The following is a 230,686-nucleotide window of genomic DNA, read 5'->3' as shown; positions in this document are numbered from 1 at the left end:
GCCTTCAAATTCCGTTTTCAGGAATACTTTGACGCATTCAATCGCATCTTCGGCCGAAATATAGCGCTCCGGCAGGCACAGGATGTTGGCGTTGTTGTGTTGGCGGGCCAGTTCGGCCAGTTCTGGTTTCCAGCAGAGAGCCGCCCGAATGCCCTGGTGTTTGTTGGCCGTGATGGCCACGCCATTCCCACTGCCGCAAACTAAAATCCCCCAGTCAAACTGCTTCGTTTCTACGGCAATGGCCACAGGATGTGCAAAATCCGGATAATCGGCGGAGGCTTCCGTGTAAGTCCCGAAATCCTTCGTCGGATAGCCTTCCTTTTCCAGCCAGGCCACGATTTCTTGTTTATAGGCAAAGCCGGCATGATCGGCACCAACGGCAATTGAGGGTCTCATAGGATTTTTATTGACGAATGAAACTAAAACTACGGTATAACGTTATTATGTTCCGGTTCTGCACAGAACCGGGTCCGAACAACGCAACAGGATCGGATTTTTTTACAAATTAAGCGATCAAATAACGATCATCAACGCAATTCATACCGGAAATTTTACAAACCCTGCTCACCCTGCTCTCGCCGGGGCTGATCAGGAGGTTTGGAAAGATACCCACCAGTGGAGAACCGGGAAACTGAAAAAACGCAGGTTGCACCGATAGAATTCAATGCCTCCTTCATTTTCAGCTCCTTAACTCCTAAACCATAACAGAACATGGACGCAGAAAAAACAGTACAGCGATCTGAAACTCAGAATGTTTCCCAAATAAAGAAAGATCTTCCCAAACGCGATGAGCTCCTGCTGACGCCGGACGAGCAACGCATCAAGGAAGCGTTCCAGGATCGAAATTGGAATGAAATAAAAATTGCCGATTCCTGGGTTATTTTCAAAGTTATGGCCGAGTTTGTCGAAGGGTTCGACAAATTAGCCAAAATCGGACCTTGCGTGTCTATTTTTGGTTCGGCGCGGACGAAATCCGATAATCCCTATTACCAGATGGCCGAAGAAATTGCGGCTAAACTCGTCAAGCATGGCTACGGCGTCATCACCGGCGGTGGACCCGGTATTATGGAAGCCGGTAATAAAGGGGCTTTTGAACAAGGTGGAAAATCAGTCGGTCTGAACATTCAACTCCCGTTCGAACAGGAAAGCAACATCTACATTGATCCGGACAAGAACATCAATTTCGACTTTTTCTTCGTCCGCAAAGTAATGTTCGTTAAGTATGCGCAGGGATTTATTGCGCTGCCGGGCGGTTTTGGAACGCTCGACGAACTCTTCGAATCGCTGACGTTGATTCAGACGAAAAAAATTGCCCGTTTTCCCATCGTCCTGGTGGGCCGGTCGTTCTGGCAGGGGCTCGTCGACTGGATCGAAGAAACCATGCTGGGCAAGGAAAATAACATCAATCCCGGCGACATGAAGCTGATTTCACTGGTCGATACGCCGGACGAAGCCGTAAAAGCCATCGATGATTTTTACATGAAATACATGCTCAAACCGAACTTTTAATGGAATGGCAAAACGCTACATAACATACCGGTCAGGTTTTCAAAATCTGACCGGTGTGTTATGTAGCGTTTTGCCATTCGGATGTTATTTTTAAAAGTCCAGATAAGGCCTCAGTTTCTCAATGGTCCTGGCGTCGAGAATGCGGATATTCCGGAGCGATTCGGGCGAGGTGTAAGGCCCGTGTTGGGTGCGGTAATTGACGATAATTTCGGCTTGTTTCCTGGACAGATAAAGGTGCCGGTCGAGTTCTTCAGCAGTAGCGGTATTGACCGCTATTTTTTTTGCCGGCGTTTGAAGCCGACCGTATGTGTTCAATTCTTCCAGCGCCAGCGAATCGAGCCCGAAAATTTCAGCGTACTGGTCGGTGGAAATAAAACCGCCCAGGGCGTCCCGGAATTTCACGATCCGACTGGCTAACTTCGACCCAATCCCGCGCAGCTTTATCAGTTCAGTTGTATCAACGGTATTAATATCGAACGGTTGCAAGACCGGTTTTGCAAATCGTTCGGTTGAATAAGCCGGTTTGTCGGTCGAAAAACGCCGGTTGCTGGCGGGTTCATTTTCGGCGTAGTGCTCGCGATCCTTATACGGTTTTTTAAAGGAACGTTCAGCCGTACTGAGTTGCATATACGGTTCCAGTTCTTCATACAATTCCGGCGAGAAATCGTAAATTTTCAGTACATCTTCTTTTTTTCGAAACTGCCCGCCTTTGGAGCGGTAACGCACAATGCGGTCGGCCAGCCAGCGGGGCGTACCCAGCCGTTGCCAGGTTTCGGCGTCGATGGTATTGGGATCAAAGGCAAACCGTTCGGCTTTTCGGGCTTCAGTGGCGGGTTCGTAACGGCCCGGGGTGTTTTCCGGCCGGTCATCCGCAACCGTCGGGTCAAGTTCGAGCAGGGCAACCAGACTATCAAGCTGGCGTTTGTCAGACACGGAGGTATCAGGAACCGAATCGGGAATCCACCAGCGGTACAGCAGCGGTAGCAGCAACAGAAAGCCGGTGAGCATCAGCAGAACCAACATTCCCCGGGCTTCCTGTTGCGATACACCCAAATAATCACGGAGTATGGCCACTACCTTCTTCATGAAAACGTTCCGGAATGCATTGAGGTTGGTGTCACGGTGGATTTTCCGGAACTTGTTTATTAGACGGCAGAAAAACGAAAAGTAACAGCCTCCTTTCAAAAAGAAGTTGCTTTTCAAATCAGAACCTGTGTAAATTCAGGGGTCGATTGATCCGGAAACGATCATCGTGAGGCAAGGCCGGAAGTGAAGGCGAACAAATCGCGTCGTTGGCGGTTTGACTAGCGAAAGTCCGGGCCATATGACACCCAGCATATACGTTATACACCGCTATGGCATTTATTGATTACTACCAAATACTCGGCATCGATAAAAGTGCGTCGACGGACGATGTTAAAAAAGCGTATCGGAAACTGGCCCGGAAATACCATCCGGATCTCAACCCCAACGACAAAGAAGCTAACGCCAAATTCCAGCAAATCAATGAAGCCAATGAAGTTTTGAGTGACCCCGACAAGCGCAAAAAATACGATCAATACGGCGAAGAATGGCGCCATGCCGACCAATTCGAGCAGGCCCGACAAGCGCAGCAAAGCGCTAATTCGGGCGGGCAGCGGTTTTCCGGTGATGCGTTTTCGGGGACCGACTTTTCCGAGTTCTTTGAATCCTTTTTCGGCGAACAACCGCGTAGTGGCCGACAGACGCCATTCCGGGGACAGGATTACACCTCCGAATTGCACATCGATTTGCGGGAAGCGTACCAGACCCACCAGCACACGCTGTCGGTCAACGGCAAGAATATCCGAATTACCGTTCCGGCCGGAATCGCCAGCGGCCAGGTGATCAAGCTTAAAGGACAGGGCGGGCCGGGTGCCAATGGTGGACCGGCGGGCGACTTGTTCATCACCTTCGTCATTGCCGAAGATCCGGTTTTTAAGCGCGTGAACGACGACCTTTATATGACTGTTGAGCTGGATTTATACACGGCGGTTTTGGGCGGAGACCTCACCATCGACACGCTGAGCGGAAAAATAAAACTGAAAGTGAGTCCGGAAACCCAGAACGGAACGAAAGTCCGTCTGAAAGGAAAAGGCTTCCCGGTTTATAAACAGGATGGCAAATTTGGTGATCTCTACGTCACGTATTCCATCAAAATCCCGACCGGATTAACTGAAAAACAGAAGGAGCTATTCAAAGAAATCTCTCAATCATAAAAATCGTGCTATGCAACCGGACGATGTGATTCTCGTTGAGGACTACTGCCTGAAGTACAACATCGAACATACTTTTGTTTTTTCACTGGAAGAATACGGATTGATCGAACTGGTGCTGGTGGAAGAACGAAAGTTCATTCCGATTCACCAGATCCCGGCTATCGAGAAATTCAGTACACTTCATTATGAGTTAAATATCAACCTGGACGGTATCGACGCGATCAGTCATTTGCTACAGAAAGTCGAAGCCATGCAGGAAGAAATTCGACTCCTCAAAAGCAGGTTGAGTGTGTATGGGGTTGGAACGTAAGCCGGAACAGTTTTGGCGATCTACTCAAAAGTATAAAATTTTTGTCAGGCGACTGGTCTAAATCCGTATTTTTGCGGCATCATGGAAGACGCAAAACCGAAACTGGCCCCCGCCACCTCTCTGCAAGACATTATCTCCCACGCCAAAGAATACGGCTTCGTGTTCCCGTCCAGCGAAATTTACGACGGGTTACAGGCGGTTTATGACTACGGTCAGAATGGCGTTGAATTGAAAAATAACCTCAAATCGGTGTGGTGGAAGGCCATGACGCAACTGCACGACAACGTCGTGGGCATCGATGCGTCTATTTTCATGCACCCGCTGACGTGGAAAGCGTCGGGACACGTTGACTCCTTCAACGACCCGATGATCGACAACAAGGATTCCAAAAAACGGTACCGCGCCGACCAGTTGCTCGAATTAAAAGCCGAAGAATACGCAGCCAATGGCCAGCCCGAAAAAGGCCACGAACTGCTGCTCGAAATGGCCCGGTTGCTGGGCGAAAACGACCTCGATGGTGTTCGCGAACTGATCATCAGCGAAGGCATTGTCGACCCGATTTCGAAAACCGCCAACTGGACGGAAGTGCGGCAATTCAACCTGATGTTTTCGACGCAGGTGGGTTCCGTGGCCGAAGATTCCAGCCTGATTTACCTCCGTCCTGAAACCGCACAAGGCATTTTTGTCAACTTTTTGAACGTTCAGAAAACCGGTCGCATGAAGATTCCGTTCGGCATTGCCCAGATCGGCAAGGCGTTTCGGAACGAGATCGTGGCCCGGCAGTTTACGTTCCGGATGCGGGAATTCGAACAGATGGAAATGCAGTTTTTTGTCCGGCCCGGCACGGAAATGGAGTGGTACGAAAAATGGAAAGAAGCCCGGCTGAACTTCCACAAAGCCGTGGGTCTGCCCGCCGAAAAACTTAAATTCCACGTTCACGAGAAGCTGGCGCACTACGCCAACGCGGCTGTCGACATCGAATATCAGTTTCCGTTTGGTTTCCGCGAAATGGAAGGGATTCACTCCCGCACCGATTTTGACCTGAAAAGCCACCAGGAACTGAGCCGGAAAAAGCAGCAGTATTTCGATAACGACCTCGACGAGAACGGAAAACCGTTTGGCAATTACATCCCGTACGTGGTCGAAACCTCCGTGGGCGCCGACCGGCTCTTTCTGGCGGTATTCTGCAATGCGTTTACGGAAGAAGTGGTGGGTGAAGGCGAAACCCAGAAAACCCGGACCTACCTGAAACTGCACCCGGCCCTGGCTCCGGTAAAAGCCGCCATTTTCCCGCTCGTTCGCAAAGACGGTTTACCGGAAAAAGCCCAGCAGATTTTGAAGCTCCTGCGCAGCGATTTCCGGGTCATTTACGAAGAACGCGACGCCATCGGCAAGCGGTATACGCGTCAGGATCTGATCGGCACACCGTTTTGCATCGCCGTCGATTACCAGACACTGGAAGACGATACAGTCACGATTCGCCACCGCGACACCACCGAACAAATCCGGATGCCCATCAGCGAGCTCAAGCAGCACATTGGTCAGGCGGTTTCGATGGAGCGGATTCTGGAGCAACTCTAGTACCCACGGACTTTGATCCGTGTTTTTTAATACCCCGGAATATGGCCTTTACGCTGTAATCCGACTGAGAATACTAAAAAACACGGACCCAGGTCCGTGGGTACGAAACCCATGAAAATAACCCTTTATACACCGGTTCAGCAGGATTACCGGCGCGTGTGGGCGGGGTTTACCCGGCAGTTGTTCGACCAACTCAGCCCACCGTTCCCGCCCGTCGAGGTGGTTCGATTCGACGGCTGTCTGACTGGCGATACCGTGCATCTGCGCCTAAATTTTCTGCTGTTTAAACAGAACTGGATTAGCGCGATCATCGAGCAGCAGGAAACCGATCAGGAGATTTATTTCGTCGACAAAGGAACCGAATTGCCTTTTTTCCTCGCCTACTGGCACCACAAACACCGCATCATTCGGGAGGGTGATCACACCCGGATTGGCGACGAAATCACTTTTCGAACCCCCACGCGCCTAACGGATTTTCTTTTGTATCCCGTTATGTATGGTTTGTTTGCCTACCGGAAACCGATTTATAAACGCGTTTTTAAACTCTGACCACGCCAGTCAATCGTACCTAAACCGGTAGAAAATACGTAAGTATCCAACCGGTATTTCGCAAGAAACCTCCTGACAAAAGCTCTACGCCTTGTCAGGAGGTTTTGATTATCAGACACTTTCAGGGTTTCACTACTTTAATCAAGCGGTATTGCCGACCAGCCTGCGCACGCAGCAGGTAAACGCCGGGAGCTTCATGGTGAATCGCCATCGTTTGACGTTGACGCTGGCCCGTTGCCGGAAGACTATGCTGCAAAACGGTACGTCCGTGGACATCCACCAGGTGAAGCCGTACTTCGTCACCGGCTGGTGCGGTAAATTCAACTTCAAATACATCCGAAACCGGATTCGGTAACACGCGAACGTTCCACTCTTCATTATTTTCCGACGCAGAAATGCGCGCACCCGACTCAACGACGGGCTCTGTTCCATAAATCAGATTGTTCTGATAGTAAACCGTAATGTGATCGTTTTCCGAGAACGACGCAGCCGATTGGTACGAATAATCGTTCGTCTCCACAAAATTGGTCCAGTTGGATTTGGCAATCCGGTACTGAATGTTTCCCGTATTGCTGAGCGGATACAAAGTCCCGGCCGTCGGTTTTAGTTTCAATTCGAAGTACACCTCGGCTCTGGTTTTCGCGGGGTTGACGGGAATAAATTGACCCGTCAGGTTGGAATTGCCCAGTTTGGCGTAGTCAATAAAATAATTGAGACTGGCGGTTCCTTCGGGCGTAAACCAATACCGCACCGTTAAATCGCCGTAAGCCAGCGGCACGTTTCCTTCATTGTTGATTTTCAGATAGGTACTGATGGTGTTGGAATTCGGATTGTTGTTTTTATTTTCGGAAAGCACTTTCACCTTGACCAAAGCCGCAACCGGTTGCGGCTCCACCCCCCAGATCAACGTTCCGTTCCGATACACCGTAATGCGATCCGTGAGGGCGTAATTTGCATTGGACTGGTACGAATAATCATCGGTTTCACTCAAATCCGCCCAGTCTTTATTGGCAATCCGGGATTGAATCGGACCGGAAATACCGCCCGCGGCCAGACTGCCCGTCGATGCCGCGAAGCCATATTCAACGTAGCCATTGGCCCCATTTCGAGCGGGTGAATCCTGCCGGACATAGGTCATTTTAACGTTATTGTTACCCAACTGCGCGTAATCGATAAACGGGTTGATTCCGGCATAATTTTCAGCCGTAAACCAGTACCGTACGGTTAATTCGCTGTAAGGAATCGCGCTCGTACCTTCGTTGCTCAGTTGCAGATAGGGCTTGATCTGGTTGTTGGTGGCCTGTCCGTTGTCGCCATTCTGGTACCGGACTTTCACCAGCGCCAGCTGCCTCAAATCGAAGCGGGCCAGAACCGGAACGTGGTCGGAGGTTGTATTGCCGTAGTCGTTTATCGTCAAATACGGGGTTCCAACACCCGCCGAGCCAGCGATATACGCCGGGGCTAACTCGTTGGAAACCAGAATGTGGTCGATTACATTGTCCTCCGTCAGATACGTCCGAAACCCGTTATCGCTCAGGGATCGGGTCACCCCGGTAAAACTGGCCGTATCGTCCGTGAACGGTTTGTAGGTCGTTTCGGTCGTTGACACATCGGCCACCGTCCGGTCGAGGTCATCGTTGAAGTCACCGGCCAGCAACAGCAAATCGTTTGGATACTGGGCTTTCAGCGTGTCATACAACACCTGAACGTCGTATTTCCGGCGGTTGTAAGCCAGCTGCGAATTGGGTGCGCCTTCGTTGGCTTTGGCATGAACACCAATGATATTGACCTGTTTGGTAACGCCGGCCACGGTCACATTGAATTTCCACAGATACGGATACCGCCCCGAAGCCCAGAAATTATCGACGTCGGTCGGATACCCCGTCAGGTTCTCGACCCGCTCCATCAACGGTTTTTGGGAAACCAACGTCGCTACGTCAGATTTATACAAGATACAAACCCGCTGCGTGTTGGCGGGCAAGGTGGGGCCTGGCGTAGCCGGATTGGCCGGAATCTCGTGGCCCGGGTTGTTGGAAACAAACGGTGAACAGTTTCCCTGGTAGCCCGGCATGCCCGCCAGCAAACTCGAAATGGCGTTGTCCGACGATATTTCTTCCAGAACAATGATATCCGATTGCAGGCTGTTCAGCACCGAAATGGCATTGCTCACCTGTTGGGCTTCGTTGGTCGGACCGTTGCCGGTACTGCCCAGCCATTCGATGTTCCAGGCCGCCACGTCGAGCGTCTGGCTGCGATCAAGGTTGCCCCCGGCCGGAGCATAAGGCGTTGCCCCCGGCAAGTCCTGAGTAGAACGCGGCAATAATTGCGTGATGGTATTGAAACGGCCGACCACGCCGGTGATGGCCGCCGGCGTAGCCGGGTTCGTGTTTCCCGGAATATTTGTGCCCCGGTTTACCCGTAATTCCTGTGTGCCGCTGGCATCCTGAAGCCGAAAATTAGCATCCGGCGTTAACACAAAAACCGGGTTAGGAGCTGCTACGGTGGTATTGGGCCGGATGACGGCGGCATTGATCGTTACCAGTTGTCCTTCATAATCCGGCAGTTGGGACGTTGTGATCACTTTGGGCGTCAGCGGTCCTTTTGCTCCGAAATTAGTGAACGTCACCGTTCCGGAAATCTGCTTGTTGTTGTTGAAAGCCGCAATGGTTCCGCTGGTGATCTGTACCGAGTCGCCAATCTGAACGCTATTTCGGAAAGCCGAACTAAAAATAGCAATACCGCCCGTCGGATCCTGAATGTAAGACACATCGTTGAACTGGTTACTAACCGTGACCCGGCCCGCAATTTTCCCGCCCGGCAACGCCGAAATCGACGTATTAACCGGCTGGCTGCGTGCCAACGCAATGGTGGCAATGGTATTTGGGTCGAACACCGTCCCGCTAACGGTTACGTCGGCCGATGCCGAACCACTCCCGTTCGTGATCGTTCCGCCGGGCGTTCCCTGCGCGGCCCCCGTCAGCCGGACATTGATCGGGGTGGCGGCAAGGCTGCTGTTCGATACCGGCAGGGTTAGCGAAGGAGAATAACTGTCACCGGTGCTGATTTCAAAACCGGCAGGTGCGCTGATCAAAACATCGGCCGACAAATTCGCGCCGGAAACGGTGTAAGACTTTGGCGTTGAAGCGGTTCCCTGGGAAGTTGTGAAGCCGGACAAATTTTTCGGATTGACCACCAGGACCGGATTGGGCGTTCCTCCGCCCAGGGTAGTCGCCGTTACACTCAGGTCATCGATGGCCAGACCGTGATCAGAACCGGTATTGTCGGCATCCGACCAGCGGAGCAGAATCTGCTGGCCGTCGGCGATGGGTGTATCAAAAACAATCGTTCCGGATATAGCCGTCCGGTTTGCCGGCAAATTACCGTCCAGCGCACTGGCAACCGATGATGAAACCGGGCTTGTGAAATCCAGCGCGCTGTAGGGCAAAACCGGTGAGTCAACCGTCAGGCCCGAGCCGGTTCCGTAGGCAAATGTCAGAGATTGGACGGCGGTATTGGCCGTTCGCCACTGTTCTCCCGTATACGTGATTTGGAGTGACGTGACGGCACTACCGGTGTTGTTGACCAGCACCAGACCGTAGTAAATGGTTGTGGTGGAGCCCGATGCAACGGAGCCGATGGCCCGATCGGTTGCACCGGAACTGCCGAAACTGTATAAACCGCCGGTGGTTGAGCTTCCTGTTCCGGCAATCAAGACCGCCCGGCTACTCAGCCAGCCGGGAATGGTCGAATTGTTGGCCCATACGTTGCTCGTTCCGGCGGTTGCCAGACTGTTGAAATCCTGCGTATAGGTGAGTGAAGAACTGGTCAAAGACACCTGAGCCGTGGCACTCAAGACGCCCAGCAGCCAAAAAGCGCACAGTGAAAGGTACCTGATGACGTGTAGTAAAGATCCGTTTTTCATAGTCCTAGTTGATTAAGGCTAAAAATAAGGTCTTTACGGGAACACTTTATTAACACAATGTAAAATTCAGAAACAACTTATTGAATAGCCTTTTCGGGCCACAGCCGCTTTTCGGGGTTCAAAATCGTACCCTCTTTATCCTATTAGCGGGCTTATAGCAGGCGTTTTACCCTGATTCGGATTTTTCTTCTATTTTTGTTTCCTTTCGACCGGTCGCTGATCCCCACGAACTCTTATTCTTCATCTGAATGAAACTAAACATCACCACAAAAATTGTTATTGGCTTTACGCTGGGTGTCATCATTGGTCAAATCCTGCACAGTACGACTGATCCCGAAACGGCCACCGCGATCAGTGCTAAATTCCAGTTGATCAGTAAAGTATTCCTCAAGTTGATTAAAATGATCATCGGCCCCCTGGTTTTCTCAACGCTCGTGGTCGGAATCGCCAAGTTGGGCGACTTCAAAGTGGTGGGTCGGATCGGTATCAAAACCCTCGGTTACTTTTATTTTGCCACCATTCTCTCCCTGATCGTTGGGCTGGTGGTGGTTAACCTAACACGCCCGGGATCCATTCAGAGCTGGCCACGACCGGCGGCTGGTACGAGTGTCGGTATTGAAGGCAAAAAACTCAATACCGTTGAAGATTTTGTCCTGCATATTTTTCCGGACAGTGCTTTCCGCGCCCTGGCGGAAAATGAAATCCTGCAAATTGTCGTTTTTGCCATCTTTTTTGGCGTTGCCCTGGGTGCCATCGGTGAGAAAGGAAAAGGGTTGACCAAAGCGCTCGATGCGCTTAGCGAACTGGTTTTCAAGATGGTAGGTTACGTGATGCAATTGGCACCCTATGCGGTTTTAGGCGCCATGACGTCCGTTGTTGCCGCTAAGGGACTGGGCATTCTGGTTTCGTATGCCTATTTGCTGTTGTGTTTCTACGGCGGTTTGCTCTTCTTCATTTTCGTCATTCTGGCCGGCATTTGCGCCTTCATGCGCATTCCATTCTTCAAGCTGCTGACCCAGATGAAAGAATCGCTCCTGATTTCGTTCAGCACAGCCAGCTCGGAAGCTTCTCTGCCTCAACAGATTAAAGCCCTCGAAGCGTTCGGTGTTCCGCCCCGGATCGTCGGTTTCGTCCTGCCGCTGGGGTACTCCTTCAACCTCGACGGTTCGATGATGTACATGACTTTTGCAACGGGATTTCTGGCCCAGGCCTACGGTGTTTCGCTCACGCTCCAGCAACAGATTCTCATGCTGCTTACGTTAATGATCACATCGAAGGGCATCGCGGGGGTTCCCCGGGCGTCGCTGGTGGTCATTGCCGGAACGATGGCGATGTTCGATTTACCGCCCGAAGGCCTGGCGTTGATCCTGGGTATCGATCCATTTCTGGACATGGGCCGGTCGGCCACCAGCGTTGCCGGCAATGCCGTTGCTACCTGCGTAATTACCAAATGGGAAGGCGGTTTTGTGCACCCGGTCGAGACGGTAACTTTTGAAGATTGACCGAAAACACAAAAGGAAATCGCTGACTAACATTATTTTACGTCAATGATTGGAATTGTTCAGGCACCTATGTAGGTTAGGCAAGTTTTTCAATTTCTTAACCCCATAACCTCTTTTTTATGCAACCCATTTACAATGTACCCTCTACGCAAGTCAAAGCCGATCCGGTCCAGCGGTTTGTTGCAGCCCTGATCGATGGGCTGGTGGCTTACATTCCTTTTTTTATTTTGATGTCGATCAATTACCGGCTGGCCATTCTGGGCTACATCGTCGTATTGGGGTATACGCTGACCAAAGACGCTTTGCCCGAAGTAAGCGGTTTTCTGGGCGGTCAAAGTATTGGTAAAAAACTGATGAAAATTAAAGTCATCAAAGAGGATACCGGCCAGGGCATTGTAGGTGATTACGGAACCGCCATTGTTCGGCAAGTATCCCTCATGATTCCGGTTTTTGGGCTCATCGATGCCCTCATGGTTTTGGGTGACGAGCGCAAGCGGTTTGGTGATAAATGGGCCAAAACCATCGTTGTAAAAGCGTAGTTGTTTTTCGACGAAAATGGGCTGTGGTCATACAACCACAGCCCATTTTTATTATTTAAAGTCAGGTCCCGTTTGAAACGCATTGAAAACCGTCCGGTAAACCCGTTCCGCGGCCATCTGTCCCAAACTTCTGTTGGGCCAATCGAAGGCTTCTATCTTCGCATCCACTAAACGTTTCAAATTTGGGCCTTTTTTAACCTATTTATGAATATTCTTGAAACTCGCCACATTGTCAAGCAATACGCCCAACACCGGGCCTTGGACGACGTGAGTATCGACATTCCGCGGGGCCAGATCTTTGGGCTCCTGGGCCCCAATGGTGCCGGCAAAACGTCCCTCATCCGAATTATCAACCAGATTACCGGTCCCGACGAAGGTGAAGTTCTTTTTGATGGCAAACCACTGGGTCCCGAACACATTAGCCGCATTGGGTATTTACCGGAAGAACGCGGTCTCTACAAGAAGATGAAGGTGGGCGAACAACTCCTATATCTGGCTCAGTTAAAAGGACTTAGCGAACGGCAGGCCATGGAAAAGCTCAAAGAATGGTTTGTCAAGTTCGACATCAAAACGTGGTGGACCAAAAACGTCGAGGATCTGTCGAAGGGAATGCAACAGAAAATTCAGTTTGTAGCAACCGTTCTCCACGAACCGGATCTGATTATTCTGGATGAACCGTTCTCCGGTTTCGACCCCATCAACGCCAACCTCATCAAAGATGAAATTCTGGAATTGCGCGAAAAAGGGAGTACCATCATTTTCTCGACCCACCGGATGGAATCAGTGGAGGAACTTTGTGATCACATCGCGCTGATTCATCACTCGAAAAAAGTGCTCGACGGCCCGAAAAAAGTCATCAAGGAGCAGTTTAAAACGCACACCTACCATGTTGAATATCAGGGGAGTCTGAACGACTTAAACCCAGCCTATACGATTTTGGACAGCAAAAAACTCGAAGACGGGTATTTGCGGACCAACATCCGGATTCCGCGCGATGCCGTCGTCAATGAACTGGTTCGCGATCTCATCGACCAGGTGGCCGTCCGCGCCTTCGGGGAGAATATTCCGTCCATGAACGATATCTTTATCAAAGCCGTCGGCGAAGTACCTACAACCTAAACAAGTGTGAATGAGCGACGGAGCCGCCCGCGCGAGGATGCTTGAGCGAATAGACCGAAGCTTACGCTACGCACTTCATCATCCTTCCGGCCTCCCTGTCATTCTCTCATTTACTCAATCACCCCTTGAAACATGAAAATCATCTTCCTAATTCTTAAACGCGAATACCTGGTCCGGGTCAAGAAAAAGTCGTTCCTGATCATGACTTTTGTAACGCCCCTCCTGGTTTCCTGCATCTGGCTGGTTCCGGTTTTTTTTGCCATGCGGGACATTGACCAGAAGAAAATTGAAGTCATCGACGAATCCGGCAAGTTTGAAAAGACCTTCAAAGATACCAAAGAGCTGGTTTTTAAACCCGTGAACACCGCAGTCGAAACGGCCAAAAAGGATTTTGCCAAGAGCGGCTACGACGTGCTGGTACACATCCCGAAAGACATTCTGGAAAATCCGAAAAGCCTGAAAATCTACGCCGAAAAGAACGTCAGTCTGGAAGTAAAGAACGGGATCGAAAAAGCGGTTGAACAGGAGATCGAAAACATTCGGTTACTGGACGCCGGAATTGACCGTAAGGTCCTGGAAAGCACGAAAGTAGACGTATCGTCGGATACCTACAGTCTCAGCGAAGAAGGTGAAAAAGACAGCAGTTCGGGCGCGGCAACAGGCATCGGTTATTTGTGCGCCTTCATCATTTACTTTGCCATTTTCATTTATGGCGTCCAGGTTATGCGGGGCGTTATGGAAGAAAAAACCAACCGCATCGTTGAAGTGATTATTTCGTCGGTCAAACCGTTTCAGCTCATGGCGGGCAAAATTACCGGAGTGGCTCTGGTGGGGCTGACGCAGTTTCTGCTCTGGATTCTGCTCACATTCGGCATTTCCTCCATCATGTCGAACGTACTGGGCATGGAAAGTCTGGGGCCGCAGAAACGGGTCGAAATGATGGCACAACCGCCCGGAACGGTCCGAAACGCAACCGTTGAGAAACCTAAATCCGAGCAGAAAAGCAGCCCGGTCACCACGGTATTCAAAGCCATCGGCACCTTAAATATTCCACTTATTATTGGCTGTTTTTTAATCTATTTTATCGGTGGTTATCTGATATACAGCGCGTTGTTTGCCGCCGTTGGCTCAGCCGTCGACAGCGACACCGACGTTCAGCAGTTTATGTTTCCCATCACCATTCCGCTGGTTCTGTCGTTCATCATGGCGCAGTTTATCATTCGTGAACCCGATGGCGCGGTGGCTTTCTGGATGTCGATGATTCCGTTTACCTCGCCCATCATCATGATGGTCCGGATCCCGTTCGGCGTTCCCGCCTGGGAGATTATTCTGTCCGTGACGTTATTGATCGGCGGATTCATCGGAACGGCCTGGCTGGCAGCCCGGATCTACCGCGTCGGAATCCTGATGTACGGCAAAAAGCCGTCGTACAAGGAATTGGTGAAATGGATGTTTTACAAGGCCTAGCTTTTGAATGATGAACGATGAATGTATGCGTCAGCCCATCCATCGTTCATCATTCATAAGTTATGTATTCAACCAGGTTTTAAACGATTCGGCCCGCTCGCGGCTCACCGAAACTTCCTCCTCCGACGGGCGGTGTTTCAGCCAGATTCGCAGCCGCCCGTTAAAATACGGTTCGATGCGCTCGATGGCCGACAAATGCGTGATGTATTTTCGGTTAATGCGGGCAAATAACTTGGGATCCAGTTTGGCTTCCAGTTCGTCCAGCGTTTCGTCGACGATGTATTTGCGGTTTTGGTTGGTGATCAAAAAAACGACTTTATCGTCGGCGTAGAGGTATAGAATATCCGCCGTTTCCACTACGTCAAACCGGCCGCCTTGTTTGATCAGAAAGCGATTTTTATAGGTAAGTGGCTTGATACCAAACTCTTCCAGCATTTTTGCCAGATTTTCGGAAGCGCCCGACTGAGTTTCGGTGTTCTGCCGCTGAAGTCGAAATTTCTGAATGGCTTTTGCCAGTTCTTCCTGTTCAATGGGTTTCAGGAGGTAATCGACGCTGTTGACCTTGAACGCCCGGAGCGCATATTCGTCGTAAGCCGTCGTGAAAATAACCGGCGTTTTCACATCCACCTGCTGAAAAATCTCAAAACTCAGTCCGTCGGCCAGTTGAATATCCATCAACAGCAAATCCGGTGCAGAGTTGGTCTGCCACCAGCGAACAAAAGCCCGCACGGTGTCGATTTTTCCCAGTATTTCAGCATCGGGCGCTACTTCCCGAATCAACCCTTCCATCCGTTTGACGGCCAGCGGCTCGTCTTCGACAATTAATATTTTCATCACGGTATTGATTTCCAACCTTTCAATAGGTCACAAGTTACAATAATGGTAATTTAACAATAAACTCCTGCTCCGTTTGCTGAATCACCACCGGGCGATCGGCGGCCAGCTGCGCGTACCGGTTTTGCAGGTTTTTCAAACCAATTCCGGTTGAATCGGTTCTCAGCCGGCTTTTTAGCTGGAATACGTTCGCCACTACCAGGCAATCTTTTTCGGTATAAATCCGGATGCACAACGGTTTTTCCAATGAACACTCATTGTGTTTTACCACGTTTTCCAGCAACGTCAGCAAACCCTGCGTAACAATCTGGCGGCTTCGGTCGGCTTCTGACAAATCCACGGTGTAGCGAAAACTTTCGCCAAAACGCATCTGATTGATGAAGAGATAGGATTCGGCAATTTTGAGTTCGGTGACCAGTTCGATGGTATTCTGTTCGGAATGCTGGAGGCTGTAGCGGAACACCTTCGACAGCCGTTCGACGAATTGTACGGACTTGCCGGTATCTTCCGGAATCAGAGCACTGAGAATATTGAGTGAATTGAACAGAAAATGCGGGTTGACCTGGTTTTTCAACGACTCGAATTCCGCTTTTAGCACGGCCTGTTTCAACCCTTCTTCCATCAGCAGGAGTGCTTTCCAACGCTGCACAAATGATTTCAGCGAATAGACGGCCGTAATGCCCGCCGTGATGATGGCAAACATCCCAAAAATCGAGCAATAGTCTACCGGTCTAAACTGTATATCCCAAAAAAAGCTAATTCCCCACGTGGCCAGGAAACCGGTCATTCCGGCCAGAATACCGCTCGATGTCACGGTGAGGGAAACCAGTTTCTGGGGTGACAACAGTTCGGCCGAACGATTGAGTAAATACGGAATAAACCACGATAAAGCCATATAAATAAATAAACCGCTCCCGATGATGCTGGTGATGATGGTTAGTTTGATTTCAATCGGAATCGATTCTTCCGTGACCAGCAGGGCATAGATCAACAAGGTTAATAAACTCAATAAAATACAAAGCCTGATTTTATTTCTCATCGGTGATGAACAGCGTTACGGGTCTATACTTTTTTGATATAACTGGCACCTGCACTCTCAAAATCCACGCTGGGGTCGCCCTGGTACTCGACCTTGCTGGCACCGGTCGCTTCGGCTTTCAACACGCGCGTCGCATACACCTGAGCCGTGCAGGCCCCCGTCACCTCAACCGTTGCATCTTCGACCGGATACTTCAGCGCGTGAAGGGTCGATGCGCCGGTGATGTCGGCCGTCAGGTTGGTGCCGTGCCCGACCAGGGTCAAGCGCGAGGCACCGGTAATATCGACATTGAGTGTCTGGACTTCCCCTTCCAGCGATACGTTCGAAGCGCCCGTGATGTCGATGTCCAAACTGTGCAGATCATTGAAACCGGTAAGCTGTACCGTACAGGCCCCCGACACGTCCAGTTTACTCAGGGTAGGTGTCGTCAGGGTCAGCAGCAAATCATACTGACGATGCCAGAAGAAAAAACTCGAGCCGATTTTGAGCCATTTTCCCCGCAGCCGCACTTTCACATTGGCAATGGCCCGGCGCGAACCGCGTGCCGTCAGCGAGTAGGTGGGGCCGTCGGTAACGAGTACGTTCAGCATTCCCCAGATTTCGAGTTTCTCAAAAGCCGTAATCGTCAAATCCTCCGTAACTTCTTCGTACGATTCTTTGTCGGTTTGCCACCAGATGATCGTCACCAGGGCAAGCAGACCAACCGACAGGAGGGTTAGCTGTAAATAATTTTTTACGGGTTCGACGGGTAATGCATCCGCCATCAACAGCAAGTTTGTTAAGTCACTCATTTTCAATGACACTTTATTTTAAAACAAAGATGGACTTGGCGGTGCGGCTCCACAACTGACCGCCGATGAACCAACTAAAAAGCCGGATGAGCCGTCGAACCTACCGAAAGATAGGCTTTTTCTGTACTTTTGAAGGGGAGTTATTTCGCGGAGTTAAGCGGAGAAGAAGGGAGATACGCTAAGAAAAACAGTACTAAAATTCTGCTTAACTCCCTTCTTCTCTGCTTAACTCCGCGAAATAAAATTTTAGAATCTATAATTCAACGAGTTATGCCAAGCTGGTATCAGGGAAAAATTCGCTATCAACTCCAGGACCCAACCGGGAAATCCAAAACCGTTAACGAAGCGTACCTCATCGACGCCGTTTCCTACACCGACGCCGAAGCCCGGTTGTATAAGGAAGCGGCTGCCAACACGCCGGATTTTACGGTCACCGCCATCACCCGCATGCGCCTGGCCGATCTGTTTCATTTTGAGGAAGGTGGTGAAACCTGGTTTAAATGCAAAGTCGTTTACATTACGGAAGACGACAAAGGTCGGGAAAAACGCATTGTAAATCAGATGCTTGTGAACGCCGAAAACGTAAAACAAGCCTACGAACGCATCGAAATCAGCCTGCATTCGATGCTGATTCCGTTCGAAACTACGGATGTCAACACAACCAAGATTCTGGATATTTATCCGTACGTGGAAGAAGAGCGGATCCCGGCCAATTTGCGGCCCTTGAGCGAAGTGGTTGGTCAGGAGGACTAAAAACGGTTTCCGGTATTCGGTGGCCCGCCGGGACGAACGCACCGAATACCGGAAACTGCATCGCTATTTCACCGCCAGAACCGACAACTGAACCAGGCGCTTTTGACCTTTGGAGTCAATGATTTCCAACGCTTTAACCGCTTTACCGATGGCAATTTCCCGCGCCGACTGCGAAAGGAACGACTGACCGTAATAAAACTCCAGTTTCTGTTTTCTTCCTGCGGCATCGGTGAGGATGGCGGCCACATCCGTCGGTTTTAGCCGAACGATTTGCGACGGTTTTGACCAACTGAACACGTTCAGCGGCCCCCGGTTTTGCGTGGCCATGATCAGTGAGGTGGCCGGTGTGCCCTTTGTGCCGACACCCGAAAGCCGAACCAGACCTTTGGCATTTCCCGGAACGTAAAAACCGCTGGCTGCGGGATTCAGGGCCTGAAAACCGCCTTTCCCGTTCCCTTTCAGCATCAACCCGTTCATCGCATCCAGACGACCCACCAGTAACTCGTTGCCGAAGTCGTTGCCAACCAGCAGCACATCCGGATTGCCGTCCTGATCGAAGTCATCGGCAATCATACCGAAAACCGGCGCCGTCTGAGCCTGCATGGGAAGGTCGTGGATTTCAAACGTACCGTTGCCTTTATTCTCCACATAAGCCGATTTCAGGTAATTGGCCTCCAGAACAATGGCGTCCTTGAGTTCTTCTTCTTTCAGGAGTTTATCGACCGTCGCCACGGCAAAGTCTTTGTGTAGCGGAAAACGAGCCCGCATCGAAATGATTTGCTTGATCAGGTCTTCGCGGCCATTGAACGGAAATTCGTGTCGTTCGCCATTGGCATCCGAAAAGAAAGCCGTCGGAATGGCATCGTAAAAACCATTGTTATCAAAATCCTTGGCATAAACCCGCAGCGGTTCTTTTCCGCTGGCCTGGGCGAGCGTATTCAACCCTAAATTTCCAGCCACGTAATCCATGTCGCCGTCCCGGTCGAAATCCGCGGCCACCAGCGAATTCCACCAGCCTTTCGTCTGCGTAAAGGCAGGAATCGGGGCCGTGGCGAACTGTTTTCCCTGGTTGTTTTTCAGAATGGTCAGGGGCATCCACTCGCCCGCGAGCATCAGATCAGGCCAGCCGTCGTTGTCCGTATCGGTCCACAGCGCATCACAAACCAGGCCGATATTCTGCAGCTCAGGGGCCACACGTTTCGTCACATCGGTAAACTTCGGCAAACCGGGTTTCGAATCATTGCGCAGGATAAAACTGGAAACCGGCCTGGGATATTGATTCGGGACCACCCGCCCGCCCACGAACAAATCCAGATCGCCGTCGCGGTCGAAATCCGCGGCTTTTACGCACGATTTGCTGATGCGGTTTTGCGGTATCGTTTGTGGTGACAAGGAAAACCGGCCTTTCCCATCGTTCACATAAAACCGATCCTGATAACTAGCCGTATTGGCGTCGCCCTCGAAACCACCACTGGCTACGTACAAATCCTGATCGCCGTCACCGTCGGCATCGAACAGGAGCGTTCCCATATCCTCCTCCGGTTTTCCCTCCCCCGCCATGCCGGGTAACCAATCCTGCGGAACCAGCTTTCCGGCAGCCGTCTGCATCAGAAACGACCCTTTCCGGGTTCGGGAGCCACCGATAAAGACATCGTCCAGACCGTCCCCGTTGACATCGCCAACCGAGATAGCGGGCCCATACTGCGACAATTTATGCGGCAATAGTTTCTGCTGATTGAAGTCGATGTATTCCGGTTCCTGATGGACAAACTGAACCTTGAGCGAATCAGTAATGTCCCGCAGCAGGGTTCCGGCGGGTGCCGTCGGCGGAAGAACGGCGGTTTCGGTCGCATTTTTCACATCGACCGTCAGCACCTGATTGGCTTTAACGTTCCGCAACGTCTGCACGTTTCCGGGTTTTCCCTGCCGGGCGGGCCAGGTAATCCGGACCTCATCGACCGTATTGGCAGCCCCCAAACCAAAATGAGCGGCATTTTCTACCGTTGACAGGTACCCGCGATAGATCGTGTGTTCATACACTTGTTTCTGGCCTTTTCCATACGAAAGTTCGACAAAAGCGCCCAGGCCCATGCGGTTTTGTCCGTCGCCTTTAAATTTGACACGGAGGTAATTCGCCTGTTGCGGCTTTTGCTCTGCCAGGTTATTCCGGTAGATAAAAGCAGGATCGTTGATGTTATTGATCACCATGTCCAGATCGCCGTCGTTGTCCAGATCGCCGTAGGCCGCTCCGCCCGAAAAAGCCGGTGTTTGCAAGCCCCACTCGCGGGAAACATCCGAAAACGTCAGGTTTCCGCCGTTATTTTTAAAAGCGTAATTATTGATTTTGATAACCGGAATCTGTCCGAGCATGAAATCGCGGGTCGCCACCGACGAGTTGTCGGCATAATACTGCATAAAATCCCGATCGGTTACATCTTTGGGAAACCCGTTGGTCACCACAAGATCGCGGTAGCCGTCCTGATCGAAATCGACGGCCAGCGGAGTCCAGCTCCAGTCGGTTCCGGCAACACCGGCCATGAGACTGATTTCGCTGAAAACCGGTTCGCGCGTGCCCGGTCGAAATCCCTGGTTCAGTTGCAGCGTATTGCGCATGTACTGATAGGTGAACTTAAACTCTTCGTTATTGAGGTAGGTCTGGTAGTTGTTCGGTGGAATAAACATTTTCTTCCGAAAATTGTCGTTCGGCAACATGTCCAGCACCACGATGTCCATCAAACCGTCATTATTCAGATCGGTGACATCGTTGCCCATGGCCGTTTGGCTGGTGTGTTTGAAATACTGTCCGGCCCGATCCGTAAACGCCGGTTTTCCAAAACCGCCCTGCTGGTTGTTGATAAAGAAATGATCTTCGGACAGGAAGTCGTTGGTGATGTAAATATCTTTCCAGCCATCGCGGTTGATATCACAGATGTTCAAACCCAGACCATAGCCTTCCAGTTGAATACCCGCTTCTCTGGACACATCGGTAAAGACCGGATGCCCCAGTTTCGGATCGGGGTCATTGCGGTAGAGCCGGTCGGTGGTGGGCGACGAACCATCCACCACCTTCTGGTGATAGGCATTGGGATACCGTTCGGCCATGTTGGTCAACAGAAACAGATCCAGATCGCCGTCGTTATCATAATCGAAGAAAGCCGCGTTCGTCGTATAACTATCATCGTTCACGCCATATTCCTTAGCCATTTCCTTAAATACCGGTGTCCCACCGTTCTGTCCGGCGCCCTGGTTGACGAACAACAGATTTTCCCGGTCACGAGCCGATTTTTTGATGGTAGCACTCACGTACACATCCATCCAGCCGTCGTTATTGATGTCGACCAAGGTTACTCCCGAACACCATTTTCCGTTTCCGGCAACACCGGCCTGCCGGGTAACGTCCGTAAACTTGAAATTGCCTTTGTTAAGATAGAGTTTGTTACCAACCAGATTACCGGTAAAAAACACGTCCTGCAATCCATCGTTGTTAAAATCACCGATTCCCACCCCGCCACCATTGTAGAAATAATCGATGTTCAGAATGCTGAGCGTGTCACTTTCAGTCATTTGGTTCGAAAATGTAATGCCGGTTTCTTCGGCAGGCAGCAACGTAAAAAGTGGTTTGTCACCCGACTGGCAGGAGCCGATAATCCCGCCAAAAAGGAGTAAAAAAAAGCAACGAAATGCATGTCGAAACATAACTGAAGAATAATAAACCATATTGCAAAAGTACAAAAAAGAAGTCAATGGCTACTGGGGCCATTTTGGGACAGAAATCCCCTTTCCGGGGCTGGCGAACGTGTGGTCCGGCCTGGCTCATGATCGTACAAAATAAGTAAAATCGCTTATACAAATTCCCTAGGTGCTTATTAATCAAATCTTAATCCTGTAATTTCTTTCACATTACGATACTATTAAATCACGGTTAAATTATTAATAATCAATATAATACAAATAAATACTGCCAACTTATACTAATCAGTTCATGAAGTAATGTTTATAATATTCCTTAGAAAATTTTGAAGTATGTTTAAAGTCATCTTATTTTAGTACGAAAATAAAACCAATTATTACAAAACCTATTATGAAAAAGCAATTCTACAGATTGTTTCAGTGTGCTTTTTTGGGTGCCTTTATGCTGCTATGGAGCATAACGGTCATGGCTCAGGATCGCCGAATCACAGGAAAAGTAACCAGCTCCGACGGCCCGGTTCCAGGGGCCAACGTGGTGCTAAAAGGCACTACTACCGGAACGTCTTCTGACTCCGAGGGGTCTTATTCGATTAATGTGCGGGGTGCCAATCCAGTCCTTGTGGTGTCGGCCATCGGTTTCAAGTCAATTGAAGTGGCAGTAGGCAACCGGAATAGTGTCGACATCCGAATGGAAGATGATGTAACGGCTTTGAGTGAAGTGGTGGTAACGGGTTATACCACCGACAGCAAGCGTGATAACGCCGGTGCTATTTCGACCGTAAAGTCGCGTGACTTAAAAGTAACGCCATCCTCCAACATCGAAACCCAGTTACAGGGTCGGGTGGCCGGTGTGACGGTAATTGCCAACGGACAGCCTGGTTCCAACAACACCGTTCGGGTCCGGGGCTTTGGGGCTTTTGGTGGTAACCAGCCTTTGTACATTGTCGATGGGGTACCCATTGGTACGACCAACTTCCTGAATCCGGACGATATTGAAACGACGACCGTTCTGAAAGATGCGGCAGCGGCTTCAATTTATGGTGCACGGGCCGCCAACGGGGTTATTGTTTACACTACTAAAAAGGGGGGCAGAAGAGCCCAGAAACTTACCGTTACGTATGATGGTCTTTATGGTTTTACTGATCCCGGTAAATCACAGGCCATTCTGAGCCCCCAGGAACAGGCTGACTGGACCTGGACTGCGGTTCACAACCGTCAGGCTTCGCTGGGTCTACCCGACGATTTTTCGGGGGTTGCCAACGGCCAGTATGGCACGGGCAGCAAGCCGGTTTTGCCGGATTACCTGCAAGTTGGCAATCGCGTAGGTGTAATTGGAAGTGTTGATCTGGCCGCCGAAAAAGCGAAATACAACATCAATACGGATGCCGGAGCGGTTTATCAGGTCGTGAAAGCCAACAAGGCCGGAACCAACTGGTATGATGCCATTACGCGCAGCGCGCCTATTCTGCGCCAGACCCTGGGCTTTTCGGGTGGTTCCGAAAGCAGCCGGTATTTCTTTAGCCTCGGTCAGCAGAATCAGAACGGTATTTTGAACTATAACAACTTTGCCCGGTATGATCTTCGGGCCAACACGGAATTTGACATTGTCAAAAAACTGCGGTTTGGCGAGAACATCCAGTTAACCTACGCCAATACGTCCGGTCAGGTGGGTGGTAATACCGGTCAAAACCTGTCACAGGAAGAAAGCGAAATTTTGAGTGCTTTCCGGATGGCTCCCATCATTCCGATTTATGATGAATTCGGCGGATGGGCAGGAACGGCGGCCAAAGGGTTTAACAACCCGGCCAACCCGGTAGCCAGCCGCGCCGGTGCGAAAGACAACAACAACTTCGGCGTTGGTCTCTTCGGAAATGCCTACCTGGAATTCGATCCCATTCCGGAGTTGACGCTGCGGAGCAGCATCGGTGGGCAGTTCTTCAACTTTTACAACAAAACGACTTCACAGAATACCTACTGGAACGCCGAAGGAAACGGTCGTGGACTGTCCCTGAGCGAAGGCGGTGGTTATACGCTGGCCTGGACCTTTACGAATACGGCCCAATTCAAGAAGAAATTCGGTATTCACAGTGTCGATGTACTGGCCGGTGTAGAAGCACTGAACGACGGTCGTGGCCGGAACATCAGCGGAACCGGTTCAAATCCGTTTAGTACGGATGTTAACTACGTAACCCTGAGCACGACGTCATCCGTTGGTCGGGTGGTCAACAGCGGTATCCAGAGTGGGGTTAACTTTTACTCGACATTCGGACGCGTTAACTACATCTACAATGACAAGTATATCGTGACGGGGGTTATTCGTCGCGATGGTTCATCGCGGTTTGGGGCTGCGAATCGCTACGGGGTATTCCCGGCCTTCTCAGCGGCCTGGCGGCTTTCCGGCGAAAACTTCATGAAGTCGGTTTCATTCATTACCGATCTGAAGATTCGGGGTGGCTGGGGTCAAATGGGGAACTCCAACAACGTGGATCCCAACAACCAGTACAGTCTGTTCTCGACCAACGTGGGGAACTCGTACGACATTGCCGCCACCAACAGCACGGTTAATCCCGGTTTCTACCGGAGCCGGATTGGGAACCCGAACGCTAAATGGGAAACCAGTACGACTACCAACGTGGGTGTTGACGCAACGTTCCTGAATGGCAAACTGGACCTGGTTTTCGACATCTGGCGGAAAGATACCAAAGACCTGTTGTATCAGGTTCCCATCCCCGGGGTTATCGGAATCCGGGCAACGGCTCCGTCGGTCAACATCGCCGGAATGCGTAACGAAGGGATCGATCTGATGCTGACCACACGCGGTAAAGTAGCGGGTGATATTGGGTATGAAATCAACCTGACGGGTAGCGTACTGAAAAACCGGATTCAACAACTGGCACCAGGTGTACCTTACTTCGACGTTTCACCGTCTTCCAACCGTCTGAGCTTGCCTGCAACCCGGAACCAGCCCGGTCAGTCGATTGCGGCATTCTACGGCTTCCAGGTCATTGGCCTGTTCAAAAATCAGGAAGAAGTTAAAGCCGCTCCGGCCCAAACCGGCGCTGGCGTAGGTCGTTTCCGCTATGCCGACATTGATGGCAATGGCGTAATCGATAACCTCGACCGCACGTTCATTGGCAGCCCGGTACCGAAATTTACGGGCGGTATCAACTTCCAGTTCAACTACAAAGGATTTGACCTTGCGACGTATCTCTATACGTCACTGGGCAACAAAATCTTCAACCTGTCGAAGTGGTATACCGATTTCTATCCTTCGTTTCCAGGAGCAGCCATCAGCACCCGGGTTAAAGATTCGTGGACGCCAACGAATACCGGCACGACTCAGCCGATTTTCGAAGATGTTTCGAACCAAAGCACCAACACCGTTCCAAACTCATTCTATGTTGAGAATGGCTCGTACCTGCGGATGCAGAACATCACCCTGGGGTATACGTTACCGGCTGCGCTGCTGAACAAAATCAAATTGAGCCGCGTACGGATTTCAGCATCGGCCAATAACATCTTCACCATCACCAAATACCAGGGACTGGATCCCGGTGTCGGTGGAGCCGCTGACCAGAACTTCGGTATCGACGTCGGTAACTACCCGCTTACCAGAAGCTACAACGCCGGCCTGAGCGTTACATTCTAATTCAAATCAACCGATTAAGAGAAAGACAATGAAAGATATAGTCACAAAAGGAACATTGCTGGCGCTGGCTTTAACCTTTAGCACGCTGGCCTGTAAAGACAGTTTCCTGGTCGTGCAGCCAACCGGTACGTTGACCAGTTCACAATTGGGTACTAAAAACGGGTTGGAAGGTTTGCTGATCAGTGCATATACGCAGTTAAACGGACGGGGTTTCAGCCAAACGTCCAGCTCTACGAACTGGATGTATGGCAGCATCATGGGTGGCGAAGCCAATAAGGGTTCCAACGCCGGTGACTTCAACGCCATCACGCCGTTTCAACGGTATGAAATGGTGGCCTCCAGCGGTGAGCTCAATGCCCGCTGGCAGAACATGTATGAAGGGATTAGCCGGGCCAATTCGGTGCTGCGTCAGCTCAAAACCCCTGATGCAACCGTTGCTGCGGCCGACCTGGCCCGCATCGGGGCCGAGGCCAAATTCCTGAGAGCGCACTACTACTTCGAACTGAAACGCACCTTCAACATGGTGCCTTACATTGACGAAAGTGTTGATTATGCGGCCGGTATTACGACCATACCGAATAATACGGACATCTGGCCAAAAATCGAAGCGGACTTCAAAGCGGCTTACGATGTGTTGCCCGAAGTACAGACCGCAGCTGGCCGCGCCAACAAATGGGCCGCAGCTTCGTACCTGGCCAAAACCTATCTGTACGAGAAGAAATACGCTGAAGCCAAAACGTTGTTCGATCTCGTTATTGCGAGCGGTAAAACTTCACTTGGCAACAAATACTCCCTCTATCCTCAATATTGGATGGTGTTCAGCGCCGACAATGAGAAAAATGACGAAATCATTTTCTCGACTCAGAACGTCGCCAATGCCGGGAGTTCAGATGCCGCTTCGAACGACTTGAACCTCAACTGGCCTTACAACACCGGCCCGGCGGGTCCGGTTGGTTGCTGCGGGTTCTTCCAGCCGAGCTTTGAATTAGCCAACTCATTCCGGACGGATGCAAAAGGTTTACCTTTGCTGGACGGCTCTTATAACGTGGGCGCCAATCAGTTGAAAACCGATCAGGGCCTTGCTTCTTCGGCGGCCTTTACCCCCGATGCCGGTAACGTAGATCCCCGTCTCGACCATTCGATTGGCCGCCGTGGTATTCCGTATCTGGACTGGCAGGTTTTCCCCGGTCAGGACTGGATTCGTGACCAGGCATTCGGTGGTCCTTACGCGCCAAAGAAATACATCTATACCAAAGCACAGGAAGCCCGGATTGCGGACGTTTCGAACTGGACCAAAGGCTGGACCGGTATCAACGTGGTCCTGATTCGGTATGCCGATGTGCTGTTGATGGCAGCTGAATGTGAAATCGAAGTAGGAAGTCTGGAAAAAGCCCGTGACTATGTGAACCAGGTCCGGAAACGGGCTGCCAATCCAACCGGTTTTGTGATGAACGGCACGGCGCCAGCCGCCAACTACGTAATCGGTACCTACGATACGCCCTGGACTGACAAAGCCATTGCGCGCACAGCCGTCCAGTTTGAGCGCAAATTGGAACTTTCGGGTGAAGGTCACCGCTTCTTTGACCTCGTGCGTTGGGGAACGGCAGCCACCGTGCTGAACGCTTATCTGACCTACGAAGGTGCTAAACTGACCAACGGACTCGGTGGAGCCAAGTTTACGGCGGGCAAAAATGAATACATGCCGATACCACAACGGGAAATTGACTTGCAGAGCACTGCGGTTCTGAAACAAAACCCGGGTTATTAATCGGTAATCACTACCGGCTTACGGAGAGAGGTGGAACATTTCGTTCCACCTCTTTTTTTGCCCATTTGAGCCACTTTGGGGGTATCAGGCGCGTTTCACCGTCGAAATGACAAAATCCTGTACGGTATCCCAAAATCATGCACTTGTTTTTATAAAGTGCATCTTCTACTTTTGAGCCGCTATGAAACGCCCACTCTTCCAGTTGTTCAACCTCCTGATGGCCTGTATCGTCCTGCTGAGCAGTACCGGTTTTGGCCTCATCGAGCACACGTGCCTGATGCGTGGGAAGAAAGTGTCGATGGCCATCAACCGGGATGCTCAACAAAGTTGCCCGATCCATAGCAAGAAAGCGTCTGCCTCATCCCATACCCTGACGCAAACGCCGGTAATTAAACGAACGGATTGCTGCAAGGAGCAACAACGGTATGAGAATGTTGATTTCTCATCGTCAATTACCCAGTTAGTCGCCAAATTCATCAAGTCGCTGGCCGATGTGGCCATCGGTGGCATTGCCGCGCTGGTTAGCTGGCTTCTTACTCCCCTGATCGCGGCCGATACCACCTCACACCTGGCGGGACTAGAATCTCCTCCCCTCCATTACGGGCGCAGTCTGCTCTCGTTTGTTCAAAGCTTTTTGCTATAGAAGTTCGTTCTGGGTTGAATCGAAGTCAATGCCCAACAGGCATGGGCTGCTGTTATTTTCTTCACCACATGATGATCTTCCATGCATTCACAGTCAAGCTATAAAGCGGGGATACTGGCCATCGGGCTTTCTATTCTCAGTACGGTTTACACACGCGCCCAAACCATCAACGGAACGGTTTCGGAGCGCGTCAATACCAAAACCGTTCCGTTGACGGGCGTCGTTATTTACTGGGCCGGAACGTCTGTATCCACCACATCCAACACCCGTGGCGATTTTGAAATCGCCAAAGCCGATACCAATAACCGGCTGGTTTTCAGTTACGTCGGTTTCAAAACCGATACCGTCACGGTGTTGGATCAGACCAGCCTTAACGTAGTTTTAGTCAGCCAGAACACCCTGCAGGAAGTGACGGTCCAGGGTTCTTCGTCGCAGGTTGACCGGTTTTCGCCCAACCAAAACGAAATCCTGACCACCCGAACGCTGGCCAAAGCCGCCTGTTGCAACCTCTCCGAATCGTTCGAAACCAACGCGTCCGTCAACGTCTCCTACAGTGATGCGGTCACCGGTGCCAAGCAGATCCAGATGCTGGGTCTGAGCGGAAATTACGTCCAGACCAATGTCGAAAACATCCCGACCATCCGCGGACTTGCTTCCACCTTCGGCCTGAATTTCATTCCCGGCACCTGGATTTCGTCCATCGATATTGGCAAAGGAGCCGGTTCGGTGGTCAACGGCTACGAAGGCATGTCGGGTGTCATGAATGTTGAGTTGCAAAAACCCGATGCGCGGGAACGCGTCTATGCGAACGCTTACGTCAACAGTTTCGGGCGGGTTGAGGGCAACCTGAACCTGTCGCGTCCTCTGACCCAGAAATGGAATGTGGGCTTTCTGGGACACGCCAGCACCCTGCAAAACCGCATCGATCAAAACGGCGATAATTTTACGGATCTGCCATTGTATACGCAATACAACGGAATTGTGCGGGCGAAATACAGTGCGGAGCGATTTATGACGCAGTTCGGTATCAAATCGCTGTATGAAGACCGGACGGGGGGTCAGATTACGGCCACCCGCAGCGGTAGCCCGACCTATGCCTTTACCAATACCACAAAACGGGTCGAGCTATTTTCCAAAACCGCCAAACTTTATCCCGAAAAACCGTACAAAGGACTGGGGTTGATTCTGAACGCGGTCAACCACGAACAAAACTCCTTTTTCGGGTTTATTCCCTACAACGGCCAGCAAAAGACGCTGTACGGGAATTTGATCTACCAGTCGATTATCGACAACACCAACCATTCGTTCAAGGCGGGCCTAAGTTATTTGCTGGATGATTACCGCGAGAAATACCGCGACACACTGATGACGCGTACGGAATTGGTTCCGGGCTTTTTTGGGGAATACACGTACAAATACCTCGAGAAAGTAACGCTGGTGGCCGGTGCGCGGCTCGACTTTCATAACCTTTTCGGCACGCAGTTTACCCCGCGTCTTCACGCCAAATATGACCTGACCCATTCGCTGACCCTGCGCGCGTCGGCAGGTCGGGGGTTTCGTACTCCGAATGCCCTGGCCGAAAATTACGGGTATCTGGTTAGTTCGCGGACGGTGTATTTTGACAGCCAATTGCAGCCCGAAATCTCCTGGAATTACGGAACCAGTCTGGCGCAGGAGTTTAACCTGTTCGGCAAAAAGGCCTCGCTCGTGGTCGATTATTACCGCACGAATTTTCAGAATCAGTTGATTGCCGACCTGGAACACCCGCGCGAACTCCATTTTTATTACCTGTCCAGTCGGTCGACACCCGGTTTGAAAGCGCGTTCATTTTCCAACAGCTTTCAGGCCGAACTGAATTACCAGCCCATCAAGCGGATGGAGGTGAAGCTTGCCTACCGCCTTTTCGATGTCCGCCAGACGATGGGAATGGCTTTTGGCGAAAGTCTCCTGCTGCCGCGCATGATGGTGAGTCGCGACCGGGTTTTGTTCAACGCCGGCTATGCCCTGCCGTACGACAAATGGAAGTTCGATTTGACGGTGCAGTGGAACGGCCCGAAACGGATCCCGTACCTGCGCGAGGGCTACGAACACACCAGTTATCAGAACATGCCCCGGGAGAATGCACCCGGTTTTTATAACATCAACGCCCAGGTAACCAAGTCGTTCCGGACGTGGGACGTGTATCTGGGGGGCGAAAATCTCGGTAACTTCCGGCAAGCGAATCCCATTGTCGGTGCCAACGATCCGTTTGGACGGGATTTCGACGCGGCTGCCCGGGTTTGGGGCCCCATCACGGGCCGAATGATTTACGGGGGATTCCGGTATAAACTTAAGATCTGAGTCATGAAACTATACATCAAACACATGGTTTGCGGACGGTGCAAGCGCGCTGTTCGGGACATCCTGGAAGAACGGGGCATCCAGGTGCTGCGGGTCGAACTGGGCGAGGTTGAAATTGGTGAGTTGCCTGCCACCGTTTCGCTGGACCAAATCCGGCAGGTGCTGGCCGACAATGATTTTGAGCTTTTAGAGGACCGGAAAACCGTTGTTGTCGAGCAGATAAAAGCGCTGATTGTCAACGAGGTTCACCACGACCGGCGCGAACGGCCGGAACACCAGAACCTCTCCGATTTCCTAACCCAGAAAATTGGGTACGATTATTCTTACCTGAGCCATTTGTTTTCCGCGATCGAAGGCCTGACCATCGAAAAATACGTTATTGCTCAAAAAATCGAGAAAGTAAAAGAGTATTTGCTCTATGGCGAGTTAACGCTTAGTGAAATTGCCTGGCGTCTTGGTTACAGCAGCACCCAACACCTGTCGAACCAGTTTAAACAGGTGGTGGGCCTCACACCGGGTGATTTTAAACGAACCGGACTCGCCCACCGGACCGAAATCGATAAAATTGGCCAGCCAAAATAATGTACAACTGAGCCATAGTTCTGTCCATTTCAATTTGCCCGAAGGCTTTACTTTTGCAGAACCCACCGTAACGTAAGATTTTCAAAATCAACTAGTAAACCAAAAAACACGTTATGGAAACCATGCAACACCACGCGCAGCATGTTCAAATCTGTTTTGACTGCGCTGCCGCCTGCGAACACTGCGCAAGTGCCTGTTTACGGGAAGACCACCTTCAAATGATGCGGGACTGCATCCGGCTTTGCCGCGATTGTGCCGATTTTTGCAAGATGTGCGGCAGCCTGACCGCCCGCGATTCCGAATTTATGATGAAATTTATGGTACTCTGCGCCGATGTGTGCGATGCCTGCGCCGATGAATGCAGTAAACACGACCATGAACATTGCCGGCTTTGTGCCGAAGCCTGCCGCCGTTGCGCTGACGATTGTCGGCGGATGACGGTAACGGCCTGAAACGGGCCTTCCCATTAAAGTACTATTGCCATGAATACAACTATAAAGCCGTTACTCGTACTGTTTTTTTTGTGTATCCTGACGGGATCGGCCCGGGCGGGCGGTTTTCCGGCTGACACCAGCCGGAAAACCAAAATGCCTCCGGCCAAAAAAATGATGCGTCAGGACAGCATGGATCATGCCGCGATGGGTCATGCCATGCACCAGATGATGGAAATGCAACAAGGCATGTCGATGATGTCGCACCTTTACTCGCGAAATCTTCCGATGAACCGGAACGCTTCCGGAACTGCCTGGCATCCCGATCAAACACCGATGTATATGTACATGTACCACCCGAACGGCCCGGCCGCACGGCAGTGGATGACGATGTTGCATTACAGCGTTTTCATCCGGCATACCAACCAGAATTTCAATAATACCGATAAACGGGGCCGGGATACGCAGTTCGATGCGCCCAACTATGTGATGGGAATGGCCCAACGGCAAATCGGCCAACGGGGTTTGCTGGCATTCAAAGCCATGCTTTCGCTCGATCCGCTGACGGTTGGGAACAGCGGTTATCCGTTGTTGTTTCAGTCGGGAGAAACCTACCAGGGCCAGCGCCTGATCGACCGCCAGCACCAGCACGATCTGTTTTCGGAGTTATCCGTGGGGTATTCGTACGCGATTTCGCCTAACTCCGATGTGTTTGCGTACGTCGGCTATCCAGGCGAACCGGCGCTGGGACCTCCGGCTTTTATGCACCGGCTTTCGTCGTTCAATAACCCGGATTCACCCCTGGGCCACCACTGGACCGACGCAACCCACATCACCTTTGGGGTGGCGACGGCGGGTTTCCGGTATAAAATTGCTAAATTGGAAGTATCGAATTTCACCGGACGCGAACCGAACGAAAACCGGTATGGTTTCGACCGCCCGCGTTTTGACAGTTATTCATACCGCCTTTCGGTCAATCCGTCGCCGTCCCTGGCGTTGCAGTTTTCGCAGGGGTTTATCAAGAGTCCCGAAGCGCTGGAAGCGGATCATAACGTGACGCGCACCACGGCATCACTTTTGCACAGTAAACCATTGGGTCGCCCCGATCGGTATGTTTCCTCCGCTTTGGTCTGGGGGATGAACTCGCACGATGGCGTGAACGAAAATGCATTTCTGGGCGAAAGCAGCCTGCAACTCGGTAAAACCGCTTTATATGGCCGGTATGAAAATATCACCAAGTCGGTCGATGAATTAGGGTTAAGAGGCTATTTTTTTGATTATCAGACCGATGAAACCAAGTTAGTAACGATTAACAACCTGACGTTGGGGATGAATTACCGGCTATTTCAATACGCCCGAACGGATCTGGTACTGGGTGCCCAGTTGACGGGGTCGATCCCCGGCCGGGATCTGGAACCGTTTTACGGGAAAACACCGTTATCAGGACAGATTTACCTGCGGATAACGCCGTCGCTGATCCCTATGATGATGCCGGGAAACCGCATGAACCACTAAACTGAATTGAACCGAAACCTCACTATACCCATGAAAAAGCACTTGATTGGACTGGTAACCATCCTGTTTCTGGCCTTGAACGTCACTGCGAAAGCGGGTGATGACAAGGAAAAAGAAGTTAAAATAAAAACGTCGGCCATCTGCGAAATGTGCAAGGAACGCATCGAACGCAACCTGGCTTTTGAAAAAGGAATCAAAGAGTCGAACCTGGATTTGAAGGATAAAGTCGTTACCGTCAAATACAATCCGAAGAAAACCGACGTCAACAAGATCAAAGCCAACATCTCAAAAACGGGCTATGATGCCGACGAAGTAACGGCGGATCAAAAAGGGTATGACAAGCTGCCGTCGTGCTGCAAAAAAAGCGGACATAAATGAGTGAAGAATTAAGAGTGACGAGTTAACTGACGCAAGCTGAATACACGTGCGTCAGCCAACTTTTCACTCTTAATTCTTCACTTGAAAGCTATGCATTTTGAGAATTCCCTGACTTTTGCCCGGCAACTCGACCAGTCCGATCCACTCCGCTCCTACCGCGACCGGTTTTACATTCCCGAACGCAATGGAAAACCGCTGACTTATTTCTGCGGTAACTCGCTGGGTTTGCAACCGAAAACCGTCCGTCACGCACTCGATCAGGAACTGGCCGTCTGGCAACAGCACGGCGTTGATGGCTGGTTTGAGGGCGAAAATCCCTGGCTGACGATCCACCAACGCTGCAAGAAACCGCTGGCGCAGATCGTTGGTGCCAAGCCTTCGGAAGTGTGTCCGATGAATAACCTGACGGTCAATATGCACCTGCTGCTGACTTCGTTTTACCAGCCTCGGGGCAACCGGACGAAGATTCTGACCATCGGCGGTGATTTTCCTTCCGATCAATACGCACTTGAAACGCACGTGCAAAGCCGTGGCCTGAAACCGGACGAAATCCTGATCGAAGTTTTTCCCCGAACCAACGAATACACCTGGCGAACCGCCGACATCCTGGATGCCATCGAGCAGCACAAGGATTCGCTCGCGCTGGTGCTGATGAGCGGTTTGCATTATTACACCGGGCAGGTTTTCGACATGGCGGCCATTGCGCAAAAAGCACATAAAGCGGGTGTTTTGGTCGGTTTCGACCTGGCCCACGCGGTCGGCAACATCCCGCTGCAACTGCATGATTGGGGCGTTGATTTCGCTTTCTGGTGTTCGTATAAATACCTCAATTCCGGGCCGGGCGGTGTTTCCGGTCTGTACGTTCATGAAAAGCACCACGAAACCGCCTTGCCCCGGCTGGCGGGTTGGTGGGGCTACGACGAATCCCGGCGGTTCGAAATGACCAAAGGATTTGTTCCCATGCCGGGGGCCGACGGCTGGCAACTCAGCACCCCGACGGTTCTGGCGATGGCCGTTCACCACGCGGCATTGCAGATCACCGCCGAAGCGGGCATGAAGGCATTGCGCCAGAAAAGCGAATTGCTGACGGGATTTCTGGAATTTGTTTTGAATGAAACGGCAGATTTGACCTTTATGACGCCCGCTAATGAGGCCGAACGGGGTTGCCAGTTGTCACTGTTAATCCCGAAAAACGGAAAATCCACCTTCAATTACCTGGCGGAGCAAGGCATCATCGGTGACTGGCGCGAACCGGATTGCATTCGGCTGGCTCCGGCGCCTTTGTACAATACGTTTGAAGAAGTGTGGCAGGTTGGAGAAATCTTCCGTACCAAGTAGTCCAACCGTTGCACTTTCAAAAGTTTTTATTGAAATTACTTCCCGATTTACATGAGATCGTTATGAACCGGGTCGTCCTTGTTTTCGCGCTTCTGCTTACCAGCCCTGCGTTTTGTCAGAAACCGATGAACCGGTCAACCGATCGATCCATTGGATCGGGACAACCGGCACCTGACTATAATTTGTCTGATAAACAGAACCAACCGGTTAATCTGCTCGCTTTTAAAGGCCAGGTGGTTTTGGTTGATTTTTGGTCAAGCCGCTGTGACTATTGCCGTAACGAACACTCCCACCTTAAAGCACTTTACGATCAATACAAGGACCGGGGACTCCAGATTGTTAGCATTTCCATCGACGAAAATCCGAAAGCCTGGAGAAAAGCACTTCAAAAATCAGGCTTACCCTGGCCGCAATTGACCGATCGGGTTGGCTCCCGGAATGTCGCAGGGCCGAAATTCAGCAAAAATCCAATGCCCATGAACCTGTTGATTGATAAGGACGGGTATGTGATTCGGAAGGGCTTGCACGGCCTGGAACTGGATCGACAACTGGCGCTGGTATTTAATACGCTTTAGTATTCACCGACTTAAGTCTGTTTAGCCCGGGATTGCTTCCTGATAACTGATCATCAAAAAGACCTAAAATCTTACGGATTGACCGGAACACTCTATGAGTAAAGAGAAGTTGCCGGAGTTAAGGCCGGAGGCCTGTCCTGTTAATAGGCACCAGTTAGTTTCATCCAGTAGCTCCGGAGGAGCGGCCTGAATGTGATTTAGACCGCTCCTCCGGAGCTAATCGGCAGCAATACTCTATTTTCTAGTAGCAGATCGCCCTTCCAGGGCTTTCCGGATAACGTGAATGGATTCTTAGGAATGAGCCGCCACGATTTCCTTTAAAAACGCCAGAAACGGAGCAGAAAACTCCTTCCGCTTCAATGCAAATTCAACCGTAGTTTTCAGAAAATCCAGTTTGTTGCCAATGTCGTGGCGCTTGCCCTCAATGCGGTGCGAATAAATATTTTCACGCTTGAGCAGCAACAACATCGCGTCCGTTAATTGAATTTCGTTGTTTTTTCCTTTGGCAGTTTGTTCGATGGCGGCAAAGATGTCGGGCGTCAGGATGTACCGGCCCGCAATTGCCAGGTTCGAAGGGGCCGATTTGATAGACGGTTTCTCGATGAGAATGTTCAGTTCCATGATGGTGTCGCTCAAGGTTTTACCCCCCACGATCCCATACCGGTTTACTTTATCAGCCGGCACTTCCTCAACGGCAATGACCGTTCCACGGTATTGATCATACGTATCGATCAATTGCTGGGTAACCGGAATAACCGAATCCATGATGGTGTCGCCCAACAAAACCGCAAACGGCTCATTACCAACGTGATGACGGGCGTAGTAAATAGCGTCGCCCAAGCCGTTCAGTTCTTTCTGCCGGACAAAGTGGATGTCGGCCATGTCCGATAACCGGCGCATTTCAAGCAAAAGCGCTTCATCTTCCTTTTCTTCCAGCCGGGTTTCGAGTTCATAATTCCGGTCGAAATGATCTTCGATAGACCGCTTACCTTTCCCGGTAATGATCAGAATATCTTCAATACCCGAATCGACGGCTTCCTGCACGACGTACTGAATCGTCGGCGTGTCGATAATCGGCAGCATTTCTTTCGGTTGTGCTTTGGTGGCCGGCAAAAATCGGGTTCCCAGGCCGGCAGCAGGAATTACGGCTTTCTTAATCATAGTGAGTGAATGAGTGAATGAGCGATCACAGCTGGCGACTGAACGTTTTGCCCAATCACTCAATCGCTCATTCACGCAATGAATTTAAACTACGTATGGCTTGATGACGCGGGCGTTCAGGTGTTTCATTTCAATAAACAGGCGGTTGAGCATATCATCGTCTTTGTAAATACCGACAATAGCCCCACCCGAACCCGCAAACGAAGCCGAGGCTCCGATGCGCCGGGCCGCCGAAATCATTTCCAGATTGCTTTCCGTAATGTTGTAAATCCGCCGGCGGAGGTCAAAGTTTTCGTTGACAAGGTCGTGAAGCCGGTCGGTATCGTGGTTCAGCAAGGCTTCGTGACCCTGGCGGGCCACGTCGGCAATATCCTGCAAGGTCTTGACAACCAGCTCTTCCCCTTTGTCCCAGCGCGAGCGTACATCGTTGTGAATCCGGCCCGACTGCTTGCCCAGTGATGTTTTGTAAGCAATATATAATTTGGGTAACAAACGCGGCTCGATGGGTTCGTAATACCCGTGGCCGCATTGTTCCAGTAGTTCACGGTCGAAATTCATGTAGACACAGCCTTCGTAACACTGAATCACCCGGTCCTGAAGCCCGGCAGTAATGCCCAGTTCTTCCGATTCGGTTTTCAGTACCAGCGTCGGTAGCTGCGGCAGCGGGATGTCGACCTGATAGAATTTCATCAATGCCCGAAACGTAGCCACAATAATGGCACTGGAGCCGGAAAGCCCCACCTGACGTGGGATGGACGTACTATACCGGATGGTAAAGTTCTTGTTGGGAAGCCGGATGCCGAGCTGATCGCAGTATTCACAGAAGCGTTTAAGAGCCGCTTTAATGAGTGGCACACCGCCGTGATAGCCCAACGAAGCTACAGCATCCCGCAAATGGTAAATACTCCGAAATGAGTTGGTGTCCTGTTCCTGGGGTTCGATATTCAGTTCGGGCGACTCATAAAGCGATACCGATGCGCCGAAGTTTCGAACGGAAATCGAAATCGTTTTGCCAAAAAAACCGTCGGATGGATTACCTAACAGCCCGGCGCGGGCGTAGGCGCGAGTTTCAATAATCAAGAGTTCCTGCTAATTGGTAACGTTTGGCGGCAAGTTAGGAGTTAAATGAATACTGAACAATGAAAATTGAGAGATCGGGTGGCGAGCGTTTCGTTTTGTTCCGAATTCCGTTTACGGCCGACCGACGGTAAACGCCAGCGTTTTCGGCTCTGCCACTTCCTGGCTCTGTTTAAACGTGTGTTTTCCGGCACCCTGAAGCGCAAATTGCCGGAGACGGATTTTTCCGTCCAGAACCTGCAACGTCACCCGGCTTGCTGTCCCCTCCGGTGCGATCGTGCAGGTGCCCCAGGCCGACCCGTTCGACCAGAAATAGGTTCCGGTTTTGGCTGTAAACGTCATCGTTTCCGTGACGCCGGAATACAGAAAACCGCTCCAGGCCAGCACGGCGTTCCAGCTGGTCATCGAACGGGCATAGTGATGCCCGCATTCCGGTTCATTAAACGGGTTTCGTTTACGACCGTCGAACCGGTCGCGGATACTTTTGATGCATTTGAGCGCATTTTCGGTCTGGCCTTCGTACAGCATGCCCACGGCGGCCGTGTATTCAAAACCGGTCATGGATTCGGCAAAATACGGAAACGGCACGTTTAAGCGTCCTTTGGGCCAGCTGGCCATCAGCAACCCGGCTTCATCGCCCAGCACATAAGACCGCATGTTGTTGAAATGGTCGGCAAAATTGTCCAGATAATTGTATTTCATCACACTCTGCAACGACGTCTGAATGTGTTCCGGTTTGGCCAGATACCCCAACCCCATCATGTGCGCCATCATCTGGCCCACCAGTTGATCGACCAGGCAGCCTTTTCCCAACTGATAATCGGGAATCGCCACGCCCGGATTGCCTTCCCAATTCAGAAAGGCAAACGTTTTTGGATCGGTGATTTTATGTTCGTAGTACTCGCCGTTGAACAGGTTCTGGTCCATCCAGGCACTTCCTTTTCGGAACAAATCCGTACATTTTCGGGCCAGCGCCGGGTCTTTCATGACGGTTGCCATTTCGGAAGTGGCTTTCAGGGCACCCAGATACCAGAACCCCATTTGCGGGTTAGGGCCGTAATAATCCACGTCCATCGTATTGTGCTGCCGGCCTTCCATCACACCATCCTGATTGCCGTCCCAACCACCCGGTATCCAGGCATACTGCATCACTTTCCTGACCTGTTCCCAGTTTTTCCGCAGAAATTCGGAATTACCGGAAAGTTGCCAGTCGCGGTAAAACTTCAGAATGGTCCCCATTTGCCCGTCGGCAGCGGCATTTTTCCACTCCTGGGCTTTTGTCAGTGGCAACATGACCCGGAAGCTCATTTTTCCGGCGTCGCTGGTCGCGTAGTTAAATTCAATGTCCCGCATCGACTGTGACAAATCGGCGAACAGAAAAGCCGTCGCCTGTTCATAATTCCAGACGTGGGTACAGGAACCAAAACAGGAGCCATTCTCGTCAAAAACCCCTTCCCAACCCATCATGTGGCCACTGGGAATCCGGAAAACGGTTTGCGACCGGAGCGTTGCCAGGTTGAAAAGGGCCGCTTCTTTGATCACTTCCGGATAGGTGCTGGCCAAAAATGCATTCACAAACCGGAGCGTTTTCTGTTCCAAAACCGGTAACTGCGGCAGTGTTTTTTGAATCACATCCCAGGCATCGGCATACTGCGTCGAGTAATAATTGCCGATGGCGTCTTTCCCCGGCTGCAACGAGAACGACGACCAGGCCAGCCGGTTCGGAAAATTCCAGGTGATAAAAAATGTGAAGGTCTGGGTTTGGCCGGGCGCAATCGGTTTCTGGACGGCCAGCGACGCCAGCGGATCATCGTCAACCGGTTGTGTTTTTTCGGTAAGTTTGCCATCCGCGCTGAAATCATCCCAAAAATCGAGCATGGCATTTTCCCAGTCATTCGACCGCGACGACGTGCGGTAGCTCACCCCCTCCGTCTGGTTGGTCGTCAGGGCAATGGTGCCCCAGGCCGGGTCCTGCCGGTTTACACTATCGGAGAACATGTAAATTCCCTGAATACCGGCAGCGGTTTTATACACGTTTACGTTCTTTTTAGCCCCGATCGGAACCACATCACCCTTCCAGTCTTTCCGATACTGGCTGCCATCTTTCCCGATAAAATTGCGCATCGAACCACACACCGAAACCGTCAGGGGCTCCGAACCGGTATTGGTCACCTCGTAGGCCAGCACGGCAATCGGTATGCCACTCGCATCGGCGTTGCCGGGAATGAAGGGATTGAAGCCTTTGATCGTCACCTTCACCGGCATTTTCGGGTCCGCCAAATGAACCTGCCCGAACGGATAGGCGGCATCAAAGGACGCTTCTGTAAAACGCGGGAATCCATGCTGGTTGACCGGCCGACCTTCGTAATGCAGGTATTCGGCGGGGTCGAGCGGGCCAATCAGTGCTTTTGTGAGGGGCTTTCCGCCCGACCGCTGCACATTAATGGCAAAAAAAGGGGCATTATTTCCAACCGTAACGGTGCTGAAGCCTTTGGCGGGTTTGTTCATAATCTCCCAGTCGCGCAGTTCTCCGCGACCACCCAGCGAAACCGTTCCGGTGCCGATGCCGCCCAGCGGCAGGGCAATGTTGTAGAGATGATTCCGGTCGTACTGCTTCAGAACCGGCCAGGGCGAAGGGTGCCACTGCGCAAAGATCGTCCCGCTGCTAAAGAGCAGGAAAATGAAGAATCGGTACTTAGTCATTGGGTCAGGAGATAAGATTCCGGTAAAGGTACAAAAGAGGATGAGCATTGAAGAAAAACTGCCTTTCCGATTGCGCCCGATACTTTTTTTAGCGGAGAAGGTTTCTGGCTATACGCATCGGAAATGGCATGTATTTTGATGCATAAGTAATTATACCAGGTAATTACACTCACAGTTTAACACTTTCATCATCCAATGCAGGGAATTTACTTTATCGGAGTTTCGGTTTTCCTGTATGGTTTTGTAGCAGGCTATTATGCCTATTCCGCCTTCCAGAAATCACCCAGGCCGCTCCACAAGACCCGTCGGCTGGTTGCAGCCCTGGTCATCGGATTTGTAGCTATTTTATTGGGATGGGCCTCTATTGAACGATTTTAACGCGCTCGATGGGTCATTACCCAATTTATTGTCATTTCTATTCCACGACCTATGAATGAAGATACCTGGTATACAGTATTGCAGGCACTACCGACTACGATAGATACTCCTCTGGTTATATTTGACAATCCCGTTCAGGCCCTGTCGTGGATCCAACTCAATAACTTTGAGACAGATAACTTCTGGATTGTTACCAATAATGAGCTTCAATACTGGGTCGTTGCGCAGGAAGTGGGCATGCAACTGATCCATATGGGCTTCAAACGAACTATAGTGATACCCCCACCAACTCCTCCACAATCTTTAGAAGCTCCCGGGGATGAAAAGGTTTAGACAAATACGCATCGGCCGGATGAATGGAGGTCAGGTTCTGATGCAGAATGGCCAGATCAATCGAAACCGCTATAATGGCAATGGGTGAACCGGCAACTTTCCGGCCTTCCCGTATAACATCCCCGCCGTCACCGCTGGGTAAGTGCATGTCAACCACCACCACATCCGGTTTTTGCTGTTGAATCAGACTAATCGCTTGTTGTACATCGGCAGCCTGGTAAATGGTATAACCGGCCCGTTGCAGGGCTTCAACCATTATTTTGCGTTGAGACGATTGATCTTCAACAACCAATACTGACTTTTTCATTTGCTAATCACAAAATAGAATAAGGATGCAGGAGTGCTACCGTCACTTGAATTATTACTATTTATTTTCCATACAAATACCAGACCAATTCTTCAGAAAGTTTGTAAATGGTTTGCGGTCCGGATCCACACTTCCCGCTAAATCTGTGCCAATCAGACCCCGATTTCAAGTAGTTCCCGACAACGGGCTACTTTCATCGGTATTCCCACAACCTACTTGCTATGCGTGCTTTTTTTTCACTCTCCATCGTTAGTGTCATAACGCTGGGAAGTCTGTTAACGGCCGTTTTTCCAAACTTCCGGTTTTTAGCTGAACCCATCCCCCATTCCGTTGCTTCGGCACCGGCTAAAAAGCGCGTGGTGTTCATTGCGGGCAGTTGTAGCCACGGTGCCGGTGAGCATGAACACAAAGCGGGTTGTCTTTTGTTAGCGAAACGCCTGAATGAAACGATGCCCGCCCTCGAAGCAGACGTCTTTACGGAAGGCTGGCCGGCCCATCCGAAGGCGTTCGACAACGCAGCCGCCGTTGTGATTTACGGCGACGGCGGAGAAGGTCACCTCATCAACCAGCACCTTGAAGCAGTCCAGGCACTGATGAAAAAAGGCGTCGGTCTGGCTTGTATTCACTACGCCGTTGAAGTTCCTAAGGGCACCGCCGGGACTTATTTCCTGAACTGGATTGGTGGGTATTTCGAAACCTTCTGGTCGGTGAACCCGGTTTGGACCGCCGAATACAAAACCCTGCCTGCTCACCCGATTACCCGGGGCGTCAAACCGTTTACCATCAACGACGAGTGGTATTACCACATGCGTTTCCGACCTCAAATGGATGGCGTCACCCCTCTGCTCACCGCCATTCCCCCGGCTTCGACCCTGGACCGGAAAGATGGCCCCCACGAGAACAATGCAGCGGTTCGGAACGAAGCCGGAAAACCGCAGCACACATCGTGGTGCCGCGAACGGCCCGACGGTGGCCGGGGCTTCGGAATTACCGGTGGTCATTACCACCGCGTCTGGGCCGATGATAATTTCCGGAAACTGGTTCTGAATGCCATTGTCTGGATTGCAAAAGTGGACGTCCCGGCCAACGGTGTTCCTTCCGCAACGCCTTCAAAAGAAGAAATGGGCCTGAATCAGTGCCCCCACTAAGATCCTTACTGGAGGGCGTGAGGAGCGTTCGTGCTGCTGGAAAACCGGCTGGCTCCCCAGTTTAACCGGCGGGTTCATCGGTTCCCTTTCGGGCGATGGGCAGGTAAATAAAAAAGGCCGCCCCCTGATTGGCCGCACTTTCGGCATAAATAGCACCCTGGTGATTGTCGACAATCTTTTTACACAACGCCAGCCCAATGCCCGTTCCGCTATACCGGTTGCGGTTGTTTAGCCGTTGAAAAATGGTAAATATCTGGCGGGCAAACTGCGGATCAAAGCCAATGCCATTGTCCTTAAAGATGAGTTGAGCATACGTTTGTGAGGTTTTTAAGCCCGTTTCCGTTGGCAATTCATCCCCGGCAAGAATTTTTGAGGTAATCTGGATGTGCGGTGATTGCTCCGAAAACTTGAGTGAGTTGCTCAGGAGGTTGTAAAAAAGCTGATTCAGCTGGAGCGGAATTCCGTCGATTACGGGCAAGGTCTCCGTCCGGACCACGGCTTTTTTCTGTTCGATCAATAATTCAAAATCGACCAGCACACTGCTCAGAATTTCGTTAAGATCGACCCTGACAAATTCTTCCGACAGTTTCGAGAGCCGGGAATACTTGAGCACTTCCTTGATGAGCATCGACATCCGTTGGGCCGAGGTGTCGATTTTACTCAAATACCGATCAGCGGTTTCGGCGTTGTCCAGATTTTCCCGCAACAATTCCGAGAACGTCTGAATTTTCCGGAGTGGCTCCTGCAAATCGTGCGATGCGATGTACGCAAACTGCTCCAGTTCCTTGTTTTGCAGTTCGAGTTCGTGGGCATATTGCCGCAACTGGTCTTCCGCCAGTTTCTTCTCTGTCAAATCCCGGGTAACTTTGGAAAAACCGATGATGTCGCCCTGCTGATCGTGCAAAGCCGTGATGACAATACTACCCCAGAACGTGCTGCCATCTTTCCGAATCCGCCAGCCTTCGTGCCTGGCCCGCCCTTTTTCGAAGGCTTCACGGATCAAGTTTCCCGGAAGATTTTTCTCACGGTCTTCCGGGCGGTAAAAAATCACAAAGTTTTTTCCGATAATCTCCGCTCCGGTATACCCTTTGATTCGCTCTGCTCCCTGGTTCCAGTTGAGAATGGTGCCGTCCCGGTCGAGCAACAGAATGGCGTAATCCTGAACCTCATTGACCATTTTGTGATACCGCTCCTCGCTCCGGGATAGCTCTTCGTTTTTCCTTTGCAACGTCAGTGTGCGCTCCGCAACCTGTTTCTCAAGCCAATCCGCCTGCGCCTTTTGTTCGGTAATATCCATGGTCGTTCCAAACATCCGGCTGGGAACTCCACGCGGGTCGTAGAGGATTTTTCCGTTCAACCGAATCCAGTGTACCGATTGATCCTGCCAGACAAACCGGGCTTCGTAAAACAACCGGCCGGTTTTAACAGCTTCAGCATGGGCCTCCAACCGCAGCTGCCGGTCGTCCGGATGAACCCGGTCACTAAAGCTCGACTGCACCAGGTGAGCGCTTTCGGTATAACCAAACATGGCGGCCAGCCGCTCCGAAAACACGAATTCCGACTTGATCATGTCCCAGTCGAAGGTTCCTAAACCAGCCGCTTCGATGGCTAGTTTCTGCCGCGTTTCGCTCAGTTCAATTTTCTTTCGAACCGCCACCTGCTCCGTTGTTTCCAGGCAGGTCACCAACACGCCCGCCGGCTGGCCCGACTCCCCGGTCACCGGGCTGTAGCTCGAAGTCCAGTAGCTATTCTGAAGTTGTCCGTTCCGCATCCGTGGAATAAGCTGATCTTCGTTCCAGGTGGCACTTCCTGAGAAAGCCTGATCGATCAGCGGTTTGACCAGGGGCCAGCTTTCGGCCCAGACGGTTTCGGCCGGTTGGCCCAAAGCCGCCGGCTGACGGGCTGCGTCATTCAACATGCCCCGATAGGCGTCGTTATAGAGGCAGATTCGATCGGGACCCCAGTATAAAGCCATCGGGAACCGGCAATGCAGCACCAGGCTCAGCGTTGAATGTAAGCTGGCCGGCCAGTTTTCCAGGGGGCCTATCGAACTGGATGACCAATCAAATGACCGAATGACCTCCCCCATTTCACCCTCACCGGAGAGATCATGCCGGGACGAAATGGCAGATGCATATTCCATAAAAAACCACTTACTGAACAAACTGAATTCAATTTACAAAGGAATACAATACGTGTTCGTAAAATCTATTTTAACTACCTTTGAATGCGTCTGTAGTTGAATAATTACAACCGGCCGCTCTATTCCGCAACCTTTTGACTTCCTGAATCCATGAAATCCTTACTCTTCCCGATCGTCGTCGGTGGCGCCCTGCTGCTGGGGTTTATGAGCCGGTTTCCCCAAAAACCGGTCCGGTTGTTCGACGGCAAAACCTTCCGGGGCTGGGAGGGCGACACCCTCAAAACCTGGCGTATCAAAGACGGAGCGCTGGTGGGCGGGTCGCTGACGGAAACCGTGCCCCACAATGATTTTTTATGCACCACGCGTCCGTATGCCAACTTTATTCTGAAAGTAAAGTTCAAACTGCTTGGAACAGAAGGCTTTATCAACACCGGAGTGCAGTTTCGCAGCAAACGGCTGACCAACCCGGCGTATGAAATGACGGGCTACCAGGCCGATCTGGGCAAAGGGTACTGGGCGAGTTTGTACGACGAGTCGCGCCGGAATAAAACACTGATTCATCCCGATTCCGTTTTGATCAAAAGGATTCTGAAACCCAATGACTGGAATGAGTACGAAATTCGGGCCGAAAACCGCCGGATTCGATTATTCCTCAACGGCAAACAAACGGTGGACTATACGGAACCGGACGAAACCATTCCCCAGGAAGGGCTGATCGGTTTACAAATCCACGGCGGTGGAAAAGCCGAAGTGTCTTTTAAAGATCTTATGCTGGAAGAATTGCGCTGAGATCGGCCCCCGAATCCATCGATTCGGGGGCCATCAGCTCTACGAAAGTTTGATGGTGTGCTGAAATGGCGTAAAGCCCGTCAGATAAACGGTTGGTGCTTCCACGGGCGGTAAGGCCCCCCGCAACACGACGCCCTTGTGTAAGGCTTTGCCCGGACCAAACGTAATGGTATCATTCTGAACGGTATACGTACCCGATTGCCCACTCAGAAGATGCGCATTGGGCCGGGTCGGATGTTTCGTAACCCCCGCCAGTGTTCCACCCGAACGAAATATCAATTCGACCGAAACCGGGATATTTTCCGTTCCCGTAATCTGAATATCAACCTCCATCCCACGCGCGGTTTCCCGAATCGTTACGTTGGCTTCGTAGCGTTGAACTTCGGATTGTTTCCGGTTGGTTCGCGGCATTTTTTCCCAGTCTCCCGCCGGGTCAATACCGTCTTTGGGATACGGTTGCCAGTAGGGGCCGTCCAGCGACTGGCTCAACACCCAGCTATCGCCTTTCTTCTCAATTTTTTCGGTTTGAAACTGCCCTTTCCCAAAAAAGGAAGCCGCTATTCGCAGGCCCTGCAACACGGCTTCGCCCTTTGAAAAGGTGAGAAAAACCGGGTTGGCTTTCAAAATGGTACTATCCCAGTTTCCATGCCGAATCCGCACCAGCCCCGAATGCGGGAAGGGTTTGACGTAATCGGTGGGCAACGGTTTGCTGGCGGGCAGTTCGCTCCAGAACGCCGGATCTTCCAGGTAGTAGTCCAGAAAATAAACCCCTTTCAGCAGCACGGTTTTTTCGATTTGCCGACACAGGGCGGCCAGTTCGCCGTTTTTATCGCGCAACGCCATAAAGCGGGCCGGATAGTAATAGCCTTCGAGCGTACCAACCAGGGCCTTGTCCTGCCGTCCCGACGCTTCCGAAACCACCTCACCGTTCGGATGAATGTAGTAAAGCGTCATGGCCAGATTTCGCCTGACGTAGTCCAGCAGTTCCGGCTTGTTCATTCCTTTGGCAATCGTGATCAGCAGGCGGTCGGTCAGGGGCGAATAAATCAGCGTGCTCCGCTCGTTGAACTGCCCGTCTTCATCCATGTCGATGTGTTCGCCCAGCCACTGTTCGATGCGTTTTACGTAGCGCGCATCGGGCCAAAGCGAATTCAGTTTGGTCAAAGCCGCCGACACCACCCAGCGGTGGTTGGGTGTGTGAATACCGCCCGCGGCCAGTGCTTCGCCCGCCCGTTGCAGAAAGGTTTTCAGTCCCGGCAAAACCGTTTCCAGCCCCGGCGTTCCGGAACGATTCAGCAGTGTATAGGCGGTTGTCAACCGCTTGACGATAAAACCCGTATCGGGGGTCGAATGGAAATTGGTGGAAGGCAAGTCGATGGTGCCATCCGAATGCTGGATTTTCAGCAGGTACTGAACCGCCTGGCCGGTTTCGCTGAGCAGTTCTTTCGAGCGGTAAAACGTTGATTCCGGGCTGGAAATGGCACAGGCACACCGCCGGGCAAAATCGGCGGTGGACTGTGCATTCGGAATATCTTCGCCATCTTTTATACCGCCAAAAGCCGGATTACCCGATTCTTTGACGCGATAGGCCCGGATTTGATTGATCTGTTCATCGTTGGCTTTAATTACCTCGAGCAACCAGGCAGGTTTGGTGTCGGGCGCGGTGGCATAGGAACGGGCAAAACTGGCTGTCGTTAAAACCGGTAAACTACAAAGTGAAGCCGTTCCCAGGCGTACAAATGATCTCCGATCCATCTATACTTTTTTAGGATCAGGGTGAATGTATGGTTTCCGGTAAGGACGCGCCAGCAGACCATTGGCTTCGCGGTCGCCGACAATTTCGCGCTTCACCGGATCGTAAACGATGGGCCGACCGGTTTGCATCGAAATGTTAGCCAGAATACAGCTTGCGGTCGAAATGTGTCCTTCCTCAATATCGGCAACGGGCCGACCATTTTTTTCGATAGCGGCCAGAAAATCAATCATATGCAGACGGGTAGCCGGTGCGGCATTCAATTCGATGCGTTCTTCCGTCAGATCTTCGGGGTATTTTTCCTTTTCGTAAACCACGTCTTTGTGGATCTTCTGCCCGCCCTTTTCCTGCGGAATAAAATCGTACTGCATCGTGCTGGCCCACAGGGTGCCTTTTTCACCGTACAGCGTAAACGACCACGGATAATCCGGGTTGGTTGGCGTTCCCCAGCTGCGTTGCGACCAGACGCAATTCAATTCGGGATATTCGAAAACCGCCGACTGCGTATCGGGAATATTGGATTTGCCTTCTTTCTGCACATAAATACCGCCTTCTGAACTGATGCGGGTCGGCCAGCCGAGTTTCAACATCCAGCGCACGGTGTCGAACATGTGAATACACATATCGCCCATGATGCCGTTGCCGTATTCTTTGAAAGTGCGCCACCAGCGGATGTGCGGCAAACCGTCGTACGGGCGCATCGGTGCCGGACCGGTCCACATTTCATAATCCAGAAAATCAGGAACGGCGGTCACCGGCGGATTGCCGTTGGCCCGCATGTGAATGTGGCAGCACATGTCCACGTGCGAGATTTTGCCCAGCAGCCCCGCATCGACAATATTCTTTTTGGCTTCGATCAGGTGAGGGGTGCTTTTGCGCTGCGTACCGACCTGCACCACTTTCTTGTATTTCCGGGCGGCCGCCACCATCGCTTCGCCTTCCATGACATCCACGCTGATCGGTTTCTGCACGTAAACGTTCGCTCCGGCTTTAACGGCATCGATCATTTGCAGGGAATGCCAGTGATCCGGCGTTCCGATCAGGACAATATCCAGTTCATTTTCCGCCAGTAACTTCCGGTAATCACCGTACAGTTTGGGCGTTTTGCCGGATTTCTGACGCTGGCTGACCAGTTTCCCGGCCGCATTGAGCTGGTTTTTGTCCACATCGCAAAGCGCAACGACTTCAACCGGAGCTACCTGAATCAGCCGAAATAAATCGCTTTTGCCGTACCAACCGGTCCCGATCAGGGCGACACGCCAGGTTTTCCCCTGATGGAGCACGTCCATTCCGTAGGCTCCCAGCGTCGAGAGGGCGAGCGATGCCGTAGCACCTTGCAGGAAACGACGGCGGTTAATGTTAAAAAGATCCATTTACTTGAAGGTTTCAGCGGGTTACGCCGGGGTTTTAGATTCCGTGAATATGTACTTTTTACGTAAAGTACAAAAATTTAAAAAACTACCAGCGTAGAATAAAAGTAACTTTAAATAGCATTCCGCAGACGGGTAGACTTTGCCCCCCATTCCGCTTATTGGACCTGGAATGAAACCAATTCCCACCCAACGTATGAAAACCGTCTTTACGCTCATTACCCTTGTGCTTCTGGCCTGCCTGAACGCAAAGGCGCAAACGGACCGTATCGGAAGCCAGATTTCCCTGCCCGATCATCCGCGCATCCTGCTGCTGAAAGGACAAGAAGAGCCGATCAAACGCACCGTAGCGGCCGATAAAACGTGGGAGAAACTGCACACCATTATCCTGGCGGAATGCGACGCCCTCTTGAATGAAGCCCCAATCGAACGGATTCAGATTGGCCGGCGGCTGCTCGGTAAATCCCGGGAAGGGTTACGCCGGATTTTTTACCTTTCCTACGCCTGGCGGATGACCCAGCAGGAAAATTACCTCCGCCGGGCCGAAAAAGAATTGCTCGCCATTTCGGCTTTCAGTGACTGGAATCCGACGCACTTTCTGGACGTCGGCGAAATGACGATGGCGGTTGCCATTGGCTACGACTGGTTGTATTACGGATTGGCCGAATCGTCCCGCACCGCTATTAAAGAGGCCATTCTGAAAAAAGGTATTGAACCTTCGCTCAACCCCAAATACAATAGCTGGCTGAAAATAACCAACAACTGGAATCAGGTTTGCAATGCCGGGATGACCTATGGTGCCCTTGCCATTTTCGAAGATCAGCCGGAGCTGGCAAAAAGCATCATCAACCGGGCCATCGATTCGGTGGTATTACCCATGAAGGAGTACCAGCCCGACGGCGCTTATCCCGAAGGTTATAGCTACTGGGGATACGGCACAAGCTTTAACGTTATGCTCGCCAGCGCATTGGAAAAAGCATTTGGTACCGATTTTGGGATAGCCGCCCAACCCGGTTTTCTGCAAACTGCGGCTTACCTCGAAAACATGACCGGGCCTTCCGGCATGGCGTTCAACTACTCCGACTCGGGCCTGCGCGGGGAGTTGCAACCCGCCATGTTCTGGTTTGCCAACAAACGGAAAGATCCGTCGCTTCTGTGGGTTGAGCGGGATCACCTGCTGAACGACGAAGCCGGCAAATTTGTCAAAGATCGGTTACTGCCGGCTACCATGCTCTGGAGTGGCGGGGTGAGCCTATCCTCCATGACAGCACCGAAGGCGTTGATGTGGACCGGTATGGGCAAAACGCCGGTGGCTCTCATGCGCGCTTCCTGGACCGATCCGGCGGCCATTTACCTTGGCGTCAAAGGCGGTAGTCCGGGAACCAGCCACGCCCATATGGATGTGGGTTCATTCGTTATGGAAGCCGATGGCGTTCGCTGGGCCATGGATTTTGGGATGCAGGACTACGAGTCGCTGGAGTCGAAAGGCGTGGATTTGTGGAACCGGGAACAAAATTCGCAACGGTGGCAGGTTTTCCGGTACAACAACTTTGTACATAATACCCTGACCATCAACAACGAACTGCAACGGGTGTTTGAAAAAGCACCCATTAGCGCCTTTTCAGCGAAACCGGAGTTCATGTATGCCGTGACGGACCTGACCGCTTGTTACAAGGAATCGGTGACGAAAGCGACACGCGGTGTTGCGCTGGTTAACAAGGCTTACGTCGTGGTTCGGGACGAACTGGAAACGCCGGCGGCTGAAACCACCGTTCGCTGGACCATGCTGACGCCGGCGGATGTAAAATTGCTCGGAAAGAACAAAGCGGAACTCACCAAAGATGGCAAAAAATTGATTCTGGAGGTACGGGAGCCCGCCAGGGTGGTTTTGAAAACCTGGTCGACCGACCCGCCCCAGGCCTACGATGCGGCCAACCCCGGCACGATCCGCGTTGGTTTTGAAGTGCAGGTGCCCGCTCAGTCAAAAACCGCCCTGACGGTATTGCTCATCCCTGAAAAAGCCGTCAAAAAGGCCAGTGCGAAGGTACAGCCGCTGGAAAAGTGGCCGCGTTAGCCCACGAATCCCGTAAACTTTAAACCGTTTCCGACCGGATGGGTTATAGAAACAGGCTATTTCTAACGGCATCTATTCATGAAAATTTCCACCGGTCTTCTCCTGGCTTGCCTGTCGGCGGCAAGTTGTACCCCTAAAAATTCAAACTCCCCCAAGCTCCTGAAAGAGGTGGAAGTCCGCAAAGACGGCGCTGACGGCCTGATCGTCTCACTCGCGCTGGTGGATGAGAATGGAAAACCGACCAGCGCATCGGGGCTGCTGCTGGTTGAAATTCAGGCCATATCGCCACGGGATTCCGTTTTTACGGTGTCTGAAATGGATACGGCTTTGACGGAAAGCAGCTTCCGGCAACTTTCGTTTGGGCAAGGTTCACTGAAAAAAAAGATGCTGGGCTTTGAAACCACCCGCATTCCCTACCAAAACTCAAAAGAGCCGGGAGGCTACCATAAAACCAATAAAAAGGGGCTTATGCTGGTTTCCTTTAAACCGGACGATGGCACGGTGCTTCAGCAAACCGTGACGTACGAGCTCTAAGGGCACTTGGAGCGCACCGGGCAACCCTGGAAAAACCGGTATCCATACAGAAAAGGGACTCTAAGTAAATTCTAAGGAGATATTCAGGTGAAATTAAGAATCGCCGGGCACTTTTGGGACAATCCATTTCCCAAAAGCCATGACGGTTCCACTGCATTTTCAACGTTCACAACAGACCCGGCCGGCCCGATTTGCCGGTTATTACAACCAATACGGTAAACCGGCCCGAAAAAAACCAAAACCCGACCGGCCCGACTGGCTGGTGATTCTCACATTTGTGATGATTGCCATCACCATTCTGTTTAGTTGAGAAACCGGTTTTCAGTCGACGTATAGCTTGCCGGACTATTTTGATGCTGGTGGCTGATTCGCTTTTTTTCCGGCCTGCTCCAGAATTTCCCGGCCAAACCCGGAATTTTGCCAGGTGGGCGACAGCGTTTGATACATTTCCAGGTAATCGGCTTTCGTCAGATAATCACCTAACGTACAGAGTGTTGGCAATGCGGCTCCAACGGCGGTGGTGTGGTAGCGTTTGACGTAAGTCTTCAATAAATCAATGCGATTTTCGGTCATTTCGTCGATTACCTTCTTTAATTTTTCCGCATTGGCGGTATCCTTTTTGGCGGCCAACGACTCATATACCTGTTTGATCCGGTACCGTTGATACCCAATTTGCTGATCATCCCGCCACCATTCTTTCCAAAGCCGGTCGATATCGGAGCCATTTACCGTGACACTGTCGTAGACAGGTTTCGCTGCTTCGACCTGAATGGTTCGGTTGTCGAGCAGAATATCCGCCAGCTTCAGGCTCACACTGCCTTTTCCCGCATACAGATACGTATGCGCCGTTTCGGCCATATTTCCCTGGAAGATAAACCGCTCCTGATGAACCACTGCCGAGTCAATGATTTTCCGTTTGCCGCCGTCAATCAGGTACATTTTCGTTTGATCGGGTAATCCCCGAATATGACCGATGACGCGGTATCCGATAGTTTCCTGCGCCAAACCCGGCAGGGTCCGGAGTATTAAAATGGAGAAGACAAGAAGCTGAACGGTTTTCATAGACCCGGAGATTTAGCTTTCATTTTGGTAAAGACGAAGCTAACCGGTTTTTATTACAAAAGAGTTTGTTTTTGTACCTCCGGACTTTGGTTCGTCAGATTCTAGCCTACCAACTAGAGTCTGGAAAGAGGAAGAATCTCACGGACTGAAGTTCGGAGGTACGAAAAACAAAAAATCCGGTTTAGGGCCGGATTTCTGTTTTCAATTTCTATTCGATGATCCTTCAGGCGGCTTCTGCCAGTTCAGCCCGGCCTTGCCGTTTCAGGATTCGATAATGGGAATGCAAGGCGGAGAAAAAAGTCCGGTTTTCCAAGTAAGGCAGTTCAAATTCGGCCGCCGTTTGCTTCACAATGGCCGTAATGGCCGGGTAATGAATGTGGCAGACTTTGGGAAAGAGATGATGCTCGATCTGCCGGTTTAAGCCCCCGCAGAAAAAAGCCGCCGTTTTGCTTTGGGGGGCAAAATTGGCCGTCGTACGCAGTTGATGAACGGCCCAGGACTCCTGAATGCTTTGCCCGTTGACCGGCACCGGAAATGACGTTCCTTCCACCACGTGGGCCAGCTGAAAAACCACGCCCAAAACCAGCCCTTCCACCATGTGCATGATGACAAAGCCCAGTGCAATTTGCCACCAAGCCAGGTCCAGCACCAGATAAGGCAGAATCAGAAAGCAGAAATAATAAGCCGCCTTCGTGGTAAACAAGGTGATGTATTCGCGCAGCGGATGTTTCGGATTCTGGTGTTGCCCGATTTTTTTCTGAAAAAACTTCACAAAATCCTTGCGAAAAACCCAGGAGAGAGACGCCAGGGAATAGAGTGGAAAAGCGTAGAGGTGTTGATACCGCTGCCAAGGCTTATACTCTTCCCCATCCTCCAGCCGAATCAGGCCCGGTGCCACATCGATGTCCTCGTCGTGACCAAATATATTGGTATAGGTATGATGAACGATGTTGTGGGACAGTTTCCAGACATATGGATTGGCTCCGATAAAATAGAAACTGCTGCCCAGTACCTTGTTGAGCCAGCTGCGTGACGAGAAGGCCCCGTGGATGGCATCGTGCGAAACATTGAAGCCAATAAAAGCGGCAAATACCCCCAGCAAAATGGCCAGCCCCAGCATGACCCAGGCACCAAACAGATTGGAAATAATCAGGCCGTACAGCAGTCCGTAGCCGCCCAGAAAAAAGCTGGCTTTGAACCACATGGCGAAGTTGGCATTGGGAGAAATACCGTTTTCTTTAAAATAGGCATCAACTCGGTGTCGGGCAGTGGCAAAAAATTGCGACCGTGTGGAATTGGAAAATTTTACGGGTGTTTGCATCAATACTAATCAGTTAACAAGCCGGCCGGTTTCCTGAAATTAGCTATGGATCGGGCAGGTAGATAAACTGCCAATGACCGTGCCGACTGCCTGATTTCATTCAGGCGGGATGTACTTGGAATACCAGTGACTTCTATACTAACGAACAAAGTGGAGTAATGGTTGAAGATTATTTGCCTTACAGTATCCTTGAGCCGAATCTTTTAGGCAGTTTACGACGTGGAAATTTACCACCCAATTTTCTATTTTCAATAAATCCAGGGATTAATTTACACAGACGGTTAATTGGGCCGGAGGTTAAATTTCAGTAAGTCAATTGCTTACTTCGAATAGATCAGGAATACATCAGGTGGTTAAAAACGTACGGAACCAGTTTCCCGATTCTTTGACGATACGCTGCTGGGTGGCGTAGTCGATATAAACCAGCCCGAAGCGGGGCCGGTAGCCTTCCGACCACTCGAAGTTATCCATCAGCGACCAGGCAAAATAACCGCCCACCCGGAAACCCTCCTGCTTGGCCCGCAACACCTGCCGGAGATAAGCCTGGTAAAATGCCACCCGCTGCGGATCATTCACCTGACCGTCCTGCAACCGGTCCGGAAAAGCCGCTCCATTCTCGGTAATGATAATTTCCTTTACCTTTTCGTAAGCCGAAAACTGGCGAATCACGCGGTAAATTCCTTCCGGATATACTTCCCAGTCCATCGCCGTTGTTTCGACCACGTTTCGCCGTCCGGGTTTCACTTCCCGGGCCCAGAAATACGGCGTAAACCAGTCGTGGCGAACCACCAGCCGGAAGTAATTTTGCAAACCGATGAAATCGAAATCAAAAGCGGCCCGCTGCAAATCACCCAGATTCGCGTATTTCGTCAGGATTTGTTTCAGCAAGGGCGCATCCTGCACCGGATAGCCCAGGCCCAGACTGGGTTCGATAAAAAGCCGGTTTCCCAGGGCATCGATTCGGGCAGCCGCCCGGAGATCCCGCGAATGGTGGGTATGCGGCTCGACCGGCGCACAGAAAAGCGTGGTGCCGATCCGGGCATTGGGGACGTTCCGGCGGATGATCCGCCCCCCTTCTCCCTGGCAAATAACGGCGTGGTGAACAGCTGGCAGAAAATTCCACAACCCCCGCCGACCCGGCGCGTGAATACCGGCAAAATAACCGCCCGCCGTAAACACCAGCGGTTCGTTGAGCACCATCCAGTTCTTTACTTTATGCCCAAACGCTTTGGTGCAGCACTCGACGTAGTCGGAAAACCAGCGAATAACCGCCCGGTTGGTCCAGCCCCCTTTCGCTTCGAGCGCCTGGGGCAAATCCCAGTGGTAAAGCGTTACCCAGGGCTCGATGCCCATCGCCAGGCAACTGTCGATCAACCGGTTATAAAAATCGAGCCCCCGCTCATTGATTCGTCCCGTTCCGTCGGGCATAATGCGCGACCATGAAAGGGAAAAGCGAAAAGCCGTAAACCCCAGGCTCTTTAGCAAGGCCAGATCGGTTTCGTACCGGTGGTAAAACTCGCAGGCGACATCGCCATGATCCCGAAACCGCCCCCAGCGCTGGTCGTGCGTGAACGTATCCCAGATCGAGGGCCCGCGTCCGTCGGTCTGGTGGGCCCCTTCGATCTGATAGGCTGCCGTAGCCGCTCCCCAAACGAAGTTGGCGCCGAAATCCTGGCGAGAAAATGAAGTTGATGACGTTGGCAACTGATGCACACGAAGACGATTGAATGCGGAAAGGTAGCGGGTTTGAGTCGGCATCAGACGGTATGGTCTGTTAAGAAAGTATTAAGAAAAAGCCAGAAAGCCGTTCCAGGACCGACGATTGATAATCTGGCCGTAAAATTCATGTAACCTCTGGAATCTAATTTCACTCCCGAAACCGTAAACCCATCCGTTCATGCGTATTTTGTTTCTGGTACAGGGAGAAGGGCGTGGCCACCTGACGCAGGCGCTTTCGTTCGCGCAGTTGGTCGAAACCGCTGGCCATGAGGTGGTTGGGGCCTTGGTGGGTGTCACCCAAAACCGCCCCGCACCCGCCTTTTTCAGCGAACAGTTTCCGGCACCGATCACGCCCCTGCCGAGCCCGGGTCTGGTTTATCATACGCAAACCAACGCGCTTCAACCTTCCAGAACCGCTTTGAATGCCCTCCGGCATTTCCGGCTCTACCACCAAAGTATGCGTCAGATTCGGGACGCCATCGAATCGCTCAAGCCCGACCTTGTCGTCAATTTTTATGAATTACTGGGCGGGTTGACCTACGGATTCTACCGCCCGCGAGTACCTATGATCTGCATTGCCCACCAGTACCTGGCGTTTCATCCCCGGTTTCAATTCCCGGCGGGCCAACCCATCGACCGGGCGCTTTTCAAATTAACGTCGCTTCTCACCGCCTGGGGGGCCCGCGAATTGCTGGCGTTGTCTTTCGATCAGCAGCCGGATGTTTCAAAACGCCGGTTGCGGGTGGTACCACCGCTCCTGCGTCGGGAAGCGATCGAACGAAACCCGACCACCGGCGATTTTTTCCTGGCTTACACTACGCATCCGGGTCTGGTGGCCCAACTCGTGAAGGCGCATCAACGCCATCCGGATCTTCCCATGCGTTGTTTCCATTCGGGAACCCAGGCTGCGGAAGAACGGATCGATGCCACGCTGACCTACCACGCCATTAATGGCCAGCGTTTCCTGGATGCCATGCAGAGCTGCCGGGCCGTGGTGACCACTGCCGGTTTTGAATCCGTTTGCGAAGCTTTTTATTTGGGTAAACCGGTGCTTATGATTCCACAACCGAACCATTTTGAACAGGCTTGCAATGCGCTCGATGGACAGCGGGCCGGGGTGGGCGTGCCGTCCGATACCTTCGATTTAAGCCGTTTGCTTGATTTCATACCCCGCTATGATCCGGCGGTCAGCGAGCGATTCCGGGCCTGGTATGGTCAGGGTTATTACTTATTTCTGGCAGCCATAAACCGGGCGGTTGACTCGAAAGAAAAGCCCGGCCGACGGTCCGGAGCCCTGACTACGGCTGCGAACCTTCGCTAAATCGGCTACGAAAAGAGGGGATTGATGCAGGATCGAAAACGCATTTTTGGGGTCATTTCTTTTCTGCAAAAGCCCAAAACCTTAACAGAAACTTAACATACCGCTTTTGTTTACCGCTATTTTTTTGTATTTGTTTGTAGATTTTTTCGTGTACACGATTTAGCGTCAAACAACCACCTTATATGAAAGCCAAAAAAAAGGTACTGGCTACCGAAATATCAAGTTCTGTCGAATCGAAATTGGCTGAAATTGGTGAGCAGTCGAAAAAAGTAAAAAAGATCATCCAGCAATCGGCGAAAAAGCTGGCGGCCAAACTGATCAAAGTCACTAAAAAGGAAGAAAAGAAAAAGCACAAGGTCAAGAAAGCACAGAAGCCTGAGGCCGTCTGATGCACCAACCCACTGCGTAAAAAGACCGCCCGGAAGATTCGTCTTTCGGGCGGTCTTTTTGGCTAAAAACTTCGCAAACCGTTCACATTGCGTTCACGCTGAGGTCATTTCCCAAGCAGACCTTTACGCAACCATTCGAACCCTGCTGCGTGACTCAATCTTTACGTGACCTGTTCCTCCGCCGACTCAATCAGGCATTCTGGTTGGGATTGCTCATGATGCTGGCTGGCTGGGGGGCCTGGCGGTTTTCCCGTCTGGCAACACCACCGCCAATCAGCCGGCCCACCCATCGAATCGACCGCGAATTCCGGCAACTTCATCTCCAATCCATTGCGTCACTCGACTCGTCGGTAAATCTTTTGCGGCAGGCCCTCACGGCTCAGGAATCGGAAACCGTGCTGCTGAACCTGACTGAGCAAGTCCGGCAACAGACTCAGGCGGTTTCGCTGTTATCGTTATCCGACCCATCGTTCACCGAAGCAAATCCGACCGATACGCGCACCGCCCTGCTGGATCAATGCCTGGAATTCAGGCAGCTACTCCTCCGAAAATCTCCAACACCGGCACTTTCGCAGCACCTTGCGGTTTTTCAGTCGGAAGTCCGGCATTTGCACTACCGGGTTGCCGGAAACTAAGTGGTTCACTGCCGTTTAGAAAACCGCCTGCACTGACGAAACTCCGGCCCACTACTAAAAAACCCATCCCGGCAAGGCGTCGGGATGGGTTGCTAGTCTTCTAAATTGCGGAAACAGAATCTGTCGGAAATCCTCAGACTGTCTGAAATACCCAATGAACATGAGAATACGAAAGAAATACAAATTTACGCCGAATTCCGCTGTTCCCGGGTTATCAAATCGTAAAGAATTGACCTCCCTCAGTTCAAACTGACTTCACGGCGTGGTTCCAAAACGGGCGTGCTGGTTTGTACTTTTACCGTTTTAACTTCGGTTCTGGAACCGTCCGATACTTCAACTTTGTAAATACCGTCTTCGAGGTTGTTCATATCAAACCGGATGGTCGACGACTCATTGTCTTTCCCCAACTTAAGCACCGTAAGCGTCTGGCCCGCTTCGTTTACCAACCGGACATTGACTTTGCTGTCTTTCGCTTTGCTGACATTCACGCTTACCTTCATGCTGTTGATCACCGGATATACCGCCGATTGAAAAGTGGACTTCGCTTCCGCGTTTTCTTTGTTGTCGTCGGCCCAGGCGAGGGAAGCCGTACCCAGAGTCAGAGCAAGCAGAGCGGAAGCAAATAAGGTTTTCATCGTAGTTGTTGTTTATGGATGTTAGCGTTTTTACTGGTACCGCTGGTTTCCAGCCGGTTTGATGAATCAAAGGTAGTAAATCCATAAGGTACCTTGCTATGCATAGTACTTTGGCGGCAAAAATACCGGGTTGGGTGGTTGATATTGGGGATAAACACGCAACGCCTGCCACGACAGGATCCGGGTTGTCGTGACAGGCGTTGAAAAGTACTATATTTTACAAGTGAATCCGTTACTGCTTCACCCGGACTGGCAAGTCTTCCAATTGAGCATAACTGAGCTTCCAGGCATTATCCGCCCCTTTTTTCCAGAGCAGCATAAAATTCCCCTCTCCCGTTCCGTGCGGTTCTGCCGGGGTTGCGGGCAACACATCCACCGAAAATGTACCGGCTTCGTAGGCGGTTTGCTGATCGGTTCCCGAACTAACCGTGAAGGTTTTTAAATCGTCCAGGGTTGGCAATGTGGCCCGCACCCATTTACTGGCGACTTCGCTCTTGCCCTGCCAGTGGCTGCTGCCTTGTACAAACTGCACATCGTCGGCCAGGAAAGCAATGATTTTATCGGCTTCCTTTGAATTCCAGGCGCTGATAAACTGCCGGTTTAGTTCCTGAACAGTAACGGGTTGAGTGGTTGTTGAACACGCCGTACTGAGCGTAGCAAGCAACAACAGAGAAATGACTGATTTCATGGCGATTGTGATTTTAAGGGTGATACATAAACACCTGAGCGGTTACCAACTTTTCTGACGGTAGTCTGTCATACCGTACGGTACCGACTGGTTCCCGTAGAAAGGATTGGGCAGGTAACCCTGATTCAGGATGTAGAGAGCCGGATTATTCTCGGCTTCCGGAACCTGAACCGGCTGAACTGCGCTAACGACCGGTTTGGGGGCCGGAACCGGGGGGCGCGTAACCACGGCGGTACGTTTCGTGATCGAGGGAGCCGCACCCGAGTTCGCAGCGAGCGGTCGTTCGGCGGCCCGTCGACCGGCTTCTTCCCAGGCGGCTTTTTTCCGTTTGTTGTCAATGTGCTTGCCAACAGCATACCCGGCGGCCCCGCCTACGACTCCGCCGATTACCCCGCCAACGACGCGGTTTCGTTTATTGATGATGGCGCCGGCGGCTGCTCCGGTACCGGCTCCAATGGCCGCACCTTTTGCCTGCGTACTCCAGCTTTTCAGAATTTGAGCCGACATCGAATGACCCGTCAGCAGAACAACCAGAATGGTCAGGATAAAACTGTTATGTGTCGTTTTCATGGCTTCCAGTGTTAATGTTGAATGAACTATAGACACACTTAAGTGCCGATAGTTTAAAAACCGGTAACACCCCAGGAAACTCTGAACTCGAAAAAGAGCAAAGAACCCGGCTTTTGGGGCCGGACTGGACTCATTTTCAGGGGTTAAAAAGAGGCTCTGACAAAGTCGCAATCGACCCGCATGTAGGCGCATTTACACACGCCTGGATTCGTATACCGGAGGTACCTTTGTCAGGTAAACTTTAAACTTCAACTACAATGGCAACCAAAATTTTTGTTAACCTGCCCGTTAAAGACCTCAACAAATCCGTCGACTTCTTTACCAAACTCGGTTATAGTTTCAACCCGCAGTTTACGAATGAGAACGCTACCTGCATGATTATCAGCGAAGACATTTTTGTTATGCTGCTGGTTGAGCCATTTTTCAAATCGTTTACCAAAAAGGAAATTGCCGACGCTACCCAAACCACCGAATCGATCATTTGCCTTTCCGCCGAAAGCCGCGAAGAAGTTGATTCGCTGGTTAGCAAGGCCCTAGCGGCAGGTGGCAAAGTGCCCAATGAAAAACAGGATCAGGGTTTTATGTATGGCCACGGTTTTGAGGACCTTGACGGCCATCTTTGGGAAGTAGCCTATATGGATCTGAATGCCATTCCGCAGCATCAGGCGGTGGCCGAAGCCAGCAAGTAACCAGGAACCGATTCCGGTAGAACCTGAAAAAGCCGTAGCGGGATTCCGTTACGGCTTTTAAACTGGTGGAGACGCTCTGCTTACAACGCCACTTCCGAAAGCGATTCCTGCCTGCCAGCCTTCTTATTGCGGTAGTGAATAACCCGCTGTCCCAGCAGAAAAATAGCCAGCCCACTGACCACGCAAACCATCATCATCCCCACCATCGGCAGGGCGGTGTGGTTATGAAACAGGCTGACGGATGCGGAAACCACCGCTCCGAAACCCATTCGAAAACTTCCCATTAAAGCCGCAGCACTCCCGGCGTGACGCGTGAAAGGAGCCAGCGAAAGAGCCGACGCATTAGGGCCGGTTAACCCCTGACCACTCAGAAACAGAAACAGCATGGCAATCAGCCCGTAGACCCCAAACCAGCCCGCCCAGGTGCCCCAAACCATCAACAGACCCACAACCGACTGGTAGATCAGCGTAGCCTGAATAATCTGTTCGCTTCGAAACCGCTTTAACAAACTATGATTCAGCTGCGTGGGCGCAATCAAGGCAATGGCCAGAAAAGCAAAAACCCAGCCGTATTGCTGTTCTGTAACGCGATATAAAGTCATAAAGACGTCGGGGGAGCCCGAAATGTAGGCGAAGGGGGCCGACGTAGCAATACCGCCGACGAGCGTATACGTCAGAAATTGGGGTTGTTTCAAGACCGTCAGAAAACTGCCCATAACCGCCCGGGGACGCAGCGACAGGGAAGGATCGGGCTTTTTGCCGTCCGGTAATACAAAATAAATCGCAATCAGAATGAGTGCCGTGATGGCCGCCAGAATCAGGAAAATGGAATGCCAGCCCAGGGCAACCGTTGCGTAACCGCCCACCGTTGGGGCAATCATGGGCGAAACGGCGACCACCAGGGTCAGCAGGGAGAAAACCTGAGCAATCTGCGATACCGGAAACAGATCGCGCACTAAAGCCTGGGCCGCTACCAACCCCACACAGCCACCAAGCGCCTGCAAAAGCCGCATCAGAATCAGCGTTTCAATCGACGTAGTGGTTGCACAGCCGATGGAAGCCAGCAAATACAGCACCAGGCCCGCGTAAAGCGGCAGCTTCCGGCCATACCGGTCGAGCAGCGGCCCATAGATCAGCTGGCCAAACGAAATACCGATCAGATAGGCCGTCAGGGAAAGCTGAACCTGGTCGATGGTGGTGTGCAGACTTTTGGCAATAGCCGGAAAACCCGGCAAATACATGTCGATCGAAAAAGGACTGATGGTCGTGAGCGTACCTAAAATCAGGATCACACTAAAATACTGTCGGCGCGTCATAACGGCGGAAGAGGTTCTGTTCTAAAGACGCTCAACCCCCAGTGATTGTTCCCGTTTTTGTATTTTTTTTAGGTACGTGCCGTAAAAGATAAAAAAAATAATTTGTACGAAATCAAGGCGTGGTCAGTATACCCAGGCTTTGTTTGATCCGTTCGGCAACCTTCAGATTGCCTTTTTGATTGAGGTGCAGCTGATCCGATCGCAGCGAACGCGGCACGATGTCGTCGGTATGGTCGATAATGTCAAGGTAACTGGAAGGGTCATATTGGGACAGCAGATAGGCGTGAATGTTGATATAATGATCTCCATACAGCGTACTCAGTTCCCCATTCAGCTTCATGATGGCCTCATGGCCGGCACCGAACACATCTTCGTTGGTCCCAAAACTCCCGTTGAGAATGCCCAATACCAAATACCGCTTATGTCCCAGCGCCTTGACCATGGCAGCAATGTCGGCTTTTACATTATCCGGTTCCAGGTAATTATTACGACCCACCCAGATAATGGTATTGTAGGCATGTTTTTCTTTATCCGCCAGCATTCGCTGGGCAATTTTGGTACTGGTTTCGCCCGACTTTCCCTGATTTACCACCTGATAACCCGTTAGCTTTTGAAGCTCGATCAGATACGAGTTACCGGGGCTCCCCTCGGTCATGCTGTCTCCCCAGCCCACAATGAAGTCTGAAGGAACGTCTTTCGGAGCAGCGTCATTCATGGTACAGCCCAAAACCGCGCAAAAGATAAAAAGAACGCTGATAAGGGAGAGGCTCCGGAGCATAAATGGCCGGCACGGTTTGATCGTCTGGTTCAGAACGGTAGTTCCAATCATGATAGTTTGAAGTGTAACGTCGTAGTTTGAACCGAAACCGCTCCACCGGGGTGCGATTTCGCATTTCGGACGTTTAATAAACGGTGATTCAAACCCGAAATTGTATGGCGCAGGAATTGGCCCAGACGCTGATTTCGCCACCACGCCAACTGATTTTTCGGAAGCTGGCACTTTCATCGGCCCGAACCGGCGTTGAAAAGGGTCAAAACTGGCTGTTCGGATGCAGGCAATTTTGCCAGTATTCAATCAGGTGTTTGATCTGCTGCTGGAAACCGGCATAATCAGAGGCTTTCTGGAAAAATCCCTGAACGGATTCTTCGTAAGCCTCCCGAATGATTTCAGGGCTGGCGGCAGTGGTTAAATGCACAAACGGAATGGATTTCTGGCGTAAATACTCGCTCCGGTTGATCCGTCTGCGTAATTCCAGCCCGTTCATAATGGGCATATTAATGTCGCAAAGAATCAAAAAGGGCTGTTCCTTCGTGTCTTCCAGATAATGCAATGCCAGCTGCCCGTTGGAAAAAAATCGTATTTCGTTGGTAACTCCCAACTGCTTAATAACTTGCGCAAGTAGGAACTGGTCGTCTTCGTCATCCTCAATGGAAATAATGGGGCCTTTCAAAGACAAATTAGGTGGCAGCATGCGTGGTTGGATCCATAGGTGGTTTACAAATATACATCAAGATTTGAACGGATGCTGTAAACCCAGCCTGACCAGATGGGGTAATGGCATGGTAACGGCACTAAAAAACCGGCGGTACGGAAGAACGCCGGTTTTAAAAAAGCACGAATTTGATTTTAGATCAGCCGGTAGAGCTCGGCCAGATCCTTGAGCATGATCACATTATCGACCCGGAGTTTGTCGTAAATACGGGCTTTGTGGGTACCCACCGTGGAGGTATGAATATTTAAACAGTCTGCAATGGTGGAAACCGATGTTCCTTTAAACAGATATTGAGCAATTTCAAATTCCCGGTTCGACAACAGCTTGAAAGGGTCCAGTTCATCCGCAACGTGCCGGTCTTCCAACGCCTGATCGATAAAGGATTGATCGATGTATTTTTTGCCCGTCAGTATGGTTTGGACCGCCAGCAGAATTTCCCGGTCTTCGGCCTGTTTGCTCAGGTAGCCTTTCACTCCCATTTGCAGGTAGCGTTTAACGAAAGCATATTGTACGACCGTCGAAAAGATAAGAATGGGCAGAGCAGGTGCCATTCTGCGCAGATTTTCCAGTAAACTAAACGTATCCGTATTGGGCAGATTGATTTCCATAATCACCAGATCATAATCGGTATCCATGCTCTTTCGGAAAGCCGTACTGCCGTTCTGGGCTTCGTCGATCTGAATGCCGCCATAGTAGTCTTTCAACAACAGGCGGATGCCTGAGCGCACAATAGAATGGCCATCGACTACTAAAATTTTGCTCATGATTTCGAATGTTTACCCCGCAAAAAGCAGTGAATGAATTTTTACTTAATAGTCCAGCGTGCTGAATACCGAGTTGTTGCTGATGAATTCGGGAATGATCCGTTTGATACTGCTGACCAACGCCCGGTCGTTGCCTTCGGCCAACTGATACCGAAGTTGTTCCAGACAAAACCGGATTTCTTCGAGATGCGGAGCGGCCACCCGGGCAATCACGATTTTAGGATGATGCGTGGGCAACGTCCGCTCGTGTGCGTGCAGCAGTTCTTCCGACAGCTTCTCGCCGGGCCGCAATCCGGTGAAAACGATTTTAATTTCCTGCCCGGCCTGTTCCCTCGACAACCGGATCATCTTCCGGGCCAGATCCACAATTCGCACCGGTTCGCCCATATCGAACACAAACACTTCGCCACCGTGCCCCATCGCGCCCGCTTCCAGTACCAGCTGACAGGATTCGGGAATGGTCATAAAATACCGTTGGATATCCGGATGGGTTACCGTTACCGGCCCGCCCGCCTGAATCTGTTGCCGGAATACCGTCACGACCGAACCGTTGGAACCCAGGACATTCCCAAACCGGGTGATCATAAACCGGGTTCGGCGCAAGAGCGGGTCGGAATGATTCAGGCTCTGAACATACAGTTCGGCCAGCCGTTTGGTCGCCCCCATGACATTAGTCGGATTGACGGCTTTGTCAGTCGAGATCATCACAAAGCGTTGCACGTCATATTCCAGCGCCAGATCGGCCATGACCTGCGTGCCCAGCACATTCACCCGCACAGCCTCGAAAGGATGTTCTTCCATCAGTGGCACGTGTTTATACGCTGCGGCATGAAAAACCAGGGTTGGCCTCGTATCCCGAAACACATGCTGCATCCGCACCTGATTGGAGACATCAGCAATTTTGATAACCAGGCGGATCTGATCCAGGGCGGTTTTAAACTGCTGACGAAGTTGGAATTCGAGGTCAAACAAAGCCGATTCGGCCTGATCGACCAGCACAATCGTGTGTGGACGATGGCTCAGCAGCTGACGAACCAGTTCACTGCCAATGGAACCGGCAGCTCCCGTTACCATCACCACCTGCTCGTCGAGTTGCGCACTTACCCGTGAGTTACCCAGGTGAATCGGTGCCCTTTCCAGTAAATCTTCAATTCGGATATCCCGGATTTGCACAGCATCAAACCGGCCGTTCATCCACTGGCGGGCCCCGGGAACGGTTCGAACGGAAATCTGATACGACAGAAAGAAGTCGGTAATCTGGGTCCGCTGGTGGGGACTAATGGATTCCATCGCCAGAATGACCTGGGGTAGTTTGGTCTGGCCCTGGATAAACCGCTGGTAGGCCTGCTGCCGGGACAGAACCTCTACCCCTTCGATGACTTTATGCCGTTTGGCCGGATCATCATCGATGAAAGCCAGCATCTGATACCATTGATCCGAATCTTGTTCCAGGGCCTTGCGGGTGAGTAAGCCGGTTTTCCCCGCGCCATAAATCAGGACGGGCTGACGTCCTCCTGCGCCAACCAGCCGTACATGCCAGTACAGCGTTTTAGCCCCAAACCGACTGGCTGCCAGAATAACCAGACAACAAAAGTAGTCGATCAACAGAATGGACACGGGTACGTAGAATTGCCATTGACCACTCAGTAAAGCGAGCAAACCGGATATCAAAGCGGTTAGGGCGGTACTCAGCGTGACGGCTAATCCCAGCAAACGGAGGTCTTCCAGGCTGGTATGCCGGATGATGCCCCGGTAGGAACCAACCCGTACAAAGCAGATCAGGCGACTGACGGTTGTGATCAACAAACCGGCCAGCAGTTTCTCCCCGTTTATGGCGCTAACATCAAAATTGAAACGCAGTCCAAAGGCGATGATAAAGGCAACCAGGGCAATGACCGTGTCGGTCAGCAGAATAAGGTAGCTGGACAGAAATCGGTTGGTATAAGTCCGCAGATAGTTCTCGATCATTCGTGATACGCATTAAAACAGGGTATGAAGTTCGCCAGGGCCAGGCAAAGCCAGGCCAGGGTGAACCGGAATCACCGTTAAATCGATTCGAAATGGGTTGGGGAAAGTAAAAACTGAACAGAGTATGTTTTGGAAAACCACCCCAAAGGGCCGCCTGGCTACTCGACAATCAAGCGGTGCTGACGCACCTGACCCCGTTCCGACACTTTGAGGACGTAGACCCCCGAGGCCAGATTACCGGTCGATTTGAGCAGCAGATTCCCGGCCTGAACGCCCGTTTTCTGAAGAGTCAGCAAGCGACCATCGGCACTGTAGAATCCCAGAATGGCGGTTTCCGGCTCATCCAGCCGCAGCACAAACCGTTCTCCTCTGCCAACCGGATTCGGATATACACCGTAGGCATCATCGCGCAACACCACCGAAATGGGCCGGTAAACGGTCGATTTTCCGTTTATATCCATCTGCGTCAGGCGGTAATAGCTCGTACCGGAATAGGGCGATTGATCCGTGAGACGGTACGTTTTGAGGGTATTGCTGTTCGTGGCCACTTCGCCCACTTCACCCACTTTATCGAACCGCTGCAGATCCTTGCTTCGCTCGATCAAAAAGCCTTTGTTATTGGTTTCGAGGGAAGTTGTCAGGGCCAGTTCGACCGTATGATTGGCCTGGGCTTTGGCCGTAAAACTGACCAGCGTTACCGGTAACGGGGCGGCCGTTGGAATGACAACCGTGCTGGCGTTGATGGTAATGGCTCCTCCCGTTGACAGGGCTCTGCCCTCGAGCGATGTGGTATTTAGGGTGATAGCGCCCGTAGCCAAGATCGTTCCCCTAAACGTGGAACCTGTTCCGGTCGTGACCGCGCCTTGTACCTGAAAAAAAACATTTTCAATCGTGGCTCCGTTCGTCAGAACAATGTTCGAATTAGTGGCGGTTGTTAAGGCGCTGCTCAATTTGATGATAAATATGCCGGTTCCGCTTAAGGTCAGCGTTCCATTCAGGGTGGTAGGATCTGAGGTGTTCTGGCACGAAACGCCCGGAGCCAGCGTCTGACCTCCTAATTCGGCATTGATGATCGTACCACAGGTCTGCGAATTCAGGGAGTTGTAGGCAGTCTGTACGTCAAGAGCTGCCTGATTGGATGTCGAGCTGTTTTCAGCATACGCATTTCCAGTTAGGTTAGCGTCTCCAAACCCGGAGGTGGCCCCTGTTTTGGTACCAACGTCCCCCGTGATGGTGGAGGCTCCATTATTGGTAAGTGCGCCGTTGGCCGTAAATAATGCAAACCCGGCTGTTGTTCCAAGCGGGGGTGCGGTTTGTCCAAACCCGATAGACGGCAGTGCAACCAGTATACTGCAGGCCAGGCTGAAAAGTAGTTTTCGTTTCATAGTCATCGAGTGATCAGGCAAACTTTGTTTTATTTTGCTAAATTGGCTCTTTAAGAACCCCTATATGTTACATAATTCCACAAGAAGGTTACATTATTCACACATTTTCGAGTGTATTCCGCCCATTTTGCTTGAGCTGCTTGTAATACGTGGGCGTGAACCCGGTAACCTTCTTGAATTGGCTGGATAGATGAGCGACACTGCTGTAATGCAGTTTGTAGGATATCTGGGTCAGGTTAAGCTCATCGTAGAGCAGCAATTCTTTCGCCCGTTCAATCTTGTGGGCAATGATGAATTTTTCAATGGTCGTTCCTTCCGTTTGGGAGAACAGATTGGCGAGGTAGGTGTAGTCATGCTGTAGTTTAGCACTGATATAATCCGAATTCTTAACCCGGGGTAGTTCGTCGGTGTAATGCACCATCTCAACAATGAGATTTTTTACCTTTTCAATCAATACGTGCTTTTTATCGTCCATCAACTCCAGCCCTAATTTCAATAAATCCGTTCTCAACTCTTCGCGTTGTTCGGCAGAAATTACCCCAAACACTTCTACTTCACCCAAATTCACGATTTTGAATGGCACCCCAATTTTCAAAAAAATTGTCTGTACAATCATTTTGCATCGAGCACTTACCATATACCTGATAAAGACTTTCACTTTGTTTTTGCTTACAGCGTATGAAAGAAACTAACTAAAATAGAGCCGGAACACCAATGTGGTGAAGAGGGGAAAAATCAACGAAGAAAGAGGACGGCTTTACTAAACAGCCTTGCTTTTATAGCGGCAAAAATCGATCCAAAGATACGTTATCAGACAAAGAATATGTAAAATCGGGTTTTACTTACTAATCAGGACTGGCAAAGGCGCGACGGCGGCCCGTACCCGGTTAGCACACCTGAATCACTTCCACATTCAGCAGTGCCCCCAGTTTCGCCAGTTTGGAAGCGATGTGTCCAACGCCCACTGCGCAGTGGTGCGCCGGGCCGTGGCTGTTCCAGGTCTGTACGAATTGCCGGGCACCCGGCGAAAACCGGTAGCGGCTGTTGGTGTTGCCAATTTGCAGAATCGGCCCCGGCACGGATTCACCTTCCGCTACCAGCAGACTGATTTTCCCCTGCCCGTTTTCCACCACCGACAGGAGCGTTACCGGCCCGTTCTTCACCGACATCTCCACCGAAAGTCCCCGGCCCACTTTGCCGTGGTACACGTAGAGCGGGCGAACTTTGGTTTTGCCCTCGGCAATGCGGATGTGGCCCGGACCGTCGTGGCCCATCAAAACCACATCATCGGCAAAATCCATCGCGTAATATTCGGTAAAAGAGCCGCCCACGCCGAAGCTGTCCATGATTTTCATGGCCTGCGCATTCTTAACCTCGTATTCACCCGCCACCGGAATCCCGCGCGCCGTGAGCAGCGAATTACCCAGAATCACCGAACTCATAGTGTCTTCGTTGGCCGGATTGCCCGATCCTTTGTGGTAATAAGCCAGCGAACCCAGCCCGTGCGTTTCCACCAGCAGATCCAGCGCCACGGAGGTGCGGGCGGCCCGGTCCAGTTCGTCGGGCAAACAGTCCGGCTGAATGGCAAACGTTTCGGCAAAAACCGCCGTGCGTTCTTTTACCTGTTCCGCCGAAACCGCTTCCCGCAATGCCGACAGTTCATCGACTTCCACGATTTTCATATGGCCGCCGAACGTCGCATTTTGCAGCGTCAGATCGGAATAAATATCGAGCATCCCGCTGTAATAATTGCCCATTAAACCCAGACAATTGTGCGCCATGACGTGGGCAACCCGCCCGGCTTCAAGCCATTCGTCGATTTCCTGCCAGCCTTCGGGGTCGTTTTCGAGCATCCCGGTTACCTGATGAAACGGGATGCCAGCCCGCCGGAACACGTTGGCAATTTCGGGAACGGGGCAGGCCGAACAATAGGCCAGCCATTCGCCGGTCATCTTCGTCCGGTCATTTAACTGATTGAACCACTCGTAGTTAATCGCCGGTTCGGGGGCCAGGTTCAGCACGATCACCGGTACTTTCGCCCGCTGCACCACCGGCAAAACCGTGGCCGAAAGCGCATAGGTCGTGACGTAAATGAACAACAGATCGATGTCGGCCCGCCGAAACTGGTGACCGGCTACCAGGGCTTTCTCCGGCGAGTCGACCAGGCCCAGATTGACCACCTCGACGCCCGGGCGGCTAAACCGGTTTTCAACCCGTTGCAGGTAGCCTTTCAGGCGGTTTTCCAGGCCGTCGAACTGCGCCCAGTAGGTGTCCAGACCAATACCGAATAAACCGACTTTGAACGGAAAGGACCGATTGGTCAGGATCGGCGTTGCGAGGTCCGGCTGCTGGCCGGTTTGTGAGTGCGGGATCGTTTGCATGCGGGATCGAAAAAAATAGATCATCAGGCAATAGCCTGAAAGATTATTGGCAAGTATAGGATGAATCGGGTCGTATCTCAAAAGTATTTTTTAAATCGGCCAAATAAATATAAAATTACAGTAAGTGTTTTTTCCGCACTGAACCGTCTCCTTGTATCGAATCAGTGATTTTGCCTTTCTGACAAGTATTTTCATCATTTATCGAACATGGGAGAGGTTAGACGTTTCATGCCGGACCCGAATGGCAACGCGGGAAATCCATTCTCTTTCGGAGACTATCCGCCCGGGGATCGTCCGATCGGGGAGCGTCCGCTCGGGGACCCGCCACCTGCCCATTTTCAGCGGTCGTCCGCCGTGCTGGATGCCGAATTGCTGATTCATAAAGCTTTTGAACAGAATCCGGACGCGGGCATCGCGCTCTTATTTCAGCATTATTACCAGCCGTTGTGCAGCCATGTCGTCCGGTTTGTTTCGTCCAAGGAAATCGCCGAAGACATTGTTTCCGACATCTTCTACGAGTTTCACGTTGGCCGGATTTACCGGACCATCACCACCTCCTACCGCGCCTTCCTGTTCACCGCCGTCCGAAACCGGGCGTTCGATTACGTTCGGGCGGAGATGAAACGCAGCACCTCACTCGATCAGGCCGAACGGCTTTCGTTTCCTGTCGAGCAGCAGCCCGACTCGGTGACGCAGTTTGAAGAGCTGTATCACGACGTCGAAAAAGCCATCGACGCCATGCCCATGAAACAGCGGCAGGTGTACGTCATGCACCGGTTTGAAGGCCGGAAATACGCCGAAATTGCCGCAGAACTCAATCTTTCGCTCCGAACCGTCGAAGTTCACATGTACCGGGCCATCCATCACGTTCGGGCATTCCTGAAAGACAAATGGCTGATTTTACTGATCAGCTTCTACCCGTATACGCAATAAAACCACAACCAACTTCCTGAAACGTGTTTTTGGCGTGGCGGTTTTGCCACCCCGAAACCGGTCTGAATTATGAAAACACAAGTAACCAAAGAACTGTTATTCAACTACTTCGCGGGTCGAACAACGGCTTTTCAGAAGCAGCTGATTGACGAATGGGCCAGAGAGAAAGACAACCGGGAGCAGTTTTTTACATGGCTGGAAATCTGGGAAAGTCAGAATCCGCAGTACGTCGCCGATGTTCAGACGGCCCTCAGCCGCCACCAGATGCGGATGGCCCAAAAACCGGAAGCAGACGAAACAAGCCCGCTGGATTTGGCGGTTCCCGTACTCCGTCAGCCCTGGTTTCGGTGGGTCGCAGCGGCTTCGGTGGCGCTCATCGCCGTGAGTGGCTGGGTGTATCGCGATGACGTTATGAACGAAAAGTACACGACGGCCTACGGCGAAACCCGAAGGTTTACCCTGTCCGATGGCAGTGAGGTGACGCTGAATGCCAACTCGACGCTAAAAGTGCCCCGGTTTGGTTTTGGGTACCAGACACGGGATGTGGCACTGACGGGCGAGGCCACCTTTTCAGTAACGCATACCACTGACGATCAGCGTTTTGTGGTTAAAACAAACCGCAATTTTGAGGTAGTCGTACTGGGAACCGAATTTACGGTTTACAACCGCGAACGGGGTGGCAAAGTGGTGCTCAACAAAGGAAAAGTACAACTCCGCTACCAGGAAGGCCAGGCACCCCGCCAACTCATGATGAAACCCGGCGATCTGGTAACCCTCAACCGGAGGAACGGCGAGGTTCAGCTCCGCAAGTTGAGCCAGCCCGAAAACGCATCCGCCTGGCGTGAAAACCGCTTTGTTTTCGAAGAAACGACGCTCGAGGAAATTGCCCATTTATTCAGGGAAAACTACGGCCTGGTGCTAGAAATTACCGATCCAAAACTGGCCAAATGGACGGTTTCCGGCTCGTTTACCGCCCGCAACGCCGAAGAACTGCTGGAGTCGCTGATGGAAGGTTCGGCCCTGACCTATAAACGCACCGGCAACCACATTACCATTCCCAACCCGACCAATTAACGCACCGCACTCATTCCTGTTTCTGCTTACTAACCCATTATTTCTTCCTTCCATGAAAAAAAGAATACCAACGCTGCTGATCCTGTTGCTGGGTGTGATCCGGCCGGGTTTCGCCCAAATGCTCGCGAAGGCCCAGACGTCGCCCCGCCAGCCCGTAACCGCCAGGCCCGAAAACCGCCAATTGAAGGAAACCCTGCGCGAACTAAAAAATTATTACAAAGTAGACATCCTGTTTTTCGACCGGATTGTGGAGGGCTACGTCGTTTCGTCGGATGCGGTTCGTTGGGACGACCGGCTGGAAACCAACCTCGAAACGGTGTTGAAACCGTTTGGGCTGGGCTATAAAAAATCGAAAAACGGTGGGTATGTCATCACCGCCAAAGAACCGCAGCGGAGGTCGGAACCCAATCCGAGCCGATTTCCCGAAACCGCTCCCCTCCGCCAAACCGAAAGCCGACCGGCTACCGAAGGAACAACGCTAGACGTTTCGGCGGCCCGCACGATTGAAAAACCGGTCGTTGCCGATGTGACGATTCAGGGCCGCGTGACCGACGGAGCGAAAGGCGACGAGTTGCCCGGCGTCAGCATTGTGCTGAAAGGTTCGACGCGGGGAACGACAACGGACGGCACCGGAAGCTACAAGCTGCTGATTCCCGGCCCGGATGCGGTGCTGGTGTTCAGCTTCGTAGGCTACGAGCCGCAGGAAGTGCTGGTGGGGGGCCGCACGGAAATCAACATCAGCCTGAAACCGGACATTAAAGCCCTGAGCGAAGTGGTCGTGGTCGGGTATGGGGTCCAGAAGAAAACCTCGGTAACGGCGGCTGTGTCTACGATGAAAGGCGACGAAATTGCGTCGGTTCCGGTGACTAATCTGAGCAACAGCCTGGGTGGCCGCCTGCCGGGCGTCATCGTGAAACAGGCTTCCGGCGAACCCGGTCGCGATGGTTCCAACATCTACATCCGCGGTATTTCCTCGACGGGCAACAACCAGCCGTTGTTGATCGTGGACGGTATTCCCCGCAGTTTCCAGCAACTCGATCCCAACACGATTGAAACCTTCACGATCCTGAAAGATGCCGCAGCCGTGGCTCCCTACGGCGTGGCCGGGGCCAACGGGGTGGTGCTGATTACGACCAAGCGCGGAAAAACCGGAACACCGTCGCTGACGTATAACGCTTACGTTGGCTTTCAAAACCCGACCGTGATGCCTGATTATTTGCACGGCTATGATTTTGCCAGCCTGAAAAACGCAGCCGCCAAATACGCCGGTTTGCCCGAGCCGTATTCGGCGGAAGCCTTGCAAAAGTTCAAAGACGGTTCGGACAACGATTCGTATCCGGCCGACAATTATATCAAGGAACTGGTCAACCGCAATGCCCTCATAACGACCCACAACATCGAATTGTCGGGCGGGGCCGAGCGCATTAAATACTACGCCAGTCTGGGCTATCAGTACCAGGCCGGGATGTGGCCGTCGACCAATAACAAACGGTATAACCTGGCCATCAACCTCGACGCACAGGCTACGAAAACCACCAAGATTTCCTTTAACCTGAACGGCCGGGTGCAAAAGTCCCAATACCCGTCCATCGGAACACCGCGAATCTTTGAACTGATTGCCTATTCGCACCTGCAAAACGGTCCGCTGTTTTTCAGCAACGGCATGAACGGCACCTACGTCACCGGCAGTATTTACAACAGCGGGTATCAGAAAACCAACACGACGGCCTTGTATTCGCAACTGACAGTCGAACAGGCGATTCCGTTCATTCCGGGCCTGGTTGCCAAAGGTACGGTCGCCTACGATCCGACGATGACGATGGATAAAATCTGGACCACGCCGGTTCATCTGGCCACGATCAATACGTCCACAAAAGTGATTACGGACGGTATTTTCGGTCAGGCCAAATCATCCCTGAGCCAGACCTACAACCAGGCGCAGCAGCTGACCTACCAGGCCAGCCTGAATTACATGCGGTCGTTTGGCAAAAGTAGCGTTGGTGCCCTGGCGGTTTTTGAAGCCAAAGCCAACGACGCGATGCTGCTGGGCGCTACCCGACGGAACTACAACCTGGGCATCGACGAACTGGACATGGGCAGCTCCAGCAATGCGGACATGACCACCACCGGAACCTCCAGCTACGGTCGGCAAATGGGTCTGGTCTATCGGGTTACGTACGACTATGCCGATAAATACCTCGTGGAAGCCAGCGGTCGCTACGACGGTAGCTACTATTTTGCGCCGGAAAACCGCTTCGGTTTCTTCCCGGCGTTCTCGCTCGGCTGGCGGTTATCGGAAGAAAACTTCATCAAGCAGAATGTCCGCTGGATCGACAACCTGAAACTCCGCGGTTCCTACGGCGAGGTGGGTGCCCTGGCGGGGAGTGCTTTTCAGTACATGAGCACCTACAGCGTGGTGGGTCCGGCCTATGTGCTGGGCGGCAATGCCGTTCAGGCCCTTCGCGAACGCAACGAGCCGAATCCGAACATCACCTGGGAACGCGCGAAAAAGACGGATGTGGGCCTGGAAGCCACGCTGTGGAAAGGGCTGCTGAACCTGGAAATGGATTATTTTTACGAAAAACGGTCCAACATGCTGGTCAATCCCGACGTCATTGTACCGTCCGAATACGGAATCGGGCTGAGCCAGGTGAATGCCGGGATTATGCAAAACCAGGGCATCGATCTGTCCATCGGATCGTCGCACCGGTTCTCGCCCGATCTGCGCGTCTCCCTGAATGGCAATTTTACGTACGCCAAAAACAAGCTGCTGCAGGTGTTTGAAGCGGGTGCCACCTACAACAACCTCAACCGCCGGCTAACCGGAAAACCGCTCGGAACCCAGTTTGGCTTCCAATCGCTGGGCCTTTTTCAGTTGACCGATTTTGACGAATCCGGCAAGTTGAAACCCGGTATTGCCGTACAGCCCTGGGGCGCGGTTCAACCCGGCGACATCCGGTATCAGGACATGAACAATGACGGCAAAATTAACGACGATGACCTCACCCGGATCGGCGACGCCGTGGCGACCCCTCGCATCATTTACGGGATAGCGCCGAATATTCAGTACAAAGGATTTACGCTGGACATTCTGTTTCAGGGCGCGGCCAAAACCAACTTCTATTATTCGGGCAGTGCCGCCTGGGCCTTCAGCAACGGCATGGGTGCGGTGCGGGAAACGCTGGATTACTGGACACCCGAAAATCCGGACGCCACCTATCCGCGCATCACCAACGCCCCGACCACCAACAACACGCAGACGTCGTCGTTCTGGATCGGCGATGCCAGTTACCTGCGGCTGAAAAGCGCAACCCTGTCGTATTCGCTTCCTGCCGTCATCACCCAGCGGATTAAAATCCAGAATGCGCGGATCTATGTATCGGGGCAGAACCTCCTGACCTGGACGAAGTTGCGAAACTTTGACCCGGAAATCACGCAGGCGAATGCCTGGAGTTATCCGCAGCAAAAAGTAACGTCAGTTGGCTTGAATATCACCTTTTAGTCTTGAAAACAGCCCCCGCTATGAACCTGCACAGGCTTATGAATTTGAATGGCAAAGTAGCTTTGCTGTTCCTTATACTGGGAATTTTCTCCTGCAAGGATTTTCTGGAAGTGGCCCCCAAAGACCAGATTTCGGACAACCTGGTCTGGACCGATCCCGGCACCGCCGACCTGTTTCTGAACAACGTCTATTCCGGCATACCGGGTCCGTTCAATGGCTTCGATCCGTGGGAAAACTTTACGGACAACGCCATGAACGGCGTCAACGGTCTGCCCAGCCGGGTTTTGTATTCACCATCGGTCTATACGGCCAGCAACGCTCCCAACTGGTGGTCGCAGTATGCCAACATTCGGCGGGCCAATTTATTCATCGAAAAAGTGACGGCTTCGAGCTTTCCGGATAGCTGGAAGAAACCCAAACTGGCGGAAGCCCGGTTTTTGAGAGCCTACTTTTACCAGTTGTTGTGGACGGCCCACGGCGGGGTTCCGATCATCACCAACTCGTTGAACCAGAACACGCAGGGCGACGCCATTTTTCGGGCCCGGAATACCGACGAAGAAACCTATAAATTCATTGTCGATGAATGTGCCGCCATTGCCGACGACCTGCCGCTGAAAGCCGAAGCGGGCCGGGTTTCCAAAGCCTCGGCGCTGACGCTGAAAGGCTGGTGCGAACTGTTCTGGGCCAGTCCGCTGAAAAATACCGCCGGTGATAAAGCCCGGTGGGCGCTGGCAGCCGCCACGAACAAAAAAGTGATGGATCTGGGCTCGCACAGCCTGTTTTCCAATTACGAAACGCAATTTTACGAGGACAACAACAACAATGTGGAAGTACTTTTTGCCAAGCAATACCTCGGCGGTACGGCCCTGGGAAGTGGCAAAGAAGGCCTGTGGGGGCCCTGGATCGTCGGTGGCGTACAAAAGGCCTACGGTGGCGTCGATCCGACGCAGGAACTGGTGGATGAATATGCCATGGCCAACGGTCTGCCCATTTCAGACCCGGCTTCGGGCTACGACCCTCAGAACCCGTATGTCAACCGGGAGAAGCGGTTTTATCAGTCGATTGTCTACGACGGATCGCTCTGGGTGGGGGCCGAAATGGTGATGAAACAGGGCGTCGGTAGTCGGAATGCGACGGATTTGAGTAATACCAATGAAGCCACCAATACCGGTTATTATTTGCGGAAGGGATTGAATCCGAAATACACCATCAACGGCAATCACCTGCTGAACAGCGGCAGTTTCATTATCTATCGCTACGCCGAGGTGTTGCTCAGTTATGCCGAAGCGCAGAACGAAGCCGTCGGGCCGGATGCGTCGGTGTATGCCGCCATCAACCAGGTGCGGACGCGGTCGGAATTGCCGAACCTGAAAACCGGGTTGACGCAGGCCGAAATGCGGGTGGCGATTCAGCGGGAACGCCGGGTCGAGCTGGCTTTTGAAGAACGGCGCTGGTTCGATCTGATGCGGTTGAAACTCGCGGAAAAGAACCTGAACGGAACGTTGCACGCCATGAAAATTGATCTGGTGGGCGGCAAACCGGTTTATACCGTCATTCCTGCACCGGAAGGCGGAAAAACGTTCTTTGCCAACAAAAATTACCTGCTTCCGATCCCGCAGTCGGCGCTGAATCAGAATGCAAAGCTTACCCAAAATCCGAATTACTGACCCAATGGGAAACCCGATTAAACGTACGCACGAGTGGTTTTTTTACAGTTTGATAGCATCGCTGCTGACGGTGGCCGTGAGCTGTCAGAAGTCGTCTACCGGTTCGGGAACGTCGCCGGAAGAGGCTCTGAAAACGTTTGAACTCGAACCCGGTTTTCAGATCGAACTGGTCGCCAGCGAGCCGCTGGTGGCCGATCCGGTCGCGATGGAAATTGACGAAGACGGCCGGGTGTACGTGGTGGAAATGCACGGCTATCCGCTCGACAAAACCGGTACCGGAAAAATAAAACTCCTGACCGATTCGGACGGCGACGGGCGCATGGACAAGAGCGCGGTTTTTGCCGAAAATCTCGTATTGCCCACCGGCATCATGCGCTGGAAAAAAGGCGTACTCGTGACCGATGCGCCCAACGTTTATTACCTGGAAGACACCGACGGCGACGGAAAATCAGACGTCCGCGATACGGTTTTGACCGGCTTTGCCCTGTCCAATCCACAGCACAACGTCAATGCACCGTTGCTGGGCCTCGACAACTGGATTTACCTCGCCCACGAATCGGCGGTGACGGCGCAGGTCTACAAGGAAGAATTTGGCGACCGGGGCAGTGATGTCTTTTTTCCCAAACGGCCCGATGGCATCCGGCTGCCCGACAACGCCAGTGGCCGCAGCGTCCGGTTTCGGCCCGACCGCTACGAACTGGAACCCGTTGCCGGAAATACGCAGTTTGGTCATACCTTTGACGCCTGGGGAAACCGCCTGCTGGTGAGCAACGCCAACCACGCGTTCCACGAAGTGATCACGACGCCCTATCTGAAGCGCAACCCGGATTTGCTGGTTTCCAACGTCACGCAGTCGATTTCGGACCACGGGAATGCCGCCGAGGTGTTTCCGATTACGAAAAACCCGCAGCTCCAGTTGCTGACGGATGTGGGCGTGATCACGTCGGCCTGCGGAATAACGGCGTATCTGGGCGGGGCGTTTCCGGCTCAGTACGACAGCATTACGTTTGTGGCCGAACCCGTCAGCAATTTGGTACATTTCGATAAAATCCATGAAAAAGGAGCCACTTTTACGGCCAGCCGGGTCCATACCGGCAAAGAATTTCTGGCTTCGACCGATGCCTGGTTTCGGCCCGTCAACTTCTATACCGGACCCGATGGCGCGCTGTATGTCATTGATTATTACCGGCAAATTGTTGAACACCCCGAATGGATGGCCGAAGACGTTATCAAATCCGGGGCCTTATACAATGGAACAGATCAGGGCCGAATTTACCGCATCACGCCCAAAGGAACCCAACCCGCCAGCTGGGGAAAAGACCTGCTAGGCAAGGCGACTAACCCGCAACTGATTGAAAAACTGGGCGACCGGAACGTTTGGTGGCGCCGGAATGCCCAACGGCTTTTGCTCGATCGCGCAACTCCGCAGGACGTTGCCGGGCTGGAAGCCATGGCGAAGAATCCTTCGTTGCCCTTTGGCCGTCTCCACGCCCTCTGGACCCTCGAAGGTCTGAGCAAACTGCGTCCCGAACTGATCACGACGGCTTTGAAAGATCCGGTTCCGGGCATACGCACCAACGCGATCAAACTGGCGGAACTCCATCTGGAAACCGCCCCGGCGCTGGTTCCGGCTTTGCTGGCGATGCAGTCGGATACCGATCCGAAAGTGCGGTTTCAGCTGCTTTGTACACTCGGTTTTGTTGAAAAACCCGAAGCAGCCAGCGCCCGGCAAAAGCTTTTGTTTGCCGATATCGACGACCCATGGGTTCAGATTGCGGCTCTTTCCGCACCTTCGTCGCAGAAAGGTGATTTGCTCAATGCGGTTCTGGCGCGTTTCAAACCCGATCAACCGGCGTATGGTTCGCTCGTCGAGCGGCTCAGCGCGATGGCCGGGGCGAGTCAGCCAACCAAAACCATCAACCAGTTGCTTCAAAAAGCCACCGCCCCGGTTTCGGAAGACCGCGCCACCTGGCAGGCTTCCCTCATCAAAGGGATTGGCCAGGGCATCAAACGGCGGAATTCGTCGCTGGATTCAAATTTTCAGGCGGAACAGGCCTTGCTGATCCGGACGTTTTTCGACCATCCGGCTCCTTCCATTCGCTCGGCCTGCCTGCAGGTTTTGCAGGTGACCGGACTGCCGGAAGACGCCCGGACGAACGCGGCTCTGGCCAAAGCCGTGCAGACGGCGGGCGATGCGAAACAGTCGGAAGAGAAACGCTCGGAAGCCATCGGTTTTCTGGCCCTCCACGACGCAACGCCCCAGATTCCGCTCCTGAAAAAAATGATTGCCCCGAACGAACCGCTGTCCGTTCAGGTCGCGGCTTTGAAAACGCTGAGTTCGATTCCCGACGCCACGGTTAGTGATTACGTGCTGCAAAAGTGGCCGGTTATGACGCCCGACATCCGCGAACCGGCCATTGCTACGTTCTTCAGCGGCTCCGACCCGGTCAGACAGTCGCGAATCAAACTGTTGCTCGATGCCGTCGAAAAAGGAACGATTGATCAGAACAGCATCGGCTGGCCCCGCAGCGTCGGGTTGATGGCGAATTCGAATGTGGAATCGCGAAACCGGGCGCGGGTGTTGCTGACCAAACGCGATAAGCAGCGGGATGAAGTGATCAAACAATACCAGACCTCGCTGGATCTGGCGGCTAGCCCCGAAAAGGGCGCGCTGGTCTTCCAGCAGAACTGCGCCTTGTGCCACCAGATTGGCAGCACGGGCGGTATTGCGTTCGGGCCCGATCTGGCGACCATCCGAAACCGGCGACCGGCCTCCATCATGGGCGACATCCTGAACCCCAACCTGTCGATTGCCGACGGTTACGACCTGTGGACCATCACGCTGAAAAACGGCGAAACCCTTCAGGGCCTGATTCCGACCGAAACGCCGACGGCGCTGACCCTGCGCAATCAGGGCGGTCAGGAAACTACCATTGCCCGGCAGGACATCGAGTCGCTGAAAGCAATGAACATGTCGGCGATGACGGCGGGCCTGGAAAAACAGATCAACCCGCAGCAAATGGCTGATTTACTGGCGTATATCAAACAGGCGAAATGAGTTTACGGTTTTCAGTTTACGGTTTATGGTGGCTGACGCATGCAAACAAAACGCGTCAGCCAACCATAAACCGTAAACTGAAAACCGTAAACAAAAAAACACCTCTTAACCCCTGAACCATGCTCTTTTTTCAAAACCGCATACCGGCTTTCAGAACACGGATTGGCCTTTTGGCGGTAGCCCTTCAATTGCTTTTTTCGCTGGGTAGTCAGGCCATTGACCCGAAAGCGACCGGTTTTCGGGCGGCTGTCGTCAAGGTAGACGTGACGCCGGAAGGCCACCAGATGCTGCTCGGCTACGGAGCCCGGCGGTCGACCGGGGTTCTCGACCGGATTTATCACCGGATCACCGTCCTGGACGACGGAAAAACCCAGTTCGTTCTCGTTTCATCCGACTTCGCCGTGGTTTCGCCCTCCGAATACGACAAAGTGGCCGCCAAATTAAAAAGCCAGTTGGGCATCGATCCGGTCAACTTCTGGTGGACGCTGACCCACACGCATTCGGCTCCCGAAGTCGGCCCTCCGGGTTTACCGGCCCTTTTCATGGGGGATCGGTATCAGCACAAATTCGATACGGACTATACCGATATGGTGGAAAAAAAGCTCATTGACGGTGTTGCCGAAGCCCGGAAAAAACTCGAACCGGCCCGATTGGGTGTCGGCTGGGGCATGGCGCAGGCCAACATCAACCGGCGGGCCAAGGGCGTCGACGGCAAGGCGTTTCTGGGCATGGACCCGGATGGTCCGGTCGATCGCCGGATCGGTCTGATTCGACTTGATAAGGCGGATGGCACGCCGATGGCGTTGATTTCCAACTACGCAATTCACGGAACGGTGATGGGGGGCGAAAACCTGCTCATCAGCGGGGATGCACCGGGCGTGGTGGCCCAGTATGTGGAAGAACAACTGGGTATTCCGTTGCTGTTCATCAACGGAGCCGCCGGCAACATTGCCCCGATTTACAGCCAGTATGCGAACCATAAAATCGGGCGGCTGCATCAGTTCAAGACGTTATTGGGCGACAAAATTATTGCCGCAAACCAGTCGCTCAAGGCCACCACGGCCGATATTAGCCTGAAAACCGCCCGTATGATTGTTGAAACGCCCCGCAAAGCCGACCTCGGCTGGGTCGATGATTTGAAAGACTACACCCGCACCAACAAAGCCGGGGTCAACATTGTCAAACTGCCGGTACGGTTTCTGCAAATCAACGACGACATCGCCATCTGGAGCGCCCCACTCGAACTGTTCTGTGAAATTTCCAACGAAGTGCGCGACCGGTCGCCTTTTCCCTACACCTTCTATTTTGGCTACGGCAACGGTTGGCTGGGGTATTTGCTGACGGCCGAGGAGATCACACACGGCGGGTATGAGGTAACGGTTTCGCCCTACACCCCCGCGGCCGCCAAAGATTTGACGGATTCGGTGGTAAATCATTTGCAAGGCAAGAAGTGAATTTACCCCGGAGGGCCGGGCCCTTCCGGGGTAAATTATTGATGGATGTAAACCTTTGATAGATACAAGCCCTTTAAAATTAAATTTAAGGGGAAAATTAGTAAACCTTATTCCTATGAAACTAAACCCAATCCTTCGCGCATCCACCCTGTTCTGCGCCCTGCTCAGTCTTTCGTTTTCGAGCGAAATCAACCCGTCAAAACCGTCGGCGGCCCCCATCACCTGGCCCAATGGCAAGAAAGTGGCCCTGAGCCTCAGTTTCGACGATGCCCGGCTGACCAACGTCGACAAGGGAACGGTTTTGCTGGATCAATACGATGTCAAAGCTACGTTTTTCGTGGTACCGTCGGCGGTCAAAAAACGGCTGGAGGGCTGGAAAAAAGCCGTAGCCAGTGGTCACGAAATGGGCAATCACTCGGTCAATCACCCGTGTAGCGGTAATTTTACCTGGTCGCGGGAAAAAGCGCTGGAGGACTACACCCCGGCGAAGATGCGGGCCGAGTTGATCGAAGCCAATAAGCAGGTGCAGGACTTGCTGGGCGTCAAACCGGAGGTGTTTGCCTACCCCTGTGGTCAGATGTTTATGGGGCGCGGCAAAACCACGCAAAGCTACGTACCGATTGTGTCTGATTTGTTCATCAGCGGCCGCGGCTGGCGCAACGAAGCGCCCAACGATCCGGCGTATTGCGACATGGCCCAGATTTACGGGATGGAAATGGACGGAAAGGATTTTGACGAGATCCGGGAACTGATCGAAACCGCCCGCAAATCCGGGCAGTGGCTGGTGCTGGCCGGTCACGAAACGTCCGAATCCGGGGGCCAGACCACACGCCTGGCCATGTTGAAGCAGCTCTGCGAATACGCCAAAGACCCGGCCAACGGCGTCTGGATTGCGCCCATCGGAACGGTGGCCAAATACGTTAAAAAGCAACGAAAATTCGATTAAAAATAGAGATGGTAGTTTTTTGTCAGCCTCCGGTTTCTGACCGGAGGCTTTGATTTATACGCTCTATATCCGCGCGGAAAAGCGAGTAGAAACGCCCCGGTTATCCCTTCCGGTTTCGAGTCGATCTTCCGTTCCTATGCGTTTCTTTCCGATCCTTGCCACCTTCCTTTGCTCGTTTTTATCCGGTGTTCTGCTCGCTCAGCCAGGCGAAAAAACGGCCTTGTGGCACAGCTTTGAAAAAGTAGAATTCAAGCTGAACGGGATTCCGGCCCGAATCATCAAACCCCGAAAACCGCTGCCCGGCAATCCCTGGGTCTGGCGCGCCCACTTTCCCGACTGGCACGTGGAAATGGACAGCATTCTGCTCGAACGCGGTTTTCACATCGCTTACATCAATACCAACGATCTGTACGGCAGCCCGAAAGCGATGATGATCTGGGATGATTTTTACCAGCACCTGGTTTCGGAAAAAGGCTTTGCGTCGAAGGTTGCGCTCGAAGGCGTGAGTCGGGGCGGTTTGTACGTCTACGGCTGGGCCAAACGGAATCCCGCCAAAGTCAGCTGCATTTACGCCGAAGCGCCCGTTTGCGATTTCAAAAGCTGGCCCGGCGGAAAAGGCAAGAGCAAAGGCGACGCCAAATCGTGGCAGCAACTGCTGGAGGTCTACGGGTTTTCGGAACAGCAGGCGTTGGCGTTCACCGACAATCCGATGGATCATCTGGAAGGGCTGGCGGCTTATAAAATTCCGATTCTGCACGTCATCAGTTTGACGGATAAACTCGTTCCGTCGGACGAAAACACGTTTCCACTCGTGGAACGGTATCAGAAACTGGGCGGTCCCACGACGGTTTATGCCATGTCGCGGGGCGCGCAAACGCTGGAAGGCCACCACTTCCCGATCGAACACCCGGCGTGGTGGGCCGACTTCATCACGCAGCATTCCGTGCCCGTTCAAAAACCGCTGTCGTCTGCCGCTTATGTCCGGATCCGGGGCGGGTTGCCAAATGCGTACCGGGTGATTACGGAGCAAAAAAAGGCCACCGTGGCGTTTCTGGGCGGTTCGATTACGCACAATCCGGGTTGGCGTGATAAAGTGAGCCAGTTTCTTCAGGAGAAATTCCCGCAGACGGCGTTTACGTTCATCAAAGCCGGGATTCCGTCGCTCGGGAGTTTGCCGCATTCGTTCCGCATCGAGCAGGACGTGCTGAGCCACGGCAAAGTGGATTTGTTGTTTGTGGAAGCCGCCGTCAATGACCGCACCAACGAGACCGACAGCCTGACGCAGCTTCGGGCGCTGGAAGGCATCGTGCGGCACGCCCGAAAAGCCAATCCGGCCGTGGATGTGGTGCTGATGGAATTTGCCGACCCGGACAAATTTGGCGATTTCCGGCAGGGCAAAAAACCGGTCGAACTCGCCAACCACGAGCGCGTTGCCGCCCACTATCAGTTGCCTTCCATCGATCTCGCCCGGGAAGTCTACGACCGAATAGCCGCCGGCGAATTTTCGTGGGAATACGATTTCAAGGATTTGCACCCCTCGCCATTCGGGCAGGAGTTGTATTTCCAAACCATGAAGGATCTGTTGAATACCGGGTTTTCGTTGGAGGAGAAACCGGTCAAACCGTTGGCCGGGATTCCTCCGCTGGTTGGCGGCAGTTTTGACAACGGGCATTACGTATCCATCAAAGAAGCCTCGCTGCAAACCGGCTGGAAATTGATCGAAAACTGGAAACCGGCGGATGGCGTTGGAACCCGGCCCGGTTTTGTCGACCGCCCGATGTTGGAAGCCACCACGCCGGGAGCCGCCCTGTCGTTGAATTTTTCGGGAACCGCCGTCGGCATCGCCCTCGTTTCGGGGCCGGATGCGGGTGAGGTGGAATACCGCATCGACCAGGGACCGTACCGAAAAATGGACCTCCAAACCCAGTGGAGCCAGCAGTTGCACCTGCCGTGGTACAAGCTCTTCGCCAGCAATTTACCGGACAAAAAACACGTGTTGCAACTCCGCATGGCGGCCACTAAAAATCCCAAAAGCAAAGGAACTGCCTGCCGGATCGTTTATTTTCTGGTGAATTAAGCTACTACACCTGTCAGGTCTTTAAGACCTGACAGGTATCTGCACCAGGACAAGGTGCCGTCGGTTTTGAAACCGCTAGTGGTCTGGTCATTGAAACGGAAATAGCCACCCTTGAAGTGACCGGAGCGCGTTCTTTACCAAAATAACGATAGTAAATCGGGCGGCTTTTGCACTTTTGAAGAATATCAAGCTCAATCCTCCAAAACCCCATGGAAAAAGAACCTTTTAGCGCCTTGTCCCGGCGAAAATTCATCGGCCAGGCGTCCGCAGCCCTGTCGGCTTTTATGATCGTTCCCCGGTTTGTGTTGGGCGGTCGGCGGGCCGACGGAACGGGCTACCGGGCGCCGAGCGACATCATCACGCTGGGATTCATCGGCACCGGCAAGCAGAGCCGCGGCCTTTCCCGGCAGTTTCTGAGCACCGGCGAAACCCGGATTCTGGCCACGGCGGAGGTTTACAAAGCCAAGCGCGATCTGTTTATCGAACAGGCCAAAGCGTATTACACCAGCGAAGACGGGAAGGCCAAAGTGAACGGGGCCTATTCGGAGATCCAGGCGTATAACGACTTTCGCCAGCTCCTCGACCGCAAAGACATCGACGCCGTCGTCATTGCCGCCCCCGACCACTGGCACGCCGTCATGGCCGTCAAAGCCGCTGAAGCCGGGAAGGATATTTACTGCGAAAAACCGCTGGCGCTGACCATCAAGGAAGGCCGGGCGATGGTGAATGCCACGCGCAAACACAACCGCGTGTTCCAGACCGGCAGCATGCAACGGTCGTGGCCGGAATTCCGGCAAACCGCCGAGTTGATTCGCAACGGGTACATCGGTGATATTAAGGGAATTAAAGTGAGTGTGGGACCACCGCCGAAACGGTATGATTTACCGGCCGAACCGATACCGGAAGGGTTGGACTGGAATTTGTGGCTGGGACCGAACCAGCCCGTTGCCTTTAATTCCGAACTGGCTCCTCCCCTGTCGAAGGACGTGTTTCCCAACTGGCGGAATTACAAGGAATTCGGTGGCGGCATGGTGACCGACTGGGGTGCGCACATGTTCGACATTGTGCAGTGGTCACTGGACATGGACAACAGTGGCCCCGTCGAGGTGATTCCGCCGGATGGCAAGGAGCACAAATTCCTGACGTATCGCTACGAAAACGGCATTACGATGACCCACCAGCCCTGGGAATGGAGCAATGCCATTCAGTTTGTCGGGTCGGAGGGTACGTTGAATGTTCAGCGGAAAAAGCTGGAAACTACGCCGGTTGCGCTGGCGACCAAAGTGATTGGCCCGGACGAGAAGCACGTTTACCTCAGCGAAAACCACTACAAGGATTTTCTGGACGCGATGCGGAAACGCAGCAAACCCATCTGCGACGTCGAAGTGGGTCACCGCACGGCGTCGGTCTGCACCATCGGAAACATTGCCTACGAACTGAAACGCCCGCTGCGCTGGGACCCGAAAAAGGAAAGTTTTAAAAAGGATAAAGACGCCAACGCGCTGCTGGAAAGGTCGTTGAAAGACGAATGGGCGATTAAAGTCTAACCACAGGCTCAGCCTAAAACCGTTAAAACGGTTTCCAAAATGTACGACCATTTATTTTAGCCCACGGTTTAAACCGTGGGTTAATTATACAGTATCAACCATTTACCCCAAACGGTTTTAACCGTTTTGATTTGCTCAACCGAATTTAATATTCCAAACACAATGCCAATCTCTATCAGAACAAGTACCATCGGTGCCACGCTCCTCGTCCTGGCGTCCGTAACCGGGACTTTTTACGGCTGTAAAACGCCCCGGAATGCCACAACACAGGCTCCGTCTTCCGCGTCAGCATCCGTGGCGACGGCTCCGGCACCCAAGCCGAAAGTGCCGCGCATTCTGGTTTTTTCGCGCACCAAAGGCTATTACCACGAGTCGATTCCGACCGGTATTGCCGCCATTCAGAAACTGGGTCAGGAGAACGGTTTTCGGGTGGATACGACCAAGAATCCCGCGTATTTTGTGGAAGACAGCCTGAAACACTACACCGCCGTCGTGTTTCTGAGCACCACCGGCAACGTCCTGAATCCCGATCAGCAGGTAGCTTTTGAACGGTATATCCAGGCCGGTGGCAATTTCATGGGCATTCACGCGTCCGCCGATACGGAATACAACTGGCCGTGGTACAACAAACTCGCCGGGGCGTATTTCCTGCACCATCCGAAGCAGCAGAAAGTAGCCATCGACGTGATCGACAAAAACCACCCGTCGACGAGTTTTCTGCCCGACCGCTGGGAGCGGTTTGACGAATTGTACAGCTACCGGAACATCAATCCCGACATCAAGGTGCTGGCGAAACTGGACGAAAGTACCTACGAAGGCGGTCGAAACGGCGACAATCACCCGTTTGTCTGGTACCACGAATTCGACGGAGGCCGCGCGTTTTATACCGGCGGTGGCCACACGAACGAAAGCTACAGCGAGCCGCTGTTCCAGCAACATTTGCTCGGCGGTTTGAAATACGTGATCGGCGACAACAAGGATCTCGACTACTCGAAGTCGTACGCGGTGAAGACGCCCGACGAAACCCGGTTTGTCAAAACCGTATTGTCCAACGATTTGAACGAACCGATGGAACTGGCCGTAGCGCCGGATGGCCGGGTGTTTATGACCGAACGGAAGGGCAAGTTTTACCTGTATGACCCGAAAACCAAAAGCACGAAACTGGTGTATGATTTTCCGGTAAAAGCCGTCGAGAAGTATCTGAACGGTCTTTTGGGGATGACTATCGACCCGAATTTTGCCAAAAACCACTACCTGTATTTTTTCTACACGATTCAGGAGGGCGAAGACACGCGGCAGCGGATCGCCCGGTTTGTGATGAACGACGATGGCACGCTGGACATCAAATCGGAGAAACCCATCATCGAATTTCACATCGATCTGGAAGTGAGCGCGCATACCGGCGGGTCGATGGCCTGGGACAAACACGGCAATCTGTTCATCTCGACGGGCGACAATACCGTGCCGTTCGAGTCGAGCGGTTTTTCACCCACCGACTGGCAAGCGGGTCGGCTGACATTCGACGCGGCCCGGTCGGCGGGAAATACGAACGATTTGCGCGGCAAAATTCTGCGGATTCACCCCGAACCCGACGGTTCCTATACGATTCCCGAGGGCAACCTGTTCCCGAAAGGAATGGCGCAAACCCGGCCCGAAATTTACGTGATGGGCTGCCGGAATCCATACCGGATTTCGGTCGATCCCGAAACCTCGATTGTGTATTGGGGTGAAATTGGCCCGGATTCCGGCACCGACGGCCCGCAGGGGCCGCGTGGCTACGACGAATTCAATCAGGCCAGGAAAGCCGGAAACTACGGCTGGCCGTTCTTCGTGGGCGACAGCAAACCGTATAAAGCGTACGACTTTGCGACCAAAGCGGTGGGTGCGGAGTTCGATCCGGCGGCTCCCGTCAACAACTCGCCCAACAATACCGGCTTGAAAAACCTGCCGCCAACCACGAAAGCGATGGTCTGGTATCCCTACAACAAGTCGACCGAATTTCCGGAACTGGGAACGGGCGGGCGGTGTGCGATGGGCGGCCCGGTGTATCACTTCGACGCGAGTCTGAAATCCGATGTCAAGCTGCCGGAGTATTACGATAAAGCCCTGTTCATGTACGACTGGATGCGGAATTGGGTGTATGCCGTTCGGATGGACGACAACCAGAATTACAAACGGATGGAAGCGTTTATGCCGGTGCGGGGCGATTTTCGCCGTCCGGTCGATATGGAAATTGGGCCGAAAGGCGAGATTTACATGCTGGAATATGGTTCGGTGTACGGAATCGACAACGACGATGCGCGTCTGGTAAAGATCGAGTTCAACCCCGGAAATCGCACGCCCGTAGCCAAAGTGACGGCGCGGGATACCATTGGGCTGGCCCCGTTTAAAGTGGCCTTTAACAGCCGGCAGAGCTATGATTTCGATGAGGACGACAAGCTGACGTACGAGTGGCGGTTTGAAGGCAATCAGGTGGGTTCGACCGAAGCCAATCCGACGTTTACGTTTCAGAAAAACGGTATTTACCCGGTGACGCTGAAAGTGACCGATCCGTCGGGGCAAAGCTCAATCGATACGCTGGAAATTAAAGTCGGCAATACGCTGCCGCAGGTAGCGATTGCGACCACCGACAACAGCACGTTCTTTTTCGCCGATCAGACGCCGTTCAAATACGCCGTCGATGTGAAGGACAACGAAGATAAAGTGATCGATAAGAAAAAGGTAAAAGTGGCGCTGAACTACATTCCGAAAGTGGCCGGAAACGACCAGTTGATTGGTCATCAGCAGATTACGAGCACATTCAATCTGGGCAAAAACCTGATGCAATCCAGCGATTGCAAGGCCTGTCATCAGATTAACGGCAAATCGGTCGGCCCGGCGTTTATGGAGGTGTCGAAAAAATACCGGGGCGACAAGGGCGCAGCCACGCGACTGGCGAACAAGGTGATTACCGGTGGCGGTGGGGTCTGGGGCGAACACGCGATGAACGCCCACCCGCAGTTATCGAAGGAAGACGCCACCGAAATTGTGAAATACGTGCTGGCGTTGTCGAACGAACAGCCGGATGTGACGCTGCCGCAACAGGGCACGACGGTTTTGAAAGAACACGTCGGCAAGGACCAGACGGGGCGCTACATTCTGTCGGCGTCGTATACCGACAAAGGCGGGGCCATTACGCCCCTGACCAGCAGCGAGAGCCTGATTCTGCGCCCTGCCAGGGTGCAGGCCGGTGATGCCGACGAGGTGTATAACATGAACCGCCAGCGCGGCCGGTTGGGGGCCACCAAAAACAAGGCGTATTTTGTGCTGAAAGGTGTGGACCTGAAAGGCATCCAGAAGCTGACGTACCAGGTAGCCTCGAAAGACCAGGACGGCACGATTGAAGTCCACACCGGTTCGGCCAAAGGCCCGGTCATCAGCACGGTGGCGTACACGGCCACGGGTGCCTGGAACAAAACCGCCGAGCTCAGCGCCCCGATTCAGGACCCCGGCAGCAAGCAGGATTTGTACTTCGTGTTTGTGAACGCGGATCCGAAAGCCGAGAATATTGGCGGGGTGAGTTGGGTTGAGTTTGGGAAGTAATTTTCAGAATACGGTTTTATAGTGAAATAGCCACCGCAATCCTTCAAACTGCGGTGGCTATTTTATTGCTAAATCCCCCCCTGTTGTCGCTCGCGTGTCGCGAGTGATCTTTATTTGGAGGGCCTCCGGCCCGTACTCGAAATCGTCTGAAGTTTACGCCCAGAAAACAGCTTCGGGCCGGAGGCCCTCTGGATAGCAGTCACTCGCGACACGCGAGCGACAACAGGGGCGACAACGGGGGAGAAAAGCAGGGTGATGGCCCAAATGCGATGGAAGAGACGCGATTAATCGCGTCTGTACGGCCGAATTGCATACATTTGCGGGCATGAATCATCGCACAATCGCCTTTTTGCTGCTCCTGGCAACCCCGCTTTTTGCGCAGGAACCTTCCGCCGACCGGGTCAAAAAACACATCGAAAAGCTGGCTTCCGACAACATGAAAGGCCGGGGAACGGGCAGTCGTGAAAATGCCAAAGCAGCCGCCTACATCGCCCGGCAGTTCCGAAAATATGGCCTGAAACCGTTGGGAGAAGACGGTTTTTACCAACCCTTTACGGCAAAAGTCCGGCGCGTAGTGGTGCCCGACAGCTTGCGAAAAGCCGCTAACGTCATCGGCTTTCTGGACAATGGCGCGGCCCAAACCATCGTCATCGGTGCGCATTACGACCACCTCGGAATGGGCACGCAGGGCAGTTCGCTGGCTTCCAACCCGCAGGGGCAGATTCATAACGGGGCCGACGACAATGCTTCAGGCGTGGCCGGTTTGCTGGAACTGGCACAGTATTACGCGAAAAATTCGGAGAAGGAGCCGTACAATTTTCTGTTTATGGCCTTCGGGGCCGAAGAATTAGGGTTGCAGGGCTCCCGGTATTTTCTGAACCACCCGACCCTGCCACTCGACCGGCTGAACTTCATGGTTTGTATGGATATGATTGGCCGGTATAATCCCGAACGGGGCGTCGGCATCGGGGGTTACGGAACCGCCGACGCCTGGCCGGAGGTCTTCCAGGGCGTTACGGCCGGGGTCAAATTCTTCACCGATCGGGCCGGAAACGGCGGCTCCGACAATGCGGCTTTTTATGCCAAACAGATTCCGGTGCTGTTCTTCCACACCGGCGGTCATCCGGATTACCACAAACCGGGCGATGATCCCGAAAAAATCGACGCCAAGGCCGAGGAGGAAATTCTGCGGCTGGAAATCAAGCTGATCGACAACGCCTTGAAGCTGCCTAAAATGAAGTTCACCCCGGTTCAGTAGCCAAACGTGGGGCCATTTTGGTCGCGTAACGATCTGGCGGTTTTTATTTTTAAAGTATGGCAGGCCCAACAAACACTTTCTGGTAAAACCACCGTGCCCTCAAAAAACAACCCGTACGACCCATGATCCTGACGCCCGAAACCCGCAGTACGGTCTTCTTTCTCTGCTTACTTTTTTGTCCCCTGCTCCTCGTTGCCCAGACCAAACCCAAGGCTCCGGCAACGATTCAGGAACTTCAGGCTGCCATTGAAAACGTGTTGAAAGAAACCGGAACCCCGGCGGTCGGCGTGGCTCTGGTGAAGGGCGACAGCACGGTGTGGGTGGCGGGATTGGGCCAGGCCAATCTGGAAAAAAAGGTCCAGGCTACGGAAAATACGCTGTTTCGCATCGGTTCCGTATCCAAGATGTTTGTTTCGTTGGCTATTCTGAAGCTTCAGGAAGAAGGCCGGGTGAGTCTGAAAGCCAAAGTCCGGGATTTGGTGCCGGAAATTGAGTACACCAACCCCTGGGAAAAAACCGCTCCCATTCTCGTGGAGCATCTGCTGGAGCACACCACGGGCTGGGACGATATGCACCTGGCGGATTACGCCCTCAACGATCCAGCGCTTACGCTGAAACAGGGACTCGATTTTCTGCCGGGCACCCGAACATCCCGCTTGATGCCGGGTACGCGCATGGCCTACAGCAATTCGGGCCCGCCGGTGGCCGCCTACATCATCGAAAAGATTACGGGCCAGCGGTTTGAAGACTATATACAGGAACAGTTTTTCCGACCGCTGGGCATGACAACGGCGACGTATTTTGCGTCGGAGCTTTACCGGCAACGGGGGGCCACCCTGTACGTGAACCACGTTCCCCAGCCGTACTGGAACATCAGCGTTCGTCCATCGGGGGCCATCAATGCCTCACCGAAGGATATGGCCCGCATGCTCCGTTTTTTTGTCAACCGGGGTCGGGTTGGGGATCGGCCACTCGTGCAGGAAGCCTCCCTGAAACGCATGGAAACCCCCTCCACCACTACGGGCGCCCGGGCGGGTCTGGACTACGGCTACGGTTTGGCCAACTATTCGACCCCGTATAAGCAGTTTGTGTACCGATCCCACTCCGGCGGGGTGAACGGCGGACTGACGGACTTTTCGTATCTCCCGGCCCACCAGGTAGGCTATGCCATCATGATCAATGCCGGGAACGGAAATGCCCTTGGTCAGATTGGGGACCTGATCCGGCGTTTTCAGACTGCCCCTTTTCAGGCCGACTCGGCCCGCAAAAAACCGGTGGAACAAAAGCTCGCCGATGCGATTTCGGGCTATTACGTTCCGATCAATCCGCGGGTGCAAAAGATGTATTTTCAACAGCGGATTGTGGACGTAAAGCGCCTTTGGCGAAGCGGAAACTTTCTTTTTAGCCGAAACCTGTTCGGGGGCGGTTTAGAAACCCACGTCGCCGTTACCGACCGGCAGTATGCCTCACCCGAAACCGGAAAAATCAGTGTGGTGCAGGTGCAGGACCCGCTGGCGGGGGAAGTCGTTCACGTGGGAAGTCTGGTTCTGATGCGGATTTCACCGGTTCTGGCCTTCGGTCAATACCTGCTCAGTATCATCTGGCTGCTCTATCTGCTGGGTTCGGTGATTTTCGGCAGCGTCTGGTTGATCCGATACGGACGGACCAGTCGGGGCCGTAAGGAGGCTCGCAACGTTATTCTGTGGCCTTTTCTGACGAGTCTGCTTTTTGTGGCGACCACGATTCTGGGCATCATCGGCGGGCAGGATCCGATGGAACGACTGGGCCAGATGGGGGTTTTATCAGTTTCTGCGCTGGTATTGTCCATTCTTTTTGCCCTGGCGGCCGTCTGGTCCGGCATCACGCTGATCCGGCAACGGAAGGCTAACGTGAGCAGAACCCTTTACTGGCACATGGCCGTGTTATCGGCTCTCAATATCCTGGCCGCCGGTTATTTGACGTGGTTTGGGGCCATTGGCGTCCCAAGCTGGCACTAACGCCAATCCGTCAAGCAGAAAAAACAAACAGACCTACGTTCGATCCGGTTTTCACAGTCGACAAAAAGTCACCCCTACCCCGACTTTCGGAATCTGTATCCGCTTTCCCGGCTTTTGTATAACTGATTCAAAAACCGGCCCGCTAGCTTTGCCTTTGTATTTACAAGAACATTTTTAGCGATGGCAAAGACAATTTTTATTACAGGCGCTTCCCGGGGTTTCGGGAAACTATGGGCGGAAGCTTTTCTCCAACGGGGTGATAACGTGGCCGCAACGGTCCGAAATAGAGCCGCATTAGAACAACTTAAAGCACAATACGGCGATTCGCTGTTGCCCATCCAGTTGGATGTGACGGACCGGGCCGCCAGTTTTGCCGCCATTCAGCAGGCGAAAGCATATTTCGGGCAAATCGACACCGTCATCAACAATGCGGGCTATGGCCTGTTTGGGGCCATCGAAGAGGCTACTGAGCAGGAAGCCCGCGACCAGTTTGAAGCCAATGTCTTCGGGCTGTTGTGGGTAACACAGGCGGCCCTGCCCATCATGCGGGAACAGGGTCATGGGCATATCATTCAGTTGTCCAGCATGTTAGGCGTATTGACCTTTCCAACCCTGGGCCTTTACAATGCGTCCAAGTTTGCGGTGGAAGGATTGAGCGAAACCCTGGCGGCCGAAGTGAAAGCGTTCGGCATCCACGTGACGCTGGTCGAACCGAACGGTTTTTCGACCGACTGGGCGGGGACTTCCGCGACCCATTCGCAACCGATTCCGGCCTATGATGGGGTAAAAGCCGCTTTTCAGGCCGGTTTAACGGAGGATTTTGTCGGTATTCCGGAAGCCACCGTTGAGGCCATCCTGAAACTGGTGGACAGCACCAATCCGCCCCTTCGTTTGTTCTTGGGCAAAATGCCGTTGCCACTGGCCAAACAGGTCTATGCCGATCGGCTGGCGACCTGGGAAGAATGGCGTGAGGTAGCCGAGAAAGCACACGGCAAATAACCGGCACTACGGACAGCAGCACCGGTCACCGGAACGGTATACACCGGTGCTGCTTTTAATTCAGTACGAATATGGCACATTTTAAAACCCTGAGCGAACTGCACCAGTTCAACGGCTATCCGCCCCCGGAACACCCGATGATCAGTCTGTTGCGCTGTACGCAGCGGTGTTCATTCGGCACCAGCGAATTCACCGGCGATTTCTACATGATCGGGCTCAAGAAAATGAAGGCGGGCTTCATCCGGTACGGCAAAACGAAGTACGACGGCGACAGCGGTTCCATGTATTTCATCAAACCCCGGCAGGTTGCCGAAATGCGCAATCTGGAACTGGAAGACGACGGATTTGCCATCTACATCCACGAAGATTACCTGAACGGGCATCCGCTGCATGCGGAGATAAAGAAATACCCGTATTTCGAGTATGAAGCCAACGAAGCCCTGCATTTATCGCCCAAAGAAGAACAAATCATCTGGGGGCTGTACCGCACCATCGAATCCGAATACAACAACTATCCGGATGAGTACAGCAAGGACATCATTCTGGGGCACGTCGGCGCCATCCTGCGGTATTCTCAGCGGTTTTACAAACGCCAGTTCATCCATCGCACCGAGCTGTCGGGCCGGATCATTTCGCGGTTTACGAATACGCTGACGCATTATTTTGAAAGCGGACAACTGGCTCAAAAGGGCTTGCCTACGGTGAAATTCATGGCCGCGGAGCTGAATCTGTCGGCCAGTTACCTGAGCGATCTTTTGAAGCAGGAAACTGGAAAAACCGCCCTGGAGCACATTCATATTTTCCTGATTTCGGAGGCCAAACATTTACTCAACGGACCGGCGGCAACCGTGGCGGAAATTGCCTACAGCCTGGGGTTCGACAATCCGCCTTATTTCTCCCGTTTGTTCAGGAAAGAAGTCGGTATGAGCCCGAATGAGTATAAAAAGTACAATCTGAATTAACAATTTTCCAAAACCCGCCTGCCGGACATCTTCCCCGTTTTGGATACAACAACTGGAGATTCGGCTACTTTTCTTCGGGCGGCCGGTCGGACCTTTGCATCATTGATTTTTACCCAATTTTCCGATGCAAATTATGAATCCTATTCAAAAAACAAATCTAGGAAGTCAGGGACTGGTTGTTCCCCGGATCGGCCTGGGGTGTATGGGCATGACCCAGATTGCCGGTATGGATATTTACGGACAAGCCGACGAAGCCGAATCCATCGCCACCATCCACCGTTCGCTCGAACTGGGTGGTAATTTTCTGGATACAGCCGATCTATATGGCCCGCTGGCCAATGAAAGGCTCGTCGCCAAAGCCATCAAAGGCAACCGGAATCAGTATATCATTGCCACCAAATTTGGCTATGAAATCGATGATAACGAGCAACTGACCTGGCGGATTAACGGACAACCGGATTACGTCAAAAAAGCCGTTGAACGTTCCTTGAAAAACCTCGGCACCGACTACATCGATCTGTATTACCTCCACCGCCTGGACCCCGCTACGCCCATCGAAGAAACCGTTGGTGCGATGGCTGAGCTGGTAAAAGAAGGAAAAGTGGGCTATATCGGGCTGTCCGAAGTGGGTTCTGAAACCATCCGCAAGGCGCATAACATCCATCCCCTGACGGCGGTACAAACCGAGTATTCGCTCTTTGAACGAAACGCCGAGGAAGACGGTATTACCGACACCGTTCAGGAATTGGGCATCGGGTTTGTGGCCTATTCGCCGTTGGGACGCGGTTTTCTGTCGGGCGACATCCAAACGCCCGATGATTTTCCGGCGAATGATTTCCGCCGAACGATCCCGCGTTTTCAGGGGGACCAGTTCTACAAAAACATCGAGTTGGTGAACGCCATCAAGGCCCTGGCCAATGAAAAAAGTATCACCCCGTCCCAACTGGCCATTGCCTGGGTGATTGCCAAAGGGTTTTTACCCATACCGGGCACCAAACGTGTCAACTACGTGGAACAGAATATCGCAGCCACCGGCATTACGTTGAGCGCGGAAGATCTGGCCCGGCTGGAAGCCATCGTTCCGTTGGGCGTCTCGACCGGCGACCGGTATGATGCGACCGGAATGTCGATGGTAAATTTATAATAGCCCCAAAATAGCCACCGGGAAAAGCTATCTTTAAGGATGGCTTTTCCCGGTCTATCAAAAGCCTGAAAAACAATGAAAAAATCCGCCCAACCTCCGTATCCCATCCAGTCGGTTTCGGAATTGCACCGGTTGCTGGAACTGCCTAAACCGGAACATCCGCTGGTCAGTTTGATCGATTTGAGTGACGTAAAATGCGACTGGACCGAAAGCCAGCGGAGTGTCATGTATAATTTTTACTCCATCTGCATCAAAAAAGACTTCAAAGGCAAGCTGAAGTACGGGCAGAATTATTACGATTTTGACGAAGGCGTGATGACGTTTTTTTCGCCGGGACAGGTCATTTCGACGGATGTCACCGACGACCGGGCGGTGGTGGGCTGGTGGCTGGTGCTTCATCCGGATTTCATCCGCAATTATCCCCTGTCGAAAGCCATCAAGGACTACGGTTATTTCTCGTACGCGGTCAACGAAGCCCTGCACCTTTCCGAAAAGGAAGAAACCATGATTACCGCCATCATGAAGAATATCGAACAGGAATACCGCTCGGTAATCGACAACTTCAGCCAGGATGTTATCGTTTCGCACATCGATTTGTTGCTCAATTATTGCAACCGGTTTTATAACCGCCAGTTCATCACCCGGAAGCACGCCAGCAACGATTTACTGATCAAGCTGGAAACGGTTTTATCGGACTACTTTAACAGTGAAAAGGTCCAGGAATTAGGACTTCCGACGGTTCAGTATATTTCCGATGAACTGGCGATTTCACCCAACTATTTAAGTGATCTGCTAAGAACCTTAACCGGACAAAGCACGCAGCAACACATCCACAACAAACTGATCGAAAAGGCGCAGGAAATTTTGACGACAACGTCTTTGTCGGTCAGCGAAATCGCGTACCAACTCGGTTTTGAATACCCCCAATCATTTAGCAAGCTCTTCAAGAGCAAGATGAATGTGTCGCCGATGGAGTTCCGGCATTCATTTAATTGAGGGTGGACAACGTACCAGGACGCAATACCGCCCGGATCGGTGATCAGATGGCATTTGCCCGAACCCTGAATATTCTGTAAATTCGTTGAGTGGAAAACCAACAAACAGTAGGGCTTGATTTTCTCATAGACAAGCTTACCAATTCAATAGAAAATGTGGTACCGGCGACAACTTCCAAACGGAAATTTCGCTTGTATCGGTGGCCGACCTTAAGACCATCACGAAAAAAAACAAGTGGCTTTTTGACTGGAAATTTGAGCATAAACAACCAGAACGTGAGGTATATAAATTAACAATTTTGGGTAACCCTACTATAATTCAGGGGCTAATTTGTCTTGAAGTAAAGGCAGATCATGTTTATATGCACCTTGTGGAAAATGCACCATTCAATAAAGGAAATACGAAAGTTTATGCCGGGGTTGCGGGTAATCTGGTCGCATTTGCGTGCCGACTTTCGTTTCAACGTGGCCATGAGGGAAACATTTCATTTCTATCTAAATCACAACTGATCGAGCACTATGAAAAAACATTAGGGGCCTTTCATTTTGGTGGCAGGGTTATGATTATTGAAACAAAAGCGGCATTGAAACTTATTTCGCGCTATTTTAAAAATTGAGATTATGAAAAAGCAATTAAGTGAACCCGATTTTATTGGCGGACAAGGATCGTTAACCCAAGAAGAAGAATTAGCTCTGTCAGCGTATTTTGCAAAAAAGAAGGCCAAACAAAGCAAAAGAACTTCCTTACCAGTCGACAAGACAAAATATATGAATCAAGTGTAACCTTCCACGACCAACTACCTAATTTTCAATAACTTCACCCCGCCACAATCACCTTCACACCCCGTTCTTCCAGCTTCCGTACCAGCTCATCCGAAACACCTGAATCGGTAATCAGGTAGTGAATCTGGTCCAGATTGCCGATTTTTCCGATGCCCCGCTTCCCGAATTTGGAGCTGTCGGCCAGAACGGCCACGGTTTGGGCGGCATCGATCAGTTTCTGGTTCAGGCTGGTTTCCGTCAGGTTGCTGATCGACAGGCCGAAGTCGAAATCAACGCCGTCGACACCCACAAACAACAGCCCGCAGGAAAGGCGATCGAGCATCTGTTCGGCAAAGGAACCCACGACCGACGACGAATTCGGGCGAATCAGGCCCCCCAGTTGCAACACTTCCACGTTGGCCCGGTTGCTGAGCTCGGCTGCGACTTTCACCGCCGGGGTAATCACCGTCAGCTTATCGGCCGGATGCAGACACCTCGCCAGTTCAAAAACCGTGGTGCCCGAACCAATGATAATCGAGTCGTTCTGCCCGATGAGCGCCAGGGCGGCTCTGGCAATCGTCTGTTTCTCCTCGGCCCGAATCAACGCTTTCTCGTCGATCGGCTTTTCAAAAGCGTACGGGTTGGTCATCGACCCACCGCCCCGCGTCCGGAACAGCAGGCTTTTATCCTCCAGCAGTTTCAAATCTTTCCGGATCGTCACCCCCGACACTTCCATCAGGTCGCTCAATTCCTGAATCGTGACGCTGCCGCTTTCCTTCAACCGCTGCAAAATAAACTGGTGTCTTTCTGTAATCGTCTTCATGCGCTGACCAAAATCGTGCTGATCAAGAATAAGGAGAATTTGGGAGAATGTAAAAAAACAGGCCAAACGCGTTTGAAAACCCGCGTTTTTTCGGGATCCAAATCCGTACCTGAAAACCGCATCAGACTTACTATTTGTTAAACTAAGATTTCATAAAGTTAAATTATATTTCATTTTGTTTAATTCTTTTTTCTATGTTTGTTTGTGTACAAGTTATTCTGATTTAAGTACAAGTCATTGAACCCCTTCCTAACTTTTGACTCCTGGCATGCATTCAGAATCTGTCTTCGATAAAGCCGGTTTGCCCAGACCGCTGGCCTGGGGGTATCTGGGCATCATCATCTTCATGATGGGCGATGGTGTCGAGCAGGGCTGGCTCAGTCCCTACCTGCTCGAACACGGCATGAGCATTCAACAATCGGCCTCGCTGTTTACGGTTTACGGCATTACGATTGCCATTTCGTCCTGGTTTTCGGGCGTTCTGGCCGAGGGCTATGGCCCCCGGAAGGCCATGCTGGCGGGGCTGTTGCTCTACATCATCGGCACCGTCGGCTTCGTCGGTTACGGCATGGCCGAACTCAATTTTCCAACCATGCTGCTGACCTACGCCATCCGGGGTTTCGGCTATCCGCTGTTTGCCTATTCCTTTTTGGTCTGGATTACCTACCGAACCCCGCAGGAGAAACTGGGCCGGGCCGTGGGGTGGTTCTGGTTCGTCTTCACCGGCGGACTCAACGTCTTCGGTGCCTATTACTCAAGCTGGGCCATCGACCGGCTTGGCTACCAGAACACGCTCTGGACCTCCATTTTCTGGGTGGCGCTGGGCGGTTTTTTCGCGCTTGTCCTCAACCGGGATCGCTTCGTTCCCTCGGCCGCCAGTGCGGGCACCAAAACCAAAGAGCTCCTCAACGGATTGACCATTGTTCAGAAAGAACCCAAAGTGCTGATCGGCGGTATCGTCCGCATCATCAACACCACCGCGCAATTTGCTTTCCCGGTTTTTTTGCCCATCTACCTGGCGACGTTCGGCTTCAGCACGGTCGAATGGCTCCAGATTTGGGGGACGATTTTTACGAGCAATATCCTGTTCAACCTCCTGTTCGGCTTCATTGGCGACCGCCTGGGCTGGCGCAACACGATTATGTGGTTCGGGGGCGTTGGGTGCGGCATCTCGACGCTGCTGTTCTATTATTCGCCAGCCTGGTTTGGCGGGAGTTACGCGATGGTTCTTCTGTCGGGCGTGCTCTGGGGCGGTTTGCTGGCGGGCTACGTTCCCTTGTCGGCGCTGGTGCCGTCGCTGGTGAAAGAAGACAAAGGGGCTGCCATGGCCATTCTGAACCTGGGGGCCGGGCTGCCGGTTTTTGTTGGCCCCGCCATTGTCGGACTCACGATCGGCACCATCGGCAGCGAGGGCGTTGTCTGGATTCTGGCCGGCTTGTATTTCCTGAGCGCCCTGCTCACCCGGTTTATCACCTTGCCGAAAGAGACGGTTTCGACGAATAAAGTATTGACGTAAACCAGCCCAAAGGCTTTCCTAACTAACCCCGGGTGCCGCCCGGGGCAACTGACGACACGATGAAAATCTTAATTACCGCACCTTACCACCAAAAGGCACAGGACGAATTGACAGGCTGGCTCGGCGAGGTGATTTACCGGCCCTGGAAGTTGCAGGAACGCGCTTATACCGAAACCGAACTGATGCATCTGGTGCAGGCCACCGAAGCGAATGCGCTCATTACCGAACACGACGAGGTGACGGCAGCGTTCATGGCAGCCTGTCCGAACCTGCGGTTTATCGGCGTGTGCCGCGGTACGCCTTCCAATGTGGCGGTGGCGGTGGCCACTGAAAAAGGCATCCCGGTTTTTAACACCCCCGCCCGGAATGCACAGGCCGTGGCCGAGCTATTCATCGCCAACCTGATTACCCTGATGCGAAACACCTTGGCCGCCATTCGCTGGCTCGAAGGCGAAAACTGGGCCGCCGGAGCGCACACGTCTTACCTGCAGTTCAAGGGCAATGAACTGGCGGGGAAAACCATCGGTATGGTGGGTTTCGGGGCCGTGGGGCAAACCATCGCGAATCTCGTCCGGCATTTTCCAGCCCGCATTCAGTATTACGATCCTTATTATACCGCTGACGATTTGTACTACGAAAAAACCGATCTGGAAACGGTATTCAGAACCAGCGATGTCGTGTCCATTCACCTGCCCGTCAATGAACAAACCAAAGGACTCATCGACAGGCAGTTGCTGAACTTGATGAAACCGGATGCCATTTTTGTCAATACCGCCCGGGCCGTGGTGGTGAATCGGGAAGATTTGCTCGACGTGCTGGAAAACCGGAAAATCCGGGGTGCGATTCTGGATGTATTCGACCACGAACCACCGGATGAGCTGGATTATAAGCTCATTCATCGCGCCGATGTGCTGGCAACTCCCCACATTGCCGGGGCCACTTTTGAGGTGGAAGACCACCACGCCGATATTATGAACCAGGCGTTGCGGGCCTTCTTTTTGGAGGATAAAAAGGCCATCCGGCAGTTGGTGAATCCGGCAGTTTTGGAAGCAAAGAAATCTTGAAAATGAGCCGAATGACGGAAAAAGAAGCCTATTTGATCATTGACATTGGAACCGGAAATGTCCGGGTTGCCGTTGCCGAAAGCACCGGAAATATCCTGGGCGTCGAGCGGGCGGATATGTCCTACGAACGGGACGAACACTACCCCGAATCCATTTATTTCGATCCGGATCAGCTCTGGCGGCAGATTATACAACTGGCAAAAACCGCTTTAACCCACAGTAGTCCGGTCACCATCCGGGCCATTACGGCTACGAGTCAGCGGGAAGGCATTGTCGCGATTGGTAAAGAAGGCCAATCGCTGATCGGAATGCCAAACATCGACCACCGCGGCCGCGAATGGGAGGATGCGATTCCCGACAAAAACCGGATCTATCAACGAACCGGACGGTATCCAACTTCGCTGTTTTCTGCCCTGAAACTGGTGGGCATTCGCCAGCGGAGGACCGACCTCTGGAACGAGGTAGCGACGTTTCTCAGCATCAGCGACTGGGCGCAGTATCAACTGAGCGGATTGGCCCGGTATGAACATTCACAGGCTTCGGAAACCCTGCTGTATGATGTAGCGTCCAAAGAGTGGTCAGCGGAATTGTGCAATTTCTTCGAGCTGGATACGGCTTTATTACCGCCTTTGCAATCGGCCGGAACGGTGCTGGGGCCGGTGTTGCCCGCGGTTGCAGCCGAACTAAATCTCAGGCCGGATGCGCTGGTGGTGGTCGGCGGGGCCGATACGCAACTGGCCGTTCGCAGCCTGCAGCCGTCGGTAGACGATGTCGTAATCGTGTCGGGAACCACCACCCCCATTATCAAACTGGTCGATCACTACATCACCGACAACCAGCAGCGCACCTGGACCAACCGCCATATTGACGAAAAAAGCTTTATTCTGGAAGCCAACGCGGGGGTAACGGGGTTGAACTACCAACGGCTGAAGGAGATTTTTTACCCCCACGAAAGCTACGAGATCATTGAAAACGAACTGGCGGAAAGTAACGAGTCCAACTGTGTGGCCGCTTTGGGTTCATTGCTGGCCGATGAAAAGACACCGCTCATCCGGGGTGGATTTATTTTCAACACACCGGTTTCGCACCAGCTGACGCGGGGGGATTTCATTCATGCCATCCTGTGGGACATTGCGTGCAGCATCTACGAAAATTACAAAAGTCTCTGTGCGGTAACGACGCACGATGAGCCCTACATCTGGGCGTGCGGAGGGGGTATGCAAAGCCGGACACTCCGCCAGTTTATCGCCAATCTGACCCAAAAAACCGTCCGCATTCGGGAGACGTACCGCCAGGCGTCGGTCGTGGGGGGCGTGTTGGTGTGTACCGATGCCTTGGGAATGGCGGGTGCCGAACCGGTGACGCTGGAGGAAGTGATTCCTGAAGATGCCGAGCGTTTTCAGGTGCGGTATCAGAACTGGAAAAAGGCACGAAACGCTTTTAAATCAATGCCCTGATGACCGCTTATTTTATTGGAATCGACGTTGGGACGCAGGGCGTGCGGGTCGTCCTGTGTGATGAGACAGGCCACGTGGTGGGCAGTCGGGAAGCGGTTTTTCCGTTAACCGAAAGCTCGCGCGAAGAGCAGCCCCCCCGGCAATGGTGGGAGTCGGGTTGGCGCTGTCTGAAAACGCTGCTGGATGCCCTGCGCAATGACATCCATTTGCCGGACGTAAAGGCGATTGCCGTAACGTCGACCTCCGGCACGATCATCCCGCTCGACGAACAGAACGAGCCGCTCCATAACGCGTTGATGTACAGCGATAACCGCCCGGCCGTCGAAGGAAAGATGTGTAAAGCCGTGGCCGAAAAATACCATCCCGACGGCTACACGGGTTTCAATGCCTCCAGCGGCTTATCGAAAATGGTCTGGTTTGCGCACCAGCATCCGGACAAAACCGCCCGCTTGCACACCTGGATTCATGCCGCCGATTACCTCAGTGGCCAACTGTCGGGAAATTTCCGGGTGACGGATTACACCAACGCGTTGAAATCGGGCTATGATGTCAAAAATGGCGTCTGGCCCGCTTATCTTTTTGAACAGCTTCCGCTGAAAAAAGCGTGGATGCAGGACGTGGTTCCGTCCGGGAAACCGATTGGAAAACTACTGCCGGAACTGGCCACAGCCCTCGGACTGCCGGAAATCACGGTCGTGGCCGGGATGACCGACGGCTGTGCTTCGCAGGTGGCCTCGGGTGCGGTTCGGCCGGGCGACTGGAACACGACCATCGGTACGACGCTGGTTGTCAAGGGCGTTACCACCCGGGAGCTGAAGGACCCGGAAGGACGGCTGTACAGTCACCGGCATCCCGAAGGTTACTGGATGCCGGGCGGAGCCAGCAATACCGGGGCCGACTGGGTGACGGCCAGTTTCGGCGACCGGCTGGCCGAATTAACGCAGGCAGCGGCTGAGCGCATTCCGTCGCCGTATATCGCGTATCCATTGCGGCAGCAAGGTGAGCGGTTTCCGTTTCTGTCGGCCCAGGCACGCGGTTTTGCGCCGGAAGGACTTTCGGATGCGGATCTTTTTACGGCAAATCTGGAAGGAGTTGCCTATCTTGAGCGCTACGCCTACGAGTTGATCGAAGCGTTGTCGGGCGAAAAGGTCCGGGCCATCTATACCGCCGGGGGAGCGAGCAGCAGCGATGTCTGGTTAACGATTCGCAGCAACGTCCTGAAACGTCCGGTTTATAAAGGGGCGCAGGTGAGCGGTGCGGTCGGAGCGGCTATTCTGGCGGCTTCCCGGACGCATTTCAAAACCCTGACCGAAGCGGTTCAGGCCATGACACACGTTGAAAAAGAAGTAAAACCGTCCGCGGAATTGATGCGGGCTTACGACGCGGGGTATCAACAGTTTGTGAGCGCGTTCCGGGAAAAAGGATACATCAATTGACGACACACGAATGCTTACGGTCTATTTACTCCGCCACGGAGAAACGTTCTGGAATGCGGACGGAAACCGGTATTGTGGCGCTACTGACATTGGATTAACGGACAAAGGAATTCAGCAGGCGCACGGGGCCGCCGGGTTGCTGAAAGGCATTTCGTTCGACGCCATTTATTCGTCACCCCTGCAACGGGCTTTTCGAACCGCCCAGATTGCTTCCGGAAAACCGGATGCGGTCGTAACGGACAACCGACTGACTGAAGCCGGTTTTGGGGATTGGGAAGGCAAAACCCGTGAACAGTTTATCGCCGAAAAGCCCGAATTGTGGGATAACTGGTGCCTGTCGCCCGACCAGACCAGAGCCGGCGAAAGCGGGGAAACGGGGATGGAAGTAGTCAGTCGCGTCGATGATTTCTTTCGGGAAATTCAGCAAAAACAGGCTTCCCAGACGATTCTGGTAGTGGCTCATAACGCTGTAAACCGCTTTTACATGACCTGGAAACTGGGGATGCCGTTGAAGAATTACCGGAAACTGGTTCAGGACAACTCGACCGTAACGGTATTCACACTGGATGAGGAAGGTGAGTTTAGTTTGTTGAAATTGAATTGCAGTTGAATCAAAACAGACACCGGTTCTACCCGTCCAGAACAACCGCAACAAACAGCCCATGATTCTAATCGTGGGTTTACGAAACTATTCTGGATGGCGATGGTACCCGTTTCAACGGTTTTCCCGTACGGGATTACCTGCCTTTGAACCCACGGTTAAAACCGGGGACTGAGTAATCAATAAAACTTGTATCGTTTTTTCAAATTCATTATTTCGCCATGTCTAGAATAGCCTTTATTCTGACTTCCCTGCTCATTACCAGCCGTTTGTCGCTGCAGGCTCAGCAACCTCTACACGTTTTTGCCATCAAAACGCCCAAAGAACTGCACAGCTTTTTCCGGTGGACGGGCCAGGATATTCCGATCATCAGCGGGCACCGGGGCGGAATGGTCAAGGGTTTTCCGGAAAATTCGATGGCGACGTTCGAAAACACGCTGAAACATACCCCGGCTTTTTTCGAGATCGACCCGCGCCTGACCAAAGACAGTGTGATTGTGCTGATGCACGATGCGACGCTCGAACGCACCACGACCGGAACCGGGAAAGTGTCGGATTATACCTGGGAAGAACTGAAGAAATTTCGGCTGAAAGACGCGGAAGGCAACGTGACGGAACACCGCATTCCGACGCTGGCCGAGGCCATTGACTGGGCGCGGGGAAAAACGATCCTGAATCTGGACAAGAAAGACGTACCGTTTCCGATGATTGCCGCCATCATCCGCGACCACAAAGCCGACGCGTTCGTGATGCTCACCGTGCATACCGCCGAAGAAGCGCTTTATTACTACAAACGGAATAAAAACCAGATGTTTTCGGCCTTTGTCAAAACCCCACAGGCCATGAAGGAGTACGAAAAGGCCGGGATTCCGTTTTCCCAAATGATTGCCTACATCGGACCGGACGTGAAACCTGCCAACCAGGAAATGTACCGATTGCTGAACGCAAAAGGCGTTATGTGCATGATTTCGGCCGCGCCCACTTACGACAAACTGAAAACACCGGACGAGCGGGCTGCGGCTTATCGGGCGGTATTTAAGGACGGTGCCAGCATTCTCGAATCCGATTTGCCCATTGAAACCGCCGAAGCCGTCCGGTCGTTGATTCCGGCCAAAAGCGTCAAAACCGGCTACTTTAAAAAAGCCGTGGTTAGCGACCGGTTTTGACGCGGGATACATTTCGCCTGCTTATCTTGGACCGGAATTAACGGTTTCGTCCCATGCCTCATTTTTATGCCTTTTTCTGTCTGGTTTTCAGCTTACTATCCATTTCTGCCTCCGCGCAGAAAGCCGCACCTGACGCCAGTGAAAAACTCCTTTGCCGCCGGTTGAATTACCTGATGGCCCTCAAAAAACAGGTGGCCAAAGACCATTGGGCCGCTTATGGCAAGCGGACCGTTGAAAATGAAATCCGGTTTTATACCGAACAGGGTGTTTATCTGGTAAATCCGCAAAAACAGACCTTGGCTGAAACCCGTACCGAGTCCTGCCACTGTCCGGGTTTCAAACTCTTTCGGGTGAACGATTCGCTCAATACATCGTACCAGATGTTTACCAATTTTGCCGATGGCATTGCCGCCTGCAACGATGTGACGGTTTCCCGGCGGTATATTCCCGATGTTAAGGATACGGAAACCTGGGCGATGATGGTCGTTCATGAACAGTTTCACCAGTACCAGACGAATCACAAACCGTTTCAGAAACGGGCCATCGCCATGTTGTCGGGTGGGCAATACCTATCGCATGACAGCATCCGGGCGATTTACAACGCCAATCCGGCTTTCAAAAAGGCGGTTAATCAGGAGAATGATCTGCTGCTGGTCTGTTTGCAAACGGACCGTAAAACCGCCATCGATTCGATGTTAACCCAGCTGCTTCGCATCCGGAACGAGCGGCTGGCCTCCTATAAAAAAGCAACCGGTTTCGATTTGTCGGTGAAGGAAGAGTTCGAGCAGATTGCCGAAGCCGGCACCCGGTATATCGAATACCACCTTTCCAACGACTTCAAAAAATACCCGGTTGATCCACGGCTGGCGGCAGTCGATACCAGCTATCACGCGAACCGGGGTTTTGCGAACTACTCGCTCGAACACGAAGGCCAATACCTCTATAAAATGGGCGCGACGTATTATTACGCCCTCGGTTTCAACAGCATCCGGCTCGTCGAAAAATTGGGAATTCCGTTTAAAGACCGGATGTATGCGGAACCGGATTACAGTTTTACGAAGGTGTTTGAAGCGTATTTGAAGAAGCGGTTTTAAGTCTGTTGACAGATTAATCAAACGAAAACCGCATCATCGCCAGCGGGCGGGCCCGGCTACTGGTCCGGATGAAGATCATGCCGTCAAAGGCCTGCGCCAAAATCCGGGTGGTGGTATATTGGGCGGGCAACCATTTTTTGGAGAACATCGACCCCATCGAATACAGGTCTACTTCGCGTTTGGAAAGCCAGGAGGTCACCACCGAATCTGCCTGCGCCCGGCGCCAGTCGACGTAGCACTGCGTTTGCCCCGTTTGCTCGAAAAACCGCCCTAAATTGCCCACGGGAGCCGGGGCCACCGTGTGCTCTTCCCAGCCCGGTGAATCCGTCAGGTCCACGTCGTTGGATTGAAATTTCCCCTCATAAAACGTAAAACCAAACGCGTAGTAGCGATCGCCATACCGGCTTTTGAGGTGGCTTCCCATACTGGGAGAGGTCTCGAACAGGTAATCTTTGGCAATGTGGTTGTTGTGCGCCCAGATAACCATTTTGGTTCCTTTGGGCAATTTGGTATGCCAGTAAAAAATGTTTTCGGCCATGTAATAATCGCGCCAGTAGCCAATGGTTCCGGTCTGGGGAACATACGACAGCAGGTATTGAAGCAGAACCCGCAGGTGCTGCTGGGCGGTTTCGTAGTCAGTCTCGCCGGTTTTTTCAATAAACTGGCCCTGATTCATCACCAGCCCGGTTAGGAGCTGCCCGGTCTGCGCGGTCAGGGTTTTCAACGTTCCCTTCGTGGCGGAATCGGTGCGGAATGCCCAGTTCTGCGACTCGGCCCGCACGACCTGGCGCAGGAGGGTGTCGATTTCGGCGGATCGCTCCGGTTGTACCCGGCGAAAGTAGCGTTTGATGACACTCGCGCCGATGTCGTTTACCTGTAAATCGTAGCCGACGAATTGAATTTTCTGCCCCTCGGCCCGGCTTTGGTTGTAGGTCCGCAACCACTCGATCAGGTCCCGGACTTCCTCGGTACGCCAGGTATGAAATCCCTGAATCACCGTGGCCGTGTCCAGATTCCCCTTTCCGTTGAGCACATACTCGTTGATGTACTGACAACGGGCGTAACTGGCTTCAATGGCGAACGTGTTGAATCCCATCTGGGTCACCAGAAACTCCAGCAGGCGGTGTTTCATCTGGAAAAATTCGCGGGTGCCGTGCGTGGCTTCCCCTAGTCCAACGAAGTCAACGCCCGCCAGGGTTTGTTTCAGCGGTTGCAGATCGTCGAAGCCGTGGCCCGCCGTGACACTTTTGAGCGGATGGGCGTTCTGGCGTAACCAGCTGACGAATTGCTGCCGGTCCCGTTCCTGATTTTTGAGCAAAGCCTGATACGCTTTTGCGGGCAGCTTTCGGTTGAGCGTCAGCGTGTAGTTTCCTTTTCGCAGTTCCCCTTCTTCCAATTGCTTCACTTCCAGCTGATACGTACCCGACTGAGAAGCCTCAAAATCAATGGGTTCCGGCCCCTCCATACCATTCGGGGAGTCAATGGTACGGATCGGTTTCTGATCCGGACCAATCAGGGTAATGATCACATCGACGCCCTGTTGCAGCAATACCGCATCCACGTAGTCGCCCCGTTTGGCCGAGATCGAATACCGGTGTTTGTCGAGCTTATCGAGCGAGCGGACAATGGGAGCATTCAGCGTCAGGGGCTGTGTTTGGGCAAATCCGCAAACAGAAATCAACCCCAGAAACAGCAGTGGACAGGCTTTCATCTAGCAGCAGGGAAGTGAACGTAAGGAGCCATCAAAATACCTCAAAATCACGTACAACCCTATTCTTTTTAGGAAACGGTTCGCATACCGCACTTACCGCTCAGCGGTTTGCCACCCGCTTTTCGGAACGGCCCTCCCGTTCTTTGCCGTTAACAACCCGTCGATGGAATACCGTCCGCTGCCGACGATCAGCAGCGCCAGGCTCATGCCGAAAATGAGCAGATCCATTTCGTAGCCTTCACCTGGCTGGTTTCCGAACCAGTTCATGGAAAAACCGTACGGAAGGTGCGTCGTCAGCATGGCTCCCAGCATGACGGCAAACATGGCCAGCGCGTTCAGTCGGCCCAGAAACCCGACCAGCAGCCCAACGGCGCCAACCGTTTCGATGCCGATGGTAAGAAACCCGATGATCCAGGGAAGGTGAACCGTTTCGGTGAAGAATTGCATGGTGGCGGCAAACCCGTAGCCGCCGAAAAGACCGGCCGCTTTTTGCAAACCGTGATAGAGCATCACCGTGCCGAGCGGCAGGCGGAGCAGCAAACCCGTCAGGTTCGTATTGGTGGAAATGATTTGGTGTAACATCGCCGTAGGATGGTAATGAATTGATTAGTTGCTGTTTACTGGTGTGGCTTAGGCCGCCAGCTCCGGTTGGGGGGCCGCCACGGAGTCGTAAAAGAACTGCTCCCGGACAATTTTGTCGTCGCGCCAGTGCTGCACCGAAACCTGGGTGTAGTTTTTGACGCCCCATTCCTTGTGGGTATAATCATACTGCCAGACCACCATCGTGACGCCGTCGCCCGCGGCTACGTCCAGCACATGCAGGGTGCGCAGTTCCGACACGTTGCTATAAAATTCGAGTTCGCGCTGGCGGTTGGCGGCTTTGCCCACGGTGGGCGGCAGAGCGTTTTCCTGCATACTAACCTGCTCGTCGTAGTACTGCTCGAAAGCGTCCATCGCCCGGCCCTGCAATACGAGTTGATTCAACTGATTGATTTTGTTCAAAAGATTTTCCATGACTTTGTTTCGGTTTTGGTGTCGATTTTTTTGACACGACAAAGCTACGGCGACCCTGGGGTAGAGTTCCTTGATCTGGTTTAAGAAATAGCCTTGAACTGGTTTAAGAAAACCGCTGGTCCGGTTAGGGTTTGCGCGTTGTTTTTTGTTTGCGGATGCGGCTCAGGAATTCGGGCGTAAAGCCTAAATAGGAGGCAATCAGGTGTTGAGGCACCCGCTGGTCGAGGGCCGGATACCGCTCGAGGAAGTTCCGGTAGCGCTCCTCAGCGGTCTGGCTGATGGTGGCAATCACCCGCTGTTCGGCGGCTACGAACGCGCGTTGGCTCAGAATGCGAAAAAACCGCTCGAACTTCGGCACGCGCCGGTATAATTCATCGAGCGACGCCTGATCGATCTGGAGCAATTCCGAATCTTCGAGGGCGTCGGTGTTGTAAGCGGCCGGCGACTGCGTCAGAAAGCTGTAGAGATCGCCCGTCCACCAGTTTTCGACGGCAAACTGCACGACGTGTTCGCTCCCGCGCTCGTCCACAAAATACGTTCGCAAACACCCTCTGACCACGAATGAATCGAACTTACAGACGTCACCCGCCTGCACCAGATACTGCCGTTTGCGCAGCAGTTTATACCGGAGCAGCGACGTAAAATAGTCCGCTTCGTCGGGTTCAAGGTGGATCAACTGACCCACATGGGCGAGAATGGCGTCGTACATGGAAGCAAAGAAAATCAAAATTCAGCCTTTTTGTCACGCTTGATCGCCCTTTTTCTGCCGGCAAATCACACACTTCACCCCGCTTCCAAAGCGGTTTTACAAACCGGTTTTTCCGTTTCATCGGGTTCAGAATAGCGGTCCGCCAACAGACATTCTATTTTCGTAAGGTCTTCCACACAGAAGCTTATGACGTGTAAGACGCTGATTACGAACAAACAAGCACTCATTCCACACCAGAAGCCATGTTACGGAAACTACTAAAATGGTCGGCCCGCTTGCTGTTGCTGATGATCCTGTTGGCAATAGCCTACTACACAAAAGCCTGGATTGCGACGGAAAACCGACGTAGCCGACACTACGATGTCAAGGCGGATTCGCTTCGCCTTTCAGCCGACTCGGCCACTTTGGCGAAGGGCAAACGATTGATGACGGTGAAAGGCTGCGACGGTTGCCACGGAAAAGATTTGGGCGGCCAGGTGCTGTTCGACAAACCCGGCGTTGGTCGGCTGGTGGCCCGAAACCTGACGCGCGGCAAAGGCGGTTTACGCCCCGGTTTCGGCCCCGGCCAGTGGGCGCTTGCCATTCGCCACGGCTTGCGGCACGACCAGACGCCCCTGATTTATATGCCGTCGAACGATTACAACCAACTCGGTGAAAATGACCTGAAAGCGATCATTGCGTATGGGTCGCAAGTGCCTCCGGTCGACCACGAATTGCCACCGACCGAGATGGGTCCGGTCGCCCGCGTACTTACCGACCTGGGAAAAATGGAGCTATTTGCCGCCGAGAAAATCGATCATTCCCTGCCGCTGGCGGTCGATCAGCGGGCGGAAATTTCGGCGGCTTTCGGGCAATACGTTGCCACGGTTTGTACGCATTGTCACCAATCCGACCTGAAAGGTGGATCGAATGGACCGGCAGCGCCCAATATTTCGTCCACCGGCCGCAGCAGCAAATGGACCGACGAACAGTTTTTTCGTACGCTTCGCACCGGGATTCGTCCCGACGGTACGCACCTGAAACCGGGAATGCCCTGGGAAATGACCAAAGCTTTTTCCGACGTCGAGATGCGCGCCCTGCGGCTGTACCTGAAATCCGTCTGATCCGAAATCTGAATCTCACCAAACAACAAATGCGAATGAAAACTTTAGTATCGACGGCGCTGGTCGTCGCCTTGATCAGTCTGGCGGCTTGCCAGAAACCGGAACACGCCATCGAACCGCCCGATGAGACCACCGACAACGAACGCCCATCCCCTACCGCCCTGGGACAGCCCATTGGGTCGCCCGTGACAAAAACCGTTGGACCAGCCGGCGGTACCATCACCACGCCGGATGGCAAACTAACCCTGAACATTCCGGCGGGTGCACTGAGTAAAGAAACTCCGATCAGCGTTCAGGCGGTGGAAAATAAAGCGCCGAACGGTTCGGGTACGGCCTATCAGTTTGGTACTGAGGCCGTTCACCTGGCGCAACCCGTAACGGTGGAATACGCCTATGCTCCCGGTGAACTTTCGGGCGCCGTGAAAGGCAACGTGGGCCTGGCTCACCAGAATAAGCAGGGCGAATGGGGGCTGAGTCAGCTGGCCAAAGTAGACCCGGCAAAACGGAAACTGACGGCCCGCATCGCGAAAGTGAGTGACGAAGCCATTGCCTTTATTGAACAGTACCGGCTCACGCCCGCAGCCGATACGCTGGTGTACCTGCAGGAACGTGATTTTAAAATAGAATTCAGCTCTATGGGGTTCGGCGACGTATCGGAGATTGATGGAAAACCGGTGCTTGATAACTTTATAATACCGTTACCGGGCGCGGTACGCGATGCCAACGCTGTTGTCGTTCGTCGGTACGGCATCAACGGTGATCAGTATGGTTCTACCCGCGACGGGACGTTTGAACTGCTGAAGGATGCCGGCAAGAATCCAAATGCGCGAGCCTGGTTCACCTACCAGGCCCCAAGCGACGCGCCCAGTGGGAATCCGGTGGCCCTGTTTGTCGAACTGGAGCATGGCGGCAAGGAAAAACTCATGCTGGTATCGAATGTATACATTAAAAACCCGGTCGGTTTCCGCGTGGATGGGAAAGACATCAAGCCGGTGCGAGCCGCCGGAGCCATTACACCGGGTGCGTTGACGGTCATAGTAAGCCAGGACGCATCGACGACGTTCCGGAACCAACTCAGTCTGTTTGTCTATGCGCCCAAAGTGGGCAAGTTCAGTTTTAACTACGGGGACGCTGCGGCTGTATTGGTCTACGGAAAAAATACTGACTATAAGGAGTATGCCAGCTCTTACGTGGACAAGGACGGTAAAACCGTGTACATGGATGGCGAGATTATTCTGACGGAAGTAGACCGGAACAAGGGCGTGGTAAGCGGATCGGTGCACGGCACGGTCGTCCACAAAAAGTCTACGCCGGATGGCTACGTTCTTGAACCCGTCAAGATTACCGGAGAATTTCAGTGCAAATTAGGGTATTGATCAGGGCTATACCCCAACCGTCTGCCCTAAAACGGGGAGCGATAACCGGAGAGCCGGTTATCGTTTCCCCCGGGACAGCACCGCCAGAATAAACATGGCAACCGCACAGATGGCCAGCCCCCCGGATTCGCGGGCCAGTTCGATGTTGATGGTTTTCATCCCCATTTCATCGAGTAGAAACCCTTCGAATTTGGGGGGCCACCAGTAAATGGCCGATCCTAAATAGATAATGCCCGCTGCGATATAGAGCCACGGACGGCCCACAGCAGAGAAGGCCATGAAACTGGCAATGGCGGCAAACCCGTAGATCGGAATCCAGACCTGCGGATCCGGATCATTGTATTGAAAGGCGGCAAAGAGCACAAATAAAAGGCCAAATGTGATGGGAAGAACCTTGCGCATGGGGATCGGAATTTAGAGTTGGAGGAACGTCTTTTACTGGCAATATTCTGTTAAGTAGGCTTGTGCTTCCGCATACCCCAATTGTTTGGCTTGTTTTAAACTTAAACAGCCGTTTTCCCGCTGATTCATCATCACTTGCGTAACACCCAAGGCGTTGAACGCTTTCCCAAATTTAGTATTTAACTGCACGGTTTTGGTAAAATCAGTGAGTGCTTCGGGATATTCTTCCTGCTGAAACCGAATGTTGCCCCGGTTGAAATATGCCAGCGAGTTTTTCGGATCGAGCTGGATAGCCTGATTGAAATCGGATAAGGCCGAGGTCAGATTGCCGGTGGTGGCAAACAGTTGCCCCCGATCGAGGTAAATATCCGAGGTGTCGGGGGCCCGTCGGATGGCTTCGGCATAATCTTTCAAAGCCGCTTCGGTCTCGCCCCGGGCGGTTTTCAGCTTGGCCCGGTTGTAATACGGTTTGTAAAAATCCGGCTTCAACTGAATGGACTGCTCATAATCCAGCAGCGCATTTTCGTAATCTTTTAGTTCAAAATAAGCCACTCCCCGGCTGTTGAAAGCTTCAAAATTACCGGCATCCGCGTCGATGGCCTGATTCAACGGTTGAATGGCTTCCCGAAACTTACCCTGTTGCAATAAGGTGCGGGCTTCCGTTAGTTTAGCTTCCGACGATGTACAGGCCTGAACGGCTACCATAAAACATAAGAGAATTAAGCCGCCGACGGCTTTGCGCGTATTTTTTGTGGTCTTCAGAACACGGCGATAGCCCTGTATGGTGTTAAAAATGGTTTTTATCATGATATAGTCTCGAAATTGCTACAAAAGTAGCCACGGGCTTTTATTTTCCTGCATAAATCTGTACTTTTGCACCCGGCAAACAGGCACTACCAGCTCCTGCTGAATCCCCCAGGTCTTGACAGAAGCAAGGGTAGGTGGTCGTAGCGGTGAGATGTCGGTTTGCCTTTTTTTATTTTCCGGAAGCCCCACCGTGCTCACTCCTTTTTACGGTATTTTTCCTCCGGTCTGGTCGACCACGACCGACCTCCCTCCATCGACTGGATCTTCATCCGGACTCACGCCAGGCTTTTCGGATCGATCAGACGTAAGTTCTAAAGAATATCTTTACTTTTGAGGCAATTCTGACGCTCATCCTTTCTCGTATTTTCAGTTTAGAATAACTACTATGAAATTTTTCATTGACACCGCCAATCTGAAAGATATTCGCGAAGCCCAGGATCTGGGGATTTTAGACGGTGTAACCACCAATCCTTCGCTGATGGCGAAGCAAAAAATCAGTGGGAAAGATCGGGTTATGCAGCATTATAAAGCCATTTGCGACAGTGTCGACGGTGATGTGAGCGCGGAGGTCATTGCCACCACCTTTCATGAAATTATTGCTGAAGGTGAAGAACTGGCCGAAATCGACGATAAAATTGTCGTAAAAGTACCGATGATCAAGGATGGCATCAAAGCGATAAATTACTTCTCCGAAAAAGGAATCAAAACCAATTGTACATTGATTTTTTCGGCAGGTCAGGCCCTTCTGGCCGCTAAAGCCGGCGCGACGTATGTATCCCCCTTCATTGGCCGTCTGGATGATATTTCGGTGGATGGCATCGCTCTTATCGAGCAAATTGCCTTGATTTATCGGAATTACAGCTATTCGACTCAGATTCTGGCGGCTTCCATTCGGCATCCGATGCACATCATTCAGTGTGCCGAAGTGGGTGCTGACGTAATGACGGGTCCGCTGAGTGTTATTAATGCGCTTTTCAGTCATCCGCTTACGGACCTCGGTCTTGCCAAATTTCTGGCCGACCACAAGGAAGCAGCCGTTAAATAAGTTACGAATTAAGAGTTATGCATGAAGAGTTGGCAGACGCACTAATTTTAAACTCATCACTCTTAACTCATCACTCATCACTCAAAGTTATGTTTTCTACCGAACCCGTTCTGTCACTCAATCAGGCTGATATTTACCAGGGAGGCCGGATTGTCCTGGGGGATGTGACGTTTGACGTCAATAAAGGTGATTTTGTGTTCTTGATTGGCCGAACCGGTAGTGGGAAAAGCTCGCTGCTCAAGACGCTCTATGCCGATCTCTGGCTGCAATCCGGTACCGGACGTGTCGCCGGTTTTGGGCTGGAAAAACTAAAGCCGAAAGATGTTCCGTACCTGCGCCGGAAAATCGGCATCGTTTTCCAGGATTTTCAGCTATTTATGGATCGTAATATCGAAGAGAATTTACGGTTTGTGTTGAAAGCAACGGGATGGACCGACCAGGTTAAGATGAAAAACCGCATTTCGGAAGTGCTGATGCAGGTTGGTTTGGGAACTTTGCAGAAAAAAATGCCGCACCAGCTTTCGGGTGGGGAGCAACAGCGTGTGGTTGTAGCCCGCGCCATGCTCAACGAACCGATGATTCTGATTGCCGATGAGCCCACCGGAAACCTCGATCCGGCCGTCGGCGAACAGATCATGAATGTTTTTCAAACCATCAACAATTCCGGCACTGCCATTCTGATGGCTACCCACAACTACGATTTTCTGCGCAAATACCCGGCGCGGGTGTTGCGCGTCGAGGATGGAAAAGTGGTGGAGCAAGGGTTATGAATTAAGAATTAAGAGTTGGCCGTCCATGCGGTTGGCCAACTCTTAATTCTCTATCATTTTGGTTTTAAGTACACAAACGGAATGATCATTTCCTCCAGTGAAACGCCCCCGTGCTGGAATGTATCCCGGTAATAATTGACGTAGTAATTGTAGTTGTTCGGATACGCAAAGAAATAATCTTCGAGGGTAAAGACGTAGGCCGTTGAAACGTGAATCCGGGGCAGGAAGAAATTTTCCGGTTTGCGGCAAACGAACAGGTGATTGTCGTCAAATCCGAGGTTCTTGCCCTGTTTGTAGCGTAAGTTGGTATTCGTATCCCGGTAGCCAACAATTTTGGCCGGTTTCTGAACCCGGATCATACCGTGGTCGGTGGTAATGATGAGCCGACCGTTTTTCTCCGAAATTTTCCGAACCAGTTCCAGCAAGGGCGAGTGGCTAAACCAGGAACGCGTGATGGAGCGATAAGCGGCTTCATCGGGCGCCAGTTCCTTAATCATGGCCATGTCCGTCCGGGCGTGCGACAGCATATCCACGAAGTTATAAACGATCACGTTCAGATCGTTCTGCATCAGATTGCTGAAGTTGTCGACCAGATGTTTACCCTGATTGGTGTTCAAAATTTTGTTGTACGAAAACCGGATGTTCAGCCGGCTGCTATCGATCTGGCGTTTCAGAAACTGATCCTCGTTGTTGTTCAAACCAGCTTCTTCGTTGTCGTCATTGACCCACAGATCCGGATGTTTTTTCTCCATTTCACTCGGCAACATGCCCGAAAAGATGGAATTCCGGGCAAAAGCCGTCGTGGTCGGCAGAATTGAATAATAAGACGATTCTTCTTCCACCGTAAAATACTCGGACAGAATCGGCTCGATGACCTTCCACTGGTCATAGCGAAGGTTGTCGATCAACACGAAGAAAAGCGGGTTATTCTGTTCGATCAACGGGAAAACTTTCTTCCGCATCAGCTGGTGGGACATGATCGGCTTGTCGGCTTTCGGATCATTCAGCCAGTCCTCGTAATTGTTCATCACGAACTTGCAAAACGTCGAATTGGCTTCACTTTTCTGCATGTTGAAGACTTCGCCCATGCTCTTATCCTGCGCGCCGTCCAGCTCTAATTCCCAGAAGATGAGCTTTTTATAAATATCGACCCAGTCTTCAAAATCGACCCGATCGTTATACAGCATCGACAGATTCCGAAAATCCTGCTGATAGCTCTGGTTCGTTTTTTCGGTAACCAGCCGCTTGTTATCGAGTATTTTTTTAACCGACAGCAGAATCTGGTTGGGATTCAGCGGTTTAATCAGGTAATCGGCGATTTTAGAACCGATGGCCCCTTCCATAATGTGTTCTTCCTCGCTCTTGGTAATCATCACAACCGGCAAATTGGGCCGCATTTGCTTGATTTGCTGGAGCGTTTCCAGACCCGTCATACCCGGCATCATTTCGTCCAGAAAAACCAGATCGAAATTCTCCTGATCCACTTTTTCGAGCGCGTCGGCCCCGCTGTTCACGGGCGTAATCGTGTATCCTTTGTTATTAAGAAACAAAATATGGGGTTTCAATAAATCGATTTCGTCGTCAGCCCAGAGGATGGAATAATTTTGCATGATACGGTATTGTGTGGTTTGATTGACTAGTTTATGCTAGTTCAACTTGGTAACGAGTTAAACTGTTTAGGTGGTTCGATTTTAACAGTATTTAACATCTGGTCCTAATCAAACCGCTTCAGGAAAGTTAGCTAATTCAAGTATTTGACTATCATTCAGTTCCGTTGCCGGATGATTCTTATCGCATTACCGCCCTTCCAACCGCTCCAAATCTTCCGGCGTATCGATTCCGTAACTATCCAGTTCCGTCACGACACACCGAATCCGGTAGCCGTTTTCGAGCCAGCGGAGTTGTTCAAGGGCCTCAGCTTTTTCCAGAAGCGACGGCGGCAACTGCGTAATCCGGGCCAGAATGTCCGCCCGATAGGCATAAATTCCGATGTGTTTATAAAATGTGTGGTGCTGTAACCAGTCTTCCAACGGCCATCCGCGCAGATACGGCAGCGTCTGGCGGCTGAAGTACAAAGCCTCTTGCCGACTATTCAGCACGACTTTGGGCGTGCTTGGATTGACTAAAACCGCCGGATCTTCAATTTTTTTTACCAACGTGGCCAGTTCCGCGTTGCCGTCCAATACCGATGCGAGTAAATCAATCTGTTCGGGCTTGATAAACGGCTCATCACCCTGAATATTAATGACATAATCCATCTTTCCTCCAACAATCTGCATCGCTTCGAAACAACGATCCGTGCCGCTCTGGTGGTTTTCGGAGGTCATGATCACGTCTCCTCCGAACGAACGAACGTGTCCGGCAATGGCTTCGTGGTCGGTAGCCACCACCACACGGCTGAGCGATTTTGCCTTCCGGGATTGCTCCACCACGCGTTGAATCATGGTTTTGCCACCAATATCAGCCAGGGCTTTGGCCGGGAAACGGCTTGATGCGTACCGGGCCGGGATAATTCCGAGGATATTCATTCGTTGATTTTCGGTATTTTTGGCGCAAGATACTCTGAACTCGGCTTACACGGGAATAATTGGAGTGTTGATTCTTGCAATGATGACAATTCAGAATGGCCGACGCAAACCAAAACCTGTTGCCTTTAGCGTTCCAACTCCAGTTTCCGGACCCCGTTTGGCGGCTGGTTTTTGAACAGGTTGCTACCAGTCCCGGCCTTTTTGTTGCCGAGTTGCGCAGCCGGGAATCCCAACGTCTGACCCTGGTAACCGTTGAACTACCCCACGGAAAAATCCGGTTCGAAACCAACCCGCAGCTGCCGTTTCACTCGTCGCTGCTGGGTGTCTGGCAGGGCCACGCTTTATACCACCGCTTTGATAATACCCGGTTACCGGTTCCGACGGCCCTCGGGAATGTGAACCTGGAAACCGGTCGGACCCGTTGGGAATGGCCACAACACGCCTTTACCGGAGCCGATGCCGAACTCGTTTGGGCACAACGGGCCTCGTTGACCGATACCGCAACAACGCCCGTGGCTGTCTTTCGGCTTGCCGATGGCGAACCCGTTGAAACCGCTGAAAATACACCGGTAGTTAGCAATTCCCGTCTGCATTTTCCCGTTTCTTACACGGTGTCAAGTGCCTGGCGGCCGGTAATCGACCGGTTTATCAAAAAACATACGTCTCACGAAACCAGTGGAGCCGTCGATTATTTAGAACTTGGCGATCAGTTAATTTTTTCGTATCATTATCGTGAAACAAACGATCAGCTACGCACATTCCTGTTGATCATCGACCGTCTACAAACGATCTGGTTACACCAGGCAACCGGCGAGGACCTCGAAACCGCCCGGCCGCTCTCCGAATCGAACGCACTGCCGTCGGTCGGAAACGGTTCTTTCTGCGTCTGGCAAAACCAGATTCTCTTTCAACCCACTTCAAATTGTATTACCAGTTATTATCTGAAACCATTGCCATGAAGCGACTGTTGCCGCTGTTAGTAACTGGCTGGCTGACCAGTATCAGTATTCAAGCCCACCCCATCCTGCCCGATTCGCTCGGTATGGAGAAAAAAGACGGTAAATTGTACGTACTCCACCGGGTGGAACAGGGTCAAACGCTGTATTCACTCGTTCGGAAATACAACACAACCGTTCAGGCGATCAAAGACGCCAATCCGGGTATGACCGACAATTTCAAATACGATCAGGTGGTTCGCGTTCCGGCTGGCAATCTGTCCCGAAAAGAAGAAAAAGCGGTTACCAAAGCCCTGAAACAGGAAGAAAAAGAGCTGAAACGGGAAGAGCGTGAAGTGAAACAGGAAACCGTTAAAGAAGCCAATAGCGGTATTCACCAGGTCGAGCCGGGACAAACGCTGTATAGTCTGGCCGCCCGGTACGGGGTTTCGATGGAGGATGTCCGCAAGTGGAATAATCTCCCGGCCGATCATATTGTGAGTGGTCAGGCCCTGATCGTGTCCGAGAAAGCGTGGCGGGTTCGGGAGCCATCGGCCAAACCCCAGACGACCCACCGGTCCGATTCGTCAGCCGAAATTTCGCGAACGTCCCGAAATGATTCCCCAAAAACCGAACGCCCGGCCCCTCCGCGGACGGCTTCACCCCCGCGCGAAGAACCGGCCCGGCCCGCCGAAACCGAACGGCCCACCACCGAGCCCCCATCGTCGGCTCCCTCGGAACCCCGCATCATTCGCCCTGGCGACACCGGCCCGCTTCCAAACCCGGGTGGCAACGCCCGTCGGGTTTCCGAAATCGGAATGGCTGAAATCATCGAATCCTCCAACAACTCGAACAAATACCTGGCTCTGCACCGAACGGCACCCATTGGAACACTCGTTTTGGTGCGAAACGACATGAATCAGCAGTCGATCTGGGTAAAAATAATCGGGCGACTCCCCGCAACGAGTGTCAACGACAAAGTGATCGTCAAGATCTCGGCCCGTGCTTTTGAGAAACTTTCTCCGGTCGATCGGCGTTTTCGTGCTGAGGTTAGTTATTTAGTACCTTGATTTAATGGTTAAATGGCTGAATGGTTAAAAATGGTTGGATAGCCTTCTTTTAAAACCATCTTTTCTGCCATTTTAAACCATTCTGCCATTCCTATTCGACGTTAATCGTACCTATGCTTACGCAAGAACAAAAAGCCGAACGCATTGCCCGACGGCACAAAGAGCGGGAAGATAAGATGAAAGCAACGGCCGGCTACAAAGTCTGGAGTGTGGTTTTCACCCTTTCTTATCCGATTATTGCCGTTTTTACCGCCGTTTTCTCCATCGTTGTTTCGTTTTTTTCCAAAATTTCACAAGGCGTCGTGTATGTTTTAAGCGGAGGAAAAAGCAAATAACGGTTTATCGGCATTCTTACGACTTCACGACCCGGCTGAGTCTTTCCGAACCGCCGACCGTTTGCCGTGGCGGTCCTATCCATTCCCATGTACGATCAAGTAAAGGAATTACTCGATAAAAAAGTCGAGCAGTATAATCGACGTTCGTTTATTGAAAAAGATCCCATCAGTATTCCGCACCGGTTTAACCGGCAGCAGGACATTGAAATTATGGGTTTTTGGGCGGCTGTTTTGGCCTGGGGGCAACGTCCGGTCATTTTAAAAAAAGCCAACGACCTGATTGAGCGCATGGATGGTGCACCGTATGATTTCGTTTTGAATCATCAGGAAACGGATCTCAAACGATTTCTGGATTTCAAACACCGAACGTTCAACGCAACGGACACCCTCTACTTCCTGCACTTTTTTCATACCTATTACCAGCAGCACGAAACGCTGGAAGATGCTTTTGTACCCACGGAGTGGGGTGCGTATGCTCCTGAAAACGGGCTCAACTCCGCGGGTCCGTTTCTGGAAGCTTTTCACAACCGGTTTTGTGACGACCCGTTTTTTCCGGACCGCACCCGCAAACACGTTGCAACGCCCAGCCGGAATTCGTCCTGCAAACGCCTGAATATGTTTCTGCGCTGGATGGTCCGGCGCGATGATCAGGGGGTTGACTTTGGCATCTGGACCCGCATCAAACCGGAACAACTGGTGATTCCAATCGATGTTCACGTGGGGCGCGTGGCCCGGAAATTAGCCCTGCTGACCCGTTCGCAAACCGACTGGACGGCCGCCCTTGAGTTGACCCAAACCCTGAAGCAATTTGATCCGGTCGACCCGGTAAAATACGATTTTGCCCTGTTCGGTTTAGGCGTTGAAGGTGAAATGTAAAACTCAGCGCCCGGTTATTCCAGAAATAAGCCGGGCCAGTCGATGCGGTGAATAAACCACCAGCTGCTTTTATTGCCATAACAAACCAGGTGGCCCTTGTTCGTAAACAGCGGTTTCCGGTCGCGCTCCAATCCGTAATTAAGCGCTAAATGAACCGTGGCCTTCCGCTGATTTTCGTCCATTTCAATGCCTTCAACCGTCCAGCCGACCAGCATATAGTTTTCAAGGTAGGCTCTGTACTTGTCAAATTTGTCAATGACATTCTGGTATAAATCATCGAGAGGGTTGTTATTGATATAAAAATGATCGGACAGGCAGCCTTCAAACCGCTCATAATCATGCTCGAACAACCCGGTCAGTAATTCGTCGGCAATGAAAATACAGGAATGCGTATAATCCGGACAATAGTAATTATAATCGATGCTGTAATTGATGCCCGGCAGGCGGACCTCCTTTATTTCCCGCTTAAAAACCGTCTGAATCAAAAATGCATAGAGTTTCCGGTCATCGGCATTGCTGTGTGGATCGGATATGGAGATTTCAATGCCATGGTGACCAAGTAGCAGCAGCAGGCGATCCACTTCGCGGCTAACCTGAATGTCCGTCAAATCAGAAAGAGCCGGATAAAACGGTCGCCCGATGAAGTCATAAACGGATACGGTACGGGCCGTTGTCGTGAGTTGATAGTATAAAAAGTTATGCTGTTTTTCCCGCAGATCGACCACTTCCTGCGGCAAACGTCCCTCCCCAAACAAAGCCTCCCGTTCCAGTGCCATTTTGATCTGGCTAATTTCATTATGAGCTTTGTATCGTTCGTCGAGAGAAAGTATTTCTTCAGATGCAAACACGGTGATTAGTCTGTTTTATTTAGTGATGATACACTCACTACTATACTATACGATGATATACCGCAGAAGTCACATTTCTGGATTTCATTTCATCAAAATAAATTTTCAGTGTGCCCGCTTCCCGCTTCGCCGGTTATCAACTAAGATCAGTCCACTCAGGCACTTATAGGCTATAGCCTGCCATAACACTAAAGCCTTTCGTATTTTCGCCGTAGGCTTTCACACTCATTCCGATCGTAATTCCGTTTTGAATTCGATACAGCAGATTATACCGCTGATAGGTAGTCGGTTTATACCACTGAGGGCGAACGATGTTCCAGCCGTGGTGGGCGGCAAAAATGAAACGGCCTTGCCAGAATTCGTAACCCGCCAGAAGCGTAGCCTGCCGCGCATCGGTAACCCGCCCTTTTGTCCAGGTGATAACCTGCTCCTTAAAATACCGGTCATCCACCAGCTCGAAACCCGCAGACAGGGCATGGTTTCGGGTCATTCGATACCCTCCTGTGACATTCAGACCAAATACCGGCAACGTCATTTCGGGCTTTTTGTCCGTTTTTGGTAAAACCCGCACCGAAGCCATCAGAAGCGCCCGGCTCATCCATCGTCGGGATAACGGGGCCGGTTTCCACAGACGGGTGTCGGGAAAAAACGCCGGATGCAACTGATACTGTGCGCCCAGGGCTATAGTCGGAATATTCATGCCTTGATTGGGCAACCGCGTTCCGGCATTGGAAATGTGGTTGTACGTAGCGCCAAGCGTCAGGTTCCACAGCCGCGTCAGGCGGTAATGGGATAGAAAGCTGGCGGCAATCAATGCGCTGACCGGCATGCTGAAGTGGTCGTTGGTTGGGTTCGTTAGTGGGTCATAAACCCGGGTCAGGTACGTAAGTCCGGCCAAAACCCGAACGGAAAAATAAAGCCGCCGGCGGTAATTGATGAGTGGTTCGAAAAACAGGCCAGCCCCCGCCGTGCGCCCCAACGGAACGGGATTTCTAAAGGTAATGTAATTGATGTAGCCGCCCACCTGCGCAAAACAGTGGCAATTTTCCCACGCCTGCCGACCCCTACTAACCTGGCTATACGTCAACTCGATTCCGATAGGCGGCTGTCGGGAAGCCGGAACAACCTGGCTGGATTTTGAAATGCCCTGCTGCCAGGTTAAGCCAAATTGCCGCTGCGATTTCAGAGTATCCGCCGTTATCTGGCCTGAGGCCACTTTCGAAAAGTGTATTAAAAAGCACAGAAACATACCAGCTCTATTCATAGTACATGTCTTACAAATAGACCTCGAAAAGTTATTTTTCAACAAGTTACTTACAGATTTTTGTCTTTTAATAGGAAATTCGATAAAGAATCAATCTTGCCTTTTAATTGCTATTTTCCATCGGTTAAATTCAATAAATTCCACTAAAAAGAAAGTACGATTGCATACTGAAACTGGCGCGTATTTTCGAGTCATCCCATTTTAGTCGCTTTTCCATAGAGACTTGTTCATTGGCACGCATTCCTGCCGCTTTTTACAGAAACCGGGCAAGCTTTCGACCGGTCCTGTGGCGCAGGACGGCCCGGGCATTGGGGTATCTACCAAAAGCGGAGTAGAAAGTATTCACTCGTTGAGCCGGTGTGGCTCTGGTTCGAATGACGATGCCGGACGTACGGGGGCGGTTAACAAGTCTGCCTGGTTTTTTTGGCCGGGTTGAAACCGGGTGCCGGAAATCAAAAAGAAGAAACTTGAAGGTAGAAAGAGGTTTTTTAGCCCGCATTGGCTTATTCCCTGCTGAAAAGGCAGCTGATTCGGCCAGGCTCAGACAAGTATGGAAGCCGAATGAAAACCGCCCCGCCTAGTGGGATAGTTTCAACGGCAACTCCATCCAGGCGAGCCCGATGCTTCGGCGCATGTGGCTGGTGCTGGGGCCTTCGGCAGCATCGTAGAGTAAGGCCAGCCGGTTGCCCACCTGGATCACCGTCGGCATACCAATGGTTCCTTTTGCCCAGATCGAATTAGTCGCATCCAGGACAATGGCTTTGTCTTCGGACCGCCACCGATTGAGGTCCTTCGTCCAGTAAACCCAGATGGCATCCGTATATTCTTCGCGTTTGGAGTTAATACCGATGTGATTCGTGAAGAGGTACCAGGTTTTCGTTTTCGTATCAAAAAATACCGACGAGTTCTCCACTTGTTCGTCCAGTGGGAAAATGGGTTTTTCGTCGATTTTCCAAGAAGCGTTCAAGTCCTTTGTCCGGGCAATGCCTAACGTTCGTTTGATCGTTTTGCCTTCCTGGGTCGCCCCACTAAAGAATTGAAGGTACTCGTTGCCCTGCCGGACGATAAAACCGGGACTGGAGGTGACCGTATAAAAGCTGTTTTCTTTGGGCGGCAGGGCCACCACGTCATATTGTTTTTTCCAGGGGCCGGCGAGCGAGCGCGACTGCGCTTTCATCGTCAGATAAGGAAACGCCGGTATTCGGTACGGGGGCGGGGTGGCATTGGGCGTCCCCACATAAAACATGTGCCAGGTATCATTCTCTTTGATCACCCAGGGCGAGGAGGCACTTTTTGCGTCGTTACTGCCCGGTTTGCCCAGTTCCAGAACCAGGCCGCGCTTGGTCCAGTTTCGCAGGTCCCGGCTTTCTGCCAGGCAGGCAATCCAACCGTCTTTTCCCGCGCCGTCATAAAATAAGTAATACCGGTCACCCTCCTGATTGACCACCGCTTCACGGGCCCCATACGTATCGCAGCTATCCGGACCATCGCCATACCGCAGCACGATTCCTTCGTCGCGGCAAGCCATCCGGTGGTGCGCCACCGGGCGTCCGTCCACGTAACCTGGCTGCGCATTCAGGGAGAGCACGCTAAGCAGGAAGAAAGCCAGCAGACTAATTCCACGGGTTCTGTTCACGAAAAAGTGCAGGGTGTAAGAACTGTTGCTTACATGCGAAAACCGAATGTTCATATTGATCTTCAAAAGTAACGACCTTCTAAAGTCGGCCAAGCCGTTCATCCTACCGCCTACCGCCTGGAGAATTTGTAAGGATTTTGCCGTCAGGCAGCGGCCCTGAATCCCTTTTATTTACCCACAACCTGGTTTTAAATGCCAACGGGTGTTTCTCAACCCGTTTCCAGACCGTTTCGACTACGCCGAATTTCACCGTAAACTGGATTCTCCGGCCGATCTGTACTAATTTTACCTCATTACTTGCCGGGATAATTTGCCAGCCTGTAATTACCGCTTATTCCTGCAAACTCTCAAGCAAAATGGGGTATCCATTTCAAATTTCACATCGCCTTAAACAGTTGCCTGATTCGGGACGTTATCTTTGAACCAGGCAGTGCCTTCCCCCAATTGAAACCTTAATTGACTCGAAAAATGCCCTTTGAAATCCACCACCAGCCCTTTGGCTGGCTCACCGAATACCGCATTGAGAATACCGAAACCGGAGAATTTGTAAGCATTTTGCCCGCACACGGTGCCATTGTCCGGCAACTCGTATTGCGGCCTAAAAGCCCGGACCGTGAATCAGGTCTCATTTCGCTGCTCAGAGCCCCCAAATCGCCCCAGGCTCTGTTGGCCGACGAAACCTATGCGAGTGCGCTTCTTTTTCCGTTTCCCAGCCGCATCCGGCACGGTATCTACGGATTTGAAGGTGAAATGTACACGCTTCCAATGAATGAAGCCCATCACGATAACGCCATTCACGGTTTTGTTGCGAGACAGGCTTTCGAGTTATTCGGGCAGGAAATCAATCCTTCAGAAGCATCGCTAATTTTGCGGTATGTCCACGATGGTTCTTATCCCGGCTATCCGTTTGCGTTTGAGTTCAGAATCCGGTATACGCTGTCAGTGGCAGGGTTGTCGGTAACGTATGAGGCTCAGAATACCGGCAACAGGACCGCGCCGGTCAGCTTTGGCTGGCATCCGTATTTCACCCTCAATGATGAACCAGTCGATCAGCTAACCATTTCCCTGCCTGCCGCCAAACAAGTTTTGCTGGATGATAATCTGCTACCCATTGGTGAAGAATTGTTCGGGCATAAAGGCGAAGCTTCGCTTCGGGACCGGAATTTGGATGCGGTTTTTATCGTCGAAGAAAACAACGGTGAGGGTGTAACCACGGTTTTACGTTCTGCCAAACAGGGACTGCAACTAAACATCTGGCAGGAAACCGGTCCGAAAAAATTCGGCTATCTGGTCGTTTTTACGCCCCCGGGCCGTGAAACGATTGCCATCGAATCGCTCACGAGCAATGTCAATGCGCTTAATAACGGCCAGGGCTTGATCATTCTGGAACCCAATGAAGTGGCAAAAGGCACAATCCGCGTTAGTTTAAGTTAAGACTTTAAAGTTAAGAGTTGGCCGCCCGTGCGGTTGGCCAACTCTTAACTTTAAAGTCATAGTTCAAACTTGATTCCCTGGGCCAGCGGTAAGGTCGTGCCGTAATTGATGGTGTTGGTTTGACGGCGCATGTAGGCTTTCCAGGCATCGGAGCCGGATTCACGACCTCCGCCGGTTTCTTTTTCACCCCCGAATGCACCGCCAATTTCGGCCCCCGATGTGCCAATGTTCACGTTCGCAATGCCGCAGTCTGACCCGGCGGCCGAGAGAAACCGCTCGGCTTCACGCAGGTTGAGCGTAAAAATTGACGACGATAACCCCTGCGGGACCCCATTCTGCAAGGCAATGGCTTCGTCTAAAGTACCGTATTTCAACAGGTATAGAATTGGCGCAAAGGTCTCATGTTGAACCACTTCAGTCTGAGCAGGCATCTCGGCAATGGCGGGCCGAACGTAACACCCGGATTCGAAGTCCGGGCCTTCCAGTATTTCGCCGTCGATCAGTAACCGCCCCCCCTGCTCCTTGATTTGAAACAAAGCGGCTTGATAACCGGCCACAGCCGCCCGGTCGATCAACGGGCCGACGTGATTTTTTTCATCCAGCGGATTGCCAATGCGAAGCTGACCGTACGCTTTCACCAGTCGCTGCTTCACGTCCTCATAAATCGACTCCTGAATGATGAGCCGGCGCGTGGACGTACACCGCTGACCGGCAGTGCCAACGGCGCCAAAGACAATGGCCGGAATGGCCACATTCAGGTCGGCATGCTGGGATATGATCATCGCGTTATTGCCGCCCAGTTCCAGCAGATAACGACCCAACCGGCCCGCAACCGTTTGGGCCACCGCCTTCCCCATCCGCGTGGAACCGGTGGCCGATACGAGGGCAATCCGCGGGTCTTCTGCCAGCAGTGCACCGACATCGCGGCCACCCGTAATGAGGCACGAAACCCCTTCCGGCACCTCATTCTGCTCCAGAACTTCTTTAATGATCTGCTGGCACGCCAAAGCCGTCAGCGGAGTTTTTTCCGACGGTTTCCAGATGCAAACATTGCCACAGATCCAGGCCAGCATGGCGTTCCAGGACCAGACCGCTACCGGAAAATTGAAGGCCGAAATAATACCGACAACCCCCAACGGGTGCCATTGCTCATACATCCGGTGATCGGGCCGTTCGCTGTGCATCGTCAACCCGTAGAGTTGGCGCGACTGCCCCACGGCAAAGTCACAGATATCGATAATCTCCTGAACCTCGCCCATTCCCTCCTGCAGGGATTTTCCCATTTCGTAGCTCACGAGCGTACCCAGTTCTTTTTTATACTGCCGAAACTGCTCACCCATCTGTCTGACAATTTCGCCCCGCCGGGGGGCCGGAACCAGCCGCCATTTCAGGAAAGCCGCCCGGGCGGTTTCCACAACCTGGTCATAATCTTCGCGGGTCGTCGGATAAACGCGGGCCATCAGCTGGCCATCGACGGGTGAATGAGAATCGAGCAAATCCGCTTCCGCTGACGTGTGCCAAAACGCCTGGCCGGTGCTGGTGCCAGACATCATGGGTTGTGTTTTTAGTTTTTGAAGGAATTGTTGCATACCGTACTGTAGTCAAAAGCGATCGGCCTGGCCGGTCTAAACCCGTACAAAACCAGGTAATTACAAAATTATTACAAATAACCCCAGCAAACTTATAAATCGTCTTTTTGCTTAAACCAATTACTAATAATTAGTCCATATGTTAAAATTTTGTCTGATAATTGCTTAACTTCCCACTGTAAATCTGTTTATTAACTGACAAGCCTTTATGAGTAAACCTATTACTTTTTTAATATTCTGTTTTTTCATGGGCTCGGGACTCATGCGTTTGTCAGCGCAAACACCCCCCGATTCTTCGCTAGTAAAACCCGCGCCGTACGCAATTGGTTTGCAACTGGGCTCCACCGGTATTGGTCTTCAACTCGCCAAAACACTTCGGGCCGATTCGAGGCTGGTGGGACGCATCGGCGTCAGTTATTTTGCTTACGACCGGGTTTTCCGGGTGAAAGCCGGTGAAGGTAAACTGAATATAACGCCCGATCTGGTGGTGGGAATTGCCCTGGCGTCCGTCAAATGGCATCCGTTCAGGCGAAATCAACTTTTTGTAACCGCGGGTGCCGGTTATACGTGGCGGCCCAATGTGAAAGCCAATGTCATTGCTGAAGGCAACGTTAAATTCGGCGGACTCCAGATTTCGGAAGAAAATGTGGGGGTTGTCAATGCTTCGCTAAAGTGGAACAGCGTTTTGGGCTACGCCGGTTTTGGATACGGCCGCTCCACGCCCATCCGCCGACTGGGTTTTGCCGTTGAGTTAGGTGCTTACTACCTCGGTTCGCCCAAAGTTGATTTGCAATACACCGGTTTTCTGGAAACTACGACCATCGACGAACAAATACCGGTCATCCAAAATAACCTCAGAAGTTATCGCTTTCTGCCTTCTCTTCAATTTCTACTCACTTATGGTCTTTTCAACAAGAGATAATACGGCAGCAACCGGGTTCGTGTCTCCGCTCTTGTTTTTATTCTTTACTTTAACTATTCCGTTATGAAACGCTTGTTAGCAATGGTGTGTGTGCTGGTTGTGGGATTGCTCGATGCTTGCCAAAATCCGGTCGAAAATGTTGAACTCAAATTCAAGGACCCGCTGGCGGTGGCGGTGACGGTTAAATACAGCACTCCGGCGGGCTTGACGCCCGATAAGTTAACCGTCAAAATTGCGGGCCCGGATGCGGATAAAATTGTTACGACCCTCAATACCAAAAAATTCAAACTGACCTCCGACGGCAAATTATTTCTGTGCCTGGCTCCTTCCACAACCCCGTCGTCTTCCGCTCCGATTCGATTCACGATTGTCACATTATCGACTGAGTCCATTAGTAGCCTTCAGGAAATAAAGCTGGAAAACACAGCGAACCGGAATCTGACCATTGCCCTGCATAGTAACAAAAACGACGCGGAACCAGCGCATCAATCCTTCAAAGGCAGCGACAATGGTACGGTTCAAACGACGGCCACCGTACAAACCAAATCGGAACCAAACGTTAGCCAGTCGACCGTTACTGTGCCGCAGGGCAGTGAAATTAAAGATGTGGCCGGTCAGCCCGTGGGGGGTGCCCTAACGGTGACGGTGGATCCCGTCAACAATAGCAACACCTCAAAGGCGGTTTCGGAATTACCGGGAAACGGCATCATCAATGCGTCAACGCCAGCCGGCGGTTTTCTCGGCAACCAACAGGTTCTGTCGGTAGCTGGGGGTGTTCGCATTACGGTGTATAACGATGAGTATCAACTGGCTAAGACGTTTTCAAAACCGATCCAGATCGCCTTTTCCCTCCATTCGCAGTTGATGAATCCAACGACTGGCCGGACGATTCAGCCGGGCGATCAGATTCCGTTGTTCAGCTTCGATGAAGTTGCCAATAAATGGACCCGGGAAGAATCCGGCAAAGTTCAGCGCAACGCCAGCGGCAATCTGGAGTATGTGGCCGACATCAGCCATCTTTCCCTTTGGGTTGTGGCCTTTACCGAAGAAGTTTGCGCTGATGGCCCAACATTCAAATTTATCAGCAACTACCCCGACCGCAGTCCGGGCTACCGGGTTGAAGCCATCGACCAGGCTGGTAACATTGTAGTGCGCGCGGGCAATCAACTGACGTTTACAACAGCGATCAACAACGGCAGTTCGGTGCGGCTGACCAACCTGAAAAAAGGGTTACTAATCCGGCTACGGTTGTACGATAACGCCAACAAAGCCTATCTATCGCCCGAAATCGATGCCTGCGCGAACAGTGAAGTCTCGTTCGATCTGAAAGCCGTTCCGTATACTCCCCTACCGCCAGCCGCTCCGGATAACCGCAAGGAAGTGACGATTACGCTAAACTTCAAGTGTGGCAATGCGGGCATTAATCCCGAAAAGTTACCGTTTAAGGTTCTTTATGCCCAATACCGGGCTTCAGGTAGTCAGGACGAATGGAAAGACCTCCCGACGCTGGTGTGGCCGACGCTCAGTACGAAGGTCTTTGTTGAGCTGAATAAATCGTATGACATGCGAGCCGGTTCAATACCGGATCGGCTGGACATTGATATCATTAACTACAAAGTTACCAGTACTACCTGGCCGATCAACTTAACGGCGGATGAAAGCAAGCAATATTGCAATCCGTAAAAACTGGTTTAGGGTTTAACCGTTTATAATTTACGGTTTACAGTTTACGGTGGCTGACGCACGAAGGCTAACGCGCCAGCCACTGTAAACCGTAAACTATAAACCCTAAACCCTAAACCGTAAACGGTTAAACCGTCTGAACTTTAGCAACCCGCCGTTGCGGTTTCAGGGCTTTTTTCTTCCGCCGTCCCCACCAGATGATAAAACCAGTCACGGGCAAGGTGGCGCAAATCAGGCTGGCAAAAAAAGCCAGAATTTTTCCGGGTAAACTCAGGATGGCGCCAACGTGAATATCGTAGTTCATGCGCCGGAGTTTGTCACCCAAACCGGCTTTTTTATATTCCCCGAAATAAGGTCCTTCCCCCGCCAGCGGCTTCAGCGTCTGCTGGTCGAAATTGTAATAATCCGTTTTGTAGTAGGTGCCCGGCCGGTGATTGATCGAAACCGCAATCGACTCCGACGCCCGTTCGGGACAGGAAATGTAGAGGCTGGCCGTTGCCGGTTTGGTTTGGTAAAACCGCTGCCAAAGCCGGTCGCCCGGGTTCGAAAACCGCCGGGTTGCGGTCGAATCAGACAACGGCTGGCGGTATTCCGGCATGGTTTTGCCGAGCGTGGTGGTCCAGTAAATCGAATTTGCCAGCCACTGAATGCCGAAAATCATTCCGGTGATGGCCAGAATCAATGAAAAGAAGAGCGCATAAAAACCGGGCACGTTGTGGAGGTCATAATTGACCCGGCGCCATTGTGCTTTCCACTTGATTTTGAAGCTTTTGTCGCGGCTGGATTTCGTCCATTTCTTCGGCCACCAGAGCACCATCCCGGTGATGAGCAAGCTGGCAAAAACCAGGGTTCCATAAGCGACTACCGACTGACCAATCTCCTCCGGCAACCACAAATAATAGTGTCCGTGGAGAATAAAATGAAAGAAATCGGCTTCCTCATCCACCACGCTCAACACCTCGCCGGTATATGGATTCAGATAAACCTGTACGTAATAATCGGGACTGGCTCCGTAGAACGGCACGTTGACGCTGTGGCCCAGCTCGCCATAATTCACGCCCTTCGCCGGTTTCCCCGGAACCTGGCGCTCGGCAATGGCCTGAAGCCGGGAGGGCGGCAAAACCGCACCATTGGCTACGGGTTCAACATACTGAAACGGGCGTAAAATGCTCTTTATCTCCTGTTCAAATACCAGAATACAACCCGTAATCGCCACCACAAACACCAGTAGCCCGGACGTCAGTCCGAGCCAGAGGTGTAGTTTTCCAACCCACTTTTTTACAGTCATGGTACGGAATTATCAAAATTTATACCCTAAACTCAGCCGGAAATTGCGGGGTGCTTCGGCCTGCCAGTAATACGCTTTGCTCCAGGAATAATAGGCCCCCGAATACAGATACGCATCCAGTATGTTGTTCACATTCAAGGCAATACTTACCCGGTTATTCTGCCAGGAAAGAGCGCCATCCAACCGGAAGGTATTCGGCATGGTTGGTTTGTCATCGACGGCATCGGCAAACCAGCCGTAGCGATCGAGCTGCCACTGATACCCGAGTGAAACTCCCAGCCCCTGCAAAGCCCCACGGCGCAAACGATACGAAAGCCAGGCATTGGTAACGTGCTTGCTAAACCCGGGAACCGGCAGTCCCACGTTTTCGGATTTGGTATCTTTCGTGATCTTGCCATCGGTATAGGCATAATTCACCACCAGGTTCATGCCGGGCACCAATTCGCCCCGAACATCCACTTCCACGCCCTGCGTTTGGGTCTGGCCCAGTTGAATCGAGTAATTCGGGTTGGTCGGATCGGTTGTCAACACGTTGTTTTTGGTAATTTTATACACCGAAACCGTCGAGTTCCAGCGTCCGTCGGCCCAGTCTTTCTTCAAACCGGCTTCGAGGTTATTGCCGGTAATCGGATCGAAGCCTTTCCCCTGTTTGTCGGTCCCGGATTGCGGAACAAAAGCCTGGTCGTAAAGCGCATAAATCGAGGTCTGTTTATTGAGCGAACCGCTGATGCCGACGCGGGGCGTGAACTTGGTTTCGCTGGTTGCCGCACCGTACTCGCTGTCTTTTGCCGTCGTCAATCGTCCCGCCAGCGTCAACCGAATCCGGTCCTGCCAGAACCGCAGTTCATCCTGAACATACAAACCGCTGAACGATTGACTCATGACATTGACCCCGGCGCGCGCCCGCAGGCTGGTCGAACGGTCGAATTTGGGAATCAAATGAGCCGGCAGGTAGTAATTCGGCGAATTGGAATTGAAGACAAACGTGCTGTCGTACAGCGGAAAACTCTGGTTCCAGTCGGCCATGTATTTCTTATTGCCCAAATCCAGACCGCCCAGAATCCGGTGGACCACCGGCCCGGTCGCGACTTCACCATTGACGAAGATCTGGCCAAACTTGCTCTCGTTGGCGGCATCCCAAATGCCGTTGTAGCTGTAAATCCGGCCGTCCGTTTTCGCCGAATCGGCCCAGAGCGAACTTCCCACCTGGCTGTAGTTGAAATACGCCAGCTGGCCCGTCAGTTTCCAGGTATCGCTAATCTGGTGCTCAAAAATCAGGAAAGCACTGTGATCGTGAATTACCGAAGGGTCGAGGTTGGCGAAGGAGTTGGTGGCGTTCCGGGGCTGCTTGGCCAGTCCGTTGGCGTCGAAAACATACGCGGAACCAATCGCCGACATCTGCGAATACTGGTAGGTATACTCGGCCGTTATTGAAGTCTGGTCATTAATCTTGTACTTGATTACGGGCGCAATCGTATACCGGTTATTGAATTCAAAATCCCGGAACGAGCCTTTCGACTGTCCCATCAGATTCAGGCGATACAACAGGCGGTTGTCCTGACTGAGTTTGCCGTCCAGATCCAGTGTGGCCCGGTAGGTATCAAAGCTACCAATGGCAAAGGCGGCTTCGCCCCGCGTCACTCCGGTTGGTTTTTTGGTGACGACGTTGTAAAAACCGCTGGGTTCGCCGTTGGCCATCATAAAACCGGCCGGGCCTTTCACGAACTCGATCCGCTCGACCATCGACATATCTTCGGCGAGCGGTCCCCAGGTCGATTGCACGTTCATTCCGTTCCGGAAAGGGGCCACGCGGGATCCGCGCATGTTCAGCCGGGCATAATTATCCCAGTGTTCCTGCCGCGTAACGCCACTGACGTTGCGGGAAACGCCCTCCAGCATGTCGAAAATCTGCTGATCGGCCAGCAACTGCCGGTTCACCACCTGAATGTTCTGGGGCACTTCGAGCAGGGGCGTTTTCAGCCGCAAACTGGCCGACGGAATATCGGTTTTATACGAATTCTTGCCTTCAACAACCACCTCGTCGAGCTGTTCCGCATTTTCGAGCATCGTTAGATCGGGCACCTGCGTTGTTTCGCCAGCCACCACCGAAACGGTTTGACGGATGCGGGAATGCCCAACGCGGCTAATGATAAGCACTTGCTGACCCGCCGGAACCGCATCAATCACAAATTCGCCAGCGTCGTTGGTAATCGTTCCGAGTCGGGTTCCTACAATCCGAACGCCAACCTGTGTCAGCGGATGGGCGTTGGCCGTGAGGACTTTTCCGCGAACCGTTCCGGTATTTTGAGCCATTGCCGACAGACAAAACAAACTCATCCAGCCTACAGCCAGCGTCTTCAGCAAGTAGCGTAATCTTGTAAAAATAATCATAGTGGGTGTATTCATAATTCCTTATTTAGACTAATTATTAATTGCAAAGGTATAGGCTGCTGGATTCCCACCCAACATTTTCTGAAAAAATTTAGCTAAGTTTGGTGAAAACCGGCCTTAACTCATGAAAAACCGCCTTTTTACGCTGATCCTATTTTTATTGCCTCTCCTGACGCAAGCGCAGCAGACCAATCCAAACGCTGATTATATCCGCCGGCAGTACCAGAAATACGAATACCAGATTCCGATGCGCGACGGCACCAAACTACACACGGCGGTGTATGTTCCGAAAGACGCATCCGAAACCGTAAAATATCCGATGCTGATGCAGCGAACCTGTTACAGCGTGGCGCCATACGGACCGGATCAGTATCCGAGTCGGCTGGGACCGTCGAATACGCTAATGCGCGACAAATACATTTTCGTTTATCAGGACGTTCGGGGGCGGTACATGAGCGAAGGAACCTGGACGAATATGACACCCAATCGGCCCGATCCGGCACCGGTTTCGGCTCCAAAAAAGAAATCAAAAACCACTTCGGCGGCCTTGGCGGGTTCGCCCGATGAGAGTTCGGATACCTACGATACCATCGAGTGGTTGCTCAAAAATGTGAAGTTCAATACCGGAAAAGTGGGCCAATGGGGAATCTCCTACCCCGGTTTTTACGCCGTTGCCGGAGCCGTCGATGCCCATCCGGCATTAAAAGCCTCATCACCCCAGGCACCGGTTTCCGACTTTTTCTTCGACGATTTTCACCACAATGGCGCGTTTATTCAGGCTTACATCTTCACGTATCCCGTTTTTGGTCTTCAGCATCCGAAGCCGACGACAGAAAACTGGTTTGCATCAGCGATGTTCAATGCCGACATCAAAGACGGTTTTCAGTGGCAGTATGATCTGGGGCCGTTGAAGAATGCGGACAAATACTACAAGGATAATTTCTACTGGCAGGAAACGGTCGACCACCCGAACTACGACGAATTCTGGCAGAAACGGAACATTTTACCACACCTGAAAAACGTCAAACACGCCGTCATGACCGTCGGCGGCTGGTTCGATGCCGAGGATTTGTACGGTCCGCTCAACGTCTATAAAACGCTGGAGAAGAACAATACCGGTATTTACAACACGCTGGTAATGGGGCCGTTCGGTCACGGAAGATGGTCGCAGGAAACCGGCCACACGCTGCACAGCAATGTCTATTTCGGCGACAGCATTGCGACGTTTTACCAGAATACTATTGAATCCAAATTTTTCAACCACTTCCTGAAAGGGCCCGGTGACGGGAAAACCGGCCTGCCGGAAGCTTACCTGTTTGATACCGGACGGAAAGAATGGAAAACATTTACGAAATGGCCCGCGGCCGAAGCACAGAAGCTGAGTTTCGCTTTGAATAATACCGGTCAGTTGTCCCGACAACCGGCTGACGGCCAGGGATTTTCCGAATTCATCAGCGATCCGATGAAACCCGTTCCGTATTCGGAAGACATGACGGCATCGGCCAGTTTTACGCCATTCAATTACATGTCGGAAGACCAGCGGTTTGCCGGTCGGCGGCCCGATGTGCTGGTCTTTCAAACGGATCCGTTGGCCGAGGATTTGACGCTGGGCGGTGAAATCATGGCCAGGCTAAAAGTGAGTACGACCGGTACGGATGCCGACTGGGTGGTTAAACTCATCGACGTGTATCCGCCCGACGAGCCGAACCACCCGTATATGCCCAACAAAAACGTGATTCTGGCCAACTACCAGCAAATGGTACGCTCGGAAGTGATGCGCGGGCGGTTTCGCAACTCCTTCGAAAAACCGGAACCGTTTAAATCCGGTGAAATTACGGATGTGAATTTTCGCTTGCAGGATGTGCTGCACACCTTTAAAAAAGGCCACCGGATGATGATTCAGGTGCAAAGTACGTGGTTCCCGCTGATCGACCGCAACCCGCAGAAGTACGTCGAGAATATTTTCAAAGCCAATGCGGAAGACTTTCAAAAAGCGACCCACCGGGTGTATAACAACTCCGTTATCGAGGTTCAGGTGTTGAAATAAGGGTTACGGTTTACTCACAAAGCGGTTTCCCCTGACATAAAACCGGTACGGCAAATCGGCTCCCTGCGTAATGCCGATGCGCGTCGTCGTTACCATTTCAAAATCGGGCAAAATCCGGGGACGAATGTAAATCCCGGACTCAGTCAGTGACAGGAAGTTATGATCCCGCGAGATGCCCATCGCAATGACCAGTTTGCCGGGGCCGCTGGTCAGCCCGCGTAACCCCGCTTTGGTCGTCGGGTCGAGGCTGCGTCGTTCCCCCATCAAATCCAGTCCCTCGGTAGGTTCGAGGGCCCGGATCAGAACGGCCTCACCCACACCTTCCGGTCCGGTAACGACGTTCAGGCAATAGTAAAATCCATAAATCAGGTAGACGTAGAGTGTTCCCGCCGGACCGAACATGGCCGCATTCCGGACGGTTTTCTTGCGGTAGGCATGACAGGCCGGATCGCCGGTCAAATACGCTTCTGTTTCCACAATCAAACCGGCGGTGGTCCCTTCCGGGCTTTTGTGAACCAGTTCGCAGCCCAGCAGACGCTGGGAAAGCGTGATGGTATCGTGATTCTCGTAAAATTCGAGGGGAAGTTTCATGAATTCAATTTGTAAAAAAACTTAGTACATTGCCACCATTCATTCTTCAATCCATCAACACACCTATGAAAAAAATCCTTGTTGTTGGGATGGGAAAAGTTGGCTCACTGGTCGGCATTCTCCTCAACAAACGCTTCACCGTAACGGGTTTCGATAAACTCCCGCCCGCTTATGATCTGCCTTTTCCGGTTATTCAAGGCGATATTGCCGACGCGCCAACGCTGCTGAAAACCCTGGCCGATTTCGACGGTGTCGTCTCCTGCCTGCCCTACAACCTGAATCTGCCGATTGCGACCACCGCCTGGCAATTGGGCCTCCATTATTTTGACCTGACCGAAGACGTTCCGACCACCACCGCGATCCGGCTAATGGCCGAAACCGCCAAAGCCGTCATGGCTCCGCAGTGCGGGCTGGCTCCCGGTCTGATCGGAATCGTCGGGGCCAACCTGGCCAAACGGTTCACCAAACTCCGCGACATCGAACTGCGCGTGGGTGCCCTGCCGCGCTATCCGAATGGTTTGCTGGGCTACTCCTTCACGTGGTCGCCCGCGGGCGTCATCAATGAATACCTGAACGATTGTGAAGTGATTTCGAACGGGGTTTTCAAAACCGTTCCGGCGCTCGACGGTATTGAAGTGATCAACATCGAGGGCCAGGAATTTGAAGCCTTCAGCACGTCGGGCGGTTTGGGAACCATGTGCGAAACCTACGCCGGGCAGGTCGATACGCTCAACTACAAAACGATCCGCTATCCCGGCCACGCCAAACTGATGCGGTTTTTGTTGTACGAACTGATTCTGAAAGATAAACGCGTTCTGGTCGAGCAGATTTTGACCGAAGCCAAACCGCCCGTCCAGGCCGATGTGGTGTATGTCTACGCCGTGGTCGAAGGCTGGAAAGGCTCCGTTCTGGAACGGGAAGAATTTTACCGGGCCTACCATCCGCGCGAAATCGACGGTCAGCACTGGCGGGCCATTTCCTGGACCACCGCCGGTTCGGTAGCCGCCGTGGTTGAACTGGTGGCCGACGGTTTTCTGCCCCAAAAGGGATTCATCAAACAGGAAGAAATCCCGTTCGACTCGTTGCTGGGAACGCAGAACGGGGCATTTTTCAACTAGCGCCGGGCCGTCGATATGGTCGAATGCCCCGACAGCGGCTTCTCATTCAGGCCCAACACCAAAAAGTGATGGGTCAGTAGCCGCTGTCGGGGCACGACGTTAAATCACATTCAGCGTCTGCTCTTTAATTTTTTCCAGCTCGTCCTTCATCTGAACCACCAGCCGTTGAATGGCGGCATCGTTGGCTTTGGACCCGATGGTATTGATTTCACGCCCGATTTCCTGCGCGATAAAATTGAGCTTCTTGCCGTTGGCTTCGTCCGCGGCCAGCACTTCCATGAAGTAACTCAGGTGGTTTTTCAGCCGAACTTTTTCTTCCGAAATATCGAATTTCTCGATGTAATAAATCAGTTCCTGTTCAAACCGGTTCTGGTCAAATTCGTCGCTCCCCATCAATTCGACCACCATACCGCGAACCCGTTCGCGAACGGCGGGAATGCGCTTCACGTCCTGCACCTCGATCAGCGTCAGCCGGTCCGTGATGATCTGAATGTATTCTTTGAACTTGATTTCCAGGCCATTCCCCTCCTGCTGCCGAAATTCGTCGCACCGGCGAATGGCTTCCAAAGCCGTCAACAGAATTAATTCCCAATCACTCACGGCCGTGTCCGAAGCACTCGACGCTTCCGAATTGAAGGCATTGGGTTGCTGCAACGCCAGCTTGAACAGATCCCCATCGGCCACATCCAGCAAAAGGCCCTGGGAGGTTTCACGAAGGTCTTTCAGGTAGGCTTCAATCAGCGGGCGGTTTACGGTCACACCCGGCCGAACATCCGTCAGACGCGTAATATTTAGGGACAGCTCGACTTTGCCGCGCTCGAGTTTTTGCGTGAGCAGATTCCGTAATTCAACTTCCTTGTCGGAGAAGGCCCGCGGAAGCCGGCAATAAATATCCAGAAACTTAGAGTTTAACGTTTTCACTTCAGCAGTTACCGTCAGCCCGTTGGCTTCCTGGGTCGCACTGCCAAACCCGGTCATTGATTTTAGCATAATTTTTTAAGCAGACTGCTCACTTATTTTCCCACTGATCGTTTTTTTGTTCAAGGCATTCCCCTCAATTTCCGCCATTTCCTTGCGGTATTTCGACACATCGCAGGCGACGTAAATCGCCTGAAGCATCGACGTTTCGTCGGCTATATTTTTCCCGGCAATGTCATAGGCCGTTCCGTGGTCGGGTGAGGTCCGGACAACCGGCATTCCGGCGGTAAAATTGACGCCCTCGTCGAAGGCAATCGTTTTGAAGGGAATCAATCCCTGATCGTGGTACATCGCCAGCACGGCATCATACTTGCGGTAGGCGCGGGTCCCGAAAAAGCCGTCTGACGCAAACGGACCGTAAATCAACTGGCCTTTGTTACGCAATTCCTGAATCAGAGGCTTTAGAATTTCCTGCTCCTCGTTGCCCAGCAAGCCCTCTTCGCCCGCGTGCGGGTTGAGGCCCAGCACCGCAATTCGTGGTTTCTGGATGCCAAAATCGTTGCGCAACGACTGATACATCAGTTGTAATTTCAGCAAAACCCGTTCTTTGGTAATGCTCGACCGGATGCGGCCCAGCGGAATATGCCCCGTCACCACCCCTACCCGCAACACGTCGCTCACCAGAAACATCAGGTTGTCTTTCACCCCGAAGGCTTCGGCAAAATATTCGGTATGGCCCGGAAATTTGAAGGTTTCGGTCTGGATGTTGTTTTTATTGATCGGCGCCGTCACAATGGCGTCCAGATGACCGGCTTTCAGGTCTTCGGTGGCCCGCTGCAAACACGCCAGTGCCGCCTGTCCGGCTTCGGGCGTCACTTTCCCCGGCTGCACATCCTGGTTCTGCCGGTCGGGTCCGCCCGACGGATTTCCGCCCTGGTCGTTCCAGCAGGTGATGACGTTGGTAAACTTCGGATTGGCCTGCCCGACGGTCTGAATCCCGTTCAGGTTCCAGTCTTTCAGCGACAATCCGCTTTGCTGCAGCATATTCCGATACCGGTTCAGCACCCGCATCGAGCCGTAAATAACCGGTGTGCAAACCTTCTGCAACCGGTTGTGCTGCAAGGCTTTAAGGATAACTTCCGGCCCGATTCCATTGTAATCACCGAGGGTAATTCCGATGACTGGCCGACGGGTTTGGGGTTCCGGTTGGCGTTCGTTATTTTTCTCCGATTGGCGCGGTTCCATTTAAGTTAGTAGTTTCGCCCTTGGTTTTAGACGAAGAATGAACGCTGAATCGTGCGTACGACGTGGTCATATGACCGTCGGCTACGGCTCGGTATGCAGCGTTCATTCTTCCGTGTTCGTTCGTCATTTCTTCTATTAACAGTGCAAGTTACAAAAACCATACGGATGTCCCAGATACAACCCATAATCCTGATTGCCGACGAAATGCATCCTTCGCTGTTTCCCATGCTCGAACAGGCGGGGTTTGCCTTCCGGTATGAACCCACGATCACGCGAAGTGCCCTGATCGACCAGATCGCCGAGTATGACGGCTTACTGATTCGCAGCAAAACGGCGGTCGATGCCGACGTGCTGAACCCGGCCCGTCGCCTGCGGTTTATCGGCCGGGCGGGGGCGGGTCTGGACCTGATCGACCTCGACATCACCAGCCAACGCAACATCCAGGTTTTTCACGCGGGCGAAGGCAACCGCGATGCCGTTGCGGAACATACCGTCGGCATGCTGCTCGGTCTGCTGGCCAACATTGCCAAAGGCGACCGCGAAGTGCGCCGGGGCATCTGGGACCGGGAGGGCAACCGGGGCTACGAACTCAGCAGCCTGACCGTCGGCATCGTCGGCTTCGGCAACAATGGCCACGCCACCGCCCGTCGGCTGAGTGGCTTCGGATGCCGGGTCCTGTGTTACGACAAATACCTGACCCGGTATGGTGGCGCTTACGCTCAGGAAGCTGAAATGGAGCAGATTATGGAAGAAGCCGATGTGCTGAGCCTCCATGTTCCGCTAACGGCCGAGACGCGGATGATGATCAACGATGCCTTCATTGCCCGGTTTGAGAAACCGTTTTACCTGATCAATATTGCCCGGGGCGAAGTGGTGTCGCTGTCGGCGCTGGTGCGGGGGCTGGAAAGCGGAAAAATACGCGGGGCTTGTCTGGATGTATTGGAAAATGAAAAACTTTCCCGGCTGACACCCGATCAGCAAGCGGCTTTTGATTATCTTCGGAATTCGGATCACGTGGTGTTAACGCCCCACGTGGCGGGATGGACCCACGAAAGCTACGTCCGTATCAATGAAGTGCTGGTCAGCCAGTTGAAACACGTTCGATGAAACTACTTCTTTTGTTATTAGCGCCTGCCCTGGCAACGGCTCAGCTTCTACCGGAAAAATTAAGCGGTTATCTGCAAAAACTGCCACCCGCGGCCCACGTGAATGTGGCGTTTGAATCGCTGACGGATGCCACCAAATTTGTCCATTTACCCGACGAGCCGGTGCCCGCAGCCAGCGTCATCAAACTCCCGATTTTGATCGAGACGATGGAACGGGTAAAAGCCGGGCAGTTCGATCTCGGCAAAATTCATGTGCTCCAGGAGTCGGAGAAAACGGGTGGTTCGGGCGTGCTGCAAACGTATCCCGACCAGAGCAACGTCACGAATCTTGAAGTTCTGACGCTGATGATGACCCGCAGCGACAATACCGCCACGAACATTCTGATCCGCGAATTGGGTATGGAAAACATCAACCGGCGCATGCAGACGCTGGGCCTGACCCAGAGCCGGTTAAACCGGATGATGATGGACACGCTGGCCGCAAAGCAGGGGCGCGAAAACCGGGTGTCGGCCCACGAAATGAACGTGCTCCTGAAGAAAATCTACCGCAACGAAGTGGCCACTCCCGAACTCTGCGCCCAGATGATCGACATCCTGAAACGCAACTCGGACCAGACGACATTCCGGCTCTTTTTGCCCAAAACGGCCGTCATTGCCCACAAAACCGGCGAACTGGCGTATGTACGGGGCGATGCGGGTATTTTTTATGTTGCAAAACCTTTCCTGCTGTCGGTTTTTGTGCAGGGCACAACCACCCCGGAAGCGGAGAAAATCATTGGCGAAATAGCCCAAATTTGCTACAATCAGTTTCTGTAACATGGACACGTTTGCTGACCGCGCCATTGCGTATTACCTCAGCCTGTCCGAACCGGATCAGTTGCCGCCCGGCGTTGGCGCCATCAACCCGTATCGCCAGCCGGCCGTTCAAACCATTGTAAACCAGTTTTTTAGCACCTATTTCAGTGATCACACGCCCCGGGTTTATGTCCTGGGAATCAATCCCGGTCGCTTTGGCGCGGGCGTAACGGGCATTTCTTTCACCACTCCGCAGAATCTCAAAAAATACTGCGGTATCGACAACGACCTGCCACCCACGCCGGAACTTTCCAGCCGGTTTATTTATCAGATTGTGGAAGCCTTTGGCGGTGCGGCCGCGTTTTATAGCCAGTTTTTCCTGACCTCCCTGTTTCCACTGGCGCTGGTCAGGGAAGGGAAAAACTATAATTTCTACGACGATAAAGCCACCACGGCCGCCCTCTGGCCCAACATTACCGCATCGGTTCGCCAGCAACTTACCTTTGGTTGCAACCGAAAAGTAGCGGTTTGCCTGGGTCGGAAAAACGCAACATTCCTGCAAAAACTCAACCAAGAGCAGCGGTTTTTCGACCGAATTGTTACCCTCGATCATCCGCGGTATATTCTGCAATACCGGAGCCGAGACATTGAATCGTATGTGGACCGGTATGTCACCACATTAGCAGATTGCGTTTCGTAAAAAAAGGCGCGGTTTATACCGCATCAATTAACATCTTTTTCTATCTTTCAATCCGTTACGATTGGTTGTCAATTCCAACCCTCTACTTTTTTCCTTTTACATGAAGCAATACTACTACCTGGAGGGCAACCAACAGCTCGGTCCATTTACGCTGGAAGAATTACGGTCAAAACCCATCCAACCCGATACCAAGGTCTGGACGCAGGGCCTGCCCGACTGGGTAGCGGCAAGCACCGTTCCCGAAATCAACGAATGGCTTTCGGGGGCTCCTCTTCCACCCGTCAATCCGTATCAACCACCCGCCCCCAATCCGCCGGCCTACCAGCCTTTTCAGGAGTCTTATACGCCAAATCAACCGCTGGCGGCAGGCACCCAGGGCCGACCCAAAACCTGGCTGGTCGAATCGATTCTGGCGACTCTTTTCTGCTGTCTGCCCTTTGGCATTGCCGGAATTGTCAATGCCTCCAATGTCGATTCCCGCTATTCCAACGGTGATTTTATCGGTGCTCAACGGGCTTCCGAAGAAGCGGCCAAATGGACGAAAGTGAGTTTTTTTGTCGCCATCGGCCTTTGGGTATTATACATTGCGGCCATCTTCATCGGTATTTTCAGTGGCGTCACCAGTTCCTTTTACTAGCCCATTCGGGCGGGCAGCCATTCTGTTGCTCTTGCTCGGGATGGCTGCACTCTATTTCTGGTTCGATCCAGGCCGGGTTTCTTTTTTTCCGCCCTGCCCTTTCCGGCTTCTGACCGGACTCGACTGTCCGGGCTGCGGTTCACAACGGTGCCTGCACCACCTGATGCACGGCAACATTCGCCAGGCTTACGGCCATAATCCGCTTATGGTTCTGTTATCGCCCTACGTTTTGACCGGGTTCGTGCTGCAATATTCGCCGTTAAGAAAAACCCAGGCGGATTTCCACCGGCGTTTCTACGGCAAAACCGCCAGCCTGCTGGTGTTTGGCATGATCATCGTCTATTGGATTGGCCGGAATTTGTAGTGAGAAAAGGATTCTGCCCGGGTTACTCAGCGCCTGGAATCGGTCGTATCAACACGATCAGCGGATCCGTTATATCCCCTTTCAAACGTAGTGGCCTTGGGAATACTGCTCAAGTGATGGCCCACTGGCTCAGCCCGAACCATTACTCTTCTTCATCATAAGGTCCCTGCCAGGGCCCCGTGGTGGTCGGGCTGTTTAGTATACCGAGATTATGCTCCAGCCACCGATTGGCGGAGGCCGGGTTGAGAAAGCTTTTAAAAATGTCAATTTGTTTTTCCAGCTGTGCCGCTAATTTACGCACCCCTTCTTCGCTGTCGTTCACCACGATCGTGAACCGATGAATGCCCGGCAAACCGGAAGCCGCCACATGGATGTATTCGATGTTGATCCTGCGCCGTGCGATGATGACACCGATCCGGTTGAGCATACCGATTTGATTTTCAGCAAACAGGGTAAGGGTAAAATCGCTCATTCCGATTGTAATGATTTTGTCAATTATTTTGCACAACTACCAGTTTCTCTTTCACCAGTTGGGTCACTCTGCCCGTCGCGACCGGGAAAACTTTACGGAGGTCGATTTCGTCCCCGTTCAGCGTGGTTTTCAGGGTTTTCATGAAAATATTCTTTATTTCGGTAGCCAGATTGACTTTGCAGATTCCGAGGGAGATTGCTTTCCGGAGTTGTGCTTCGGGAACCCCGGATCCACCGTGCAGAACAAGAATGGTGTCGACCGTAGCGTGAATGTCAATCAACAGGTTAAACTGGAGCCGGGGTTCTTCCTTATAAAAACCATGAGCGGTTCCAATCGCCACTGCCAGCGCATCGACACCGGTTTCGTCTACAAACCGCTTGGCCTCTTCTGCCTTCGTAAAGGCATGGTTGTCATGCGATTGACCCAGTTTCGCCACATACCCCAGTTCTGCTTCCACATTGGCGTTGTAGGCTTGCGCCCGTTTAACGACTTCGCGGGTAAGCCGGACATTCTCTTCAAAGGGCAGCTCGCTGCCATCGATCATCACCGAGTCGAACCCGGCATCCAGGCAGGCTTGCGCCAGTTCAACGGTTGATCCATGGTCAAGATGGATCCAACCCTCCACCCCGAAATCCTTCAGCCCCGTACGGGCCAGTTCCACCGCCGTATTCAGACCCATATAGTCGATTGAACTGCCAGTTAACTGGAGAATGACGGGCTGACGGGTTTCCTTCGCAGCGGTCAACACCCCGTGCAGGGTTTCCATGTTGTAGAAATTAGTCGCGAGCAAACCCTTTTTCTCCGACGTCAGTTGCCGCATTTTTTCTTTTAAGGTCACCATGGTTGGAAATCGAGATTAAATAGTTGTTGGGCAGTCTGTTTCACCGATTGAATAGTGGCAAAAGCGGCCGTGCCCCCTGCCGCCGTGGTATTTATGGCACCCATGAGGTTGCCCAGCCGCAGGCATTCCGGCAGGTCATGCCCGTTTAGAAACCGGTTTATAAAACCGGCATTGAAACTGTCTCCGGCGCCAATGGCGTCCACAAAATGGTCGTTGACGTAAGCGTCGGCGTGCAGCACCCCGGTGCTGGAATAGGCAGTTGCGCCGTGGATTCCTTTTTTGACGACGATGGTGTTGGCAAAACCGGAAAGGCTGGCGATGGCTTCCTCCACTTCGCTCTGGCCGGTGAGGCTCAAAAGCTCTTTTTCATTCGGCAGAAAAAAATCGACGTAGGGAAGGCATGCTTCGCCCGGAAAATCCCAGGTATTGGCCGGGTCCCACTGCAGGTCGAGTGACGTGGAGAGCCCAGCAGCCTTGGCGGCCGCAAACAGATCCGTAATATCCTCCTGAAGCGCACGCTGTAAAAAATAGGAAGATACATGAAGATGCCGGAACCGGTGCAGCGCCTGAAGCGGTATGTCGTTGATGGAAAAATGGTTCATCGCACCGCCATACGTCACATTCGCGCGATCCTGATCGTAGTTCAGAATCATCGTCAGGCCGGTCTGATGCACCGGCGACTCGACCACAAAGCGTGTATCCACCTTTTTGGATTGCAGTTCCCGGAGGATGAATTCCCCGAACAGGTCCTTGCCAAGCATTCCGCAGAAGGCAACCCGGCTGCCAAGCGCAGCACTGTTGGCCGCGAAAATGGCCGACGAACTGCCCAGGGTGAGCAGCATTTTATCCGCCAGAATTTCCTGGCCAATCACCGGAAAACCGTTCACCTGATCCAGCAACAGGTCAACGTTCAGCTCGCCAACTACCAAAAGATCTGTTTGTTGCATAGCAGGGGTTAAGACCGTTCTTAAAATGTGAGACGCTTCGGCCAGCGCATATTCTTTCACGCCATCTCATGGCTATTCTACGGGAATCTCGGGGTAGATGGTCACCCCCTGAACCACGCGGTTGATGGCCCCCGATACCGATGGATTATCCGGCATCAGGCCCAGGTACAGCGACTGGAAAAAACCGATCAGCTGACCCACAACGGCAGCCCCGATAAAAGACAACTCGTTGGGTCCGTCATGGTAATGGGCCAGGGTGATGTCCAGCACGGAATTGTCCAGCTTCTGCAGGGGCATGTTCCAGGTCGCCGTGGGAACCCGCTGCCCATCCTGGTCGATGGCGATACTGAGATCACGCTCGTATAAGGCCACGAGGGGGTCGGCCGAAAACAGGTAAACGATCAGCGATTCAGGGTTCACCACCGCCCGCGGACCATGCCGGAAGCCGAGGAATGAATCGTGTTTGCAGATCACCTGACCATCCGACAATTCCTGCACTTTCAGGTGACACTCCCGGGCAATACCGAGCAGCGGACCCGAGCCCAGGAAGATGATGCGCCGGTAGGACTGGCTGGACAAGGCAACGATACTGGGCAAAAGTTCGGTCAGCAGATACCGGGTTTGGTCCACCAGCGTATCCAGGGAAGCTCGCAGGGCCTCAATCGACGGGAGTTTCACCACCAGCAGAACGGCCAGCAACATACCGGTAAAGCTGCCCGTCATGGCCAGCGACTGGTCATTGGCCTGTTCGGGCAACACCAGAAAAAACGCATTCTGGAGCTTCCGGCGGGTCAGCGCGCTGTCTTTATTGCAGGTAATGAGCAGGTGATGGACCTGGTCGCAGTGCTCATCGGCTATTTCAACGGCCGCCAGACTTTCGGGGCTATTTCCCGACCGCGAAAAGGAAATCATCAGCGTCGGGATTTCTTTCTGGAAATGGAGTTTCGGATGGGTGATGAGGTCCGTAGTCGCAATGGCATGCGTCAGTTTTCCCGTACTCACCTGCACCAGGCCCTGGGCGGCTTCTCCGATAAACGCCGATGACCCGGCACCGGCCAGAATAATCCGCAGGTTCGGCAGCTTCAACACCGGTGCCAGGAACCTTCCGATGTCCTCCCTCCGGCCGCTGATCATCTCATAAATTTTCTGCCAGAGAGCGGGCTGGCCCTCAATCTCACTCGCTGTGAACCGGCCTCCTTTTCGCTCTAGTTCCCTGTCGTCAACCTGTAGGTATGGCATACACCAATTTTATTTTGCTTCGTTAAATGTTCTTGTCGTGGCCGGTATTTCTGCACCGCCTTTTTTCTCCATGTTCATTTCGGCATTTCCCATCAGGACGGCCGACACGATGGCCAGCACGATCCCGATCAGCGTGACCGGATGGGGAAAAACGGAATACATACCCAGCGAAATAATCACCGTCAGTACGGGTGAAAGGGCGGTTGTCATCGGGGCAACGAAGATCGCCCGGCCATACCGGAAGGCGTAGACGAGACAGAGCGCCCCGAATGCATTCAGCACCTGCACGGCCGCCGACAGATACGGTCCTTTCAGGCCGTAGTTGATCGGTTGCGAAAAATCCGTCATCCAGAGTGCGAAAGGAATGAGCGCGATGGAACCGAGGGTCATGTAAAAAAAGATGCTTTCGGCCTTCATATGCTCATTGGCAAAACGCATGATAAAGCCCTGCACACCCCAGGCCAGCAAAGGCACCAGTGTTAACAGGATCCAGAGATACCCACGCACGGCCGAATTGCCGGGCGGGATATAGGAAAGTAAAAAAATGGCGACAACGGCGATGCCGATGCCGGTCCAGCCCATCACCCCCGTCGATTCTTTCAGGAACAGGGCGGCCATCAGGATGGTCACCACCGGCGTCAGCGACAGGATCGGAAAAACCAGATAGGCGGGCGCGATCCGGAGCGTGAAAAACAAAACGAGCTGGCCGACCGCGCCGAGTAAGCCCGCCAGGCAACCGAACAGCACGGAGCGTTTATCGGTCTCCAGCTGCCATTTGTTCACGGCCAGGGCAACGACGGCGGCCGGAATCATCATTATGGCCCAGACCACATACCCCAGGGTAGGCGGAAAACCGTTTTTTTCAGGCAGCTCAATCAACGCCCCCCAAACGCCCATGAAGACGACGTGGATAATGACGTAACTGATCCAGGTTTTTGAATTTCTCATCGTGCGCTATACCGGCTGCGGTTTTCTGTTTTTTAGTATTGGCAATAGTTCTTTATCCAGTCAACCAGGCGGGTCAACACATCATACCGGTTCTGCGGTTTCAGATCAGGACGCCAGCCGTGGCCTTCACCGACATACTGCACGAGCCTGCTATCGACACCCCGTTTCCGGAGCGCGACATAGAGTTCTTCAGCCTGCGAAACCGGTACCTCATTGTCTTTTTCACCATGCAGAAAGAGCGTCGGTGTTTTGACATTCTTTACGTGTTTCAGCGGGGAGCACTTCCACAACAGATCAAAATTGTCGTAGATATTGCCCTGAAACTCCGATTCCATCAGGCTGTGATAAAGGGACGTTCCGGCAAAACTGACCAGATTGCTAATACCGCCATCGGCGACGGCCGCTTTGAAACGGTCGGTCTGCGTAATAATCCAGTTGGTCATATACCCGCCGTAACTTTGACCGGTAACGGCCAGTCGGTCCGCATCGATCCAGTTATTTTGGGCAATCGCTGCGTCAACGCCAGCCATCAGGTCTTTGTAATCGCCCCCACCCCAGTCCCTCACGGAGCCGGACGAAAACCGCTGGCCATACCCGCTGCTCCCCCGGGGATTGATACACAAAACCGCAAATCCTTGACTGGCAAGCACCTGCTGCCGCTCCTCGAAACCGTAGCCGAACATGTTGTGCGGCCCCCCGTGAATCACGAGCACCAGCGGGTACCGAACTCCGTCCGTAAAACCGTACGGTTTGATGAGCCAGCCCTGGATTTTTGTATCGTCAAAACTGGTAAACCAGAAACTCGTAGCGGGTTGCAGACTAATATCCGCCAGAGCTTGCTCATTGAGATTAGTCAGCTGGCGTGACAGCCCCGTCTGCCGGTCGTGCATAAAGAGTTCCGGCGGATGGACGGTATCCGTTCGGCTGTACACGATCTGTCGCCCACTGGGGTCTACCCGGTATTCGAGCACCTGGCACTCGTCGCCCACGATCTTCGTCCGGTGGCTCCCATCGGGCGATACCCGGTAAACGGCCGTGGTTCCTTCGTTTCCCGCAGTGAAATAAAGCCCTGCCTCCAGCGGATCCCAGCTGATCTGCTCGATCCGCCGGTCAAAATCCCGGGTGAGACACACCGGCCGGTTGGTGGCCGTCGCCAACACATACAGGTGGGTGTCTTCGGCAGGGCTGTCATTGGTAGACAGCACCGACGTGGTTCCCAGAAAGGCAATCTGTGTTCCATCGGGCGACCAGGCCGGCTGATACACCGTTCCAAACTCCTGGGTATGTCGGGTAATCGACCGGTTGGTCAGCTCCACACTCCACAGGTCGTGCAACTGGTTGTTGTCGGCATCGGCCGACCGGTTGCTGACAAAGGCAATTCGGGTGCTGTCCGGACTCCAGCTCAAAGAATGATCGTTGTAAGGCCCCTGGGTCAGCAAAACCAGCTGCTGTCCGCCCCGCACATCGACGATCCAGAGATGCGAATATTCATTGTCCGTCAGATCGGGCCGCCCCCGGCCTCCTTTGGTCTTGTACAGGATCCGGTCTACAATTTTCACCGGTTTATCTCCGGATTCAGTGATGGCCGACGATGCGCTGCTAAAAGCGATCAAGGAGCCGTCGGGCGACCAGGCAAAATTCTTGAGGGCCAGGTGTCCGAGGAAATACTGCGATTCATAAACCGGTGCCACCGGGCGGTGTTCATTCGTAGGCAGGGAATAAATCCAGATCCATTCGTTGCCTTCCTGTTCGGCGAGGTAAGCGATTTCGTTGGTGACCGGCGACCATTGCGGTGACGACCCACTCCAGGCTTTTCGTTCCCTATTGGTGTCGGCTTCCACCACCCGGACGGTATCCTGGTACGTATTTTCAGGCAACAATACCTGCGTGGTCACGTAGACCACGTACCGGTTATCCGCCGACAGAGCGGCCACCGAGGGCACAACCAGGTTTTGTAAATCCTTTATTTCCAGCGGTCGTTTTCGTTTATCTTCACCCGTCATAATTCCTCTCCCTTTTCCCGGAATTTACCTGAATTACTCGGTAACTGCGATGTCACCCACTTTGTACCAGCCTTCCTGCGTTTTTCCGGTCATCGCGAGCTGGATGGCCGGTTTACCCGTGGACGGTGCCAGTAAACCGATCTGCAATTCGTAGTTTCCGGGGGCGATTGCGTCCGGCAGCGGTAACGTCGTCTGGTAATCACTCCGGCCCGGAAGCCATTTTTTTACGTCCGCGTCGGTGCGCACCCGGTATTTTATACGGCGGTCCGTTTTAGACACCAGTTGGACGGCCAACTCATACGGGTTGTAAATCGGTGCCACGCCCCGGTTTTGCCAGGTCATCTCACAGGCGACCGGGGTGCCTTTACCGACCGAAGCGGTGTACTTAAGTTCCTCCAGTACAAATCGATAGCCCAGTTTCTTTTCAAACGCCTGCACCCTGGGATACCACGCTTCAGGGATCGCCTGGTTGCCATTGTTCACTTCCGTCGCGTGCCACTCGAGTGCTTTGGCGAGAATGTAGTCAATGTCCCAGCCGCGTTTGTACCAGTCCTCCATGGTCCAGCAGGTTTCCAGGGCCACCGGTCCGTTCCGCCAGCTTTCCGATGCGTTTGCAGCCTGCAACGCTGGTGGATACACGCCTTTCATGTGGTTCCAGCCCAGCGAATCCATATCGCCCCAGCAATCCGCCCGCCAGCCGGTTCCTTTCGACACGGCATACCCAAAACCGTATTTCTGTTTGAACGCAATGAGGGCGGCCAGCGGGGTTTTGGTGAAACTCCCGAGATAGGCATCGATGATGACGCGGGCATTTTCATCGGTGGGAAAGACAATCTTTTTGGGGTCCGGGGCCTCCGGATCAATATGCCATTCGCCCCACTGGCCGATGGTGCCGATGTCGACAAAACAGACACCCGGATGACCATCATACCGCTGGCCCAGCGCCTTGATGAGGTTTATTTGCTTCTCGATAAAAACCGGGTTGTCATAAAACGGCGACTTGATGCCCGCTTTGAGCGCCCACGCCGGGATCTTCATGTCAACGTCCTGGCACATCACCCGGAAATTCACCTGCTGCCCGTTTCGGGTCGCCCGCGCAATCGTACTGTCGATGAGGTCAAACCGGATCTTCCCTTCTTCCGGCTCCAGCACATCCCAGAAAAACCGCTGCTGGCTGACTCCACAGGGCGTGTGTCTCCGGTTCGTCAGGTTTTCATTGTATACCTCGCTGGTGGACGTAAAACCCCGGCCCGGATTGAGCAAAAAAACATCCGTCTCCACCGGCCTCACCACCGACATTGTCCCGGTCGACGCGCATCGGCTAAGAAGAACGGTGAGCCCGATGATGGACAGGCCCGTCAAACCAATTTTCCAGCTAGTAAACATGGACGTTTGTCTTAGTTAGTTTTATTTTTTGAGGACTGATTGATCAACTCGCCCAGTTCAAGCCGTTTGCGGTCCCACACTTCCGGCTCGTAGCTCCAGACGTCCAGGTGACCTACGGATTGATTCCCGAAAGGACGGTTGATCACGGCATTCACCAGTGCGGCTACCCGCTGCTCATTTTGGTCCAAAACCGTCAGCAACCGCATGTATTCGTATTCCTGCACCCCGTTGCGCATGGTTTTGAGCCGGATGGATGGAGCGGCCACATTGACGTTCGGGATGATGCCGGGGCTGTAGATCAGCAGGGCGTTTCCGTTCATTTTTTTGTAGTCGTACCCATCCGCATTTCCGTTGTCATGTCCGCCGTCGTTGGCACTTTTCCAGGTTTCGGTATCATACCAGGCGGCTTTCCACCCGGCACCAATCCCCCAGCTGATCCACGAATGGGCCTTGTATTTCCAGACACTCCAGCTGATGGCGCGGTCGTTCACCAGGGGTAAATCCGTAAACGTGGAACTGCCCACCCAACTGTTTACCTTGCTTTCGTAAATCATGGGACCATACAGCCACTGGTTGATGCCCTGCTTCGTGTAGGCCGCCAGCCGTTGTTCATCAAAATCAATGGTATGCACCGCCCAGGCGCTGATGGACTTGTCGATTACCTTCATGGCGGTATCGTTATAGCTGCCATCGACCCGAAACCGCGCTTCGGGATACTCTTTTTTAAACAGGCCGCCATAGTACTTCATACGGTCCCAGGCTTCGGGAAAATACGATTCGTCCAGTCCGTTGAGGTACACCGTCAGCTGGGTGGTTTTCGGGTTGATCAGGGGTTTCAGGTGCGAACGGACCTGACGGATCACGTTCGTATATTCCGCCTTATTCGCCGGGCTCCGTTCGACAGCCGGTTTGCCCACATCGGGCCAGCCCCGGGTTTCGTGTTTGCCGTAGACATCAAACGGCAGCAGAAACGTCTCTACCGGCGTGCCGTAACCCGGGCCAAACTCATACCCATACGCTTTGGTAAAAGCCGCCCCGGTCAGGTATTTTTTCAGGCGACGGTCAAATGCCGTCCAGTCGATGGTGTTGCCGCCCGCTTTTTTGGTCAGAACGGGTTTATACGTCGGGTCCATGATGCAAACCCGGTTTCGTTTCATGAGCTGGTAAATCGCCAGTTCATCCTTTTCGGTCATGCTGCTCACAAACTCTTCGTGCTGAAGGCTGGCCTTGAGCAGGTTTTCGTTGGGAATGGCAAAATCCCAAACCTCAAGTTGAACCGGGATTGATTTGGTAACGCCATCAATGATGACCGAAATGGTGCTGGTATAGAGTCCGGCGGGGGCATCCTTTCTGTCAAACGGAATGTACTGATCCACCCAGATGAACTGCGACCGCTGATTTTCGATCCGGTTATTGAAATCGGGCAGTTGCAGGGGATAGGTCCAGATTCCTTTGGGGGGCACCGTACCCTGCTGGATAGCACTGAACGGAATCAGTGCATCCGGATACCAGCCCTTGCCCAACGTAGCCTGCGGATAACCGGTCGTTGGCGTTTTCACCTGCACCGACCACGCCAGGAAGAGCTCCGGTGCGTTGGCAACCTGCGTGCCGCCCGAACGGAACGGCGGCATAGACACCTGAATACCCTTCAGGGTTTCAGCCGAATGATTGGTAAGAACGAGCTGGAACGAAATGTACTCGCCCCGGGCGGCTTTTAACGAGACCCGGTTGCCGTTGTAAATCCAGTTGGACGCTAATAGTTTATCTGCATTCCTGCTTTCCCCATACGGCGAATCGTAAACGTGGTGCGTTACGGGATCCAGACGAACGGACGAAGGAATAACCGAGATGGACCAGTCTGAAAGACTGGCCAATCCCGGAAAACACAGGGTTAGGGTTAGGAATAGAACTGAAATTATCTTTTTCATAGGTATACAGGCCATCCGGGGATTTTTTACTGGCTAGTTTCCGTTTTCGACCGGAAAAACCAGCAACTGGCTTAGCGCTTCGTCTTCTCCCATCACGATGTATTTCCCATCCTCGGAGGCCGCAATGGCTGACAACTGGAAACCGCGCCATTCAATCCCCTGCTCGATACCGGGCGCCTTCAGGATAAACTGCGGATTGCCCAAATCGGTAAAGCCTTCGCCCGACGGGTTGTAACTGAACAGGTGTACGTACCCCGGTGAAGCCCCCGACAAGCCGTAGATCTTGCCATCGGCTCCCACACACAGGCCGCGCAGCCGGTTCATCTGGGCCGGTTTTCCCAGGTTTTTGACTTTTCGGGTGGCCGGATCGAGCTGGAACAACTGGCCATCGCCCGCGTTGCCCCCATACAGAAGCCCATCCGCCGTTTTAGTCCAGGACTCCGTGCGACCCAGGGTTCTCCGGCCCCACACGGCGGGCAGTTCGGACAAGGTGGTAAAACGTTCATCGGCGGGATTAAAGACCACGAGCCGGTTGATGGGCTGGCTGGTGTAGACCAATCCCTGCTGATCGGTTACCATCGCACCACTCAGGTAGTCCTCGGGTTTCTGGTGGAATTCATCCACCAATACATGGCGCTCTGCCGGGGTGACCGCACTGTTTTTGTACACCTTGAAAGCCTTCGAGCCGATGTTGTAGCTGAAGAAAAAACCGGAGGGGTAGCTGATCCCGTAAATCATTTTACGGCTGTCGTTTCCGGTCAGCGCGAACACCCCTTCGCCGGGAACCGGTGTGCCTAGGTCCGTGACCCGGATGCTGGCGTCGGCCCCCACCACGACCCGCAGCAGGTGTCCGCTTCCGGTGGTTGCCGCCATCGTGCCTGCATACAGGGCCTGGTCGGCCGTCCTGAAAAAACCGGTTCGGATGCTGGTTTGTCCCGGCACGTCGGCGTTGAGGTCTTTCAGGGTCAGCATTTCCCGTTTAGAGAGCGATGCCACGAACAGAAAAGGGGCCCGGTTTCCCATCGCCGTGGTGCCGCCGATAATGTAATCGTTTTGTACCGTTAACGACGTGATCGCATTGCGGTACATTGGCATCCGCAGCAGCGCGGTATTGGAAAGCGAAGTCTCAATTCCGAACCCTTCCAGCGGTTTGAAATAGCTGTACTGGGCAAAAACAGGTCCCGCCAACCCCACCAACCCAAGCGCCAGTACCATTTTCAGTGATCGGATTTTCATCGGCTTACTTTTTTACCGGGGTTAAATTTGATCAGAAACGGTTCCGAATGGTCCAGGGAATCGAGTTCCCGTCGCCCGGCGAAATACAGATTACCAAACTGGTCTTTCGTATCGGAGCCCGTGGCTTCACTAAGCTGGTCGACGGGGTATTCGTAGAGGATCGTGTGTTTTTTGGTTTTTGGATCAAACTCCATCATCACTGTCCGGTTTTCGATCAGGAAATTTCCGTGACCGCCGACGAAGTAGTAGAGTTTGCCATTGTCGCCGATGTTGAGGTTGGGGACATAAGGCCCCCAGGGTTTTATGTTGCTGCGGCTGTCGGCCACCCCGCCCAGGTCCTCGACCCTGCCGATGCCCTCTTTTTGCGGATAAAACGCAAGGATCTTGGCTCCGTAGGTAATGGCATAGATCACGTTGTTTTTTTGATCTTTGGCGTAGGCCGTAATGCCGGTTACAATCTTCTCGCCCGGGGTGCCTTCGAAAGCGGGGAGGCTTTCCCGGGCAAAAAGCAGCGTATCCTGCGCCGTCTGGTATTTCACCAGCCGCTGCCGCCAGTCGACGTAATAACAGTTGCCCCACCAGTCGGTGAACAGGACCCGGGGCACGTGGGAACTGCCCAGCCGCCCCAGGTCCTTCAGGCTATTTTTGGCCGGATCATAGACCAGGAAATGCACCTGCGGGTACGAGATCCCGAACAGTTTGCCGGATACCGGATCGATGTCCATGTCTTTCACGCTCTCGTACGGCAGGCCCAGCCCCAGGTTGACAAAGCCGTCGGTTCCGGGATGCCATTTCATAAACAGACCGCCGGAGTACCCAGCCGGATGTTCCATGAAATACTCTTCCCGCGACTCACCGCCGTCCGTCGAGAAGTACATGTACCCGTCCTTCCCTTCGGTGATTTTTGAATGAATTTTGGCCTGCCACTGAAAGGGTCGCAAATGGCCGCGATCCGCCAGCGACCCATGATTGGTCATCTTGCCGGTTGTCACGTCATAGGCATACAACATCACTTTGTCAACGTGATTGGTCACGCCGACCACCACCTTGCCGGCTTGTTTGCTATACCCGATATCGTCCCAGGTCGAATGGGCGTCGGGAAAACCGGTATACTTGATAAAGGCAATGTTGTCTTTATTGTTTTTTTGCTGCGCGCTCGCCGGGAGAACACCGACCTGGCATAAACCGGCCAGCACCACCAATCGTATGAATACTTTCACCCGTATCTTTTTTGGAAGGAAAAAACAAACCGCCATTTTGTTCCCCATCAGTACCCTTCATTCTGCACAATCGCCGGAGAACTGGTTGTCACGACCAGCGCCGGAATCGGGTACAGGAGCTGGTAGGGCTTGATCGGCGTCGAAATTCCGACGGTACTTTTACCACCGCCCGATACTTTTGAATTCATGACGTCGAGTGCCCGGCCGGTTCGCAGAAGATCGAACCAGCGATGGCCCTCAAACGGCGACTCCAGCCGTTCTTCGTTGTATACCGCTGCCTTGAAGGTTTCATACGTCAGGCCACTCAGATTACCGAGTTTTGCGCGATTCCGGACCAGGTTAATGGCCGCATACGCATCAGCAACCGGGCCTTTGTTTACTTCATTGAGCGCTTCGGCATACATCAGCAGGATGTCGGCATACCGGATCACGTACCAGTCGGCTCCCGAATCGGCATAACCACCCCCGCTTTCACGCTCCACATACCCGCGCACATACTTGGCGGCCACAAAAGTACCGCCATTGGTATAGCCGTCGGCGATGTTGTTCCGTCGCACATCCCCTGTCGAATAGGCAGCAGCGATATCTTCGGTCGGCTGGTTAAACCCGTAAGCGCCACCGGATGAGATTGTGATCCCTTCCGAACCGGTTGGCGCAAAGTGATTGGGGAGGTTCGAACCGAGGTAGTTGGCTGCGCTTTTGTATTGGGCCTGCCAGATCGCTTCGGAGTTCCCCTGCTGCCCGGCTTTGTACAGGTCGGCATACACCGGCAGCAAACTGTAGGTGCCCGACGTAACGACTTTCTTGAATTCGGCAGCGGCCTCGGTGTATTTTTTCTGCGTCAGGTAGACCTGTCCGAGCAGACTCCGGGCTACCCCAACGGTGGCCCTTCCCACGCTGGATTCATCGTAGGAAACCGGTAGCAGTCCTTCTGCTTTAACCAGATCTTTTTCAATCTGGGCATACACTTCACTAACGGCGGTACGACCCACACTGTAACTGGCGTCGATATCCGAAACCGGCTCGGTCACCAGCGGAACACCGCCGTATAACCGGACAAGGTTGAAATAAGCCAGTGCCCGCAGCGTAAGGGCTTCGCCGGTATACTGTTTTTTCAGTTTGTCAGCGACGGCAGCCCCCTCAATTTTGGCCAGGATGCTGTTGGCTCTGGCGATCAGGGTATAACTGTTCTGCCAGAATGCGGTGAGGTGCTCATTATCGGTTGTCTCCCGAAATTCATCGAGATTCCGTTTCGCATCGTTCCCGTCTCCGCCGGCTGTAAGCTCGGTGGTATTATCGGAACGAAGGTCGACCAGCAGGGCATAATACCCATTGCCCTGATACACCTGGGCAAAAGCGGAGTAGGCCCCTACCAGCGCCTGGTTAAAATCCGATTCGGTTTTAAAAAAGTCCGTTTCGCCAATCTGGGAAATGGGTTTGGATTCCAGGAAATCTTCACAGGACGTTCCCGTACAGGCCAATACGGCCAGGGCAACCATCGTCAGTATATTCTTAGAAGTCATAGCAGTCAATTTTACAGGTTGATCTGGATTTTTGTTGGATCAGAAACCGAGGTTGAGGCCAAATACGACGGTTCTTGCCATCGGATACGTACCATAATCGATGCCGGGTGTGAGCGCCGAAGAGATCCAGGGATCGCCTTCGGTGGTATTGACCTCCGGATTATATCCGGTGTACTTGGTAAAGGTATGCAGGTTCTGAATGTTCACATACGCCCGGGCACTCCTGAAAACCGTCCCATTGAGGATCTTGCCAAGTCGGTAGCCAAGGGTGATGTTTTTGATGCGCAGGAAGGAAGCATCCTCGACCAGCCACGATGAGATCGTTCGGTTATTGGCCGAGCTGCCCGGGCCGAACGTCTTGCCATCACCCGGTTGATCCGGTGAACGCCAGTAGTTGGTAAAATCAGCCCCGTTGTTTCGGTAGTTACTGCGTTTGATCAGATTAATGACCTCGACATCCTGAACACCTTGCAGCGAAACGCCGAGGTCAAAGTTTCCGTAGGTGAAGCTATTCGTAATCCCATAGGTGAATTTGGGGAGATTATTGCCGATAATGGTCTTGTCGAGATCGTTGATCAAGCCGTCGCCGTTCAGGTCCCTGAATTTCGCATCACCCGCGTAGGTATTCGGTAAATGGGCCGAACCGGTCACTTCGTCCTGCGTTTTATAGACTCCATCGAAAATATAGCCATAATAACTTCCCAGCGGGCTGCCAATCTGGGTGATATGCGTCAGGGAGTTCTCCTGGGCGCGGTTGGCAACAATAATCGGTGTGCCCCCTACCCCGAGTGATTCAACGCGGTTGGTGTTAAAGGAAATGTTGGCGTTGGTGGTCCAGGTAAACTTCGACGTTTTGACATTTTTGGTCTCCAGGGCCAGTTCCACACCTTTATTGCGCAAACTTCCCAGATTTCGCAGTGCGGTTTCATAGCCGGTCGACAGCGGCACCGGCACATTCAGGAGCAGGTCCGAGGTCAGCTTGTTATAGTAGTCGGCCGTCAGGAAAATCCGGTTGCCAAAAAGGCCCAGATCGAATCCCAGATCCACTTCTTTGGCCTTCTCCCAGCCCAGATTGGCATTCCCCAAAGAACCCTGTGCCAACCCACTGCCAATGGCACCGTCGCCGGAACCGAGAATATAATTGCTGCCGTAAATCAATCCAACGGCGGCATAGTCGGGGATCTGGTTGTTGCCGATCAGGCCATAACTGGCCCGCAACTTCAACTCACTGACGGTATTGACATTGGCCATAAATTTTTCCTGACTAATTCGCCAGCCGACCGAAGCCGAAGGGAAATTACCCCATTTGTTCTGCGAACCGAAACGCGACGAACCATCGCGACGGAACGTAGCCGTCAAAAAATACTTCTGGTCAAAATTATACGTCGCCCGACTCAACAACGAAAGCAGCGTCCACTGGGAACGGAGCGAGCTGCCACCCGTCACGATACCGGCATTGAGCGTAGGCACCAGGTCGTTCGGGAAGGCATTGGCATTGACAGCCGTCGAGTTGAAGGTCGACTTCTGTTCGGTCACCCCGGCGAGGACATTGACATTGTGTCGTTCCGCAAACGTATTGTCGTAGGTCAGGGTGTTCTCATTAATCCAGCTAACATTGGTGGCCGAGTAGGAACGGCCGTAGGAAGGATTTACACTGATGAAAGAAGGGGAGAATTTATTGTTGTTGAACGTATTGACATCCGCATTGAAACTGGTTTTGAACTGAAGATTTTTCAGGATATCAACGGTTGTAAACAGACTTCCGACGGTGCTGAACTGGTTCATGGTGTTCTTGATGCCTTCTCCAAAAGCCAGCGCGTTGTTGTAAATGATAGTCTGGCTGGTCCCATCATCATAATGCAGCGTGTAGGTAGTTGAATAGGTGCCATCGGCATTCCGGGCGGGATAAAGACCTGGGGTCGACATCACCGTGGTGGCAACAGCGCCGTAGTCGGATATGCCGCCGGTGGTTGCAATCCGGTTATTGGTGTAGGAAGGTGCAATCCGGAAGCCGACTCGGACCCGGTCCGATACTTTTCCGTCCACATTCAACCGAAACGCATATTTTTTAAAGCCGGAATTGATCACAATGCCTTCCTGACTCTGGTAGTTACCAGACAGGTAATACCGGGCATTCTCCGTGCCACCGGAGGCCGACAACTGATAATTTTGCATCGGTGCCTGCCGATAAAGCTGGTCCTGCCAGTCGGTAAACGGCAGGGAAGCTGCCTTCTTGAATTCTTCGGGAATCTTGAAAGCCGGGCCGCTTCGTACGGAATTGGGGTCAGTAGCCTTCCCGCCCGCGCGCACCCAATCCGTATTTCTCATGTCGATCTGCCGCTGCGCATATTCCTGGTTGCTCATGATTTTCACCTTCTTCGCAATTTCCTGGAAACCGTAACTGACGTTGAGACTGATCTGCGACTTCCCGGCCGCCCCTTGCTTGGTGGTGATGAGCACCACGCCATTGGATCCGCGCGACCCATAAATGGAGGTAGCCGAGGCATCTTTGAGCACATCAATCGACTGAATATCACCGGGGTTGATACTGGCCAGCGGGTTCACCGGCGACTGATCCCCGATATCGCCCCCCTGGGCTGACGCATTGCTGACGGAGTTATCGAGCGGCACGCCATCGACCACATACAAGGGCTGGTTGCCCGCCGTAATGGAACCGGTGCCCCTGATCTTGATGGAAATTCCACCACCCGGCGCAGCGGAAGTCTGCTGTACCTGCACGCCCGCCATCTGACCGGCCAGCGCTTCACTGAAGGATACCACCGCCCGGTCCTGCAATTGCCGGGCATTGACCGAGGTCACCGAACCGGTCACATCCCGCTTCGACTGGGTTCCGTATCCGACAATAACGACTTCGTTCAGCGTTTTATCGTCCCGATCGAGCTGTGGTGAAATTTGTGTACGGTTTCCTACCGGCTCTTCCACATCACCGTACCCCACATACGTAAAGAGAAGGCTGCCATTCCCCGGCACCTGGATTTTATAAAAACCACTCGCATCCGAAACCACCCCATTTGTGCCACCCTTCACCCGGATGGATACGCCAACCAGCGGCTCACCAATCGTTTTATCCGTGACCTGGCCACTAACCGTTACCAGATTCGCCCGATTAGCGGTCTGGGCCTGTCCAGTTAGGCAAATGGAAAGCAGAAACAATACGTTTAAAAGTATCCTTACCGGTATTCCATACCCGTTGAGGAAACAAGTATAACCTTCGGTAAACATTTCTTTTCTCATAAGGTATAGAAGGTAAGTTGGCTAATGGTGGTTGAATCGAAAGGTATCGAAACAAATATACAGTATTACTTTCAAAAAAGAATTTTTTCGTAAGAAAAAACAAAACACTCAATTAAAAAGAAAGGTAATAGCGGTTTTCTGGAATTATTCTGAAATTCAGATGAAATTAACGGAAGTAGTTCAACTCCTTGTTTGTTAAGCAGTAGGTCATGTCTTTTGAAAGACAGAGGTGGATGGGCAGATCTAAATAAAGAAAGCGGATGGACTGGCAAACCTTTTCAAAACATTGTCTTAACGCAAATTTGTTTATTTTTGAGACCGCTTTCCAAAGCAACACGTCGGTATCTCTATTAAAATTAACCTCACCAATTCCCGCATGAAACCCAAAAAAAGTACGTCGACGGTTGAACGGCGCACCCAGATCATTGATAAACTGAATGCGGAAGGTCAGCTTACGGTAGCCTTGCTGAGTATGCAATTAAATGTTAGTGAAGTCACGATCCGCAACGACCTGAACTGGCTGGAGAAAAAGAATATGCTGATCCGGGCCCGGGGGGGTGCCATCAAGGCCGAGCGTGTAGGCGCCGAGGTTTCAATTACGGAAAAAAACAAGCTTCATTACCAGGAGAAACTGCGGATCGGCAAAGCCGCAGCGGCCCTGATCGAAGATGGCGATACCATTATTCTGGATTCGGGTACAACGACCCTGGAGATTAATAACCACCTTTCTAATACCATATCGCTGACCGTTATTACCAACGCCCTCAACATTGCCAACCGGCTGGCCGAACACGAGCATGTCAATGTGATTGTGCCGGGTGGTTTCCTCCGTAAAAACTCCTTGTCACTGGTGGGGGCAACGGCCGAAGAAAGCTTCCGGAATTATTTCTGCGACAAACTGTTTCTGGCAGTCGACGGGTTCAGCAGCACGCACGGGCTTTCGACTCCCAATGTGGAGGAAGCCCACCTCAACCGCATCATGATTGCGAATGCCCGGCAGGTAATCGTTGTGACCGACTCCAGTAAATTCCTGAAACGGAGCTTTGCCTTCATTGCCCCCATTTCGGCGGTCCACATCGTTATTACCGATTCGGGCATTCCGGATTACGATAAAAAAAGACTGGAAACCGCTGGTATCAAGGTCATTATCGTTTAACCGCTAACGGCGCGCTATTTATACCGCTGCCAGTCAAGGGGTTTGTTCACCAGGGGCAACTGGTGCCGTTGCGCAAATTCATTCCGTACTTTCATCACATCGTTCCACCATTGCTCCAGTGGATAATGCAATTCCCGGTAAATCAGGTAGCTGAGATCGGTGGTGCGCACCGGCTGGTGGTCCTTGATATCGTCTACCTGTTGCAGAAACGTCCGCCCATTGGCTTTTTCAACCACCGGATGCCATTCTTTTGACCAGATTTCCGTGACCAGTGCCAGCGTACTGTCGCGCTGTTTTTTTAGCTGACGAACCATGTCCATAGCCGCATCCAGTTGCCGAACAGCCTGCGCCGGATTAGCCGCTGCCGCCGACGACGCTTCTTTCAGGCGATCCGTGACCTGATTCAACGATACCAGCATCCGCAGATTCTGCCCGCAGATGGCCGCCACCGATTCCAGCACTTCCAGGTTATAAAGCTGCGTTACCGCCCGCGATTTGTTGTCCCGGATCAGTTGTAGCGCGTATGTATTGCGCGGAAGAAAGGCCCGTGCGGTTGCAATACGTTCTGCGTTCACCGGATAAGCCCTGGTGTCGATAGCGAGCGTACCCGAATGAGGCACCGGCAGGAGCGGCAATGTCTGGTCTTTTTCAGGTTGAACAAAGAGACTATCCGAGTTGCCCTTGATCGGCGATCGCCAGGGCGATTCGATCCAGTCCCAACTAGCGGTGTGGAACTCCGCCTGCACACTCAGGACGCGGTAAACACTGTCCATATCCTTTTGCGAAGGCCCGTAAAAAGAGGTCATAAACCGGGCCGAAACATCAGCAGCCGACAGGCTTTTGTTGTTCCATCCGGCCGCCGTGCCCGTAGCATATCCCAGCCAGAAGGTTTCAGGATGCAGTCCCGCATCGGCCCAGCCCGCAATCACCACGCCCATAAACGACGACAGATTGTCGGCAAAGGCGGTACTAATTTCCTTGGTCATATCCGCAACCCGGCCCGACGACCGATCGCTTCCATCGGCCATAATAGTGGTTTTTGTATGCAGCGGATAATAATTCGGGAATATAGGCTCGGCACCCTGCGTGGCCGTATAAACAAATTGCCGGATTCCGTGATCTTTATAAGCCGCTGCGACAGCCTTGTTATAAACGCCATTGACCAGATGCGATGGCAGTGCGGTGATATCCTCTTTTCTCAATGGAAATTCACCCCAGAACAGCACCGTGCGGCCTTGTTCATGCAGCCGATCGGCCAGTTTTTTAATGAACCAGGCCAGTAACCGCCCATTCCCGCCCAGACTATCCGCCATTGGTTTCTCGGACGGTGCCTTGCCGGTATAATAGGCCTCATCATTCGAAAGCAAGATGTACTTACTGCCCTTGCTGTTGTTAATGAGTTCGCTGAACATGGCATCGAGCAGGGCAAATGTGCCGGGGTTGGTCACCGAAAACTGGTAGTTGATGTCATTAATCAGCCGCAGCTTCCGGTATTCCGGATGTTTCAGGATAAAGGACACATGGGCCGGAGCATCGAGAAAGGGCACCAGGTCGACATAGTGTGCCTTTGCAAAATCCGTCAGCTCCTGGTACTCCTGGGGCGACAAGGCGTAGGGTTCAACAATGGCGGGGGCCGACTTGTAGTTGAAGTGGCCTTCCAGTTTTAAGGCAAAAGCATTGATTTTATAGGTGGAGGCCTGGCGGATGATTCGCTTCAGTGCGCTCATTTTTTCCAAATGATGGGCATCGTCCCAGTAAATCATCCGGGTTTCCACCGTGGGCCAGTCCGTAATTTCGCCTTCCGGAAGTTGCCTTTTAGCAGCCTGCTCCCGAAATAATTGTAAAAAGGTCTGGATGCCGTAGTACAAACCCTGTGAAGCATTGGCGGTAATGGTAATCTGTTGAGGCTTTAAACTCAGCCGGTATGCCTGGCGGGCCAGCGCGGCCCGGTTGGTATCGACGCTGGGTCCAATGGCAACAGACCCTTCCTGAATCACCAGTCGAATGGTCGGAGAACCGCCAGTTGCATGGGAATCTGCCTGGCGGTTTTTACCCGGTTTTTCGGCCGGTCGTTTAGTTTGAACCACCTTGAGGGCAAGACCGGCTTCTTTCAATCCCTGTTGCAGGCTTGTCATACCTTTTTCCGTGACCGACGAGCGGTTGGCAACAATTGTCCAGTTTTTACCGATCGTAAACAGGTGGTCTGTCAGTTTCAGTTGTTGCGGAATCGGCAGCAATCCCGAACCGGCTTTCCGGTTTTTAGCGGCTGCCAGCGATGGGGCCGTATCCTGTGCAGGGGTCCGGGACGGAATGAGCATACTGCAACAAACCAGAAAAAAGATCCGGCCTGCTAACAAGGCTCTTTGCAATACCAGGCCGCGAAGACCTGCCCCTCCAATGGCGGCTTGGCAATTCTGGCTGATTATCAGATTGTTCCGAAAAAGTATTGTGGTATTCAAGGCGGATAGGTTAGAAGGTTAGTCCTTTCTTTTAGCTTTTCTGATTTTCGGCAACACAAGAGAGATCCAGATACGGCTTGTACGATTCCGTCAGTCTGCCAGTGATAAACGGAGTCCCCAGGTACTTTCGGCCCGTACGATGCTGGTAAAAACCAGCCACAAGAAGCAAAGCCACCAGCGTGAATTTAAAGGAAACATACACAATCTCCGCAAAATACAAATCGTTTTGAAACCATTCATTATCTTTCGAAAGATAATGAATGTTATTTATGAAATTCAAAAGCGTTCCTGTTTTTCTTAAAGTCCTGCCAGTCCACCGTAGCGGAGCACCAAAACGGGCATTCCTGACTCCTTCGCTTTGAACTGTTTTACACGGATTGTCAGGCCGATGAAGAAACAGGCTTCATTAGCTCTACGCTACCTTAGAAAAAATAAGGGATTGAAAAGCAAACCCGTACCCAGTTTTGCAACAGCTTCTCCGGTTATTTAAAGCTAAAAACCGACCACTGAGTTGAAAACGGGCTGGTTGAAGAAAATCAGCGGACCCCGAACACAATCCTGCGTATGTTATTCGGCCAGATTGAAGCGCACCTGAACACCACCAGCCGTTGTTGCCCGGCGGAATGAGTTGGAAACCAGCGGATCGTTGAAAGTCCGGTCGAAGTACAACTGCACGTTCAAACGGCGGCTAACGACGTAGCTCACCTGCGGCCGCAACTGGAAATTAACGTTTCCGGCCGTAATGATCTGCTCACCAACGCCATTCTCGTTGGTCGGAGCCGACAAAACCGAATCGTCGAACTTCCGCTGAACGGTGCGGGTATCGCGGAAGGTCAGATTACAGTTGAACGTCAGATCGTTTTTAAGGCGCTGGTACGCTCCGTTGATCTTGAAAGGAATCCGAAAGTTCGTTTTCGTAAAACCAAACCGGAACGTAATGTCCTTGTTACTCAGTTCGGCCACCTGCGCATTGGAAAGGTTCAGCGCCACGCTGCGATCCTGGTTGTATTCCAGCCCTCCGCTAATCTTACTCTGTGTCCGGAACGTAATTCCCAGCAAGGGGGCAAACCGCTCGGTCATCGTGATCGTACTCATGACAAAAATCGGAACAAACTGATTTTGTTCGGTATAACGCGACGCCAGCGGGTAACCCATAACCGCCAGATTGACATAAGCGGCTTCGTAATCGAGTGACGACGTAAAGTTACCAACGCTGTAAGTCGAGTTATAACTGTGCGAAAGCGTGAAGGCGCTGAACAGTTTCCGGAACGGTTTCAATTGCGACAATCCGTTGTAATCGACCCGCCAGTTGGGCAGAGGAAACCGTAGGAACGGATTGATTTTCACCGTATTGGGATCTTTTCCGCTGTAGGCCGCGAAGAAAGCCGGAATCAGAACATCCTGCGAAGTCAGGTCATATTTCCCGCCTTTTTCGGGATTGAGCTGCATAAGGCGGTTTAAAATGATCTTCCGGTATTCGGCAAACTTATCGAAAATCGGGGACGAATTATCCTTGTTTAACTTGGAAAAGGCGGTTTTGAACGACAAAAACGACATGCTGAACTGCCCGTTGCGGTACGGGCTCAGGCTCGTAAACGAACCACCCGTCGTATCGACCCGGTAGACTTCCTGGTAACTATCCTGCCTTGTCAACCGGGCTTCGACCGTAATCCGGAAGTCCTTGAAAGGCTCCAGCGTGGTGCGGGCGTCGAACTTTTTGCCCAGCGTCTGCGTAAAGGGCTGATTCAACACCGTACTCTTCGACAGCCAGCCCCGTTCGGCGGCTTTCCGGTTGATGTTCCGATCCTGGCTTCCCAGAACGAAGCCCAGTCCCGGAGCGTTTTCGCGCGAAAGGCCGAAGAAGCGCGGAGTGGGCAAAAAACCCGGTAACAGGGTCGACTCCTGAACGGTATAGTTGAAATTGATACCGCGAATGGTCAGCAAGGTGCGGACAAAACTCTTCAAAACCCGGCTTTCCGACCGCTGGATTTCTTCGATATCACCGGGATTTCGTGTAAAGTTTTTCCGCGGAACGGACGGTGTATTCGCAAACCGCAACGACTTGATTTTATTATACAACCGAATGAAATCCACACGCCCCTGAACGCCCCACTCCCGGCTGTTGCGAATGGTATTACCAAACGGAACATTCAGCGTATCGGTAATGCCGAACGAGTTGGCCTGAAACTGATACCCGATGTTGTAGGTCAAATCCGCGGCAATCCAGTCGAGCAGCGGCAGTTTATCGAGCGGCATCCGGTACGTGGTCCGGATGTTTTGCTCAAAGTTTTTCGTCCGGCCAAACCGCCGGGCATTGGCCCAGACGGAGTCAATTTTGGCCTGCGTGTTCAAATCACCGGCTGGCTCATCGATGATGGCGTTGGAGCGGGCGTTATAGGTTACAATCAGGTTACGGGTCAGGTTCCACTGCAAATCGTAATACCGGTTGAACCAGAAGTACTTTTCAAATTGGGGCACCATGCCTTCCGTCGTCAGCTCAGAATTGCGGAGCTGGGTTTTGATAAAACTCCGGTCCACCTCGCCCCGAACGGAGACCTGGGTGGGCAGCAACGTCAGGTTAAAATCGCGCAGCCAGCGAAGATAAGGCCGTTCCAGCGCCTGAAACCGTTTAAAGGGTTCGAAGGGTTTGGGCTGGGCACTGTATACGTAGGCAATACCGCCCCGCGTTTGTTTTTGCACAAACTGCTCGGTCAGGATATTGGTTCGCGTCGCTTCGTTGAAAGCATACGTAAACGACAGATTTTCAAAGTCATAGAAATGACTTCTGGCATTCGGATTGGTTTTGACCTTCCGGAAATTCGACAGGTTGAAACCGCGTCGAACGGACCGGTCTTCCACCAGCCGCCGGTAGCGGTCGCGTTCATTTTCGTTCAGCGTCGAAAGCGTCGTTTCCAACGGCGTGTCGGGATCCAGGGGATTGAAATGCGGCTGAATCAGCCGTTGATCGTAATTGACGTAGAGCGGAATCCGCAATCCCCATTTTTCAGGCAACAGTTTATCGACCGAAATCTGCGACTGAACGCCGTATTCGGACGTGGTTTCCCGGCTTCGTTCGGAGATCCGCTGCTGGACACCGCCAAATCCGAATGTGGTTATTTTGCCCGAAGCGGTCACGGTAGCCACATCCGCCAGCTTGGCATTGAGCACTCCGACGGCGGCACGACCAGCCGTCTGGTCAAACCCGTTCGCCCGCAATTCATCCACCCAGATGGTGAAACTCTTGGCCTGCTCGTCCGGCGATTTCGGGTTGCGCACCCCAATCATAATAATCTGCACCGCACTTAAATCCGGATTTCCAACCACCGTCAGGTTATAATGGCCGTCGGCGCTGGGCATCGAAAACGGTTGGGCGGATGACCGCGTAAACTGGCGGTTTTTCTCGGCCTTGAGGTTGATCAGCTCATCGATCGCAATATCCAGATCGTTGGCAGCCGGCCACACCACATCGTCGGGCTGGCTCCCCTCGGGTGTATTGACCAGCTTCGGAATTTCGATTTCGTAGTAGTTATCCGTAAAATCCGTACCAAACCGCACAAAAGCCGACACCTGACCACTTTCTCTTTCCTCATTGTGCATGTGAATGAACATCTTCAGACGCTCACGAAACAACAAATCGGTATTGGTATTTTTGAAAGCCGCCCGCGAGTCACCATCGCGCAGGTTGGTCACGCTCAGGCTCATCGACTGCTCGTTCAGTTCCACCTGATTGATCTGCGTAAAATCGCGGTCGCGCTGAAAACCCGGTGGCACCCGGTAAATGTATTTGTTGGTACCCGGAGCGCTGTTTTCTTCAATATTGACCGCCGTCACTTTGAATTGCGCATCATACGGTTCGGGAACTTCCTGCAAACCGCGCGCCGACAGATCACCGGTATACTTGCGGTATTGGTTGGAGGTCATCTGCAACTGCGCAAACCGCAATACCACCGGTTCCTCAAAATCCGTGAGATACATCCGCGCAAACCGCACCGATTTAAACCCGTTGATATTCCCGACCTTCCTGGGATTGTCGCGCACCGGAATCCGGAACAGATACCACGTTACGGATTTTCCCGCTTTCGTCTGCACGTCTACTTTATCGACAATGTACCCTTTACCGACCGCGAGCTGACCCGGTCTCAGATCTACTTCGTATTCGTAATAGGCTTCGTTGTCGTTGATGGTATTGTCGGTATTCAAATCTTCGATGTCGGGCAGCGTAGTCGACGCGGGCGTTACCAGCTGATTGCGGTCCTGCAATTCGGGGGAATTATTTTCCATCCCCATGTATTGCTTATACCGACTGACAATGTGCTTGACCGAGTCGGCGCGCTGTCCGTAATAGAAAATAAAGTCGTCGTTGGCGGGGTCACTCAACAGCCGTTCGCGGGCCTGGGCGTTCAGTCGGGGCGAAACCTGGTCGATGTACGTTTTGAAAAACCGGTTTTCATCCCGGTTGCTCAAGCCATCCAGTCCGACATCCTGCTGGGGCCGGGAATTATTATCGAAAGCCTGGGTGACAAACTGCGAACGCGTAACCCGCCCCCAGGCCGTGGAATCGGGCGAGAGGCCGTTGGGAATCGCCAGACCGTTTTCAAAATTATACCGCCCGTCTTTTATCACATCTTCCGACAGATCGCCCAGGTTGAACACCAACTTGCCCCCGGTGCGGTTGGCCTTGTTTTCAAAACCATCGTGAATGGTGGCATACGTCGTATCCGTAACGCCCAGAAACGGGTCCATCAACCAGAAATCGATGTTTTCGATGTTGGCATTATCAAAATCGGCATCGGACGTAATGGCCCGCATCACCGAACCAAAGTTCTTCTTCGGATCACCGGCCAGCCGTCCGTCGGGAGCAAGATTCGGGTTAAAATTGTACATCCCGCGTTCTTTCGGGAAATAAGCGACGTCCAGAATGTTCTCCGGCAAGTTGACCAGCCGCGCCGAACGGCCTTTGAACAGTTCGTTGGAAAGAAAAAACTGTTCGTAAAAATTCTTTAAATCATTGTCAGTCAGGTTACTTTGCGGAGCGCGGCTACTGCCCACCGTGTTGGCGGTGCTGAAGGTGTTATCCACGGTATAGACTGAAATGCGGGCCCGGTTATACGCATAGGCCAGCGGATCGGCAAACGTTCCCTGCGGAAAAGCCCGTTCCGGCGTCGTTGGGGTTGAGCCCAACCGCCAGCGCGTGGGTTGCCGGGTCAGGTCGTACAGCGTTCGTGCCGCTTCAAAGTCGTCGATGAACGCGTTGTTGTTCACCCGCGGGGCCACACCGGGAAACAACTGCGCCACTTCCCCCTGAAACGCAATGTTGGAAAGCTCTTTGGTCTGAATCAGCGGCAACCCATCCAGCATCCGGGTCAAAAAACGCGAATCTTTCCGAATCATGGCGTCGAACCCTAAAATGGTGTTGTTCACCGGTTCGTTGCCAATGGCGACGCGGGTTAAAAAACCGGCCGGCGTTTCGCGCATGTTCATCGCCGTCATCCCGAGGTTCACCTCCGGACTCAGTTTATAATCCAGCCGTGTTCCGATCAACCGCCGGATCTGGTTCTGAAACAGGTCGGGGCGCTCAAACCGCACTTTAATTTCCTGGCCGGAATTCATCAGACTTTCGTTCAGAAACCGAACCCGGCCAATTTGCGACTCCACGACAAAATCGATACCGGGCGACAACGGAACGCCACCCGCCGTGACCTGCACCGATTTTTCATCGACACCGTAGGGCAAGGTAACTTCGCCGGCCGTGGACGACTGGTAACTGCCTTTCAGAAAAAACTTATTCTTGCCCGCCACCTGCTGCGCATCCACGAGCGTGGTTCGGTACAATTCGTTGAAGACGTATTTGGCTTTAAGCGCATCTTCGCTTCCGGCGACAAACTTCCTTTCGAGGAAAGAACCAAACGGTTCCAAAACCGGGAATATGACCCGCCCATACCGGCTGTCTACCGTCACCCCCTCCACAAAATCGAAATTACCGTCGGGTTGCCGGTCCAGTTGGGCATTGACCTGGTCCATATTGAAAACCTGAACCAGCGGGTGGTTTTGCAGGTTGACACCTTCCTGCAGGTTCGGATTGTCGATACCGGTCAGGTCGTCTTTGTAGACAACCCGTAACTGAAAATTCTGCTTGTTGATCTGGCTGGTATTGAGCGAATAAATGTTTTTCATCATCAGATTCCACATCGGCAACTGCGTGTTGTTGCGGATCGTCGATGACTTCAACAGCTTCAGAATCAGCACTTCATTGTCCTGACGGCTTTGATAATCTTCCGTCAACTCCCCTACCTGGTATTTGCGGCCCTGATAGGTATATTCATACGAAACGGCCAGCACTTCGTCGTTACGCAGGGGCGTCACCAGCGAAATGTAGCCCAGTTCCGGCTGGAATTTGAATTCCGTTTCGGTCAGGCGTTTGGCCCCCCGGAGGAGTTCATAGTCGACTCCTTTGGCAAATCCGAAGGTTCCGTCCAGTAAAAAATTCACCTGATCCACCTGCCGGATGGCGGTATTGGCCCGCAATTTGGCAAAAAGTCCGTTTCCAGCGGTATTATCGGCCGGACCAGCCGGATTGCTGCTGAGGGGTTGCAGGTTCGGATTCGTTCGGTTAAAGGGTTGTGGTTCGGCCAGATCCGCAAAACCGACGATATTGCGGAGGGTTGTAGTGGTGTTGGTCCGGTTGGTTACGTATACCTCTAAACGCGTAATGGTTACACCCGACATGATTTGGGGTAACCGGTTCAAGGCTCTTTCGTAATTATTCCGGAAAAATTGTGACAGGAAGAAATGCCGGTTTTCATCGTAGGTATCGACCCGGATCTCGTAATTCTTTTGCAAAGCCCCGCCTTTGATGGTAATTTCTTCCTGCTTGGAACGCTGCTGCGAAGCCACCACAGTGGCGTATAATTTACCAAAACGGAGCTGGGTTTTCAACCCGAACAGGTTCTGAACACCCGGAATCAACTGGCTGCTGAGCGGCCAGCTAATGTTACCCGCTTCCAGACCCTGGATGATGCTCGGGTCCTGCGGCTGAAACTGAGGAATGGTCGAGGGCACCATACTTCCTACCCCCGGCAGGCCGTTTGTCAGTCCGTTGGCCGTGGGTAAGGCCGGCAGCCCGTTCGTCAATCCATTGGCATTCGGCAGTGTCGGAACCGGTGGACGGTAATTCAGTTTCAGTACATTTTCAAAATTGAAACTGGATTTGGTATCATAATTGGCCGTTACACCCAGCCGCTCACCAATCTTTCCATTGAAATTAATATTGATCTGTTCATTGAACAGAAAGTTTCCGTTTCGGCGCTGCAATACCGGAATAATCGGGTTGTCGATGAACTGGTAGAGATACCCAAAATCAAGCATAACAAACCCGTTTGGCTTGAAATCCACCAGATTACCACCAAACAACCGGTCGAACACCGGCGGCAATTCAAGCTTCGGTACCAGTCCCCGCCCGCTAACGGCACTTTGTCCATCGTTTCGCGCACTGTATTCCCGCCACAAACTTTTTTGAACACGCTGGTTCTGTAAACGGTTATAGTTCTCGTACGACATGGTTTCAGCCGGTCGGTAAGGCAAACCAACCGACGGTCTGGCAGGCACGGGCGCCCCAACGGTTGATCCAACCGCATTGCCGGTGGTAGCAGCCGGAGTTGTGACAGTTCCGGAAACAGGGCGGGTAGCCTCGGGCTGACCACCGATTCGTTCCCGGATCGAAATCTGGTTCGCGCCATTAAGCTGAACGTCCGTCGATACCGCCCGCGGGTCGCGCAATAAAAAAGGCGATTTGGGCATGGAAACCGAAAAAGGGCTTACATACCGATCGCGCCATCGAATGATCGGTCGCCGTTCGGCTGATCGGGTGGCCCGAATACTATCCTGCCGGGCCCGCGCAATCGAATCCGCCGGTGATACCGTACGTCGGCGCGCGGGGGTTTGGGCAGCTAACGGGCTTATCCAGGCCGATCCGATAATTAACGCACACAACACAACCAACCGGGGCCCAATCCGGCCATTCAACAACCTCAGCCGGGTTAATCGGTGGGACTCAACACATTCCAAGAGAGGCACGTATAATTTAATTCGGTGGAATAGGTAGTTAGTTTAATTCAGAGACATCTCTATCACCAAACGGCGAAAACCTTGCCAATATTTTAGTTAAAAGTTAAGACTTAAAAGTTAAGCGTTGACTGACGCATTTTTTTTACGTTTAACGCTTAATTCTTAACTCGTAACTATTTAAGGGCCAATCGAATAAGTTGTTCAACGGTGAGATCGTCGCCTTCGCGTTTCAGGATCGTATCGAGGCTTTTTTCGGCTGCGGGTTTCGGGATGCCCAGGGTGACAAGTGCGGCCAGCGCTTCATCACGAACGGGATTGATCGCCATGCGGTAGTTCGGTGTACCGGCCTGCGCCATAATGCCCGCTTTCTTCATTTTATCGCGTAGTTCCAGAATAACCCGTTGAGCGGTTTTACTACCGATGCCTTTGATTTTCTGAACGGCCCCCACATTTTCCATCAGAATGGCCTGACGGAGCTCGACGGGTGTCATCGTCGACAGCATCGTAAGGGCGGTATTGGGTCCGATTCCCGACACCCCGATCAGGTCCAGAAAAAGATTTTTTTCGTCGAGATCGCCAAATCCATACAGCGTTTGGGCGTCTTCGCGAATGTGTTGATACGTATACAGTTTTGACGGTTCGCCGAGTTTCGGTAAAACCGTTGACGTATACAGTGAAATATGTATTTCGTAGCCGACCCCATTGGCTTCCAGAATGACAAGCGTGGGATCTTTATGGGAAACTTTTCCGGAAATATAAGCAATCATAGAGCGCCTTTTCGACCGGTTTTAAGCCGGTCTTAAACAGACAAATATACGAAAGAGTTAAGAGTTATGCGGTATGAATCAAGAGTTAGCGGGTGCCTGTGTAACGCTTAATTCATACCGCTTAACGCTTAACTCTTTCTAACCCACAATCAGTCGCTGACCGGGTTTGAGTGAATTTCCTTTGATCTTGTTGAGTTTTTTCAACTGATCGACCGTCAGATCGCTATACCGTTGTGAAATATTCCAGAGGGTATCGCCATCCTGAACACGGTGGTATTTAGGTTTGTAGGTTTTGGTCCGTTTGGCAACTTCCGGTTTCTCCCGGCTCTTGGTTAGTTTGGCCAGGCGGGATGACGATTCCGGTGCCGCCGGTTCACGCAGAATGACCAGTTTTTGCCCTTTCTGGATCCGGGTAGACCGCAGGTGGTTCCATTTTTTCAGGTCATAAACATCAACGTCGTACTTCTCGGCAATGCGCAAAAGGGCTTCTCCGCGTTTCACGACGTAAACAATCTTTTTAGGCTTTCTCCGAATAACCTCCTCAACGTCACCGTCGTCCGGAGCAATGGCACTGGCGGCAACCACCGGTTTCGACTCGCGGGCCTGCTCTTCATTGGCGTCCGTAAAAGGGAAATAATCCCGTTTTCGGGCAGAATCCAGCCCGTAGTTTACACTCTCTGTCGAAGCCAGCAACATGTTAGTCGAAACCGTAGGCATACGCCCGGCGGAATCGAGAATGGCAAGACGATTGGCCTCGAAATAATCGAAATGTGCTTTCGGAACGCGAAGGACAAAACTGCGGGTTTGATCCGATAACACCCCGGTCATGATCGACGGGTTCATTTTCTGAATTTCGGCCAGTGGCACTCCGCTGTATTTACAAAACCGCTCGATCGACAGGTACCCATTCACGTGGATGGTGTCGCAGGGAATGGGATATTCGGGCTGTTCGGCGTAAATACCGTGGTCGTTGGCGTAATTCATCATGTAGGTCAATGCGATGAATTGCGGAACATACGCGCGGGTTTCTTTGGGCAGAAAGTTGTAAATAGTCCAGAATGAGTCGCCCCCGGACCGGCGCATGGCCCGCTTGACGGTGCCCGGGCCGCTGTTATAAGCCGCCAGCGCGAGGTGCCAGTCGCCAAAAATCCGGTACAAATCTTTCAGATACCGACAGGCCGCATCCGTCGACTTGACGGGGTCCATCCGCTCGTCAATATATTCGTCCTGATAAAGATGAAAATCGGCTCCCGTATACGGCATGAACTGCCATAAACCGCCCGCTCCGACCCTTGAAACCGCCTTGGGGTCCAGCGAAGATTCGACAATGGAAAGGTATTTCAGTTCATCGGGTATTTGATGCTGGGCCAGCAGCCGTTCATAGAGCGGGAAGAACATCGGCATCCGCTCCATTACCTTTTTGGTGTAGCTCGGTTTGTGGAAGGTAAAGTAGTCGATAAACCCGTGAACGGTTTTATTGTAATTCAGCGGAATCGTTTGTTCCAGTTTGGCAAGTCGGTCACGCAGAACCGGTTCCGGTATCGATAGCACTTCCGGCACATCGACCACTTCAATGGTTTCCTGCGCCGTGTCGGCCCTAACACCACTGGTGTCGGCCTGAAAATAGGCACCCCAACTCCGGGGCGCAACGCTTACAAAAATCAGTAGTGTACAAGCCAATCGGAGGCCATGAAGGGTCTTCTTCAGCTTCGACATGAGCAGGTTTGGGGTTATGTGTTGGTTAAGTATGTAGCAAGACAAGAACGGTATGGTCGATAAAAATAGGACAAAAAATAGTTTTCGTCAAACTTTTAAGCAAATTAGCCCGAAAACCTACTAAATTACCGCCGGTGCCGATCCGCTTTAGGCTCCCCGAACGGTATACGGAGCTGATTCCACTTGGGCGTCCCTGCCTGATCAAAAACGGTAAAAACCGGTCGATGCGTATGGGAACGACGGCTAATTATGGCGTGTTTTTTTAACAGCCACCGTTTAAGCTATTCGACAGCCTGAAGCCGCAAAATCTCCCTCAAGTATCCTGCCAGACTAGGTTGCTTGTGCATGAAATAAATTATTTCGCCTTTCATCAGGCTTCCCTGGTAGATACAGCTGCTGCGCAGGAAACTGAGATGGCTGTAGATGCCTGACGAAATCAGGCTGGAAAAGTATTTTTAAAGCGGTTTTGGTCAATTTCCCAACAGAACTTTCCGAAAAGCCGTCGGACTCCTCCCCTTTTGCTTTCTGAAAAACTTATTCAGGTGGCTTTCATCCGTAAACCCCAATTCCTGCGCAATTTCGGTCATGCGCATCCCGCTGTGCTGCAGCCGGGCTTCGATGAGTTTCACCCGGTAACTGGTAATGTATTGCTGCATGGTTTCGGCCGTGTGTTTTTTAAAATACCGGCCTAAATACGTCTCCGAAATGCCAAAATGCCGGCTAACGACGTCAGCCCTGATTTTTTCCGGATAGTAAATATTATTCTGAATGTAATTCAGGATGTCGAGTGCTTTTTCGTCGGTATTCTCACGCACCTGCTCGGGCATGTAGCGGACAATGTTACGGGCCACTACCACAATAAGCGTGTTCACCAGTTGCTGAATAAGTTCTTTATTGTATAAATCACGGTTTACATATTCCCGCACCATGGCTTCGATGAGGGGTTGAACCAGGCCTTTGTCCGGCTGGTTTTTCAGAATGCATCCCGGCTGGTGGTTGGCATTTTGCAGAATAAACTCCAGCCGCTGAATGCTACCGGCATTCAACGCCCCCGACTGAATGTAGATGTCATTAAACCGCAGGAAGAAAAATTGGGTGGTCGTTTCTATTTCAAACGAATGACAGTCTTCCGGAGTGATCAGAAACAGGTGCCCCGCGCGGTAGGCAAACTCGTTTTTGTTGATGCACTGCCGACCGGTGCCGCCGAGAATATAGATGAGTTCGAAGAACGAATGCTGATGTTCCGACTTCGGACATTCATCCAGCGTTTTGTAGACAATCTCGAACGGTTCGTGCAGACTTTCTCTTTTCATGCCACAAATCTACCAAAAAAGAGAAAATATATACCAGGATACCAACCGTTCAATGGTATAATTTTGCCTCATCAATTAACTACTTAGAAATATGAAAGCGATTACGTTAGACGGTTTTGGCGGAATAGAACACCTGGTTCAACGGGAAATTCCCCTGCCTGTCATCAGCGATGATGACGTTCTGATTCAGGTAAAGGCCATCAGTATTAATCCCGTCGATGTAAAAACCAGAGCGGGTAAAGGAGTGGCCGGTCGGCTGAAAGATGAACAACCGCTCATCCTGGGCTGGGATGTTTCCGGAATTGTAACGGAAATTGGCAAGGAAGTTACGGCATTTCAGGTGGGTGATGCGGTTTTTGGAATGGTGAATTTTCCCGGTCACGGCAAAGCCTATGCCGAATACGTGGCCGCTCCGGCTTCGCAGCTGGCGCTGAAACCCGCTACCATTTCTCACGAAGAAGCCGCAGCGGCTACCCTGGCCGCTCTGACGGCCTGGCAGGGGTTGATTCATCATGCCCACTTACAGGCTGGACAAAAAGTACTGATTCATTCCGCAGCCGGTGGTGTGGGGCATTTTGCCGTCCAGTTCGCCAAACAGGTGGGCGCTTACGTGATCGGAACTTCTTCGGCAAAAAACAGAGATTTTGTGATGAGCCTGGGTGCCGACGAACACATCGACTACCAGGCGCAGCGGTTTGAAGAGGCCGTATCTGACGTCGATTTCGTGCTGGATACCATCGGCGGTGATAACATTGATCGTTCGCTGAAAGTGATTAAAACCGGAGGAACCATCATCAGCATTCCCAGCGGATTAAACGAACTGGTTACCGAAAAAGCGCAGGCCAAAGGCATTAACGGGTACACATTCCGGGTGCAATCCAATGGGGAGGATATGAAAACACTCGCCGGTTTACTGGAAAATGGCACCCTCAAAGCCCGCGTTTTCAAAACGTTTTCATTCGATCAGATGGCGGAAGCCCATTTGCAGGTCGAGACGGGCAAAACAGCCGGAAAAGTAATCGTGACGGTTTAACTACGTATCCGAATCAGGCCGTAAACCGCTACGGGAACGGATCGGTGGGTGATGGAGCATCCAACCAAACATTTAAAACCGGATTCTGGGTAGACTGATAGAACCACGAAGCTTTTGAGGTTCGTTGGCGGGTCGTATCCTTGCCAATTGCACCCGCCCTAAGCCAATCGAACCGGTCATGAAACTACTTTTCTATCAGCTACTCCTGTGTTGTCTTATCGGGATCGACGCCCGGGCTACCGGGGCCCTCACGATAACCCGGCTCCGTTGCGACTCCCGCGATAATCCGCTGGGTGTTGAAAGCCGCCAGCCCCGGCTGAGCTGGCAGTTGGTATCGGACATTCGGGGGCAGAAGCAAACGGCCTACCGAATTCTGGTGTCCGACAATCCGGATGCGCTGGCCGCCCATCAGGGAACGCTCTGGGATTCGGGCAAACGGACCTCCGATCAGTCCATTCAGATAGTTTATGCGGGAAAACCGCTGCTGGCCGGTCAGTCGTATTACTGGAAAGTACAGACCTGGGACAAAGAAGGCCAGCCAGCGGGCTGGAGTGCTCCGGCGACGTGGCAAATGGGTTTGTTAACCAAAGCCGATTGGGGAAAAGCGCAGTGGATTGCGCTGGAAGAACTGCCCGCAGCGGAGCGAATTGTTCCGTTCGTCCACGCGCCCAATGCTGAAAAGCCGCTCGGTGACCGAAAATCGGCCCAGAATGCCATGCCGCAATTTCGGAAAGAATTTAAACTGGAAAAACCGCTGAAGCGGGCCATGGCGTTTATTTCCGGGCTGGGACATTACGAATTGAGTCTCAATGGGCAGCGGGTGAAAGACCACTTTATCGACCCCGGCTGGACGAGCTACGACCAATATGCCCTCTATGCCACCTACGATTTGACGAGTACACTCAAAAAAGGAGCCAACGTGTTGGGCGTGCTGCTCGGCAACGGTTTTTACAACATTCCCGTTGAGCGATACCGGAAAATTGTGGGTTCATTTGGTTATCCGAAACTGATTTGCAAACTGCAACTGGAGTATGCCGACGGAACCATCGGGGAACTTGTGACCGATCAATCATGGAAAGTTACCCAAAGTCCCATTACGTATTCCAGTATTTACGGCGGAGAAGACTGGGACGCGACCAAAGAGCGAACGGGCTGGATGCAAGCCGGTTATGACGCCGAAAGCTGGCAAACTCCGCTTCTGGTTCAGGGACCTCCCCAACTGCGATCGCAAACGGCTCCGCCGGTTAAAATCATGGAAACCTTCAGGCCCGTTGGCCTTAGGCAGCCCAAACCGGGCGTCTACGTGGTCGATCTGGGCCAGAATATGTCCGGTATTCCCCAGATTTCGGTGCGCGGAAAAGCCGGGGCCGTCATCAAAATTACACCCGGTGAATTGCTGGGCGACGACAGTCTGGTCACTCAGCAAGCCACGGGCAGTCCGCATTTTTATCGATACACGCTCAAGGGAGGTGGCACCGAAACCTGGCGTCCCCGCTTTACCTACTACGGTTTTCGGTATCTGCAAATCGAAGGCGCGGTTCCCGATCAGGGCTTGCTCAGTACGATTGCGGTCCCAACCGCCGATGTGCCGGTTTTCATTGACATAAAAGGCCTGCATACCCGGAGCTCTGCCGAAACCGTCGGGACGTTTTCGTGTTCAAACAGGCTGTTTAACCGCATTGACCGGCTGATCGACTGGGCCATTAAGAGCAACATGGTCAGCACGTTGACCGACTGTCCGCACCGTGAGAAGTTAGGCTGGCTCGAAGAAACGCATCTGATGAGCGGCTCGGCCCGGTATACGTACGATCTGGCGACGCTGCTGCCAAAAATCATTCGCGATATGCAGTCGGCGCAGTTAGAGAACGGCCTGATTCCGGACATTGCGCCCGAGTATACGGCCTTTGCCAACGGGTTTCGTGATTCGCCGGAATGGGGCAGCGCCGGGGTGATTCTGCCCTGGTATACGTATCAGTGGTACGGCGACAGGAACATTTTAGCGGAAAGTTACCCCATGATGAAAAAATACGTCGATTATTTGGGCACCAAAGCGCAGGATCACATTTTGACCCACGGTTTGGGCGACTGGTGTGATCTGGGGCCCAAACCGCCGGGAGAATCCCAACTGACGCCCAAAGGAATTACGGCCACCGCCACTTACTATTATGACCTGACGATTCTTGAAAAAACCGCCCGTTTACTGGAAAAAAAGGCCGACGCCGATCACTACAATCAGCTGGCCCGGGCGGTCAAACAAGCCTTCAATGCGAAGTACTACGACGCGGAGAAAGGGCAGTACGGATCGGGCAGTCAGACGTCCAACGCCATGCCGATTTACATGAATCTGGTGACGCCGGAGAACAAAGCGGTCGTTACTGCCAGTCTGTTGAAAAATCTGAATGACAACCAGTACAGTCTGACGGCGGGCGATATTGGCTTCCGGTATTTGCTTCTGGCGTTGGGTCAGGTGGGCGCTTCGGAAGCCATTTATGCCATGAACAACCGCTCCGACGTGCCGGGCTACGGCTACCAGCTGGCTCACGGAGCCACCGCTCTGACGGAATCCTGGCCCGCGTTGCGGTATGTGTCCAATAACCATTTCATGCTGGGACACCTGATGGAATGGCTTTATAGCGGATTGGGCGGTATTCAGCAGGACGAAAATGTGCCGGGTTTCAAGGCCATCGTGATCCGCCCCGAAGCGGTAGGCGACATTACCCATACCAGCGTCCGGTACGTTTCGCCCTATGGCCCGATTCGGAGTGAATGGAAAAAAACCGGCCTGCAACTGGAACTGACGGTCGGTATTCCGGCCAACACAACCGCGCTGGTTTATTTGCCCGCACCCGAAGGAAGCCTGATTACCGAAAGCGGCAAACCGATTGATCAACAGAACGATATGAAGCTCGTGCGAACGGAAAACAGCAAAACCGTCGTTGCCATTGGCTCCGGAACCTATCGATTCCGGGTCGATGTACGGTAACGCGTAGTTCGGGTTTACTGAGGCAATCCGGACCGAAAATACCCATACACCCACGTCCCGGCAATTGCACTTAGCAGCGTAACGACAACAACCCCGAAACCGCTGCCAATCTGGGCAAACAACGGCCCGGGACAGGCTCCCGTGATGGCCCAGCCCAGACCGAACAACAGGCCACCGTATACTTGCCCGGAACTGAATTTCCGGGGATGAAGGACAATCGCTTCACCCGCCAAGGTCCTGATTTTAAACCGTTTGATTAGCCAGATTGACACCATACCGACCAGAATGGCGGAACCGATGACACCGTACATGTGAAAACTTTGCAGCCGAAACATCTCCTGAATCCGAAACCAGGAAATGATTTCCGCTTTGACAAACACGATTCCGAACAGAATGCCGACCACACCGTATTTCCAGTTGGCGATCAGGCTTTCGGGTTTTTGCATATCGTTGGCCACCTCGCTGGTCAACGTTTCCTCTACGTCTACTTTTTGCATGAGTGAATCGGTCCGTTTTAAAACAATTTCATGAGATGAGGTAAAATCAGATGGGTCATGGCAAAACCGCCCCCCATAAAACAACACGTTGCGATCAGGGACGGCCATTGCAGATTGGAAATGCCCATGATGGAATGGCCGGACGTACAACCACCCGCCATACGCGTACCGAATCCGACCAGAAAACCGCCGAGTATGAAAAAAACGAAGCCTTTTAGTGTAAATAAGTTCGCGACGTTGAAAATATCAGCGGGCATCATTCCCGAAAAATCACGAATGCCCAGGGCTTTCAGGTCAGCGACGGTTTGGGGTGAAATCTGAACAGCCTCCGGGTTTGCCAGAAAGTGCGTTGCCAGAAAACCGCCAATCAGAATCCCGGCCACAAAAAACAGGTTCCAGATTTCCCGCTTCCAATTGTAATTGAAAAAGGAAATGTTGGCCGGCAAACAGGCGGCACAAATGTGCCGGAGTGACGACGAAATGCCGAACGATTTATTTCCGATCAACAACAACGCCGGCACGGTTAAGCCAATCAGCGGCCCGGCTACGTACCACGGCCAGGGCTTGCGGACAAACTCTAATATTTCCATAGATTTTATAGCTTTATTCAATCAGCGAAGATACAAACTATTGATGCCTATTTCAAGGTGGTGGGACACACAGAATCCGTGATATCAAAAAGGCCGGTTTTTTTGATGGCGTCAAAGCCTCCGGCTACATCCAGCAGCTTTTCGTACCCCCGCGCTCTCAGGATCGAAGCGGCCATCATAGAGCGGTAACCGCCCGCACAATGAATGAACAGGACTTTGTTTTTGGGTAACTCCGCCATGTGATCGTTGAGGTATTCCAGCGGAATGTTCCGAACGCCGGCGATGTGTTCGGCGGCATATTCACCGGGTTTCCGCACATCGATGATTGCCAACTCCTTGTCAGCCATCCGGTTCGCCAGCGATTCCGCCGATACGGAAAGAATGGTGTCACTTTCCTTGCTGCTGGTTGCCCAGGTGCTGAAACCGCCCGCCAGAAAGCCCAGCACCTGGTCGTGGCCCACCCGCGCCAGCCGCGTCAAGGCTTCCTGCTCCTGACCCGGTTCACAAACCAGCAGCAGCTTTTGTTTCACATCCGGTATCAGCGTACCGACCCAGGGAGCAAACTGACCGTTCAGCCCGATGTTGATCGAGTTTGGAATGAAGCCCTGACGGAAAAAATCCGCCGGTCGGGTGTCGAGAATCAGCGCACCGGTTTCATTGGCAATCGCTTCAAATGCATCCGGGCTCAGGGCCTGCGCCCCCCGCTTCAACACGGTATCGATGCTTTCATAACCCTGTTTATTGAGCGCCACGTTCCGCGGAAAATACTTCGGGGGAGCCAGCAAACCGTCCGTCACTTCCCGGATAAACGCTGCTTTCGACATCGAAGCCCGCAACGCGTAGTTGAACCGCTTCTGGTTACCCAGCGTGTCGGTCGTTTCTTTCCGCATGTTTTTACCACAGGCCGAACCCGCCCCATGCCCCGGATACACAATGACGTCGTCGGGCAGGGTCATGATTTTGGTGCGCAACGACTCATAGAGATACCCCGCCAGATCGTCCATTGTCAGGTCCGCTTTCTGGGCCAGATCAGGACGACCAACGTCACCGATGAACAGCGTATCGCCACTGAACAGGGCGGTTTCTTTCCCGGTTTCGTCCAGCAACAGGTAACTCGTCGATTCCATGGTGTGGCCGGGCGTGTGCAGCACCCGGATTTTTACGGAACCAAGCGGTAATTCTTCGCCATCGGTTGCCATGTGGGCTCCAAAATCGGGCCGAGCCAGGGGTCCGTAAACGATCATAGCACCGGTTTGACGGGCCAGATCGAGGTGGCCGGACACGAAGTCGGCGTGAAAGTGGGTTTCCAGCACATATTTGATGGTGGCACCTGCTTTGGCAGCTTGTTCTACATACGGTTTTACGTCCCGCAACGGGTCAACAATGGCGACTTCGCCTTCGCTTTCAATGTAATACGCACCCTGGGCCAGACAGCCCGTATAAATCTGTTCAATTTTCATAATACTTCCTTCGGTTCTAGTTTAACGAAATGCAGTTTTATAGGCTTATCAGCCACGGTTACACCCTGAAACAAAGGTAAAAAGGCGGTTGCGGGCGTTCCGTGACTTTTGTTACATGCCGAACTGTTTAGAGAAAAGTTTCTTTCACAAGAATGTAGACGCCCGTAGCGAACACGAACCAACCGAAGATTGTCTTCAGTTTTGGTCCGGAAACAAACCGGGTCAGGTAGGTTCCGAGTAAAATTCCGATGACCGACAGGGCCGTAAAGGCCAGCAAAAACCGCCAGTCGATGGTTTCGAAAGCAAGTCCGCTTAGAAAACCGATCAGCGAGTTGGCGGAAATGATCAGCAGCGAAGTCCCCACGGCCATTTTGATGGGTAAATGGGCCAGCAACACCAGCGAGGGAATGATCAGAAAACCGCCCCCCGCTCCGACGACACCCGTCAGCATACCGACCAGAACTCCTTCTGCCGCCAGCAACTGGGGACTAATCCGGCCCCGACTACCGTCCGATTCGGTTTGACGGTCGCGGATCATCGTGCCGGAAGCCGCCAGCATAACCAGCGCAAACACGACCATGATGGCGACATTTTTAGGCAGATAAAAAGCCGGAGTGGAAAAAACCGGGTCGGGAATGGCCGGAACGAGGTAGGTGCGGGTGAGGGAAACGGCAACAAAAGAAGGCAGCGAAAAGGCCAGGGCGGCCCGGTAATGAACCAGTCGTTGCCAGCTATACCGGACGGCGCCGACCAGGGAGGTGGTGCCGACCACAAACAACGAATAGGTGGTGGAGACCGTCGGCGTGATGCCAAGCAGATACACCAGCACCGGCAGGGTCAGAATGCTGCCGCCCCCGCCGATGAGTCCCAGGGTGATCCCGATCAGGATCGATGCCGCAAAGCCCAGAATTTCATGCGAACTCATGCTGTTTTTTCAACAAAGCACGTCCTGAAACCGGGGCGGTTCCGTGATATAAGTCACACGGGCGACTGTTTTCTACAAAATTTCGATTTTATTTCGTGACAATCTGAGGTAGCCCACGCGCTCCAATTGTTTCAGCAAACGGGAAATCACCTCGCGCGACGTCGCCATTTCGCGGGCAATTTCTTCGTGGGTAATCTGTAAAACCGTGCACTGGCAGCTCCGGGTTTTCTTTTTCAGGTAGGTCAGCAGCCGCTCGTCCAGTTTCTGAAAGGCAATGCTGTCGATGGTGGCAATCATATCGTCGAACCGGCGCTGGTAGGTGCGGAAAACGAACTGTTTCCAGGTTGGAAACCGGCAAATCCATTCATCGACTTTCTCAATCGGGATGAAAATCAGACGGGTTTTTTCTTCGGCAACCGCCGTAATTTCGCTGGGCTTATTATCGGGCGTGCCCGTCATTGAGATGGCACAGGAATCCAGCCCACTCAGGTAGTAGAGCAAAGCCTCATTCCCGCTCGCATCGGGCCGCATGATTTTGATGGAGCCACTCAAAATGATCGGCACCGAGCGAATGTAACTCCCGGGGCGAATCAGATACTCGCCTTCTTCCACTTCCTGATAAATACCGGTCCGGTTTATTTCTTCGATTAAGGCCGGTTCAAAACTTCCCCGAAATGCTGCGTTTATTACCTGCGTGTCGTTGATCATTCCTCTCGCTGTCTTGTATTCCACCCGGACTTCCGGCTGGTCATTGCCGTTATGACATTTTTTTTCGGTGATTCGTGCGGATCCCGAAAACCGCATAAAGCGGACAGAAATTCATAAAGCTGGTGGCAATCAGGAGTCCGGCTCCCGTCATCGCTACCACCGCCCAAACGCCATTGAGCACATCTGCAATAAACAGGGCGATTAAAATACACGCAATCAGCAAGCGAACCACCTTATCGCCAAAACCCATGTTCCTTTTCATGACCTTTCTTTTTGTGACGAAGTAACAGGAATCCGGGCGTGCGATCTGTGATATTTATCACAGATCCATGTGACTTTCGGGGCTTAAAACCGCCTGCCCTCTCGGGTACGGCAAATCGCGGCAGTCTACTGATAGGCCTTTGGATTTTTTGCTGGAACGTATTTTCACCGGCTGGCTCTTGTTTCGTAAAAAAGCCCCTTTCTTCTGCTGGTTTTGATGCGTTACGCACACATTACATCTTACTTTTTTCCTATCTTTGTCTATATTCTTCCGCATCACCATGTGTTCAAATGAGTGCCATCTACCGGAAATTTGAATTGCACTTTGTTACCATACAACCCAACGCAGTAAAATAGCCTGTCAATGCGTCTTTAACCCAATAGTATATTTCAACCGCATTCTCCGTTGAAAAAACGGCTGTGCACTCCGCGCGTTTCGGCAGCATCATTTGGGAACTCCGGTATTTATATACTAGCCGTTTACGGTTTTCAGTTTATACTGTGGATCCTGGCACGTTGAGTCGCACGTCAGCCACTGACCATTGAAAACCGTACTTTTTGACTAAACCAGACATTTAAATCTCAACAATTACCTCGTGGAAAGACGAAAAGCACTAAAAAGTTTGGCAGTGGCCCTGGGTGGCCTGGTGAGTCTGCCGGGTTGGGCCAACAACTGGAACCAGGCTACCCTGCCATCAGGAACCTCACTGCTGGCTCCCCGCGCGGATGCGCTCCTGGCCGAAGTGGTTGAAACCATCATTCCGGCCACCAACACCCCGGGCGCAAAGGCCCTGGGCGTACACACGTTCATCCAGAAAATCGTGACGGACTGTATGGAACCCTCGGCGCAGGAAACCCTCACCAAAGGACTAACGGCGGTGGAAGCCCTCGCCCGGAAAAACGACAGCCAATCGTTTGCCTCCCTCGACGCCAGCCAGCGGACCGCATTGCTGAAAACCATGAGCCAGTCGACGGAACCGGACCAGAAAGAATTCTTTTCGCTGGTGAAAGGACTGACCATCCGGGGGTATATGAGCTCGGAATACGTCATGAACAATATCGTCCATTACGAAATGGTGCCCGGCCGGTATCACGGTTGTGTGCCCGTTGTGGCCAAAAATACAACTTCGAAAAATCAACAAAACAAATAGCAGCCCCAGTAGACATGGCAAATTTTGCAATTGATGCAGTAAAAGCAACCACGTACGACGCCATCGTGATCGGATCCGGGATCAGTGGCGGATGGGCTGCGAAAGAGCTGACCGAGAAAGGGTTACGGACGCTGGTGCTGGAGCGGGGACGTGACGTCAAGCACGTAGTGGATTATCCCACCACCATGCTCAACACCTGGGAAATGGAACACCGGGGTCAACTCCCGCTGGCCGTCCGCAAGGAGAACCCGATCGTGAACAAATGCTACGCGTTCAACGAAACCTCGGCGCATTTTTTTGTCAAGGATGCCGAACATCCGTATATTCAGGAACAACCGTTCGACTGGATTCGGGGCTATCAGGTGGGGGGAAAATCCCTGCTGTGGGCGCGCCAGACGCAACGGTGGAGCGACTTTGACTTTGAAGGCCCCGCCCGCGACGGTTTTGCCGTCGACTGGCCGATTCGCTACGCAGACATTGCCCCCTGGTATAGCCACGTCGAAAAATTCGCCGGCATCACCGGAAATAAAGACGGTATTCCAACGCTGCCCGACGGGGAATTTCTGCCTCCGCACGAATGGAACTGTGTCGAAAAATATTTTAGCCAGCAGATGGCTGCGAAATACAAGGATCGGCCGGTTATCATGGGCCGGGCTGCGCACATTACCAAACCGCAACCGATTCACCTGCAACAGGGCCGGGCCCAATGCCAGAACCGCACCCTGTGCGAGCGGGGTTGTCCGTTCGGCGGGTATTTTAGCAGCAACGCTTCTACCCTACCCTGGGCGGCCAAAACCGGCAAACTGACCTTGCGCCCCCATTCAGTGGTTCACTCGATTATCTACGACGAGAAAAAAGGCAAGGCCACCGGGGTGCGTGTGATCGACGCGACGACCAAAGAGATGATCGAGTTTTACGCCCGCATTATTTTCGTCAATGCCGCAGCGTTGAACACGAATCTCGTGTTGTTGAACTCGACCTCGAACCGTTTCCCGAATGGCTTGGGCAACGACAGTGGCGTGTTGGGTAAATACGCGGCTTTCCACAATTACCGGGCGGGCATTTCGGGTGAGTACGACGGTTTTCTGGATTCGACCACCGACGGTCGGCGCCCCAATGGGCCGTATATTCCCCGTTTTCGGAATGTTTACAAGCAGGAAACGAACTTTTTGCGGGGCTACGCAGCCGGTTTTTCCGCCGGTCGGGCTTCCCGAACCAATCAGGATGGCATTGGCGTCGATCTGAAGGAAAGTCTGGCAAATCCAAGCCTGGGCGGCTGGTATGTCGGTTCCCACATGATGGGCGAAACCATTCCGAAAGAGACCAACTACGTGGCTCTGGATAAAAATCTGAAAGATCCGTTCGGGATTCCGCAACTAAAAATCTCGATTGTCTACGACGACAACGACGACAAGATGGTGAAGGATTACCAGGAACAGATGATGGAAATGTTCACGGCGGCCGGTTTCAAGAACCTCCGGGTGCGCGACGATAAACGCAATCCGGGACTGGATATTCACGAAATGGGCGGTGTCCGGATGGGGAAAGACCCGAAAACGTCGATGCTTAATAAGTGGAACCAGATGCACCACGTCAAAAACGTGTTCGTCACCGACGGCGCTTCGATGACCTCCACCTCCACCCAAAACCCCTCACTGACCTACATGGCACTCACGGCCCGGGCGGTGGATTACGCGGTGAAGGAGATGAAAAAGACGAATCTTTGAGTTTTTGAAGATTGTATCGCGGTGATTAGCGGAGAAGAGGGAGTTAAGCGGAGTTAATTAAAAGAAAAGACTCTGCTTAACTCCCTCTTCTCCGCTCAACTCCGCGACACAACTCAATTTTCTTTTACCGCCGTCTCCCCGTGGGGCGTGTGCAGAAATTTCTTCCCGGCGGCTTTGACTTTCAGCAGCGAACGAATCATCCGGAAAACCAGCATCGGGAAGGTCAGGAAGTCGCGGATTGAAATTTTCTGCCAGAGGTAACCGGGAATGGAGATCAGCAGGGTGATAAAAAGCGTCACCAGCATACCGCCAAAAGCCCGCAGCATCGGCTGGTGTCCCACTACCAAACTCACCAGCGTGCCCAAAAAAAGGACCGCCAAAAACAGCGTTCGCGGCAGAATCAGCGACCGCACAACTGCAAAAGCCGCATCGAAGTTTCCTTTTAGCAACTGTTGAATACCCGTGCGGAAATACAGTTTGACGAAGTGAACCTGGGCCGCAATCCAGCGCGCCCGCTGCCGTTCAAACACTTCCAGATTCTGCACTTTTTCGTCGTAAATCAACGCATCCTGGAGATACGCAATCCGGATTCCTTCCGTCAACAGCGCCATTTCCAGTTCTTTGTCATAACCGCCCACCGAGCGAACCTGCGCCATACCCCGTTTCATGGCCGCCGGTTCGAAGGCCATTCCCGACCCAATCAACGTAGACGACAGCCCCAGCGCGCGCTGGCCCGCCCGAAACAGATGGTTATTGACCTCTTCGTTCATGGCGTCGAAAACCGCCACACTGGTGTTCGTGTTTTTGGCAACCCGGTGACCCTGAACGGCCCGCCAGCCGCTGTCGAAAGCCAGGTTGATCCGTTGGAGAAAATCGGGGGCCATGTGGTTGTCCGCATCCGACACCAGAACGATATCGTAGCGGTTTTCCGGTACTAATTCCAGCGCCTGCGTCACCGACTTCTGCACCGTCGATTGCTCAAAACTGACCACCAGAACCTTGACCGGTTGAAGCGCCAGCTTCTGAAGGGTCGTTGGATGAAACGAATCGGCAATGACGTAAAGATCGTAGGCGTCGGCGGGATACGTCTGCTGAAGGTTTATCCGAACAGAATCCAGAATGACCGTATCTTCTTTGTAAGCAGGGATCAATACCGCAATCCGGCGGATTTTGTTGGGCTGTTTCGTCAATGGCTCGTCATCTTTCCCTCCAAACCAACCTGCTAAAGCAAAGACAAGCAGATAAAGAATATTAAAACTTAGGTAGATCCCTATCGGAAGAAAAATAACATAGTTTATTAGATCCATGATACGGTAAAATTATCACTGTACAAATCAATCCATTTTGTTAATTTGTCTGATAATTTTCGCTCCCGGCACCAAAGGGCTGATATTTTCACTCCAGTTCGCCACTTCATAACCATCAGATTCATGGTTATCTGATAGCAAATAATATACCATTTAACCACTGGACGGTTTCTTCCAAGATTACCAGTTTCTTTTAAGTGACCACTCCGTTCAATAAACCCAAGAAGTGCTTTGTCTGGTAATAAGAAGGTTCGATTAGGCCCGGATAGGCATTAATTGACCGTACCAGGGCGCGGTTCCAGCAGTCACCCGTGAAACCGGGTTGCCTGAGCGTCGAAGCATGGCCTGGATTTTAGCCCGCACTTCCAGCGGATTGAACGGTTTCGTCATGCAATCGTCAGCGCCATTTTCCAGACAGCTAATCCGGGTATTACTATCTTCAGAACCTGAAAGTACCAGAATAGGCAGGGAGTGATACCGCGTGCTTTTTCGCACCCGCTGAATCAAGTCCATACCGTCAGCTTTCGATAAACTCAAGTCGGTAATAATGAAGTCTACTACAACCCCTTTTTTAAGCAATTCCCTGGCTTCCAACGGGTTGGAAGCCAAAATAATGTTAAAGTCAGCAGCCAGTGCATTCTGAAGAATACGCACCAGAAAGGAGTTACTTTCCACAATCAACAGGTTTAACTTGGGAAATTTCATAACGGTCAATTTTTGTTTCAGTCAGAAAAAATAGTGAATTACCAAGAGCAAGAGAAAATAAAACCCAAACTCATAAGTAAAAACACCTAAAATACCATATCGTCTCAATCGATAAAAAGCTAAATATCAGTCAACGTTACATCCAATCTTTTCAAAAAAACCAGGTTCCAGAACTTTCTTAATTTAGATTAAAAATCTATTAGTCAATAAGTTATACCTACATTTGTTCTGATATCGTTCTACGAGAAAATTTAAATTAATAAACACTGGGACAAATATAAAATACCTAATGGGAAGTAAACAAAAAATAAGTAAATATTTTTGCAATTATTGAAAACTACTTATGCCTGCATGCGGACATCAGACTGTAAACCCGGCTTATGTTACCGTATTTCTACCCTTTGTATCTTATTTATTCAAATCAAATTAATTATCAGACATACTTGGCACGATATGTGATTAGTATTCAAGGCAACTTATGACATGGCATGACTGCGGATAACCGGCAGCATGCGAATTCTTTTATGCACAATGCGAGCAGTTTACTTTCCTAATTTAAATGGCTTACGATTCATCGCTGCTCTTTGGGTGATCATTCACCACATTGAACAAATCAAGTTAATTTTCAAGGTTGATAATTACTGGCACCTGCCTTTTGTGGATTTGATCGGGAAGCTGGGTGTGGTGTTATTTTTTGTACTAAGCGGTTTTCTGATTACTTATTTGCTTTTGCAGGAAAGAGCGGTTACGGGAACCATCGCAATCCGGCATTTTTATCTGAGACGGGTTCTTCGGATATGGCCTTTATATTACTTCATTGTGTGCCTGGGTCTTTTCGTTCTTCCCGCCATTTCTTTTTTTGACATTCCGATTTATTCCGATTTACTGCACAGAAGTTTCCTGATCAAAGTTGTCCTGTTTTTTGTCATCCTGCCCAATCTCGTTGCAACACCGGTTCCGCATATTAATCAAACCTGGTCGATCGGTGTGGAAGAGCAATTCTACGCATTCTGGCCATTGCTAATGAAGAAAGTGGGTCATCCCCTGCGGGTGGCTTTGGGTACGATCATCGTTTATCTGGTGATTAAGTTTGGCCTTCTTTCACTCACGTCTCTAGGTGTTACCAATCAGGCAATCAGCTTTATAGCTAAATTCTGGAATAGTTTCAACGTCGATTGTATGGCGATTGGGGGTGTGATTGCCTGGGCCCTTTTTTACCGGCGCGAAGGGCTGCTTCGGGTTTTATTCAATCGCTGGTTACAAGCTGCCGTTTACCTGTTAACCGCAGTTATGATTTTCCGCGGAATTGAAATACCGTACCTCCACCAGGAGACGTATGCCTGCTTGTTTGCGGTGATCATTCTCAATTTGGCCGCCAATAAACAGACACTAATCCGGCTTGAGCACCCGGTTTTACATTACCTTGGCAAGATTTCATTTGGTATTTACATGTACCATATGATTGCCATTGTGATCGCCTTTAAACTGCTGCAACCGCACTTTCCCGGAAATAACTGGCTGCTCTACAGCGCCAGTATTTTGTTAACGATTCTGTTGGCTGCGGCCTCGTATGAATGGTTTGAACGTCGGTTTATCAAGGCAAAAATCAAATACTCTAAAGTCGTGAGCGGTGATAACATTGCCGAACCAACGGTGAATAAATCCGACGCTTCCGATGCGGTCGTACCGACACTCACAAACTTGAAATAACCGATCGCAAGGACACCTTCGGGTGGCTCCAATCCGTAAAAATGGGTAATCAGGCTGCTTCCATATCCTACTCCATACAGAAAAACTTCTGGGTGTTTAGCCTGCTTGGTACGCTCATTGCCGTGGCATCCGGCTTTCTAATTGCCAGACTGGGAATACTGGGTTCGGCGGTCATTCTCATCCTGCCACCGGGGCTTCTGCTGGTGGGGGGTGTATTGGCCGAACCCAAGTTCGGATTTCTGGTGTATGTGCAGCTCAGTTTCCTGGTCAATGCGCTGGCCCGCTTTCTACCGATCAGCATTCCCTTCGGGATGATCATCGACGGGATTCTCGGACTAACGGTCCTGAGTCTGATCGTGAATAATCGGCGGCTGTCCTGGAAAAGTCTGCATCATCCGGCTTTTTACCTCGTGGGCCTCTGGTTTTTTTACACCGTTCTGGAAATCTTCAACCCCGAATCGCCCTACCGGGCCGCCTGGTTTTTTCACGCCCGCTCCTTTTCGCTGCACTTTTTCATTGTTACCTGTACGCTCCTGGTCATTGACCTCACCAGGGCGGATATCCTGATTATTCTGCGAACCTGGCTGATCTGGTCTTTTCTGGCTGCACTCTGGGCATTCAAACAACAGTATATCGGTCTGACTACCAACGAGATGATCTGGCTGAATTCGGGAGCAGCCTCGACACACATCCTGTTTGGCCACCTGCGCAGTTTCTCCTTTTATACCGATGCTTCGCAGTTCGGAGCCGAAATGGCGGCCGTATCGCTGCTTTGTTTTATCTGGAGTTTTGAAGCCGAAACCCTGCCCCGCAAGCTGGGCTATCTGTTCCTGCTGCTGGTTTATTTCTGGGGCTATGCGGTTTCAGGTACGCGCAGTGCCTTGTTTGTGCTGATTGCCGGGTACGGTTTTTATTTATTGATGAAACGGGATCTGATCAAAATCGCGATCGGTATCTGCGTGGCCGCTCCCCTGCTGTTTGTTCTGAAATACACCAACGTCGGAAGTGGTAACTATCAGATTCAGCGGATGCGGACCGCCCTGAATCCGCTGGAAGATCCGTCATTTTTACTCCGGCTAAAGAACCAGCAAAAACTGGCTAACTACCTGAAAGATTTGCCATTCGGTGCCGGCATCGGCACATCGCTCGACACCGGACAACGGTTTTCGCCCAATCACTGGGCGGCCCAGATTTCGCCGGATAGCTGGTATGTCGAACTCTGGATTGAAACGGGCCGCGTTGGAATGGTGCTCTACATCGCCATGCTGATTGCGCTGATTGCGATTGGCGTATACCGGGTCTGGCACCTAAAAGATCCGTGGCTTACCTCTACCATGCGGGGACTCCTGGCGGTATTTGTCGGAATTGCCGTCATGGGATACTCCAATCCGGTTCTGGGTCAATTTCCCACGAGTTCCATGCTGTTCATCAATGCACTTTTATTTACCACCTGCAACCGGTGGGATAAACCGACACCAAAAGTAAACGAATCACCTATTCCTCAACCTCTATGAAACGTCGCCAGGCCCTGTTGGGGATTACCCTTTTAAGTGCTGGCAGTGTGGCCTTCAGTAGTTATAAATGGCTTTCTTGGTACAAAAAACCCGATTTGGTTTACGTCCACAGCCAGAAAGAACTCCTGGCCGCCTTAGCCGAAACGATCATTCCGACCACCGATACGCCGGGCGCTATTGAAGCCGGCGTACCCGACTTTATCCTGAAAATGGTAGTGGAAAACACGATGACCGCTTCCCAAAACCGCTTTATCGACGGCTTGAAAGCGGTCGATCCCTACGCCATCAACCGGTTTGGAAAACCGTACGTAAAATGCACCCGGGATCAACAAAATGAAGTGATGCGACATTTTGAAAACGCAGGAAAACCGTTCGAAGGAATACCGGGAAAGGTAGAGCGAAAACTGATTGGCAATTCATTTTTCACGACATTGAAACAGTACACCTGTGTCGGTTATTTTACATCCAGGCTGGGAGCAACCCGGAGCCTGGCGTATGTGTTTACGCCGGGCGGCTACACCGGTTGCGTTCCTCTCATTACCGGACAGAAATCCTGGGCAATCCGCTAATTACGCTTTTCCCAATGATCCCCATTCATAGTATTAGTAAAGGAAAAGACGTGCGCACCTTCGACGCCATTGTGGTGGGTTCCGGCATCAGTGGAGGCTGGGCCGCCAAAGAACTCTGTGAGCAGGGACTGAAAACGCTGGTCCTGGAACGGGGTCGAAATGTCGAACACGTTATCGACTATCCGACAGCTGAAAAAAACTCCTGGGAGTTTCCATACCGGCTCAGTAGTGTGTTGCAGGACCGTCAGCAAAATCCGGTACAGAGCAGTTGTCCGGTGTATAACGAAGGCACCAAACATTTTTTCGTTAACGATCAGGAACACCCGTATATCCAGGAAAAGCCTTTTTCCTGGATTCGGGGCTACCAGGTCGGCGGAAGGTCGCTGACCTGGGCGCGGCAATGTTACCGGCTTGGCGAAATGGATTTTGAAGCCAATGCCAGGGAAGGGATCGCCGTAGACTGGCCGATCCGTTACAAAGAAATCGAACCGTGGTACGACTACGTTGAAAAATTTGTCGGCATCAGCGGGCAGGCCGAGGGACTTGCCCACTTCCCGGACGGCCAGTTTTTACCGCCAATGGAGTTGAACTGCGTGGAAAAACACCTCAAACAGCAGGTTAGCCGGCACTACAAGGACCGGATTCTTACCATTGGGCGGGTTGCCAATCTGACGCGGGGATGGAACGGTCGCGGGCCTTGTCAACACCGCAACCTTTGCAACCGGGGATGCCCGTTCGGGGGATATTTCAGCAGCAACTCAGGCACCTTACCCGTTGCCGCGGCAACGGGTAACCTGACGTTACGGCCTGATTCCATTGTGGCCGAAGTGCTGTATGACGAGCAAAGAAACCGCGCAACCGGCGTTCGGGTGATCGATGCGCATACCCAGGAAGTAACCGATTATTTTGCCCGAATCATCTTCCTCAATGCGTCGACCATTGCCACAACGTCGATTTTACTGAACTCCGTTTCGCATCGGTTTCCGAATGGATTGGGCAATTCGAGCGATCAGATTGGGCATAACCTGATGGACCACTTTATGATGGGCGGTGCACAGGGCGTATACGAAGGCTTTGAGGATCAGTATTATACCGGTCGGCGGCCCACGGGTTTTTACGTCCCCCGCTTCCGAAATATCAGTCCCGAAACGCAGCGCAAGGATTACCTGCGCGGGTTTGGTTATCAGGGGCGTGGTGAGCGGGCCGAGTGGGGCGACCTGTATCGCAACACGGCCGGTTTTGGAGAATCGCTGAAGGAAACCCTTACCAAACCCGGCCCCTGGAATGTGGTGATGGGTGCCTGGGGTGAAACCCTTCCCTACGACGATAACCGGGTAATGCTCGACGACACGGCGAAGGATCAGTGGGGTTTGCCGCTGGTGCGCATTAATTTTAAGTACCGCGAAAATGAGTTCAACATGCGGTCGGACATCAAAGACAGCGCGGCCGAAATGCTCGACCGGGCGGGTTTTAAAAAAGTGGAAAAGTTTTATTTTGATCAACCGCCGGGTTCGGCCATCCACGAAATGGGAACCGCCCGGATGGGCCGCGATCCGAAAACCTCGGTGCTCAATGCCTTTAACCAGATGCACGATGTCAAAAACGTGTATATTACCGATGGCAGTTGCATGACTTCGTCGGCCTGCCAGAATCCGTCGCTGACCTACATGGCACTGACGGCCCGGGCCTGCACCCATGCCGTTTCTGAAATGAAGAAATTAAACCTGTAGACGCCCCATGAAACTGGCCCATTTGATTCTGGCGCACGCACAACCCGATCAGCTAGACCGGCTGATTCAGGCCTTGCAGCACCCGGATGCGGACTTCTATATTCATGTTGACCGGAAAACCGATCTTGAGGCCTTTCGTAACTTGCTGAAACATCGGAATGTTTACTTCGTCAAAAAGCGGGAAAAAGTCTATTGGGGTGCCTACAGCATGGTTCAGGCCACCCTGAACGGTTTTGAGGAGATCATCGCGTCGGGAGTTCCGTACGGGTATATCAACCTCCTGAGCGGTCAGGATTATCCCCTAAAATCGCCGGATTTTATTCATGATTTTCTGGAAAAACAGGCGGGGACACAGTTTATGGACTATCTGTCGGTCATGAAAGAATGGCAGGAAGCGATTCCGAGGGTAAAAAAATACCACCTTATTCATTATTCCATTCCGGGAAAGTATGCCCTTGAAAAGCTGCTGAATACCGTCTTACCCGAACGTAAATCGCCGGAAAAGCTAACCTTTGTGGGTCGTTCTCAATGGTTTACGATCACATTTGAAGCGGTAAAGTACATCGTCCGGTATTTAAAAGAACATCCGAACGTCAGTCGTTTTTTCAAAATGACGTGGGGGGTCGATGAACTGGTTTTTCAAACCCTGCTGTACAATTCGGCTTTCAAACCCGCCATGCGGAATGATAACCTGCGCTACATCGACTGGTCGGAGGGCAAAGCCAGTCCGAAAACATTGACCGTGGCGGACGAAGCCCTTTTACGCTCTTCCGGCAAGCTCTTTGCGCGAAAATTCAACAGCACGACAGAACCCGAAATCATGGACATTCTGGATGCAAAATTCCTGACTGTCTGACACGTTCAAACGCGTACCACCGGTTTTACCCATATTTTTTCGGTAGTATCATATTGCTTCAGCAGGCGGGCCGGATTGCCACCGACCACAGAATACGGCGGAACATCCCGCGTTACGACACTCCCACCCGCCACCACCGAATGCCGTCCGATGGTGACTCCGGCTGTTATAACGACGTTGGCGCCAATCCAGCACTCGTCTTCAATCACAATGGGCCGGGTAACGACAGGCTGCTCCCGGATCGACCGGCTTACATCTTCGTAGGAATGATTCAGGCCCGACACCACCACGTGCTGGGCAATAATGACATCGGTTCCGATCGTAACCGGGCCAATCACCACCGATCCAATGCCGACTGTACACCGATCGCCGATTAAAACCGGTCCAACTCCGTTGTTGATAACACTAAAGGCTTCGATCACGCTGTGGGCTCCCAGGTTGAAAGGACTAAAAGGCAGCACATCCAGCCGCACCGACGACCGGATCATCGACGTCCGGTGCCGCTTGTGAATCAACGGGTTTACGAACCAGCTCACCCATCGCCGGGGCCGGGCTTCATGCCGGGGAATCAATAGCCAGTGGATCAGTCCTTTCAACCGGGGGTTGCGATCAATGAATTCTTTCATGCGATTGCCAGAACAAATCAGGTGGTTTGGGGCTGAGAAACAAGAAGTTGATCAATGGCATCGGTTAACGCGCCGACCGAGTTGGCCCAGGTATGTTCCCACGCAAAGGCAATCCGTTCTTCGGGTGTCGACAGGATTTTACCATTCAGTACGTCGGCAATCCGGGCGATAAACTGCTCCGCGTTTTCGGCCAGGTAAACGTGTTGATCAAACAGGGACATGGTTTCGGTTTTTCCCGCTACAACCGGTTTTCCCATCGCCAGGTATTCATCGATTTTTCGGGGATAATTGCCAATGGTTACTTCATTCAACACCTGCGGATTGATCAGGACGTCCATAGCAGCCAGATAAGCCGGTATTTGATGCGGTGATTTGGGCCCCAGAAAGGTCACATTCGGCAAGGCATTCAGCCGTTCGGTCGGAAACGAATCATCGGTGGCACCAATCAGAACGACCTGCCAGTCAGGCCGTTGTTTCGCAACCGTTTCGATCAGATTGCCATCCAGCCGTAGACCGGTGAGCGCACCGGCATAGCCGATTCGGGGTTTGGGTATGGAAGCGATATCCGCCGGGATCTCGTTGCTAGTCGCCGGATCGAACATTTTCAGATCGCACCCCTGCCCAACATACACCGACCGCGGATTATACCGGGCGGCCTGGTTGGCAAGATACAGGGAATTGCTGGCTACCAGATCGACCTTGCTCATCAGCAGCGGCTCCAGCCGTTCGCCGTGCCGTTTCCAGAAATCGACCGCCAGAAAATTGTCGCGCAGGTAGTACACATACACCTCCGGTTTGAGCAACTCCTTCAGATAAAAACCCTGCAACATATCGTTATCGTTGATCAGAACGAAGGATTTCCACCCTAACGACTTCACCGCCAGCCTGATCTCATTGGCCAGAATGGTTCCGTTGTAGCGGTTCGCCCAGTCGTAGAGGCTCGTATCAGGCAGCCAGTTGAAGGAACCCAGCAGGGATTTTGGCGATAAAACCCAGAGATTCTTTTCGGTTTCCACCAGGTGCTGACCCTTATTTTCGGCCACAAACGCATCGCGTCGCTGCGCCCGGCCCGATTTTTTCGAGAGTCGCGCCGACCAATCCAGCGGTTCATTGACAAACAACACCCGATGGTTTTCGGCCAAAGTCCGGGCCATATCCCGGATGTTACTCCCCAGCTGTTTTTCTTCCCAGGGCTGTCGGGATGTAATGACAAAATTCGTTGCGCCAGACGACTTATTCATGATTGAGTCCAATACGATTACAGCTTCTACTAAAATCTTATATTTTTACTTTAAATTTGTCTGACAAATAAGAATACACCAATGCTTTTCCATGAAGACAGAGCAAATAGTATGCTTAATTTTAAAAAGGGAAAACCATTGAACGGAGATGTTTGATAATTAAAAAGGCGTAGCGGACAAAAATCTTTCTAAAATAAATATCACCGGGCTACTCTATTCATATACGTTGTTAATTTTTATCTAAATAGTTGATTATTAGCAAATAAAATCATTGCTTCATTATTCCCCCCCGACCTTCAGATAAAGTAAGTATCCATAGAGTGGTATTATTTTTGCTATCTATAATCTGATATTTAGAACCAGTGACCGTTTACCGGCTGATCCTTTGAGATGACATCCAGATTATTGAAATTAGTATCCAGCGCATATCAGAAGGGTATTATCCTGCCTATTTGCTGTCTATTTATACCAACACTACTTTACGGACAAAACCCGGCTCTAGTTACGAAAACACCCGCTAATCAGCCGGCTTCGGTGTCCAATGATACCCTTTACCTGGACATTACCCAGGATTTGTCAACGCAGCTATTGCCCTTTGAAGAAATATACAAACTGGCCCTGACCAAATCGCCCCTGATTCGACTGGAGAATGAAGCAATTATTACCCAAAATGCGGAATACAAACTTTCTAAAATCCTGATTTTGCAGACGGCGACCGGTTTTACCAATTATTCTTTTGGGAATCAGTCCATTCTTTCGAACACGTCGTTTGGCGCGGACGCCCTGGGACAAATCGCCAATGGGTACAGAACCGGCATCGGGCTTCAGATCAGCCTCTATGATTTATTCAGTCGAAACACCAAAATCCGGCAGGCCCGCGCTAATTATCAGTCAGCTCTGATCCGAAAAGAACTGGTTGAACTCCAACTGAAAAAAGATCTGGTTACCACCTATCAGGATTTGATGACTTCACAACGGGTCTTGAAAATCCGGATTCAGGACGAACAGGCCGCGTTTGCGGTCTATCGGATTGCCGAATCCGATTCACAACAAGGCCGGCTCGATCCGAAAAGCATGGCAACGGCCAGTAATGGTTACGCACAAACGAAGTCGATTGCCGAACAGGCAAAGGGCGAATTTTTAAAAAACGTCTTCTACTTCGAAGCAACGGTGGGCGTCCCGATTCAACAGCTAAAACGTAAATAACCCAATTCCATCAATGACACCACGGGTCTTCTTGCGTCTCTTAAAACAGCATGCGCTCTGGTTTATTCTGATCCCCGTTCTGACGGCCGGTTCAGTCTATTATTTTACGAAAAATGAACCCCGGGTTTATAAATCACAGGCCACAATCTACACGGGTCTGGCTTCCGGGTATTCGCTGCTTTCAGACCAGCAGGCCGGTTTTATCGACCACTCGGCGGCTGCTTTTGAAAATTTATTGACTACGCTGAACTCAAAAGAAACGCTGCGTCAGATCGGTGTGGATCTGTTGACCCGGCATTTGCCACTCGAAAAACCGGACGGAAAAATCCTGTCGCTCCCGGCCTTTCAGGAGCTTCATCAGGCCATTCCGGAAAGTTTGCGTCTTTCGCTGGTCAAAAATGCCGATGAGGCTACCCTGCATGCCCGAATCGATAGTCTTTCGCGATCCTCTTCCGACAATCCCGTTCAGTATCTGCTCCTGAAATCATCCGCCTACTGTTCAATTGCCACCATTGGAAAGAAGCTAAAAGCCACCCGCCGAAGTCCCAGCGATATGCTGGATCTGGAGTACGAATCCAATGATCCGGCCGTGGCCCAGCAAACGCTGAGCAATGCCATTGCGATTCTCAATAAACGGTACACAACCCTGAAAACCGCCGAAACCAACTCGGTGGTCAATTATTACGAAGACAAGGCGAAGGAGTCGAAGAAGAAGCTGGATGAGGCAGAAAACAAACTTCGCTCGTTCAGCGTGGAGCATAAGCTGTTGAATTTTGAGGAAGAATCGAAAAATGTAGCGGCTTCGCGGGAGCTTTTTTCCGGTGATTACAACAAGGAGTTGATGACCAACAAAGCCGTAAAAGCCTCCATGGATGCCTTGAACAAGCGCATGGGGCAGCAAGGTGCGCTCCTGCTGGCCAACGGGGATCTGAAAGCCAAACAAAACGATCTGTCCGACGCCCAGAGTCAGTTGGTCAATGCGCAGGCCTACGGACAGCCCCAGAATGTGATCACCCGTTTGCAAACCCGGGTCGATCAGGCTTCGGAAGCCTTAAAAACGACCGCCCGGACCTACACGGCGGCCGAAAGTTCACCCGAAGCGATTCCGCAGCGCACGCTGCTGAACGAATGGCTGGAAAAGGTGATCGATTTTGAAGAATCGTCGGCACGACTCGAAGTATACAAATCCCGAATGGGGGAATACCAGACCAAAACGGAGGAATACAGTCCGCTGGAATCCGAACTTCGCCAGTTAAACCGGGACCTGACGCTGGCCGAAAAAGACTACCTGGCGTCGGTTCAATATCTGAATCAGGCTGTTACACACCGCCAGGATATTTCGGTCGATGGGGCCCTGACCATTCTGGACCCGCCCAATTTCCCCTACGATGCCCAGTCCAAACGCTGGCTGTTTATTGCGCTCGGCTTCGGCATCGGCTTGTTCATTGCCATGTTGCTCACAGCAATCCGATTCTGGATCGACCGCCGGATCAGTTCGCCGGAACAAGCCGAGACGCTCATCGGCCGACCGGTTGCCGCCGTTTTTCCGACGGTTCGCAAATTCTCGATCGACTCGAAAGCCGGCCGTACCGCCTTGAGCATGTTCGAGCAACTGTGCAATGCGATCAACTTTGAAATTGTAAAAACCACCGCAACAAAGCCGTATCCACCCGTCATCACGCTGTTCAGCGTCCGTTCGAAACAAGGAAAAACGTGGGTTGCCAACAGCCTCGGCCGGATGTATGCCGAAGCAGGGCAGCAAGTGGCATACTGTTATCCGCGCCTGACCGACGAGCAGCAGAAAGTGGAACAGGAAGGCATTACCTTTTTCCCGTATACCCGGCGCTCCGACTTGATGAACGTCACGGAAATCGACTACCTGTTCGATGAGCAGACGAAATTCGATGCTTCCCAATTCGACCGGATTATTCTGGAAATACCGGGGCTGATCAGCAACCCGATTCCGGTGTACCTGATCAACCAGAGTACGGTTTCCATACTCGTTACCGATGTCAACAGCATTTGGGCGCGGACCGAGCGGAAGCTCCTGGAGATGTATCTAAAAATAGCCACCCACACGGTCGTGACCGTACTTAACCGGGTGGATACCAGCTATCTCGACGCACCCAGCAAGGCTGATGTCCAGCAAAGACCGATTCAGCCGGAGCATTCTATAGAAGTTCAACGCACCCTTCGTTCGCTGGAAAACCAACGGACGCTTCAATACGGAAAACTAGCGTAGCCGATTTTTAAAGGAATATGAGTACGAAACAACAGGCCATCAGTGGCGGGAAATGGATCACAATTTCCACCGTAATTTCGACGGTGTTCCAGTTTCTGCAGGTTTCCATTCTGGCTCGAATTCTGGAACCGTCGATTTTTGGCGTAGTTAGTGTCAGTACGCTGATCATTAATTTCTTTTTTATTTTTAGCAATCTGGGCTTTTCCAATTCGATAATTTCGAAGCAGGAAAGCGACCCGAAAGTCCTTTCAACCCTGTACTTTATGGGCTTGATTCTGGGCGGAACGGTTTTTTTAATTGTCTACTTCAGTTCTCCGCTCGTTGTTTCTTTTTATCACGAACCCCGGCTCGACAAAGTCATTAAACTCGCGTCATTCTATTTTCTTATTAACTACCTGGGGCAGATTTTCCTGTTCATTCTGCAGAAGGAACTGCAATTTAAATCCGTTGCCATTATCGAAATCATCGGCACGTTTACGGGAACGTCAATTGCCATTGCCATGGCCTACAACGGTTTTGCCGAAACCTCATTGATCATTGGGTATCTGATTATGCACGTCGTCCGGACGGCTTTATCGATCATCCTCGGTTTGAAATATTTTGTTCCGTCGTTTTATTTCAACATCAGCATCATTAAAGAACACCTGCGGTTTGGACTCTTTAATGTTGGCGACGGTTTGATCGGTTTTATTCAGGGAAATGCCGATAACATTATCGTTGGAAGTTTACTGGGCGTCACCTCGCTGGGGTATTACACCATCGCTTATCAATTAGCGGTTTTTCCAATCAATAAACTAAATCCTATCATTTTGCAGGTGGCTTATCCGGTATTGGCGAAGATGAAAGGGAATGACCTGGAATTAAAAAACTCGTATTTAAAAATTCTGGATATTATCAGTTATCTTAATTTACCGCTGCTGGCCGGGCTCTACATCACCGCCGAAAGTGTCGTTCCCTTGTTTTATGGACCGGGTTGGGAGAACACGATCCCTCTGATCAAGATTTTTGTTTTCCAAAGCTTTTTTGGTTGCCTGGCTCACCCGCTTTTTACGCTGGCTTTCACCAAAGGGAAACCCAATCTACTATTTTATTTAAACCTGGTGACGTTAGTAATCAAGGTTCCCTTGCTGTATTTCTTCGGAAAATACTGGCACGTAACGGGTATCGCTTTCTCCTATCTGACTACAACATTTATCAGTTTAATTCTTAACTTCTACATTGCCAATTCATTGATTGGAAGCTTTATCAAAGAATTTTTTGCCAATATCATCAAACCGCTCAGTTTCTGCCTGTTGATGGTCTTAACCATATTTGCCTACAAATACTTTGTGGGTTACTTAGGCATGTTGAATACCATAGCAGAAGTAATCATTGGCGGTTTAATTTATTTAACATTGACGCTGATGTATAAAGTATCACTCCTGGAAATAAGAACATTCAGACAGTCTTTATGAAAGCCGGCCAGAATCAAATCATGAAACATCGGTTCCAGGTTCTGGATATATTCAGAGGTATTTTTGCCTCGATGGTTGTTTTATTTCATGTATCGCCATTTGCAGATACACCCTTACTCAACAATAATTTCGTTGACAACTCCGATATGTTTGTTGACTTCTTTTTTGTTTTAAGCGGTTTTGTCATCACCTATAGTTACCCTTCGATGGCTACTGGAGCCGAATTTGGTACCTTTATAAAGAAAAGGCTATTAAGAATCTATCCGCTACACGTTATCCTACTCATTTGCTTTTTACTAATCGAAAACATTAAGCTCTATTTTGCTTCCTATATTCACATCAATCAGCCTTTTAACGAGAGTAATAACGTTTTAACGTTTTTCACTTCACTCTTTCTGCTCAATTCTGTAAAAATCCCCAGTGTCCACGATGTGAGCTGGAACATCCCGAGCTGGTCAATCAGTGCCGAAATGGTATCTTATCTGCTTTTTGGTACTGTGTTGGTCACCTTATTCAAAAGCAAATTGCAGAACATTAAATACGGTTTATTTGCCCTTTTGCCCATCCTTTCTATTTTCAGTATAGCCTCAATAACGGGTCGTTATGAAATAAACTACAGTTTTGACTACGGCTTTTTAAGGGGAATCCTGGGTTTCTTTACGGGCTCCGTCTGTTATTACGTTTTTAAACATTTTTATCCATTTCTCAGCACTGTAAAAACAGGTATCTTTTCATTTTTTGAAATACTCGCGCTACTGACCCTCGCAACAATGATCTATTACGGATCGGTATTAAAAGGAATAGGGTTTGTGTATGAGTTTATTTTCTTTCTGGCCATTCTCGTCTTTTCATTTGAACGTGGTATTCTCTCCCATTTTCTAAAAAAATCTGTTCTTTTAAAAAATATCGGAACGTACAGCTATTCGATCTATATGACGCATACGCTCCTGTTGAGTCTGTTCAATGTAGTTTTTATCCGGTTGTTTAAACTCCCGCCTTCTGCGTATGTATACCTGGTTTTTCTAAATTATTACCTGATCTATCTGGTTTCAAGATGGACCTATAATAACATCGAGATGCGGTTTAATAAAGGAATAAAACCGGTTCATTTTGGAAGAAAAAAGGTGATATCAAAAATAAGTTAACGTTAATCGAGTACCTGTAAGTAGTAAAAAGTCTCCAGTCATGAAAAGAAGGTTAAATGATTTTATTTATACGGTAATTTATCTCATTGCTTTGGTATCCTTTACGATCAGTTGTCAGCCGGCGATTACCCCCCAACCCGTCGCTGATTTTTCGATTGAAAAAGTTACCGGATCACCGGGAAAAATAAAACTGACCAATAAATCTCTGAATGCCAAACGGTATCAGTGGACGTTTGGTGACGGACGGGCTTCGACGGATGAGGCCCCGGAAATAGAATATAAAACCGACGGAACGTACACCGTTGTATTAACGGCAAAAAATGATGTTGGTGAAGATCAGGTTTCCAATAGTGTGGAGATTGGCGGTCTGGTAAAATACGTGACGGCTGGTTTCGATTTTGCGCCGATTAGTGGTTCAACAAACCGAATCCAGTTTACCAATAAATCGGTCAATGCCAGCCGGTATCAATGGGAATTTGGCGACGGCCAGGCTTCGACGGAAGCCAATCCCGTGATCGAATTTAAAGCAAACGGTATCTATTTTGCGCGATTGATAGCGAAAAATGGAAACAGCACGGACGAAGTTTCCCGTAGCGTTACGATCTCCGGAATACCAACATCGGGAAGCGTTATGTTCTGGACCAACGGTCGGGGCGACGGCTCCGATATTGAAGTCTACGTAGCCAACGCCATGCAGGGCGTTATCAATACCTTTCAGGCATCCGGAACACCAGCATCCTGTGGTTTGGATGGGTACGTTACATTCCAGAATACCGACGGTAATTACAGCTTTTATGCCCAGTCCAAAACCCGTTCCTGGTCGGGTGTTATAACGGTTAAAAATGGAGAATGCCGGATGAAATTGTTACCTCAATAAGTTAGAAACTCAACACTGTAAGCCCGTGAGCAATCTACTTTTACCAGACTGGCTTTCTAAACATTCGTTTGTTTATTATCCAGAAAACGTTCCTGCGGGGCAACTCAAGGATTTACGGAGCCGGCTTGCCCAGTTCAACGTTGATAAACCGGAAATTTCCATTGTAATCCCGGCTTACAACGAAGAGGCTAATTTATTGCATACGCTATCGTCGCTGGCCGACCAGAAAGTTTCCCGACCCACGGAGCTTCTGGTGGTCAACAACAACTCGTCTGATCGTACTCAGGAGCTTCTCGACAAGTGCGGGGTCCGTTCCATTATCGAACGTCGGCCCGGTGTTGCGTTTGCCCGTCAGGCGGGTTTGGAAGCGGCCCGGGGCATTTACATGGCCAATGCCGATGCGGATTGTCTGTACCCATCGGGCTGGGCCGAAGCCATAACGGCCCCGCTGCATAACCCGGAAATTGCCTGTACGTATGGGTTGTATTCGTTTTTACCCAGCCAAAACTCGTCCCGTCTGGCCCTGTGGGGGTACGAAATGACGGCTCAACTCGTCAACCGCATTCGAAACCGGCATCAAGAATTCATGAATGTATACGGTTTCAACTTTGCCTTTCGCCGGGCCGACGCCCTGGCGGTCGGCGGTTTTGCGCTGGATAGCGGCCGCGAAGGATCGGTGGCGGAATTGGTGGCGGCCGGAATCAAGCCCCCGCCATCGGGCAAGTGTGAAGACGGCTGGATGTCGCTTTCCCTGCAACAGGAAGGCAAAGGCCGCACCGTTCGGGTCACCGATCCGAATGCCCGGGTCTGGACCAGCGACCGGCGGTTAATCGCCGATGGCAGTCTCAGCAAAGCGTTCACGACCCGGGTCAGGCAGGCGATGCCCTTTTCGGCCTCCGGTTCCACTTCGTCCTGATCCGACTGAAAACGTTATGGTCAATTATCGGACGGTGTTGTTGAAGACTATTTTAGTGGTAACGACCCTTTTTACTGGCTATGTAAAAACCAGTTACGGGCAAGCCTGTACTGGAATTTTAGGCGAAGCGATTATCAATGAAACCTTTGGCAGCAGCGTTTTAACACCCCTGGAAACAGGCAAAACAACTTATCAGTTTGTGTCGGATCGCTGCCCCGGAGATGGTGAATATATCCTGGCGAATTCGACACATTGCTACGGTTCGACCTGGCACACGGTACTGGAAGATCACACGCCTGATGACGCCAATGGGGTGATGGCCATTGTCAATGCTTCGTATGAATCCGGCGAGTTTTATAATCAGTCGGTTTCGGGCTTATGCAATGGCATAACGTACGAATTTTCGGTTTGGGTTTTGAATTTAATGAATCCCATCATGGCCAACGGATGCAATCCCATTGAGACGGTGCCATTGGACCCAAACATTACGATGAAAATTGAACGAGCCGATGGCAGCAGCATTCAGACGATCAATACCGGGTCAATCGGGCGCTCGGCAACGCCCACCTGGATTCGGTATTCCGTCTTATTTACGATGCCGGACCAGGGGAATACGGTGGTGGTGAAGCTAGTCAACAACGGACCGGGCGGTTGCGGCAATGATCTGGCCCTGGACGACATCCAGTTCCGGCCGTGCCATCCCCTGCTCCGGATTGGCTACGACGGAAACACCCGTTCTACGCTGGATGTTTGCGCGAATACGACGCAGTTGGTGACCTCAACGCTGGGGCCAGGCTATGACAAACCGGTATATCAATGGCAGGAGAGCACGGATAGTTTAACGTGGAAATCGATTCCAAACGCTACCGGTCCATCGTATTTAATTCAGGTAAGCTACCCCGGTAAGCGGTATTACCGGCTGGTCTGTACGCAAGTTCCGAATACACTGACGGATCAGAACAGTTCGTGTAAGGCCACGTCCAATTCGCTAAGCCTGACCCCCATCGAATCGGCAGAATGCTCGGGGCCTAAAATTCACGTACCGGCGTCATTTACACCCAATAATGATGGCCAAAACGACGTGTTAATGGTGTATCATAAAGCTAATGTTGCGTTTGAAATGCAAATTTTTAATCGCTGGGGAAGCGTCATTTTCAGCACCGATACGATGGGGTCCCGATGGGACGGAACGTATTTGGAAAAACCCTGTCCGGAAGGCGTTTATCCCTGGAAAATAAAGTACTGGGCTACCGACCCGAACCGGAAAACCAGCGACTATTTACAAACCGGCCAGGTTTTGTTATTGCGTTGAATTAACGTATTCAAATTTTTCTTTTTAAGTCTATGGAAAATCATTTTCCGGGAGTGACCTTACTGATTACTCATTACAACCGAAGCGGTTCTTTGGAGCGCCTGTTAAAAGCCTTTAAAGACTTGAACTGCACGTTTGACGGCATTGTGGTTTCGGATGACGGCAGCAAGCCGGAACATGTCAATGCACTTGAAGAGCTATCAAAAAGTTATGGTTTTCAGTTGGTTACAACACCAAAAAACCGGGGACTGGGCAACAACATCAACAAAGGGCAGGACGCCGTAACAACGCCGTATACGCTTTACGTCCAGGAAGATTTCGTCCCTAAAGAATCGTTTGCCACGCATTTTAGAGATGCGCTGGAAATCATGAATCGGGAAAAAGACCTCGACCTGGTCCGGTTTTACGCCTACTTTGCCTATCCGTATCTGGAACCGTATGGCAAAGGGTTTTCCAGAATGGTTTACAAACCTTCGCCGTGGTATTCCGACCACCTGAAGTTCTATTATTACAGTGATCACCCGCACTTAAGGAGGAGTAATTTTCTGCAAAAATTTGGTCGTTATGTAGAAGGAAAAGACGTAAATGTCACGGAGTTTCAAATGTGCCTTTCCGTGATTCAAAAACACGGAAAAGGGTTATTTTTTAACGAATTCACGACGGTATTCGATCAGAAAAATTCCGCTTCGGAACCCAGCACGTTTTATCGGGCCAGCTGGCGGGAAAGTACGAATCCCTTCCTGCTTTTTGCCCGCTGGTGGTATTTAAAATACCGGCTTCTTAAAAATACGTTTGAATTAGCCTTGTTGAAAGAGTAGATTGTTCCACCCTGATTTTCGTCAAGATTAGTACTGTATACTAAAATGGATTCCCACTCAACGCACTTTTCGGACGTCACGCTATTGATAACGCATTACAACCGAAGCGGTTCGCTGGAGCGGTTATTGCGTACCTTTAAAGAATTAAAGTGCTCTTTTGACGACATTGTCGTTTCGGACGATGGCAGCAAAAAGGAGCATTTAAATGCCATCCGGGAGTTAAAAAAACGCTACACGTTTCGGCTCATCACAACCCCACAAAATAAAGGGTTAGCCAATAACATCAACAAAGGTCAGGAGGCCGTCAAAACGCCGTATACGTTGTACGTTCAGGAAGATTTTATTCCCAAACCGGCTTTTCCGACGTATTTTAAGGATGCATTGGCCATGATGAATGAGGAAAAAAATCTGGACATTGTACGCTTCTATGCGTATTACCCCTATCCGTATCTGACGCCTTATAAAAACGGTTTTTCGCGAATGTCGTATAAACCGTGGTATCTGAATTATACCAAGATCTATTACTACAGCGACCATCCTCATTTACGGCGAAGTTCATTTCTGGATAAATTTGGCCGGTATGTGGAAGGAATCAAGTCGGATAAAACCGAATATCTGATGTGCCTTTCGTTCATTAAAAAGAAAGGAAAAGGTGTTTTTCTGACGGATTTTAATGCGATGTTCGAACAGAAAAATTCCGACGACGAACCCAGTACGGTTACCCGGAGTAACTGGCGACACGAAAATACCAATTTCTTCGTCGTGTGGGGACGCGCGCTCTACCGACAGATCAAGTATAATTATGATTTGATCTTTTGATCAGATTCCTTTCAACGAACCTACAGGCCGCTTCACAAGCGGCTTTTTTCGTTTCATCGAATCCCCGGTTGGGCCGCGGGTGGTTGATTCGCACCTTTGGGCCTCGAATCATCGTAAACAACAAGCTACATGAAATCAACTGCTTACCGCGTCGGCTTTGTCCTGTTCGTGGGCACGGCCCTGGCCTGCACGAAACCGAAAACCGATACGCCATCACCGGGCAACCCGTCGTCCGGCAACAAACGCAAGCCCGCCGTGACCCTCACCACCATTATCGGGGGCGACACCAAAGCCGGCAACCTGGATGGAAAAGGGACGGCGGCCCGGTTCAGCTACCCTTCCCAGATGACCATGGACAAAAATGAAAACCTGTATGTCATCGACCAGCGTTATAGCTACACGGGCGGCAGTGTGATCCGAAAAATCGACCCGACCGGTACTGTAACGACCTTTACCAAAGGGCTCTATTCCGTGACCGACATCTGCATCGATCCCCGCGACGGTGTAACGCTTTATGCCATTGAAAGTGGTGACGCGCAAGGTATTGCCAGCGGTATTTTCCGCATTAGCCCCGACGGAAAGGCAACCCGCCTGAACGGTGGACCCGGTTTGAACGGCTACGAAGACGGCCCCCTGGCTTCGGCTAAATTCTACTCACCCCGGGGAATCGCCATGGACAAAACCGGGAATCTTTACATCGCCGATGCGCTGAATTATTGCGTCCGGAAGGTCAATCTGAACACCAACACCGTGACGACCCTGGCCGGTAAGGCGCCGGTCAACACGGCACTGTGTAACTACCTGGATGCCAAGGGAAAAGAAGCTGAATTTTGCTCCTTTGAAGACCTGACCCTCGACGAGGCCGGGAATGTCTACGTTCCCGACTGGGGAAACCGGCGCGTTCGTAAGATCACACCCGACGGAACGGTTTCGACTTACATCAACTTCGGTACGGGGTACGGCAAGGATTGCCCGCGCAGTAACGCCACCGTCTTTCAGCCGTATCGGACCCATTACGACCCGGCCAGCAAGCAATTGTTTGTTGTGGACGACACGGGTGGCTCATTGCTGGTCGTAACGCCGGATGATTACCTGTATAACTTAACCTACAACACGGTATCGACCGATTATGCCGAAAACCGCCCTGGCTTCTCCCATGGCATCTTTGGGGTAGCGGTCAATAAAAAAGGCGAGGTATTTATTCTGGATAAGTTCAACCACTGCATTCGCAAAGCCACCGTTACCTGGAAATAGCCAAAAAAGAAGCGGTACCGGATGAACCCGGTACCGCTGAATCAATTCGTCTTGTCTCCTGAGGAATCAACTTCCGGAGGCACGATGGGTTTTCACCTGCGACCTGCTTATTTACTGGCCTTCAGCACTTTACGAAAAGCCCGGTCGTTGCCCTGCTTAATTTCAAGAATGTACATTCCCATCGGCAAGGCCGATACGTTGATTTTTCCCGAATAAGCCGCGGAGGTTTTTTCCAGATTAACCTGTTTGTGCAGTGTTCCCTGACTGGCATTGAACACGTTGATTTCCAGCGGTTCCGCACTTTCGTTGTCCAGATCGATGTTCACAAAATCGACCGCCGGATTCGGATAAACCCGAACGGACTGGTGCAGCGAGTTGCCCGCCAATTCCGCCGAGCCGAGTCGGGCTGTTGCCGTTGTTGAAGTCGACGAGGTAACGACCTGATCGGAGGCAATGACAAAAATCGGCGTTTCGGTAACCGTCAGCGTCAGTTTACCCGCCACGGTTGTCAGTTTCTGAACGTCGGCCGTATCGCTGGCGGCTTTGGGCGTGTAGACCCTGGCAAAAGCCGCCGTTCCCAAATCCAGTGTATACTGAGCCGTCCGGCCTACTTCATCCGGCACCACCAGCACATAGGCTGACTTGCCCTGGTACTCATACCGGTCGACCATTGGATTGGTACTGATCGTTTGCTTATACGTATACTCTCCTAAGAGCTTGTTGGCCTGATGGATAAAGTCGGCGGCCGGTTTGCGGCTAAAGTCCTGATTGATCAAACCGGATGAACCAAACTGCGTCGGGTTCAGGAAGTTATCGTCGTACATCTGGTAAAAGAAAACCCGCTCCACACCCGACCGGGCATAAAACAATGCCGTCCGTAAAATCCAGTCGGCCTGCGTCTGGTATTCATTTTTAGTACCGATTGGAATCGCTTTCAGCGGGCTCCCCTGATTGGCATCATAGCCCGTTTCAGTCACCCAAACCGGCATATCCCGCGCGTATTTGTGGGCGGTTTCCATAAATTCTTTCACGACTTTGACGGCCGAAGAAATTTCGGGAGCCGCTCCCCGCGTCGACGTTCCGCTTTGTGACGAGTTGGAGTTGTCGGGATACAAGTGGTAATTGATGACATCCCAGCACAAATTGACCGAACCGTCAGGATTATACCCCCGGTATTGTTTACACCAGTCGATCATGCCCCGCAGGTAGTCGGTTCCGGCGTAGGCCGAGGCCATGCCGGCGATAACGACTTTTACATTGGGATCGGCATTTTTAACGCCTACACCCGGCCCCATCGTGTTTTTGTGACCGTCGTAGAAAGCCGACAGGTTAGCCGCATACTCGCGGGCGGTCTGGTATCCCTTCCGTCCTTTCCACCATTTGTCCCGTTCGTTGTCGCACTCGATGTATTTAATCAATCCCAAACCAATTTTTACCGTGTTGATGGGATCGCCGGTCCAGCGCGGGGCGCTGTTCACACTGACCAGCGCCGGGTTCACGTTCGTATTGAAGCCATACCGGGCCATGTACTGAAACGCCACTCTGGCCTGATCGATGTACGAGGCCGGGTTGGTAAAATCGCTGCCGTAACGAAGCGGTACGTTTTCCGAATCCCGCTGGTCTTCCGGATAAGTCGCCAGCATCCAGCCCGGCAGTGTTTTTAAACAGGCCAGTACGTCGATTCCATCGGCTTTGCAGCGTTCGTAAATAGCATCGTAATTCCAGCCCCCACTGTGGGTCGGATTGAAGGTAAACTTACCCTCGTTGGCTTCCAGTTTTTCCCAATCGATGTAGTGCCGAATGCCCCGGAAAGTTTTAACGGCTTTCATTTTGGGTTCGCTGATGTTGTCCGGATTCTGACCATCTTCAAAATCCCACTCGAAGGCATTGGCTCCAAACATGCTTTTCAGCTGAATGGACTTTTGCGGAATCGGTGTTACCGGAACGGTTGTAGGGGTATACTTCCCGTACAATTCGATTTCGGTCGGATAGCCCCACCACGCATTCAGCACGAGATACCGGGCATTGGTAATGGGAACATCGAGTTTAAACTTAGCATCACCGGTAAGGGACCGATTCGGGTAAGGGCCGACCCAGCCGTTGTATTCCTGACCCGTAAACGTAGCGATGGGAATGGTCTGCCACTGATCGGTGATGATCGACAGCGTCATCGGACTGTCAATCATCGTACCGGAACCGTCAAAGAATTTGACGCTTTCAATGGTCATCGTTTCCCCCGGCAGCAGCGGATAATACGCGTCGAAGTTGCTGAGTACCTTGCCGTATCCCGTGTTCACGTCGACATTGGTAATCCCGTCAAATAAGCCTTCCAAGCCATTGCTGACGTTGTTGAGCTGGTACCACCGTTTGGCTTCAATCGGAATTTTAACCGCAGTCGATGAGGTGGGGGGCGTTTGGGCGGGATGAACCACCAGGGTCCTGGCCACGTTGTCGGCCACGAGAAAATGGGCATTTCCGGTTTGCGAGGCCGTTAGGGTCGCCGTCCCCGCTCCCACCACCGTCGCCTTCCAGGAGCCGGTCGAATTGGAAACGGAAACGACGGCCGGGTTAGAGGATGCAAAACTGATGGCGGTTTCGGTATTGGTGCTGCTGGCCGTCAGATTGAACGGAGCATCACCCACGGTTTTGTCCGACAAGGCAGCAAAGGTAATCACCGAGGGCAGCGCAACCGGTGCGGTTGACTGCACATCGACCCAGTTGAAATTCCAGTCTCCTTTAACGGCATAAATCCGCAAAATCTGGTTTCCGGCGGGTAAAGTAGCCGTGCCGCTCACGGTCGAAAAACTTTGCCAGCCACCGGTATAGGGTATGTCAACTGTGGTTAAGACCGCTCCCGCAGCGGTTCTAACTTCAATTTTTCCATCGCCGTATTGTTTCGCAACGCGGAAATTAAAAGCGTAGGCACCCGCCGACGCCACATTGATGTTATAATCCAGCCAGTCGTTGTCGTCGATGCGACCCACATTCAGTCCACCACCCACATCAGACGTCGTTTCGGTCTGAATACCGTTCATGCCTGAATAATTTTCCGCTTCAATTTTGCCGGGCACCGGGAGGGCGCTCTCAACCTGAAACCAGTTAAAATTCCAGTTCCCGGCGATGGCCCGCACCCGTAAAGTCTGTTCACCCGCAGTCAGATAAGCCGTTGTTAAAATGGTTTGCCAGGCCTGTAAGCCCCCGGTTTGTGGCACCTGAAGCGTTGAAAGAACCGTACCACTGAAGGTCTTCAGTTCAATTTGCCCGTTTCCCCATCCATTGGCGATCCGAAATTTAAAGGTATATACCCCGGCGGATGCCACGTTGACACGGTAGTCCATCCAGTCGTTATCATCAATCCAGCCCACATTCTGGCCACCGCCCGTATCACTTGTATTTTCGGTTTGTACACCACTCATGTTTTCATAACTCTCTGCTTCAACCCGGCCCGGCAGCGATTGTGTCAGTATCGTTTTAAGACGAAGTGGAGCAAAGTTAGGCCGCTCTGTAGCCCAGACGGGCGAGCTGGAAAACAAAAAAATCACGAAGGCCAGCAACACATTTCTTTGCTTAATACCAGACAGTAAAGTTCTCATCATGGTTGTGAATCAGCAATATTGTTATTAATAAGTGACAGAATTTTTACTAGTATCCAGACAATAATTTATCAAATTATATACCAGCAATTCGTTTTTTTTTCATTCAACCAATATCAACTATAAAAAAATTTATGAAAATATTTGTGCAAAAAAAAGTAGTGTTTCCGGGCTGTATCGGGATCGTTGTTAAAAAACCATTCTTACTCATTTCCAGAAATGGTAATTTTTTTTTGCAATACTTATTTTCTTTTTTTTCTAAATTTATTTAATGACTGTCTCCTTTTTTTTAATGCAGCTTTGGCATGAAAAATCGTGGGATTGTAGCTTCTCAACCAGATTGCTTCCTGATTCATCGACTGCTGACCGCATTAAACAGACACATTTTTTACTCTAAACGAGCAGGATATTTTACCTATGAAATCGATTTTAATTACATAGAAATCTTATTAATGTTTTAGCAAACAAATAAAATAGCCCGACTTTTAACTGAAGCGAATTGATTGGCATTTTCATCCGGTTTTATTTCATGATCGGGCCAGCAATCCATCCGTGCCGGTGGTGAGAAGTCTGGCCTGCTAACCGCTACTAACTAAAAATGATTCCACCGTAGACAGCAGAATCATTTTTAGTTGACAGATAGCGAGAAGGCAATCGGTCAGCTACGAACTTTAAGCTCTACTTCACCCGCCCGGCGAACTTTCTCCCAAGTGCCCGACTGATTCCCTTTCCAATACCGAACCAGACCGGCCAGCGCACAGACGTTCATAAACGTAAAGTAAAACGGCACAAAGAGGAGTTTCCAGCGTAAATTCTTTTTTTCCAGCCGGTAACCAACCCAGGCCGCTCCGTAGAAAAGACCTTGAAGAATAAATAAAACCGTCCAGCCATAGCCCTCTGCCGACGACGCCAGCCGTTCCCGAGCCGCCAGCCAGCCATTGGCAAGAAAAATCAACGGCAGACACAGGGGGGCCACCGCCCACCGCATCGCCCGGTGCGAAACGTATTCGAACGTTAGCCAGCCATACCGGAAGATGTTCAGCAAATAGGTTAAGCGGACAATCGACTGAAAACCGCCGGCGGCAATCCGGATTTTCCGTTTCTGTTCATCCACAATCGAAAACGACGGGCGTTCCATCGCGTACGCATCCGGCTCATAGGCCACCCGAAATCCTCGCCCGGCAATGCGCAGCGAAATGATGAAATCGTCCAGAATCGTGTCCGTCTCCACCGGCTCATACAACTCGGTCCGAACCGCAAATAACTCGCCGGCTGCGCCCACAATGGTGTGCAAATCCGAGTCGAGCCGTTTGAGGAAAGACTCGTATTTCCAGTAAAGTCCTTCTCCCGAACCGGCTGCCGACTCGCTGTCGCCGGTCAGAATGCGCTTTTCACCCGCCACCGCGCCCACCTGTGGATCACGGAAATGACGGACGAGATTCTGCACGGCCTGGTGGTTCAGAATGGTATTGGCATCCGTAAAAATGGCCAGTGGCGTCTTCACCTGCAACATGGCCCGGTTCATGGCGGCCACTTTGCCCCGGCGTTCGGTGCCTTCCATAAGGGCCACTTTACTGCCGTATTCCGAGCGTAGGAAATCCGCCGAGCCATCGTTTGAACCTTCCGTAACAAACAGAAAATGAAGTTTGTCGACGGGATAAAGCTGGGCAAACGAGTTGGCGACTTTGTCGGGCAAACACGAAAGTTCATTGTAGGCCGGCACGATCAAGGTGACATCGGGCGCAAAATCGGCATCGGTTTTCAGCGCCGGTCGACGCCCGCGAATTTTTACCAAAAGCCATACCAGAATACCGTATCCAAAGTACGTATAGACAACCAGTCCTACGCAAACTGCCAGTAAAATTTCCATACCTTATTCGTTAAGAGACCGCAACTACCTGCGGAAGTGCTTCTTTTTTCGGCCGGCGAATTTTATTTCTAAAATGCCAGAGAATAGCGTTTTTCAGCGCGATGAGATACTCTTTCTGCCGTTTGAGGGCGTAGAGAAAAGCCGCTTTGGTGAGGGCAAAACAGAAATAATAGAGGATGAAGAAATACAGCGGAAAACCGCTCACATTTCTTCGCATGAACAGCAGCCGGTTTCGGGTGTGGTAATAGACTTTGAGCGGATTGGTTTTTCCGACGCTGATCGATTCCTTGTGGTAAATCAAAGCCGAGGCCTGGTAGTAGATCTGAAAACCGGCCCGCTGAATCTGCATCGACCAGTCCAGTTCTTCGTAATACAGAAAAAACGATTCGTCCATGGCGCCCCCCTCCTCAACCGCCCGGCGACTGACCATCATGGCCGCGCCGTGGGCAAAAGCCGTTGGACCGGACTGGTCGTGTTGCCCGCGATCTGTTTCTCCCAGTCCAATCGACCAGGTCCGACCGGTATAGCGGTTTAAGGGATAATAACCGGCGTACTGAATGATGGTCGGATGGTCGTAAAACCGGATTTTGGGGCAGGTAATCCCTATTTTCGAATTGGTTTTGAAAGGGGCCAGCAACTGATCGAGAAGATCCGGCGTCACCTCCGTATCGTTGTTCAGAAAAAAGAAATAATCCCCTTTCGCGTGCCGGATACCGAGGTTGTTGCCCCCCGAAAACCCCAGGTTCTCCGGACTGACAACCACCTTTACATTCGGATAATTTCCCTGATTGATGCGCTCGGTTGGGTCTTCGACGGATGCGTTATCGACCACAATGATTTCAAAGCGGGGGTATTTCAACCGCCGGGTCGACTCCAGCATTTCGCAGGTCACAATGGCCTGGTTATAATTGATCGTAATCAGCGAAATCAGCGGTACGCTGTCGGCTACACGTTCTCCTTTTGCCATACCGCCTTAAGAGTTCGTATCACAATCATCAAATCCGTTTTGAACGAATACTTTTTGGCGTACAGCACATCGAGCTGAATGCGTTCCTGATCCGATACGGCCGCTCCGCCCCGCTTGGTCACCTGCCAGAGCCCCGTCAGGCCAGCCGGAGCCGCAAACCGGCGGGCGTATCCCGCAGCCGTCAGCTTCTCAGCTTCGTAGGGCGGCAGCGGGCGGTTGCCGACAAACGACATATCCCCCCGCAGAATGTTATAAAACTGCGGCAATTCATCGATGCTGGTATTGCGCAGGACTTTTCCGAGCCGCGTCACGCGGGGATCCTCCTTGAACTTCGAGAACATGGCTTTGGCTTTCTCGGCGCGGAAATGCACTTTTTCGCAGACCTGCTTATCGTCCAGAAAAAGTGGCTGCTGGCAACCCGTACCGGCCAGTTGGCAGCTTTCGCAGAGCTGATCGGCCGGCTCTTCCACTTTGTTCACATTGTACATGTTCTTCGACGCCATGCTGGCCAGCATTTGGTCGGCATCCGTCCGCATGGTTCGGAACTTATACATATTGAACACTTTATACCCCATACCGACCCGCTTCGATCCGTAAAAAATCGGCCCCTTTGAATCGAGTTTAACCAAAATTGCGACCACCAACAGAAGGGGCGAAATCATCAGCAGGAGCAGAAACGAAAGCACTATGTCAAAGATCCGCTTGCCGATCGGCATGCGCACCGGAGCGGGTTTGGTGTGGGCATTTCCTCCACTTTCAGCATACTGCTTCTTCCGAACCAGGTACGATAGGCGGGTTTGAAAAGCCTCCTCGGAATACCCATACTGATAGACATCGATCACGCGCCCCCGGAACGGTTCGGCAGTCAGGTCGATGGTGGCATCGTTCGTCAGCAGAATGGTCGACAGTTTGGCCGAAGGCGGATTGGATCGAATGGCGTTCAGAAAAGATGTGCTGTTCAGTCGGTCGTTAAAAACCACCAGATCGATAGTCGGCTCGGCATCTAAACAAAAAAGAGCTTGTTCCAGACTGGTTACCACCGTAATCGATGCGGTTTCGCCAAACGCCCGGCTAAAATCCGCGGCCATCTGTGGGTCATCTTCAACGTATAAAACCCGAAAAGTTGTTCCGTTCGCTAATACCGTCAGCATACGAATTGAGAGCTAAAAAGAAATCAGAAAGCCGGTCTGTTTCCGGGCGAGGGTGTTGGTTGCGCGGTACTTTTATCGGTTCGGCGCAGGATTGCATTAATCTTGGCTTTCACCTCCAGCGGATTAAAAGGCTTGATCATGTAGTCGTCAGCCCCCTGCTCCAGACAGGCAATTTTGGTGGCACTGTCGGTAAAAGTCGACAGAACAATAATGGGAACCTGGCGCAGTAATGAACTCGCCCGAATGGTCCGTATCAAGTCCTGGCCGCTCAGATAGGGCATCTGTAAGTCGGTAATGATAATGTCGACTGGATTCCCCGCTTCCAACCAGTCCATCGCTTCAATCCCATTATTCAGCGTCGTGACGTCAAAATCGGCTTTTAACGTATGGCGCAGAACTTTGCGAATGTACGTATCATCTTCTACTACAAGAACATGGTAATGGTTTTCCATAAAGTATACAGTAATCGTATTTACAAACTACGGTTAAGTTTGCAACAGGTAGTTATTCAAATTTAACAAATTAACTCATTTCAGTGGCCGCTAGCATCACCACTTACTAACAATACGAAGGAGTAACAAAAATCATACTACAAAATAGATAGTTATTAAATTTTGTCTGATAAATATGGCGGGATAGGCAAAAAATAACAGCTATTGCTAAATGAACATTTTTATTTAATCTGTATTTAATAGGTACTCAATCTGATTATTCGCAGCTGAGGGGCAAAATTAATCGTACAAAATCCATTCCTTTTACGGCCTCGTTATTTCGTCAATTCGTGCAGTTCGGATTTCAATACCGGTACCATTCTGGCCAGATCTGTATTGAAGTTATGATATGAATTCATGACCGTAGTATGATTTGGGTCTTTTTTTGCCAGTTCTTCAATTTCGCACAGTTTGCTTTCTAACCTGGTTAAACCGACCATGCCGAGCCAGGGTCTGAGCTGGTGAGTCCGGCCGGTTACCGCCGTCCAATCCTGCGACTCAATGAGACGTTCCAATTCCTGAAAAGTGGGAAGCACTTCCTCCAGAAATGTCTCAATTGAGGTGATCAGCATATCGGTATCGTCTTCGTACAATTGCAACAGCCGATCACGATCCAGTTGCTCCGTTAAGTGGTCAGGGGAATGTGGCATGTTACGCTATAATCTTACAGGTTACGATGGGTACAGATCCGGTTTTACGGAAACGGCTCAATTGAGACGATGGCAGTATTTGGCAATTTTCTGAAAAAGGTCGTTGGGATTGAACGGTTTCGTCACGTAATCGTTGATCCCGGCACTAATGGCCCGGTCGCGGTTGCTGTAGGTTGCCGAAGCGGTCAGGGCAATAACCGGGATTTTAGGATCGGTTTCTCTAATCTGCTGCGTCGACGTATACCCGTCCATCACGGGCATCTGAAGATCCATCAGGATGAGGTCGTAGGAACCCGCCAGAAATTTTTCAACCCCAACCAGCCCATTCTCCGCGACATCCACCACCACGCCCCACCGGCTCAGAAATTTCAGGGCTACTTTTACATTCACCGGATAATCTTCCACGAGCAAAATTCGCACGCCTTTCAGCGTATGGTCGTTGATGGCGTCGGGAATCGCAAAAGACTGCTTAACGGCAGAACTGATGCGTAAGTCGAGGGTAAAATAAAACTTAGCCCCTTTTCCTTCCTCACTTTCCACCTCAATTTTGCTGTCATGCAATTCCAGGAGTCGTTTGGTAATCACCAGACCAAGTCCGGTTCCGCCAAACTGCCGGGTTGTGGCCGAATTGGCCTGGGTAAACATATCAAAAATGGCTTGCTGCTTCTCGGATGCAATACCGATTCCGGTATCCTGCACCGAAACATAAATGGACGCCACTTCATCGTCTTTCTGAAGCAGCGACAGTTCGATGGTGATCGTCCCTTTTTTGGTAAATTTAATGGCATTCGAGACCAGATTAGACAACACCTGCCCAATCCGCAGCGAATCGCCCACAAGCGAGTCGGGAATGTCGTCGTCCACCATCAGTTTAATCCGGGTACCATTCTCTTCAGCTTTAAACTGATGCGCCCGTTTTATATTGGATACCAGGTGTTTAAAGTCAAAGTTGGTTTCTTCCAACTCCACTTTCCCGGCCTCTATTTTACTAAAGTCCAGAATGTCATTGATCAGGGCTTGCAGGTGTTCAATCGAAAATTGCAGCGTTTTCAGGTTCTCGGCCAGTGCTGGCGGCACTTCCTCCTGGCTCATCAGATACGTCATACCGACAATACCGTTCAGTGGCGTTCTGATTTCATGGCTCATCATCGACAGAAAATCCGATTTTGCCAGGGTGGCATTCTCCGCAATTTCTTTTGCCGATCGCAGTTCCACTTCAATTTGTTTGCGATGCTCAATCTGCTTTTGAAGAAAATCGACCAGCGAAACCAGATTTTCAGGGCCAAACTCCGGCATTTCATCGCCTTCCGGAATTTCCATTGACTTGATGGCTTCCATCAGTTTTTCTTCCGACTGCCGGCGCTGGCTGATTTCTTCTTTCAGTTTTTGGTTGATCGTCGCATATTCCCGCTCATTGAGATGCGAAGAATGCTCAAACAATTCCTTATCCCGATCAAAGTTGTGGTAGGATTCATTGACTGCTTTTACAAATTGCTGAAAACGCTCATGTTGCAGACACTCTTCCGTAAGGTGTTTGTTAACCTGGCGGGCCAGTAATTTATGGAGGGTGTTTAATTCCATGGATTCAGTTTTCTGAAAATACCGTTACGGTCATTGTTTGGTTGTGGAGTTCGCAGCGGGCATTCGACTGCAAGGGGGAGATTTCGCCGTATGAATAAAAACCCGTCAGTACCGCATCCGTTCCGAATACTTCCCGGGCCGCTTCAACTTCTTCATCGGTTCGCTGCCCCAACACCAATTTTCGGCCAACGCAACTAATCAGGATGGCGAGTTCGGGCGCAAAATTCAGCTGGTTCATGGACGTATTGGCCGCCACTGCGGAAGCATCGATGAGCCGGTCAAAATTGGCCGTCATAAATCGAACCAGGGCTTTCTCCGGCATTTCACCGGCAAAAGTCATGCTTTTGGCCTCTTCGTCGATTGACAGAATCGTCCGGACCAAAGGTTCCGACTCGGTGGTTGCCCGGATCGACAACGGAAAAAGCAGGGCGGCAGCGGGCAAGCTTTCCGCGTATTTCCCTAAATATTCCTTGTACAAATCCAGCGCATGTTTGCCATCAATCTGATACAGAACATTATAGGTAGCTTTGGTGACCTCACGCTCCGGCCCAAAAACATCCCAGCCTCCCATCGAACCGTGGCCAATTTTCAATTCAGTGCCGTAAAAACCGATACCGACGATTTTTCCCGCTGCGGGAGGCTGGTTGAGACCGACCAGCGTCCGCTCAAAACGGGCCGCATCACCGGCCAGTCCACCGGAAATAGGAATGTGGCGTTTTAAAAGCTGGTTGAGGGCTTCAGTCAGCTCACTCCCATTGACCCAGCTGCCATCAGAAATTAAAAACAGGGCCGATAAATCCGGAGCATCCAGTTCCTGAGCAATTTTCTCGCCCGCCTTAAAACTTTCCGTGTGTTTACTAATGTCGATCTGTACGGTACGAATGCCGGTTTTCTCAAATTCAATAGCGGTTACGATAACGGAATCGTCATGAACTTTATCGAGGTAAATTTCGCCTGATGTCGAATTGATGACGATATCGGCAGTTGGATACCGCGCTCTGAGTTGTTCGTACAAATTTAATTTTTCCAATAAAAACCGTTCACCAAATGCTAATACCAATTGGGCATTATCAGCCAAAAAACCCGGCGTTTCCGAAATATAATTCCAGGCCTGGTCTTTAAAAACAGATTGATTCAGTTTCATTTGAGTGTGATTGTAGAAGTTAGGTGGGTATAGGGAAGTTTATAATCTTCACTAAGTAATTTCCCCTACAAATAATGTACTAAAGGACGCAAAATGGTAATTTTTTTATAAAGAAATAAAAAATACATTCCAACTGGGTAGAATTGGCCAGGTTTTGTTTCCCGGGAGTAGGATAGAAAATGGCTGAATGAAGATTTACCGGGCAACTTAACGCGTTTACTCGGTAAAAACCCAACCTTTTTACTACGGCCACACCATTTGCACGTTAAAAACGGGACTCTTAAGTTCCCCAATCGGGTACTGAAAAAAAAGTGGGTAATGAATAAATGGGAGGCAATTATCAGACAAATATTAGCACAAATATCGTGCTAATTTTAATACAGCAGTTCAGGATTTATTTAATTAAAAACAACTTGGTAGAAAAGAATACAAAAATGAAGGGGCCAGGGTATTCCTGACAGATTAGGACTGAATTTCGAGTGGCAATTCGGTTTGGTAAATATCAGCAAAACATTCCTGAAGTTCGTGCACGTAATACAAATACCGGCGGCTGCTTACACACAGCCAGCAGTTGAGGCCCGGTACTAATTTCAAATCCTGAAAATACCAGAAGTGGCGGGCCGCATCCGGCCGAAAGCCGAAGGACAGCAACCATTGTTTGGTTAACCGAATGGGCTGCGGACGGTGATGCGGCAGGATTTCCTGCAACAGTTTTTCGGTAAACAAAGTCGGCTCATTTCCGACGTAATAGTATCGGCCAACTTGTGGCGGGCTGATTTTCATGGCATGGGATAGTTATGGTCAATAACTACACAAAAGTAGAGCGTTTCTTTCAAATACATCAAGTAGAATCAGAAAGTGGACGATAAATATTTTTAGTATTTATCTGTAACTACATGCTAGTAAACGGTTATAAAGAATAAAAGTATACAATTCTGGCTTTTTTATTCAAAATCAAGCTGTTTTTGTTCACTTTTCTGCAATTTCTTAGCAAAACACGCTCCTTTCATCGGAACCGGTCCGGATCAAATGGATTTAAGTCCAGGGCGGGAACCTGATTATGCACGACATCAGCCACGAGTTTACCGGAAGCCGGACCCAAACTTACGCCCATCATACCGTGTCCGGTGGCCAGCGTCAGGTTTTCAAAGCCCGAAACCCGGCCGATATACGGCAAACCGTCGGGCGAACAGGGCCGCAAGCCACTCCAGACTTTTGAAATTTCGGGCATTTCGGCCGGCAGATCCGGGTAGTACTTCTGAATGGAATTGACAATTCCCCGCACCCGGTTCATGTTGACCGATAAATCCGTTCCGGCCACTTCCAGCGTACCGGCAAACCGCAGATCCGGCCCCATCGGCGTTACCGTTGCGCGGGCTTCCAGCATAATGGCGGGAACACGGACCGACGGACGTTGATTCCGTAGCGTAAAACTGTATCCCTTGCCCCCCTGCAACGGCAACGAAAAACCGAGTAAGCGAGTCAACGACGGTGACCAGGCGCCCGCAGCAATCACGACTTCATCGATGGAATGGTCTCCTGAAAGGGTTCGGACGGACGTGATTCGGGAAGTAGTCCGTCCAAAATCGATAACGTTTTGTCGTTCCAGGAGCGTAACACCCCGTTTTTTCAGATAAGCCACCAACGAGCGAACGAACTGGCCGGGATTCAGATGCGCGTCGCCGGGGTAATAAACCGCCCCGCGAACCATCACACGAACCGTCGGCTCCAGATCCTGAACCTGCACCCCCGACAACTGCTGCGCTTCAATTCCGGCCCGGTTGGCCACCTCCGCTTCTTCCGCCATTTCGTGTTCGGCCGAAGCGGTTTTGTACAGCATCAGTAACCCGAGTTCCTCCCAGCCAAACGACAAATCGCCGGATTGCGCGAGTTCCTGGTACTGTTTTTTGCTGAGTAAACTCAGGTCGCGCAGGGCCGGAATCGACCGTTCAACGTGTTCGGGCGTCGAATGCCGGTAGAACAGCCAGCCCCAGCGGAGCAGATCGGCACTCAGGCGTGGTTTGATGTAAAACGGGCTGGTCGAACGCAGCAACATCCGCATTCCCCTGGCCATCATGCCCGGTTGCGCCAGCGGAATAATGTGACTGGGCACAATCATTCCCGCATTGCCGAACGAACAGCCATCGGTCAGCGTATTTTGATCGAAAACCGTAACTTTATACCCGGCCTTATCCAGGTAATACGCTGAACATAACCCGATTACTCCTCCGCCGATAATTCCAATGTGCCTCATATGACCTGAAAACCGTGTACGTATGGATCGTCTTCATCCAGTATGATGTGGTTGAAGCCATGAATAATAGCCCAGCCTTCGATGCTCGGAACAATGGCCGTCTGGCCAGCCAAGTCCGTTTCCTGCTCGATTCGTCCGGTAAAAATAGAGCCGATAATGCTTTCGTGGACAAAGTCCTGACCCGGTTTTAACCAGCCTTTAGCGTACCACTGCGCCAGTCGGGCCGAGGTGCCGGTTCCGCAGGGTGACCGGTCGATGGCCTTGTCCCCGTAAAAAACCGCATTGCGGGCCGTTGACGTCGCAGCCAGGGGTGTGCCCGTCCAGAGAATGTGGCTCAGGCCATTGATCGTCGGGTTTTCGGGATGAACAAATTGATACTGCTCATTCATCCGCTCGCGCATCACCCGCGCCCAGGCAATGAGTTGTTCGGCTTTGAAGTGCTGCAACCCGGCAAAATTGGGCTGGGTGTCAACAATGGCGTAGAAATTACCGCCATAGGCCACATCGACCGTCAAAGTCCCCAGATCCGGGCATTCGACCGTCAGGTTTTCGGCCGCCAGATACGACTTGACATTGGTTATTTTAACCGATTTCACCTTCCGGCCTTCCTGGCGGTATTCGGCCCGCACCAACCCGGCGGGCACCTCCAGATTCAACACGCCCGGCGTTTTGGGCACCACCAGGCCCTGCTCAATGGCAACCGTGACGGTGCCGATGGTCCCGTGTCCGCACATCGGCAAACAACCCGAGGTTTCGATGAACAACACGCCGACATCATTGGCGGGGTCGCTGGGCGGATACAAAATGCTGCCCGACATCATGTCGTGACCGCGTGGTTCGAACATCAGGCTTTTTCGAAGCCAGTCGTAGTCACGCAGAAAATGCTGGCGTTTTTCGCTCATCGTCGCACCCGTCAGGTGCGGAATGCTGCCTCCCGTCACCACCCGAACGGGGTTTCCGCAGGTATGGGCGTCGATACAGAAAAAATTATAATTCATGGATCAGGCCAGTTGCAGAACCGGCCGGGTTGCCAGCGCGGCTTCGATAATGCCCAGCACCCGCGCCCGTTCTTCGCCAACGAGCGTCAGTCGCGGAGCCCGAACGTATTCCGAACCAATACCGGTAGCCGCAGCGGCCAGCTTGATGTACTGCACCAGTTTCGGCTGAATATCCAATTCCAGCAAAGGCATAAACCAGCGATAAATGCGCAGTGCTTCGTCAATTCGACCGGCTTTTGCCAGTTCATAAATCGCAACCGTTTCCAGCGGGAATGCATCGACCAACCCGGCCACCCAGCCATCGGCCCCCGAAATCAGGGCTTCAAGTGCCAGCGTATCCACTCCGCCCAGCAAACTAAACCGGTCGCCAAACGCATTCCGCATCCGGGTGATGTTGGTCAGGTCGCGGGTCGATTCTTTCACGGCCCGAATGTTCGGCAAGGTAGCCAGTTCGTCAAACATCGCCACGGTCGTCATGATTTTGTAATCCACCGGATTGTTATAAATCATGATGGGCAGCGACGTTTCCTGCGCGATCGTTTTGAAAAATGCAACGGTTTCGTAGGAATCGGCAAAATACCGCATCGGTGGCAACAGCATCAGGCCATCGGCCCCGTTGGCTTCGGCCTCCCGGGCACTCCGAACGGCTTCACGCGTTGAGGCTTCGGCCACATTCATAATCACCGGAACCCGCCCGTTCGTGGTTTCCAGCGCCTTTTCCAGCAACGAAAGTTTCTCCGGCCCGGCCAGCGTACTGACCTCGCCCAAAGAACCGGCAATGATGAGTCCATGAACACCGGCCTCAAGCTGGGCCTGAATATTGGTAGCGAAGAGGGGTAAATCGAGTTCATCGTCGGCCGTAAACGGCGTGAGGAGGGCGGGATAAACCCCTTTCCAGGGTACGGAAATAGCCATAAGAGTCGGGAATTGATCGGAGTTGAATGAATACAGGACGTCAAAAGGCGTCAGGCAGAACAAATTTGGCAATTAAATGGATCGTTCACTTCATACCGGTTGATCAATTCTAATACTATTTTTGCCAGTTCTCTGCTGTTTGGGAAATTTATTCACTAATTCTGTATTAATCCGGCTACTTAGTGCTACTTTGTTTTTCCGTAGGAAGGTCAATCACCTGACCGAATTGTTGTTTTCCCGATGAAACCGCTGCTATTTAAAGTCCCCACGGTTGATGACCGCTCGTTTCGGGTGCAGGTCGACGACGGCCCGCATTTTTATGACCGGCTGCATTTTCACCCGGAATTGCAGTTGACCTTGATCAAAGAAAGTGTGGGTACGCAGGTTGTCGGCGACCGGATCGACCGTTTTCGGCCCTACGATTTATTGCTACTGGGTGCCAATTTGCCGCATGTTTTCCGAAATGACCCCGATTATTTCACCACCGCTACTACGCACCGGGCTCTTTCCTATTCCGTTTACCTGCGTCCGGAACACCTGAAGGAAACCTTTTTCGGTATGCCCGAATTAACGCATCTCACGGAGCTATTTCAGGAAGCCCGGCACGGGGTGCGGATCCGGTTCAATGAGCCGGTTTCGACCACCTCTTTTATGGAGCAACTGCACACGCTTCGTCCTTTTGAGCAGTTGATGACGCTTCTGACGGTTTTAGATCGTATGGCTTCCGATTCACGGCGGGAAATGCTGTCGATGACCGCCTATGAGCAACCCCGCCGACCCGACGATCACCAGCGGTTGGATAGTGTGTTTACGTTTATTCTGAACCACTATGCCTCGCCCATCACATTGGATGATGTAGCTGCTCAGGCCCATTTGACACCCAGCGCATTTTGCCGGTTTTTCCGGCTTCACACCCGCAAAACGTTTTCGCAACTGCTCAATGAAGTACGTATCGAACACGCCTGCCGGTTGTTGCAGGAATCGAAACTGCCGATCAGTCAGATTGCTTTTTCGTGCGGATACACTAATTTGTCAAACTTTAACCGCCAATTTAAACTCATCACCGGTTTAACACCGGGTCAATACATCAAAGCGATTTTTTAAAATATGAGACTCATTATCAGAATTTTACTATTCAACTTTCTTCTACTTGCCGGCTGCTTACCGGTGTCATTCGCGCAATTTCAGGGGATACGCTGGACGGCCGGCGGGACGGCGTATTTAACGGCAGGGAACGAGTCCATCCTTCAGACGGAAGTCCTGTCCGGAAAGGAAATAACGGTAATTTCTAAAGAGCAGCTTACCCCACCCGGCGCGTCGAAACCGCTGAATGTAGCCGGTTTTGACTTTAGTCGTGATTCATCAACGGTCCTGATTTTTACCAATACCGCCCGGGTCTGGCGATACAACACCCGGGGTGACTACTTTTTACTTAACCGGAAAACCGGTCACTTGCGACAGGTTGGCAAAGCCCAGCCCAGCCAGTCGCTGCTCTACGCCAAGCTGTCACCCAACGGAACCAAGGTAGCTTATGTGAGCAAAAATAATCTGTTTGTGGAAGAGGTTGCGAACGGAAAAACCACCCCGCTTACGTCCGATGGCACCCGCAAACGCATCAACGGCACGTTCGACTGGGCGTATGAAGAAGAGTTCGATTGCCGTGACGGTTTTCGGTGGAGTCCCGACAGCAAGCAAATCGCCTATTGGCAGGTCGACGCCAGCAACATCCGCGATTATCTGATGCTCAACACGACCGACTCCGTCTACTCCCGCGTGATTCCGGTCGAATACCCGAAGGTGGGCGAATCACCGTCGCCGGTTCGAATCGGCGTGGTTCCGGCAACGGGCGGGCCAACGCGCTGGCTGGCCATACCGGGCGATCCGCAGCAACACTACCTCGCTCGCATGGAATGGTTTCCTACGACCAACGAGTTGATTGTCCAACAGGTAAACCGGAAACAAAATCAAAGTATTTTGTTTGTGTGCCAACCCACCAATGGGTCCGCTGTGCCCATTCACCGTGAAACCAGCGAAACCTGGATTGATACCAAAGGAGTCTGGAATCGTGGTAATCCTGCGGGCTGGGAGTGGCTGGAAGGCGGCAAATCGTTTCTTTGGGTTTCCGAAAAAGACGGCTGGCGGCACATCTATCAGGTAAGTCGCGATGGTAAAAAAGAAATTTTACTCACGCCCGGCTCATACGACATGGCCAACATCAGTTACATTGACGAGCCAAACCGGTATCTGTACTTCATAGCTTCCCCCACCAACCCAACGCAACGGTATTTGTTTCGGACCAAGATGGACGGAAAGGGAAAACTGGAACGGATTTCGCCGGTCAATGAAACCGGAACCCATTCGTATGACATCGCTCCCGGAGGTCAGTATGCCCAGCACACGTTCAACAGTCATCTGATTCCCCCGATGACAAACTGGATTCGATTGTCCGATAATCAGGTCGTTCGAACGTCATCACGCTCCGCATCCAACAGCCCAACAGCCCGTCATGTTGAGTTTTTTACCGTCACCACGTCTGACGGAATAACCCTGGATGGCTGGATTCGAAAACCGCTTGATTTTGACAGCACCAAAAAATACCCGATCGTATTTTATGTGTATGGCGAACCTGCCAGCAGTACAACAAATGACGTATTTTCGGCGGGCAGCAATTCTCTTTTTGATGGTGATATGGCCAAAGCCGGTTATTGTTACGTTGCTCTGGACAACCGGGGGACGCCAACGCTCAAGGGTGCCGCCTGGCGCAAGGCAATTTACCGGAAGATCGGACGAATTAACGTCCGGGATCAGGCTATGGGGGCTAAAAAGCTATTCGAGCAACGTGCCTATCTGGATACGGGCCGAGTGGCGGTTTGGGGCTGGAGTGGTGGTGGTGCGACGACCCTTCAACTCCTTTTTCAGTATCCCCAGCTCTATAAAACCGGTATTGCCATTGCCGCCGTGGGGAATCAACTATTCTACGATAATATTTATCAGGAACGCTATATGGGCTTGCCCCAGGAAAACCGGGAGGATTTTGTGGCTGGTTCACCCATTACATATGCCAAAAATTTACGGGGTAACCTGCTCTACATTCACGGTACGGGCGACGACAATGTACATTACTCCAATGCAGAAGCCCTTATTAATGAACTCATTAAGTACAATAAACAGTTTCAGATGATGCCGTATCCAAACCGTACGCACAGCATTTCGGAAGGCGAAGGCACTACGCAACACCTCCATACGCTCTACACCCGGTATTTACTGGAGCACTGCCCACCGGGGCCGCGCTGATGGCGTATCTGTTACATGAACACGGAACTAAAAGTCTTATGAGCAATTCACTTCCAAAATCGATCTGGTTCCTGGCGGCCCTGTTTCTTTCCCTGACGGCGTCGGCCCAGAAATTCGCGTTTACGCATGATGATACCCTGCGTGGTTCCATTACACCCGAGCGAATCTGGTGGGATTTAGCCTATTACCACTTGCAAGTCAGGATCAATCCGGCCGACAGTGCAATCAGTGGCAGTACGACCATTCAATACCGGGTTTTGAAACCCGGTCAGACGTTACAGGTCGATTTACAACGCCCACTCAAGGTTGAGAAAATCACTCAGGATGGAAAACAACTCGAGTTCAGACAGGACGGAAACGCTTATTTTGTAACCCTCCAAAAAGCACAAAAAACCGGACAACGGGAGTCGGTAGTGGTCTATTATTCCGGGAAACCGCGGGTTGCCAAACGCGCGCCCTGGGACGGCGGCTTTGTCTGGAAACGGGATAAAACCGGTCAGTGGTTTATCGCTACCGCCTGTCAGGGACTAGGGGCCAGCGCCTGGTGGCCCTGTAAAGATCACATGTATGACGAACCCGACAGTATGCTTATTAGCATTACAGTACCTAAGGACTTAACCGATGTTTCGAACGGACGGCTGCGCCGGGTAACCGAACACACGGATGGCAGCCATACCTTTGACTGGTTTGTGAATAATCCGATCAATAATTACGGGGTCAATGTCAACGTCGGTAAATACATTCACTGGGCCGATACATTGCAAGGCGAAAAAGGACGATTGACGCTGGACTTTTATGCATTACCCGAACACGAGGATTCCGCTCGTCGGCAATTCCAGCAAGTCAAACCCATGTTAAAGGCATTTGAATACTGGTTTGGGCCCTATCCTTTTTACGAGGATGGGTATAAGCTCGTCGAAACACCGTATCTGGGCATGGAACATCAAAGCTCGGTGACGTATGGGAATCGCTTTCGAAATGGCTATCTGGGCAAAGACTTATCCGGCACGGGTTTTGGACTTCTCTGGGATTTTATCATTATCCACGAATCCGGCCATGAGTGGTTTGCCAATAATATTACCTACCGGGATATTGCCGATATGTGGGTCCATGAAAGTTTTACCAATTATTCGGAGAACCTGTATACCGAGTATTATTATGGAAAAGCCGCCGGAGCTGCCTACGTAATGGGTACCCGTGCGCTAATTCGCAATGACCGGCCCATTGTCGGAACTTACAATGTAAACCATTCAGGTTCAGGCGATATGTATTACAAAGGTGGAAATCTTTTGCATACAATTCGGCAGATTATCGGGGATGATGTCAAATGGCGGGGAATTCTTCGGGGGCTTAATGAAACGTTTTATCACCAGACCGTTGATGGCAACCAGATTGAGACCTACATCAGCCAACAGGCAGGCATCAATCTCCAGAAGGTATTTGACCAATATCTTCGCGATAAGCGGATTCCAACGTTAGCGTATAAATTGGTTAAAAACAAGATTCAATACCGCTGGACAAACTGCGTCGAAGGGTTTGATATGCCCGTGCGGGTTTGCCTAAACCAGTCGGGGCCTGATCAAAATCTCAAGCCAACTACACAATGGCAAACGTTGCAAAAGTCCGGTATAACGACGTTGACTAGTGATCCCAATTATTATGTGTTGGTCCAATTGCTAAAGTGAAGCAAGGATTAACCGATTTAGTAGTGGGGATCCATTTAAACTAAGCATATACTTGCGGCAGCCTTCGACGTTTCCTACCCCTCTAAACTCAGTTCAGAAGCTTCGATCTTAAATGGGGTTGCGGGATTGGGAGGATCGTTTTGGCGTTCATACTGGCGATAACCGCCGGTATTCTTTTTAGGCCGTTGGCGGCTTTATGAATTACTATTGGATCAACTTCACCATCCAACCCAACTTTTCGAATGGATTTGGACCACTCCCAGGTTTACCTGTGCTACTCATCCCACAAAAAAGGTCCTGCCTCTTGTGAAGACAGGACCCTTATTAAATCTGTGGTGGCGGCAACCTACTCTCCCACCAGTGACGGCAGTACCATCGGCGTAACGGGGCTTAACGGCTCTGTTCGGTATGGGAAGAGGTGTTCCCCCGCACCCTTGCCACCATCC

180 protein-coding genes and 1 rRNA gene (1 of these 181 cut by a window edge) are annotated in these 230,686 nt (G+C 51.9%); 95 read left to right on the top strand and 86 right to left on the bottom strand.

The window, feature by feature from the left end; genetic code table 11:
• Positions 1–396 carry the 5' portion of a ribose 5-phosphate isomerase B gene (rpiB, locus tag EHT87_RS00900; protein WP_124902935.1) on the bottom strand. The gene continues 39 nt to the left of window position 1, outside the view, so 396 of the gene's 435 nt are visible here — the first part of the coding sequence; it begins with the start codon at positions 394–396; the stop codon falls past the left edge of the window.
• Positions 397–711: 315 nt separating this feature from the next.
• Here rpiB and EHT87_RS00895 point away from each other — a divergent pair, with 315 nt between their 5' ends.
• Positions 712–1,509, top strand: coding sequence for an LOG family protein (locus EHT87_RS00895; RefSeq protein WP_124902933.1), 798 nt, complete (start codon positions 712–714; stop codon positions 1,507–1,509).
• Positions 1,510–1,599: 90 nt separating this feature from the next.
• Here the strand turns inward: EHT87_RS00895 and EHT87_RS00890 are convergent, their stop codons facing one another.
• Positions 1,600–2,595, bottom strand: coding sequence for a ComEA family DNA-binding protein (locus EHT87_RS00890; RefSeq protein WP_124902931.1), 996 nt, complete (start codon positions 2,593–2,595; stop codon positions 1,600–1,602).
• A gap of 269 nt (positions 2,596–2,864) precedes the next feature.
• Here EHT87_RS00890 and EHT87_RS00885 point away from each other — a divergent pair, with 269 nt between their 5' ends.
• The 4 genes from EHT87_RS00885 (at position 2,865) to EHT87_RS00870 (ending at position 6,186) form a co-directional block, all read left to right on the top strand.
• Complete coding sequence (locus tag EHT87_RS00885) at positions 2,865–3,746, top strand: DnaJ C-terminal domain-containing protein (RefSeq protein ID WP_124902929.1); 882 nt, start codon at positions 2,865–2,867, stop codon at positions 3,744–3,746.
• Between the two features lie 10 nt (positions 3,747–3,756).
• The gene (locus tag EHT87_RS00880) at positions 3,757–4,056 is read left to right on the top strand and encodes a chaperone modulator CbpM (protein WP_124902927.1); all 300 of its coding nucleotides are present in this window, start codon (positions 3,757–3,759) and stop codon (positions 4,054–4,056) included.
• An 81-nt stretch (positions 4,057–4,137) separates the two neighbouring features.
• A complete protein-coding gene (locus EHT87_RS00875) occupies positions 4,138–5,637 on the top strand; it encodes a glycine--tRNA ligase (protein WP_124902925.1) in 1,500 nt (499 codons plus the stop codon).
• 111 nt (positions 5,638–5,748) lie between these two features.
• Positions 5,749–6,186 (top strand): SRPBCC family protein, encoded by a 438-nt coding sequence (locus tag EHT87_RS00870; RefSeq protein WP_124902923.1) that lies wholly within the window; start codon positions 5,749–5,751, stop codon positions 6,184–6,186.
• Positions 6,187–6,307: 121 nt separating this feature from the next.
• On the opposite strand, the gene EHT87_RS00865 is transcribed toward EHT87_RS00870, so the two are convergent.
• Positions 6,308–10,108, bottom strand: a complete 3,801-nt coding sequence (locus EHT87_RS00865) for a cellulose binding domain-containing protein (protein ID WP_124902921.1) — start codon at positions 10,106–10,108, stop codon at positions 6,308–6,310.
• A 248-nt stretch (positions 10,109–10,356) separates the two neighbouring features.
• Between EHT87_RS00865 and EHT87_RS00860 the strand changes: the two genes are divergently transcribed.
• The 4 genes from EHT87_RS00860 (at position 10,357) to EHT87_RS00845 (ending at position 14,735) form a co-directional block, all read left to right on the top strand.
• Positions 10,357–11,610 (top strand): dicarboxylate/amino acid:cation symporter, encoded by a 1,254-nt coding sequence (locus EHT87_RS00860; protein WP_124902919.1) that lies wholly within the window; start codon positions 10,357–10,359, stop codon positions 11,608–11,610.
• A gap of 119 nt (positions 11,611–11,729) precedes the next feature.
• On the top strand, positions 11,730–12,149 hold the full coding sequence (locus EHT87_RS00855; protein WP_124902917.1) for an RDD family protein: 420 nt from the start codon (positions 11,730–11,732) through the stop codon (positions 12,147–12,149).
• 204 nt (positions 12,150–12,353) lie between these two features.
• Entirely contained in the window at positions 12,354–13,268 is a 915-nt protein-coding gene (locus EHT87_RS00850) for an ABC transporter ATP-binding protein (RefSeq protein WP_124902915.1), read from the top strand.
• Positions 13,269–13,400: 132 nt separating this feature from the next.
• Positions 13,401–14,735 carry an ABC transporter permease gene (locus tag EHT87_RS00845; RefSeq protein WP_124902913.1) on the top strand — a complete coding sequence of 445 codons (1,335 nt, stop codon included), beginning with the start codon at positions 13,401–13,403 and terminating at the stop codon, positions 14,733–14,735.
• 60 nt (positions 14,736–14,795) lie between these two features.
• Here EHT87_RS00845 and EHT87_RS00840 read toward each other — a convergent pair whose 3' ends face one another.
• The 3 genes from EHT87_RS00840 to EHT87_RS00830 are packed head-to-tail and all read right to left on the bottom strand — an operon-like array spanning position 14,796 to position 17,399.
• Positions 14,796–15,569, bottom strand: coding sequence for a LytR/AlgR family response regulator transcription factor (locus EHT87_RS00840; protein WP_124902911.1), 774 nt, complete (start codon positions 15,567–15,569; stop codon positions 14,796–14,798).
• A 37-nt stretch (positions 15,570–15,606) separates the two neighbouring features.
• Complete coding sequence (locus tag EHT87_RS00835) at positions 15,607–16,608, bottom strand: sensor histidine kinase (protein WP_124902909.1); 1,002 nt, start codon at positions 16,606–16,608, stop codon at positions 15,607–15,609.
• Between the two features lie 23 nt (positions 16,609–16,631).
• Positions 16,632–17,399, bottom strand: coding sequence for a GIN domain-containing protein (locus EHT87_RS00830; protein WP_124902907.1), 768 nt, complete (start codon positions 17,397–17,399; stop codon positions 16,632–16,634).
• 270 nt (positions 17,400–17,669) lie between these two features.
• Here EHT87_RS00830 and EHT87_RS00825 point away from each other — a divergent pair, with 270 nt between their 5' ends.
• A complete protein-coding gene (locus EHT87_RS00825) occupies positions 17,670–18,152 on the top strand; it encodes a DUF4494 domain-containing protein (protein ID WP_124902905.1) in 483 nt (160 codons plus the stop codon).
• Positions 18,153–18,215: 63 nt separating this feature from the next.
• On the opposite strand, the gene EHT87_RS00820 is transcribed toward EHT87_RS00825, so the two are convergent.
• Positions 18,216–21,716, bottom strand: a complete 3,501-nt coding sequence (locus EHT87_RS00820) for a VCBS repeat-containing protein (protein WP_310587494.1) — start codon at positions 21,714–21,716, stop codon at positions 18,216–18,218.
• A 517-nt stretch (positions 21,717–22,233) separates the two neighbouring features.
• Here EHT87_RS00820 and EHT87_RS00815 point away from each other — a divergent pair.
• The 10 genes from EHT87_RS00815 to EHT87_RS00770 all read left to right on the top strand — a co-directional run bounded on the left by EHT87_RS00815 (position 22,234) and on the right by EHT87_RS00770 (position 35,061).
• On the top strand, positions 22,234–25,491 hold the full coding sequence (locus tag EHT87_RS00815; RefSeq protein ID WP_124902901.1) for a SusC/RagA family TonB-linked outer membrane protein: 3,258 nt from the start codon (positions 22,234–22,236) through the stop codon (positions 25,489–25,491).
• Positions 25,492–25,519: 28 nt separating this feature from the next.
• Entirely contained in the window at positions 25,520–27,259 is a 1,740-nt protein-coding gene (locus EHT87_RS00810; protein WP_124902899.1) for a RagB/SusD family nutrient uptake outer membrane protein, read from the top strand.
• Positions 27,260–27,440: 181 nt separating this feature from the next.
• Positions 27,441–27,902, top strand: a complete 462-nt coding sequence (locus tag EHT87_RS00805) for an HYC_CC_PP family protein (protein ID WP_124902897.1) — start codon at positions 27,441–27,443, stop codon at positions 27,900–27,902.
• An 81-nt stretch (positions 27,903–27,983) separates the two neighbouring features.
• Positions 27,984–30,242, top strand: a complete 2,259-nt coding sequence (locus EHT87_RS00800; RefSeq protein WP_124902895.1) for a TonB-dependent receptor — start codon at positions 27,984–27,986, stop codon at positions 30,240–30,242.
• Between the two features lie 3 nt (positions 30,243–30,245).
• Positions 30,246–30,824, top strand: a complete 579-nt coding sequence (locus EHT87_RS00795; protein ID WP_124902893.1) for a helix-turn-helix domain-containing protein — start codon at positions 30,246–30,248, stop codon at positions 30,822–30,824.
• 113 nt (positions 30,825–30,937) lie between these two features.
• Complete coding sequence (locus EHT87_RS00790; protein WP_124902891.1) at positions 30,938–31,276, top strand: four-helix bundle copper-binding protein; 339 nt, start codon at positions 30,938–30,940, stop codon at positions 31,274–31,276.
• A gap of 30 nt (positions 31,277–31,306) precedes the next feature.
• A complete protein-coding gene (locus tag EHT87_RS00785) occupies positions 31,307–32,770 on the top strand; it encodes a hypothetical protein (RefSeq protein WP_229320774.1) in 1,464 nt (487 codons plus the stop codon).
• A gap of 30 nt (positions 32,771–32,800) precedes the next feature.
• Positions 32,801–33,148 (top strand): heavy-metal-associated domain-containing protein, encoded by a 348-nt coding sequence (locus EHT87_RS00780; RefSeq protein WP_124902889.1) that lies wholly within the window; start codon positions 32,801–32,803, stop codon positions 33,146–33,148.
• Between the two features lie 90 nt (positions 33,149–33,238).
• Entirely contained in the window at positions 33,239–34,486 is a 1,248-nt protein-coding gene (gene kynU, locus EHT87_RS00775) for a kynureninase (protein ID WP_124902887.1), read from the top strand.
• 125 nt (positions 34,487–34,611) lie between these two features.
• Entirely contained in the window at positions 34,612–35,061 is a 450-nt protein-coding gene (locus EHT87_RS00770; RefSeq protein ID WP_185716111.1) for a TlpA family protein disulfide reductase, read from the top strand.
• 291 nt (positions 35,062–35,352) lie between these two features.
• Here the strand turns inward: EHT87_RS00770 and galU are convergent, their stop codons facing one another.
• From galU to EHT87_RS00745, 4 genes are all read right to left on the bottom strand, one after another.
• On the bottom strand, positions 35,353–36,222 hold the full coding sequence (gene galU / locus EHT87_RS00765) for a UTP--glucose-1-phosphate uridylyltransferase GalU (protein WP_124902883.1): 870 nt from the start codon (positions 36,220–36,222) through the stop codon (positions 35,353–35,355).
• An 84-nt stretch (positions 36,223–36,306) separates the two neighbouring features.
• Positions 36,307–37,302: a mevalonate kinase family protein gene (locus EHT87_RS00760; RefSeq protein ID WP_124902881.1), complete on the bottom strand. Its 996-nt coding sequence runs from the start codon at positions 37,300–37,302 to the stop codon at positions 36,307–36,309.
• A 111-nt stretch (positions 37,303–37,413) separates the two neighbouring features.
• Positions 37,414–40,002, bottom strand: a complete 2,589-nt coding sequence (locus tag EHT87_RS00755; protein WP_124902879.1) for a GH116 family glycosyl-hydrolase — start codon at positions 40,000–40,002, stop codon at positions 37,414–37,416.
• 646 nt (positions 40,003–40,648) lie between these two features.
• Positions 40,649–41,020 (bottom strand): response regulator transcription factor, encoded by a 372-nt coding sequence (locus EHT87_RS00745; protein ID WP_124902875.1) that lies wholly within the window; start codon positions 41,018–41,020, stop codon positions 40,649–40,651.
• Positions 41,021–41,241: 221 nt separating this feature from the next.
• Here EHT87_RS00745 and EHT87_RS00740 point away from each other — a divergent pair, with 221 nt between their 5' ends.
• Positions 41,242–42,168: a ThuA domain-containing protein gene (locus tag EHT87_RS00740; RefSeq protein ID WP_124902873.1), complete on the top strand. Its 927-nt coding sequence runs from the start codon at positions 41,242–41,244 to the stop codon at positions 42,166–42,168.
• A gap of 61 nt (positions 42,169–42,229) precedes the next feature.
• On the opposite strand, the gene EHT87_RS00735 is transcribed toward EHT87_RS00740, so the two are convergent.
• Positions 42,230–44,311, bottom strand: coding sequence for a PAS domain-containing sensor histidine kinase (locus EHT87_RS00735; RefSeq protein ID WP_124902871.1), 2,082 nt, complete (start codon positions 44,309–44,311; stop codon positions 42,230–42,232).
• A 150-nt stretch (positions 44,312–44,461) separates the two neighbouring features.
• Here EHT87_RS00735 and EHT87_RS00730 point away from each other — a divergent pair, with 150 nt between their 5' ends.
• Positions 44,462–45,100, top strand: coding sequence for a 3-keto-disaccharide hydrolase (locus EHT87_RS00730; RefSeq protein ID WP_124902869.1), 639 nt, complete (start codon positions 44,462–44,464; stop codon positions 45,098–45,100).
• Positions 45,101–45,139: 39 nt separating this feature from the next.
• On the opposite strand, the gene EHT87_RS00725 is transcribed toward EHT87_RS00730, so the two are convergent.
• Positions 45,140–46,855, bottom strand: a complete 1,716-nt coding sequence (locus EHT87_RS00725) for a hypothetical protein (RefSeq protein WP_124902868.1) — start codon at positions 46,853–46,855, stop codon at positions 45,140–45,142.
• A complete protein-coding gene (locus tag EHT87_RS00720; RefSeq protein ID WP_124902866.1) occupies positions 46,856–48,226 on the bottom strand; it encodes a Gfo/Idh/MocA family protein in 1,371 nt (456 codons plus the stop codon). It lies immediately after the preceding gene.
• Between the two features lie 193 nt (positions 48,227–48,419).
• On the opposite strand from EHT87_RS00720, the gene EHT87_RS00715 reads away from it, so the two are divergent.
• The 3 genes from EHT87_RS00715 (at position 48,420) to EHT87_RS31190 (ending at position 51,141) form a co-directional block, all read left to right on the top strand.
• Positions 48,420–50,297 carry a heparinase II/III domain-containing protein gene (locus EHT87_RS00715; RefSeq protein ID WP_124902864.1) on the top strand — a complete coding sequence of 626 codons (1,878 nt, stop codon included), beginning with the start codon at positions 48,420–48,422 and terminating at the stop codon, positions 50,295–50,297.
• Positions 50,298–50,375: 78 nt separating this feature from the next.
• Positions 50,376–50,831 (top strand): hypothetical protein, encoded by a 456-nt coding sequence (locus EHT87_RS00710; protein ID WP_124902862.1) that lies wholly within the window; start codon positions 50,376–50,378, stop codon positions 50,829–50,831.
• A 139-nt stretch (positions 50,832–50,970) separates the two neighbouring features.
• Complete coding sequence (locus tag EHT87_RS31190) at positions 50,971–51,141, top strand: hypothetical protein (protein ID WP_185716110.1); 171 nt, start codon at positions 50,971–50,973, stop codon at positions 51,139–51,141.
• A gap of 35 nt (positions 51,142–51,176) precedes the next feature.
• Here the strand turns inward: EHT87_RS31190 and EHT87_RS00705 are convergent, their stop codons facing one another.
• The 3 genes from EHT87_RS00705 to EHT87_RS00695 form a co-directional block, all read right to left on the bottom strand.
• A complete protein-coding gene (locus EHT87_RS00705) occupies positions 51,177–51,893 on the bottom strand; it encodes a DUF4369 domain-containing protein (protein ID WP_124902860.1) in 717 nt (238 codons plus the stop codon).
• A 223-nt stretch (positions 51,894–52,116) separates the two neighbouring features.
• Positions 52,117–53,214, bottom strand: a complete 1,098-nt coding sequence (locus EHT87_RS00700; RefSeq protein WP_124902858.1) for a fatty acid desaturase family protein — start codon at positions 53,212–53,214, stop codon at positions 52,117–52,119.
• 345 nt (positions 53,215–53,559) lie between these two features.
• Positions 53,560–54,972, bottom strand: a complete 1,413-nt coding sequence (locus EHT87_RS00695; protein ID WP_124902856.1) for a GH1 family beta-glucosidase — start codon at positions 54,970–54,972, stop codon at positions 53,560–53,562.
• Between the two features lie 139 nt (positions 54,973–55,111).
• On the opposite strand from EHT87_RS00695, the gene EHT87_RS00690 reads away from it, so the two are divergent.
• The 3 genes from EHT87_RS00690 to EHT87_RS00680 all read left to right on the top strand — a co-directional run bounded on the left by EHT87_RS00690 (position 55,112) and on the right by EHT87_RS00680 (position 57,278).
• Positions 55,112–56,254 (top strand): glycosyltransferase family protein, encoded by a 1,143-nt coding sequence (locus EHT87_RS00690; protein ID WP_124902854.1) that lies wholly within the window; start codon positions 55,112–55,114, stop codon positions 56,252–56,254.
• Between the two features lie 182 nt (positions 56,255–56,436).
• Complete coding sequence (locus tag EHT87_RS00685; RefSeq protein WP_124902852.1) at positions 56,437–56,643, top strand: hypothetical protein; 207 nt, start codon at positions 56,437–56,439, stop codon at positions 56,641–56,643.
• Positions 56,644–56,792: 149 nt separating this feature from the next.
• The gene (locus tag EHT87_RS00680) at positions 56,793–57,278 is read left to right on the top strand and encodes a hypothetical protein (protein WP_124902850.1); all 486 of its coding nucleotides are present in this window, start codon (positions 56,793–56,795) and stop codon (positions 57,276–57,278) included.
• Between the two features lie 239 nt (positions 57,279–57,517).
• Here the strand turns inward: EHT87_RS00680 and EHT87_RS00675 are convergent, their stop codons facing one another.
• From EHT87_RS00675 to EHT87_RS00665, 3 genes are all read right to left on the bottom strand, one after another.
• Positions 57,518–57,913, bottom strand: a complete 396-nt coding sequence (locus EHT87_RS00675) for a T9SS type A sorting domain-containing protein (RefSeq protein WP_124902848.1) — start codon at positions 57,911–57,913, stop codon at positions 57,518–57,520.
• A gap of 232 nt (positions 57,914–58,145) precedes the next feature.
• Positions 58,146–58,601, bottom strand: coding sequence for a YybH family protein (locus EHT87_RS00670; protein WP_124902846.1), 456 nt, complete (start codon positions 58,599–58,601; stop codon positions 58,146–58,148).
• Between the two features lie 42 nt (positions 58,602–58,643).
• A complete protein-coding gene (locus EHT87_RS00665) occupies positions 58,644–59,171 on the bottom strand; it encodes a YMGG-like glycine zipper-containing protein (RefSeq protein WP_124902844.1) in 528 nt (175 codons plus the stop codon).
• Between the two features lie 257 nt (positions 59,172–59,428).
• Between EHT87_RS00665 and EHT87_RS00660 the strand changes: the two genes are divergently transcribed.
• Entirely contained in the window at positions 59,429–59,860 is a 432-nt protein-coding gene (locus EHT87_RS00660; RefSeq protein WP_124902842.1) for a VOC family protein, read from the top strand.
• 80 nt (positions 59,861–59,940) lie between these two features.
• Here the strand turns inward: EHT87_RS00660 and EHT87_RS00655 are convergent, their stop codons facing one another.
• The 8 genes from EHT87_RS00655 to EHT87_RS00620 all read right to left on the bottom strand — a co-directional run bounded on the left by EHT87_RS00655 (position 59,941) and on the right by EHT87_RS00620 (position 69,167).
• Positions 59,941–61,176 (bottom strand): multidrug effflux MFS transporter, encoded by a 1,236-nt coding sequence (locus tag EHT87_RS00655; protein ID WP_124902840.1) that lies wholly within the window; start codon positions 61,174–61,176, stop codon positions 59,941–59,943.
• A gap of 112 nt (positions 61,177–61,288) precedes the next feature.
• Complete coding sequence (locus EHT87_RS00650; RefSeq protein ID WP_124902838.1) at positions 61,289–62,005, bottom strand: SGNH/GDSL hydrolase family protein; 717 nt, start codon at positions 62,003–62,005, stop codon at positions 61,289–61,291.
• Positions 62,006–62,207: 202 nt separating this feature from the next.
• Positions 62,208–62,648 carry a response regulator gene (locus EHT87_RS00645; protein ID WP_229320772.1) on the bottom strand — a complete coding sequence of 147 codons (441 nt, stop codon included), beginning with the start codon at positions 62,646–62,648 and terminating at the stop codon, positions 62,208–62,210.
• Between the two features lie 155 nt (positions 62,649–62,803).
• Entirely contained in the window at positions 62,804–63,433 is a 630-nt protein-coding gene (locus EHT87_RS00640; RefSeq protein WP_124902836.1) for a response regulator, read from the bottom strand.
• Between the two features lie 45 nt (positions 63,434–63,478).
• Positions 63,479–65,401: a polysaccharide biosynthesis protein gene (locus EHT87_RS00635; protein ID WP_124902834.1), complete on the bottom strand. Its 1,923-nt coding sequence runs from the start codon at positions 65,399–65,401 to the stop codon at positions 63,479–63,481.
• A gap of 158 nt (positions 65,402–65,559) precedes the next feature.
• On the bottom strand, positions 65,560–66,786 hold the full coding sequence (locus tag EHT87_RS00630; RefSeq protein WP_124902832.1) for an ice-binding family protein: 1,227 nt from the start codon (positions 66,784–66,786) through the stop codon (positions 65,560–65,562).
• A 97-nt stretch (positions 66,787–66,883) separates the two neighbouring features.
• Positions 66,884–67,402, bottom strand: a complete 519-nt coding sequence (locus EHT87_RS00625) for a helix-turn-helix domain-containing protein (protein WP_229320770.1) — start codon at positions 67,400–67,402, stop codon at positions 66,884–66,886.
• A 271-nt stretch (positions 67,403–67,673) separates the two neighbouring features.
• Positions 67,674–69,167, bottom strand: a complete 1,494-nt coding sequence (locus EHT87_RS00620; RefSeq protein WP_124902828.1) for an arabinose isomerase — start codon at positions 69,165–69,167, stop codon at positions 67,674–67,676.
• A gap of 207 nt (positions 69,168–69,374) precedes the next feature.
• Here EHT87_RS00620 and EHT87_RS00615 point away from each other — a divergent pair, with 207 nt between their 5' ends.
• The 18 genes from EHT87_RS00615 (at position 69,375) to EHT87_RS31185 (ending at position 97,145) form a co-directional block, all read left to right on the top strand.
• Positions 69,375–70,100: an RNA polymerase sigma-70 factor gene (locus EHT87_RS00615; protein WP_229320768.1), complete on the top strand. Its 726-nt coding sequence runs from the start codon at positions 69,375–69,377 to the stop codon at positions 70,098–70,100.
• Between the two features lie 69 nt (positions 70,101–70,169).
• Positions 70,170–71,174, top strand: a complete 1,005-nt coding sequence (locus EHT87_RS00610) for a FecR family protein (protein WP_124902826.1) — start codon at positions 70,170–70,172, stop codon at positions 71,172–71,174.
• Positions 71,175–71,226: 52 nt separating this feature from the next.
• Positions 71,227–74,676, top strand: a complete 3,450-nt coding sequence (locus EHT87_RS00605) for a SusC/RagA family TonB-linked outer membrane protein (RefSeq protein WP_124902824.1) — start codon at positions 71,227–71,229, stop codon at positions 74,674–74,676.
• A gap of 20 nt (positions 74,677–74,696) precedes the next feature.
• Positions 74,697–76,343 (top strand): RagB/SusD family nutrient uptake outer membrane protein, encoded by a 1,647-nt coding sequence (locus tag EHT87_RS00600; RefSeq protein WP_124902822.1) that lies wholly within the window; start codon positions 74,697–74,699, stop codon positions 76,341–76,343.
• Positions 76,344–76,347: 4 nt separating this feature from the next.
• Positions 76,348–79,401: a PVC-type heme-binding CxxCH protein gene (locus EHT87_RS00595; protein WP_185716109.1), complete on the top strand. Its 3,054-nt coding sequence runs from the start codon at positions 76,348–76,350 to the stop codon at positions 79,399–79,401.
• Positions 79,402–79,520: 119 nt separating this feature from the next.
• Positions 79,521–80,855: a neutral/alkaline non-lysosomal ceramidase N-terminal domain-containing protein gene (locus tag EHT87_RS00590; RefSeq protein WP_124902818.1), complete on the top strand. Its 1,335-nt coding sequence runs from the start codon at positions 79,521–79,523 to the stop codon at positions 80,853–80,855.
• A 115-nt stretch (positions 80,856–80,970) separates the two neighbouring features.
• Entirely contained in the window at positions 80,971–81,801 is an 831-nt protein-coding gene (locus EHT87_RS00585; protein ID WP_124902816.1) for a polysaccharide deacetylase family protein, read from the top strand.
• Between the two features lie 136 nt (positions 81,802–81,937).
• Positions 81,938–83,878: an SGNH/GDSL hydrolase family protein gene (locus EHT87_RS00580; RefSeq protein WP_124902814.1), complete on the top strand. Its 1,941-nt coding sequence runs from the start codon at positions 81,938–81,940 to the stop codon at positions 83,876–83,878.
• 209 nt (positions 83,879–84,087) lie between these two features.
• The gene (locus tag EHT87_RS00575) at positions 84,088–85,425 is read left to right on the top strand and encodes a Gfo/Idh/MocA family protein (protein WP_124902812.1); all 1,338 of its coding nucleotides are present in this window, start codon (positions 84,088–84,090) and stop codon (positions 85,423–85,425) included.
• 162 nt (positions 85,426–85,587) lie between these two features.
• A complete protein-coding gene (locus EHT87_RS00570) occupies positions 85,588–89,007 on the top strand; it encodes a ThuA domain-containing protein (RefSeq protein ID WP_124902810.1) in 3,420 nt (1,139 codons plus the stop codon).
• Between the two features lie 325 nt (positions 89,008–89,332).
• Positions 89,333–90,265, top strand: a complete 933-nt coding sequence (locus EHT87_RS00565) for a M20/M25/M40 family metallo-hydrolase (RefSeq protein ID WP_124902808.1) — start codon at positions 89,333–89,335, stop codon at positions 90,263–90,265.
• Positions 90,266–90,387: 122 nt separating this feature from the next.
• A complete protein-coding gene (locus EHT87_RS00560; protein ID WP_124902806.1) occupies positions 90,388–92,262 on the top strand; it encodes a serine hydrolase domain-containing protein in 1,875 nt (624 codons plus the stop codon).
• 180 nt (positions 92,263–92,442) lie between these two features.
• The gene (locus tag EHT87_RS00555) at positions 92,443–93,261 is read left to right on the top strand and encodes an SDR family oxidoreductase (protein ID WP_124902804.1); all 819 of its coding nucleotides are present in this window, start codon (positions 92,443–92,445) and stop codon (positions 93,259–93,261) included.
• Between the two features lie 71 nt (positions 93,262–93,332).
• Positions 93,333–94,223: a helix-turn-helix domain-containing protein gene (locus EHT87_RS00550; RefSeq protein WP_124902802.1), complete on the top strand. Its 891-nt coding sequence runs from the start codon at positions 93,333–93,335 to the stop codon at positions 94,221–94,223.
• A gap of 133 nt (positions 94,224–94,356) precedes the next feature.
• Positions 94,357–95,367 (top strand): aldo/keto reductase, encoded by a 1,011-nt coding sequence (locus EHT87_RS00545; RefSeq protein ID WP_124902800.1) that lies wholly within the window; start codon positions 94,357–94,359, stop codon positions 95,365–95,367.
• A gap of 75 nt (positions 95,368–95,442) precedes the next feature.
• The gene (locus EHT87_RS00540; protein WP_124902798.1) at positions 95,443–96,363 is read left to right on the top strand and encodes a helix-turn-helix domain-containing protein; all 921 of its coding nucleotides are present in this window, start codon (positions 95,443–95,445) and stop codon (positions 96,361–96,363) included.
• Between the two features lie 199 nt (positions 96,364–96,562).
• Positions 96,563–96,979, top strand: coding sequence for a hypothetical protein (locus tag EHT87_RS00535; protein WP_229320766.1), 417 nt, complete (start codon positions 96,563–96,565; stop codon positions 96,977–96,979).
• 4 nt (positions 96,980–96,983) lie between these two features.
• A complete protein-coding gene (locus EHT87_RS31185; protein WP_185716108.1) occupies positions 96,984–97,145 on the top strand; it encodes a hypothetical protein in 162 nt (53 codons plus the stop codon).
• A 34-nt stretch (positions 97,146–97,179) separates the two neighbouring features.
• On the opposite strand, the gene EHT87_RS00530 is transcribed toward EHT87_RS31185, so the two are convergent.
• Entirely contained in the window at positions 97,180–97,947 is a 768-nt protein-coding gene (locus EHT87_RS00530; protein WP_124902796.1) for a DeoR/GlpR family DNA-binding transcription regulator, read from the bottom strand.
• 268 nt (positions 97,948–98,215) lie between these two features.
• Between EHT87_RS00530 and EHT87_RS00525 the strand changes: the two genes are divergently transcribed.
• From EHT87_RS00525 to EHT87_RS00495, 7 genes are all read left to right on the top strand, one after another.
• Positions 98,216–99,463, top strand: coding sequence for an MFS transporter (locus EHT87_RS00525; protein ID WP_124902794.1), 1,248 nt, complete (start codon positions 98,216–98,218; stop codon positions 99,461–99,463).
• A 59-nt stretch (positions 99,464–99,522) separates the two neighbouring features.
• Complete coding sequence (locus EHT87_RS00520; protein WP_124902792.1) at positions 99,523–100,527, top strand: 2-hydroxyacid dehydrogenase; 1,005 nt, start codon at positions 99,523–99,525, stop codon at positions 100,525–100,527.
• A gap of 2 nt (positions 100,528–100,529) precedes the next feature.
• Complete coding sequence (locus EHT87_RS00515) at positions 100,530–101,984, top strand: FGGY-family carbohydrate kinase (RefSeq protein WP_229320763.1); 1,455 nt, start codon at positions 100,530–100,532, stop codon at positions 101,982–101,984.
• Positions 101,984–103,420, top strand: a complete 1,437-nt coding sequence (locus EHT87_RS00510) for an FGGY-family carbohydrate kinase (protein ID WP_124902790.1) — start codon at positions 101,984–101,986, stop codon at positions 103,418–103,420. The genes EHT87_RS00515 and EHT87_RS00510 overlap by 1 nt, the downstream gene beginning before the upstream one ends.
• A gap of 10 nt (positions 103,421–103,430) precedes the next feature.
• Positions 103,431–104,030: a histidine phosphatase family protein gene (locus EHT87_RS00505; RefSeq protein ID WP_124902788.1), complete on the top strand. Its 600-nt coding sequence runs from the start codon at positions 103,431–103,433 to the stop codon at positions 104,028–104,030.
• A gap of 212 nt (positions 104,031–104,242) precedes the next feature.
• Positions 104,243–105,187 carry a glycerophosphodiester phosphodiesterase family protein gene (locus tag EHT87_RS00500; protein ID WP_124902786.1) on the top strand — a complete coding sequence of 315 codons (945 nt, stop codon included), beginning with the start codon at positions 104,243–104,245 and terminating at the stop codon, positions 105,185–105,187.
• A 53-nt stretch (positions 105,188–105,240) separates the two neighbouring features.
• The gene (locus EHT87_RS00495; protein WP_124902784.1) at positions 105,241–106,281 is read left to right on the top strand and encodes a hypothetical protein; all 1,041 of its coding nucleotides are present in this window, start codon (positions 105,241–105,243) and stop codon (positions 106,279–106,281) included.
• A 13-nt stretch (positions 106,282–106,294) separates the two neighbouring features.
• On the opposite strand, the gene EHT87_RS00490 is transcribed toward EHT87_RS00495, so the two are convergent.
• From EHT87_RS00490 to EHT87_RS00475, 4 genes are all read right to left on the bottom strand, one after another.
• A complete protein-coding gene (locus tag EHT87_RS00490) occupies positions 106,295–107,992 on the bottom strand; it encodes an erythromycin esterase family protein (protein ID WP_124902782.1) in 1,698 nt (565 codons plus the stop codon).
• 93 nt (positions 107,993–108,085) lie between these two features.
• Entirely contained in the window at positions 108,086–108,574 is a 489-nt protein-coding gene (locus EHT87_RS00485; protein ID WP_124902780.1) for a DoxX family protein, read from the bottom strand.
• A 48-nt stretch (positions 108,575–108,622) separates the two neighbouring features.
• Entirely contained in the window at positions 108,623–109,006 is a 384-nt protein-coding gene (locus EHT87_RS00480; RefSeq protein ID WP_124902778.1) for a nuclear transport factor 2 family protein, read from the bottom strand.
• 124 nt (positions 109,007–109,130) lie between these two features.
• Positions 109,131–109,733, bottom strand: a complete 603-nt coding sequence (locus EHT87_RS00475) for a Crp/Fnr family transcriptional regulator (protein ID WP_310587493.1) — start codon at positions 109,731–109,733, stop codon at positions 109,131–109,133.
• A 224-nt stretch (positions 109,734–109,957) separates the two neighbouring features.
• Between EHT87_RS00475 and EHT87_RS00470 the strand changes: the two genes are divergently transcribed.
• The gene (locus EHT87_RS00470) at positions 109,958–110,818 is read left to right on the top strand and encodes a c-type cytochrome (protein WP_124902774.1); all 861 of its coding nucleotides are present in this window, start codon (positions 109,958–109,960) and stop codon (positions 110,816–110,818) included.
• Positions 110,819–110,853: 35 nt separating this feature from the next.
• Positions 110,854–112,194 carry a hypothetical protein gene (locus EHT87_RS00465; RefSeq protein WP_124902772.1) on the top strand — a complete coding sequence of 447 codons (1,341 nt, stop codon included), beginning with the start codon at positions 110,854–110,856 and terminating at the stop codon, positions 112,192–112,194.
• Between the two features lie 57 nt (positions 112,195–112,251).
• On the opposite strand, the gene EHT87_RS00460 is transcribed toward EHT87_RS00465, so the two are convergent.
• Together EHT87_RS00460 and EHT87_RS00455 are read right to left on the bottom strand one after the other, a co-directional pair.
• Positions 112,252–112,596, bottom strand: coding sequence for a transmembrane 220 family protein (locus EHT87_RS00460; RefSeq protein ID WP_124902770.1), 345 nt, complete (start codon positions 112,594–112,596; stop codon positions 112,252–112,254).
• A 33-nt stretch (positions 112,597–112,629) separates the two neighbouring features.
• Complete coding sequence (locus tag EHT87_RS00455; RefSeq protein WP_310587491.1) at positions 112,630–113,403, bottom strand: tetratricopeptide repeat protein; 774 nt, start codon at positions 113,401–113,403, stop codon at positions 112,630–112,632.
• Between the two features lie 385 nt (positions 113,404–113,788).
• On the opposite strand from EHT87_RS00455, the gene fsa reads away from it, so the two are divergent.
• Both fsa and EHT87_RS00445 read left to right on the top strand, forming a co-directional pair.
• Positions 113,789–114,448 (top strand): fructose-6-phosphate aldolase, encoded by a 660-nt coding sequence (gene fsa, locus EHT87_RS00450; RefSeq protein WP_124902768.1) that lies wholly within the window; start codon positions 113,789–113,791, stop codon positions 114,446–114,448.
• Positions 114,449–114,537: 89 nt separating this feature from the next.
• Positions 114,538–115,218 (top strand): cell division ATP-binding protein FtsE, encoded by a 681-nt coding sequence (locus EHT87_RS00445; protein ID WP_124902766.1) that lies wholly within the window; start codon positions 114,538–114,540, stop codon positions 115,216–115,218.
• A gap of 53 nt (positions 115,219–115,271) precedes the next feature.
• On the opposite strand, the gene porX is transcribed toward EHT87_RS00445, so the two are convergent.
• Positions 115,272–116,828 carry a T9SS response regulator signal transducer PorX gene (gene porX, locus EHT87_RS00440; protein WP_124902764.1) on the bottom strand — a complete coding sequence of 519 codons (1,557 nt, stop codon included), beginning with the start codon at positions 116,826–116,828 and terminating at the stop codon, positions 115,272–115,274.
• A gap of 186 nt (positions 116,829–117,014) precedes the next feature.
• Positions 117,015–117,746 (bottom strand): 3-deoxy-manno-octulosonate cytidylyltransferase, encoded by a 732-nt coding sequence (gene kdsB, locus EHT87_RS00435; protein ID WP_124902762.1) that lies wholly within the window; start codon positions 117,744–117,746, stop codon positions 117,015–117,017.
• Between the two features lie 119 nt (positions 117,747–117,865).
• Here kdsB and EHT87_RS00430 point away from each other — a divergent pair, with 119 nt between their 5' ends.
• The 4 genes from EHT87_RS00430 (at position 117,866) to EHT87_RS00415 (ending at position 120,962) form a co-directional block, all read left to right on the top strand.
• Positions 117,866–118,705: a hypothetical protein gene (locus tag EHT87_RS00430; protein ID WP_221621966.1), complete on the top strand. Its 840-nt coding sequence runs from the start codon at positions 117,866–117,868 to the stop codon at positions 118,703–118,705.
• Positions 118,702–119,751, top strand: coding sequence for a LysM peptidoglycan-binding domain-containing protein (locus EHT87_RS00425; RefSeq protein ID WP_124902758.1), 1,050 nt, complete (start codon positions 118,702–118,704; stop codon positions 119,749–119,751). The genes EHT87_RS00430 and EHT87_RS00425 overlap by 4 nt, the downstream gene beginning before the upstream one ends.
• Before the next feature lie 113 nt (positions 119,752–119,864).
• Entirely contained in the window at positions 119,865–120,086 is a 222-nt protein-coding gene (locus EHT87_RS00420) for a hypothetical protein (RefSeq protein ID WP_124902756.1), read from the top strand.
• 87 nt (positions 120,087–120,173) lie between these two features.
• Positions 120,174–120,962, top strand: a complete 789-nt coding sequence (locus EHT87_RS00415; RefSeq protein ID WP_124902754.1) for a TIGR02757 family protein — start codon at positions 120,174–120,176, stop codon at positions 120,960–120,962.
• Positions 120,963–120,976: 14 nt separating this feature from the next.
• Here EHT87_RS00415 and EHT87_RS00410 read toward each other — a convergent pair whose 3' ends face one another.
• From EHT87_RS00410 to EHT87_RS00400, 3 genes are all read right to left on the bottom strand, one after another.
• Complete coding sequence (locus tag EHT87_RS00410) at positions 120,977–121,810, bottom strand: hypothetical protein (protein WP_124902752.1); 834 nt, start codon at positions 121,808–121,810, stop codon at positions 120,977–120,979.
• A 163-nt stretch (positions 121,811–121,973) separates the two neighbouring features.
• On the bottom strand, positions 121,974–123,026 hold the full coding sequence (locus EHT87_RS00405; protein ID WP_221621965.1) for an acyloxyacyl hydrolase: 1,053 nt from the start codon (positions 123,024–123,026) through the stop codon (positions 121,974–121,976).
• Between the two features lie 625 nt (positions 123,027–123,651).
• Complete coding sequence (locus tag EHT87_RS00400) at positions 123,652–124,710, bottom strand: glycoside hydrolase family protein (RefSeq protein WP_124902748.1); 1,059 nt, start codon at positions 124,708–124,710, stop codon at positions 123,652–123,654.
• Between the two features lie 468 nt (positions 124,711–125,178).
• Here EHT87_RS00400 and EHT87_RS00395 point away from each other — a divergent pair, with 468 nt between their 5' ends.
• Entirely contained in the window at positions 125,179–126,144 is a 966-nt protein-coding gene (locus tag EHT87_RS00395) for an aldose 1-epimerase (RefSeq protein WP_124902746.1), read from the top strand.
• A 56-nt stretch (positions 126,145–126,200) separates the two neighbouring features.
• On the opposite strand, the gene amaB is transcribed toward EHT87_RS00395, so the two are convergent.
• A complete protein-coding gene (amaB, locus tag EHT87_RS00390; protein ID WP_124902744.1) occupies positions 126,201–127,733 on the bottom strand; it encodes an L-piperidine-6-carboxylate dehydrogenase in 1,533 nt (510 codons plus the stop codon).
• 208 nt (positions 127,734–127,941) lie between these two features.
• Here amaB and EHT87_RS00385 point away from each other — a divergent pair, with 208 nt between their 5' ends.
• On the top strand, positions 127,942–128,655 hold the full coding sequence (locus EHT87_RS00385; protein ID WP_124902742.1) for a hypothetical protein: 714 nt from the start codon (positions 127,942–127,944) through the stop codon (positions 128,653–128,655).
• 63 nt (positions 128,656–128,718) lie between these two features.
• On the top strand, positions 128,719–130,338 hold the full coding sequence (locus tag EHT87_RS00380) for a hypothetical protein (RefSeq protein WP_124902740.1): 1,620 nt from the start codon (positions 128,719–128,721) through the stop codon (positions 130,336–130,338).
• A gap of 127 nt (positions 130,339–130,465) precedes the next feature.
• On the opposite strand, the gene EHT87_RS00375 is transcribed toward EHT87_RS00380, so the two are convergent.
• A complete protein-coding gene (locus EHT87_RS00375) occupies positions 130,466–131,626 on the bottom strand; it encodes a PepSY-associated TM helix domain-containing protein (RefSeq protein WP_124902738.1) in 1,161 nt (386 codons plus the stop codon).
• Between the two features lie 12 nt (positions 131,627–131,638).
• Positions 131,639–133,963 (bottom strand): TonB-dependent siderophore receptor, encoded by a 2,325-nt coding sequence (locus EHT87_RS00370; protein WP_229320913.1) that lies wholly within the window; start codon positions 133,961–133,963, stop codon positions 131,639–131,641.
• A 178-nt stretch (positions 133,964–134,141) separates the two neighbouring features.
• On the opposite strand from EHT87_RS00370, the gene EHT87_RS00365 reads away from it, so the two are divergent.
• Positions 134,142–136,064, top strand: coding sequence for a CocE/NonD family hydrolase (locus EHT87_RS00365; RefSeq protein WP_124902736.1), 1,923 nt, complete (start codon positions 134,142–134,144; stop codon positions 136,062–136,064).
• Positions 136,065–136,067: 3 nt separating this feature from the next.
• Here the strand turns inward: EHT87_RS00365 and EHT87_RS00360 are convergent, their stop codons facing one another.
• Positions 136,068–136,655, bottom strand: coding sequence for a DNA-3-methyladenine glycosylase (locus EHT87_RS00360; protein ID WP_124902734.1), 588 nt, complete (start codon positions 136,653–136,655; stop codon positions 136,068–136,070).
• Positions 136,656–136,720: 65 nt separating this feature from the next.
• Here EHT87_RS00360 and EHT87_RS00355 point away from each other — a divergent pair, with 65 nt between their 5' ends.
• Positions 136,721–137,773 (top strand): saccharopine dehydrogenase family protein, encoded by a 1,053-nt coding sequence (locus tag EHT87_RS00355; RefSeq protein WP_124902733.1) that lies wholly within the window; start codon positions 136,721–136,723, stop codon positions 137,771–137,773.
• 99 nt (positions 137,774–137,872) lie between these two features.
• Here the strand turns inward: EHT87_RS00355 and EHT87_RS00350 are convergent, their stop codons facing one another.
• Complete coding sequence (locus EHT87_RS00350; RefSeq protein WP_124902731.1) at positions 137,873–138,763, bottom strand: YicC/YloC family endoribonuclease; 891 nt, start codon at positions 138,761–138,763, stop codon at positions 137,873–137,875.
• Positions 138,764–138,769: 6 nt separating this feature from the next.
• Entirely contained in the window at positions 138,770–139,936 is a 1,167-nt protein-coding gene (gene pdxA, locus EHT87_RS00345; RefSeq protein WP_124902729.1) for a 4-hydroxythreonine-4-phosphate dehydrogenase PdxA, read from the bottom strand.
• A 165-nt stretch (positions 139,937–140,101) separates the two neighbouring features.
• Here pdxA and EHT87_RS00340 point away from each other — a divergent pair, with 165 nt between their 5' ends.
• The 5 genes from EHT87_RS00340 to EHT87_RS00320 all read left to right on the top strand — a co-directional run bounded on the left by EHT87_RS00340 (position 140,102) and on the right by EHT87_RS00320 (position 143,538).
• The gene (locus EHT87_RS00340; protein ID WP_124902727.1) at positions 140,102–141,043 is read left to right on the top strand and encodes a 2-hydroxyacid dehydrogenase; all 942 of its coding nucleotides are present in this window, start codon (positions 140,102–140,104) and stop codon (positions 141,041–141,043) included.
• Positions 141,040–141,858 carry a serine hydrolase gene (locus tag EHT87_RS00335; protein WP_124902725.1) on the top strand — a complete coding sequence of 273 codons (819 nt, stop codon included), beginning with the start codon at positions 141,040–141,042 and terminating at the stop codon, positions 141,856–141,858. The genes EHT87_RS00340 and EHT87_RS00335 overlap by 4 nt, the downstream gene beginning before the upstream one ends.
• Position 141,859: 1 nt before the next feature.
• Positions 141,860–142,537, top strand: a complete 678-nt coding sequence (locus EHT87_RS00330) for a uracil-DNA glycosylase family protein (protein ID WP_124902723.1) — start codon at positions 141,860–141,862, stop codon at positions 142,535–142,537.
• A 100-nt stretch (positions 142,538–142,637) separates the two neighbouring features.
• Positions 142,638–143,174, top strand: a complete 537-nt coding sequence (locus EHT87_RS00325; RefSeq protein WP_124902721.1) for a CD225/dispanin family protein — start codon at positions 142,638–142,640, stop codon at positions 143,172–143,174.
• 40 nt (positions 143,175–143,214) lie between these two features.
• Positions 143,215–143,538, top strand: coding sequence for a DUF2752 domain-containing protein (locus EHT87_RS00320; protein ID WP_124902719.1), 324 nt, complete (start codon positions 143,215–143,217; stop codon positions 143,536–143,538).
• Positions 143,539–143,680: 142 nt separating this feature from the next.
• Here EHT87_RS00320 and EHT87_RS00315 read toward each other — a convergent pair whose 3' ends face one another.
• From EHT87_RS00315 to EHT87_RS00260, 12 genes are all read right to left on the bottom strand, one after another.
• Complete coding sequence (locus tag EHT87_RS00315; protein ID WP_124902717.1) at positions 143,681–144,010, bottom strand: acetolactate synthase small subunit; 330 nt, start codon at positions 144,008–144,010, stop codon at positions 143,681–143,683.
• A 19-nt stretch (positions 144,011–144,029) separates the two neighbouring features.
• Positions 144,030–144,851: a class II fructose-bisphosphate aldolase gene (locus tag EHT87_RS00310; protein ID WP_229320759.1), complete on the bottom strand. Its 822-nt coding sequence runs from the start codon at positions 144,849–144,851 to the stop codon at positions 144,030–144,032.
• The gene (locus tag EHT87_RS00305) at positions 144,845–145,798 is read right to left on the bottom strand and encodes a carbohydrate kinase family protein (RefSeq protein WP_124902715.1); all 954 of its coding nucleotides are present in this window, start codon (positions 145,796–145,798) and stop codon (positions 144,845–144,847) included. The genes EHT87_RS00310 and EHT87_RS00305 overlap by 7 nt, the downstream gene beginning before the upstream one ends.
• Positions 145,799–145,870: 72 nt before the next feature.
• Positions 145,871–147,037 carry an SIS domain-containing protein gene (locus EHT87_RS00300; RefSeq protein ID WP_124902713.1) on the bottom strand — a complete coding sequence of 389 codons (1,167 nt, stop codon included), beginning with the start codon at positions 147,035–147,037 and terminating at the stop codon, positions 145,871–145,873.
• A 9-nt stretch (positions 147,038–147,046) separates the two neighbouring features.
• Complete coding sequence (locus EHT87_RS00295; RefSeq protein WP_124902711.1) at positions 147,047–147,985, bottom strand: EamA family transporter; 939 nt, start codon at positions 147,983–147,985, stop codon at positions 147,047–147,049.
• A gap of 32 nt (positions 147,986–148,017) precedes the next feature.
• The gene (locus EHT87_RS00290; RefSeq protein WP_124902709.1) at positions 148,018–149,988 is read right to left on the bottom strand and encodes a S9 family peptidase; all 1,971 of its coding nucleotides are present in this window, start codon (positions 149,986–149,988) and stop codon (positions 148,018–148,020) included.
• A gap of 33 nt (positions 149,989–150,021) precedes the next feature.
• On the bottom strand, positions 150,022–151,374 hold the full coding sequence (locus tag EHT87_RS00285) for a DUF4832 domain-containing protein (protein WP_124902707.1): 1,353 nt from the start codon (positions 151,372–151,374) through the stop codon (positions 150,022–150,024).
• Between the two features lie 11 nt (positions 151,375–151,385).
• Complete coding sequence (locus EHT87_RS00280) at positions 151,386–153,302, bottom strand: glycoside hydrolase domain-containing protein (RefSeq protein ID WP_124902705.1); 1,917 nt, start codon at positions 153,300–153,302, stop codon at positions 151,386–151,388.
• Positions 153,303–153,335: 33 nt separating this feature from the next.
• Entirely contained in the window at positions 153,336–154,538 is a 1,203-nt protein-coding gene (locus tag EHT87_RS00275; protein ID WP_124902703.1) for an NHL repeat-containing protein, read from the bottom strand.
• A complete protein-coding gene (locus EHT87_RS00270; RefSeq protein WP_185716107.1) occupies positions 154,535–155,758 on the bottom strand; it encodes a hypothetical protein in 1,224 nt (407 codons plus the stop codon). Before EHT87_RS00270 ends, EHT87_RS00275 begins: the two co-directional genes overlap by 4 nt.
• Positions 155,759–155,805: 47 nt before the next feature.
• Complete coding sequence (locus tag EHT87_RS00265) at positions 155,806–157,281, bottom strand: RagB/SusD family nutrient uptake outer membrane protein (RefSeq protein WP_124902701.1); 1,476 nt, start codon at positions 157,279–157,281, stop codon at positions 155,806–155,808.
• 39 nt (positions 157,282–157,320) lie between these two features.
• Complete coding sequence (locus EHT87_RS00260) at positions 157,321–160,536, bottom strand: SusC/RagA family TonB-linked outer membrane protein (protein ID WP_124902699.1); 3,216 nt, start codon at positions 160,534–160,536, stop codon at positions 157,321–157,323.
• A 376-nt stretch (positions 160,537–160,912) separates the two neighbouring features.
• On the opposite strand from EHT87_RS00260, the gene agaR reads away from it, so the two are divergent.
• The gene (agaR, locus tag EHT87_RS00255; RefSeq protein WP_124902697.1) at positions 160,913–161,692 is read left to right on the top strand and encodes a transcriptional repressor AgaR; all 780 of its coding nucleotides are present in this window, start codon (positions 160,913–160,915) and stop codon (positions 161,690–161,692) included.
• A 14-nt stretch (positions 161,693–161,706) separates the two neighbouring features.
• On the opposite strand, the gene EHT87_RS00250 is transcribed toward agaR, so the two are convergent.
• The 5 genes from EHT87_RS00250 to EHT87_RS00230 all read right to left on the bottom strand — a co-directional run bounded on the left by EHT87_RS00250 (position 161,707) and on the right by EHT87_RS00230 (position 176,011).
• Positions 161,707–164,151, bottom strand: coding sequence for a glycoside hydrolase family 20 zincin-like fold domain-containing protein (locus EHT87_RS00250; RefSeq protein WP_229320757.1), 2,445 nt, complete (start codon positions 164,149–164,151; stop codon positions 161,707–161,709).
• A gap of 567 nt (positions 164,152–164,718) precedes the next feature.
• Positions 164,719–172,173, bottom strand: a complete 7,455-nt coding sequence (gene sov / locus EHT87_RS00245; protein WP_229320755.1) for a T9SS outer membrane translocon Sov/SprA — start codon at positions 172,171–172,173, stop codon at positions 164,719–164,721.
• 215 nt (positions 172,174–172,388) lie between these two features.
• Positions 172,389–172,982 carry a Holliday junction branch migration protein RuvA gene (ruvA, locus tag EHT87_RS00240; protein WP_124902693.1) on the bottom strand — a complete coding sequence of 198 codons (594 nt, stop codon included), beginning with the start codon at positions 172,980–172,982 and terminating at the stop codon, positions 172,389–172,391.
• Positions 172,983–173,120: 138 nt separating this feature from the next.
• Positions 173,121–174,698 (bottom strand): lytic transglycosylase domain-containing protein, encoded by a 1,578-nt coding sequence (locus EHT87_RS00235; protein ID WP_124902691.1) that lies wholly within the window; start codon positions 174,696–174,698, stop codon positions 173,121–173,123.
• Positions 174,699–175,168: 470 nt separating this feature from the next.
• Positions 175,169–176,011 (bottom strand): AraC family transcriptional regulator, encoded by an 843-nt coding sequence (locus EHT87_RS00230; RefSeq protein ID WP_124902689.1) that lies wholly within the window; start codon positions 176,009–176,011, stop codon positions 175,169–175,171.
• 91 nt (positions 176,012–176,102) lie between these two features.
• Between EHT87_RS00230 and EHT87_RS00225 the strand changes: the two genes are divergently transcribed.
• Both EHT87_RS00225 and EHT87_RS00220 read left to right on the top strand, forming a co-directional pair.
• Positions 176,103–177,044: an NADP-dependent oxidoreductase gene (locus EHT87_RS00225; RefSeq protein ID WP_124902687.1), complete on the top strand. Its 942-nt coding sequence runs from the start codon at positions 176,103–176,105 to the stop codon at positions 177,042–177,044.
• Between the two features lie 178 nt (positions 177,045–177,222).
• Entirely contained in the window at positions 177,223–180,027 is a 2,805-nt protein-coding gene (locus EHT87_RS00220) for a glycoside hydrolase family 78 protein (protein WP_124902685.1), read from the top strand.
• A gap of 14 nt (positions 180,028–180,041) precedes the next feature.
• Here EHT87_RS00220 and EHT87_RS00215 read toward each other — a convergent pair whose 3' ends face one another.
• From EHT87_RS00215 to EHT87_RS00190, 6 genes are all read right to left on the bottom strand, one after another.
• Complete coding sequence (locus EHT87_RS00215; protein ID WP_124902683.1) at positions 180,042–180,524, bottom strand: DUF6691 family protein; 483 nt, start codon at positions 180,522–180,524, stop codon at positions 180,042–180,044.
• A gap of 17 nt (positions 180,525–180,541) precedes the next feature.
• On the bottom strand, positions 180,542–181,114 hold the full coding sequence (locus EHT87_RS00210; RefSeq protein WP_124902681.1) for a YeeE/YedE family protein: 573 nt from the start codon (positions 181,112–181,114) through the stop codon (positions 180,542–180,544).
• A gap of 47 nt (positions 181,115–181,161) precedes the next feature.
• Positions 181,162–182,574 carry an MBL fold metallo-hydrolase gene (locus EHT87_RS00205; protein WP_124902679.1) on the bottom strand — a complete coding sequence of 471 codons (1,413 nt, stop codon included), beginning with the start codon at positions 182,572–182,574 and terminating at the stop codon, positions 181,162–181,164.
• Between the two features lie 127 nt (positions 182,575–182,701).
• Positions 182,702–183,499: a sulfite exporter TauE/SafE family protein gene (locus EHT87_RS00200; protein WP_124902677.1), complete on the bottom strand. Its 798-nt coding sequence runs from the start codon at positions 183,497–183,499 to the stop codon at positions 182,702–182,704.
• Between the two features lie 72 nt (positions 183,500–183,571).
• The gene (locus tag EHT87_RS00195) at positions 183,572–184,207 is read right to left on the bottom strand and encodes a Crp/Fnr family transcriptional regulator (protein WP_124902675.1); all 636 of its coding nucleotides are present in this window, start codon (positions 184,205–184,207) and stop codon (positions 183,572–183,574) included.
• A gap of 49 nt (positions 184,208–184,256) precedes the next feature.
• On the bottom strand, positions 184,257–184,469 hold the full coding sequence (locus EHT87_RS00190) for a YgaP family membrane protein (protein ID WP_124902673.1): 213 nt from the start codon (positions 184,467–184,469) through the stop codon (positions 184,257–184,259).
• 595 nt (positions 184,470–185,064) lie between these two features.
• Here EHT87_RS00190 and EHT87_RS00185 point away from each other — a divergent pair.
• Both EHT87_RS00185 and EHT87_RS00180 read left to right on the top strand, forming a co-directional pair.
• Complete coding sequence (locus tag EHT87_RS00185) at positions 185,065–185,619, top strand: gluconate 2-dehydrogenase subunit 3 family protein (protein ID WP_229320754.1); 555 nt, start codon at positions 185,065–185,067, stop codon at positions 185,617–185,619.
• Positions 185,620–185,633: 14 nt separating this feature from the next.
• Positions 185,634–187,346 (top strand): GMC oxidoreductase, encoded by a 1,713-nt coding sequence (locus EHT87_RS00180; RefSeq protein ID WP_124902671.1) that lies wholly within the window; start codon positions 185,634–185,636, stop codon positions 187,344–187,346.
• A 113-nt stretch (positions 187,347–187,459) separates the two neighbouring features.
• On the opposite strand, the gene EHT87_RS00175 is transcribed toward EHT87_RS00180, so the two are convergent.
• Together EHT87_RS00175 and EHT87_RS00170 are read right to left on the bottom strand one after the other, a co-directional pair.
• Positions 187,460–188,536, bottom strand: a complete 1,077-nt coding sequence (locus EHT87_RS00175) for a glycosyltransferase family 2 protein (RefSeq protein ID WP_310587486.1) — start codon at positions 188,534–188,536, stop codon at positions 187,460–187,462.
• A 372-nt stretch (positions 188,537–188,908) separates the two neighbouring features.
• Entirely contained in the window at positions 188,909–189,358 is a 450-nt protein-coding gene (locus EHT87_RS00170) for a response regulator transcription factor (protein WP_124902667.1), read from the bottom strand.
• A gap of 531 nt (positions 189,359–189,889) precedes the next feature.
• Here EHT87_RS00170 and EHT87_RS00165 point away from each other — a divergent pair.
• The 5 genes from EHT87_RS00165 to EHT87_RS00145 are packed head-to-tail and all read left to right on the top strand — an operon-like array spanning position 189,890 to position 195,737.
• Positions 189,890–191,068, top strand: coding sequence for an acyltransferase family protein (locus tag EHT87_RS00165; RefSeq protein ID WP_185716106.1), 1,179 nt, complete (start codon positions 189,890–189,892; stop codon positions 191,066–191,068).
• A 41-nt stretch (positions 191,069–191,109) separates the two neighbouring features.
• Positions 191,110–192,582 carry an O-antigen ligase family protein gene (locus EHT87_RS00160; protein ID WP_124902663.1) on the top strand — a complete coding sequence of 491 codons (1,473 nt, stop codon included), beginning with the start codon at positions 191,110–191,112 and terminating at the stop codon, positions 192,580–192,582.
• Positions 192,579–193,151 (top strand): gluconate 2-dehydrogenase subunit 3 family protein, encoded by a 573-nt coding sequence (locus EHT87_RS00155; protein ID WP_124902661.1) that lies wholly within the window; start codon positions 192,579–192,581, stop codon positions 193,149–193,151. Before EHT87_RS00160 ends, EHT87_RS00155 begins: the two co-directional genes overlap by 4 nt.
• Positions 193,152–193,165: 14 nt before the next feature.
• Positions 193,166–194,881, top strand: coding sequence for a GMC oxidoreductase (locus EHT87_RS00150; protein WP_124902659.1), 1,716 nt, complete (start codon positions 193,166–193,168; stop codon positions 194,879–194,881).
• A 7-nt stretch (positions 194,882–194,888) separates the two neighbouring features.
• The gene (locus EHT87_RS00145) at positions 194,889–195,737 is read left to right on the top strand and encodes a beta-1,6-N-acetylglucosaminyltransferase (RefSeq protein ID WP_124902657.1); all 849 of its coding nucleotides are present in this window, start codon (positions 194,889–194,891) and stop codon (positions 195,735–195,737) included.
• A 5-nt stretch (positions 195,738–195,742) separates the two neighbouring features.
• Here the strand turns inward: EHT87_RS00145 and EHT87_RS00140 are convergent, their stop codons facing one another.
• Together EHT87_RS00140 and EHT87_RS00135 are read right to left on the bottom strand one after the other, a co-directional pair.
• A complete protein-coding gene (locus EHT87_RS00140; protein WP_124902655.1) occupies positions 195,743–196,363 on the bottom strand; it encodes an acyltransferase in 621 nt (206 codons plus the stop codon).
• A gap of 17 nt (positions 196,364–196,380) precedes the next feature.
• Positions 196,381–197,604 carry a glycosyltransferase gene (locus tag EHT87_RS00135; protein WP_124902653.1) on the bottom strand — a complete coding sequence of 408 codons (1,224 nt, stop codon included), beginning with the start codon at positions 197,602–197,604 and terminating at the stop codon, positions 196,381–196,383.
• A 534-nt stretch (positions 197,605–198,138) separates the two neighbouring features.
• Between EHT87_RS00135 and EHT87_RS00130 the strand changes: the two genes are divergently transcribed.
• The 10 genes from EHT87_RS00130 (at position 198,139) to EHT87_RS00085 (ending at position 209,647) form a co-directional block, all read left to right on the top strand.
• Positions 198,139–198,810 (top strand): TolC family protein, encoded by a 672-nt coding sequence (locus EHT87_RS00130; protein WP_185716105.1) that lies wholly within the window; start codon positions 198,139–198,141, stop codon positions 198,808–198,810.
• A 31-nt stretch (positions 198,811–198,841) separates the two neighbouring features.
• Positions 198,842–201,052, top strand: a complete 2,211-nt coding sequence (locus tag EHT87_RS00125; RefSeq protein ID WP_229320752.1) for a GumC family protein — start codon at positions 198,842–198,844, stop codon at positions 201,050–201,052.
• Between the two features lie 17 nt (positions 201,053–201,069).
• Positions 201,070–202,506 carry an MOP flippase family protein gene (locus EHT87_RS00120; RefSeq protein WP_124902647.1) on the top strand — a complete coding sequence of 479 codons (1,437 nt, stop codon included), beginning with the start codon at positions 201,070–201,072 and terminating at the stop codon, positions 202,504–202,506.
• Positions 202,503–203,651 carry an acyltransferase family protein gene (locus tag EHT87_RS00115; RefSeq protein WP_229320750.1) on the top strand — a complete coding sequence of 383 codons (1,149 nt, stop codon included), beginning with the start codon at positions 202,503–202,505 and terminating at the stop codon, positions 203,649–203,651. The genes EHT87_RS00120 and EHT87_RS00115 overlap by 4 nt, the downstream gene beginning before the upstream one ends.
• 40 nt (positions 203,652–203,691) lie before the next feature.
• Positions 203,692–204,528, top strand: coding sequence for a PKD domain-containing protein (locus tag EHT87_RS00110; RefSeq protein WP_124902645.1), 837 nt, complete (start codon positions 203,692–203,694; stop codon positions 204,526–204,528).
• A gap of 25 nt (positions 204,529–204,553) precedes the next feature.
• On the top strand, positions 204,554–205,444 hold the full coding sequence (locus EHT87_RS00105) for a glycosyltransferase family 2 protein (protein ID WP_124902643.1): 891 nt from the start codon (positions 204,554–204,556) through the stop codon (positions 205,442–205,444).
• Between the two features lie 16 nt (positions 205,445–205,460).
• Positions 205,461–206,756: a T9SS type B sorting domain-containing protein gene (locus EHT87_RS00100; RefSeq protein ID WP_185716104.1), complete on the top strand. Its 1,296-nt coding sequence runs from the start codon at positions 205,461–205,463 to the stop codon at positions 206,754–206,756.
• 32 nt (positions 206,757–206,788) lie between these two features.
• On the top strand, positions 206,789–207,574 hold the full coding sequence (locus EHT87_RS00095) for a glycosyltransferase (RefSeq protein WP_124902639.1): 786 nt from the start codon (positions 206,789–206,791) through the stop codon (positions 207,572–207,574).
• Between the two features lie 45 nt (positions 207,575–207,619).
• Positions 207,620–208,393, top strand: a complete 774-nt coding sequence (locus EHT87_RS00090) for a glycosyltransferase (protein ID WP_124902637.1) — start codon at positions 207,620–207,622, stop codon at positions 208,391–208,393.
• A 129-nt stretch (positions 208,394–208,522) separates the two neighbouring features.
• A complete protein-coding gene (locus EHT87_RS00085; RefSeq protein ID WP_124902635.1) occupies positions 208,523–209,647 on the top strand; it encodes an NHL repeat-containing protein in 1,125 nt (374 codons plus the stop codon).
• Between the two features lie 107 nt (positions 209,648–209,754).
• Here EHT87_RS00085 and EHT87_RS00080 read toward each other — a convergent pair whose 3' ends face one another.
• From EHT87_RS00080 to EHT87_RS00025, 12 genes are all read right to left on the bottom strand, one after another.
• A complete protein-coding gene (locus EHT87_RS00080; RefSeq protein ID WP_262707745.1) occupies positions 209,755–213,240 on the bottom strand; it encodes a carbohydrate-binding protein in 3,486 nt (1,161 codons plus the stop codon).
• Positions 213,241–213,898: 658 nt separating this feature from the next.
• Positions 213,899–215,110, bottom strand: coding sequence for a glycosyltransferase family 2 protein (locus EHT87_RS00075; RefSeq protein ID WP_124902631.1), 1,212 nt, complete (start codon positions 215,108–215,110; stop codon positions 213,899–213,901).
• Between the two features lie 10 nt (positions 215,111–215,120).
• On the bottom strand, positions 215,121–216,077 hold the full coding sequence (locus tag EHT87_RS00070) for a glycosyltransferase family 2 protein (RefSeq protein ID WP_124902629.1): 957 nt from the start codon (positions 216,075–216,077) through the stop codon (positions 215,121–215,123).
• Positions 216,056–217,228 (bottom strand): sugar transferase, encoded by a 1,173-nt coding sequence (locus tag EHT87_RS00065; protein ID WP_124902627.1) that lies wholly within the window; start codon positions 217,226–217,228, stop codon positions 216,056–216,058. Before EHT87_RS00065 ends, EHT87_RS00070 begins: the two co-directional genes overlap by 22 nt.
• Positions 217,229–217,251: 23 nt before the next feature.
• Positions 217,252–217,680: a response regulator transcription factor gene (locus EHT87_RS00060; RefSeq protein WP_124902625.1), complete on the bottom strand. Its 429-nt coding sequence runs from the start codon at positions 217,678–217,680 to the stop codon at positions 217,252–217,254.
• Between the two features lie 314 nt (positions 217,681–217,994).
• Positions 217,995–218,369, bottom strand: a complete 375-nt coding sequence (locus EHT87_RS00055; RefSeq protein ID WP_124902623.1) for an Hpt domain-containing protein — start codon at positions 218,367–218,369, stop codon at positions 217,995–217,997.
• Positions 218,370–218,426: 57 nt separating this feature from the next.
• Entirely contained in the window at positions 218,427–219,950 is a 1,524-nt protein-coding gene (locus tag EHT87_RS00050) for an ATP-binding protein (RefSeq protein WP_124902621.1), read from the bottom strand.
• 4 nt (positions 219,951–219,954) lie between these two features.
• The gene (locus EHT87_RS00045) at positions 219,955–221,094 is read right to left on the bottom strand and encodes an FIST signal transduction protein (RefSeq protein WP_124902619.1); all 1,140 of its coding nucleotides are present in this window, start codon (positions 221,092–221,094) and stop codon (positions 219,955–219,957) included.
• A gap of 462 nt (positions 221,095–221,556) precedes the next feature.
• Entirely contained in the window at positions 221,557–221,877 is a 321-nt protein-coding gene (locus EHT87_RS00040) for a hypothetical protein (RefSeq protein WP_124902617.1), read from the bottom strand.
• 223 nt (positions 221,878–222,100) lie between these two features.
• Positions 222,101–223,348, bottom strand: a complete 1,248-nt coding sequence (locus tag EHT87_RS00035) for an NAD(P)/FAD-dependent oxidoreductase (RefSeq protein WP_124902615.1) — start codon at positions 223,346–223,348, stop codon at positions 222,101–222,103.
• Positions 223,345–224,346, bottom strand: a complete 1,002-nt coding sequence (locus EHT87_RS00030) for a 4-hydroxyproline epimerase (RefSeq protein WP_124902613.1) — start codon at positions 224,344–224,346, stop codon at positions 223,345–223,347. Before EHT87_RS00030 ends, EHT87_RS00035 begins: the two co-directional genes overlap by 4 nt.
• Positions 224,347–224,349: 3 nt before the next feature.
• Entirely contained in the window at positions 224,350–225,261 is a 912-nt protein-coding gene (locus EHT87_RS00025; RefSeq protein ID WP_124902611.1) for a dihydrodipicolinate synthase family protein, read from the bottom strand.
• Positions 225,262–225,501: 240 nt separating this feature from the next.
• On the opposite strand from EHT87_RS00025, the gene EHT87_RS00020 reads away from it, so the two are divergent.
• From EHT87_RS00020 to EHT87_RS00010, 3 genes are read left to right on the top strand one after another with little or no spacing between them, the layout of a single operon-like run.
• Positions 225,502–226,365, top strand: coding sequence for an AraC family transcriptional regulator (locus EHT87_RS00020; RefSeq protein ID WP_124902609.1), 864 nt, complete (start codon positions 225,502–225,504; stop codon positions 226,363–226,365).
• A 3-nt stretch (positions 226,366–226,368) separates the two neighbouring features.
• Positions 226,369–228,555: a S9 family peptidase gene (locus tag EHT87_RS00015; RefSeq protein WP_124902607.1), complete on the top strand. Its 2,187-nt coding sequence runs from the start codon at positions 226,369–226,371 to the stop codon at positions 228,553–228,555.
• 38 nt (positions 228,556–228,593) lie between these two features.
• Positions 228,594–230,240 (top strand): M1 family metallopeptidase, encoded by a 1,647-nt coding sequence (locus EHT87_RS00010; RefSeq protein WP_124902605.1) that lies wholly within the window; start codon positions 228,594–228,596, stop codon positions 230,238–230,240.
• A gap of 333 nt (positions 230,241–230,573) precedes the next feature.
• Here the strand turns inward: EHT87_RS00010 and rrf are convergent.
• Positions 230,574–230,685: ribosomal RNA gene (gene rrf / locus EHT87_RS00005) — 5S ribosomal RNA — on the bottom strand.
• Position 230,686: the final 1 nt, after the last annotated feature.

Source organism: Larkinella knui, from assembly GCF_003858645.1.
GTDB classification, from domain to species: domain Bacteria; phylum Bacteroidota; class Bacteroidia; order Cytophagales; family Spirosomataceae; genus Larkinella; species Larkinella knui.
This window is presented reverse-complemented; position numbering and strand designations above follow the sequence as displayed.

What these genes read in the sequence shown, in the direction of transcription:
- EHT87_RS00895 (WP_124902933.1), top strand. Translation starts at nt 712, where the DNA reads ATGGACGCAGAAAAAACAGTACAGCGATCTGAAACTCAGAATGTTTCC.
- EHT87_RS00890 (WP_124902931.1), bottom strand. Translation starts at nt 2,595, where the DNA reads ATGAAGAAGGTAGTGGCCATACTCCGTGATTATTTGGGTGTATCGCAA.
- EHT87_RS00885 (WP_124902929.1), top strand. Translation starts at nt 2,865, where the DNA reads ATGGCATTTATTGATTACTACCAAATACTCGGCATCGATAAAAGTGCG.
- EHT87_RS00880 (WP_124902927.1), top strand. Translation starts at nt 3,757, where the DNA reads ATGCAACCGGACGATGTGATTCTCGTTGAGGACTACTGCCTGAAGTAC.
- EHT87_RS00875 (WP_124902925.1), top strand. Translation starts at nt 4,138, where the DNA reads ATGGAAGACGCAAAACCGAAACTGGCCCCCGCCACCTCTCTGCAAGAC.
- EHT87_RS00870 (WP_124902923.1), top strand. Translation starts at nt 5,749, where the DNA reads ATGAAAATAACCCTTTATACACCGGTTCAGCAGGATTACCGGCGCGTG.
- EHT87_RS00865 (WP_124902921.1), bottom strand. Translation starts at nt 10,108, where the DNA reads ATGAAAAACGGATCTTTACTACACGTCATCAGGTACCTTTCACTGTGC.
- EHT87_RS00860 (WP_124902919.1), top strand. Translation starts at nt 10,357, where the DNA reads ATGAAACTAAACATCACCACAAAAATTGTTATTGGCTTTACGCTGGGT.
- EHT87_RS00855 (WP_124902917.1), top strand. Translation starts at nt 11,730, where the DNA reads ATGCAACCCATTTACAATGTACCCTCTACGCAAGTCAAAGCCGATCCG.
- EHT87_RS00850 (WP_124902915.1), top strand. Translation starts at nt 12,354, where the DNA reads ATGAATATTCTTGAAACTCGCCACATTGTCAAGCAATACGCCCAACAC.
- EHT87_RS00845 (WP_124902913.1), top strand. Translation starts at nt 13,401, where the DNA reads ATGAAAATCATCTTCCTAATTCTTAAACGCGAATACCTGGTCCGGGTC.
- EHT87_RS00840 (WP_124902911.1), bottom strand. Translation starts at nt 15,569, where the DNA reads ATGAAAATATTAATTGTCGAAGACGAGCCGCTGGCCGTCAAACGGATG.
- EHT87_RS00835 (WP_124902909.1), bottom strand. Translation starts at nt 16,608, where the DNA reads ATGAGAAATAAAATCAGGCTTTGTATTTTATTGAGTTTATTAACCTTG.
- EHT87_RS00830 (WP_124902907.1), bottom strand. Translation starts at nt 17,399, where the DNA reads ATGAGTGACTTAACAAACTTGCTGTTGATGGCGGATGCATTACCCGTC.
- EHT87_RS00825 (WP_124902905.1), top strand. Translation starts at nt 17,670, where the DNA reads ATGCCAAGCTGGTATCAGGGAAAAATTCGCTATCAACTCCAGGACCCA.
- EHT87_RS00820 (WP_310587494.1), bottom strand. Translation starts at nt 21,716, where the DNA reads ATGACTGAAAGTGACACGCTCAGCATTCTGAACATCGATTATTTCTAC.
- EHT87_RS00815 (WP_124902901.1), top strand. Translation starts at nt 22,234, where the DNA reads ATGAAAAAGCAATTCTACAGATTGTTTCAGTGTGCTTTTTTGGGTGCC.
- EHT87_RS00810 (WP_124902899.1), top strand. Translation starts at nt 25,520, where the DNA reads ATGAAAGATATAGTCACAAAAGGAACATTGCTGGCGCTGGCTTTAACC.
- EHT87_RS00805 (WP_124902897.1), top strand. Translation starts at nt 27,441, where the DNA reads ATGAAACGCCCACTCTTCCAGTTGTTCAACCTCCTGATGGCCTGTATC.
- EHT87_RS00800 (WP_124902895.1), top strand. Translation starts at nt 27,984, where the DNA reads ATGCATTCACAGTCAAGCTATAAAGCGGGGATACTGGCCATCGGGCTT.
- EHT87_RS00795 (WP_124902893.1), top strand. Translation starts at nt 30,246, where the DNA reads ATGAAACTATACATCAAACACATGGTTTGCGGACGGTGCAAGCGCGCT.
- EHT87_RS00790 (WP_124902891.1), top strand. Translation starts at nt 30,938, where the DNA reads ATGGAAACCATGCAACACCACGCGCAGCATGTTCAAATCTGTTTTGAC.
- EHT87_RS00785 (WP_229320774.1), top strand. Translation starts at nt 31,307, where the DNA reads ATGAATACAACTATAAAGCCGTTACTCGTACTGTTTTTTTTGTGTATC.
- EHT87_RS00780 (WP_124902889.1), top strand. Translation starts at nt 32,801, where the DNA reads ATGAAAAAGCACTTGATTGGACTGGTAACCATCCTGTTTCTGGCCTTG.
- kynU (WP_124902887.1), top strand. Translation starts at nt 33,239, where the DNA reads ATGCATTTTGAGAATTCCCTGACTTTTGCCCGGCAACTCGACCAGTCC.
- EHT87_RS00770 (WP_185716111.1), top strand. Translation starts at nt 34,612, where the DNA reads ATGAACCGGTCAACCGATCGATCCATTGGATCGGGACAACCGGCACCT.
- galU (WP_124902883.1), bottom strand. Translation starts at nt 36,222, where the DNA reads ATGATTAAGAAAGCCGTAATTCCTGCTGCCGGCCTGGGAACCCGATTT.
- EHT87_RS00755 (WP_124902879.1), bottom strand. Translation starts at nt 40,002, where the DNA reads ATGACTAAGTACCGATTCTTCATTTTCCTGCTCTTTAGCAGCGGGACG.
- EHT87_RS00745 (WP_124902875.1), bottom strand. Translation starts at nt 41,020, where the DNA reads ATGAAAAAGTCAGTATTGGTTGTTGAAGATCAATCGTCTCAACGCAAA.
- EHT87_RS00740 (WP_124902873.1), top strand. Translation starts at nt 41,242, where the DNA reads ATGCGTGCTTTTTTTTCACTCTCCATCGTTAGTGTCATAACGCTGGGA.
- EHT87_RS00735 (WP_124902871.1), bottom strand. Translation starts at nt 44,311, where the DNA reads ATGGAATATGCATCTGCCATTTCGTCCCGGCATGATCTCTCCGGTGAG.
- EHT87_RS00730 (WP_124902869.1), top strand. Translation starts at nt 44,462, where the DNA reads ATGAAATCCTTACTCTTCCCGATCGTCGTCGGTGGCGCCCTGCTGCTG.
- EHT87_RS00725 (WP_124902868.1), bottom strand. Translation starts at nt 46,855, where the DNA reads ATGGATCGGAGATCATTTGTACGCCTGGGAACGGCTTCACTTTGTAGT.
- EHT87_RS00720 (WP_124902866.1), bottom strand. Translation starts at nt 48,226, where the DNA reads ATGGATCTTTTTAACATTAACCGCCGTCGTTTCCTGCAAGGTGCTACG.
- EHT87_RS00715 (WP_124902864.1), top strand. Translation starts at nt 48,420, where the DNA reads ATGAAAACCGTCTTTACGCTCATTACCCTTGTGCTTCTGGCCTGCCTG.
- EHT87_RS00710 (WP_124902862.1), top strand. Translation starts at nt 50,376, where the DNA reads ATGAAAATTTCCACCGGTCTTCTCCTGGCTTGCCTGTCGGCGGCAAGT.
- EHT87_RS31190 (WP_185716110.1), top strand. Translation starts at nt 50,971, where the DNA reads ATGACGGTTCCACTGCATTTTCAACGTTCACAACAGACCCGGCCGGCC.
- EHT87_RS00705 (WP_124902860.1), bottom strand. Translation starts at nt 51,893, where the DNA reads ATGAAAACCGTTCAGCTTCTTGTCTTCTCCATTTTAATACTCCGGACC.
- EHT87_RS00700 (WP_124902858.1), bottom strand. Translation starts at nt 53,214, where the DNA reads ATGCAAACACCCGTAAAATTTTCCAATTCCACACGGTCGCAATTTTTT.
- EHT87_RS00695 (WP_124902856.1), bottom strand. Translation starts at nt 54,972, where the DNA reads ATGCCGACTCAAACCCGCTACCTTTCCGCATTCAATCGTCTTCGTGTG.
- EHT87_RS00690 (WP_124902854.1), top strand. Translation starts at nt 55,112, where the DNA reads ATGCGTATTTTGTTTCTGGTACAGGGAGAAGGGCGTGGCCACCTGACG.
- EHT87_RS00685 (WP_124902852.1), top strand. Translation starts at nt 56,437, where the DNA reads ATGAAAGCCAAAAAAAAGGTACTGGCTACCGAAATATCAAGTTCTGTC.
- EHT87_RS00675 (WP_124902848.1), bottom strand. Translation starts at nt 57,913, where the DNA reads ATGAAAACCTTATTTGCTTCCGCTCTGCTTGCTCTGACTCTGGGTACG.
- EHT87_RS00670 (WP_124902846.1), bottom strand. Translation starts at nt 58,601, where the DNA reads ATGAAATCAGTCATTTCTCTGTTGTTGCTTGCTACGCTCAGTACGGCG.
- EHT87_RS00665 (WP_124902844.1), bottom strand. Translation starts at nt 59,171, where the DNA reads ATGAAAACGACACATAACAGTTTTATCCTGACCATTCTGGTTGTTCTG.
- EHT87_RS00660 (WP_124902842.1), top strand. Translation starts at nt 59,429, where the DNA reads ATGGCAACCAAAATTTTTGTTAACCTGCCCGTTAAAGACCTCAACAAA.
- EHT87_RS00655 (WP_124902840.1), bottom strand. Translation starts at nt 61,176, where the DNA reads ATGACGCGCCGACAGTATTTTAGTGTGATCCTGATTTTAGGTACGCTC.
- EHT87_RS00650 (WP_124902838.1), bottom strand. Translation starts at nt 62,005, where the DNA reads ATGATTGGAACTACCGTTCTGAACCAGACGATCAAACCGTGCCGGCCA.
- EHT87_RS00645 (WP_229320772.1), bottom strand. Translation starts at nt 62,648, where the DNA reads ATGCTGCCACCTAATTTGTCTTTGAAAGGCCCCATTATTTCCATTGAG.
- EHT87_RS00640 (WP_124902836.1), bottom strand. Translation starts at nt 63,433, where the DNA reads ATGAGCAAAATTTTAGTAGTCGATGGCCATTCTATTGTGCGCTCAGGC.
- EHT87_RS00635 (WP_124902834.1), bottom strand. Translation starts at nt 65,401, where the DNA reads ATGATCGAGAACTATCTGCGGACTTATACCAACCGATTTCTGTCCAGC.
- EHT87_RS00630 (WP_124902832.1), bottom strand. Translation starts at nt 66,786, where the DNA reads ATGAAACGAAAACTACTTTTCAGCCTGGCCTGCAGTATACTGGTTGCA.
- EHT87_RS00625 (WP_229320770.1), bottom strand. Translation starts at nt 67,402, where the DNA reads ATGATTGTACAGACAATTTTTTTGAAAATTGGGGTGCCATTCAAAATC.
- EHT87_RS00620 (WP_124902828.1), bottom strand. Translation starts at nt 69,167, where the DNA reads ATGCAAACGATCCCGCACTCACAAACCGGCCAGCAGCCGGACCTCGCA.
- EHT87_RS00615 (WP_229320768.1), top strand. Translation starts at nt 69,375, where the DNA reads ATGGGAGAGGTTAGACGTTTCATGCCGGACCCGAATGGCAACGCGGGA.
- EHT87_RS00610 (WP_124902826.1), top strand. Translation starts at nt 70,170, where the DNA reads ATGAAAACACAAGTAACCAAAGAACTGTTATTCAACTACTTCGCGGGT.
- EHT87_RS00605 (WP_124902824.1), top strand. Translation starts at nt 71,227, where the DNA reads ATGAAAAAAAGAATACCAACGCTGCTGATCCTGTTGCTGGGTGTGATC.
- EHT87_RS00600 (WP_124902822.1), top strand. Translation starts at nt 74,697, where the DNA reads ATGAACCTGCACAGGCTTATGAATTTGAATGGCAAAGTAGCTTTGCTG.
- EHT87_RS00595 (WP_185716109.1), top strand. Translation starts at nt 76,348, where the DNA reads ATGGGAAACCCGATTAAACGTACGCACGAGTGGTTTTTTTACAGTTTG.
- EHT87_RS00590 (WP_124902818.1), top strand. Translation starts at nt 79,521, where the DNA reads ATGCTCTTTTTTCAAAACCGCATACCGGCTTTCAGAACACGGATTGGC.
- EHT87_RS00585 (WP_124902816.1), top strand. Translation starts at nt 80,971, where the DNA reads ATGAAACTAAACCCAATCCTTCGCGCATCCACCCTGTTCTGCGCCCTG.
- EHT87_RS00580 (WP_124902814.1), top strand. Translation starts at nt 81,938, where the DNA reads ATGCGTTTCTTTCCGATCCTTGCCACCTTCCTTTGCTCGTTTTTATCC.
- EHT87_RS00575 (WP_124902812.1), top strand. Translation starts at nt 84,088, where the DNA reads ATGGAAAAAGAACCTTTTAGCGCCTTGTCCCGGCGAAAATTCATCGGC.
- EHT87_RS00570 (WP_124902810.1), top strand. Translation starts at nt 85,588, where the DNA reads ATGCCAATCTCTATCAGAACAAGTACCATCGGTGCCACGCTCCTCGTC.
- EHT87_RS00565 (WP_124902808.1), top strand. Translation starts at nt 89,333, where the DNA reads ATGAATCATCGCACAATCGCCTTTTTGCTGCTCCTGGCAACCCCGCTT.
- EHT87_RS00560 (WP_124902806.1), top strand. Translation starts at nt 90,388, where the DNA reads ATGATCCTGACGCCCGAAACCCGCAGTACGGTCTTCTTTCTCTGCTTA.
- EHT87_RS00555 (WP_124902804.1), top strand. Translation starts at nt 92,443, where the DNA reads ATGGCAAAGACAATTTTTATTACAGGCGCTTCCCGGGGTTTCGGGAAA.
- EHT87_RS00550 (WP_124902802.1), top strand. Translation starts at nt 93,333, where the DNA reads ATGGCACATTTTAAAACCCTGAGCGAACTGCACCAGTTCAACGGCTAT.
- EHT87_RS00545 (WP_124902800.1), top strand. Translation starts at nt 94,357, where the DNA reads ATGAATCCTATTCAAAAAACAAATCTAGGAAGTCAGGGACTGGTTGTT.
- EHT87_RS00540 (WP_124902798.1), top strand. Translation starts at nt 95,443, where the DNA reads ATGAAAAAATCCGCCCAACCTCCGTATCCCATCCAGTCGGTTTCGGAA.
- EHT87_RS31185 (WP_185716108.1), top strand. Translation starts at nt 96,984, where the DNA reads ATGAAAAAGCAATTAAGTGAACCCGATTTTATTGGCGGACAAGGATCG.
- EHT87_RS00530 (WP_124902796.1), bottom strand. Translation starts at nt 97,947, where the DNA reads ATGAAGACGATTACAGAAAGACACCAGTTTATTTTGCAGCGGTTGAAG.
- EHT87_RS00525 (WP_124902794.1), top strand. Translation starts at nt 98,216, where the DNA reads ATGCATTCAGAATCTGTCTTCGATAAAGCCGGTTTGCCCAGACCGCTG.
- EHT87_RS00520 (WP_124902792.1), top strand. Translation starts at nt 99,523, where the DNA reads ATGAAAATCTTAATTACCGCACCTTACCACCAAAAGGCACAGGACGAA.
- EHT87_RS00515 (WP_229320763.1), top strand. Translation starts at nt 100,530, where the DNA reads ATGAGCCGAATGACGGAAAAAGAAGCCTATTTGATCATTGACATTGGA.
- EHT87_RS00510 (WP_124902790.1), top strand. Translation starts at nt 101,984, where the DNA reads ATGACCGCTTATTTTATTGGAATCGACGTTGGGACGCAGGGCGTGCGG.
- EHT87_RS00505 (WP_124902788.1), top strand. Translation starts at nt 103,431, where the DNA reads ATGCTTACGGTCTATTTACTCCGCCACGGAGAAACGTTCTGGAATGCG.
- EHT87_RS00500 (WP_124902786.1), top strand. Translation starts at nt 104,243, where the DNA reads ATGTCTAGAATAGCCTTTATTCTGACTTCCCTGCTCATTACCAGCCGT.
- EHT87_RS00495 (WP_124902784.1), top strand. Translation starts at nt 105,241, where the DNA reads ATGCCTCATTTTTATGCCTTTTTCTGTCTGGTTTTCAGCTTACTATCC.
- EHT87_RS00490 (WP_124902782.1), bottom strand. Translation starts at nt 107,992, where the DNA reads ATGAAAGCCTGTCCACTGCTGTTTCTGGGGTTGATTTCTGTTTGCGGA.
- EHT87_RS00485 (WP_124902780.1), bottom strand. Translation starts at nt 108,574, where the DNA reads ATGTTACACCAAATCATTTCCACCAATACGAACCTGACGGGTTTGCTG.
- EHT87_RS00480 (WP_124902778.1), bottom strand. Translation starts at nt 109,006, where the DNA reads ATGGAAAATCTTTTGAACAAAATCAATCAGTTGAATCAACTCGTATTG.
- EHT87_RS00470 (WP_124902774.1), top strand. Translation starts at nt 109,958, where the DNA reads ATGTTACGGAAACTACTAAAATGGTCGGCCCGCTTGCTGTTGCTGATG.
- EHT87_RS00465 (WP_124902772.1), top strand. Translation starts at nt 110,854, where the DNA reads ATGAAAACTTTAGTATCGACGGCGCTGGTCGTCGCCTTGATCAGTCTG.
- EHT87_RS00460 (WP_124902770.1), bottom strand. Translation starts at nt 112,596, where the DNA reads ATGCGCAAGGTTCTTCCCATCACATTTGGCCTTTTATTTGTGCTCTTT.
- EHT87_RS00455 (WP_310587491.1), bottom strand. Translation starts at nt 113,403, where the DNA reads ATGATAAAAACCATTTTTAACACCATACAGGGCTATCGCCGTGTTCTG.
- fsa (WP_124902768.1), top strand. Translation starts at nt 113,789, where the DNA reads ATGAAATTTTTCATTGACACCGCCAATCTGAAAGATATTCGCGAAGCC.
- EHT87_RS00445 (WP_124902766.1), top strand. Translation starts at nt 114,538, where the DNA reads ATGTTTTCTACCGAACCCGTTCTGTCACTCAATCAGGCTGATATTTAC.
- porX (WP_124902764.1), bottom strand. Translation starts at nt 116,828, where the DNA reads ATGCAAAATTATTCCATCCTCTGGGCTGACGACGAAATCGATTTATTG.
- kdsB (WP_124902762.1), bottom strand. Translation starts at nt 117,746, where the DNA reads ATGAATATCCTCGGAATTATCCCGGCCCGGTACGCATCAAGCCGTTTC.
- EHT87_RS00425 (WP_124902758.1), top strand. Translation starts at nt 118,702, where the DNA reads ATGAAGCGACTGTTGCCGCTGTTAGTAACTGGCTGGCTGACCAGTATC.
- EHT87_RS00420 (WP_124902756.1), top strand. Translation starts at nt 119,865, where the DNA reads ATGCTTACGCAAGAACAAAAAGCCGAACGCATTGCCCGACGGCACAAA.
- EHT87_RS00415 (WP_124902754.1), top strand. Translation starts at nt 120,174, where the DNA reads ATGTACGATCAAGTAAAGGAATTACTCGATAAAAAAGTCGAGCAGTAT.
- EHT87_RS00395 (WP_124902746.1), top strand. Translation starts at nt 125,179, where the DNA reads ATGCCCTTTGAAATCCACCACCAGCCCTTTGGCTGGCTCACCGAATAC.
- amaB (WP_124902744.1), bottom strand. Translation starts at nt 127,733, where the DNA reads ATGCAACAATTCCTTCAAAAACTAAAAACACAACCCATGATGTCTGGC.
- EHT87_RS00385 (WP_124902742.1), top strand. Translation starts at nt 127,942, where the DNA reads ATGAGTAAACCTATTACTTTTTTAATATTCTGTTTTTTCATGGGCTCG.
- EHT87_RS00380 (WP_124902740.1), top strand. Translation starts at nt 128,719, where the DNA reads ATGAAACGCTTGTTAGCAATGGTGTGTGTGCTGGTTGTGGGATTGCTC.
- EHT87_RS00375 (WP_124902738.1), bottom strand. Translation starts at nt 131,626, where the DNA reads ATGACTGTAAAAAAGTGGGTTGGAAAACTACACCTCTGGCTCGGACTG.
- EHT87_RS00370 (WP_229320913.1), bottom strand. Translation starts at nt 133,963, where the DNA reads ATGAGTTTGTTTTGTCTGTCGGCAATGGCTCAAAATACCGGAACGGTT.
- EHT87_RS00365 (WP_124902736.1), top strand. Translation starts at nt 134,142, where the DNA reads ATGAAAAACCGCCTTTTTACGCTGATCCTATTTTTATTGCCTCTCCTG.
- EHT87_RS00360 (WP_124902734.1), bottom strand. Translation starts at nt 136,655, where the DNA reads ATGAAACTTCCCCTCGAATTTTACGAGAATCACGATACCATCACGCTT.
- EHT87_RS00355 (WP_124902733.1), top strand. Translation starts at nt 136,721, where the DNA reads ATGAAAAAAATCCTTGTTGTTGGGATGGGAAAAGTTGGCTCACTGGTC.
- EHT87_RS00350 (WP_124902731.1), bottom strand. Translation starts at nt 138,763, where the DNA reads ATGCTAAAATCAATGACCGGGTTTGGCAGTGCGACCCAGGAAGCCAAC.
- pdxA (WP_124902729.1), bottom strand. Translation starts at nt 139,936, where the DNA reads ATGGAACCGCGCCAATCGGAGAAAAATAACGAACGCCAACCGGAACCC.
- EHT87_RS00340 (WP_124902727.1), top strand. Translation starts at nt 140,102, where the DNA reads ATGTCCCAGATACAACCCATAATCCTGATTGCCGACGAAATGCATCCT.
- EHT87_RS00335 (WP_124902725.1), top strand. Translation starts at nt 141,040, where the DNA reads ATGAAACTACTTCTTTTGTTATTAGCGCCTGCCCTGGCAACGGCTCAG.
- EHT87_RS00330 (WP_124902723.1), top strand. Translation starts at nt 141,860, where the DNA reads ATGGACACGTTTGCTGACCGCGCCATTGCGTATTACCTCAGCCTGTCC.
- EHT87_RS00325 (WP_124902721.1), top strand. Translation starts at nt 142,638, where the DNA reads ATGAAGCAATACTACTACCTGGAGGGCAACCAACAGCTCGGTCCATTT.
- EHT87_RS00320 (WP_124902719.1), top strand. Translation starts at nt 143,215, where the DNA reads ATGGCTGCACTCTATTTCTGGTTCGATCCAGGCCGGGTTTCTTTTTTT.
- EHT87_RS00315 (WP_124902717.1), bottom strand. Translation starts at nt 144,010, where the DNA reads ATGAGCGATTTTACCCTTACCCTGTTTGCTGAAAATCAAATCGGTATG.
- EHT87_RS00310 (WP_229320759.1), bottom strand. Translation starts at nt 144,851, where the DNA reads ATGGTGACCTTAAAAGAAAAAATGCGGCAACTGACGTCGGAGAAAAAG.
- EHT87_RS00305 (WP_124902715.1), bottom strand. Translation starts at nt 145,798, where the DNA reads ATGCAACAAACAGATCTTTTGGTAGTTGGCGAGCTGAACGTTGACCTG.
- EHT87_RS00300 (WP_124902713.1), bottom strand. Translation starts at nt 147,037, where the DNA reads ATGCCATACCTACAGGTTGACGACAGGGAACTAGAGCGAAAAGGAGGC.
- EHT87_RS00295 (WP_124902711.1), bottom strand. Translation starts at nt 147,985, where the DNA reads ATGAGAAATTCAAAAACCTGGATCAGTTACGTCATTATCCACGTCGTC.
- EHT87_RS00290 (WP_124902709.1), bottom strand. Translation starts at nt 149,988, where the DNA reads ATGACGGGTGAAGATAAACGAAAACGACCGCTGGAAATAAAGGATTTA.
- EHT87_RS00285 (WP_124902707.1), bottom strand. Translation starts at nt 151,374, where the DNA reads ATGTTTACTAGCTGGAAAATTGGTTTGACGGGCCTGTCCATCATCGGG.
- EHT87_RS00280 (WP_124902705.1), bottom strand. Translation starts at nt 153,302, where the DNA reads ATGAAAAAGATAATTTCAGTTCTATTCCTAACCCTAACCCTGTGTTTT.
- EHT87_RS00275 (WP_124902703.1), bottom strand. Translation starts at nt 154,538, where the DNA reads ATGAAAATCCGATCACTGAAAATGGTACTGGCGCTTGGGTTGGTGGGG.
- EHT87_RS00265 (WP_124902701.1), bottom strand. Translation starts at nt 157,281, where the DNA reads ATGACTTCTAAGAATATACTGACGATGGTTGCCCTGGCCGTATTGGCC.
- EHT87_RS00260 (WP_124902699.1), bottom strand. Translation starts at nt 160,536, where the DNA reads ATGAGAAAAGAAATGTTTACCGAAGGTTATACTTGTTTCCTCAACGGG.
- agaR (WP_124902697.1), top strand. Translation starts at nt 160,913, where the DNA reads ATGAAACCCAAAAAAAGTACGTCGACGGTTGAACGGCGCACCCAGATC.
- ruvA (WP_124902693.1), bottom strand. Translation starts at nt 172,982, where the DNA reads ATGATTGCTTATATTTCCGGAAAAGTTTCCCATAAAGATCCCACGCTT.
- EHT87_RS00235 (WP_124902691.1), bottom strand. Translation starts at nt 174,698, where the DNA reads ATGTCGAAGCTGAAGAAGACCCTTCATGGCCTCCGATTGGCTTGTACA.
- EHT87_RS00230 (WP_124902689.1), bottom strand. Translation starts at nt 176,011, where the DNA reads ATGAAAAGAGAAAGTCTGCACGAACCGTTCGAGATTGTCTACAAAACG.
- EHT87_RS00225 (WP_124902687.1), top strand. Translation starts at nt 176,103, where the DNA reads ATGAAAGCGATTACGTTAGACGGTTTTGGCGGAATAGAACACCTGGTT.
- EHT87_RS00220 (WP_124902685.1), top strand. Translation starts at nt 177,223, where the DNA reads ATGAAACTACTTTTCTATCAGCTACTCCTGTGTTGTCTTATCGGGATC.
- EHT87_RS00215 (WP_124902683.1), bottom strand. Translation starts at nt 180,524, where the DNA reads ATGCAAAAAGTAGACGTAGAGGAAACGTTGACCAGCGAGGTGGCCAAC.
- EHT87_RS00210 (WP_124902681.1), bottom strand. Translation starts at nt 181,114, where the DNA reads ATGGAAATATTAGAGTTTGTCCGCAAGCCCTGGCCGTGGTACGTAGCC.
- EHT87_RS00205 (WP_124902679.1), bottom strand. Translation starts at nt 182,574, where the DNA reads ATGAAAATTGAACAGATTTATACGGGCTGTCTGGCCCAGGGTGCGTAT.
- EHT87_RS00200 (WP_124902677.1), bottom strand. Translation starts at nt 183,499, where the DNA reads ATGAGTTCGCATGAAATTCTGGGCTTTGCGGCATCGATCCTGATCGGG.
- EHT87_RS00195 (WP_124902675.1), bottom strand. Translation starts at nt 184,207, where the DNA reads ATGATCAACGACACGCAGGTAATAAACGCAGCATTTCGGGGAAGTTTT.
- EHT87_RS00190 (WP_124902673.1), bottom strand. Translation starts at nt 184,469, where the DNA reads ATGAAAAGGAACATGGGTTTTGGCGATAAGGTGGTTCGCTTGCTGATT.
- EHT87_RS00180 (WP_124902671.1), top strand. Translation starts at nt 185,634, where the DNA reads ATGGCAAATTTTGCAATTGATGCAGTAAAAGCAACCACGTACGACGCC.
- EHT87_RS00170 (WP_124902667.1), bottom strand. Translation starts at nt 189,358, where the DNA reads ATGAAATTTCCCAAGTTAAACCTGTTGATTGTGGAAAGTAACTCCTTT.
- EHT87_RS00165 (WP_185716106.1), top strand. Translation starts at nt 189,890, where the DNA reads ATGCGAGCAGTTTACTTTCCTAATTTAAATGGCTTACGATTCATCGCT.
- EHT87_RS00160 (WP_124902663.1), top strand. Translation starts at nt 191,110, where the DNA reads ATGGGTAATCAGGCTGCTTCCATATCCTACTCCATACAGAAAAACTTC.
- EHT87_RS00155 (WP_124902661.1), top strand. Translation starts at nt 192,579, where the DNA reads ATGAAACGTCGCCAGGCCCTGTTGGGGATTACCCTTTTAAGTGCTGGC.
- EHT87_RS00150 (WP_124902659.1), top strand. Translation starts at nt 193,166, where the DNA reads ATGATCCCCATTCATAGTATTAGTAAAGGAAAAGACGTGCGCACCTTC.
- EHT87_RS00145 (WP_124902657.1), top strand. Translation starts at nt 194,889, where the DNA reads ATGAAACTGGCCCATTTGATTCTGGCGCACGCACAACCCGATCAGCTA.
- EHT87_RS00140 (WP_124902655.1), bottom strand. Translation starts at nt 196,363, where the DNA reads ATGAAAGAATTCATTGATCGCAACCCCCGGTTGAAAGGACTGATCCAC.
- EHT87_RS00135 (WP_124902653.1), bottom strand. Translation starts at nt 197,604, where the DNA reads ATGAATAAGTCGTCTGGCGCAACGAATTTTGTCATTACATCCCGACAG.
- EHT87_RS00120 (WP_124902647.1), top strand. Translation starts at nt 201,070, where the DNA reads ATGAGTACGAAACAACAGGCCATCAGTGGCGGGAAATGGATCACAATT.
- EHT87_RS00115 (WP_229320750.1), top strand. Translation starts at nt 202,503, where the DNA reads ATGAAAGCCGGCCAGAATCAAATCATGAAACATCGGTTCCAGGTTCTG.
- EHT87_RS00110 (WP_124902645.1), top strand. Translation starts at nt 203,692, where the DNA reads ATGAAAAGAAGGTTAAATGATTTTATTTATACGGTAATTTATCTCATT.
- EHT87_RS00100 (WP_185716104.1), top strand. Translation starts at nt 205,461, where the DNA reads ATGGTCAATTATCGGACGGTGTTGTTGAAGACTATTTTAGTGGTAACG.
- EHT87_RS00095 (WP_124902639.1), top strand. Translation starts at nt 206,789, where the DNA reads ATGGAAAATCATTTTCCGGGAGTGACCTTACTGATTACTCATTACAAC.
- EHT87_RS00090 (WP_124902637.1), top strand. Translation starts at nt 207,620, where the DNA reads ATGGATTCCCACTCAACGCACTTTTCGGACGTCACGCTATTGATAACG.
- EHT87_RS00085 (WP_124902635.1), top strand. Translation starts at nt 208,523, where the DNA reads ATGAAATCAACTGCTTACCGCGTCGGCTTTGTCCTGTTCGTGGGCACG.
- EHT87_RS00080 (WP_262707745.1), bottom strand. Translation starts at nt 213,240, where the DNA reads ATGAGAACTTTACTGTCTGGTATTAAGCAAAGAAATGTGTTGCTGGCC.
- EHT87_RS00075 (WP_124902631.1), bottom strand. Translation starts at nt 215,110, where the DNA reads ATGGAAATTTTACTGGCAGTTTGCGTAGGACTGGTTGTCTATACGTAC.
- EHT87_RS00070 (WP_124902629.1), bottom strand. Translation starts at nt 216,077, where the DNA reads ATGGCAAAAGGAGAACGTGTAGCCGACAGCGTACCGCTGATTTCGCTG.
- EHT87_RS00065 (WP_124902627.1), bottom strand. Translation starts at nt 217,228, where the DNA reads ATGCTGACGGTATTAGCGAACGGAACAACTTTTCGGGTTTTATACGTT.
- EHT87_RS00060 (WP_124902625.1), bottom strand. Translation starts at nt 217,680, where the DNA reads ATGGAAAACCATTACCATGTTCTTGTAGTAGAAGATGATACGTACATT.
- EHT87_RS00055 (WP_124902623.1), bottom strand. Translation starts at nt 218,369, where the DNA reads ATGCCACATTCCCCTGACCACTTAACGGAGCAACTGGATCGTGATCGG.
- EHT87_RS00050 (WP_124902621.1), bottom strand. Translation starts at nt 219,950, where the DNA reads ATGGAATTAAACACCCTCCATAAATTACTGGCCCGCCAGGTTAACAAA.
- EHT87_RS00045 (WP_124902619.1), bottom strand. Translation starts at nt 221,094, where the DNA reads ATGAAACTGAATCAATCTGTTTTTAAAGACCAGGCCTGGAATTATATT.
- EHT87_RS00040 (WP_124902617.1), bottom strand. Translation starts at nt 221,877, where the DNA reads ATGAAAATCAGCCCGCCACAAGTTGGCCGATACTATTACGTCGGAAAT.
- EHT87_RS00035 (WP_124902615.1), bottom strand. Translation starts at nt 223,348, where the DNA reads ATGAGGCACATTGGAATTATCGGCGGAGGAGTAATCGGGTTATGTTCA.
- EHT87_RS00030 (WP_124902613.1), bottom strand. Translation starts at nt 224,346, where the DNA reads ATGAATTATAATTTTTTCTGTATCGACGCCCATACCTGCGGAAACCCC.
- EHT87_RS00025 (WP_124902611.1), bottom strand. Translation starts at nt 225,261, where the DNA reads ATGGCTATTTCCGTACCCTGGAAAGGGGTTTATCCCGCCCTCCTCACG.
- EHT87_RS00020 (WP_124902609.1), top strand. Translation starts at nt 225,502, where the DNA reads ATGAAACCGCTGCTATTTAAAGTCCCCACGGTTGATGACCGCTCGTTT.
- EHT87_RS00015 (WP_124902607.1), top strand. Translation starts at nt 226,369, where the DNA reads ATGAGACTCATTATCAGAATTTTACTATTCAACTTTCTTCTACTTGCC.
- EHT87_RS00010 (WP_124902605.1), top strand. Translation starts at nt 228,594, where the DNA reads ATGAGCAATTCACTTCCAAAATCGATCTGGTTCCTGGCGGCCCTGTTT.